Genomic DNA, 230,686 nt, shown 5'->3' with positions numbered 1-230,686 from the left:
TACCGCGCCACTGGTTACGGTCTCATGAATTTTGTCGGAATTGCTGCCGGAGCCATCATTACCAATGAATTGGGTAAAGCATTCGAAGCTAATTATAAAGATCTTGTCTTTTTGATAATGATCTTCTCTGTATGTCTGTCCATATTCCTGCAGTTGAAAGTGCTGAACCCTAAAACTACAGATATGACAGACGAATTAATGACCGAATCAAAGAATAAATAGAAACATAAACTGAACGATTATGAAATATATGTACTCACTTTGCAGATCAATAAAACTGCACGCATGCATTAGCATGTTCTTGTTATGTTTAGTATCTTATAGTTGTGGCGGATCAGACGATGGAATATCCGAACCTCCGGGAAATCCCGGAACAGATCCTGCCCCAGACCCCGATGATCCATCGGACGACTGGAGAACTTTATACAACGGTATTATCCTACCTTCCGTATGGCCGCCCAAAAACATCAATATCAGTTCGTATGAACCGATGAATGTCCCTTATTTGCAGACTCCGCCAGAAGTGGTTCCCATTGATGTAGGCCGTCAATTGTTCTTTGACAATTTTCTGATTGCTAACACAGACCTGGAACGTAAATTCTATAAGCCTAAAAAGTATGCACAAAACCCTATATTAAAACCTGAAACAGCTTTGGAGACATCGAACATTCCCGGTGCTTCTGCCAAAGACGGTGGTGTGTGGTGGGAACCCAGAGAACAAATATTCAAAATGTGGTATGAGGCCGGATGGCTTAATAAAATGGCCTATGCGACCAGTAATGATGGTGTAAATTGGGTACGCCCGGATTTGAATAATGGTTCGAACGAACTTCTGACATTATCCAGATTTCCTGCAAACTCATGCGCCGTCGTACTGGATTACGAGGCATCCGACAACGAGAGATACAAAATGTTTTTACGCTCGCCGAACGCTGACGCAACAGACAATGCCGGCTATTGTATGATTTCTTCGAATGGAAAGCAGTGGAGCTGGTTTACCAAAACAGGTCCTTGCGGTGACAGAAGCACTATGTTCTACAATCCTTTCCGTAAGAAATGGGTATTCAGCATACGTACTCTGGGTGTACTGGGTAATTCTCCACATGGAAGAGCCAGATATTACCGGGAACACTCTGACTTTCTGGCCGGAGCCGTTTGGTCAAAAGCGGATGTAGTATTCTGGTGTAATGCAGATAATAAAGATACCCCGGATCCAGAATTCAATCTGCCACCGGAACTTTATAATCTGAATGCTGTAGGTTACGAAAGCATCATGTTGGGACTCCACCAAATTCTATTGGATGAAAATGAAATTGCCAAAGCAGCCAACAGACCAAAAATTACAGAGTTGAAAGTTTCTTTCAGCCGTGATGGTTTTCATTGGGACAGACCTTACAGGGATGCATTTATTCCTGCTACCCGTGTGCCAGGTAGCTGGGATCGTGGATATGTACAATCCGTAGGTGGTATCTGTACTGTTGTAGGAGACCAGTTAAGATTCTACTACATCGGTTTTAAAGGTGGAGATAGCTCCAGCTATATGCATTCAAACGGTGCTACTGGTATGGCTACTCTTCGCAGAGACGGATTTGCTTCTATGTCGACAACAGGAGAAGGTAGCTTGACAACCCACCCTGTCAAATTCAGCGGAAAATATATGTTTGTCAATGTCAACTGTCCGGCAGGAGAACTCAAGGTGGAGATCCTGGACAAAAATAATAAAGTTATTGATGGCTTCTCGGCTGACAAATGTAAAGCAGTTACTATTGATTCTACTATTCAACAGGTAGAATGGAATGGAGCCAGTGACTTATCCTCTCTGGCAGGACAAGAAGTCAGATTCAGATTCAAACTCAAAAATGGTGATTTGTATGCTTTTTGGGTAAGTCCAAGTACCAATGGTGAAAGTAATGGATATGTTGCCGGTGGCGGTCCCGGATATACAAGCAATAAAGATACGGAAGGGAAAAAAGCTTATGAAAAAGCGAGTGGTTTCCAAAAGTTCTAAATCCCGAAGAAGTTCATAATTTTATTCATATATAAAAAATAAGAACATTATCAAAGTCGGTGCAAGCTATATTTCTGATTATAAGAATAAAGGCCACAGGATTATAAATGATTCCAGTGGCCTTCATTTCTTTATACAGTTTTCTCTAAACTGTAATATCCAGTAAAACCTCTCCTCTTACATTCAGCACCTTAATCCTCAATTCATCGTTCTTCTTTTCCAAGATCATCACCGTAGCACTGTCCATCTTATATCCTCCACCAATAATAACCGGATAATTATTACCCAGTTCTCCTTGCGGATGGTAAGCGTATTTATGTGTATGTGCATTCAGACTGACATTAAAAGGTGCTTTTTCCAATAATTTAATCCACAGATCTGCACAGAGATTCTTTTCATAATTACCGTAAAGCGGAATATGATGAATAAGGACACGTTTCTTTGCTTTCTTGAATTCTTTGGCAGACAGCTCCTTTTTCAGGAAATCCACTTGTTCATTACGCAGTTGGGTAAAATCATTCAAACCATAATATACCCAGTGAGAATCTAACTTGTCTTCTCCACAGTCGAGCATAACGATACGGGTATCTCCCCAGTTGAAAGAGCCGTAAGTCTTATCCTCTACATAGTCGTAGTGGTCACGTAAACCAATAGAGTAAGCATTTCGTATTTCGTGATTACCGCGCATAAAGAAAGTCGGTATGCGGTCGCCACGGACACCTTCGGTTAGCTCACTGATAAAAGCGGTTGCCTGGTTGTGGTCTACAGGATCATCCACACAATCCCCATTGAAGACAACAAAGTCATAATTGAGATTCTTGATTTGTTTACATAAAGCCCGGAAGGTTTGTGTATTCTGATGCAAATCGTTGAAAACAACAGCAGTGAAAGAATCTGTATCGGTTGCCGGAAGAGTAAATTCAGAGAAATCTGACTGGGCAGTATTTCCGAATACTTTTTTATAAGCCTGATAAAGTAGCATTTCTTGTGAGCATACACGGTAATAATATTTCTGACCGGGTTGCAAACCGTCTATACGAACTTTGTGCAAGTAGTTGTTACAAACCACTTGCCCGTCTACAATCGTACGTGCACGTTTTAGTTGAGTAGTGTCCGTTCCATATTCCACCCAACAATATGCGGGAACGGTAGTTTCCCACATCACAGTAATGCCATTACCTACCGGATTCTGTAAATAAGGTTTCGTGCGGAATATTTTGTCTGCTTTTTCAGCAGTACGGATTTCGACTAGTATAGGACGGTGATCGGAAGCCATAGGTTCATTCAAGACTTGGGCAGATATAAGAGCGAAGCCATTAATATTTGACTTCAATGTAGTAATATAATCTATAGTCTTTTGGGGTTCAGAAGCCGGATAAGTAGATTGTTTAGGGTTAGAGAGTATCTGGAAGTCTTTCTGTAACTCCTTTATAAAGTCGGATTCCGGTTCAGCATTCATGTCCCCAGCCAGAAAAAGAGGCTTTTTATAGGAAGCAGTAGATGACTTCACTATTTCCAAGGATTTCATGCGATCCTCCTCCGTTAATGACAGATGGGTACAACAATAAATATAATCCTCAAATTCTGCCAGAATCAAGGTGCGGGCCTCTTCTCTACCAGGTAAAGGGATAGCTTATAAACGTAGCGGAACTTGCTTTGTCAACAGTCCGATTCCATATTTACCTCCTTCAAACTCTATAGCAGGTGCAAAACAAGCATGCATCTGTGTACGTTCAGCTATCTCACCCAGCACATATTTCTGTCCGCTCCGACGGGTCATACTGTCTACCTCTTGTATAGCCACAACATCAGGAGAAGCATTATTTATCACATTGGCTACCCGTTGAAAACTACAAATATCATCCATGCCGTTCGCATTTTTAATATTATAAGTCATCAGTCTCAATGTATGTTGAGCCTGTACCGGAAAAATAAATAGAATGACGGAAATGAGTAAAAAGATCTTTTTCATGTTCTTCATTTTTGGGGGTTATGTTAAGTCCCCCAAAGGTAAGAAAAAAATAAAAAGCCACAAAGATACGGATTCATACCTTTGCGGCCTCTTATTGTTAAGAATAACTTTTCTCTAAATGGGGGGATGAGAATAAAGCTATATTATTTACAAGGTCGATTTATTATCTTATTATTTCTTTTGCCACTTTGCGGCAGTATCCCACATTTGCGGATCTACGCTATTAAAGTGCCAAAAACCGATTTGAGAGATTCCCAGTTCATCAGCTAGTTCAAGTAGCGCTTCCGTACTTCTGGCATCACTTGCATAAAACAGATGCCGATTACCATCAGTACCATCATACAGATACATGTTTACCTTTTCATAACATAACCAGGTAGGAGAAGGCAAAATTCCATTTATACTGTCAGGCACAGATTGGTAAATCTGCCTTCCTTTGATGCCGCCAGTTACAGCATAATCATTTGCATAAGCAGGCAACGCCATCACTAATTTATCATTTGGAATATGTTTCATCCAGAAAAGCATCGCCTCTCTAGTCCATAGATAATTAGACGTAGGTCCAATGCCCATACAATCATCCCTATGTTTGAGCTCGGGCTTATCTATCCCAAGTGCAAAATACATATCGTAACACATCACTCTAACTAAGTCGCAAGTAGTATTCAAAACTGCCGGATCGTGAAACATCTTAGTTTCGTTATCCTGATACAAAGCCGGATAAAAACTAACGCAATGGCTTAATTTCTTTCCAACAGCATGGAGTTCTTTTGAAGCCAGTTTCAGGAATTCGGTATATGCATCCTGAATATCAGGGTTCAAATGTTCGAGATCAAGATCTATTCCATCATATCCGTTTGCATTGCAATCACTTACATACTTCTCAACAAGCGCCTTTCTTTTCTGTGGCGTATCAATCGTTTCTTCATTCCCACCTACAGCCTGATATACTTCGATATGATTCTGATGACATTCATCGATAAATGATTTCGGAGGATTCCCGAAAACGCTAATGGAACTAATAATCTCTTTCACTGGCTCTATATCCTTAAAAGAGCTTCCATCTATATAGACATACCAAGGAGCTACTTTCTTCTCCTGGGTGGTGGAAGAGAATGTTTCCTGCTTGCAGGAAACACTCGTCATTACCAACATTACACAGCATATAGCTGTTCCAATTATACTTAAATACCTCATTGAATGTAAAGTAAACTGTTATTCTTCATCATAATTATACTTCTTATATTCTATATAGTCATATTTGACTGTATATGTCTTTGCAGTAGGCTTATCTCCTTGCCAGCCACCTCCATCAGCAAAGGTCATCATTGAGAATCCAAATTTAAACTGTGCCGGAGTATACCAGGTAGTAAATGTTTTCGCCACTTCACCATCTATAATCCATGCCGCCCAATATGCACCATCTGCATTAAGCCTAAGGTCAATAGTCAAAGTGTGTTTACCCGGATCAATAGGTACACCGTAAACTCCCATAGCTTCCGTATAACAACGTACCAGCATCTGACCAGGAACAGGAGGAACCGTACAAGCCGCACGATCATTTTCAGTACCCGAGAAAACAAACATAGAGAATGACCTTTCTTCAGCGTTAGTTGCAGCGATATTACCACCTGCCAACCATTTTTCACCTATCCCTACCAAAGGAACATCTATTTCCCATGTATATTTTCCAGCTCCTATCTCCGGACCATAAACGAAGTTATTCCCGTTAGATAGATTCAAACTTCCATCCACAATCGTTCCTCCATTGTTAGTCCATCCAACAGGAACAAAACCAGCTTCCTCAAAGTCCCACTTCACTGTTGTTCCCTCTGGTTCGGGAGGAAGCTGACCTTCGATAATCGGCTTCATTGAATAATCATAAGGAACATATTCAAGATAATCAAATAAGGCATAATTTTCTTGAGTTGCCGCATGATCGCCCATACCATAAAGATTCTCGACACTAGATATAGCACGGAAATAAGCCTCTTCACCATAATCTAATTGTGCCCTCTTTAAAACTTTACCATCAACCGACCACTCCGCCAGATATTTCTTATTTTCCAGCTTCAAATCCAATACAAATGTATGCCAAGCATCCCCCTTAATAGGCGTGAATTCAGAGAAAAAAGGATTAGCCTGACTAGTCACAAGGCACAGCATATCATCTGGTCCGGCACTATGTGCTGCACGGTCTGCAGCTGTACCGGAACAAATTTCAAAATCCAATTCATGCCCATCGTCAAAATATAAAAATGCTCCAATACTAGCCCGGTCATTCATTCCGAATTTAGGGACATATATCCTCCATTCATAACGACCTGATCCGAATTGCGTTGTTGTCTGCACCTTGAAACGGTCCCCATTAGTACCTTCATACTCTTCACCTGCCCGGGTATAGATTCTTAACGCTTTTCCATCTTCACATTCATCATTATCTACGATAGTGATCGGATTGATCCCTGCCACAAGCCCCGTCTTTTGCAATCCAGTAAAGTCACCGTAATTATAAATGGTTCCTTTATAGCCATCCTGAATAACTGTGATGGTTCGAAGTTCAGCACCTTTCGCCGCTATGGTCAAGGTTGCACTGCGTTTTGGGCCGTTATTCTTATCAGCAGCAATTGTTAGCGTACCATTACCAGTTCCTTCCAAAGGAGAAACTGTAAGCCAATCACCACCTGCCTGATCCACTGCTACTTCCCAAGCTGCTTCTGACGTAATATCTACAGTCTGAACTTCAGTAGAAGAGACTCCGAATGTTAAAGCATTTGTGGAGATTCCGCATGCAACAATCTCTGTTTTCTCTTTGAAGCTATCACCGCATGATACTAAAGAGGCATTACATAATACACCTATTGCTAAATATAAATATCTTAGTTTCATAATGATTGTTTTTATTGTTTCATTCAGTTCTTCAAATTCGGATTAATAGATGAATCTACAAAAGGACGGGGAAGATACATTTTACTGTCATTCCACGTACCAGATACGGAAACAGCTTCTTTCCTGAAGACTCCGGGAGCCACTTCAATCTCCGGATTTAATTTTCTGTATTCAAAATGATCTTTAATGCGATTCATGCGAAACATATCCCTCGCTCTAGTGGCAATATTTCCCCAATAATATCCGGCTATTTCCCAACCATGTTCATTATAGGCAGCTTCTGCCAGTTCATCATACGACATGGTTGTCTTATAGATATCCCGCTCTGCAACAACAGATCCATTGGCACGGTTACGTACCTCATTCAATAAGTTGACAGCTTCCGTGATACTACCTGTTTTGGAACGACCTACAGCTTCGGCATACCAGCAATATACTTCTGCCAAGCGAATAATCTGATGCGTCTTTTCTCCATTCTGATTCATCGAAATCTTCGGATTCGTATAATCGAATTCTTCTCCAGTGGTCGTTTCTACTTTCTTCATGAAACAGGGAGCAACAACCACACGCGGCGCTTCCGGATTGGGGTCTTCCCACCAATCACGCAACTTCGTTTCATTCTTCAATATGATTTTCGGGAAATAAGATGCATCTTTGCGTGAGCCTTCCGGGAAATCATACCAGAATTTAATTTCTCCGTTCGTATCTCCCCATCCACCGCCACCATAAGCATAGTCTGCCAGGAAATCAGCTAAAGGGGCATTGGTAAGTGCATCTATTCCTAAATTATAATAAACACCAAGCAACACTTCAGGATTATTCTTATTATACTCCATCGAATATACTTGCTTGTAATCAGGTAATAACTTGTAGTAATAAGTACCTTTCTTCGAAGCATCGATTACTTCTTTTGCCTTTGCAGCGGCTAGTTGATAATATTCTGTTCCCTTGTTCAACGGCCATCCTGCCATTGCCATATACACATAAGCCAATGTTGCTTTTACAGCTCCTTGACTAACAGCAATGTTTACCCCATTTCTTGCGTAGGGTTCTTTAGTATAATTAGCAGGAACCATTGTTTCTGCCTTTTTCAGATCAGATATAATCAGCTCGTAAATTTCAGGAACGGTTGCCAATGGCATGTTGTAATTGATTTCATCTTTCACAACCATAGGTACCTCTCCCCAAGCCATTACAAAGTAAAAATAAGAATAGGCGCGCCAATAATAAGCTTGTCCAATGGCTGCATCTTTCTCTTCCTGGCTCACCTCCGGAGTTCGTCCGGCATTATCTATAATGAAATTAGCTGCTTTTACCAATCTCCAACGAGCACCCCACAATTCAGTCACCCAAGTGTTGTTGTCCGAAACATTATAAGTATCTACCTCACGCAGCCCCTGTTTATTAGCTGCAGGGTGTGTCGAAATATCATCGCCCATCACTGACTCGAAACCTGCCCAAATATTTGCATACATATCACTCGCAACTTTGGAATACATTCCATTCAGAGCCAAGTCCAGATCACCTTTTGAATTGAAGAAATTAGTTACCGCCAACTGCCCTTTAGGATCTTCTGTCAGTAAATCCTGGCAAGACACCATCCAAAGTGCTATCAATGCTAGTCCGACAGATTTGAATATTCTATATATTGTTTTCATATCCATGTATAGTTAAAAGATTAAAAGTTAAGTTTCATACCAAAAGTGAATGTTCTTGGAACAGGATAAGATCCCATATCCACGCCATTAAAGCCATAATCGGATTCACTGTACACTTCTGGGTCCATACCTGTGTATTTCGTTAATGTAAACAGGTTTTGAGCACTGACCGACAGTTGAATATCGGCTACTTTCGTTATCTTCTTAGGAATATTATACGTAAGGCTTATATTTTTCAGTTTCACAAATGATGCATCTTCAAGCCAGAAATCGGAATCAGGATAGTTTCTATTATCTGAATTTTTATGACTTGCATACACAGCATCTGCTTTATTGGCTACTTTATCCCAACTTTTGTAATAAGCATCAGATAAAGAGATGAAACGATATACACCTGTCATAGATCCCATCGCATAGCGGCTTACATTCAGTCTATCTTGTCCTAATGCAGCATTGATAAAGAGATTGAGCGTCCAATTTTTCCAAGTAAATGTATTATTCCATCCGAAAGTCCAATTAGGCTCGGCCTGCCCTTTAGTAACCAGATCGTCAGCACCCGGATTGGTTGTCAAACTTCCATTAGATTGATGTTTATACAAGTTGGCGCCCTGATCATTAAAGTTTGCCCATTCATAAAGATAGAAAGAGCCAATCGGATACCCTACTTTTTTAATTTGAATGGGACCACCGCCAATACTTGTATAATTCTCCCCAACGATAAAATCACTACCTGCCAGATCGATTATCTTATTCTTTAAATAAGATGCATTCAGCGATGTTTCCCAACCAAATATATCTTTGTCAGTCAAAGGAGTTGCTGTGATGGTAAATTCAACACCAGAGTTTCTAACTTCACCTTGATTGACCCAGAAAGAGCCACCTCCGTTATACTGAGGAGCAGGTTTGCGAAGCAACAAGTCCTTAGTATCCTTTCGGAACCATTCGGCTGTAAAACTCAAGCGACCGTCTAAAACACTGGCGTCCAAACCTATGTTATACTGATAGGTGCTTTCCCAAGTTACATCTGGCGTAGCGAGATTTCCAGTCCAATAACCGGTATGGATTGCATCGCTACCATAACCGTCATAATTCGTAGGAGCCAACATACCTAATGTTGTGTAAGCACCGATACTTTGATTACCAACAACACCAAAACTGGCTCTTAGTTTCAATTGCTGGACAATGTTTTGTTTGCTCATAAAGTTTTCTTTAGCAACATCCCAAGCAACAGCTGCTGACGGAAAATATCCCCATTTATTTTTCTTCTGAAACTTAGATGAGCCGTCGGCACGGAAAGTACCTGTCAGCATATACTTCCCTTTGTAATTGTACATAATTCGACCAAGCCCGGACACAATAGCTTCTGCGGAATAGCCATTTTCTCCATCGCGTGTCTTTGCATTTTTTGCATTCCAATAACCAACAAATTCATTGGCTAAATCACTACCGGTTAGCTTTAGATTTCGACCTTCGGCACCACTTGCCTCAAATACAGCGGTTGCAGTCAAATGATGATCGCCGAAACTTGTGTTATAAGTCACATTATTGGTATTCTGCCAGAATAGATTCATCCTGCTCGCATTTTCCATACCACTAATTTGACCGGGTTTTGCTAACGACGAGGTGAAAGAGTAACTCGGAACATGAGAGTAATTAGCGGCACCCTGTACAGACAATGTCAACCCTTTCATTATTTTGAAAGTCAAATCCATATTAGTATTCAAAGCATACACATATGAATCGCCATAATTTGCCACACGGGCACCATAAGGGTTTCCGTTTACTGAATTATAAGGGTCCATATTATAAACGCCCGTCACCGGATCTTTCATTTCCATCGTAGGAGAATAGTTCAGAAAATTCATAATGTCAATGCCCCCATTGTGACTGTGAGTACGTGAAGCATTAATTTTGGTAGAAAGTGTCAACCACTTAGTGAGTTCATTATCCAAATTTATCCGCAACTGTGCACGTTGATACCTGGTCGTGATGGTCATGGCTGTCATATTCAATACATTGGCTGAAATAAGATACTTGTTTTTAGCCGTTCCACCCGAAATGCCTAATTTATAGTCCTGGCTAATACCGGTCTGCAACATCAAATTCTGCCAGTCAATGCCCTTGGAACCATTCTTATAGGCTTCCATCTCATCATCTGCAAATGAGATACCATTATACTCCTTCAATGCAGTCGCATATTCATAAGCATTCAGTAAGTCATATTTTTTAAGGATGTTCGATACGCCTATAGCCACATCTGCATAAATCTGCACTTTACCTTCCACCCCTTTTTTAGTAGTTACCAACACCACACCATTAGCACCGCGTGAGCCATAAATAGCTGTTGCCGAAGCATCTTTCAGAACTTCAATAGATTGAATGTCAGCTGGATTTACATCCAGTCCACCAGACATAATACCATCGATGACATATAGGGGGTCATTGCTGGTATTAAGAGAAGTGGTACCACGAACACGAACTTTAACTGTACCACCAGGTAAACCATTTACGCTCGTCACTGCCACACCTGCAGTACGTCCTTGCAGAATATCTTCCACCCGCTTCACCGGCTGATCCTTAAATTGTTTGGAAGAAACAGAAGCCACAGCACCGGTTATATCTGATTTTTTCACTACACCATATCCGATGACCACTACCTCACTCAATTGGTTCTGATCCTCCTGCATTGTAATCTTCAAACTGGTATTCGTTCCCAGTTTAACCTCTTTAGTCACGTATCCGATATAAGAAAACAATAGTGTAGACCCAACAGGAGCACTAATCGAGAATTTTCCGGAAAGATCCGTTACGGTACCTGTTTGTGCGTCTTTAAGGGTTACGTTGACACCGATGACAGGTTCATTGCTGTCGGCATCCGTAACAGTACCCGAATACTGCTTTGCAACCTGTGCATAAGTAGATGTAACTGCTGCAAAAAGAAATAGTAGCAAGCAGCCAAGCGTTTTTCTTAGATTATCCATATACTTTTCATTTAGTTAGAATATAATGATATTAGATTTTTAGGAATTTTAGGTACAAGTCAAGGCATTTAAAATGTTCCCAACATTACTCCGCCTCTTCATTCTACAGTTTTAGGATGTATCCATAGTAAATAGTCTTTTTTTTAAGGTTTAATACGTTTCGTATTTAGTGTTAACTGTGCAAATATAGGCGCAAAGCATGGAAATAGAGATCAAATAACATCCATAATTAGTCCGCTACTGTTCAAAAGGATCATTCTGAATATCCTTTCGAGCTATCTAATGAGCTTTGTGGACAAAAGAAGATGAAATCTATTGTACAGTTTCATAACTTCTTTTATATTTGCTCTATCAAAAGAACATAACTATGTCAAAAGCACACGTACTAAAGAGGTATTCTTTTCTAATCTGGATATTATTCTTTGTTCTTTCTACCAAGGCTGAACAACAAGACTACTACTTCAGACAAATTTCTTTGGAACAGGGATTGTCACAATCAAGAGTGCAGTGCATTTACAGAGATCATCAAGGAGTCATATGGATAGGTACCAAATGGGGATTAAATAGTTATGACCAATCTGAACTAAAAAGTTATTTTCATGACCGGGAGCAGCCCAACTCATTGCCCGACAATTTCATTCGTTTTATTACAGAGGATCGTTTAGGCGATTTATATGTTTCTACCAATAAAGGAATTGCCATCTACAATAAAGCAGAAAATCAGTTTCAGCCATTGAAATATAACGGGAAGCCATTTAACGCTTGGTCTTATCTTCAAATAGGTGACAATTTCCTGTTTGGAGGAGAAGAAACTTTATACCAATACAATCTAACGGATAAAAGTATTACGACGATCTTCCCCGACATCGATGGAGACAAGTTAAAATGTATCAATCGCATCTTTCAGTGGAGTCCCGATGTGCTGATAACCAGCAGTAAAAAAGACGGGCTTTGGATGTACGACTTGACAAAAAAGAAAATGTATCGATGTCCATTTGTAAAAGAGCGCGAGATAAACACCATATTTGTTGACTCTCAAAACCGGCTTTGGGTATCATTCTATGGCAAAGGAATAGCCTGCTACTCAAAAGAGGGGAAAAGGCTTTTCAGTTTATCCACCAAAAATTCCGGGCTCAACAACGATATCATTTTTGATTTTCTTGAAAAAGACAACCAACTTTGGATAGCTACTGACGGAGGAGGTATCAACATACTTGACTTCCAGACTATGAAGTTCTCTTATCTTAAACATATTTCCGATGATGAACAATCCTTGCCGAATAACTCTATCTACCGGCTTTATAAAGATCAGATGGACAATATATGGATAGGCAGTATACACGGAGGATTATTCGCCATTAAGAAAGTGTTCATCAAAACCTATAAAGATGTTCCACTGAACAATCCCAATGGAGTTAGCGAACGTACCGTGGTTAGCATCTTTGAAGATAAGGATACATTGCTCTGGATTGGAACAGACGGAGGAGGTATCAACTCATTTGACCAAAAAACGAATACATTTCATCATTACCCTACTACATACGGAGAGAAAGTTACCTCTATCACAGATTTTTCTGAAAACGAGCTCTTATTATCATGTTTTAATAAAGGGGTCTTTACCTTCAATAAGAGAACCGCACAGATGCAACCTTTTCCCATTATCAATGACTCTATTTCGAAAAGAGAATTTTCATCCGGTGATTTGGTAAATCTATATGCTACAAAAGATAATATTTACATATTAGGAGCAAAAGTCTATATCTACAACAAGCATACCCGGCAAACATCTATTCTCTACGCACCCCAAATAGACATTCAACGCCAAATAGCTATGCAGGCAATTTATTCCGACGATACGCATCTGTATCTAATGGGAACCAATAACCTGTTTAAACTAAACTTCAAAACTAACGAACTATCTTCATTAGTCAATATGAAAGAGGGAGATGATTTCACATCGGCCTGCCGGGATGATAAAGGTAACTTCTGGATAGGAAGTAATTTCGGACTGCTCTTCTATAATAAACAGACTGGAAAAACAGAAAAAATACATACCAACTTGTTCAACAGTGTATCCAGCCTTGCCTATGATAAAAAAGGAAAAGTCTGGATAGGAGCGCAGAACATGTTCTTTGCGTATATTATCAACGAAAAACGTTTTGTTATCCTGGACGAATCCGATGGAGTTCCTTCCAATGAATTGATATTTACCCCTATTCCTGCTCTTCGTACTCCCAATCTGTATATGGGAGGTACTATGGGACTGGTACGCATTAATACGAATATTATTTTCGAAAGTAATTCGTCTCCTATTCTCAAGCTACTTGAAGTAAAACTGAATGGTAAATCAACTCTGAAACAGGTTAATAATAACTGTATTTCGATTCCCTGGAATCATTCATCGTTCAACATTAAAGTGATTGCTGACGAAAAGAACTCCTTCCGAAAACACCTTTTCCGGTATGTCATCACAGGAAAAGACAAAATGGTGATCGAGAGTTATCTCCAGACACTCGAATTGGGTACATTAGCATCAGGAGAATATACCATCAGCGTATCCTGCGACACCTCCAACGGTGAATGGAGCCAGCCGATAGAGATCTTAACTATTATAGTCTCACCTCCTTGGTGGAAATCTATCTGGTTTATTATACTATGCATTTTCTTTGCATTTTTAGTGGCAGGAGTGGTCTTCTTTAGTTTGATAAGAAAAAAAGAAAATCGGCTGAAACGTGAGATGCGGGAACATGAGAAGAAGATATATGAAGAGAAAATACGCTTCTTAATCAATATCAGCCATGAGCTACGTACCCCTTTGACACTCATCTATGCTTCCCTGAAACGAATTCTAAATAAAGAGGTGAAGCAAGACGAGCTACCGGAATATCTACAGGGAGCATTCAAACAGGCGAATCAGATGAAAGATATTATCAACATTGTGCTTGATGCACGCAAAATGGAGGTAGGACAGGAAGTGCTACACATCTCTTCGCATCCTTTACACAAGTGGATACAGGAAGTGGCAGAAACATTTCAAACTGCATCTAAAGCCAAAGAAATTGAAATTACATACGACTTTGACGACAGTATACAATCTATCGCGTATGATGACACTAAATGCAAAGTTGTTCTTTCCAATCTGATTATGAATGCTTTGAAATATAGTCCTAATCAGACTCGTATTGTTATAAAAACCATCCGTACAAATGAAAGTATACAAGTACACGTACAAGACCAGGGAATTGGATTGGATAATGTAGATATAAAGAAGCTCTTTACCCGTTTCTACCAAGGCAAACATAATGAGGGAGGAAGTGGTATCGGTTTATCTTATGCTAAAATGTTGATTGACCTGCATGGAGGCAGGATGGGGGCTTTCAATAATGAAGACAGAGGGGCCACATTCTTTTATGAAATACCGGCTAATCTACAAGAACAAGAAGTATCATGTCCTCAACATTCCTACCTCAACGAACTTTTAAGTTCTCCGGAGGAAGAAGAGAAAATAGAATCCGGAGCTTTCTCTCTACAAGGATACTCACTGTTGATTGTAGAAGATAAACAGGACTTAAGGGAATTCTTAAAAAATGCTCTTAAGGATAAATTCAAGAAGATCTATCAGGCAGAAAATGGATTAGTAGCGCTGGAAGTTATTAAGCAACAGCAACCGGACATTATAGTAAGTGATGTAATGATGCCACAAATGAATGGCTATCAGCTATGCAAGGAAATTAAAGAGAATCTGAATATTAGCCATATCCCTGTTATTCTACTTACCGCCAGAGCCGATTCTGAAAGCCAGATGTTAGGATACAAATTAGGAGCCGATGCCTATTTGCCCAAACCATTTGAAATGGAAATGCTCCTTAGCGTGATCCAGAACCAGATGAGAAATCGTGAATATATTAAATCCAGATACAGGGGCAATCAATTCATTCTGTCTCCGCAAGAGGCTACTTTCAGCAATGCGGATGAACAATTTATGATTAAATTGAATGAAATGATCGATCAGAATCTGTCTCAACCAGATCTGGACGTAAAATTCCTGACTGCTCAAATGGCTATGAGCCGGACATCCTTATATAATAAGATCAAGGAACTGACCGGCATGGGAGCAAACGATTATATCAATCGTAGAAGAATCGACAAAGCAATCATTCTTTTAATTCAGTCTGACATGAGCATTACTGAAATATCAGAGCAGGTAGGTTTCACTTATCAACGATATTTCAGTACGTTATTTAAAGAAATGAAAGGAATGACTCCTTCTCAATTCAGAGCACAACATGGTTCCACCCAACAACAATCAGAATAGATTCAGCACTTTAGTTTATCATTTATATAGAAATTATACTTCCCGGAACAGAGCGATTAAGATTTCCAGTGCAGATTTGGACGTTTCATGATTTGAAATGACTAAAATCTGATGAGTAGAATAAGGTATTCGACTACTTTTGCAGCAAGCAATTGATAGAAAACGAATACACTTAAATTCAATTATTATGAGAAACTACTATTTAACTCTGTTACTAATATGCATTTGCGGCCTTTGCTTTGCACAGCAACAGACCAATGACATCAGTACTAAAAATCCGCCAAACAAAGAATGGAACTTCAACAATCTGGATGGATGGAAATACGGACATCAGGATAACAACCCGGATAATCAATGCATATTAGAGAATGGCTACTTACGGATCTTTACCCGAGCTAACTCGGTGGATCGGAAAAAGGTTCATACTGTAGAACGGATTTATACAACAGGAAGATATACCTGGCGTACTCATATCCCGCAAATGGGAATAGGAGATCAATGTAGCGTGGGTTCGTGGATATACCATGACGACCAACATGAATTGGATTTTGAAGTCGGATATGGTAAAGACACAGTTCGCAAGGAGTTAAATGCAGCTCCCAACGAAATGATTGCTTATATGACATCGCAGGCATATCCTTTTTCTTCCGTTCCTGTAGTAATCAAGACCGGATGGCATCTGTTCGAAATTGATCTGACATTAAAAAACGGGAACTATTACATCACCTGGTTAATAGACAACGAACCTAAACATGAACTTCAACTGGAATTTGGGAAAGACATTGCATTCCATATTTTTTGCAGTGTAGAGAATCTTAAATTTATTGGAGAACAACCGGCACAGCAGGAAAATTCCGGATTGTTTGATTTCGTCAGATATACATATCATGACTAAATAAATGAACTTAGTACACATTTCTTAAAATCCCCCCAATTACATACCATGAGAACAACGTTCATTTCACTTTCTCGGATATTCATGAACATTTGTCTCAATGCGCAGGATAGAGCAGTTGATGAAGGTCATGCTCTCTAAATATAAAATAGCCCTCGCTACAAATCTGTAACGGGGGTATTTTTTAGAGGAGTCATTTCTCCTCTTGCTAATGTTTTGTTTATGTGCTTTTTATATCTGAATACATCAATCAGATAATCCCTCTCACTCTATCGTCAAATGCAGAAAGCGCAGCTTTCGCTCCTTCGCCCATAGAGATAATAATTTGCTTATAAGGAACCGTAGAAACATCTCCGGCTGCATAGATACCCGTCACATTCGTACGGCAATGTGCATCAATCATGATTTCGCCCAGACGGTTGGTTTCCACTATGTCGCGGAATACACTGCTATTCGCAGAAAGCCCAATTTGTACAAATACACCATCCAACTCAACCAAACGTTCTTCTTCCGTTTTGCGATCTTTGATGCGCAGGGCAGTCAGTTTATCACCATTTCCTATCACTTCCGTAGTCTGTGAACTTGCAAACACTTCCACATTCGGCAATGATTTAAGTCGCTCTTGAAGTACACTGTCCGCTTTCAACTCATCCATAAATTCAAAAACAGTGACTTTGGAGCAGATACCGGCCAAGTCAATGGCTGCCTCAATGCCGGAATTTCCACCACCTACTACCGCTACATGCTTTCCTTTATAAAACGGCCCATCACAATGAGGACAGAAAGCGACACCACGACCGATATACTCCGCTTCTCCCGGAACATTCAGTTTACGCCAGCTTGCACCAGTTGCAATAATCAGTGCCGGAGCCAGGAATTTCTCCCCAACAGAGGTAGTGATCTGCTTTTGTTTTCCAACCACTTCTACTTTTTCTACTTTACGATGCTCCAGCAAATCCACCGGATAACGCAACAAGTGAGTTTTCAGATTATCGGCAAGTTCATTTCCTGTCGTTTCCGGAACAGAAATTAGATTTTCAATACCCACCGTTTCTTTTACCTGTCCGCCAACACGCTCGGCCACGATAGCTACACGGAGTCCTTTACGGGCAGAATAAATAGCTGCTGATACTCCTGCAGGTCCTCCACCGACTACAATCACATCATATTCTTTCACCTCTGCATTCGCTTTGGTTTCGTCAATACCATATTGATCTTCCAACTTGGCAAGCAATTCGCCAAATTCACCACGGCCTACATGAAGCAATTTTCCATCTGCAAAGACAGAGGGTACTCCTTGTATCTTCAGTGCATCTACTTCATCCTGATAAAGCGCACCGTCTACCATTTCATGCGTAATAGCCGGATTCAAAGTAGTCATTGCATTCAGAGCCTGCACTACGTCAGGGCAGTTCGTACAAGTCAACGAAACATAAGTGGTCAGATGTATCGGGCCTTTCAGTGCTTTCACACGGTTGCAAACGGCCTCATCGGGAAAGTTCTTTCCTTTGCCGTCCAGATTCAGGATAGCCAAAAGCAATGATGTGAACTCATGTCCGTTAGGAATACCCCGGAATGTGATTCCGGTACGATCACTATTCTTTAATAAAGTAAACTTCAATGCTTCTCCCTCATTCACCGAGCAAGTGATATGATCGGAACAATCCGCTACATCTCCCAGCAACTCCAATAATTCTGTTTTGTTTTCGTGGCTGGATGATACGGATATATCAAAAGTAAAGTTTGCCTCCAGCCCAGCAAAAATACCCTTTAGTTGTTCTTTTAATGCAGATTCTAACATATCTTTTTCCTTTCATTTTTTTAAAAGAAAGGCCGGCAGCGTCTCTCGTTACCGGCCTCCCATAATCACCATTATCAAGATCTATCAAATCTTACCTACCAGGTCAATGCTTGGTTTCAGGGTAGACTCACCCTTCTTCCATTTAGCCGGGCAAACTTCTCCGTCATGGCTGGCTACAAACTGTGCAGCTTCCACCTTACGAAGCAATTCACTTGCATCACGGCCAATATTGTTATCATTCAGTTCCACCACTTTAATCTTTCCTTCCGGATTGACAACGAATGTACCGCGATAAGCCATACCCTCTTCTTCGATATATACACCCAGTGCACGGCTCAAAGCGCCAGTCGGGTCTGCCAACATCGGATATTGAATCTTGCGAATACTTTCAGAAGCATCATGCCAAGCTTTGTGCACGAAATGAGAGTCAGTACTTACCGAATAGATCTCTACACCCATCGCCTTGAACTGATCGTACTTTTCAGCCATATCCACCAATTCAGTAGGACATACGAAAGTAAAGTCAGCAGGATAGAAGAAAAGAATCGCCCATTTACCTTTCAGGTCATTGTTGGTTACAGTCTTGAAAGCTCCGTTGTGAAAAGCCTGAACGCTGAATTCAGGAAGTTGAGAATTTAAAATTGGTTCCATAATCTTTATTGCTTTTATTGTTATTAATTGATTTGACTTATAACATCAGAAACAACGTTTTGTTTTTTGTTTCTGATGCAAAGATAAAGGCAGAAACCCCGCCTTTGCAAAAAAAGCCCAATCGAATATTTCTATGCGGTGATAGATGAAATTAATAAAAGCATTTTATACCTTTGCATGCATAAACAAAAAAACTGGAAAATATATACGATTATGGAACATCCTCTTGACCAATTCTTATATTGCCCTAAATGTGGTTCCTCTCATTTTGAGATTAACAACGAGAAATCTAAAAAATGTGCAGATTGCGGCTTTGTCTATTATTTCAATCCTTCTGCCGCCACAGTAGCACTCATCTTGAATGAGAAAAATGAACTGCTTGTCTGCCGGCGTGCTAAAGAGCCGGCAAAGGGAACTCTCGACCTTCCCGGAGGATTTATCGATATGAACGAGACAGGTGAAGAAGGCGTAGCCCGTGAAGTGCTGGAAGAAACCGGATTGAAGGTAAAAAAAGCTATTTACCAGTTTTCACTTCCCAATATTTATGTCTATTCAGGTTTTCCTGTACACACACTTGATATGTTTTTTCTCTGCACCGTAGAAGACATGAGCCATTTCTCCGCCATGGATGATGTAGCAGATTCTTTCTTCCTACCTCTCTCCGAGATTCATCCGGAAGATTTTGGGTTGGATTCTATCCGTCGCGGACTTAGCTTGTTTCTAGCTCAATGCCGCTAAGATAATCTCATCAGCCTGATAGATTGAGAGTATTTCATCTATAGTTATGTCCCATTTTTAAGATATTCCTCCAAAACATCAGATAAAAAAATAATGATCTGGAGAATAAAATGCATAAAAACATGCAACTGTATGCAAAATCACAGGCTAATACCGTATAAATTCAAGTCGAATATGCATCTTTTTCTATCAAGAAAAGATTCGTTGGTTTAAAACCAAGGAGTTCTTCCCCACCGAGGAACGCTTCCTTTCTCACCGACGAAGCAGCTTTTGCTCGGTGAGGAAGACAAATAAGGGAAAATTAAGACCGTTTTTCTTCTATTTCATCACAAATATCGAAAAGGCAACAAACAACAAAATGCCAGTTTCTAACCACATTTCAGTTTACACAACAAGTGAAAAAGAAGAAAAGCATTACAATTTAATCGACAAACATCTCCTATAACAAAAAGAAAGAATTTCGCACCTACAAATCTCTGCGTTTTTTTATATTTCTCAATCCCTCCCAGTAATTACGCCTTTTATTCTCGTTTAAATATTCCTTTTCTTAAGATGGGCCATTTTTCAGTAGCCAATTGATGTATTTGTAAAATAGAAGTTCATCTCAACCAAATAGATCAAAGTAATTTATCACATAATCTTAAACAATCATATTATATTACTATAAATGAACAAAATACAACATATTGTGTTATCTTTGTAACCACCATTAATTTAATGGTCATTAAATTAACCGCCATTAAGATAGCAATAATATGAAGTTCTACGACCGAAAGAAAGAAATGGCGATACTGTATGCAGCTAAAAAGCAATCACAAACGAGCGCTTGCTTTACTGTAATGACCGGACGCCGACGAATCGGAAAAACAGCTCTACTCTTAGAGTCTGTCAAAGACACCCGATTCGTATATATATTTGTAGCAAGAAAGAGTGAAGTCCTGCTTTGCGCACAATATCAACCTGTCATTCAGGAAACGCTTGGCATTCGTATCTATGGAGAAATCAGAGAGTTCGCACAGCTCTTTGAACTGCTGATGCAACATTCCCAAAAGGAAAATTTCACATTAATCATTGACGAATTTCAAGAATTTCTCTATATCAATCCGTCTATCGTCAGTGACATACAACGTATTTGGGACCAATATCACGCGACTTCCAAAATCAATTTCATTGTATGCGGTTCCGTTTATTCAATGATGAAAAGAATATTCGAAGACCGCAAGGAGCCACTATACGGACGCCTTACCGCCCGAATTGCTCTGCATCCATTCACCACCACCGTTATCAAAGAGATTCTAGCAGACCATGCCCCCAAATTCACATCGGAAGATTTGCTTTGCTTGTATTTGCTGACAGGTGGAGTAGCCAAATACATCACCCTATTGATGGAAGCGAAAGCATTTAATAAAACTGCCATGATAAATTATGCGCTTTCCGAAGGCTCACCATTTCTGACAGAAGGCAAAGACATGTTGATTTCCGAGTTCGGGAAAGACTATGCCAATTATTTTTCTATCCTATCTCTCATTGCAGAAGGAAAAACAACACAACGAGAGATTGATTCCATCATCAATAAAAACACCGGTTCCTATTTAGCCAACCTTGAGGATGAATATTCATTAATCAAAAAAGTGAAACCGATGTTCGCTAAACCTAATAGTCGTGCTACCCGTTATTGCCTGCAAGACAATTTTCTACGATTCTGGTTTCGCTTTATTTTCTCAAACAACGCAGTACTAGAAATGGGGAAAAACCATTTACTGATAGAATATGTAGAAAAGAACTATGAACAATACAGCGGCCTATTGTTAGAAAAATATTTCCGTGAACTTATCGCTGAAGAAGAGGAAGTTACCGACGTAGGTAACTATTGGGACAAAAACGGAGAAAATGAAATAGACCTGATCGCCCTCAAGCGGTTTAACAAAACAGCACTTATCGGAGAAGTAAAAAGAAATCCGAGAAAAATAAGTATCCCGGCATTGGAAAAGAAAGGAGAAACTTTACATAAAGAATTAAATGATTATAAAATAACTTTCAAAGGATTCTCATTGAAAGATATGTAGTACTTTTGCATAAACACCCGATTATGAAAAAAGAAATTACTAGACTCATTTGTGCCGCCATCTGCTGCACGCCCATTATAGGATTTGCCCAGACAGGTGACAAGTTCACTTCGACTGACAACCTTTATAAAGAAGGGAAAGAACTTTTCCAAGAAAAGAATTATGCAGCTGCTCTGCCGGCATTGAAAGCATTTGTAAAACAAAAGCCTGTAGCCAGCCTTCTTCAGGACGCAGAATATATGCTAGTCAGTTCGGCTTACGAACTGAAAGACAAAAACCGCATCGAACTCCTCCGCAAATACCTTGACCGTTATCCTGATACTCCATACGCTAACCGTATTTATGCGCTGTTAGCCTCCTGCTATTTCTACGAAGGAAAATATGATGAAGCACTGGCACTTTTCAACTCTGCCGACCTCGATTTGTTAGGTAATGAAGAACGGGACGACTGCACCTACCAACTGGCTACCTGTTATCTGAAAACCGATAATCTAAGAGAAGCAGCCATCTGGTTTGAAACTTTGCGTGCCAACAGCCCCAAATACGCCAAAGATTGTGATTACTATCTTTCCTACATCCGCTATACACAAAAACGTTATAGTGAAGCATTGAAAGGTTTCCTTCCCTTACAGGACGACTCGAAGTACAAAGCACTCGTCCCTTATTACATAGCCGAAATTTATACGCAGCTCAAAAACTATGATAAGGCACAAATTGTAGCACAAAACTACCTGTCAGCCTACCCGAACAACGAGCACGCTGCAGAAATGTACCGTATTCTGGGAGATGCCTATTACCATTTCGGACAATATCACCAAGCCGTAGAAGCATTCAACAATTACCTGAATAAGGATCGCTCGGCTCCCCGCCGCGATGCCCTTTATATGCTGGGTCTCTCCTACTACCAAACAAAAGTCTACTCCAAAGCAGCCGAAACATTAGGTAAGGTGACAACTGACAACGATGCCCTTACCCAAAATGCATATCTCCACATGGGACTCTCTTATCTGCAACTGGCAGAGAAAAACAAAGCACGCATGGCTTTTGAACAGGCAGCCGCCTCCAATGCTAATATGCAAATCAAGGAACAGGCAGCTTACAATTACGCTCTTTGCCTGCACGAGACTTCTTTCTCCGCTTTCGGTGAATCTGTTACTGCCTTCGAGAAATTCCTGAATGAATTTCCGACTTCTCCTTACGCTGAAAAAGTCAGCAGCTACCTGGTAGAAGTTTACATGAATACACGTAGCTACGATGCAGCTTTGAAATCAATCGACCGGATTGCCAAACCAAGCGCGCAAATATTGGAAGCCAAACAGAAGATACTGTTCCAATTAGGAACTCAATCTTTCGCTAACGCCGACTTCGAACAAGCTCTGAAATATCTAAACCAATCCATTGCCATCGGACAATACAATCGTCAGACCAAGGCAGACGCTTACTATTGGTGTGGAGAATCCTATTACCGTCTAAGCCGAATGGTAGAAGCCGCACGTGATTTTAATGCTTATCTGCAACTCACCACCCAACCCAATAACGAAATGTATGCGCTTGCCAATTATAACTTAGGGTATATCGCTTTCCACCGGAAAGACTATACGCAAGCAAGCAATTATTTCCAAAAATACGTTCAACTGGAGAAAGGTGAAAATGCAACCGCACTTGCCGATGCATACAATCGTATTGGTGACTGCCACCTGCATGTACGTAACTTTGAAGAAGCCAAACAGTATTATTCGCAAGCCGAACAGATGAATACTTCTTCCGGAGACTATTCTTTCTATCAGCTGGCTCTTGTATCCGGTCTGCAGAAAGACTATACCGGTAAGATTACCTTGCTGAACCGTCTGGTAGGAAAGTACCCTGCTTCTCCTTATGCCGTAAACGCTATTTACGAGAAAGGGCGTTCCTATGTTTTGATGGACAACAACAATCAAGCCATTACTTCTTTCAAAGAATTACTTACTAAATATCCTGAAAGTCCGGTCAGCAGGAAAGCTGCCGCCGAAATCGGATTATTATATTACCAAAAAGGAGATTACAACCAAGCAATCGAAGCCTACAAACAGGTTATCGAAAAATATCCGGGTAGTGAAGAAGCCCGCCTTGCCATGCGTGATTTGAAATCTATTTATGTGGATCTCAACCGCATCGACGAATTTGCTGCTTTAGCAAATGCCATGCCAGGACACATCCGTTTCGATGCTAACGAACAAGACTCGCTTACGTATGCCGCCGCAGAAAAGATTTATGCACGAGGCAGAATGGAAGAAGCCAAAACAAGCCTCAACAAATACCTGCAAACTTTCCCGGAAGGAGCCTTCAGCCTGAACGCACATTATTATCTCTGCCTGATCGGAAACGAGCAGAAAAATTATGATATGATTCTTCTCCATTCCGGTAAACTGCTGGAATATCCTAACAATCCGTTTGCAGAAGAAGCACTGATCTTGCGTGCTGAAGTGCAATTCAACCAGCAAAATATGGCTGAAGCATTGGCTAGCTACAAAATGCTGAAAGAAAAAGCAACCAACGTAGAGCGCCGCCAACTTGCTGAAACGGGTATTCTGCGTTGCGCCTTCCTATTGCGAGATGACATAGAAACCATCCATGCAGCTACCGACCTGCTTGCAGAAGCCAAACTTAGTCCGGAGCTAAGAAATGAAGCTCTTTATTACCGTGCTAAAGCCTATACCAAGCAAAAGGCTGACAAGAAAGCAATGGAAGACTATCGTGAACTGGCCAAAGACACACGTAACTCTTACGGTGCCGAAGCTAAATATCAGGTTGCACAATCCCTCTACGACGCAAAAGAATATGCCGCTGCAGAGAAAGAGTTGCTCAACTATATAGAACAGAGTACGCCACATGCTTATTGGCTAGCGCGCAGTTTTATCCTTCTATCCGACGTCTATCATGCTACGGGTAAAGATCTGGACGCACGCCAATATCTGCTAAGTCTGCAACAGAATTATCAAGGGAATGACGATATTGAAAGCATGATTGAAAGCAGACTTAGTAAATTGAAAGTTGAGAATTGAGAATAAAAAAATAGAAAAGTATGAAACGATCTCATTATATAATAGGAGGACTCGCATTGGCTATGTCAATGCCATCCTGCCTTCAAGCCCAAACCACCCAACCGAAGGATACAACAATGACCCGCACGGTCGTTGTGGAACAAGAATATAACCCGGACATTATGGACGCCTCGAAAGTAAACGTCCTGCCTAAAGTAGAAGAACCGACAGTGAGCAAGAAAGAAGTAGAGTATGCTACAACATTCTTTCCGGCCACTTCCGTTCCGGCAGGCCTGATGCGCCCCTATACCGGAAAAGAAGTTCAACCCGGCACTACCCCGGGATATGTACGTGCCGGATATGGTAATTATGGCAATTTGGATATTCTTGCCAATTATCTATTCCGTCTGTCGCAGAAAGACAAATTGAATGTACGTTTCCAAATGGATGGAATGGATGGTAAGTTAACTCTTCCCTTCACAGATGGAGAAAAATGGAATGCATTTTATTATCGCACACGCGCAAATGTAGATTACACACACCAATTTAATAAACTGGACTTAAATATTGCCGGAAACTTCGGATTGAGCAACTTCAACTTCCAACCGGAAAGCGTAAACAGCAAGCAGAAATTCACATCCGGTGACTTCCATGCGGGCATTCATTTCACTGATGAGACTGCACCACTGCGTTTCAACGCAGAAACAAATCTGTTGATGTATGAACGTCAGCATAACATGTTCAATGAATCTGAAGCCAATACAGGTATCAAGGAAACAATCATACGTACCAAAGGCGATGTCACGGGAGCTATCGGCGACCAACAATTAATAACTATCGCTTTGGAAATGAACAATCTTCTCTACAACGGATATACAAAGAATGTTTCCACCGGAGATGAATACTTCAAAAACTACACAACGCTTCTTTTAAATCCATATTATGAACTGGATAATGATGACTGGAAATTGCATATCGGAGCCAATGTAGATTTATCTTTCGGATTTGATAAGTCTTTCCGTATTTCACCCGATATCACTGCACAGTATATTTTTTCTGATAGCTACATTGTTTATGCAAAAGCAACCGGCGGTAAGCAATTGAATGATTTCCGTAGATTAGAAAGTATCTGTCCTTACGGTGAACTGCCGGAGGCAAATACCACTGCTACTTTGGGATACGTACAACGTCCTTATGATACTTACGAGCAAATCAACGGTAGTATCGGATTCAAAGCAAGCCCTTATCCGGGACTTTGGTTCAACGTGTTCGGTGGTTATCAGAATCTAAAGAACGACTTATCTTATTTAGGTTTTGACCCAAGTAATATTCATTCAGGTTCTTATCTTTCTTTTGCTCAAGACAATACAGACAATCTTTACCTTGGAGGTGAAATCAGTTACGATTACAAAGATATCCTTGGAATATCAGCTAAATATACTTACCGTAATTGGGACAGCAAAACAGAGGAATATCTGTTGGCTGTGAAACCGGTCAGTGAAATGTCTTTCAATGTACGTATTCATCCGATCTCTGCTTTTAACATAAATCTAGGTTATGATTACATCAACCGGAAAGAAGTGAAAGAGTATGCAAAAATGACCGCAATTAATGATTTGCATATCGGAGCCAGCTATAATGTATTCAAAGGAGTATCCGTTTATGCGCAAGTACATAACCTGCTGAACAAGAAATATCAATATTATTTGGGTTATCCTACGGAAGGATTCAATTTCTTGGGAGGATTGAGTTTCCGGTTCTAAGGAAAATAGACAGAATATAATAAAAACACAATATGCCCATCCCGTACTATTCGAGATGGGCATATTGCATTAAATATCATCTTATTTCATTTTAATATATACCACCGAACGTCCTGAATCAAATTTTAAGATTTACCATATTAGCCTTTACCTTCACAGATGTAAATTTCAAGATTTTATTAAATTCTCCTTATAATATAAGGTGGGGAGAATCTTTTTTTTTACTTTTGTCCCCGAATATTGTGGTACAAGCCATTATAAAAGAAAGAATTATGCAGAAAAACCTTGTCATTGTCGAGTCTCCGGCAAAAGCAAAAACGATTGAAAAGTTTCTGGGGAAAGATTTCAAAGTCCTTTCTAGTTACGGACACATACGCGATCTGAAGAAAAAAGATTTCAGTATCGACGTAAATAATGATTTTAAACCCAGCTACGAAATCCCGGCAGACAAAAAGGCGCTGGTTAGCACACTAAAGACAGAAGCTAAAGAGGCAGAAACCGTATGGCTCGCATCCGATGAGGACCGCGAGGGAGAGGCAATTGCCTGGCATCTGTATGAGGTCTTGAAACTAAAACCGGAAAACACAAAACGAATCGTATTTCATGAAATTACGAAAAGCGCTATTTTAAAAGCGATTGAGCAACCACGCGACATTGACCTCAACCTCGTAAATGCACAGCAAGCACGACGGATTCTGGATCGTATCGTAGGTTTCGAACTCTCTCCCGTGCTTTGGAGAAAAGTGAAACCGGCACTTTCTGCCGGACGTGTTCAGTCGGTTGCTGTCCGCCTGATCGTTGAACGCGAACGTGAAATACATGCTTTCCAAACGGAAGCTGCTTATCGCATCACTGCCGTATTCCTCGTTCCGGACACGGACGGAAAACTGGTGGAGATGAAAGCTGAACTGGCTCGCCGTATTAAAACAAAAGAAGAAGCAAAAGCCTTCCTCAACGCATGTCAGGGAGCAAGCTTTGCCATCGACGATATTACTACCCGCCCGGTCAAGAAAACACCTCCTGCTCCATTCACAACATCTACGTTGCAGCAGGAAGCCGCACGCAAACTGGGATATACCGTAGCGCAGACCATGATGCTCGCGCAACGCTTATACGAATCGGGATTCATCACTTATATGCGTACGGACTCTGTCAACCTCTCGGAATTTGCGACAGCAGGCAGTAAAGACGCTATCATCAAAATGATGGGTGACCGCTACGTACACCCCCGTCATTTCGAAACAAAGACTAAGGGTGCACAAGAAGCGCATGAGGCTATCCGTCCTACCTATATGGAAAACCAGTCCGTTGAAGGAACAGCACAGGAAAAGAAACTGTACGACTTGATATGGAAACGCACCATTGCCTCACAAATGGCAGATGCGGAACTGGAAAAGACAACTGCTACCATAACAATAAGTGGCAGCAGCGATGTATTTACAGCCATCGGCGAAGTGATTAAGTTCGACGGATTCCTGCGTGTATACCGTGAATCTTATGATGATGACAACGAACAGGAAGATGAAAGCCACCTGCTTCCTCCTCTGAAAAAAGGCCAAAAGTTGGAACATGGGCCTATTATCGCAACCGAACGTTTCACCCAACGTCCTCCACGCTATACGGAAGCAAGTCTTGTACGCAAATTGGAAGAACTGGGTATCGGACGTCCGTCTACGTATGCACCTACTATCTCTACCATCCAACAACGCGAATATGTGGAGAAAGGTAATAAAGACGGGGAAGAACGGCAGTTTAATGTCATGACATTGAAAGATTGTCAGATTAAGGATGAAAACCATACTGAAATTACCGGTGCAGAAAAGGCGAAGTTGTTCCCAACGGATACCGGCACTGTGGTAAATGATTTCCTTACCGAATATTTCCCAGACATTCTGGATTTCAACTTTACCGCCAGTGTAGAAAAGGAATTTGACGAGATTGCAGAAGGAGAAGTGAAATGGACTTCTATCATGAAGAATTTCTATGATAAGTTCCATCCGTCTGTAGAAAACACATTGGCTATCAAGACGGAACATAAAGTAGGCGAACGTATTCTGGGAGAAGAACCGGGAACAGGCAAGACTGTTTCTGTTAAGATTGGTCGCTTCGGTCCTGTTGTACAGATTGGTACTGTAGAAGATGAAGAAAAACCACGCTTCGCACAAATGAAGAAAGGTCAATCCATGGAAACCATCACTTTGGAAGAAGCACTGGAATTATTCAAATTACCTCGTACACTGGGCGAATATGAAGGAAAATCAGTCAGTGTAGGCGTAGGCCGTTTCGGTCCGTATGTCCTGCACAATAAGGTATATGTATCGCTCCCGAAAACACTTGATCCGATGGAAATTACTTTGGAAGAGGCAGAACAGCTGATTCTGGAGAAACGCCAGAAAGAAACGGAACGCCACATCAAGAAGTTTGAAGAGGAGCCGGAACTTGAGATTCTGAACGGACGTTACGGACCTTATATTACCTATAAGGGTTCCAATTATAAAATTCCTAAAGATATCGTCCCGCAGGATTTGAGTTTGGCTAGCTGTTTGGAACTCATCAAATTACAAGATGAGAAAGGACCAGCGACCACAAAAAAAGGACGATTCGCAAAAAAGAAATAAAAAAACTAGAAAAAGAGCAAATTATATAATTAAATGTATATATTTGCTCTTTATCTTTTAATACACAAACTTATGAAGCAAACAAAATTAAAGTATTTAATGATAGGAGTGCTTACCATAGCTTCCATCAGTTGTATGGACAAAGAGCGTGACTTATCTTGGGAGAGAAGGCATATGCCAAAAGAAGCATACTTCGACTTCAACATGACCCAAGCTGTTGCTTTGGATATCAATTATTGTTTTAAAAGCGAAAATTATCGTGTCCTTTTTGACATTTACGATCAAGATCCCATTGAATACTCGGCTGACGGCAGCGTGTTCCAAAAGGACATAGAGCCTATCTACCGTGCAGTTACAGACGAAAAAGGCAAATTCAGTGGAGAAATGAATATTCCGGCGGACCTCTCGGAAGTATGGTTATCATCGGATTATTTAGCCACCGTATCTCCTCTTAAACTAACGATTGACGACAGTCGTCAGCTTTCATTTAATCAAGATGCATATATCACTGCCTTACGTTCACAAACGGCATCAAAAACCAGAGGAGTGACCGTGAACCAACATACCTATCTAAAAGAATGGCATGTTCTTCCCGATGCAGACTGGGATAACAACGGAAGACCAACCAATCTGGAGCCTAAAATAAACATACCTCCGGCAGACGTACTATACAACATCAAGTATGTTTTCAGAAAGGTTACAGTCAAAGATGAGAGCGGTAAAAGCAAGGTTATGAACATCAGTCAGAATTATCCGGAGTTTTTTGATGGTTCCATTAAAATGACTTCAGATATTCCAATTGTTAACCCGACCGAAGTAAGCCTCGTATTTATAAACAGCTCTGCTGCATGGTACAATACAGTTGGATATTACACCTATCCGACCAACAATCCGCCCCAGAGCAAGAGTGATATAAAACAAATAATTGCATTCCCAAACACCTCTCCTGTTTACAAGACTTTAGGGGTAGGAGCATTAGTGTGTGGCGAAGAAATAAAACTCAAATATTGGAATGAAGAGACACAGGAATACGAAGACAAATTTCCTGCAGGAGTCACAATTGGCTGGTGCCTTCAAGGTATGGGATTCAAGAGTAAACTCACCTCAGAAACAGATAAAGACAAAGTGGGCGATATCATAAAAGGTATGGGGGCACGCTACTCCACCAGGAATCTAAACACGAATAATACACAAAGAACTGTATCTCTCCGTGATTCCAAGTCCGGGCAGATTGTAGCAGTAGGATTCGAAGATAATATTGACTTCGATTATGCAGATGCCATCTTCTATATTCATACGTCAGAAAAGAATGCTATTGACCCGACATTGCCTCCATTGCCTGAAGACCCCGAAGCAATCCCCGAGCAATATAAAATTTCTTATTCCGGTACACTGGCTTTTGAAGACTTATGGCCTAAGTTAGGTGATTACGATATGAATGACGTAATGGTAAAGTACACCAGTACGATGACCCGAAATGCTCTTGACAATCGCATTTACGAAATAGAAGACAAGTTTATCTTACAGCACTGTGGCGGTTATCTGCAAAACGGATTTGGATATCAATTACACAAGCTCTCAAACAGCAATGTCAAGAGTGTAAAAATAACGGGGCCTGATGCCAGTGGTTTATCAAGTTCTATATACATGGAAGGAAAAGAAACAGAGCCTGGACAGTCTCACCCAACCATATTGTTGTATGACGACATGACAAAATTCAAAAATATCACTGATGAATCAAAGAAAGAATATACTGTAACCATCACGCTTGATGGAGCTAGTGAGAAAGAGGTGGTACCTCCTTACAACCCGTTTATCTTCATCAGTTCCAACGAGGGTAGAGGCAAAGAATTACATCTGATAAATTATCCCCCGACTGACAAAGCCGACTTATCGTTACTGGGAACCGGAAAAGACATCTACAGACCAGAAGAAGGGATGTATTATGTTTCTGCAGACTTGATGCCGTTTGCTATCAATATGCCAGTAAGTAATCTCCCGGTTCCAGAGGAAGGGAAACGAATCGATCAATCATATCCCAAGTTCTCTGGATGGGTATCATCGAATGGGAAACAAAATAAAGATTGGTACAAATAAAGATTGATACGATTTAAATAAGAGCAGCCCGGATATTGTACGGAATCGCTATCGGGACTTCGCATTGCGAACCATCGATGAAAAAGACATAATAGACATCCGTTTAGAAAGGCGCGAATTACGCAGTTCACACAACTTCTTGAATACTCACCAAGAATTCGTGTGAACTGTGTTTTTATTTTAAGCCACAATATTATAGGATATAAGTATTATCCGTTATGAATGGGCTTTCATCATTAAATCTTCGGCTCCCATTTTATCTTAAAACCTTTATTAGGGAATAGCATATCAAACACAATCACGAATATAAAAACAGATGTTACCAAGATATTCATCGTCAATAAAGAAATGTGATAAGGCCAGGGAAGCAGTAAAGCCAAAGCTATTACAGCAATAATATGTGATAAAGGAAGCATACGGCACGTGACATATTTATAGATACTATTTGCCAGAATATAAACGATTGGTCCGATAATCAGAACAAAAACAACTTCCGCTCTCATTTCTTGTTCGGGATGGGCAACAATCAGTTCGTCTCCTACCGCACAAATAATCAATGCTCCCACCAGTACGATATGAATTGCATTATAAATCAACCCCAGCTTTCCGGGATCTTTCACTTCCTGTATTTTCCGACTACCGGCTTCACTGCTCACATCAAAGTAAACCCACCACATAGCCAAACTACCAATGAAAGATATGACAGCAGAAATAATCACGAGAGGCGTCCATTCTTCTACTTCACTCAAAGAAGCTCCTGTCATCAATAGAGTTTCTCCAAAAGCAATAATCACAAACAACTGGCAACGTTCCACCAAATGATGCCCTTCAATAGTCCATTCCTTGCTACTGTCCGAACGTCCCAGACGAGGTAAAGCAAATCCGTGCATCGGGGCTGTATAATCACAGATGGCGGCTATAATCCACAGTAGAATTTGCCATTCTCCCTGCAATATGGCACCCGTAATCCAAAAGACGGCAGATATACAGAACCAGCCCATAATTCGCTTAAAATTAGCAGCCAGATGATGATCTCCTAACACCCCGATAATATAAAGTGTTCTCCCTGCCTGTATCAGAACATAGCAGACAGCAAATATCAATCCCCGGTAAGTAAAGGCATAAGGAATAGCAGCCGCCATCACCAGCCCCACCAGCATACTGATAAAAAGAAGAATACGTATCGGCCGGGTATCCGGGTTGAACCAGTTAGTCACCCAGATGGTATGTTGCCACAACATCCAGACTGCAAACCACAGGATTGTTTCTTTCAATAATCCTTCCCAAGTGAGATTATGAAGCAAATAATGTGAAAGTTGCGTGACCGAGAAAACATAAATCAGGTCAAACAGCAGTTCGGAATAAGAGACAGTAGCAGTTTCCGTTTCTCTCTTCCGAAGCAATGGATGGGGGGAGTAAAACATACGAGGTTCCTTTTATATATATAAAAGAAACCCCGCAGAAGTCTATTTTGTTCAGAGAAAGTCTTACATTCTGGAAGGAACTTCGATACCCAGCAAATTCATTCCCAAGCGAACAACTTTAGCTACATTAGCAGACAGAGCGATACGGAATACTTTCACTGCCTCATTCTCTTCGCGCAGAATACTATAGTCATGATAGAACTGATTGTATTCTTTCACCAAGTCATAAGTATAATTAGCAATAATAGACGGGCTGTAATCTTCACCGGCTTGTTTTACAACAGCAGCAAAGTCGGCAACCATCTGAATCAGCCCTTCTTCCTTTTCACTCAATTCAATACCAGCCGGAATCTGTTCAGAAATTACGATACCTGATTCGGCAGCTTTCCGAAGTACAGACTGGATACGTGCATAAGTATATTGAATAAACGGACCTGTATTACCATTGAAGTCGATAGATTCTTTCGGATTGAATGTCATATTCTTACGGGCATCGACTTTCAGAATGAAATATTTCAATGCTCCCAGACCCACAATACGGGCAATATCATCAGCTTCTTCCTGTGTCAAACCATCCAGTTTGCCTAGTTCTTGTGAAGTTTCTTTAGCAGTGGCAATCATTTCCTCCATCAAGTCGTCAGCATCAACTACCGTACCCTCACGGGATTTCATCTTACCTTCCGGCAGTTCCACCATTCCGTAAGAGAAGTGTACCAGACTCTTACCCCATTCGAAACCAAGTTTATCGAGCAAGATAGAAAGCACCTGGAAGTGATAGTTCTGTTCGTTACCTACTACATAAATCATCTTATTAATCGGGTAATCGGCAAAACGAAGTTTAGCCGTACCGATATCCTGAGTCATGTAGACAGAAGTACCGTCACCACGGAGAAGGAGCTTATGATCCAGTCCTTCGGCAGTCAGGTCGGCCCATACGGAACCGTCTTCTTTCTTGTAGAAGAAACCTTTTTCCAGACCTTCCATTACCTTTTCTTTTCCTTCGAGGTAAGTATTGGATTCATAATAGATCTTGTCAAAGCCAACCCCCATCTTCTTGTAGGTTTCGTCGAATCCTGCATATACCCAGTTGTTCATCATTTCCCACAATCCGCGTACTTCCGGATCACCGGCTTCCCACTTCACCAACATTTCGCGGGCTTCCTGCATCAATGGAGATTCAGCTTCAGCCTTTGCTTTCGCTTCATCGTCACTCATTCCCTGCGCTGTAAATTTAGCCATCAGCTCCTTTACTTCCGCTTTATAATGCTTATCGAAAGATACATAATAATCACCTACCAGGTGGTCACCCTTCTTACCCGAAGTTTCAGGAGTTTCACCGTTTCCGTATTTCTTCCATGCCAGCATGGACTTACAGATGTGGATACCACGGTCGTTTACAATATTTGTTTTGACTACCTTATTGCCGTTTGCCGCTACAATGTTAGCCAATGCGTTGCCTAAAAGGTTATTACGCACGTGTCCCAAGTGAAGCGGTTTGTTTGTATTCGGAGAAGAATACTCAATCATCACCAATGGAGAAGCGTCAGTGACCTGCATTAAGCCGTACTGTTCATCCGCCTGAATCTCGTTCAGCAATTCAATCCATGTAGCCGATGCAATAGTCAGGTTCAAGAACCCTTTTATCACATTAAACGCTGCTACAGCCGGATCGTTTGCTTTCAGATATTCACCGATTTCCTGTGCTGTTTGCTCCGGTCCTTTTTTTGACATCTTCAGAAAAGGGAACACGACCAGTGTCAAATGTCCTTCAAATTCTTTCTTTGTTTTTTGCATTTGCACCATCTTTTCAGGGACTTCCTGACCGTAGAGTGCTTTCAGTCCACTAATAACGGACGCTACAAGTTTATCTTCTATCTTCATAATCAAGTTATTTCTTGCGCGCAAAGATACAAAAAAAGGAGACGCATCGCGTCTCCTCTCCTAATTTCTTTCAACTATCTATCTTATTCAACAGCTGCAGATAATTCAGCACCAGCTTTAAATTTAGCTACTTTCTTAGCAGGAATAGTAATAGTTGCCTTTGTAGAAGGGTTAATACCAGTTCTTTCAGCTCTTTCGCTTACTGAGAAAGTACCAAAACCTACGAGAGATACTTTGTCACCAGCTTTCATAGCATTAGTAACTGAAGTGATGAAAGCATCAAGTGCTTTTTTTGCATCGGCTTTGCTCATTTGAGCTTCAGCAGCCATTGCGCTAATAAGATCAGACTTATTCATAATACGTAAAATGATTAATTAATATATATGTTACACAAAAGATTATCCCACAATGGATTAATTCCACAAATATAGCCGAACAAAACAACATATCAAATAAAAACATAAAAAAAACGCAGCAAATTATTGAAAAAGAGCTAATAGGAAGCGTTTTTCATGCTTTAAAACAGAATTTATTCGTACTTTTGCGTCTATTATCTAAATATTCAGAAATTAAAATGATGCCAACTGTAACTAAAAACCTGATAATTATCAATGTACTAGTATTTTTCGGGACAATCGTAGCCCAACGTTACGGCCTGGATTTAACGAATTATCTGGGATTACATTTTTTCCTCGCAAGTGACTTTAATCCGGCACAGCTTATCACTTATATGTTCATGCACGGCGGATTCAGCCACATTTTCTTTAATATGTTTGCCGTTTTTATGTTCGGACCGATTCTCGAACAAACCTGGGGACCCAAACGTTTCCTCTTTTACTATATTCTCTGCGGTATCGGTGCGGGACTTATCCAGGAAGGAGTGCAGTATATTCAATATGTGATAGAATATAGCCAACATACACAAGTAAATTTGATAGGCTATGGCGTTATTTCTATGGAGCAATACTTGAACATGTTGACCACCGTAGGTGCTTCGGGAGCCGTTTACGCCATATTGCTGGCATTTGGTATGCTATTTCCCAATAACCGACTGTTCATCTTTCCGCTGCCTTTCCCTATCAAAGCGAAGTTTTTCGTGATAGGATATGCCGCAATCGAATTATGGGCAGGGCTTGCCAACAGCACCGGAGATAATGTTGCTCACTTTGCTCACCTGGGAGGAATGTTATTCGGATTAATCCTGATTTTGTATTGGAGAAAAAAAAGCAATAACAATGGGACATATTATAGCTGATTTAAAGGAGACATTCAGAAGAGGAAATATTTTCATCCAACTGATTTATATCAACGTAGGCATCTTTCTGATCGGCACGTTGATTAACGTTTTCCTGCGACTTTTTGAAGTAAGTACCTCCGACATATTCGGTATATTTGCCTTACCGGCATCCTTTATCGGGTTTATGCATCAACCGTGGTCGCTATTTACTTATATGTTTATGCATGCCGGCATCCTGCATATTTTATTCAATATGCTCTGGCTGTATTGGTTCGGAAGTTTGTTTCTCTACTTTTTCTCGGCCAAACATTTAAGAGGACTATATGTATTGGGAGGTATCTGCGGAGGTTTACTGTATATGATCGCCTACAATGTATTTCCTTTATTCAGTTCGCAAGTGGTAGGCTCAACATTGGTAGGAGCGTCGGCTTCCGTATTAGCCATCGTAGCCGCTACGGCTTATCGTGAGCCTAATTACAGGGTGCAACTTTTTCTTTTCGGCGCTATCCGCCTCAAATACCTGGCACTGGTTGTTATCGGAATTGATGTATTATCCATCACCTCAAGTAATGCCGGAGGACATATCGCGCACCTGGGTGGTGCTCTTGCTGGACTTTGGTTTGCCGCCAGCCTAAATAAAGGAACTGATTTGACTTCCTGGATCAACTGGATTCTGGATGGTTTCACCTCCTTGTTTCAAAAGAAAACATGGAAACGGAAACCGAAAATGAAGGTACACTATGGAAACAGTGCCACCGGTCGCGAGAAGGATTATGATTACAATGCCCACAAAAAAGCACAGTCTGATGAAGTGGACCGTATTTTGGAAAAACTAAAGAAATCCGGTTACGACAGTCTGACAACTGAAGAAAAGAAAAGCTTGTTCGACGCAAGCAAAAGATAAAGGAATGGAACATATTGGCAAATTTGTCGCATATCTGATACTTGCTGTCAACGCTCTCTTCGTGGGAACGTTGATATTAAGCGCTTATAGCCCTTACCTTAACCCGAAAATAAATCCACTTGCTTCCAGCTTGGGACTTGCATTTCCGATATTCCTGACGATTAATCTGATTTTTATCGGCTTCTGGGCATTTGTCAATTACCGCTATGCGCTCTTGCCTGCCATCGGTTTTCTAATTTGTATTCCGCAGATACGGACTTATATTCCTTTTAACTCCACCACTAAAACCATACCGGAAGGAAGCATCAAAATCCTATCCTACAACGTAATGAGTTTCAACAATTTGGAGAAGAAAGATGGAAAAAACCCGGTATTGTCTTATCTTGTAGATAGTAACGCCGATATTATCTGTCTGCAAGAATATAACACCGCTACCAACAAGAAATACCTGACGGAACAGGACATTAAAAAAGCATTGAAAGCCTATCCTTACCAATCCGTCCACCAACAAGGGAAAGGAGATGTGCAACTTGCCTGTTTCTCTAAGTTCCCCATACTCTCGATACATCCCATCGAATATGAAAGTAATTATAACGGCTCCATGAAATATGTACTGAATGTGAATAACGACACTCTTACATTAATCAACAACCACCTGGAATCCAACAAGCTCACCAAAGAAGACAGAGGGATGTATGAGGATATGATTAAAGACCCGAATGCCAAGAAAGTAAAAACCGGACTTAGGCAATTAATAAGAAAACTGGCGGAAGCATCGGCTATCCGGGCTACACAAGCAGATTCTGTGGCTAAAACCATTGCAGAAAGTAAATATCCGACAACCATAGTATGCGGCGATTTCAACGACGGTTCTATCTCATATACCCATCGCATCCTGACTCAAAAACTAGACGATGCATTCACACAGTCCGGTAAAGGATTGGGTATTTCCTACAATCAGAACAAGTTCTATTTCCGCATAGACAATATCTTGATCAGCCCCAACCTGAAAGCCTACAATTGCACGGTAGACCGGTCTATCAAGGCATCAGACCATTACCCGATCTGGTGCTATATCAGTAAACGATAAGAACTGAAAACTCTAATAAAAAACACTTATGATGATTAAAAAGACACTAACCATTTTAGCAGTAAGTTGTATGATGTACTCCTGTGCTACGAAAACAGAAAGCAATCCTTTCTTTACAGAGTTTCAAACCGAGTATGGTGTTCCTTCTTTCGACAAGATTAAATTAGAGCACTATGAACCTGCCTTTCTAAAAGGTATAGAAGAACAGAATCAAAATATCGAAGCCATCATCGAAAGCCCGGAAATTCCGACATTCGAAAATACGATTGTGGCTTTGGATAACAGCGCACCCATCTTAGACCGGGTAAGCATCATTTTCTTCAATATGACAGATGCGGAAACTACTGATTCGCTGACCGCACTTTCCATCAAACTGGCACCGGTTCTTTCGGAACATAATGACAATATCTCCCTGAATGGGAAACTATTCAAACGGGTGAACGATGTCTACCAAAAGAAAGATTCATTGAACCTGACGTCGGAACAAGCACGTCTGCTGGACAAGACTTATAAAAGATTTATCCGTTCCGGAGCGAACCTTGGCGAAAAGGACCAAACTCGCCTCCGCGAAATCAACAAGGAGCTTTCTACACTTGGCATCACTTTCAGCAACAATGTGCTGAATGAGAATAATGCCTTCCAACTTTTCGTTGACAAGGAAGAAGATCTGGCAGGATTACCTGAATGGTTCCGCCAAAGTGCGGCCGAAGAAGCGAAAGCAGCCGGACAACCGGGAAAATGGTTGTTCACCCTGCACAATGCCAGCCGTCTGCCTTTCCTGCAATATTCTGAAAATCGCCCGCTCCGGGAGCAAATATACAAAGCTTATATCAACCGCGGCAACAACAACGACGGGAACGATAACAAGGAAAACATCCGCAAGATCGTTTCTCTCCGCCTGGAAAAAGCGAACTTATTAGGTTTCGACTGTTATGCAAACTTCGTCCTGGATGAAACCATGGCAAAGAACGCCAACAACGTAATGAGCCTTTTAAATAACCTCTGGAGCTACGCACTGCCAAAAGCAAAAGCAGAAGCTGGCGAACTCCAGAAGTTAATGGACAAGGAAGGAAAAGGAGAAAAACTGGAAGCATGGGACTGGTGGTATTACACCGAAAAACTGCGGAAAGAAAAATATAATCTGTCTGAAGAGGATACAAAACCTTATTTCAAACTGGAAAATGTACGCAATGGTGCTTTCGCCGTAGCCAACAAATTATATGGCATCACCCTAAGCAAACTGGAAGGCATACCAACTTATCACCCTGATGTAGAAGTCTTTGAAGTGAAAGACGCAGACGGTTCCCAGCTCGGTATCTTCTATGTAGACTATTTCCCACGTCCCGGGAAAAGCGGTGGTGCATGGATGAGCAACTATCGTGAGCAACACGGAACAACCCGTCCATTGGTATGCAACGTTTGCAGCTTTACCAAGCCGGTAGGCGACACCCCCTCTTTATTGACCATGGATGAAGTGGAAACCCTGTTTCACGAATTTGGTCACGCCCTGCACGGACTGCTGACAAAATGCGAATACAAAGGAACATCGGGAACCAACGTGGTACGCGACTTTGTAGAGCTTCCTTCTCAAATCAACGAACACTGGGCGACTGAACCCGAAGTGCTGAAAATGTATGCCAAACATTATCAGACAGGAGAAGTGATACCCGACGAAATCATCGAGAAGATACTGCAACAGAAAACTTTCAACCAGGGCTTCATGACCACCGAATTACTGGCCGCCGCCATCCTCGACATGAACCTGCACACGATAACAGATGTAAAGAATCTGGATATGCTTGCATTCGAAAAAGAAGCGATGGACAAGCTTAATTTGATTCCCGAAATAGCACCGCGTTATCGCGTGACTTACTTTAATCATATCATTGGCGGATACGCAGCCGGATACTATAGTTACCTATGGGCCAACGTATTGGACAATGATGCTTTCGAAGCTTTCAAAGAACATGGTATTTTTGATAAAAACACCGCCGACCTGTTCCGCCATAACGTATTGGAGAAGGGAGACAGCGAAGACCCGATGGTGCTTTATAAGAATTTCCGTGGAGCGGAACCAAGCCTGGAACCACTACTGAAAAACAGAGGAATGAAATAATTCAGCAAAAAAGCCCTTAAACATCAAATATTTGAGGGCTTATTACACATGAATGTGAAAAAAAAACTATATTTGCAGCCTTGTATGCGGCAAAAAGAACTTGTGTACGACAGAATTTAACTGAAAATTAAATTAAAAAAGTAATCATCATAAATTAAAAGTAAAATGCAAAACAAAGGATTTGTAAAGGTTTTTGCGGTATTACTCACACTGGTATGTGTGTTCTATCTCTCCTTCTCCTTCGTAACACGCCATTATACCAACAAGGCGAAAGAAATTGCGAACGGCGACCCGAAAGTGGAACAAGACTACCTCGACTCTCTCTCCAATGAGAAAGTGTGGTTGGGTAACTGGACGCTGAAACAATGTCGTGAGATGGAGATTAGTTTAGGTTTGGACCTAAAAGGTGGTATGAACGTTATCCTTGAAGTTTCTGTACCTGATGTTATCAAAGCACTGGCTGACAACAAGCCGGATGAAGCTTTCAACAATGCATTGGCAGAAGCTGCAAAACAGGCTGTAAACAGCCAGGATGATATCATCACGCTATTTGTCAGAGAATACCACAAAGCTGCTCCTAACGCAAAACTTTCCGAACTCTTCGCAACACAACAGTTGAAAGACAAAGTTAACCAGAAATCATCGGATGCAGAAGTTGAAAAAGTATTGAGAGCAGAAGTAAAAGCTGCTGTTGAAAACTCATATAACGTACTTCGTACACGTATCGACCGTTTCGGTGTTGTTCAGCCGAATATCCAGAGCCTGGAAGACAAAATGGGTCGTATCATGGTGGAATTGCCGGGTATCAAAGAGCCGGAACGTGTGAGAAAACTTCTCCAAGGTTCTGCTAACCTAGAATTCTGGGAAACTTATACAGCTAAAGAAGTTCTTCCTGCCATGCAATCTGCTGATGCTAAATTGCGTGCTGTATTAGCGCAGGAGACAGATGCAGACTCTACCGCTGTAGATTCCACCAAAGAAGCTCCGCTTGCAGAAGCTACTCCGGCCAAGAAAAGCGTAAGTGCTGCCGACAGTCTTGCTGCTGCCCTGAAAGGAGATGCTACAACTACTGAAGATAATTCAACAGCTAACCTGGCAGAAATTAAAAAGCAATACCCTCTGTTGGCTATCCTGCAGTTGAACTCTAGCGGACAAGGTCCTGTGATCGGTTACGCTAACTACAAAGACACTGCTGATATCAACAAATATCTGGCTATGCCGGAAGTTAAAGCAGAACTCCCGAAAGACCTTCGTTTGAAATGGGGTGTTTCTCCTTCTGAATTTGACAAGAAAGGACAGACGTTCGAATTATATGCTATCAAGTCTACCGAACGCAACGGTAAAGCTCCGTTGGAAGGTGATGTAGTAACAGACGCGAAAGATGAATTCGACCAATACAGCAAACCGGCTGTCAGCATGACAATGAACTCTGACGGTGCACGTCGTTGGGCACAGCTGACCAAACAGAACATCGGTCGTTCTATCGCTATCGTTCTTGACAACTATGTATATTCTGCACCAAACGTAAACTCTGAAATCACAGGTGGACGTTCACAGATTACAGGTCATTTCACTCCTGAACAGGCAAAGGACTTAGCAAACGTATTGAAATCAGGTAAGATGCCGGCTCCGGCTCACATCGTACAGGAAGATATCGTTGGTCCGTCATTGGGTCAGGAATCTATCAATGCAGGTGTATTCTCATTCGTAGTGGCTCTGATTCTGTTGATGATCTATATGTGTATGATGTACGGCTTCATACCGGGTATGATTGCCAATGGTGCATTGTTCCTGAACTTCTTCTTCGTATTAGGTGTCCTCTCCTCCTTCCAGGCAGCATTGACAATGTCCGGTATTGCCGGTATGGTGTTGTCACTAGGTATGGCAGTGGATGCGAACGTACTTATCTACGAACGTACTAAAGAAGAACTTCGTGCCGGTAAAGGTGTGAAGAAAGCACTTGCTGACGGTTATTCCAACGCATTCTCCGCTATCTTCGACTCGAACCTGACATCCATCATCACAGGTGTCATTCTGTTTAACTTCGGTACCGGTCCGATCCGTGGTTTTGCTACGACATTGATTATCGGTATTCTAGTATCCTTCTTCACCGCTGTGTTCATGACCCGTATAGTTTACGAACACTTCATGAACAAGGACAAACTATTGAACCTTACATTCACAACCCCTGTTTCAAGAAACTTGATGACCAACACACGTTTTGATTTTATGGGAACAAACAAAAAATCCCTTATCATCACTGTAGCCATCATCCTCGTTTGTATCGGTTCATTTGCCATGCGCGGTTTAAGCCAGAGTATCGACTTTACCGGTGGACGTAACTTCAAGGTACAGTTCGAGAATCCGGTAGAACCCGAACAGATTCGTGAATTGATCTCCAGCAAGTTCGGTGATGCTAACGTTAGTGTTATCGCTATCGGTACAGATAAGAAAACTGTACGTATCAGCACCAACTACCGTATTGAAGATGCAGGAAACGATGTTGACTCTCAAATCGAAGCATATTTATATGAGACTTTGAAACCTGTGCTGACTCAAAACATCACTCTAGCTACCTTTATCGACCGTGACAATCACACTGGTGGTAGTATTGTAAGTTCTCAAAAAGTGGGTCCGAGTATCGCAGACGATATCAAAACAGGTGCCATCTATTCCGTAGTACTGGCTTTGATCGCTATCGGTCTGTATATCTTAATCCGTTTCCGTAACATCGCATATAGTATTGGCTCTATCGTAGCTCTATCATGCGATACCATCATGATTATCGGTGCTTACTCATTGTTATGGGGTATCGTTCCATTCTCACTGGAAATTGACCAAACGTTTATCGGTGCTATCCTGACAGCTATCGGTTACTCTATCAATGACAAGGTGGTAATCTTCGACCGTGTACGTGAGTTCTTCGGCCTGTATCCGAAACGTGACAAACGTCAGTTGTTCAATGATTCATTGAATACTACACTTGCACGTACTATCAATACATCATTAAGTACATTGATCGTATTGCTGTGTATCTTCATCCTTGGCGGTGATTCAATCCGCAGCTTTGCATTCGCAATGATCTTGGGTGTTGTTATCGGTACATTGTCATCACTGTTCATTGCATCTCCGATTGCATACAACATGATGAAGAACAAAAAAGTCGTACCAGTAACTACGGAAGAATAATAAATTCCAAAAATAGAAAAAGCCTCTTCCGAACATTCGGTAGAGGCTTTTTCTATTGATTATTAAAACAAATAGAAGCTATAAGACGTTCATCTTAAAAGAAGCCATTGTTAAACTCAAAACCAGATACGATATGAAAGCAAAACAAAACAACTTCTCACAGATTCTTCGTAGTAGCCCCGAGGGGAATCGAACCCCTATCTAAAGTTTAGGAAACTTCTATTCTATCCGTTGAACTACAAGGCCGCTTCAAATTTGCTTGCAAAGATAACGGTTTCTGTCGATTTAACAAGAATAAAAATACAGGTTCCTTTCAAATATCTCAAATATTTAGCGTCAATAGGACAATAAAGTTCGATTTATTTTGATAATTCGATTAACTTTCCGACCTTTGCGCTCACAAATTGAAAGTAAAATCAGTTTTTAAATTAAATATAGTAATTAAAGTTATGGCAGACGAAATGATGGTTAAAGAATTGGAGGAAGTAGTAGTACGTTTCTCCGGCGACTCCGGCGACGGTATGCAGCTGGCCGGCAACATCTTCTCGAACGTGTCGGCTACGGTAGGAAATGACATCTGTACATTCCCTGACTACCCGGCAGACATCCGCGCCCCGCAAGGTTCACTGACCGGTGTTTCCGGTTTTCAGGTCCACATCGGTGCCGGACAGGTTTACACTCCCGGAGACCGTTGCCACGTGTTGGTGGCTATGAATCCTTCCGCACTGAAAACACAAATCAAATTCTGTAAACCGCAAGGACTTATCATTACCGACTCCGACTCATTCGAAGCCAGAGATTTGGAAAAGGCACAATTCAAGACCGACAATCCTTTTGAAGAATTAGGCATAAAACAGGAAGTACTTGAAGTTCCCATCTCTTCCATGTGCAAAGAGAGCCTGAAAGACTCCGGACTAGACAATAAATCAGCACTCCGTTGTAAGAACATGTTCGCACTCGGCCTGGTTTGCTGGCTGTTCAACCGTAACCTTGCCGCTGCTGAAAAAATGCTGCGTGAGAAATTCGCCAAAAAGCCCGAAATTGCAGAAGCTAATATTAAGGTATTAAACGATGGTTTCAACTATGGTGCCAACACACATGCTTCTGTCTCTACTTATAAGATTGAAAGTAAAGCTCCGAAATCAAAAGGACTTTATACAGATATCAACGGAAATAAAGCAACTGCTTATGGCTTGATTGCTGCTGCCGAGAAAGCAGGTCTAGAACTCTACTTGGGTTCTTATCCTATCACTCCGGCCACTGATATTCTGCACGAATTAGCTAAACATAAATCACTGGGAGTAAAAACCGTACAGTGCGAAGATGAAATCGCGGGTTGTGCTTCTGCCGTTGGTGCCGCTTTTACCGGTGCTTTGGCTGTAACGACTACTTCCGGGCCCGGTGTTTGTTTGAAGAGTGAGGCCATGAACCTTGCTGTAATTGGCGAACTTCCATTAGTGATTGTAAATGTGCAACGTGGCGGTCCGTCAACAGGTTTGCCTACTAAATCAGAACAGACAGACTTATTGCAAGCTCTTTACGGACGTAATGGTGAAAGCCCGATGCCGGTGATTGCCGCAACTTCACCAACGAACTGTTTTGATGCCGCATACATGGCATGTAAGATTGCTCTGGAACACATGACTCCGGTTGTATTACTGACGGATGCTTTCGTAGCCAACGGCTCGGCAGCTTGGAAACTTCCTAACTTAAATGAATATCCTGCCATCAATCCTCCATACGTGACTCCGGACATGGCTGGTAACTGGACTCCATACCAACGCAATGAAGAAACCGGTGCACGTTACTGGGCAATTCCGGGAACTGAAGGATTCATGCACCGCATCGGTGGTCTTGAAAAGAGCAATGAAACAGGTGCGATCTCTACCGAACCAGAAAACCATAATAAGATGGTTCATCTCCGCCAAACTAAAGTAGATAAAATTGCAGACTATATCCCCGAACTCGAAGTACTGGGTGATGAAGATGCAGATTTACTGATTGTTGGCTGGGGCGGCACGTATGGGCATCTCCGTCTGGCTATGGACTTTATGCGCGATCATGGAAAGAAAGTGGCTTTCGCACACTTCCAATACATCAACCCGTTGCCGAAGAATACAGCCGATGTATTGCGTAAATACAAGAAGATCGTAGTAGCTGAACAGAATTTGGGACAATTCGCAGGTTATTTACGGATGAAGATACCCGGATTGAACATCAGCCAGTTCAACCAAGTGAAAGGACAGCCTTTCGTTACGAGAGAATTGATAGATGCATTCACTAAATTATTGGAGGAATAAAAGATGAGCGATAAAGTATATACCGTACAAGATTATAAATCAGGCCAACCTCGCTGGTGTCCGGGATGCGGTGACCACGCTTTCCTGAACTCACTGCACAAAGCTATGGCCGAACTGGGAGTAGCTCCGCACAATATTGCCGTCATTTCCGGTATCGGTTGTTCTTCCCGCCTGCCTTACTACGTAAATACGTATGGGTTCCACACTATTCACGGACGTGCCGCTGCTGTTGCAACAGGAGCAAAAGTAGCCAATCCAAATTTGACTATCTGGCAGATTTCCGGTGACGGTGACGGTTTGGCAATCGGTGGTAATCACTTCATCCATGCCGTTCGCCGCAACATTGACTTGAACATGATTCTGTTGAACAACCGTATCTATGGTTTGACAAAGGGACAATATTCACCGACTTCAGAACGTGGATTCGTCAGCAAATCATCTCCTTACGGAACAGTGGAAGACCCGTTCCATCCGGCAGAGCTGGCTTTCGGTGCCCGCGGACGTTTCTTCGCACGTTGTATTGCAGTAGATGGTGCCGCTTCCGTAGAAGTGTTGAAAGCAGCAGCTAATCACAAAGGTGCTTCTGTTGTAGAAGTTCTGCAAAACTGCGTGATCTTCAACGACGGAACTCACGCCAGTGTTGCTACCAAAGAAGGACGCGCTAAGAACGCTATCTACCTGGAACATGGCAAACCGATGTTATTTGGTGAAAATAAGGAATTCGGCTTGATGCAGGAAGGCTTCGGGCTGAAAGTAGTGAAACTTGGTGAGAACGGTGTCACAGAAAAAGATATCCTTATCCACGACGCACACTGCCAGGACAATACGCTTCAATTGAAACTGGCTTTGATGGAAGGTCCTGACTTCCCGATTGCACTCGGTGTAATCCGTGATGTAGATGCTCCAACTTACAATGATGCTGTCGCTGAACAAATCGAAGAAATCAAAGGCAAGAAGAAATATCATAATTTTCAGGAGCTGCTAATGACTAATGATACTTGGGAAGTGAAGTAATTCACTGCTCATCAATAATATAAGAGCTGGAGGAAGGATAAAACATCCCTTTCTTCAGCTTTCATTATAAATACACCTCAAGTTTGTTTAAAGGTCATCTTCAGTCATCCCACAGCATACTGGGCGTCACCCCACAAGCCGTGGTTTGTTTCATGCCATGAAACCATTTGTTTCTCACCGAGAAACGAAATGTTTCAAACAGGGAAACTATTAGTTTCAAGCAGTGAAACAAAGTGTTTCCCTATAAGAAAGCATACTTTTGTTAAAATCTAGTGTATAACCACTTTTTATACAAAGGTTACGACATTAAGGTTGGCTATTACGGAGATAAGGAAATTGATTTTATCGGAGAGAAGAATGGAGAAAAACTATATATACAGGTCGCTTTAAAAATAGATGGCGACACAGCAGAAAGAGAATTTGGAAACTTACTAAAGATACAGGACAACTATCCCAAAATAGTGGTAACAGAAGATACATTCAGCGGAAACAGCTACGAGGGTATACGCCATTGTCCTATACGCCAGTTCTTAATGGAGTAAACCATACAATATACGAAAAATAAATGCAGTACACCATCGGGTTGCCACGAGCAATCAAATCGCCTTTGGTGTGCTGCATTTACATTTGAATCAAGTCATCTATAATACCGTGGATTCTGCTGCAAGACGGGCGGCAATGTCCATTGTTAGTTAGAAATAGACAGCTCGGTTACCTTATACGGATGTTTTACTGCTGCATGAGCAGCTTTCTGGGCAACAGCTTTCCTCGCCTCATCCAACCCTTCCGGGGCATAAGGATTCCCGACTACATTGTGTTTGAAGATGCGTTCGAACCAGGTACAGGCAGCGGTATAACGTCCAATCTTCACATCCAGATGATAGCCGTCCCGATTCAGGTGGTCGCCGATGAAAGAGGTGCGCGCATTTTGTATGGCAGTGCCCGAAGGGATGACAATCTTTATCTTATTCGCCTTAGCCGCTTTCTTCACTGCATCGGCAATAGCCTGATACATGGTGAGTTGATTGCAGTTGTAGTTTTTAAATCCACTATGCTTGGAAGTAGACGCATACGCCCAGGTTTGGTGCAGCATCAGCTTTGTTTTCTTTGGAAGGCGTACTTTTACATATTCTATGAGCTCGGGAAGAGAGGCTTCATACGTCTCATACATTCCCGAAAAAGGACTTGCCTGTTGCAGGCTGACGTAATCCCAGTCTTCATCTGCCAGCACCGCTTCCAAAGACATCTTGCCTTTTTCCCGTTTCTTTCCATCCGTACCGATTTTCCGGTAGGCATAGGCAGGAGCATTGTCACGGGCATTTTTCACATGACGTTCCAGGGAACAGCCGCCAATAAACATATTGCCGATTATGGTTGAAATGCCTTCGGCTTCAGCAAGTTCATGCAGATATTGCTCCACGGCATCTTGGGAGAAGCTGTTGCCGATGGCAAGTATCCTGACCGTTTTTTGCTGCGCATACACTCCTCCGGCAAGAAGGAGCAGTATGCACATACCAATCACTACAATCTTATATTGCTTCATCACATTCAAATATAGCTAAACTTATCGGTTATTTCTCTTTTTCATGTAATAATCTCTCATCAGATACCACGCTTTCTTACGCATACCCTGGTCGGATATGAGCCCTTTGCGGTTCCAGCCATCCTGATTGGTGGGGTGGAAACGGAATGGGGAACGGAAGTCGAACAGAATCCAGGGAGATACGCCACGCAGGTTCGGGATATTGTCGAACATACGGATATTGTCTCTATACAGACGTGCCTGGTATTCTTCACTCCAAGAGCTGACTACATTCTCATCACCGGACTGACCGTACAATGCTTCGCCGCCAAATTCCGAGATAATCAACGGTTTGTCCGTCACTACTTCCCATATAGCGTCTTTCGGTTCCACAGGCCACGGATGATACCAGCCCATATATTTGTTGATAGCTACGACGTCCAGTTGGGAAGTAAAAGAATCTTCCATTACAAAACGCTGTTTTTCGCTATTGAAGTGCACAAGGTCGAAAGCGGCAACATACAAGCGGGTAGTGTCCAGCTGTTTTCCCGTTTCGAGCAGGGAAGTAAGGAATTCATTCCGTTCTTTGGAAGGCTGTGTTTCATTGGCGACACCCCAATAACCTACCGCGCAGCGGTTCTGATCACGCTTAATCATTTCAGAAAGCATCCTCTGCGCTTTCTTACGGGTATCATTGTCTGTAAAGTCAATGCCTTGCCAAATGGGAATCTCCTGCCAGAGAAGGAAGCCCATCTTTTCCGCCAGGCGTACCGTGTACTCATTCTGCGGATAATGAGCCAGGCGAATCATGTTCACGCCAAGCGCTTTCGCTTCATTCAGCAACATGGCCGCATCGGCTTCCGAGAAAGCACGTCCCATACGTTGCGGGATTTCTTCGTGAAAAGAGATACAGCACATAAATGTCGGCTTCCCGTTCAGGTAAATATCAGTTCCTTTCACGGTGATATTGCGGAAGCCGATTTGCTCTTCCACACGGTCGGCACTTGAAGATACAGTCACGCCATAGAGTTTCGGTTCTTCCGGCGACCAGCGTTGCAGCCTCTTCGCATTCAATATGGTTTCCGCCTTTCCTTCTGCGTCGGTGGTGAGCTCCGCGTTGATTTTGAGTTCGGGGATGGCAACTGTTACTTTCTCACCAGCCTTTTTATCAGAAAGATGCACGCGCGCGATGATGCGGTCTGGAGTGTTTTTATCCAATTGGATGAAATAATCTTTTATAAATGTCCGGGGAGTTTTCACCAGCAATACATCTCTTGTGATGCCGCCATAATTCCACCAGTCGAATGCCATAGCAGGAATGGCGTCTTTGGTACGGCGGTTGTTCACTTCTACCGCCAGGAAGTTGTCACCGTCTTTCAACAGGTCTGTCACTTCCACTTGGAAAGGAGTAAAACCGCCTTCGTGCTCTGCTATCTCTTTTCCGTTCAGGTAGACTTTGCTACGATAGCTGACAGCACCGAAATAAAGGAACTGGCGTTTGTCTGCCAAGCGTTTGGCATCAAAGTGACGGGCATACCATACAGTGCCTTCGTAATACTTCAATTCGGGTGATTGAGAGTTCCAGTCTCCCGGAACATTAAGACGCAACCCGCCTTCAAACGCATATTCGTAGAAATCAATATTTCCTTCCGGTTGCCGGTTTTCATAGATTTTCATCCGTTGTCCCTGGTCGTACAGGTCGATGATGGCATTCCATTTACCATTCAGCGAATGGATGTTGCGACCATATACATTCGTTATCAGCTCCTGTGCCGCAACGCTTCCGGCAAAAGCGATTAGCAACAATAGACATAGACTTAATTTCTCACCTGTTTTCATTTAAGTATGTTGTTATAATTAGTGTATATAATAAGTTCAGGCACGGATTACACGGCTTTTAGAATAGAATAGGTAAAACAACAGTGTTAATCCGTGTAATCCGTGCCTATTTCGATTTATTTTTTAGGAAATTCATTACCCAGTTCCAGGCTGCGCTCCACTGTTCGGCATAGGCATAGTGAGCGGTCGTTTCAGCTACAAACAGTTCTTTTGGAGCATTAATCACGTTATAAGTGGAGTAAGTGGTGGTAGGCGGACAAACTCTGTCATTATATCCGAAGATATAAAATCCCGGCACTTTAACCTGACGGGCAAAGTTGACTACATCAAAATACTGAATGGTTTTAATCTTTTCCGGTGTCCGGTTCTTCTCATCCTTAAACAGATGCGGCCAACCGCCTGCACGACCGTGGGCATAACCCGCCATATCACACAAAGCAGGATAGAAAGAAACCAATCCCTTGACACGAGCATCCAGTCCGGCAATTACAATGGAAAGCGCACCGCCCTGGCTTCCTCCAAAGGTCGCCAGATTACCATTGAATTCGGGAAGTGTGTAAATGAAATCAATGGCTCTCACACAGCCGGTATAGACCCGCTTATAATAGTACTTGTCCCGATTATCCATATTGAACGAGTGGTAATTCTTCAAAGCACCGTTATAAAGCCGGTGATACACATCCCCCTCCATATTGACCGGAATGCCGTGAATACCGATTTCCAATATGATGAAACCCTTTCCGGCACGTTCAGCTTCTCCGTTATAGGCACGGATGCCTGCGCCCGGCACTTTCAGAATCGCCGGATATTCCCCGGAAGCCTTCGGAACACAAAGGATGCCGTACATACGGGACGCATAGTCATTGTTCGCGAAGGAGACATGATATACGTTCACCTTATCTGTGCACCTTTCCGGCAGTAAAGTCATTATCGGTTCCAGTGCCCACTTTTCTGCGGCTTCTTTGGTGCTTTTCCAAAATTCCAGAAAGTCGGCGGGCAACGGAGTGGTCGGTTGCAATTTCTCAGGAGAGAAGCCGACGGTAGCCACGCCTTCATACTCACGCCCTTGGCAAGTGACAAAAGCACGGCAACGCAGGAATCCTTCTTTTTTCATAGTCCCTGCGTTAATTTCAAGTTTTTCATTCTTCAAAGGCTGTTTGCCTGTCTGATGAGGTTTCATCATGTCTTCCGAAATCTCATAACGCACTTCCAGATTATCCTGCGGGATATTGCATTTCAATACCGCCACTTTGAATTTCACTTTTTCTCCCGGTTTATACAGCCAATTGGTGTGGTCGGGAGTGACCTGCACTTGAACCAGTCTTTCCTGCGGCTGTCCCCATGCAACTATCTGCATGGAGACAAATGCTATCAGGAGAAGAAGAAAACGTACACTTTTTACCATAGTTCCCTATTTTATTTCATTTGTCGTTGTTATATTAATATCCCATTTATCAGCTATTAATACTCATTGTCTCAAACTATTAATACCCATTATCTCAACTATTAATACCTATCCGCTCAGCTATTAATACCTGACAACTCAACTATTAACATCCAACAGCAGAGGTATTAATGCTTCTCTCCACCTAACATACTACTCTGCGAATCAGAAGTTAACACATCACTCGTTATTAGCGTAGAATGCAGATAGCCGCCTTTTTATGGTTTTACTTCGTATTGATAGAGTGCGAAAGAGTTCTTGTCATTTAGCTCGAAACTTACTCTACCCTGTGCGCCGACTTTTGCAGCAAACTTCTTGCCACTTCCCATCACAGGGATAAAATCCACTTTCTTGCCTTCAGGAAGCCAGGTGTCAATAGTCCCCCTAGCTTGCTCGTTGTCTTCACGGTAAACAACAAGATAACCTTGCGTGCCGGAGACGGTCGATTGGAATCCGGTCCACGAGCGTCCCGAGGGTTCTTCACCAATAGGCAGTATGACGCCTTGATGAAACCGGAGTTGCAAGGGTTGGTATTTCTTGAGCAGAGATGCCGTAATATAAGCCTCTTCGGGCAAGTTCGAAGCCTCCATCCAAGCCAACGGCTGTGCCGCCAAGGTGATAGCAAAGAGGTAATCGAAACTGTAACGGGCGGGGGCAAAAGGATCGGCAGCGTCATACTTGTCGGCATTACGCCATTTATTAAGAAACTCTATCTGCATCTTCTCCGCCGGTACATAGCGAGACAGCATCCAGAGGTTGCGCAAGGTGCGATAAGGGTAATAGTTGCCCCAATCGGTATAGCGGTTTTCCAGGAAGATGTTGCCGTACTCGTTCATATAGTGATACCCGCCGCGACGACCGGCAGTGGCATCGAGGTTGAAAATCACTTCATAGTTGGTTTGCTCCAACACGGTATCAAACAGTCGGCGCAGATTCTGTTCGGCTGTCTTGGTAGGTATCTGCAGGCCGTCTATCTTGAAACAACAGATGCCGTACTTCTTATAAAGTCCGATAATGGCTTGCGCATCTTTTTGCCAATCGGCAAAATCATTCTGTATGCTGGGGTTGAACCATAATCCGATGCGAATACCCAATTTCTTGCCTTTCTCTACAATAGGTTTCAGACCATGAGGGAATTTCGTGGGGTTGGGCGTCCAGTAACCGGTATTCTTCCAAATATCCTTAAAACTACCTCCGGCAGTCTTCGAGTTAGGACTTTTTCCGCTCTGCCAGCCATCGTCCAGTTGAAAGAGGGTGATGCCCATGCGTGCGGCACGGTCCAGTTCTGCCAGGCAGAAAGCCTCATCTATTTTGGCATCCTGGCTACGGTCGCCCCAGGTATTGAGCATAATCATCTCATCCTGTGCGGCGGTATGATGGCGCAGTTGTTTCTGATAGAGGCGCAAGGCAGTAAGCGCTTCTTGCTCGCCGCCGGTATAGATGCCGGTAACGCATCCATAAACGCGGGTCCAGCTATCCGGCTTTACATCATGAGACGCAATGCCCAGCCCCACTACCATAAAATCGCTAAAGTCCGCCACGAAGTCAGAACCCGGATAATGTAATTGGGTACTGCTGCTAGGAGCCTCTTTCAAAAAAAAGAAGCCTTGACGCGTAACTACGTCATGAGCAAAAAGCAAATTACCACGATACGTATTGCGACGGTAAGGAAGCCAGGTACGCCCGGTCACCAGATTGTCGTTCCAATCGGTGTAGTCGAAAAACTCTATTGTGCGGGCACTCCAATGATTGCCGGATAGTTGCAGCCTGTCGAGCGTGGGAGTTTTCACCCCCGTAGCCATATCGGCCGTGTGCTCTATATTTTTGCGGTCAGCGTTAGAGCGGTTATCCTCCTTATTCTGATAAAGTTCCACTTGCCCTTTCAGATAGGTGTCGCAAGCAATGGCGGGACAGTCTGCATAAATGCGATAGCGACGCTCTATATTCAGCGAACCGATAGTGCAAGCCACGGTAGCCTGCAGATAACTGGCGTGGATGCCGTTCGTCGGTATCTCGTTCACGGTGAGCGTGGCATCCGTAGGGATACCTTTCACAATCGAGAAATCGGGTTGTTTGCCCTGTACCGGAATGTTTTTTCCGTGTTGCTTGTCAGTAAGACTGATGGTAACGGGTGCACCGTTATTCCACAGCATGGCGCGTTCCATATAGTTATTGCCTATACGTAGCGTGTCACCTTTCAGAAAAGCGTAATACTGTTGTCCTCCCCAAAGCGGCAAGGTACATATTGCCGATAGAAATATCGTAATAATATTTTTTTTGCTCATAGTTTGTCTACGGTTTGATGTAAGCTCCCGGAACTTCCAACAATTTGTTGGGTTCGTTGAAGCGTTGGTTATCGGGCACATCGCGTTTGCCCAGACCCGCTTGCATAAGTTGCTTCAGTTCCGGCAGGTGATGATGATAGATGTCGCGCGGCTCTACACTATGCTTGTGGCAGAGTCCGGCTGCCATACCTACTACTTCACCCATCATGCCGGTAGTACGCATCACACGTACCGTACCCAAAGCTACATGGGTGCAGCTCATATTGCGACCTGCCATAAAAAGGTTGTCCACATTGCGAGAATAGAGGCAGCGATAGGGAACGGCATAAGGATAAATCCAACGATGCACCGTAGCCGACTTGAATTCATTGCCGGGAAAGCGGACACTGTTCACGCTGTCGGGGAAGTGAAGGTCGATGCTCCAAGTTGTGGTAAACGAAGCATCCTCGTGCGCCACATTCTTATCAATATCGTCCTGTGACAGTACGTAGTCGCCCAAGAGACGGCGTGATTCGCGTTTGCCTGAAACATACGCCACCCAGTCGAGGGAACGGTTGGCATACTTCTTATGGTCTTTATAGTGATTCTTCAGATAGCTCCAGTTGGAATATATCACCAAAAGTCCATAGTCGCGTACACGTTCAGCTTCGCTGACTTGATTGCGGTTCATACCCGTTTCCCATTTCCACTCGCCCATAGTTACAGGCTCACAGTTTTCAGCGTCAAAGCGCACGCCATATTCAAAATGAGGGAATGAGGTTTTCTTCTTCATATCCTTACTATACCATTGTATAGAAGCCCCCATCACCAATGAGTCGGGTTGCTCGGGAGCAAGGCTCTCGCCATATTCATCGCGACCTTCACGCCCCATAGCCCAATCGGCACCGGCTAAATAGCCTATGGTAGCATCACCTGTGCAGTCGCTAAAGAGAGGAGCGGTAAGTTCGGTTTGTTCGCCCGTCTCAATGTGTTGGATAGTGACTGACGCAATGCGGTCTGCTTGCATCTTCACGGCTACCGCACGCTGAGAGGCATAAAGGGTAATGTTCTTTTCGGCCTCTATAAAGTCTTCCTTCTTCTGGTCTTCATAGTAGTCGCCCGGTTGGGCATTGCCGGAACGCTCATGGCCAAACTCACGTATCATACGACCCAATCCCTGATTAGGCCCCATTTCGATGATACCGCCGAGATGTACACGAATCTCTGACGAGTTATTGCCGCCCAATACAGGACGGTCGTTCACTAATGCCACCTTACAGCCTAACCGGGCAGCAGATGCGGCAGCACACATTCCGGCTATTCCCCCTCCTACTACCACAAAGCCGTATTGATGAGCGGGCACCGTCTGTTGTTGTCGCAAGCGGGCACGAAGTGCGGCTGTCTCTGCCGCATCCCAGGTAGCGGGCTGCGTGTTCGCATCGGTCGTAAGGTAAATGGCATCGCAACGACCGTCGAAACCGGTGAGATCTTTCAGGGCAAGGATAGTAGTCCCTGCTTTCAATACTGTCTTTCCGGCAAATTGCCATTGCCAGGAATTACCGGTATGTCCTAATGTAGCTTTCAGCAATTTGCCGCCTAAAGCCAGGCGGAACTTTCCGGGGCCCTCGGCATCGGTCCAAGGTGAAGTCCAGTTGTAAGTACGGGCATATACGTAGTAAGTGCCCGCCTGGGGAATGTTGATTTCTGCCGTAGCATCCGCCACAGGGATGCCCATGCCATGTGCCATGAGATAGGGCGAACCCATTTGATCCATGAACTGCTGGTCGAGCACCCAGCCGCCTCGCTGGCTGAAGCTTTCTGCTTCGATGAGCAGTTCTTCGGCTACAGCCACAAGACTACAGGCTACGGCTATGCATGTCAATAAGAATTTTTTCATCACAGTACAGCGTTTTTATGATTATTGTCTACTATCTTCACAGAGGGAACAGATTATCTCGCCATTTTATAAATTTCATTGCCTGCCATCAAAAAAGCACCAACTCCATAAACCTCCGTCATGTCACGAGTCACTTTCTTCGGATCGGCACCGATTTGCTGCACATAACCCAGTTTCCCATTCGGTTCCACAGCCGAGACTAATGCATTCCAGCCTTTTATCATTACAGGAAGATAAATTTCCTTATCCAATAAACTTTCGTTTATTCCATAAGCAATGGAATAGACAATGAAAGTAGTGCAACTCGTTTCCGGTGATGGATAAGAGGCAGGATCCAAAAGACTGGCATGCCAGAAACCGTCCGGATGCTGCAATCCGGCAACACGTGTAGCCAGTTTTACAAATAATTCCTCATAGAATTTGCGGTTCTTATCTTTCTTGGGCAGTTCCTTTAATATTTCAACCAGACCACCAAGCACCCAACCGTTGCCACGTCCCCAAAAGACTTTCTTGCCATTGGCTTCGCACTTATCAAAATAACGCCAGTCACGGTAGAACAAGTTTTCTTCTTTATCGAACAGGTAATCATAAGTCGCTTTATACTCACGATTCATAAATTTGATATATTTTTTCTCTCCGGTCAGCATATACAGTTTGGCATATACAGGGGGAGCCATAAAGAGAGCATCACACCAAGTCCAACGTTCCAAGGTCTTTAAGTCTCCCTCCACCAGCTTGAAACTACCTTCGGACGGATGATTGACAATCCATTCCGTACGGGCGAGCGTAGGGATAATCATTGCTTCGTCTTTGTACTTGCGGTATAAATCCAAAAAGGACTGTGATACAGCGATGTCATCAGCATGATAAAACCGTTTGTCCGGCTGCCAGCAATTCCGCCGGCCTATACGGGTAAGCCACTTATAATATGTATCATCATTGTCTTCTTTTTCAGCCAATTCCGCCCAATCCACCATGCCGACATAAAGAGCACCTTGCGGCCAGTTCAAGTCGTCATGTTCAGGAGCGGGGTGTGGATTGGCAATCTGCCAATCCGCCACCTTTCGCATGATAGACTTTATTTCTGCTTTTTGAAAAGGAATCTCTGTTGCCATTATAAAAACGGAACATAACAGAGACGCTCCCAATAAAAGTGTTTTTTTCATTATATATTTATTTGTTTATCATTCGGTCATTACAGTTCAACCATAGCCTTTAAAGGCAATTGACTGGAAGCAGGACCGACTAAGATCTCAAAGTCTCCTTTTTCCACTACAAAGCGGTGTTGATTCATATCGTAAAAAGAGAATGCATCCTCATCCAGCACAACAGAAACCCGCTTCTTCTCCCCTTTCTTCAAGAATACCTTTTCATATCCTTTCAGTTCTTTCAACGGACGGGGAACAGAAGACTGTACATCATGCACATACACTTGTGCCACCTCCGAAGCATCCATCTTACCTGTATTCTCTATATCAAAGCTAACGGTAACCTGATGCTCACCCGTTTTCTCCGCAGCCATATTACTATAAGCGAAAGTAGTATAGGACAAACCGTAGCCAAACGGATAGAAAGGTTCTTTTCCCGAACGGTCGTATCCACGATAACCGACAAAGACACCTTCGGAATAGTCTACACGCTTAATCTCCGCCTTTAAGTTCTCGTAATAACTGCCGTGCACCGGATTATCTTCCCATTTCCGCTCGATAGAAATCGGTAGCTTTCCGCTTGGAGAAATCTTACCGGTCAGGATTTCAGCAATTGCCTGACCCCCTTCCTGCCCCGGATACCAGGCCATAAGAATCGCTTTTGCAGCATCATACCAGTTGGTGAAATCCACACCGCCACCGGCGTTCAGTACAATCACAACATTGGGATGCATAGACGCAATCTTCTTGATAAACAATTCCTGATAGCGAAGCAAGGCAAACGGACGGTCAAAGCCTTCGCCTTCGGTATTACTATTGAAACCTGTGCAGAACACAACATTATCCACCTTTGCCAATCCTTGACGAAGTTTCGCCTCATTAAGGCTATAAGCATTAAAACGAATGATGGCCGAAGAAATATTATCAAAGAATTCAATCCGGAAACGGTACTCCTTACCACCCTCAACCGGCAGTTCAACTTCACGGCTAGAGTATGAATGATTTCCCCAATCTCCTGTAATATGCTTGTCATTCACAAACAGACGATAACCGTCATCACCACCGATATGAAGTTTCAACTGGCCGTCAGTTTGTGGCATGTAGCAGGCTGTCCAACGGACAGAGAATCCATCTGTCGGAAAGCCGTCCAAAGGTGCTCCATATCCCCAGTCATAATCAACAGAGGATTCCGTGCGTATTACTTCAGGCTGGCCCGAAAGGGTCTTGTTTTTAAAGTATTCAGCTTTGAAGCCTTTCATCTGACGATTAGCATCAGTATAAAACTCATGGACAATATCTTCATAAATCACATCATCCGTCAATAGTAACAGATTCTTTTTCTTCAATTCTTTCAAGCCTTGAGCCACTGAGACGGTAGAAAAAGGAGTGACAAACCCACTGCCGCCACCGGTAGGAATCAAATTTGCATTAGGCCCCATTACGGCTGTCTTTCCTTTCAGTGGGAGCAAGTTTCCTTCATTCTTCAACAGGACTACACCCTCGCGCGCCAGTTCTAAAGCTGTCTGGCGGGAGAAAGGATTATCCTCTGCGATGTTGCTGTCTTCCTGTTCCTTATCCAGCATACCATAAGCAATCAGAGTTTGCAGGATGTGTTGTACTTTCAGGTTGATGGTTTCTTCTGTCACTGTGCCGACTTTGATAGCAGGCAACAGATTCTCCAAATTCATAAAACGTCCTTTCGGCATTTCGAGGTCAAGTCCGGCGTTAGCAGCGCCTACGGCGGAATATACAGAAGTCCAGTCAGACATCAGAATACCTTTGAAGCCCCAAAGATTGCGCAAGACATCAATATTCAACCATTTATGTTCGGTGGCATGGACACCGTTCAACAGATTGTAGCTGTTCATTACGGCGCCGACATTGGCTTCCTGTACAGCTTTTCGGAAAGCCGGGAAATAGATTTCCTGCAAAGTACGTTCGTCTATGTCAGAGCTAGCATGGTGGCGGCTCCATTCCTGGTTGTTGGCAGCAAAGTGTTTGATTGTAGCAATGACTCCTTCCGATTGTACTCCCAGGATATATTGTTTCGCCGTTTCACCTGTCAAGTAAGGGTCTTCACCGAAGTATTCAAAGTTACGGCCGCACAATGGAGCACGATAGATATTCACGCCCGGACCAAGCAGAATATTAACTCCTCTTGCCTTGGCATCCTGTCCCAAGCCTTGCCCTAACTTATAAAGTAATTCCCGGTTCCAAGTAGAAGCGGAAAGTATTCCGGAAGGATATAAAGTGCTCTTGGGAGCATGATTACGAATTCCCTGCGGCCCGTCAGCCAACTTGATTTCAGGTATTCCCAAACGGGGAATGGCACGCAGAGAAAAACTGGTATATCCGGAGATATACTCTATTTTCTCTTGCAAAGTCATTTTTGATACAATGTCCTTCGCACGTTGTTCGGCTTGGGGAGTGATTGTCTGTGCACAGGTTAATATGCTCCATGCAAGCATACATAAACCTATGCCTCCTATTTTCTTTTTCATGGTGATTCTGTGTTAATATAATATGTGTAAAAACCAACTTAGCTATCAGCTCTTCACACACTTTTGTTCTTTACATTTTTAGTCTATCAGTTCTATTTTAACGGTCTGTCCTTGTACCAGAATATGATATTCGCCGGCTTCAAGGAAGCGTTTACCATCCTCATTGACAAAACCGAAATCACGTTCCAGGTCGATGTCGAAACGGAAAGTCTTCGTTTCTCCGGCTTTGATAAATTGTTTCTCAAAGTGTTTCAGTTCTTTCACCGGACGGGTGATAGAGCAATAAGGATCGGAAATAAACCAATGAACAGTCTCTGCTCCATCGCGGGCACCGGTGTTGGTGACGGTCACTTCTGCCGACAGTTTATCGCCGCGCTTCACCTTAGTAGCAGAAGGGGTAACAGTGCCATACTTAAATTCGGTATAACTTAATCCATGCCCGAACGGATATAACGGATCGCTTGTTATATCTTTATAAAATCCCTGATGTCCGCGTCCGCTCTTGCGGCGATTATAATAAATAGGAATTTGTCCTGTGGAATAAGGGAACGTCATGGCTAGTTTACCGGAAGGGTTGATACGTCCGGATAAAATTCCTGCCATTGAACGTGCACCATTTATTCCCGGTTGCCATATCTCCAATATAGCATCACAAAGAGGTTCCATGCGATTTAATTCCAAGGGACGTCCATTAGAAAGCACCAATATAATAGGTTTACCAGCCTCCTTTAGTTCTTTCACCAATTCTTCCTGAATCTGTGGCAAAGCAATCGTAGAACGGGAAGCATTCTCACCACTCCAGGTAAGCATCTCACCCAAACAAACAATGACTACATCAGACCAACGAGCAACGTCCAATGCGCCAGCAAAACCTGAACGGTCATTGCCCTGCGGTTTGCATCCCATTGCATAACGTAATTCGGCATCTCCTCCAAACTCGGCAGTCAACCCATCATAAAGCATTTCCACATCCGTATCTTTTCCATGTCCGCACCAGGAACCCAATAAGTCCCAACCATTTTTTGCCATTGGACCTACTACGGCAATCTTTTTTTTGTTTGTAAGTGGTAATATCTGATTGTCATTTTTCAACAGCACCATTGATTCTGCTGCCAGTTGAGCGGCCACAGCCATACTTTGCGGACGGAAAAAACGATCCTTCTCATTAGTAACCGGAGTATAAGGACGTTCGAACAAACCCAGACGGAATTTTACACGCAATACTCGACGGACTGATTCGTCAACTTGTGCCATTGTTACCTTACCTTCCTCTACAAGCTCTTTCAGATGACGATCGTAGGCATGAGACATCATATCCATTTCAAGCCCCGCATTAAAAGCATACCGAGCAGCATCTTTCTTTGTAGCGGCTAATCCCTGATTTTTTAACTGTTCCACAGCCCCCCAGTCAGACACAATGAACCCGTCATGTTTCCAGCGTTTCTTTAATATCTCGGTCATGATATAAGGATTAGCTGACCCAGGTACTCCACTGATGTCATTGAAAGAACTCATCAAAGTGGCCGCACCAGCTTTCACTCCCATCTCATAGGGCAGTAGATAAGTATCCCAAAGAGTTTGAGCTGAAATTTCTGTATAAACATAATCTCGCCCAGCCTCCGAAGCACCATATCCTACATAGTGTTTCAGACAAGCAGCCATACGGTTCTCTGCTGACATATCATCTCCCTGATACCCACGCACCGAAGCAGCGGCAAACACTCCATTTGTATAAGGATCTTCACCATATCCTTCGGCTACACGTCCCCATCGAGGATCACGTGCCACGTCGATCATGGGAGAAAAAGTCCAATCAACCCCAGACATGCGGGCTTCTTGTGCAGATACCGCACATGCCTGTTCTACCAATCCCGGATTCCATGAACAGGCCTGCCCCAACGAAATAGGATATATGGTGCGAAATCCATGAATAGCATCGTAGCCAAAAATGATGGGAATGCCCAAACGAGATTCTTCCATCGCTTTTTTCTGCATACTATTACGCAACTCTGGATTTATATCAAAGTAAATCAAAGAACCAATCTCTGACGGTACTTTTTTCACTTCTTCGCCAACATTATTCACATTGTTATTTCGTCCCAATGTATATTGGTTTAGCTGCAAAATCTTTTCCTCCAATGTCATACGCGATATTAAATCATCAATACGTTTTTCAATTGGAGCTTTGGCATCCTTATACAAAGGAATACTCTTTTTATCTTTTGACGAAAGAGAATGTGTGACTCCCAATAGGCACAATCCCAAAATCAAAACTTTTTTTCTCATCAATGTTTTCGTCAGTTAATTATTATTTCTAGTTTTCAGATGTATATCAAGCAATACGTAAGCAGATACTTATTCCAGCCATTCCATGCACTTATCATTTAGCTAAGTACCAGACACTTACAATCAGTTCATTGGAGATATATGCCCAACGAGCCGGAGAACTATGACCTGCCAATACATTCATTTCCAACAATTAATGTATCTCGTAGCAATTGACTATGACTTACCGAGCGGTAACTTCAAATAATTTCAACCAGCCAGCAGATGTTACATTGTTCTTCACAGCAAGGTGAATTCCAATCTCATTCTGCTTTGCCGTGTCAACAATACCAACAGCCCACATGTATTTACCTGCCTCCACACCTTCAACCCGGGTTGTAAACGTATATGATTTAGCCGTACCTTTCACCCAATCACAAGCTTCCGGTTCTCCATCAACAAATACATACTTCGGTTTATCATTCTTGGTGTCCAATAAAGCAAAAGCTACTTTATATTTATTTTTCCACTGGGGAATATTCGTCGGACAATATCCCCAACCAAAATTATTCCAACGATGGGCTATTTCAATCTGTTTACCATTAGAGATAGTTGTAGGCAAAGAAATTCTGTCCGGAAATAAACGGTAGCTTCCTTCTGTACAGAATTGTTTAACTAATTGGAAAGCTTCATTAAACCATGAATAAGTTTCTCCATTGCGAAAGTCTGAATTATAGCGTAAATCCATCATATTGACGCAGGCTGTTTTAGCCTCATCAAACTCACCCTGACGTACTTCTGCATAATTAGCATATCCATCTCCCTGAATCGAGTTTCCATGAGAATTTTTCACCCAGCCACCTTCCATTACTACAGGAACGAGATACTTCCACTTGGCTATAAAATTGCGTTCCCAAGTAGAATAATAAGTTTTCATACCAAACGCATCGTGACGTAATGAATATCCTTTAGCTACTGCTTTTCCTATTAATCTTTCAGTATCTTTATCATAGTTATTGCCGTCCCATTCTTTACTTGTACCTATCCAACGATGATAATTTACAAACACAGGAACTTTATCAAATACTTGAGAATATAAATCTGTCACCCAATCGAAAACAGCCTCACGAGTCGGCAGCTCCGGTTTTCCCAACTCACGCACCTGATAGTACCATACACTATGATACTCTCCCCATTTTCCAAATCCTGAACCACTTACAAACTGTACTTTGTCGGGATCATTAAAATCCTTAGCCAAAGCCCTGATAAATTTCTCATAATATTTCTGGAAAATAGGATCATCCGGATAGGGAGACCATACTTTTACTGAACCTGTTTGTGTTTCATATCCTTTCGCGCCAGCCTCTTTTACAAAATTCGGAGTAAAATTATAGTGCTTATCACGGCTATCCACCACAAAAGTAAAGGCCAATTTCATATTTCTTTGCTTAGCTCCCTCTATCAACATCTTCAGTCGCTTAGCCGAAGGGGTATCACAATCGGAGTTCCATGCATATTTTCCTTCTTCAGGATTAAAATCAGCCCAGGCACCACGAAGGTATAAGGTATTTGCATAATCAGAGACCTTTACAGTGCCTTCAGATGACGGAAAATTATCATAATCCTGCCAGAATGTGGAAGATAAACCATCACCAATACCCGCATATAATACCCATCCGGAAAGAGGATTATGCAAAATGATATTTCGATTCTGCTTTACCGTGACAATGCTGTTTCCAGGAATAGAAGTATCTTCTACCAAACCATCATCACCATTACCACCTCCTTCTTCATCATTATCACTGCCGCAAGCGACTAATGATATAGCCATAGAAAAAATAAGCCCGCAACTTATTTTTCTCAAACTGCACATATTTTGAAAATTAATCTTCATACCTATAGCTCTTATTTATTTATGCTTACTTTCGACAATTTTAACCAGCCCGAATCCAATATATCCCCTTTGGCGGCAATATCCAGCCCTACGAGATCTTTATTACTCCGGTCAACCACGCCCACAGCCCAAACATAAGTACCCGTTTCAACTTTGGACATATCCGGCTCAAATACATATTCAACGGGACTCCCTTTTATCCACTTGGATAAATCTGTATCCGTATCCACAAATGTATATCGCGCCTCATTCGTTTCAGAATCAAGCAAAGCGAAAGCTACTTTATATTTTTGATTCCATTGCGGAATATTAGTAGGACAGTACCCCCATCCCAAATTGTTCCAGCAATGTTTAATAGTCGGAGTTGTTTTTTTAGAGACTTCTAACGGCAAAGAGATTTCACTGGGATAGAGCCTATACCCCCCTTCCCGAAGGAATCGGCGTACTAAATCAAAAGCATCTTTAAACCAAGACTCTGTATCGCCAAAACGGAAATCCATCATATTGACATGTGCCTCTTTGCTGTCATCAAACTCACCGCGTCTTACGTCCTCGTGTGAATCCTTGCGATATCCTCTAGGATCCTGCCAATAACTATGTGATTTGACAATCCAGCCACCTTCCATAATAATGGGGCAGATATTACGATATTTTTTTGCGAACCTACGCTCCCAACTGCCATAATAGGTTGTCATGCCAAATGCATCATGACGTAATGAATATCCTTTCTTGATTGCTCCTTCCAACATTTCTTCACTGTCAGCAGCAAAATGTTCATCATCTACCCAATCTTTTCCCGCACCAATCCATCTATGGTAGTTAATTACTACCGGAACTTTATCAAAAGCTTGAGAATATATATCTGTCACCCAATCGAAAACAGCTTTCTTTGGAGTATCATCACCTGTTGAATAAATCATTGTATGATATTCTCCCCATTTCCCAAGTCCGAATCCATCTATAAATTCAACTTTCGAAGGATCGTTGAAATCTTTAGCCAGGGCCTTCACAAATTTAGTATAGTACTTCTGAAAAACAGGATCGTCAGAATAAGGTGACCATTTACCTTTATTCATAAATCCTTTTGCACCGGCATCTTTTACAAATTGAGGAGTAAATTCTGTTCTCTTATCACGACTGTCAACTACAACACGAAATGCCAAACGCATATTTCGCTGATAAGCTCCTTCAATATATGCTCTCAAATTAGAATCAATTTTCCAACCATATACATCTTCCTGTGGATTAAAATCTGTCCAACTAGCGCGAATATAAAGCGTATGAGCATAATCTGTCACACTAACATTGTGTCCCAGTTCAGGAATATACATATGGTCATACTGTGCCCAAAAATCCGCAGCATCCACTCCCATACTTGCATAGAGTACCCACCCTGTAAGCGGGTTATGGAGAATACGCAAAGAATCAGGCTGAATCGTAACTATGTTATTCTCTGATAGTTCCTTATCAAATGAAACGGCTGAATTCTCGTCTCCGAAAACAGGAGATAAAAGGAACATAAACAGACAAAGAGACACAATTACTCTATAATAACTAATCTTTCTTACAACCATACTACTAATTGTTTTTTTTAAAGAGTGCTATATCATTGTTCTCTTTATTCATATAAAAATCACGAGATTGATATAGCACTCTTAATATTATCCTGCTTGATTATCTCTTATCAAAGAATACTGTCAGTTCTTTAATATCTAATTCTATGTAATTAACTCCTACAGGTACACTAAAGAAAGCATAGCGGTTGTTAGCTTGGCCTCCGACTACAGTCTGTTTTTGATTGTAGTCACTCTCTGCAATATCAAGGCAACCGTCATAAGATCCTCTGATGGCATCTGCTGTTGAACCAAAGGTATAGCAACCGGCACTTTGCGGTCCGACTTTAAAGTTCAATCCACCCGGATGTGCATTTCCATCTTTGTCTTTAATGGAATTCTTTCTGGGTAACTCCGCTCCTTTGTATATAAACAAATAAGGATTTGCCAAACTAGGTGTCATAGAATGAGCCATAGTGAATCCTGTATCACCAGTGCCATCTTTAGCCCATCCATCGTATGGTCCCCAAATAAAGACTCTTTCAATAGTGGTAGTCACCGTATTATTATTCCATGTCCACGAAACAACCATTGGTTTAGGATCTGTTTCGGGGGAGTAAATCGTAACCTTTTTAGTATTTATATTAATCACAATACGATAGACACCCGCAGTCTTAATATTCCAATGATAACCAAGCGCAGCTGTTTCCGGACTCATTGTTGAGATATTCATTGCTGTACCATCTGTAAAATCGCCTGATTCTTCGGGAGCAATAGCCATATCTTTCTGTCCATTAAACAAGATCGGGAAATAAATAGTACCTGGTTGCAGTTCTGCATGGAACGCATATTGATTTTCATCTTCTATCGTGCGAGTCATCTCTACATCTGCGCTAACACAAGTTCCGGCAATATAGATTTTATCAGCTTCTATAAAATTACTAGCCAAACCTATAGTAACGGTACGTGTTTCAAAATCTACCACTACACGATACTGCCCATCTTCAGGAATCACCCAATATCCAGCATTATCTATCCCCTTAATTTTAGCTTCCATTGCTCCATCAGTAATCTGTTGTTCTGCAGTAACTGGTGAAATGGCATTAATCTTATTTTCATCTTTCCAAACAATCGGGAAGTGAAGGTTACCTGCCTTCAAGTCACAAATGGAAACATAACGCTTCGGCTGACTTTCCATTGGCAAGATTTCAATATCTTCACCATCAACAGCTGTGCCTGACATATAAAGATGGTCTGCAACAAAGGTCTTTTCAGAATACATCTTTACTTTTATAGTTACTGTAGAAACTTCCGGTTTTACAAACTTTGGGCCTTCTATAGAACCGATAATACGGGCTTGTAACTTTACTAAATCACCAGGATGCTGCTTCCACTTTGACACCAATAAACTCTGCAATTCTTTATGAGTATAACTTTTAGAAAAATCATCATCAATATACTCTCTTATCATTGTGTTTGTTCCAAAACTGTTATTTTCCAGATCCATTTTATAAAGATAAGAGATATAATAGTCAGAGCCTATTGGATCAGCTTCCGTCCAGTTTAACGTCAATGCAACCTCATCCGGGGTGTCTTCCTTGAGTTCTATTTCATAATCAGAAGGAGTCAGGACTAAACTTGTACGATTATCGAGCAAATCAGTAGTATCGTCATCATCATTACATGCTACCATGAAACACGAAGCAAGTGTCAGGAAGAAGAACCGTAAAAGATTCTTCTTAAATATATATCCGTTTTTCATATCTATATTCAATATATTAATATTATAACTATTTATTGGTTCCCGACGGTCCAGTCAGGAGTTTGTACCAAATTCCAATTCTTATCAATATCGTCCTGTGGAATAGGCCACCAATAGCTTATAAATTTACGTGTCTGATATACTGTACGAGTATAATATTTATTTCTATAGTCCGCATCGGATACTTTAATATAAGCATTCATGCCATAAAAATCACCATCCAATACTTTCTCGGCTAATTTCCAGCGACGCAGATCATTAAAACGAAGTCCAGATTCACAATTCAATTCCACACGCCTTTCTTGACGAATTAACTCGCGCATTTCTACAGGATCTGATGGGGCTGTTATCTTGCCTTCTTCAGCTGAAACACTATATTCGGGAATACCCGCACGCTCACGAATCAAATTGACATATTTCAGAATCTCTTTTTGATTAGCAGTATAAGTGCCCTTCTCAATGCTATATTCATTTAACGCCTCAGCATAACTTAAATAGATCTCTGCCAAACGACATAATGCACCATGACGGTTTTTATAATCTCCACTGCCTTCTTTGGGATTTGCAGATGGGTCTACTCTCTTACGTACCAGATAGCCGCTCCATGGAGCGTCGTGAGAGGGACCACCGTCTTTACCATCCATATAAAAGTCAGTATTTCTCTTACCACCAATATGCCATTGTTCGTTATGCAGTACTGAAATATAAAAACGAGGCTCGCGGTCACAATACATTTTATATGTATTGGCGTCTACAACTACATTTTCATCTTTATTACGATCTCCTTCTGAAGACCCATACTGCCACTTTGTAGAATAAGTCTCTTTTTGCGTACTAAAGCCTGTCTCTGAATAATTAGCATCTGGATTAACTTTAGGAGAGCCATCCGAATTATAGCCTATAATAGGTCTTTGACCGTTTCTCATGAAAAAAGCATCAACCAAAGATTGGGTTATTCCGATCGCTCCCACGCCATTAATACCCAAACCACGTGGGATACAGTTTTTATCATACCATCCACCGGAATCCATTGTACGAACAAACAGTAATTCTCTGTTGGCTTCATTCCATCTCTTCATCACTGCATTCTGATAAGAAAGAAAAGGATCAATATCACCGTTATCCAAATATTCATAATGCAAATGATAGCCAGATGCTTCTGCCTCATCTATAACCAGTTTACAAGCATCCACTGCCCTTTTCCATCGTTCCGGATCATGTGCAGAATTAAAGATAGGGGTTCCATCAATGTTTTTTATATTCGCCAATGCAGGATTACCATTCACCAAGTCACTTGCAGCAAATAATAAGATACGCGCACGCATTGCCAAACATCCGACAGAAGTTACACGACCATATTTCTTATCTTCAGTTTGAGTGGCAGGTAATTGTTTTGAGGCTTCCAACATTTCTTGATCCGCCCAATCAATTACATTATAAAACGGCTCTTGTTTCAACATCAGATCATCAGCCGAAGTACTTTCACTAGCCTCGCGAATAATGGGAACCGAACCATAAGCTATAGCCATCATGGAATTATAATAAGCTATAAAGAAACGACATTCAGCTTTCATAAAGTCCACTTCTTCAGCCGGTACGGCCTCCAGCGGGTGAGCATGTTTAATAAACAAATAAGCGGAACGGATATATTTAGGATAAGTATTCCAATAAGTAATTACTCCGGGATTGTCCGCTGTCCAGTTACCTTTTTGATATTGAATGGCTTTAAATCCTTGCGCTTCCCAACCAACCGAAGGAATCAGTTCATCAGCTATGGCATCCGGACCATCATAAGTATAATATTCAGGCAGGCCGCGATAAACATATGCCAGCCAACGTTCCATATTCTTTTTATTCTCAAATACTGATTCTAAGTCCAACTGGTCATCCGGTTGCTTATCCAGATAATCAGAACAAGAAGAAAAAGCAAATGTCGTAATAATACTTAATACTATAAATTTTAATATGCTATTTTTCATATGCCCTATTATTAGAATTTAATTTCAAAACCTGCAGATAACGATTTCATAATTGGGTACGCAGCCCCTGTAGTATTCTCGACTTCCGGATCCCACAAATCAAATTTTGAGAATGTTAAAAGATTTGTTCCTCTCACGAAAAGACGAATGCCTGATATAACTGTAGTATTTCTCCACAAATTCTTTGGTAAAGAATAGCCAAGTTCAATGTTTTTTAAACGTAAAAAACTCATATTCCGCAGCCACCACGTAGAGGATTGGTTATTATTACTATTTATACCATCATCCAAACGCGGATAAAATACGTTCTGACTTGGGTTGTCTACAGTCCAACGATCATTTGCATTAGTAAACATATTGCCTGTCACTCCTCTATTGGCACCCGGAATAATACTTGATCCTAATATATTCCAACTACGACCTATGCCTTGGAAGAGAGCTCCAAAATCTAAATTCTTATATTTCATATTCAGTCCAAAGCCATATACTATCTCCGGATCTTTTGTTCCTCCGATTGGAGATTTATCAAATACGTCCACTTTACCATCACCATTGACATCTCTGTATCTGATATCCCCCGGACGTAATTTACCTACAAAACTTTGAGTCGGAATTCCTTCTTTCAGTTTACCTGTACTTACGTCTCCAAAGTCGTCTGCCGTAAACAAACCTTCTGCTATATAGCCAGTTAATTGCCCTACCGGATGCCCTGTTTCAGCACGGTTAGTACCAACTACTGCACTAGGTTCATCCTTTTCTGTTATTTCATTATGAGCATAGGTAAATGTTCCCATTAAGCTGACAAATAAATCCTTGCCAAACTGTTTATTAACATTTAAAGAAACTTCTACACCCTGATTAGTCACTTTTCCAAAATTCTTCCAAGGCTGCTTCATAAATCCAGCTGTCATTGGAACAGACTCACGTGGCATAAATATATCTTTACGGCGTTCATCGAAATAGTCTAATTGCAAATCAATCATACCATTCAGGAAACCTAGCTCAACCCCCAAATTCATCTTATTAACAATCTCCCATGTCAAATCTTGTACTGCAAACTCGCCTTCTGCCATACCAGTTAAGCCATAACTGCTATCCAATCCCCATTTATACATGTTTAATGTATCATAGTCATCGGTAATTGTAGAAAGGTATGCAAAACGGCGTCCACCTAAATTAGCATTACCTACCTGACCATAGGATGCACGCAATTTCAATTTAGATATGACCTTACGCAACGGTTGCATAAATGCCTCTTCCGATACAATCCAACCAATGGCTCCTGAAGGGAAAAAGCCATAACGTTTGCCTTTGGCAAAATTCTCAGAACCATTATAGCCAAAATTAAATTCACCTACATATTTACCCGAATAGGTATAAGATGCACGTCCTGCCAATCCCTGATTACGGTAAGGCAACTTGCTTCCATCATCATAATTACGACGATTAAACAATAACATTGCAGCAACAGAATGTTTCTCGGCGAATGTACGGTCATAAGACAAAGTAGCTTCCATATATACGCTCTTATTTCCATAATCACCGCTTTTTGAGTAATCCAGGAAATTAGTACCATTGGATTTTGATGCTATAATCAAATTACCTTCATCATCACGTCCTGTAGCAGGCACATAATAATCCGGTGTCTTTCCACGAGAAACAGTACCTGAAGAAAACCTGTCAAATGAGAATGTTCCTTTTACTTTCAATCCCGGAAGTAAGAATTTCAAATCTTGTTCTACAGAAAACAGTGTTTCAATCTTACTGTCGCTTCTTCTTTTATATCCACTTTGAGTAGCCCATGCCCAAACGTTTGGCTCCTCTGTTGTCGGTATCTGCCCACTGGAATATTGTGCAGGGAAAGCATGAGGAACAGCAACAAACGCTTTCTGGAAAATTTGAGATATATCTTTCGTTGTAGAATTTCTATCTTGCAAATATCCACCAATATTAAAACGTAATTGCGTAGTAGGACTTAATTTCAAATCCACATTAGAACGAACGTTATAACGTTGCAATTTAATAGTAGGATCCCAATCATAACTTTTATCACGTTTCAAAATACCACGTTCATTATACGCAGCAGCAACAAAAGAATAACGTAATGTCTCTGTACCACCAGAAATATCTACTGTTACACGCTGATTCGAAGCATAATCATTTGCAATTGCATCCATCCAATTCACGTCCGGATATAAATCAGGATCATAACCTGCACGAGTTTTTGCAATACGATCTGTATATTTAGGCTGTTGTCCTGTATCCATCAAAATATCATCCAAAACCTGCATATAATCTGCCGCACCCAAATACTCGGGAAGTTTAACTGGCTGTGTAGCTGCAAATTCAGCCTTTACAGTCACACGAGGTTTACCAACTTGTCCGCGTTTTGTATTAATTAAAATAACACCATTAGCTCCCCGCACTCCATAAACAGCACTTGCAGCAGCATCTTTCAACACAGAAAAAGATTCTATCTCTTCAGGATCAATATTATTCAAATCGCGTTCTATACCATCAATCAAAACCAATGGGTTTTGTCCAGCATCCTGGAATGTACTAATACCACGAATCCAGAAAGAAGAGTTATCATATCCCGGTTCACCAGAACGTTGCACAGCTAATACACCGGCAACTGTACCTGCCAGATTATTACTTATTGAACGAGTAGTAGAAACCTTTAACTTAGCAGGTTCAATCGTTGTAATAGAACCAACAACAGACTCTTTCTTTTGTGCACCATAGGCAACCACTACAACCTCATCTAATTGACCAACATCTTCTACCATTTGTACATTAACAACCTTTCGATTATTAACAACCTCTTCTTTAGGAACAAAACCAATATAACGAAAAGAAAGTACAGATTTTCTTTCAGGAACAATAATACTATAATTACCATTCATGTCTGTCAATGCATGTACTGTAGAATCATTTTTCAAAATGATTGTTACACCAATCAAAGGCTCACCTTTTTCATCTGAAACGTTACCTGTTACCTTAATACCCTTTTGTTGTGGAGTTTGCTGTACTTTAGGAGCTTCTGGCACCGAAATTGTAACTTGTCTTCCCGACATCTTATAATTCAGTCCTGTCTCTGAGAACAACTCTTTTAATACAGCATCTATTTTCTTATTGGAAACTGAAATGGAGACTTTATTATTCAGATTTTTCTGAACATTAGCAGAGTAAATAAAAATATACTTACTATGTTTTTCGATATAATCTAAAATATCTTTAACTGTAGCATTCTCATACTGTACTGAGAATAGATCTTCTTCGGAATTCCAACTAATAGAATTAGTACCGAACGAAGAGAATGGAATCATAAAAAAGACGTTTATAATGCAAAAAAGCTTAAGTCTTTTCTTTAAGTGTAAAAAAATAGTTTTCTTTACCATAAAAATTTCTTTTTAGGTTAACAATTTTGGATTTATTGATTTAACTAGGGAATTACTATCGGGTAAATACGGCAATATTTATCCGATTTTTTTTGTCATAATGGCAGTCTGTTCTTCATAGGCAAACATATTAAAAGATTAATTAAAAAAATTATTTATTTAAATATATACTAGTATCACTTTTTTCGATCGTGAATGGCAGGGTTTGCTGAATACATTCAATCACCTCGTCTATATCATCTTTCAAATCTAATTTCCCATACACTTTTTCTTTACCAATAATTGGATCACATTGAATAGATATACCATAGTAGATGCTTAGTCTTTGAATGATCTGCGACAAATCATTACCATTCAATAACATGATCCCCTCTACCCAACTAATATACTCTGCTACATCAACTTGCTTCTGATAAGCAATTGTACCATTTGCTATATTCAACAGATCATTAGGATTCAAACGTGCTTTCTTTTCATTCTTATCAGTAACTTCTACCGCACCTTCCACCAATACAATATTAGTTGTTCCTCCTTTATAATTCGAGATATTGAACTTCGTTCCTAACACTTGCAGTTTAAAATCATCAGACTCCACTATAAAAGGATGTTTCTTATCATGCGCAACTTCCAGAAAAACTTCTCCTTGGGCATAGATTTTACGAATGTCTCCTTTAAAACAACGAGGATAAATCACTTTTGACTGAGAGTTAACGACCAGCCGAGTCCCATCAGACAATTCTACTCTAGCCCTTTTCCCCGCAGGAACAAGTAGCTGGTTATATTCTTGTTCCTCTTTGGTTTTCTCTTCATTCTCTTTTATCACTTGTGAATTGACAGCAACTTTCCCCTCTTTCGAATACTTAATGAAAGCATCTTCATCCAAATTAAGCTGTTCCTTGGAAGTAATAAGAGTCACTTCCTCAACAGATTGGCTATCCATTTCTTCAGCAATAGCCTGGAAGTCTAAATTAACACTTCCATTCTGATTCAAAAAATAAATAGTTGAAATGCAAATCAAAAAGGAAGCAGCAATAGAAGCTGAAGCAACTAAGAAATATTTCTTTCTGCGCTTCATAGCATCTTTTCGCATCTTTCGTTGAGTCTTCTCTATGATAGAAGATGGATCAATCTTTTCCTGCGCACAATTTTGCCAAAAGAATTTCAATTTCTCTACATCAGGCATAGAAGTAAAATCATCCTCAATATTTTCTTGAGAATTCAATTTACTAAATAAATCTGCGAGACGATGGTATTCTTTCAAGCTCATAATCCTTTTTTAATGTTGTTCTATAGATAAAGACGCAACTAAAAAAAAAATCTCCCAGTCAAAAATGTTTTTTTTTCATTTTTCTTAGAAAACAAATAAAAGTAGGATTAGCTATGTGAAAAAATAAGGCATTAATAAGCAGGAGAGTAAAAATTTAGCTCTTGCGAGATTTCAGATTCAATCTTTTAGCAATTTCATCTAACGCAAAAGCAATATGGTTATTGATAGTCTTCACTGATATGTTCAACATATCTGCGATATCTTTATAAGGAAGTCCGTCTATTTTTGCTAAGAAAAAGACATGTTTACACTTGGGAGGAAGTTGTTGAATGGCGTCATTAATTTTAGCCATTTCTTCCTTACTAATCATCTCCTCGGCTGGAGATTGAACCGGCTCAAAAATAAAATCTTCGATATCATCAAATGACAATTCATACTTTCCAGTTTCCTTCCGCAAAAAAGAAATCGCTTTTCGATAGGTGATTGTCTGGATCCAAGCATTCATATTGCCAATTTCAGCCAGACTTTTTCTATTTTTCCAAACTTCAAAAAAAACATCACTCACAATCTCTTCAGCTGACTCCTTCTGGCCAAGTAGCGCAAATGTATAGTGATATAAACGCGAAGAATAATGCTCCATAAAACGATTGAAAGCAATTTCATCGCCGTCTACTATTCTACATATTTCATTATTCTCAAGTTTCACAGAAGTATTTATAGATTATTTCCAATTAACAAAATTGAGCCAAATATAGCAGTATCGTATCAATTACGAAAATAAAACACCATAAAAAGGCATTAAAAGTTATCAATTATAGAAAAATGGCTATAATAAAAACATTACCATTTAGCTATAAAAGTCTCTTACTTAGATAACGTACAGGATACCATACGGAAAGAAAACCAACAGCTAAAACTGTGATAAAGATTAATACGACATCCCAAGCGTGAACGCTGACAGGATAGGCGTCTACAACAAAAGTACCACCACCGCCTCCCAATGAAATTATACCGAATTTCTGTTGGATAAAACATAGGATTAAGCCTAAGACAATACCAGAAATAGCGCCAAAAAGAGAAATGAGACGTCCTTCAAAGAGAAATATTCGGGAGATGAGTTTATCACTAGCTCCAAGACTCCGCAAAGTTACTACATCATCCTTCTTATCCAAGATCAACATAGAAAGAGAGCCTATCACATTAAAACAAGCTATCATTAAAATAAAAGTGAGGAACAAATAAGAGATTAGTTTCTCTATCTCCATAATACGGAAAACATCTGCCTGTTGCTGATAACGATTCTGAACAACAAAATCATCACCTAGTATGTTTTCTATTTTAGATTGTACCGATGAAGTATTTACATTAGGTTTCAATTTCAATTCCATCGCAGAGACTTCTGTTGTATAATCCAGAAGCTGACGAAGAAAATCAAGAGAAGTCAAAATATATTTTCCATCATATTCTTGCTGATTCACCACAAATACGACACCTGGAGAATACAGATAATCACGGTTAAAAGAAGCGCCGGGATTTGCCATGTTCACTTTGGCATTTCGCTTGGGAAGATATACCTGAAGAGGATCGACAAACTCCAAACCAGTTCCCAAGGTCGCAACCAATTCCACTCCCATGACGCCATAATTCACGATCGAATCATGAAGAACGAATTCTCCCGCGCCATAAAGTATGCTGTCTATGGCCGTCAGTTCTTCAAAATTATCCTCCACCCCTTTTAGTACAACCATAGCCTGACGGTCCTTGTATTGCACCATTGCATTCTCTTCGAGCGTCTCTGTAAGCACCTCCACTTCAGGAAGCGCACAAACGGCACGAATCCGTTCATCTTGTGCATCAAAGACTTTTCCTTCACGGACCGTAATTTTCAACTGCGGATCAAAAGCCGTAAAAAAGCTGGCCACCATATCCTGAAAACCATTAAAAACAGAAAGAGTGCAAACCAAAGCAAGTGTAGCAAGAGCCACCCCACATACGGAAATGCCGGATATGATATTAATAGCATTATGCTTTTTCTTTGAAAAAAGATAACGCCTGGCTATATAAAAAGGGAAGTTCACCTCTGCAATGAGTTATTTCACTTCAGCAATGAATCTATTTTCTCAATATAATCCAATGAATCATCCACGAAGAATTTCAGTTCAGGAATGATACGCAGCTGGTGACGTACACGAGTCCCAAGCTCATAACGAATGGATTTCATATTGTTATTGATATTCTTCACCATCTCTTCTGCTTTCTCTGAAGGAAAAACACTGAGGTAGACACGGGCAATACTCATATCAGGACTGATGCGAACTGCGCTAACAGAGACCAATGTACCCGGCATGGACTTTGTTTGAAGCAGGAATATCTCACTTAGCTCTTTCTGCAATAGGCGAGATATCTTATTCTGTCTGGTTGTTTCCATAAAGTTATTTACTGTTTTACGATTTACTACTTACTATTTTCTTCCTTATGATCGTTAATCCGTCACGCAAAGGAAGTATTACTTTTTCCACTCGCACATCTTGTGCTACCAAATCATTAAAGGCTTTAATACCAATTGTTTGAGCGTCCGTATTGCGAGGCTGTTCAAGCACATGCCCGTCCCACAAAGTATTATCAGCAATGATATATCCGCCTTCGGAAAGATACGCCAATGTCATCTCGTAGTATTCAATATACTTACGTTTATCGCCATCAATAAAAGCCATATCAAAAGTAACACCTAAACGCGGAACAAGTTCTAAAGCATCACCTATATAAAAACGTATTTTATCGGCAAACGGTGATTTCTCCAGCCATGGACGGGTAAAGTCCTCTTGTTCATCATTGATCTCAAACGTATGCAACAGTCCACCTTCCGGCAGACCTTCCGCCAAACAAAGGGCAGAGTAACCGCTATACGTTCCGATTTCCAATATCTGACGAGGCTGAATCATTTCTACAAACATCTTCAGCATCCGTCCCTGCAAATGCCCAGAAGCCATACGAGGACGAAGGAGCTTTACATGCGTATCTCGATAGAGCGATTTCAAGTAATCGCTCTCGGGATCAATATGCTGCAAAATATATTCGTCTATCAATTCGGTTTCCTGCATAAAACTAATCTTTACAAATTACAGATAGCGGTTATTGTTAGGTAATACAGTCTCCTCTGCATGCTTCAAAGCATCTTCCACTACATTAATTTCGAGGAATGATGTTTTCGTTCCCGCCTTACCACTACTCAAATAACCAACCATATCAGAAGGCTGTAAACGACCTTCTTTCAACAAACGGCGCAATGCTGCAAAGTAATACTCCTGTCCGTTAGCTAATTCCGGCATATAGATAGCTTCCACACCATAAGACAAAGCCAAATGACGCATCGTCTTTTCTTTATAACAGATAGCCAACACCGGATACTTTCCACGGAAAGCTGCCAGATTGCGGGCAGTACGTCCGCTATAGCTATCAGTAATAATGGCACGTATTTTTAGTTTAGAGGTAGCCTTCACTGCCTGTTTAGCAAGGAATGCCGTAACATCATTACTATTCTCATCCAATGGAATACGGATATCATTTTCCTCCAATTTATCTTTTTCAGCCTGGGCAGCAATCTTAGTCATTGTTCTCACTGCCTCTACCGGATACTTACCATAAGCAGTTTCCCCACTCAACATCAATGCATCTGTACGATAGTAGATTGCATTAGCAATATCAGTCACTTCCGCACGAGTCGGACGAGGGTTATTTATCATCGTATGGAGCATCTGAGTAGCCACGATTACCGGCTTCTTTGCCAAAATACATTTGCGAATCAATACACGCTGGATTCCCGGGATACGTTCCTGTGGAACTTCAATACCCAAGTCACCACGGGCCACCATTACACCATCTGCCACTTCCAGAATTTCATCAATATTATCTACCCCTTCCTGATTCTCAATCTTAGCAATAATCTTAATATCACTATTATGAGCATCCAGAATTTCACGTATATCAAGCACATCCTGACGATTGCGTACAAAAGAATGAGCGATAAAATCAATATCCTTTTCAATAGCATAAAGAATATTGTTACGGTCTTTTTCCGTTAATGACGGAAGATTAATGCGAACACCCGGAACATTTACGCTCTTACGGCTTCCCAAAGTAGCATCGTTCTTGACTTCACACAACAAATAATCGTTAGTCTTATCAATAACTTCCAGTTCCAGATCACCATCGTCAATCAGGATCATACCACCGATATTCAGATCGGACACAAAGTTCGGGTATGAAACAGCAATACATTCACGGGTTGTCTCCAAATCCGGATTACCTACAATCTTTACTTTATCACCTGTCTTATATGGAATTGGTTCTGCATTAGCCGTCGTACGAACTTCCGGACCTTTTGTATCCATCAAGATCGCAATACGGTTGGACACAGCACGTACATTTGCAATCAAAGCTTCAAAACCTTCACGGCTAGCGTGCGCTGTATTCATACGCACCACATTCATCCCAGCTTCAAACAACTGTTTTATAAAATCCACATCGCAACGTCTATCCGAGATGGAAGCCACAATTTTAGTCTGTTTCAATAACATAGTCTTTCTACCTATTATATATTATATTACCTTATTTATTATCTATCTAACAAAGCTTCCAAGGCCAAACGGTACGAATTCAACCCAAAGCCACAAATCACTCCCTTGCAGGCACAAGCAATCATCGATACGTGTCGGAAAGACTCCCGATTATGCACATTGGAAATATGTACCTCAATCACCGGAGACGTCACAGAGCGAATAGCATCCTGCAAGGCTATGGAAGTATGTGTATACGCACCAGCATTCAGAATGATGCCATCCACATCAAATCCTACCCGCTGTATGCAGTCTATCATTTCACCCTCAATATTCGATTGAAAATAGTCGATCTCCACGTCAACGTATCTTTTGCGAAGATCAGCCAAGTAATCTTCAAATGTAACGCTTCCGTAAATGGAAGGTTCACGCTTACCCAACAGATTAATATTCGGGCCATTAATAATTTGTATCTTCATCGCGCAATCCTGTTTTTTATATACCTTTGTATCCAAAGAACAATATTTCAAGGTGCAAAGGTAGAAAAAAGAAATGGAAATCAACGAAAAAAAGAAGAAGAAGGAACAACAAGAGGTGATAATCAGGAAGTATCAGCAGTATCTCAAACTGGAAAAGTCTTTATCTCCTAATACGCTGGATGCCTATCTTACGGATCTGGACAAACTGATAAACTTTTTGGAGCAGGAAAAGGTAGGGATACTAGACGTATGTTTATCTGATCTTCAACATTTTGCAGCCGGATTACACGATATTGGCATTCACCCCCGTTCACAGGCCCGCATCTTATCAGGAATCAAATCATTCTTCCGTTTTCTCATTATTGAAGACTACCTGGAAGCAGACCCCAGTGAGTTATTAGAAGGACCTAAAATAGGCTTTAAACTTCCTGAAGTACTGACCGTGGAGGAAATTGACCGGATCATCTCTGCCGTTGACCGCAGCAAAACCGAAGGACAGCGAAACAGAGCTATTTTAGAGACATTATACAGTTGCGGACTTCGCGTATCGGAGCTTGTCACCCTCAAGCTGTCCGACCTTTATTTTGATGAAGGTTTTATCAAAGTAGAAGGAAAAGGAAGCAAACAGCGCCTCGTCCCCATCTCTCCACGAGCCATTAATGAAATAAAACTTTACATACCAGACCGTAACCAAATTGAAGTAAAAAAAGGGCATGAGGATTTCGTTTTCGTCAGCCAACGGAGAGGCAAAGCCCTTTCCCGGATTATGATCTTTCACATGATAAAAGAATTAGCGGAAAAAGCAGGCATTACCAAAAACATCAGTCCGCACACTTTCCGGCATTCCTTCGCCACTCATTTACTGGAAGGTGGAGCCAATTTGCGAGCCATTCAATGCATGCTCGGACATGAATCTATTGCGACAACGGAAATCTATACACACATTGACCGCAACATGCTTCGTAGTGAGATTATTGAGCATCACCCGCGAAATATCAAGTACCGGAAAGAAAAAGAGGAGTTATTTCATTAAATTATGATAAAATCAGCCCCTTATCTATATATTTATATTAAGAATTAATATCTTTGCGTTACTTTTTCTGTGCGAGCAGAAGGAGGTTGACAAATAGACGATATTTCAATTACAAACATTTAATTTATACCTAAAATGACTAAGAAGTTGTACTTGCCTTTACTCATGGCAATGGTTGTTGCATTATTCTCTTCTTGCAGCAAAAAAATGGGTGAATTATCAGCTGATTACTTCACTGTTACTCCGCAAGTGCTGGAGGCAGTAGGTGGTAAAGTTCCTGCGACCATCAATGGTAAATTTCCTGAAAAGTATTTCAACAAGAAAGCGGTTGTAGAAGTTACTCCGGTTTTGAAATGGAATGGCGGCGAAGCTAAAGGCCAACCAGCTACTTTCCAAGGCGAAAAAGTGGAAGGTAACGACCAGACTATCTCTTACAAGATGGGCGGTAGCTACACTATGAAAACTTCTTTCGACTATGTTCCGGAAATGGCTAAGTCTGAATTGTACCTGGAATTCAAAGCTACTATCGGTAAGAAAGTAGTTACTATTCCTGCTGTGAAAATTGCTGATGGTGTAATCTCTACTTCTGAATTAGTAAACAATACATTAGGTAACGCCAACCCTGCATTGGGCGAAGACGCTTTCCAACGTATTATCAAAGAAAAACACGATGCTAACATCATGTTCTTGATCCAACAAGCTAACATTCGTTCCAGCGAGTTGAAGACTGCTAAAGAATTCAACAAAGAAGTAGCTAACGTAAACGAAGCTGCTAACAAGAAGATCAGCAACATCGAAGTTTCTGCATACGCTTCTCCTGATGGTGGTGTAAGCTTGAATACTACTCTTGCTGAAAACCGCGAAAACAACACAACCAAGCTGTTGAGCAAAGACCTGAAGAAAGCAAAAATCGACGCTCCGATCGATGCTAAATATACTGCACAGGACTGGGAAGGTTTCCAAGAACTGGTTTCTAAATCTAACATCCAAGACAAAGAGTTGATCCTCCGCGTTATTGCAATGTATCAAGACCCTGCTCAAAGAGAAAGCGAAATCAAAAACATCTCTGCTGTATACAAAGAATTGGCTAACACTATTCTTCCTCAGTTGCGTCGTTCTCGTTTGACTTTGAACTATGAAATCATCGGTAAGTCTGACGAAGAAATCACTAAACTGGCTTCTTCTAATCCTTCTGAACTGAATGTAGAAGAATTGCTGTATGCTGCTACACTGACTAGCGATCCTGCTAAACAAGAAGCTATCTATACTCAAGCTACCAAACAATTCCCGAACGATTACCGTGGTTACAACAACTTGGGTAAATTAGCTTACCAGGCTGGTAACATTGACAAAGCTGAATCTTACTTCAAGAAAGCTGCCAGTGTTAATGCTACTCCTGAAGTTAACATGAACTTAGGTTTGGTTTCTTTGATGAAGGGTGACAAAACTGCTGCAGAAGCATACTTCGGTAAAGCTGCCGGAACAAAAGAACTTGGCGAATCTATGGGTAACCTGTACATCGCTCAAGGTCAATATGAAAGAGCAGTTAACTCATTCGGTGACTCTAAGACTAACAGTGCTGCTTTGGCTCAAATCCTTGCTAAGGACTACAACAAAGCTAAAAACACATTGGCTAACGTAACAAGACCGGATGCTTACACTGACTACCTGATGGCAGTTTTAGGTGCTAGAACTAACAATTCTTCTATGGTAACAAGCAGCTTAAAGAGCGCAGTTGCTAAAGATTCGTCATTAGCTAAGAAAGCAGCTACTGACTTGGAATTTGCAAAATACTTCACAAATGCAGATTTCATGAACATCATTAAATAAGAGAATTATCCTCTATTTTAAATATTAAGAATTGCCTGTCATTATAAATGACGGGCAATTCTTTTTTTTTATCCGTAAAAACCGTACTTTCGCAGAAAAGAATTCAAAGCAATGAAAAAGAGCAGCATTTTAATCCTTATAATCATCTGTCTGTGCGGTTGTGGCAAATCCTCTAAGAAAACAAGCATAACCGGGGAAATCAAGGGACTGGGTACAGATACGCTCTACCTGTACGGAATGGACGAATCCTTTGATCGGATAGATACTATTTTCGCGAAAGGAGACAAATTCTCTTACACCACCTCCATAGACACCATAACTTCGGCCTATCTGCTGATTGATAACCAGATAGAATATCCGATCTTCCTCGATAAAGGAAACCAAATCAAGATAAAAGGAAATATAGACCACCTCGAATTTCTGGACATTAACGGGAATAAATATAATGAAGAGTTCACAGCCTTTCAGAAAGAACTGGGTAGTTTAAACAACCCTTCCGAAAAAGATTTAGAGCAAAAGGCGGAAGAATTCATCACGGCACATCATTCTTCTTTTGTCAGTCTTTACCTGTTGGATAAATACTTTGTGCAGAAAGACTCTCCTGATTTCAACAAGATAAAGAAATTAATTGAAGTCATGACAGGAATACTGCAAGACAAGCTATACATCGAGCAACTGAATGAAGCCATTTCCTTGTCCGAAAAGACAGAGATAGGCAAATATGCTCCGTTTTTCAGCCTTCCTAATATAAAAGGAGAGAAAATTACCCGTTCATCCGAAGATCTCAAAAAGAAGAATCTGTTAATCAACTTCTGGGCCTCATGGACAGATAGTATTTCTAATCATCAAAGCAATAGCGAATTAAAAGAACTTTATCAAAAGTACAAAAAGAACAAACACATCGCTATGCTCGGGGTCTCCTTTGACATGGACAAGAAAGAATGGCAGGATGCTATTAAACGTGATACGCTCAATTGGGAACAAGTCTGTGATTTTGGCGGGCTAAATTCCGAAGTTGCCAAACAATATGCCATCAAAGAAGTTCCCAGCAACATTCTTCTGTCGGCAGACGGTAAGATTCTAGCGAAAAACCTCAAAGGAGAACAGTTGAAAAAGAAGATTGAAGAAGTAGTTACAGCTGCTGAAGAAAAGGAAAAACAAGACAATAAGAAGAAAAAATAACCAGTAATCAAACGTGTTAATTAAAGTATTCGGAGCGGCTGTTCAAGGGATTGATGCAACACTCATAACAATCGAAGTCAACAGCTCGCGCGGCTGTATGTTCTATCTCGTCGGCCTTCCGGATTCTGCGGTCAAAGAAAGCCATCAACGCATCATCTCCGCATTACTGGTGAATGGTTATAAAATGCCCACCAGCAATATAGTAGTCAACATGGCACCTGCTGACATTCGAAAAGAGGGTTCAGCTTATGACTTGCCTCTTGCCATCGGATTATTAGGAGCTAGCGAAACCATCTCTTCCGAGAAGTTTTCCCGCTATTTGCTAATGGGCGAACTAAGTCTGGACGGAAGCATCCAACCTATCAAAGGTGCGCTTCCCATTGCTATCAAAGCTCGCGAGGATGGTTTCGAAGGACTAATCATTCCCCAACAAAACGCACGGGAAGCTGCTGTTGTCAATCAATTAAAAGTATATGGAGTCAGTAATATCAAGGAGGTCGTCGAGTTCTTCAATAATGAACGCGAATTAGAGCCGACTGTTGTCAATACACGGGAAGAATTCTATCAACAGCAGACTAACTGTGAACTGGATTTTGCAGACGTAAAAGGACAAGAGAATGTAAAAAGGGCACTAGAAGTTGCGGCAGCCGGAGGACATAATTTAATAATGGTAGGCGCTCCGGGCAGCGGTAAATCAATGATGGCCAAACGCCTTCCTTCCATTCTTCCTCCTCTTTCACTGGGTGAAAGTTTAGAAACCACCAAGATACATTCAGTTGCCGGACAACTGAAACGCGGGTCCTCATTGATTTCCCAGCGTCCATTCCGCGACCCACACCACACAATTTCCCAAGTGGCGATGGTTGGTGGAGGTAGTTTTCCACAACCGGGAGAAATCAGTCTGGCACATAATGGAGTACTTTTTTTAGATGAGTTACCGGAATTCAACCGAGGAGTGCTAGAAGTATTGCGCCAACCATTGGAGGACCGTCAAATCACCATTTCCCGCATCAAAAGCACTATCAGTTATCCGGCCAATCTGATGCTGATCGCATCCATGAATCCATGTCCCTGCGGATATTATAACCATCCGACAAAAGCATGTGTATGCAGTCCTGGGCAAGTCCAAAAGTACTTGAATAAGATATCCGGTCCATTATTAGACCGGATTGATATTCAAATAGAGATCGTTCCTGTACCTTTTGATAAGATTTCCGATCAAAGGCAGGGAGAACCGAGCAATATCATCCGGCAACGAGTGATAAAAGCCCGTCAACTGCAGGAAAGACGATACACCGAATATGCCGGAATTTATTGCAATGCACAAATGAACAGCAAACAGCTTGCAATGTATGCTCAACCGAATGAGAAAGGACTCGCATTGCTAAAAAACGCAATGGAACGATTCAATTTGTCTGCCCGAGCCTACGACCGGATTTTAAAAGTTGCCCGTACAATCGCTGATTTGGAAGGAGTAGAACAAATACTTCCTAGTCATTTGGCAGAAGCCATCAGCTATCGGAATCTCGACAGAGAGAACTGGGCAGGATAATAATAATGAATAGAAACAGAATAGAATTATTTCATCGATAACACTATCTTTTTTCATATATTTGTTTTACATTTGTGACAAACAAATATGCAATAAATATGAAAACGTCAATAACAAGTCTTTTAATGATATTTTGTTTGAGCATAATAGCTTATGCGCAAACTCCCCAAGACAGAGCCACAGAACTAAAAAAACAAGCACAAAGCAGTCTTAATCAAAAAGATTACATCAAAGCACGTTACTTATTCAAAAAAGCATACGAAGCATTTGCAAGCCGCGAAAACTATCCACAAGCAATAGAATGTGGCGTTCAGGCTAATGCTTTATACGTCAGAGAGAACTTTTACAAAGAGGGATTCGAGCTTTGCCGTGACATGGAGCAGCTTCTATGGACGGGAGAACAGAATAAAAAGAAAGTCTTTTATGACCTGCGTTTCCTTATAAACAAGGAACGATTGCAGATGTACACCGCACTGAAAAATCCCGCACAAGCAAAGACTCAGTTGGACAAACTGGAAGAAATGGCTAATCTTGCAAAGAATGACTCCCTAACGGAGGTACTGCTGTATACAAAAGCCAACTATTATTATACTTTCAACCAAAGCACACAAGGCGATGCCTGTTTCCGCAAACTTATCAACCAATATAAAGAAAAGAAAGACTATGCCAAGGTGAGCGATTGCTACAAGAACCTTATCAGTATTGCACGGAAAGGCAACAATGCTCCACTGATGGAACGCACTTACGAAAGCTTCATTGTCTGGACAGACTCGGTAAAAGCATTAACCGCACAAGACGAACTAAATGTACTGAAGAGAAAATATGACGAAAGCCAACTGACCATACAGGAAAAGGACGACTCACTATCTGCCAAGCAATATATAATCATAGGTCTCTGTGTGCTGGCAGTCATATTGGTAGCCGGCCTGGCAATACTGGCTGTGATATTGCTACGATTCATCGCCAACAATCGTAAATTAAAGAAAAGTGTGAAAATTGCCAATGAACACAATGAACTAAAAACCAAATTCATACAGAATATATCTTCGCAAATGGAGCCTACCCTGAATACGCTGGCTACTTCAGCCGAAGAACTGTCACAAAAGGCTCCTCAAGAAGCGGCCCAAATGCAGGGACAAGTCGCAGCTTTGAAGAAATTCAGTGATGACATTCAAGAACTGTCATCTTTGGAAAACTCATTAACCGAGTTTTATGAACTAAGTGAAATCAACGTGGGAACTTTCTGTGAGAATGTGATGGATAAAGTTAAAGAATACATAAAACAGGATGTCACATCTTCAGTCAATGCACCAAAACTTCAGGTAAAGACAAACGAGGAACAATTGGAACGCATTCTTCTCTATTTACTGAAAAATGCCGCTTTCTACACCGACCAGGGTCGTATCAGTCTCGAATTCAAGAAACGGGGAGCGCACACGCACCAATTCATCGTTACGGATACAGGAACTGGAATTCCGGCAGAGCAACAGGAAAATCTCTTCAAACCTTTCACAGAAGTGAAAGACCTGACTACAGGAGATGGACTAGGATTACCGATCTGTTCACTAATTGCTGCCAAGATGAACGGAAGCCTGACACTGGATACGAATTATACGAAAGGAACACGGTTCGTTCTGGAACTTCATGTATAAATTTAGCCAACAGGAAAGCTGTTGTTTCGTTTGATTACTTTTCAAATTGTAAAGTATAGTTATCTTCAACAAAGAATGTTCTAAACGCCAATTTAAGATTTTATAAAAAACAAACAAATTTCCACATAAACAAATAGTACGTTTTTAATAAACTTTTGAGTAGTTTATTAAGAACGGTATCTGATTTTATTAGAAACTCTGCCACTGGATTTCCGAGTTTATAGATCCATCTTTTACAACAAAAAGGCTGCAAATTTCATAAAATTTGCAGCCTTTTTGCCTATATCCGGTATATCCTTCCCAATATTTATTAGGGAGCGCGTCCAGATTTGTTATAATATTATACCATTCAAGCCATCAATTTCATATTCTTTTATCTGTTATTTACAAGGTTTAAGCTCTCTTCCGGACTATAAAGATACAACATTTAAAAGGATTTGTCAAGAGGAACATCCCATAAAATTCATCCCTAATGTATTTATAAGAAATATTGCCCCTCTTCTTTTAATCTTTTGCGTAGAAAACCTACATCAATCTTATGAACATCATTCTTTGTTTGTTTGATAGCATGTACCGCAGCCATTCCGGCAGCTTCACCAGTCACCAGACAAGGTGGCATCACTCGTAAGCTTCCAAAAGCTTCCTCATCAGTAGAAATACAGCGTCCGGCGGTCAATAGATTCTTCATACCTTTAGGAGTCAAGCAACGATAAGGAATTCCATGAGATTCGCCTTTTTTGTAACGCGTCTCTTTATGCCCCGGTTTATGAACATCAATATAGTAACAATTACGTCCGATCTCATCTTCAAATGTTTTACGCTCCAGCCAATCTTGGAAAGTAAACGTATAATCCCCTTCAATCCGACGACTATCTCTAACCCCCAACAAGGAGGCAGTCTTTACAACAAAAGCGCTACCAAAAGTTTTAGGCTGAAGTTCTTTCAGTGCCTCCAAGTATTGTTCAGCAATTTGCCTACCGGTAGCCATCGCCCGTGTAGTAGCCCATGGGTCGGTCGAATCAACATTATCAATGTGTCCTGCATTAAATTGTACCACATCCGGACCGATCAGATTACTATTGAAATGTCTGCCTATCAATGGATATTTTCCGGACTTAATCGCGTCAAAGATAGGACTATTTTTGTTACTCGTATGCAATGAAGGACCTATGAGATTGTAGTTATAGCTATCGACATTGGCAAACGAGAAACACAAAGTAGAACTTTGCAGTATACCATCCTCACCTCCCTTTTTAAATGAAGCACCTGCCCAGGTAGCCACATCTCCATCTCCCGTCGCATCAATAAAGACTTTTGCTTTGAATGCAACAAGCCCGGATTTATTTGCTACGATGATAGCATCTACCGTATCATCAGCTGACATCTCAACAGCAGCAACCCTCGAAAAGAAAAGGACTTTTGCCCCCGATTCAGCGACCATCCGATCGTAAACCTGCATCAAATATTCAGGATTTATATTCACCCAATTCAGTTTTTGCTTTCTCTCATGAGGCACTCCTTTTCTTGATGCCTCGAATATCTTTTCCGCCAAACCTCGATAAATAATCTTTTCGCCGTCAGAAAACGGACACCATGCCGGAACCATACCTGCTGTTCCCATACCGCCAAGTTGTCCCATTGCCTCAATCAGCAAAGTCTTAGCTCCCTCCCGGGCTGCAGATATCGCAGCAGTACATCCAGCAGGTCCTCCACCAATTACAATAACATCCCACCGATCATCCACTGCAATCTTGGTATTCTTCAAACGCATTTTGGATTGTGTGGTATTTCCATTCACATTAAGAGCGGGAACTGCAAAAGCAGCAGAAATCAACCCAGCTTTTTTAAGAAAATCTCTTCTAGATGTCATTACAAATTAATTAATTAATTAATTAATTTATTATATTACCTTTCCATAAAAATCTCGGCACGCCCAGGAGTAAATAATTCCCATAAAGAAGCAACAGTCCATCCGGGTGCGAAAATGTCATTATAATATCCTTTGCCATTCTTCCCGTAATCCCAACTGGTATGTTGAACAACTTCCGGATAGTAACCCACTTTGGCAATGCCACACATGTGTCCTTCATAAGGCAATAACTGCCGCATAGAGGTTGAAATCACTTCTGCGAAGTTCGAGAAACGGGATTCTTTATATTCGTTCGATAACCAACGAAGTACATCGGCAAATTCAAATACAAACACATCAATATGATTATTTTCTACCGAAACATTTCCCCAGCCACGTGTTTTCAAACCAATATCACCCAGCATCTGTCCGGGAGCAAAAGGAACATCCCACAAATAATACCACGATAATGCAAAATAAGCGGCTTGCTTCGTCAGATCAGCATAATGCTTATGTTCCTCCCCTTTAGTAACTAATGAAAGATAATAGGTAGCAGTTGCAGCATAAAGTGACGCTTCTTTATCTTCGCAATTCGCATCAAGAGTAGACGAGAAATAATCGGCCTTAGAAATCAGTTCTTTTTCCAAATAATCCGCAGTCCGCTTAGCACTATCCAAGTAACGTTTATCCTTAAAGTATTTATATCCCATGACTAAAGGTAATGTAGCCGAAGGAGTACTTCCTCCGCTTTTATCTACAATCGAGAAGTCATCACGGAACTTTCGTGGAAAACTACCATCAGCATTTTGCAATTGCAGAAACATGTTCAACATGTTTTTCAATCGCTGTTCCCATTCCGGATGCTTACGACCTTTTTCTTTTTCATAAGCCAGGAAATGAAAAATTGCATAAAGTCCTTCCGATTGACGACGGATACTATGAACAGGATCCTCAAAGTTCTTGTCATAATTTACCGATTCCTTGAGAAAGCCTGCTTCCGTGAAACCATTCTTCAAATAACTGTCGAATATTTTGGCACTGTTAGCCTTCAAATCTTCCCGGTTACATTCCCAACCATATTCCCAGGCATTGAATGCATTCAGAAGAACACGCCCTATAAAACCGACTTCCGCCTGCCCATTACTTGTACACGCATCTGTTCTAAGATGTATACCCGAATTATATACCAACGGATATTTATCTACAAAACTACTTACAAAAAATTGGCTAAGAGTCTGCTTCATATATTCAATTGAATAGGGAGTATCTACAGGTTTAGGCAAATATGTATCATAACAATATTCCCAAGTATGGCGCACAAAATCAGAGTAATCCTTAGCTTCACCTTCAGTAATTTGCCAAGTCAACAAAATCGTCTCTCCTTTTTTAAGATGCTGATAAGCCGTTACAGCCGGAGCTAATGTCAATTTACGGATATAACTTTTAGGAGCCTCCCGATAAGGAAAACCGAAAGAAAGAGTAGCAACCCCGTCCTTATTTTCAAATCCGGTATATCCCAAAGACGTTTTATCCGAGAGAATAATCTCACCTTCACGATGGGTAGCCAACGTGCTATTTACAAATTTATCCAGTCTGTTGACAGTCATAAAACGTTGTTTCTTCTCACAGAAAATCCCGGTGAGAGGTGCGCTTAACCTGTCTTCACTTACAATCCAACTGTCTGAAGTATGAAATGAAGGGGCTTCCTTGGGCGAACGCAGATTACGCCGATACCAGAACCCCGGCATATAGAATAGGCAATCGTTATGACGGAAATCTGTTGCCACCTGCTGACTGTAATTAAAGTAAATATCTTCCAATGCGGTAATAGACACACTAATACGTAACCCATCATCACCATCTACTATGTTTTGAGACACAGTCAACGGCATCTTTTCCGAATTCTCCAAATAATAAGTGCCGTTATTATTTTGAGACTTCTGAAAAGTCAATGGATAACGCTTCGCGTCATTCCCTGGAACTTTCAAGAAAATAGATGCAGAAATCGATTCCGGCACATTATTAAAAGCTCTAGCAATAGTAGCACATGCTACAAAAGCCATCCCACAAAGTAAATATTTCAAACTCATATAAAACATTAATGTGAATCAGCCCGCCTGATTCTATTTGTACTAAATTGTTAAGGCAAAGTTAAAGAACATCCTCCACATTGAATAAAACAAATTGGGCTATAAATAAAAAAAATTATCCAATTTGGCAAAAATTCCCTCCAAAGCCTCAACTAGAGCTCCATACAGAAACGATTATTTTTCCATAAGGGCAGCAGCACACCACAAATAAGGTCCCTGTCCATGAAAATCACCAGTGCGACGCGGACGGTCATAATAGTACTGTTTGCTATTCTTTTTATTCGTTCCTACACAGACATTGCCCACCTGATTTTTTTCATTGAGATATGGCACTAAAGCCATCCACGCCTTTCGGGTAGCCGGAGCATAAGCTTCTGCATCTAACCATCCATTTTGAACCCCCTTAATAAAGGCAAAAGTGAACATTGCTGAACCAGAAGTTTCAGTCCAACAATCAGACTTGTCAATCAATTGATTCCAAAGTCCTTCCGGATTCTGATACTTTTTAAGGCTCTCCATCATTTTGAGATAGCCTTCCATAATGCGTGCACGATCTTTATGTTTTTTAGGCAGGCACTGAAGCAACTCCGCCATACCGGCAGCCATCCAGCCATTTCCACGCCCCCAATAATAAGGCACATCCGGGGCATGATAGAAAAGGCCATTCGGACGTTGTAACTCATCCAAGTACATCACCATCTCCTTAGCAGCACGGTCAATATATTTCTTATCCTTCGTTACTTTATAGGCACGTGTCTGTACAATGGTAATCATATACATATCATCAATCCATAAACGTGTTTGCCAAGAATAACCTTTTTCCGCCCATTCCTTTTCATGCGGTTTCACATTTTTCGGAAGCTCCCACTGCGAATCGGCATAAGGCAAACCTAAATAACGATATTTCAGATCCTTCGTCACCAAATAGAATTCGAGAGGAAGACTACCGAACATATTCAAATCAACATGATTCATAATAGGTTGTAAAATCTTCTCTTCGGTAAACAAGAAATCAAACTTTTCTTGTAAACGTTGAATAAGCTCCTTGTCTTTCGCTCCATCAGCATATCGCAAGGCGCCACTCCAATAGAAGGTTTCCGGATAGCCAATCCATTTACCAACATGAAGCGCGTGTTTTTCTGTTAAAAAGCGATATGCTATTCGTTTGCCTATCTCTTCTGGGGTATATCCTTCAGGAAAGTCCTTCAGTAAACTTTTCTGAGCAAACATCAATTGAAAAGGAATCAAAAATAACAAAATCAAGAATTTCTTACTCATAATATTTTTCTTTATCTATTCAACAATATATCCATCTACCCGCAAAAGCAGTTTATCAACTCCTTCCTTACAATCTACCTGAAAACAAACTTCTTTAGATTCTCCCGGCATCAGATAAAAGTATCCATCATCAAAATAAGCCGGACGAACAGCCGCATCAGTTTTTGCATCCCTTAATGTCAATGCTATTGCAGCGGCCAGGTATTGTCCCGGATTTTTCACAATAAGCCTGCCTTCATAATGATTAGTCTTTTTCGTGAAGTTCTTCACCAAAACATTTACCGAAGAAACTGGTAAATTAGCCAAGACCTTTCCGTCCCATTCCTTCTGATTGAGCCAATAAACATTATCATCCAGCAACTTTCCGTTATTAGTTGTCAACACCAACTTTACCCAGCAGAAATCAGGAAGTCTTTTTATATCATCCAACTGTGTTACAGAAGTCAGCGCATTGGCTGTCACTTGTCCTACCTTATGTTGTAAAGAACGTATTTTTTTGCCTACTTTATCATAAACAGTAACTCCTACCTTCAAATCTCGATATTCTTTCAGTGTAGTATTAATAATATCCACTTTATGTTGACTATTAAGACTCATCTGAATATGAAGAGGACGACATGCTTTTTGCGTGCCATAATAAGCACCAGCTGTTTCCCCATTCGAACTGTAGTTCTGCCAAACCATACTGGGCCATGCAGGATGGCTCATCCACAATAATACCCCGGAAGCATCATTCCACATCTTGCTGTTCCATGCTTCAAAAATGGCCCGATGGCTTTCGTAATTAATCAATTGTGCTTTCTTGCAGAAATCATCCAAGTTATCAGAAGGTCCTAGTTTACGATCCATCCCTTCCTTATAAAGCTCACTAAAAGTCTTACTACCATATCTATGATTATGCCAGTCATGGTAATACCAAACATCACTAATGGGCCATGTATCCTCTTCCGCCATAAACTCACGAACAGTTTCAGCCGTAGGCAGAGAAGGAGTACCCACTTCCGAACGAAATCCTCCAGCTAAAGAACGGTAGTACCAGCCTGCATCAAACTGATAACGCCAAGGTCCGCTTCCTGAACTATTCAATGAACGGGAATTTCCTGTATAATGCCTGCTGCCATCTTCTTTAGCTAAAGTAGCGGCCAACATGTACTCAAGTTCATTCGGAGCAAAACCCTCATTACGTGCACACCATAAAGCGATGGAAGGGTGATTACGGAAACGACGTACCGTTTCAGTCACATTCTTTATGAACAGGCAGTTATCTAATGGATTAAGATTAAATCCGTCTGTTGAAAGCCAAAAATCATTCATCACTAACATTCCGTATTCATCGCAAAGCTCATAAAAGACTTCTTCCGTACTCTCACCCGTCCAGTTACGAATCATATTATAATTCATATTCTTATGCAACTTCAAGGCAGGTTCCAGTCGTTCCCGGGAAACACGCTTCATACCATCATCCATCCCCCAGTTACCTCCTTTGCAATAAATCCGTTGTCCGTTCACCTTTATAACCATGTATTCTTTCATCAGTGAATCCTTTATCAACTCTATTCCCTGTGAAGAAACCGGTTTCAATAAATTTGGGACAAACTCTCCATCATAATTCGTATAGCGAACCTTACTATCCGTTTTTTTACGTTTCACAGCATCAAAAACGGGTTTTCCATCCTGCAAAGCAGCAGTTGGATTATAGTTCAACCGCACCACAGGAGCGTTATCCTCATACGCAGACAATTCATATTCCAACTCACGAATACCAATACGCATTTTTTTGACATCAAGAGTATCTTTATTAGGTGATATCAGGCTCAAAGATGCTTCATATAAATATTGTTCTCCATATCCATTCGGCCACCATAGACGTGGATTCTTCATTCGCAGTTCCTTACATTCGTGAGGAGTAAGTTTAATCATCCTTTTTTCATTTGCATTCAAAGAAACCGGATAAACAGCAGACACACCTCCTATATTAAAATGTAAATTGGCAGTACAAGTCGTTTTAGAAGAATTATAAATCTCCGTCTGAACGATAAAATTGACAGATGTAGTGTCAGGCAAAGGCAGATCCGCAATCACATGCGTATCAACAATTTCCAGTTCATTTCCAAATTTGACTCTGACATCCTGCCAAATACCCATGTTTCGGTCGCGTATGCCGGGAATCCAATCCCAGCCTTCTGAAGAGATAAAAGTAGGACCGTCTAAGCACAATGCTCCACCATTGGGGCCGATTCCTTCTTTCTTATTTGCTTCGTGAGGAATACCGGGATTGTTAGGTGGAAGAATACGAATGGCCAACAGGTTCTTCTTATCATAATCCACCCAAGGAGTTATATCAAAAATACCTCTCTCAAAAGCACCAACCATTGTTCCTAATAGTTGATGATTGAACCAGATCTCCGCTTTATAATTGATTCCATTCAGAATCAACTTCACTTTTTCTCCCTTCTTACTACGAGGAATACTAAAAGAATTGCGATACCACCAGTCCATCCGGCAAAGCGTATCAGGAATCAATAAATTGTTAAGCCCCCAATAGGGATCAGGGTATACGCCCTGATCCACCAACGTAGTTAATACTGTACCGGGAACTGTTGCCGAATACCATTCGCTTGTACCTAAATCTTGTGCAAATACCGATTTTTCAGCTGCTCTAGCTTTATATCCTTCTATCATTTCCCAGCCTTTGGAGAGTTGGTACTCCCAATCGGAAAGCGGACTCAATTCTCCGGGCTCTACCACTTTTTTTTTAGGCTTAGCTGTCTGAAATGAATGTTTTGAATGAGGTATCACTTCGGAACTCTGTTTACGAGATAAACCAAAATTCCATTTTAGTTTTTGTGGATAAATGCATTCTGTAGAAGCACACAGAAAAACAATTACACAAGCAAGATATGTATTCAGCCTTATTCTCATCGTCTTATAATCTACTATTTTGTTTTCAATTTCTTCACATCATCACATACCGCTACCGCCACCTGTGAATCCGCACAACCATAATAGAGGTATAGTTTCTTCTTGTGATAAACAAGTCCCTCGATAAATACTGTTCCGTCCTTGTACTGTCCGCTCTTCTCAAAAGGAGCTTCGGGAGCAAAGAAAGGCTTATCCAAACGGTCTAATACTTTATAGGGATCGTTACCATCCAATAAAAGCTGTCCGGCACAATAAGCATTGCCAGGATAGTTAGCATCTCCAGTTTTACCGCTATTCTTACCATTATACACGAGAACAATGCCATGCTTAGTACGAATAGCCGGAGGGCCACATTCTGTCAACAAACTATCAAAATGTCCTTTACGAGGTTGTATGATTTTCATCAGTTCATTCTTCTCATCCAAAACCGGATACCAGTCAATCAGGTTATCAGAAGTAGCAGCATATATAGCATGTTCTCCCCAATACATGAAATACTTGCCATTAACTTTGTCTATGACCAATTGATTTCCTTTCAATTTTGTTAAAATAGACCCCGATTTACAGAAAAGGTTATTAAATCGACCATTATAGGCTTTATCAAAGGCAAGCCCGTGTTTTGTCCAGTTCTTCAGGTCTCGGGAAGTAGCTACTGCAAGGCGTGCTTTTTTCCGATTCCATGCTGTGTAGAGCATCACATACAGTCCGTCTTCGGTCATAGCCACACGAGGATCTTCACAACCACCCGGCCAATCTTGATCTTTAAAATTATCTTCAGCAGGAAAAAGAACAGGATTATCAAGCCTTTTCATCTCAATCCCATCCTTGCTTTCAGCATAACCAACACGTGAGGTTCTTTTACCTATACCTTGGGCCGAATTATCTTCTGCACGATAAAGCACGACAATCTTTCCATCTTTTACAGTAGCAGCAGGGTTAAAAGTGTCACTTTCCTCCCACTTAACTTGCTGCTTACGCATCGGACAATAAAACTCTGTAGGCTGCGGTGATATGACAGGATTAACTCCTTCAGGACGCAAGAATGGCCCGATCACCCAATTATTATCCTGTTTATCCTGATTAGTATCTAAAGAAGGCGCATTGGTAAATCCACATGCAGATAATATACCAACTATGCCAATGATAAGTTTCAGTTTCATCTTAGTTCTCTTTTATAGTTAAAAATGTTTTTTATCACGTAATTGATTCTACACTCCTGATATAAAGAATGTAGAACCAATTCACAACCTTACTCTTATTACTTTAGTTTATATTCTTGCTTATTTATATTCCAACCTTTCAGTGCCAATACAGCGCCGTCTTTCAGTTTTCCTTTTGCAGTCTCAATGGTTACCGTTTTCTTTTCACCCGGCATCAGGGAGAAGAAATTGTCTGTATAGAACGACGGACGTATCGGACTCATCTTTGAATTCAGGAATTGCAACTGATTAAAGAAAGCAATCTGCCCGGAGGTATTTCTCAAAGTAATATCTACAAAGTAATTGTTATCATCTTCTCTTACTTTATAGGTAAGTTTCACTTTTGCCTGCTTCAGTTTACTCAAATCTTCAAAACCTGAAGCAGCCGGACCGGTCAAAGTCTTGCTTCCTTCATATTTGTCATTGGAGCGCCAATAGAAATTGGAAGAAACATCTTTTCCATTTTCATCTTTCAGAATCAGTTTAATAAAGTGAACTTGAGATATATTTTCCGGGAAACGAATAGTCAACGCATCGTTTACCACTCCATCCGAGGGTAGATTAACCACTGCTGATTCTTCAAATACTTTCTTACTGTTAATATCGTAAACCTGTGCTATCACTTTATAATTCTTAAATTCACGATAATAATCATTCACTACAGACACTGTATTCTTAAGATAGTCAAACTGTGCATGTAATGGTTCTAAAGAGTTGGCAGTATGATAAAGGGACGCTGTCGGTTCCAGAGACCAGTCCCACATACGGGAAGCCACTTGAGGCATAGAGCAGTTATGATACCAAAACAAAAGTCCGGAACAGAAACGATCACCATAATCCAGCTTATTGTAGTTCCATACTTCCCAGATACTCTTCGAATTAATAGCTCCCAACAATTGCCCTTTCTGTGCAAACTCATCAATCGATGATGATTTTCCGTAGTTATTCACCAAGTCTGTATACATAGTACTCATCAGATGGAAACCATTTCCATCCAGATAATCCCATACTTCCTTATTAATAGGCCAAAGGTCTTTTTCATCCATCATTTCCCGGAGGATTTCCACAGTCGGAAGAGTAGGTGCACCGTATTCCGGATTAAATCCGTCTACACGGCTTCCTCTGGGAGAGGCCGTATTTTCATAATGCTGCATCGGATTTACCTGTTTGTAAGGACTGCCATCATGCACTCCTTCACATTCGGACTGCATCTGGAATCCACGTGTACCATCCAGTTTATTCAGTAATTCAGGAGTACCGGTAACTTCTGTACTCTCATTAGAAGCAACATAATAAGCCAAAGAAGGATGATTACGAATACGTTTTACGGTAGATTCCACGTTACTCATATAGAGAGCCTTGTCATGCGGATGACGAGTGTCACCGGTCATCCAGAATTCTTGCCATACCAACAGTCCCAATTCATCACACAATTGGAAGAAATAATCAGATTCTGCAATACCGCCTCCCCACATTCTTAAAAGGTTGACACCGGACTGGCGGGAGTACCGCAATTCAGCATAAGTACGTTCATCTGAAGTTCTCAACATGGCTTCCGGTATCCAGTTGGTACCACGAATAAATAATCGTTTGCCGTTCACATAAAAGACACGTGATTTATCCGGAGTTTTTCTATCCGAGACAATTTCACGAATACCGAATCTTGTCTTTACAGAATCACATTCTTTACCATCAACGGATACTGTCAGCTTCAGGTCATATAAGTTTTGTGGTCCTTTATTGACTGGCCACCACAGTTTTGGAGAGTTAATAACCAGTTGCGGGAATTCTTCGGGGGAGAAGGTTGCTGTTTTTTCTTCTCCACGCATCAGTCGGAAGGTCTTTTCGAAAGTGATATTTTCACCCACAATTTCACCCTTCACCTTGCAACTGATTACCCGGTTACTGGTCGATGGATTGATAATCTCAACCGATACAGTCTCACGAGCCTGATCATAATCAGGTTTTCTCAATTCAGATTTAACGAAAGGATGGCGTAATGCTACTCTGCCTGTAGCATAGAGGGAAATATTTTTCCATATACCTGTATTACGGTCACGGATACCGTCCATAAAGGTAAAGTCCCAACCTACTGTCATCAACATGGTAGTATTCAAACCAATGTTACCGTTTCCACCGTTATGGAATTCCCCGGCTGCTCCCCAGGATTTCGGCTTCGCACTTCCAGGAACATCTACCGGATAGACCTTTATAGCCAGTCCGTTTTTTCCTCCGATTTTCACAAAATCCGTAACATCAATATAGTCCTGAATAAACATACCATTCATTGTGCTCAACAAGTTACCATTCACCCATACTTCTGCCCGGTAGTTGATACCATCCAACTGTAACCAGACAGTCTTTCCCTTGAATGACTGCGGTACTGTAAAATCTGTCCGAAACCAATAGGTGTAAAAGTCACGTCCGGTTTCAGAAATATCCGGTATCAATTTAGATTCAATCTTATTATTGATTCCATAATAAGGCTCCGGGTATTTTTGGTTATACACCAAAGAATTCAAAACTGTTCCGGGAACGATGGCCGGCATCCAATTTGCAGTTGTATAATTGGATAACGAAATCTTTTCTCCGGGATCTGTTGCATCTCCAGCTTTTATCATTTTCCACTGGTAGTCGCCCTGATGACCAATTTCAGAATCAAGCCAGATACGTTGCGTATTTCCGACATTGTTCTTCCCATTCTGTGCTGTCACTACTGCAGCAAAAAATAATAATAAAATCGGTAAAAAGGTTTTAGCAATGTTGTGCATATTCGTATGTTACAATTTATTGGTTTATATAATCTTAAAAGTCTAAAACGGATGAGGACAAAAATAGTGTTTTCTAGCTGTCCGGCATGCTAAAAACAAGTCAATAAATGAAATTTGAGTCCCAAACTGCCATATATTGCCTATTTGAAGGTTATCTAGCAACAGACAGAAAGACATTAGTTAATCATTGGTTTATCCATTACAAATAGTTGGCATGTTAGCTATTAATAGCTGAATTCTCGGATATTAATACCTTACACGACAGGTATTAATACCCGAGACCTCAATAATTAACAGTCTGGAGACTCACTAATTCCGGTACACCGTTCCGTCATTTCGTAAAGACAAATTCTGTCCGTAATCCCCGGTGATCGAATACATTTTCAAACGGTCCCCAATTAGGAAGAACGATATCCGACATTTCCGTGTTCTCTCCTATTACCTGACAACTTTTCACTTCCGTGTTGGGAGATAAAGTATAAAGAGTCAAATCTAATCGGTCTTTGGTGTCCTTCTTGCTCGGACGCGGTGTCCACGTGAATCCCGGATGCGTCACTGGATCCGGATGTATCGTCCGGTAGGCATCACCTTTTATACCGCCTTCCCACAGGGAACGGGTGGTAGGCCACTGGACAACGTAAGGAGCAAGGCCTGCTGACAAGGCACCTTCCGTCCAATCAAGCCATGACGGTTCGTTGAAGTCCCCCGAAAGACAAACAAAAGGAGTAGTAGACGAATGGAAGTCTTCCAGCAGTTTGTCCACCATGCCCTGACGAGCTTCTTTGTTGACTTTTACTACATAATCGACATCGTCCGTAGCAGGAAAATCTTTATACTCGATACCATTCAACTGATAAGGACCGTAAGGGAAGTAAGCACCGTGACAGTTCATCACCAACACAACAATGCCTTCACCCAAGTCGATATAAGCACCATACTTGTTTGGTGTAATCCCCGAGAAAGGATAGCGCGATATAATGCTACATTTTCCTTGTCCATTGTTGGAGTGAGTATGAACGTAAAGCCCCTGTGCTTGTATATCAGATTCGGAGAGATTACTACATTCCTGCGCGCAAAGCACATCCACATCAATTCTATTGAAGTAATCCAACACAACGGAAGTCGATTTACCCCATAAGTTTTGCGTAGCAAGTTTCAGCGTTTTAGGTGCTACACGTGTTGCCCAAGTAGCAGCAACTTTTCCTTTTGCATCAGCAGACATTTTAATATAGTAAGTCTTTCCACTGCCTACATTAAGCGCAAGTCCCACCGGTACCGTTACCCGTACGTCCTGTTCTCCAGAAATCGGATGAGTGATATGCAGCGTAGCATTCACTCCAAAAGTTCCGGCGCACATATCCGGAAGCATATAGCATACATCCTCTTGGGGCACACACTGATAGGTTTTTCGAGTTACTACCGGAAGATTCTCATATTCACTGTAAAACTGTGGTTCGATATGAACATAAGGAACAGAAGAAGCGGCATCTGCAAAAGTCACGGAATTCACCGTAATATCCGAAACAGTTTGCGCATCCTTTTGCAAAACAATCTTGGATGCACGCGGAGCAAGAGTAACCTGCACCGATGCAGACGCAGCAGCTACACGAAGTGTACCATCTTTTTCATTACCTCTACTGACAAGCATCTCCATCGGATCAGCTAACGGCAATAGAGAAGTATACGCTTCTAAATCCCAATAAGTCTTACCAGAAGTCAAATCCGGGAATATGTTATTGACTGTGGTGCACAAAAACAGGAATCGATAAACGACGCCTTTAGTTACAGAAACCTTTATTTCATTTGCTGCATCCCCTATACTTCCTGTTTTGTCAAACAGATAATTATATTGATCGTCAAAACAGAATATCTTCCACTTCATTCTGTCCAAAGACACAGAAGCCCTGGTGGAGGACATCGTTAGCCCTCCCTCCATATTCAGACTGAAACGTATTTCTTTTGTGTCATCCCCCTTCTGCACATCACTTACATATCCTTCAGCACAAGCCGTGAATAGGCTGGAAATCATTAGAAGAATCACAAATAGAGTATTCTTTAGCATTGTCTTACAAATTTAATCATTGAATATATATCCTTTCAAGAATCCATACAGTTATTCCCAACCGGCCTTATCACGAATACATCTGTAGGGGATTCCGTAATCCTTCTTCACTGTCCATTCATCGTTAAATGTCTGTCCCGCTATAGTAAGACCTGGCAGTTTGATGTTCACCCAAGCTACGTTCGGCCACGTACCATAACAAGCTAAGTCTTTCACATTGGGAGTAGCTCTATCGTATGGGTATCCCCCCAATATACGCAAATTAGTAGCCTCATCGTCTTTATCGAACCAACAGTAAGTATATAAAGCCTCTGCCACTTGTGATTTAAGATGCTGTCCTACCCACAAAATATAATCTTTTGCCTCTGCATCATTCAATGCTGTCCAACCCTCGGGACAAAGATTCTTCGCCCCCTCATTACCCGTTTTACCTTTCATAGGAGTATTAAACGTATATCCTTCAGTTCCACAGAAATAAGCCTTATCTACTGTATTATGGACAAGATAGGTGGACTGACGACAGTGCACTGGCGAATAGAGCTTCTCTTCCCACGATAGACAAGGAAGCGGAGTGCCTGGATACGGATCAGCAAACCCGATTACCAACAAGTTCTCATCTGAAACGGCTCCGTTAAGATGTGTGATAGCAAACTGACTTGTCTTCTCAGGATGTGCAGTCACCGTGTAAATAATCTCATGACGATAAAGACCGCTACCTGCATCTTTAGTAGATGAAGAAATGGTAAGCCATTTAGGTAAGCTTCCGTCATACGCAGCGTCCAATGCTGCTGAGCTATAATCTGTAACGACACGTTTTATAGTATATGGCATTGTAGCGTCAGCTGCAATCTTTACATAAGTCCCTTTAATATCTGTACCAGCAATGACAGTAGCCTTGTCATCCATTACAGAGATTCCGTCTTCAATCGTCACCCAATCAATTGAAGTTCCGTCTTTCCATTCTTCTACTGAGATATCAAAGCCTGTAGAACCGGCTATCTTTTTCGTATTAAGCTGATAGAGATAGTTGGCCTCCACATTGATATCAGCAGTAAGATTCAGATAAAGAGTCGGCCCTTCCGTATTGGTATTAGCAAGTTTAGTGGTAGCCCATACAACTGTTTTTTCATTCTGCTCAAGAGTTGAAGTCAACTGAGTCGGATAAAGATAGAAACTCTTTCCGTCATTAGCTAAATCAGCTGCCGGTATTTCCAGAACATCAGAAGATATATTGCCTGCATTACCACTTATATCACCAATGAATCCTTGAGTGTATCTATTCTTAATATATACCTTATCAATCACTAATCCCAATTCTGCCGGATCATTCAGCAAATCAAATCTGGCTACACGTCTTTTAAGTTTTACATCAATCTGATTATCGGAAGATTCTACATCAGCAACTGTTACATACTCCTTACCATCTGTTTTGACATTGGACATAACAAATGGAGGATTCAACTTACCACTCTCCGCAACAGTCTTACTATTTAGCAGTTCTTCGATTGTATTTGTTGCACTCATATTAGGGAAGTTGTTCTCATCCTCACTCTCCACAATAATAAATCTCTTTTCTCCTCCAGTCGAAGAAGCTAATTCTACAGTATATGACCTTGTATCATCGTTTACACCTACAGAAGCAGCTGCATAATTTAAGACATACCTTTGTTCATACTTACCTTCTTTGCTAAATTGATAAAAGGCTATTTTGTCATTAGTGCCTCCTCGTCACCGACATCCACTGCCTTGGTAAGGAATGCAACTGGAGTATGTAAGTTAAATGTTATTTTACCTTTGTCTAAAGGCAAGTCATTGGAATCTTCACCGTTTCTCTGGAGGTTTATAAACAAAATAATCAACAATAAAATCAAATAACTTTCTTTCATATATCGTATTTTATGTAAGTATCACATCATACAAAACTACTGTTCCAACAGCGCAACCACACACCAAAGGTAAGGAGCTTGCCCATGATAATCACCAGTATGTCGTGGACGATCATAATAATATTGCTTACTATTCTTTTTATTTGTTCCCACACATACCTCTCTCACATCATTCTTCTCATTAATATATGGTATCAAAGCCATCCATGCTTTACGAGCAGCCGGACCATATTCTTTTGCTTTAAGCCATCCTTGTTTCACACCGGCAATAAACGCAAAAGTAAACATCGCAGACCCCGAAGTCTCTGCCCAACAATCAGGTTGGTCTATCAACTGATTCCACAAACCATCTGATGTTTGATACTTTTTCAAACTTTTCATCATTTTCTGATAACCTTTCAAAATTCGCAAACGATCTTTGTTATCCTTAGGTAAATATCGAAGCAATTCAGTCATGCCTGCAGCCATCCATCCATTTCCGCGTCCCCAATAAAACGGGACATCTGGCGCATGATAAAAAAGTCCATTCGGACGTTGTAACTCATCTAAATAAAGAACCATTTCTTTGGCAGCACGGTTAAGATATTTTAAGTCTCCAGTCACCTTGTAAGCTTGAGTCTGTATAATAGTAATCATATACATATCATCAATCCATAAACGAGTCTGCCAACTATATCCTTTCGCATCCCATTCCTTTTCTTGAGCTTTTGCATTTTCAGGAACTTCCCATTGTGTATCCGCATAAGGTATTCCTAGATCTAAATAACGTTTTTCTTTAGTTATCCAGTAAAACTCCAAAGGAAGGCTGCCGAACATATTCCAATCTACATGGCTCTTTTTAGGCAAGATTTGCTTTTTGGTAGTAAACAATGAATCAAATTTATTTTGTAACAATTGAAACAACTTCTCATCTTTAGTTACAGCGGCATACTTAAGAGCACCACTCCAATTAAATGTATCAGAATAGCCTATTCCCTTTTTATCACTTATTTTATATTTTTCCATAAAACGATATGCCAATCGGTTACCCACTTCTTCGGGAGTATATCCTTGGGGGAAATTAGTTAAAATGTTTTGACCCATCAATAACTGAATAGGTAAAGAGTATAATAAAAAAAGAATTTTCCTACACATAACAATAATATTTTTAGTCAAAATCAATCATTCTTCTAATAGAGCAACCGTACACCAAAGATAGGGAGCTTGGCCGTGATAATCACCCGTATTACGCCGCCGGTCATAATAATATTGCATATCATTTTTTTTATTGGTTCCCACACAAACTTCTCTAACCTTGCCATCCGGATTTATATATGTAACCATACCTAACCATGCTCTACGAGCAGCCTCTCCATATTCTTTTACGGGTAACCAGCCATATTTCACTCCCATAATAAATGCATATGCAAACATCGCTGAACCAGATGTTTCTATCCAACAATCAGGCTTATCAACCAATTGTCGCCACATTCCCTCTTCGGTCTGATATTTCTTCAGACTTGCCATCATAGTTTGAAAGCCTTGTATAATCCGCGAATAATAGGGGCTCGATTCCGGCAGAAAGCGAAGTACCTCTGCCATACCGGCTGCCATCCATCCGTTTCCACGTCCCCAGAAATAAGGAACATCTGGCGCATGATAGAAAAGTCCGTTCAAACGCTGTAATTCATCCAGATACATCGCCATTTCTTTAGCAGCACGTTCAACATATTTCATATCACCCGTCGCTCTGTAAGCGTGCATCTGTATGATGGTAATCATATACATGTCATCGATCCATAAACGAGTCTGCCAACTATATCCTTTTTCCGCCCATGATTTCGCACTTATACTTGCATCTTCCGGCACTTCCCATTGAGAGTCTGCATAAGGCTTTCCCATCTCCCGATACCGTTCATCCTTGGTTATCAGATATAGTGTCAAAGGAAGACTACCAAACATATTCCGGTCAACGTGATCCATCACAGGCAGAAAGTTCTTATCAGTGGTAAAGAAAGATTCAAATCCGGTTTTTAAAGGTAACAGCAACTCATTATCTTTAGCCGCTTCCGCATATTTCAAGGCACCATTCCAGGTAAACGTTTCCGCATACCCTAACGTTTTCCCATTATGTTTACCTTTTGCAAAAAGATTTCCCAACCGTTTACCTATCTCTTTCGGCGCGCTTCCAGCCGGAAAGTTTATTAGTAACGGAGTATCAATGGTACGCTTAGTTTGCAGCATCCATTCCAAAATTTCTACTCCTTCGCCACCTTGATTACGATGGATAGTTAACTTATAATACTGATAAACTGCTTCATTGGCTAATGCCAACAACTTCTTTTCCGCTTTTCCAAATGTCTGACGAACTCTATTGTCGAGTTCTGTCCATTTTACATTGTCATTCGACCCATAAAGAGACCAAGCAGCAGGTGAATTTCCTTCTTTATCTCCAGTTGCCATAATCGAATAATAGCGTACTATAACCGGTTCTTTTCCTTCCCATATTATAGAAACAGTATTATTAGGAGTATAAAAAGAAGTTGCCCAGTCTCCATCAACCAACTTACTAATATCTTTTCCTTCAGGAGAGTCATCATATTCAGGAGAAATGCTCCCTTCTGTCGGCATATTATAATTATCAGCCTTCAACAGATGTACATATGTATATCTTTCTTTTTCATCATTTTCCGTATTTTCCTGAGAAGATGATACAGGTTCTTCATCCTCACTGGAGCAATTATAGAGAAGGCTACCTAATGCCAATATCCCAATGCCTAACAACAAATTAAATCGAATATTCTTCATCGCATTCCTTATTTATCAGTTACTTTATTCTTACCGGTTCAATAGTCCTTCCAGTAATACTGATCACTCCTTCATCGGAAATATTAAAATTACTGATGTAAGAAGTACGTGGACCTACACTCGTTTCACTTGCATGAGCATGAAAGATATATTTATAACTTCCGTCTGCACAAATGAACGGCGCCCCATGTCCTGTACCCACTAGCCCCACAGACTTAGCAGCCTCCTTATCTCTTCGAAGAATCGGATTTCCACTATATTTTTTCCATGGGCCTTTAGGCGAAGTAGACGTAGCATATCCTACTGCATAATCTTTACTTTCATAATGATTTGCTGAATAAATTAAATAATAGGTATCCCCTCTTTTCAACACAGAAGGACCTTCAGCAACCTTTGCCTGTTTTTTCTCCCATGAATCAGTAACACTGATACATTTAGTCAACGTTTCTTTTTTTATGCTGGTTAGGTCGTCATTCATCTCTGCTACCCAAATCACATTACCATCAGTGAAGCGTACATAATAAAGATAAGGTGTCCCATCATCATCTATAAAAAACGAGGTATCAATTCCTTTCTCATTGGGTACAATAGGCTTCTTCTCTCTCTGAACAAACGGTCCTTCCGGACTGATAGAAGTAGCTACACAAATATGTTCGTCTACCGAATAAAACATATAAAACAGATTCTTTGATTTTACATAGTACACCTCCGGTGCCCAATACCATCTTGTACCCCAAGAGTTTTCGGGAGACAAAGCCTTTGTTTCATTTCGTCTCCAATGTTTCAAATCTTCAGAGATATATACCTCGAAACCATTAACACGAGTACCATAGGCATAATATTTACCTTCATAGTATAATACATAAGGATCAGCAATAGGTAATTTATCCTCCACTATAATATCCGGGTCAATCGTATCCTCTTTGGCAGGAGTAGCCGAGATCGTTACTTTCTCAGAACGTTTTCCATAATTGTCAATAGCTACTAACCCTATCTGATAAGTTCCATACTCCAAAAATGTCAATGTATACACAGATTTATGCTCTCCAAATACTCGTTTATTTACAGTATGCACCTCATCATCATCTTCTTTCTGGTAAGATATTTCTACAATCGCAATTTCTGGAGGGTTTACCCACATAAGCTGTAGTTCATTTCTTTTATTAGTTTCCAATGCCATCACATCAGAAACAGGCTTTATAACATACTTCGTTTTATCATCCTCACTTTTATCAGAATTATCATCAAATAACGAATCTTCACCTCCACTACAACCCATCCCTACCATTACATTTATTACTAAACAAAATAAGGAAAACAGACTAGATCTCTTCTCTACATTCATATTTTTCTTTATATTTATAACGTTACAAATAATATGTACTACAAAGAAGAAGGCAACGGACAAATAATAGCGCATATTATTTGATTCCGATTACCTTCATCTATATAATCAGTTAAATAAAAATCATTATGCTTTTACCATTGTATTTGCTGATCCTCATCTGGTATTAAAGTATTCAACTTACGCTCCATAGAAAGCGTACCCACAACATGATATTGAATTTTCTGTCCTGGAACAGTTGTATAATCATCAAAAGTATATTCCAAATTTAGTGTTATAAATATCTTTTTCAAATATGGTTTCAAATCATCCATACTCTCTGATATTGAATAACTCTGTATCCCTATAGGGGTAAAATTATTATTCTCAGAATTATCAGATGAAATAATCAATTTCTTATTCTGAAGGTCTACTATTTCATCTGTGAACTTAATCTTAACTTTATACAACTTACGATCTAAATAATCAATATCTCGCACACCAGCGTAAATAAATATTTCATCCTCTGTTACCACAAATGCTCGAGTTGTTGATATAGTTAAAGCATTACTCGTATCGTCGCCTAAATATATCTTATACTGGCTAGCATCATATGTCCCAGAATAATCATTAAACGGCAATAACCTTAGCATAGCTCTTCGATAAAATTTACGAGGATTTGCTTGATAATCATAAGACGAGTCATCTAAGATCTGCAATGGTAACACCCATTTATCTGCCTGATCCAAGGTTTCATCCAATTTAAATTCTACTGGAAATATTGTCACGCACTCTCCAACAGGCATTTCTACAGTTTCTGGCATACTGTAATATTTATCAGGCAATTGTTGAAAATACAATTCCTGACGATGTCCATATTGCTCCTTATTCAACCTGGCTAATGTATCTGGATCCAAACCTACATGAATAGTTCGAGCCTTTTCATTCATCGTAGATCCGCTCATGATAACCGGCACACTATATTTTACCACTCCGCCGGGCTTAAAACGTACATATGCTGTAGTCACTCCTTGGGCATTTACATTCGCTTTGAAAGAAGCCATCTGCAAATATTGTTCATCTTCCCACTCTTTATTGCAGGCAGTACAGCAAATTACTACTACCAAACCTAAAAACAAATAATATATGTTCTTCATTTTATTATACATTTAAATAATTATTCTGGATCTGTCCAACCTGGATTCTGCACCAAATTAGCATTACGCTTCATTTCAGCGTGACTAATCGGGCAAAGCCACATTTTCTCCGCAAAAATAGTTGGTAATGAGGTACACATCACTGGAGTATGAAAATTATCCTTCATATCCTTCGTTGCCAACATATTACACCCATATACTGGAGTAGTCTCCTCCAACGGAGCATCCATCCATCGACGCAAATCCCAATAACGATGTCCTTCTGCAAAAAACTCAATTTGCCACTCACGTTTCAATTTCATACGTAATTTAACTGGATCACTATAGACTTCTTCTGAATAATCTGGTAATCCTGCGCGAATACGAATCGGACGAACGCCTTTTTTCATTTCTGATATATTACGACTAACAACATGAATCTTGCTATCATCCCATGAAGGGATCTCATAGTTAGTACCTGAAGACAATTCATTTAATGCTTCTGCATAAATCAGCAACGTTTCTCCATACCGCAAAGCTATATCTACCTTCCTCTCTATACGTTCAACATCATAAGAATTTTTTTGTGTATAGCTAATATCATTCGGATGCACATATTTTTTTATTCCTATACCAGTTTTAAGCCAATAAGAAGAATTTGTATAGCCATTATTCTCCCCTCTATAATAAAACACCTGTATATTCTCTGTTTCATTATGGTTATCATCATTCAACGCCCTCAATAAATGCCATGTACTTCCATTATAAGCAACTGAGGCATAAAAACGCGGTTCACGCTGTACATACTGTTTAGATACTCCAACCCCTAATAAGCCTAATTCCGGATAGGTTGAAAGTTCGTTTTCATCAACATAGCCTTCCGCTCTTTGTCTCGAATCACAACGCCCTATATAGCCATCAACCCCCCTATACATATCATTCATACCTGGACAATCTTTGCCATCATTCATGTAATAAGCATCACACTGTTTTTGAGTCATACCATGAGATCCATATCCTCCGGCTCCATTTCTCGGCAACTGGTGAACAACCATCACACGCAAGTCTTCTCCTCCGACATTAGTACCTCTTGTAAATATTAGTTCTTCATTCTGACTCGCTATAAGAGTCCCATCAAACAATTCACGATAAGACTGAAAAGGGTCAATATCCTTCCAACCATTAGGCCAAGATTGCTCTGAGAATTCACTATTATATGGTGGAACAATAGTAGCAGGATAAGCTATGTCACCTGCAGCTTTGAAACGCGCTACATGTATGCTATACACATTCAACTCCATCACATCTTTAGCCGCCGCTGCCGCTCTTGCCCATTTCGACTCGTCATAAGATTCCGGTAGCAGATGCTTCCCATCTTTATTAACCAACGCCGAAGAGACATACTCTGGTGCTTTTCCATTAAACAATGGACTCGCAGCATATAAAAACATTTTGGCACGTAAAGCTAATGCAGCCCCTCTTGTAGGACGAGCTATTTCTTGCACTGGACGTTGAAGTGGCAAAACCGCAGCTGCTTTCAACAATTCATTATTAATATATTCCACACACTCATCATATGAATTTCTCGGATAAGCCAATTCATCATAGCTCAACGTATAATCCACTGCCTCATCTGGAAGTAGAGGAATTGGACCAAAAGCACGAAGTAGTAACCAATAATAATAAGCGCGTAGAAAATGTGCTTGTCCCTTAAAATCTGCAATTTCCTCTGATGTGAATTCTTTATTCATATCAATATTATTCAAGAATATAGAAGTATCATAAATGCCTTTATAAGCATTCTCCCATATAGTTTCACTAGAATTATTCACACCTATCTCATTATAATTACCACTTTTCCATTCTTTATAACCGCCGTCCCCATAATACATATCGTCGGCAAAATTAAAAGGAACAGTCCTTTTGCTACTTACGTCTTGTAGAGCATTAGTAGACAACCATGAATATGATTTTGCCAACCAATAATTCGTATAATCTTTATTGGTGAATACATCTTCTATATTCAATCGTTCCTCAAACAAATAATCTGAATCCAAATAATCAGAACATCCTGCCATAGTAATCATCCCCATGACAAAAGACAAAATCATTAATATCTTTTTCATATACATTTTTTTATAGATTAACAGAGACACCCAACGAGATCGTTTTACTCAACGGATATTTTTTTCCATTCGAACTGCCCATCTCTGGATCCCAAAGACTAAATTTAGAGAAAGTAAGTAAATTAGTACCGATAAAAAAGAAACGAACCTGATTCATGTGCATTTTCCGAACAATTGCTTTTGGCAATGAGTATCCAATATCTAACGTCTTCAAACGAAGATATGCACCATTTCGAAGCCAAAATGTAGATGCACGATTATTGTTACTATTATTACCATAAGTCAAGCGAGGATACTCAGCATTTGGATCTTCGTTCTCTCCCAAAACCCAACGATTACTCTCTGCCATCTCTTTCATGATATTTCCCCAGCCATCGCCACCTTGAAACATATAAACAGTACTTCCATCAATAAAATAGGTAGATTTACCTACTCCTTGAAAATGAACATTTAAGTCTAGTCCCTTCCATCTGACTGACATTCCAAAGCCATAAGTAAAATTAGGTCGTTTCGTTGCTCCAATAGCCACTTTATCATTATCGTCTATCTTACCATCTCCATTGATGTCTTTGTATTTAATATCACCAGGCATTACCTCTCCGAACTGAGTCGGCCAATTACGAATTTCTTCGTAATCCTTAAACAATCCTAATGCCACTAATCCCATTGCCTGACCTACACGATGTCCAGCTTGCTTCTTATACCAATAAACAGTATTCTCTTCATCACGCTCGACAATCTCATTTTTACCATAAGTCATATTTGCGCGAATAGTAAAGTCTACATTATTAATTTTATGACGTAACTTGATATTACCGTCAAATCCGTGCGCTTTTACCTCACCAACATTTGCATAAACATTCTGCTTTTCTTTTTTATAATTCTCTGCCGACAATCCTACCGTCCACGGTAAATGCCTGCGTTCTAAATAAATACCTGTTCTTTTCTCATTATAATAATCAATAGAACCTGATATTTTATCTTCAAAAAATGAAAAATCAATACCTAAATCTTGTTTGGTTGAAATCTCCCATGAGACATCTGGAGTTGCCATAGATAAATAACCTATACCGCCATAATATCTATCATAACCAATATCTGCAAATTGATACCCTCCCACAGGAGTTTTTTTACCATCGACCAAATTACCATCCTTATCACGATTATATAAAAAATCCATCTTATATAAATAAGGGAAACGAACCCTATTATTCGCGCTATTTCTCAAATCATCATTACCAGTTTTACCCCATGAATAACGAATCTTAAACATATCCATCCACTTCACATTTTCCATAAAAGGCTCTTCTGCAAGATTCCATGCACCAGAAAGAGCAGGAAAGAAACCAAAACGATAATCTTTATGAAAATTCTCGGAACCAGTATACCCAAAATTAAAATCAATAAAATAACGATATTTCCAGTTATAATGAAAACGACCAGCAATACCTTGATTACGACGTTGAATTCCATTTTCTAATGTAGAACCAATACCTTGGGTTTGAACCTTTGCAGACTGTGTATATTTCAATACGCCTCCCACATGATGATCTTTAAATCCACGATTATAATGCAACTCCCATTCAAAAAATTCCTTTCTTTCACCAGAAGAACCCGAAGATTGTTTCATTTTTTGTTCTTTCGCCATTTCTGTGAATTTTAATTCTCCAGTAGCTGTATCACGATATTTATCGGCTTTATACACAGCAGGCCATTTTACCCTATTAATCCAATTCGAGTTATCAGTATCATAACCAAATCGGCCTATAAACTTAAGTCCTTTTGTAATAAAATCCAATTTTTGTTCCAAAGTCACATTCGTCTGGATATTATTCTTCCAACTTTCTCTATATCCTGTCATGGTCGCTTGTACCCACGGATTAAGATTATCCTCCTTACCACTCCAAGATGAGACGTAGCCATTTGAATATACAATCGGCATCATAATAGAATTATATCCCATCAATGTAGTCCAAATAGCGTCCGTTCCTACGCCAGGATCATTCTGTTTCCTAAGCGAACCGGAAATCCCCACTTTCAATAATGTAGATTTAGTAATATCAATATCTACATTCATACGATATGTATATTTACGGAAATTAGCATTTGTATTATACTCCTTCAAGCTCTTATCAGTTTTATACATACCTTGTTGATCATAATAACTTCCACCAACATAATAACGTGCAGTTTTCCCACCACCTGTCATATTCAAAGAAACACGAGAACTCCATGCCCCCTTACGTAACATTGTATCCATCCAATCCACATTCGGATATACATCATTATCCAATCCTAGACGAAAAATTTCCAATTCTTCATTTTGAAAAAGAGGCTCCTGATTACGAGCAATCTTTGCCTCATTTGCCATAGAAGCATATGTGTATCCATCTACAAATTCTGGTAGTTTTGTCACCATATTATAAAAACCTTCCGCCTTGGCATTGATATTAATCTTTCCTTCTTTACCACGCCTTGTATTAATCAAGACAACTCCATTAGCTCCTTTTGACCCATATATAGCCGTAGCTGATGCATCCTTCAAAACTGTAAACGACTCTACATCCTCTACGTTTATTTCATTTAAATCACGTTCAAAGCCATCCACTAAAACCAATGCTGCACTATTAGCTCCAAAAGTAGATATACTACGCACCCAAAACTCTGATACAGATCCCGGACGTCCATCAGTCTGCATTGCCTGTATGCCAGGAACCACACCTGCTAATGCATCTGCCATAGAAGCACTAGGAGAATATTTCAATTCCTCAACATCGACATTCGTAATTGCACCAGTTACAGCTATTTTCTTTTGTGTTCCAATACCAGTTACAACAACTTCATCAATAATACTTGCATCTGCCTCTTTCATAACAACATTTACCGTTCGTTGTTCCTTTACCAGCACTTCCACTTTATCATATCCGATATATGAAAATACGAGTTTATGATAAGCTGGCATTTTAACAGAAAATCTGCCATTAATGTCTGTGATAGCGCCAAGTCCAGGCATTTCTGCAATAGACACATTCACACCAATCATAGGTTCCTTATTAGTGTCAGTCACTACTCCTTTCACTACAATATTATTTTCCTGCGCCAATGCTTTAACAGACAAAGCCAGTAACATCATACATATTAATAAAATATTTCTCATTGTATATGTGTGTTTATCATTATTATTCTTCTAAAGCAATTTTACGAATTCGATGATTGTCTGAATCTCCAACTAAAAGACAACCCCTTTTTTCATCCCATACAATACTTGCAGGATAATTAAAACGAGCCTCTTTGCGCAAATCTCCATCATTGAATCCTTTATCAGCATTTCCATTCGGTCTACCTGCATACATTGTCACTCGTCCATATGGATCCATAACACGAACACAATGATTTTGCTTATCTACAAAATAAAAATCATACTCATCTTCTCGTCCAATATACTTCTCGTTTTTCACAAAGCATCCTTGTTGAGGCTGTTTTAAACGTACAGCATTTCCTACACCGTCTACACAGCCTTCCGTTTGATATTTTCCACATGCCAAATAAGGAGTTTTAAATGTTTCTTTATTCCAATCGTAATCAGCGCGATAAATAACATGCTTATTCCTTAATATAATATACATATAATTTCCTGTAGGATGAATAACTAAATAGATATCCAAAGAGCCATAAGGCAATTGGATTTCATCCATCTTATATGATCCATCTTTAGGATTATATCTCCCGATCCAACCCTTATCATACCTAGAAGTATAAATTTCCCCGTTCACAGGATGGGGAATTGCCGCTCTGCATCCACGAGCATCTAAAGCCTTTACTTGTGTTGTGAAATTAGACTCAGGAGAAAAGAAAAACAAACCTTTTTGACCATCTTTAGTTCTATTTCTAACAACAATCAACTGCCCATCATTTGTAAAACTCAAAATGTTACAATCACCGCTAGCTTCACCTGTAAACTTGATAGTTCCTAATGTTTCTTCTGCGAAATTCACCACACGATGCGTCTTAGCCCCACCACAAACATACAACATGTCTTTATTATTGGGATCAAAAACCATCCACTCCATCTTTTCCAATCCTCCACAATTTCCCCATGGACCATCCAGAATATCAAACTTTGTGTTATTTTCATAAGTTTCACCCACAAGAGTTGTAACCATCACTCTCTTAATATATGAGAATCGTTCTTCAGCCTCTCCATAAGCTATTTCCTCTCCATTTTCGTCAAGAAGTGCTATTTCGATATCACCATCATAAGCTTTAGGAGGGACAAAACAATATAAACTATTATTATTTACACCTATCACCTTAGCTATTTGCCCTCCAATAGTAACCTTCATTCTATCTGGATTATTTCCAAAATTATCACCATATAAAACTAAACGACTCCCCATGCCTCCTTCTTTTGGGGTAAAATCAGAAATAACTACAGGTTTACTTGGATCAAAAGGTTGTTCTCCTCCTTCATCATCATCTTTGCAACTGACGAAGCAGAAACCAACCAATGCCAGTAATCCCCACAAAAAATGCCAAACATGATTCTTTGTTTTCATTTTCATAATACATTGATTTTAAATGTTAATAAGTATATCTTGATTTCATTTATTAGAATTAAATACCGGAATCAATCCGGAATTAGAAGGAATATAGTTCTTTATGTATGGCCAACCGTCATTGGTCCACAATACGCGATCCAGCATTCCCAAACGTCCACCGACACCACCCTTGGCATCTTTCATATAACTATGATAAATCATCCAGTCTGTACCTTCATCATCCTGTATAATAATAGAATTATGTCCAGGGCCGATCCACTTCTGTCCATCCCCTTCTAACACAAGTTCCCAGCTATTATCAAGCATGCTTTTTCCTTTCTTATCCACATAGGGACCCAATAAATCTTGAGAACGACCGACCACTACTTTATAACTGCTATTAACACCATTACAACAATTACCAATAGAAGCAAATAAGTAATAATAGCCATTCTTTTTATAGATATTAGTTCCCTCAAATAAATTACCACAAATTTGTTTCTTCAGCACAGGTTTGCCTTTTGCATCCCGTTTGACGGAAAGACCGTCATCCGTAAGTTCTGTGACATAAATTCCCTTGAAACTTCCAAAAAACATATATTTCTTTCCATTTTCCTCATAGTAGAACTGGTCAATCGCATTAGACCCGAACTCTTCATTAGTAATCAACGCTTTACTATTCGGGAAAGGACCTAAAGGAGAATCAGAAACAGCTACAGCCGTATAGCTAACATCCGCCCCATTCATTTTAGCCCATGAAAAGTAAAGAACATACTTCCCATTAATATATTGCATCTCGGGAGCCCAAAAAGCACCTCCACCAGATAAGGACGGCTTAGTAGCTTGCGTAAAAGCCGTTTTTTGATATTCCCAATTTACTAAGTCTTTCGAACGATAAATCGGCATCCAGTATGTACTAGTTTGAGTAGCATATAAGTAAAAATGCCCGTCATTTGCACGAACCACAGTGGGATCCGGTACACTTTTATCTGATATAATCGGATTAGTATATGTACGACCTACTTTAAGATAACATATTCCTTCACGGCAAATAATTCCATTATTAGAACATTCTCCAAGTTGTAATGGTAATAGGTAATTTACTACCGCCATTCCATCACGTTTAATTGTAATCTTTCCACTAGCCTTAGTCTCTCCACCCTTAAAAGATATACCCTCTCCTAAGTCGTAGTTACTTCCAGACAAGAGTTGATAAGAGGCTTTATAAGCCTTGTTATATTCTGCAACCAATTCTTCCGCATTGGATGGTACAATAAATTGGCATGTAAAATCCCATGGATTGGCTGTCGGTATTCCATTTACCTTATAATCGAGCGTTACATCGATATCCACCGGTATCAAATCTTTATTCATACTAATTTCTTTGGCAGAAGTAGCAAAACCAACTGTGGGATAATCAAAAGAAAGGCTTAGAAGTATTTCGTCTTGTCTATCTCTCACTCGAATTTCATTGCTGGTAAGTTTTAAAGCGATAAGATATTCGATCCCCTTTTTTCTAGATTCAGCAAACACTTTAGATGGATTAAACTTAACCTCTACATCCACAATAGAAATTCCTTCTTCAAAAGATACTTCTGTAGAAGTTAAAGAATACAACGATGAGGGCAAAAGCGTATAAGATGTTTTCTCCTTATTATTATAAGCCTTCAATTCATCTTCATTCCAAGTATTTAGCTGGGCTTTAACTCTTTGATTAGTTTTATTTCCTATCATTTTGACTTGAAAAGGAAACACGAAATTCTCTTCTAAACAAGAAACCTTGATTACATTCAAACCACTCGGTTGTAATTTCAGATAATGATTCGTCGTATTTCCCAGATCCTCTGTCGGAGTATTGTTATCAGATCCACACGATAGGAGGAAGAGCATTACCGTCAATATATACATATAAGGACGTGCACTCACAGCGATACTTTTTTCAATTAATTTGTTATTCATTACATGAGATTTAAGTGGACTCAATAAAAGCCCTGATATTACATGTGATTCAATTAAAAGCGTGTTATCCTTCGAACAGTCTTTTCAACTTCTTAATAAAAACCCTTATACTCTTTACCTTAATTTATCTTACTTTATTATGTGCTCACATTAAAATAGCACATATAAATTCTTATTTCACCAACAAAAGTAGAGATTCTATTGTAATTTAGGTAACACAAATAGGTCAATAAATGGAAAATTAGTTCCAAAGTCATTCGAACCATTCAATAAGAAACGATACAAGACCATTTATTTTCATTATGGGCAATATGTGTCCTTTATTCAATATTCTGTTTGCTTATATCGAACTCACGTTATTTACTACCACGCATATTAATAGGACCAGTCAACCATATAACCTGTATAGTTCCATTGAATTAGCCCAAATAAACCTCAATAATAAATAACACTATATATTACGATTTTTCGTCATTTTTGTACAGCCAACATAATTTCTCTACTAGCAAAATCTTAATTGAGGGTAACCGTACTCAAAGTTTAGTTCATTTCCGGTACGGTTATGAGCTAAATGTGTAGCTACAAGGATTAATCTAACACAATATTATTTTTAGTACTTCTTCTTGAAACTATTATTTTCTTTGTTCCCTGACAAATTTGCGTTCCACTTAAGTCGAACGATAGTTCCACTTAAGTGGTTCTGTCGTTCGACTTAAGTGGAACGCAAACTGGAGTGCATGTCTAATTATTATTTATAATAGACAGGAAACTAAATACTGTATTGCAATAGATTATCTTTTACTAACTATTGGAAACTATCGTTTAATTCATTTCCGTACCGAAAAGAATTAAACTTTTGCTGTAGTTGCCCTCAATCAGAATCTTTTTAATGGAGATATCAGTCAACCATTTATGCCGGCTGTACAAAAAGTGACGAAGAACCAATATGAATATTTTGTTTTCTTTATTGAACAATTTTTTTCTTCCTAAATCTTCAAAAGCCATACCTTTGCTACATCAACCAATTTATATTCTAAATATGAAAACTAAGCAATCTTTAATGACGTTCCTAATGACTATGTTCGGGATAATATCTGCATTAGGACAGCAAACAATCCCTCCATCATGTTTTACCGATAGTCATGACATCACTTCATTGCATCCTTGGGGACCTTATTCTAAACGATATGCCGGAATCTCGCATATACCTGATATGAAATCCGGCATGCGTTTCGATTTCTCCGTTATGCCGGGATATTACCGCAACCGACAATTGATTCCTCATGTGCTTTTCGAATCATCTTATTACCCGTGGGATATCAATCCCTCTATGAACTGCATTACATACCGTTATGAAATGGAATGGAAAGATCGCGTATTTGCCGATGTCACCTATTATATATTAGATGAACATCGAACTTTGGTAGGCATGCATTGCGTCAATAATACTACTACGAACCAAAATCTTGTCCTCAATTTGATAGCATATATCGACTATGAAAAAGAACAACCTCAGTTCAAAATCCCTGAAGATTCAAATATACAATGGTATAACGCAACCGACTATATATCAAATGAACCGGTACGCAAATCTCCGCAATATAATCTGGTATACGACGGGCGGAAAAGAAACGAAATGCGGACCTCGCAATCACTCAGCGGTTTTGTCCTAGGAAAAGGTTTCGGAAAAGATAAAGGAGACAAAGTTATCTATGAAGTGGATATCCTGCCCGGAAAAGAAAAAGGAATGATAGGATTCAGATACAATACCCCCAAAGGAAACACAAGTACTTTCCAAGTAACAGGATTAACAGAGAGTCGTTTGGAATTACTAGGCACCGGAAAATATAACATAGCCTCAATCCCTTATGCTTGCAAAGAACCGGGGAAATATATACTAGAGTTAAGTTCAGAGGGGACTTACAGCACTGATTTAGATGGATTCTTTATTGGAAATGAAGAAGATATAAAGCAAATGAAGCTACTACCCAGAAAACTTTCTTTTATCCCCGAAATTCGGTCGAGGAAAACAAAACAAGATTTTATCTTAAAATATCCGGAATGTGATAACTATTATGGGATAGCATGGAATTACCAAGAAACTCAGATTCGGGAAGTTCTGGATGACAATCTGGAATCTTTCTTTCGTAAAAAGACTCACGATCATGTTTCGTCAAGGCTTATAGGAAATAGGGAATGGCATTATTCCAATGCTTTCTTACGCCCGATTGTCCTAGCGCCCCATTCGGAACAAACCATATACGCCTTGGTCTGCACCGGAACTTCCAAACAAGTCAATGAACAAATTGAGAAGTTTCATTCCACACCGGAAGCTTTTATTTCATCCATCCCTAAAGATTCGAATAATCTCGGGAAGAGAATATTATCAAATGGTAAGAAGTACGAATTCGGACATCGCCTATTGCAATCAGCGTTATTATCCAATATTGTTTATCCTGTTCATACACAAGGACAATATATCCGACATTTTACGCCCGGCAAGAATTGGAATAGTCTTTATACATGGGATTCCGGTTTCATAGCTCTGGGGCTAATAGATATAGATATTACTAAGGCTTTTGAGTGTATCAGGGCTTATACCACTCCTGTTGGCAGTGAATCTGCATTTATTCATCATGGCACTCCATTGCCTATACAACTGTATGCCTATTATGATTTATGGAATAATACCCAATCTAAAGAAGCATTGCAATTTCTATATCCAAGATTGAAACAATTCTTTGATTTTATGGTAGGTAAGAATCCTTATTCTACAACCCGTATGAAAGGCTCCGGCCTACTACGAACCTGGGATTATTTCTACAACTCAGGAGGATGGGATGACTATCCGCCTCAACATGCCCTACGTGACAAAGCTTCTGTTACTCCGGTAGTGACTTCGGCTTATTATATCCGGGCTGCGAAAATTTTACGTTTAGCTGCAAAAGAATTAGGGTTTAAAAAAGACGTAAAAGAGTATGAACATATCATCAAGCAGTTGTCAGAATCCTTACAAGCCCACTCATGGGATGAGGAAACTGGTTATTTTGGATATGTAATGCACGACAACAACGGTAAACCTAAAGGAATCTATCGATATAAAGATGGTTCCAACTTTAATAAAGGACTAGACGGAGTAAGCCCGCTTATCGCAAATATCTCCTCCCAAGAGCAAACAGACAGAATGATAAACCATATATTTTCTCCGAATGAGATGTGGACAGACGTAGGAATTTCTACAGTAGACCGATCGGCTCCTTACTATCGTACAGATGGGTATTGGAACGGAGCTGTTTGGTTTCCTCACCAATGGATGGTATGGAAAGCTTTGCTGGATCTTGGAGAAGGAGAAAAAGCCCACCAAATAGCAATTACAGCATTAAATACATGGGAGAAAGAATGTAAGGAGAGTTATTACACCTTCGAACACTTTATAATCTCCTCACAACGTGGGGCAGGATGGCATCAATTCTCCGGACTATCTTCCCCCATACTTAACTGGTTTAATGCATACTACCGAATAGGGAAAGTATCTACCGGCTTCGAAGTATGGATTTCTAACAGCCATTTCAATAATGATTATACGGAGTATCAGGCAGAAATTGCTTTCGATGATTCAACAGCTCCTCACCAGCGAACAATTCTTGTATGTATGAATCCGGAGAAAGATTATCAAATTACCTTGAATGGGAAAACGGTAAAAAGTAAAATATATCATGAAGGATTACTGGAAATAACATTACCTAATACAAATAAAGGAGGAAGACTTACAATAGTATCAATTTAACGGAATCATAAAAATATGCTCTTTCTCCGAAAAAAGTAATATCCTTGGGTACATAAATTAATTCGTTCGGATATAGACAAACTTGCGTCCGGCTATTAAACAAGTTTTTGGAAGATGAAACAATCCGAAAGTATAGAGGAGAAAAACCATTGATACTTAAAGAAGTAGCTTATTTGTTTAACGCACTTTCAAGTGATGATGACGGAGTCAAAAAGAGCAAGAAGGATATACCTAATGATGGAATATCCTTCTTGGTTCATACTCAATAGAACCTTTAACAACTTCATTGCAAATTCTTTCAGCTATTGCGGCATACTGCTTTTTTGAGAAGAAGCCCGCCATTGAGGTAAATTTTGTCAATGACGGACAACTGTCTATTTTCTAATTTTATTTCGAACTCACGTTATTTAATAATGCATAAGCACACCATATTATCGGTGCCTGTCCATGATAATCACCGGCGATGCGGGGACGATCCATATAATATTGTTTACTGTTCTTCTTTCCGGTTCCAACACAAACCTCAGTAAGATCATTCTTGTCATTAATATAATTACATAAGCCAAGCCATGCACGGCGTGCCACTGGAGCATATTCCTCTTTATTCAACCAGCCGTTATTGACCCCCACAATCATGGCATAAGCAAACATTGCCGAACCAGATGTCTCTGTCCAAAAGTCAGGTTCGGTAATCAGCTGATTCCAAAGACCATCTTTATTGACGTATTTTTTCAGATTATCCATCATCAACAAGTAACCTTTCATGATACGTGCACGATTAGGATCTTTCTCCGGTAAGTTATAAAGCAGCTCCGTCATACCGACAGCCATCCAACCATCACCACGTCCCCAATAATAAGGTACATCCGGTGCATGATAGAAAAGACCGTTGGGATGTTGCAATTCATCCAAATACAGAACCATTTCTTTGGCAGCTCTATTGATATACTTAGGATCACCAGTAGCTTTATAAGCCTCAGATTGCACAATAGTAATCATATACATATCATCAATCCAAAGACGAGTTTGCCAAGAGTATCCCTTTTTATCCCATTTACGTTCCTCTTCGTTTGCATTGGCAGGAAGCTGCCATTGAGTATCAGCATAGGGCAGTCCTAGATCCAAATAACGCTTATCTTTCGTTATATTATAAAATCTTAGAGGCAGACAACCAAACATATTCTGGTCTACGTGTATGGGTGGAGGAAGGAGTTCCTTTTCCAGGTGGAACAATAGTTCGAAACGATTTCTCAACAGCTTGATCAATTCTTTATTATTTGTCAATTCTGCAAAACGAAGGGCTCCGTACCATGTACACACCTCTGCATAATGTATTCCTCTATCACCATACAATTGATGTTTGGTCTCCATTAAACGCTTACTAAGTTTATTTCCAACAGTCTTAGGATCTGCTTTTACAGGAAAATCTCCAAAATAATTTTGAGCGGAAACCACATTCGAGCTCAAAAAAACGGCCATCCATAAAGCATAAATCAAATAATTCTTTTTCATAATCATAGTGTTTTATATAATTAATTATCCAATAATAAATTCTCCGAATCATAACCCAGTCACCGGTATCCAACGTGCCGTGCTTGTAGATGTTACATCACAAATAGCATCTACCGAATTGCGCTTTGTAACGGAAAAATTGACAAGTATTTGCCCGGAAGTTATAGTTAATTTAGAACGTGGGATAGCAACTTCAGCAATATATCCATAATTATCGATACGCCTCTCGTTTGTTTCATCACAGACATAAGTTTTGACCTGGGCATCCAATTGCGCTTCTTTCCATGCTGAATCATATATTTCACAATTCTTCAGTCCATTCATTGTTACTTGTATGCAACAAGCCCCTTTGGACAGTTTATTATTACCCACAGGAGATATGTATAAGGAAGTGTAATCAGAAGCTAGCAAGTTTCGATCAAGTACTTCTAACAGAAAATAAATATTATCATCATCATACGAACAACGTAGCGTTCCTTGCGCTTGTGACTTACCGCCCACAAAAAGTGCATGATCTGTATTTGCCCACTCTTTATTGTTACCATCTACCGTAACCTCTCTTTTCACGGCATCAATGCGATGATTAAGTACGAACTGTGCCATCTGAACCGGTCCTTCTTTCACTTTAACATTAGTTCCAACCAATGTATGTGAATCAATCATACAAAGTGAACCCCAATAACCACCTGAAAAAGGTTGATAAGCACTACCAAAATTACGAGCAGTGGCATCTCCTATTTTAAGAGTATATTTGCTTGACGATTCATACGAAAGGACGGTTTCTCCCGAAGGGAACTGTCCCAAATATGGTCCCATACCGGAGAAAACACAATTATTACTATCGGCAGGCCCTTCCTGATCGGCAGCCAAATATTCCCATTCGTCTTTATCTGAATAACAAAGCGAAATATGATATCCTGAATTATTGGTTTCTACAGCTGCAGCTAATCCTTTATTATCATTGAGTCTCACAACAGAAGGCATCTGATGATTATAGCCGACAATTCCATTTTTCTCCCATCTCATTCGCAATACATAATAAGGAGAAGAGCTAAAGTCGGGGCTCCATGTCTTTCCTCCATCAGCAGAAACAACCATTGCCGTACCTGTATCTGTGTCATGTCCTTCCAAACCAGTACGACTGCTATCTGTAAAGTAACAGTGTAGTTCACCTGTAGGCAACTCCAACAAGAAAGGTTCCCAATTAACTCCCTGATATATCTTGACAGGTTCACTCCAGGTGACACCATTATCCGTACTGCGCCTTAATTCAATTCCTGCATCTTCCGGTAAATCGCGATAACCGGAATTAGCCCTGCAAGATGCAACCGCTAATATATCTCCATTAGAAAGCACCAGTCCATCACAATTAGCGTAGCAGTGTATATTCTTATTGCCTTTGCTATCGATAATATCATAACTGTTAAATATCTCTCCTTTCTTTGTCCACGTTCTCAGATCCTTACTGAGCGCATAAACACAACGCCGACCAATATTACTGTTAGCACTGCCATTGTGATAGAACAGAATATAGTCGCCATTTTTCATTTTTTTTATACGAGGATAACGGGGATAAGAATCCTCCATAGTCACAAGCGTCCGATAATTCATCATCAGCGATGAACGTTTCGTAACATCTGCATGGGAATTTATAATAGAAGTCCCCTGATTCAATTCCCCTATAGGTGTGATGCTACAGACCACAGGCTCTTGGGTTTCATCATCCTTTGGTTTCTCCGTATTCCCGTTATCGGCAGGTAAATTCTCATCATTCTCCCCACCGCCTTCACACGCCATAAATGAAATAGCGATGGAGACAAATAACATAAAAAAAGTGTGTTTCATAGCTCTACTATATTATTCAGCTTACTATTTCGCCTGTCTTGTCGGCTGTGGTCCTAAATAAGAACGCTTCATACCTCCGAAATCCAAAACAATCTTTTGCAGGACAGTTCCGGCATCGCCACATATAATTTTCACTGTGTGTTTACCCGGTTTATCGATATGCAAAGTGGTCTTGTTTATTCTACAGTTCTTCAACACACTTTCGTACCAGATTTGTGCATACTCAAAAGAAGAAGTGGAAGGATTCATTACAGGACCTTCGTCAATACATACTCCATATTTCGTTTCTACATTCGTCGCTTCATGTCCGGCATATCCACGATCCTTACTTAAAGTAAATGTAGGCAGTACATACGTATAAACATCAACCGAACCTTGTTCGAATGTATAGAAATCATATTCCAGGCGAGGTGTGCTGCGACCTGCAGTCCGCTGTGGAGCGGCTGTCGGATCACCTAGCTGAATAGCTGTATTTTCTATTCCTAAATTAGGAATCGTTCTCATTTGAATAGCTTTGTTCTCTACTTTCCGGTGGAAACCGGCAGCATCAATGGAAACATATCCGTTATGTTCTACAAATAAAGTATCCATTTCCGCTAATGAAGGAGAGGAAGGATTGAAGACAGAAATATAGACATTCTCCTTCTCACCACGTTCAGATGCGATTTCCAATGTTCCGAATACTTTCTCACCAGCCGGTACCTTAGCCCAGTCGATTGAGACTTCTATACGATTTTCTGTAGTAGTTTCTCCGGCTTTCTGACTTAACAGAATCCAGTTATCTGAAACTGATGCTTTCCATTTCAAAGGAGTCGCTCCTTTATTGAAAACGTCTACGTAATATGATTGACGGAAATATGTGTTGAAAGATGGCAGTGAATGGAAGCTTTTCTGCCCCTTCAAAATATCCTCTCCTTCAGCCAATATGCCCAAAGAGGCTGTAGGTGCCAGATTTACCTTCCGCAGAGCCGGGAGTTCAAAGTAGGCTGCGGCAAATCCCTGTTTCATGGTCATTACATGATCCCATTTACCTCCAAGTAATGAGTTATATCCTTTTGTGATTACTTCCAGACTGTCATAACAAGCTTTAGTCATTTTCTCCAATTCTGCAGTAGTTGCCCTTTGCTGAATAGAGTACCAACGATTTCTCTGTCCGTTGAGAATCATACGATTCAACAGTTCACATCCTTTGACCGGATAATATAATGATTGATAATAACATGCCTTCTTATCTTCCGGCAGAGCTTTCAGAATTTTCTCTGCCATATTCCCTATCCGACGATATTCAGCCAGACGAGTATCCACTTCACGATAATTGGCAAGTGAAAAATCAGTATCTGTATTCCGTTCTCTTCCGTGTTTGTCGGTAGCCCACTGGTAACCCCATCCCATAAACTCCGGTTTACGTGCAAAGGCCAGTTTATAGAAAGAGTTTATTACATCCTGATATTCATTGCGATAATCGTTGCCTAACATGCCACACAACCATTCGGTACGATAATTTGCCGCTCTTTCAAAGTTGAATGAATCAATATCAAAAGCCATCGTCAAGAAGTAATCAACAGCAAATTCACATGATTTGATGTCTCCGGCATTGAGCAGCCAGATACGGTCGGCCGTCAAGTCGTATGCTTTACGTAGTTCTTCATACATTAATGTGGGTGAAGTTGTGTTCATCCAAAGATGATCGTGAGGTTTACCCAGATAAGAAGAATGATAATATACTCCCGAACGTCCGGAACGTTTCTGCTCTTTCGGACTACTCAAACGTTTCATATATCCATAATTATCATCCGGCCAGATAATAGTCACATCATCCGGAAGTTCCAATCCCTGATCGTATACATCGAGCACTTCTTTATAAGGAGTAAAGGCTTGAGGAATATCTTCAGCACGCTTGCCGATTGCATCCATCAACATTTGCCTTTGTGCCATCAAAGCTTCCTGAAGCATTTCCTTTCTATCGCTCATATTATTGCTTGCATTCATTGCCCGGTCGTGCAACCCACGCAAAGCCAAAGTATATACATTTTCAAATGGAGCACATTCATCTACACGTAATTTCAACACTTTGTTGACTCCATCCTTATTATTGATATAGTCCCATTCACCCATTTTATCACGCTTCCACTCACTTGCCGTATTAAACAATAACGGTTCACAATGGGAGGACCCCATGACAATAGCAAAGCTATCCGCTACCAGGCGATTTTCAGGAATACGGTGGAATGCCATAGATGCATCGTGCATAGCCGGACAAAGATAATTAGCCTGAAGACGCAACAGCAGTTCACACACTTTTGCATACGTTCTCGGTCCGAAGTTTCCACGTTCTTTCTCAAAATTGCGTTTCGACCAACGATAAAGCCCCCAGTCTTCATCGTTGATAAAGACACCTCTGAACTTGACAGACGGTGTTTTAGAAATGAACTTATCAACTTTTACACTAACTTGTTTTTGCTGTTTGATTGGAGCATCTGCCCACCAATACCAGGGAGATACTCCTATTGCCTTTGATATGGAAAGAAGTCCGTAAGCAGTACCACGTCTGTCACTTCCGGCTACGACAATTGCTTTCTTAATGCCCGGAACGGGATTGTTGACCACCTCTATCATATAGCGTTCCCAACTTCCGGCAATGGCAGCTGTATCTATTTTATTTCTCGATGCCAAAGCATCAATCCATCCGCTTTCTCCTATAGTACCGGCAATAATCGCATACCGCGCAGATACTTTTCCGGGCTTGCTTTCATCCATTTTCAACTCTTGTCCCGTCACACGATGAACATCATCCACAAAAAGAGAAGCACTCTTACGTACTACAGTTGCATCTTTTCCATCAAAGCAGATAACCGCATTCGCTGATGAAGAAACAATAGGAAAGCTATTCTTTCCTGCTCCTTTGTCGAGTAAAACTTGTGCATTTGCCGAAATCAGGCTACAACAAAATAAACCCAGCAATAAAATTTTATTTTTCATATACACATTAGATTGACTATTGATAACGCAAAGTTAGGCAAAAAGCAACAAAACGAATAAAAGAAACCGACCTATAAATAGCAGAATATGTTCAAAAAGCAACCACCGCAACTCGAGATTCAAAGTTACGGTGGCTATTTTTCAGAGAAAGCTTTCCTCACCTATCAGAATTTGTCTTCATCGGCCACAGCTTCTTCCCAAGTTTCCCATATCTGCACATTCGGATCATAACCATCATAACCGTAGTTCTGATACAAAGGAGCCTTTCCGTTAGAAACGATTGCTTTTTCAGGGATAGGCCAATAAATGTTATGTTTACCCATGATATAATTGATATCTGTTTTAGTAGCGTTTACGTTAATAGTAATGCCTTTGTTGTACATACCTTTCTTGATGCAACGTTGATACCAATAGCTACCACCTTCAGGATCAGTGCCGGATTGCTTATCGAATGTTTCCACTTTATATGTATTTCCGAACTCGTCCGCTCTGCCGCTGATAGCCAAACAGAGAGATACGCGGGTTAACTCTACATTACGCCATTCTTCAAAGAAAAGTTCACGCGCACGTTCATCCATGATATCACCGATAGTAACCTTATCTGTATAAAATTCAGTACAATGAGCGCGTTCTCTGACGATGTTTATATCATCCTTGATTGTTGGATCATCCGGATTGATATAGAATTTTACTTCTGCACGCAGCAGGTAGGCTTCCGCCAAACGATACAGATACCAATCAGCAATACTGCCATCCGTAGCTCCTTCCAGACCATTATTGGTTTCCTTAGCTTGATTGATGACATCATTCAGGCAGAAAATGTAATGAGGAACGTCATACCAACGACGAATAGTGTCAGAACACATCAAATCTCCCTTGCGGGTAACAAGTTCATTTTTCTCATTGTAATAATCATCTTCTGCGTAAAGCTTAATATTTTGCCCAAAGAATTCAGAATCCGGATTATTACATTTCAGGTTTTCCATGTGCATCCAGTTTCCCGTTTCTGTACTATGCCGCAAATCGGTTTGATCCATTTTACCATTAACAGCCCACAAATCGTCTTGATAGAAAGTGGTAGTACGGAATGTAGATATACCACGTCCTAGTCCACGCATATAATCATATTCTTTACGATATTTGCCATCTTTGCGAGTATAGTTGAATAGAGCTTGCTTTCCGTCAGGCATTTTGATTTTATTATCAAAGAAGAAAGGATACATAATACGCATAGTCAACATCGGGATGAATGATTCTTTAGCTGCTCCCCGGTTGGGCATACCCATAATCACTTCTTTGTTGGCAGCAATCAACTTGTTCTCCGGACGATGTAAATCCCAGATAACATTGCGGGCAATAGGCCATGATGCGGATTCGCCACCTTCAAAGAAGGTTCCGAAAGGTTCTTCCATCAAAGAATAGCCTGATTTATCAATTAAGATATCCAACTGTTCCTTTGCCTTCCCGAATTCACCAATAGACATATAGAGCTTAGAAAGCAACATACGGCAAGCACCTTTATTTACCATACCAACATAATCCATATCTTTCTGTTCAGGAACCCATTGTACAGCAAATTCCATATCTGCTACCATTTTTTTCAGAATAGCGTCACGGTGAGTAGATCGATAGTTCTGCTTAGGAACTTCCGGAAGTTTTGTCAACAAAGGTACATGTCCAAATTGAAAAACTAATGAATAATAGCGATAAGCCCGATGGAAATAGGCACGGCCAATGTATTCGTTTTTCAATGTTTCATCCATTGGTACATTACCTATAAACGAAAGTATTGTATTAGCATTTCTAACACCTTCAAAATTTTGTCTCCAGAAGAAATATATACTGTTTGTGCGTCCTAAATTTTTTTCGTCACTTTGATCGCTGTTCGGTCTCAACAGATTGTCAACATTATCCAACAATCCGCTTTTATCAGTCGCAGACGGTACCATCAAATCAGAAAAAGTATATTCTGTGGGCAGCGCTATCATCTCCCTGGAATCTTCGCTCACATAATTACGTTTAAGTTGACGGTCACAAATAGCCAATACGGATTTGATACCATTTTCCGTAGAAAATACAGTTTCCGGTTCAAACATTGTTTGAGGATCCGGATCTAAAAAACTTTCCGAACATCCGGTCAACATTAATGAAGCGCCCACAAATAAAGTGGCACTTTTACAAATATATTTTTGAATGTAATTTTTCATATACGTTTCTGTTTAAAAGATTAGAATGTTAAATTAAGGCCAAGCGTCCAAATACGAGATGCAAAATTACCGGTTTCAGGATCTCCATATCCTTCCCAATCTTTAGCCCATACAGCAGCGTTACGAACAGAGCCATACACTTTCACACGATCGATTTGTATTTTTTCCGTCCAAGCCCTAGGCAATGTATAGCCAACAGATATATTTTCTAAACGAATAAAAGAACGATTATATAATCTACGTGCGCCTTTTGCACCTTCTGGGCCTTGCGCCTCAATACGTGCATATTTATTAGTCGGGTTGTCTACAGTCCAATATTCCTTAGCATTCTTGTTCACCAATCTATAAGTCATACCACCACCGTCGTCATCATTGTTCAAATACATACTTTCCAGACTCTTATGCCCCATACGAGAGTAAATATTCACAGAGAGAGTCAAATCTTTCCACAAGGTGAAATCATTACGTAATGCCCATGTAACCGGAGCGGCGGTTTGTCCCTGGAACACTTTATCATCATTATTATAGATAACCTTTACTAAATTACCATCAGCATCGTATTGGTCGTTAGCCGGATTATTCCATACTTTCGGGTCACCAGGAACCTGCCCATATTTTTTAGCTTCTTCAACCTCATCTTTCTGCCAGATTCCCGTTACTTTATAATCCCAAATCGCACTAATAGGTTTATCAATAAACCATCCGGCTGCCACATAATCCGCTTCTCTGGAACCTACCACAGTTCCATTGGCATCTACTATATCTTGACGATCACCAAACAAATGTTTGATTCTGTTTTTATTATATGAGAGACTGAATGATGAACTCCATTGGAAATTCTTCTTATCAATATTCAGAGTATTCAATGCCACCTCAAAACCACTATTGTTCACCTGTCCTAAATTGGTAGTGATATTCTCAAATCCGGTGAAATTAGATAGAGGTTGTCTCATAATCATATCTTTGGTACTCATTTGATAATATTCCAACGTACCTGTAATACGGTCGTTCAAAAATCCAAAGTCCAATGCAAAGTTCCACGATTGTGTCTTTTCCCATTGCAGATTCGGGTTCTTCATACGTTGGGCCATCAAATAACGCATTAAATATAAGTCACCTGAAGAAGTGATATAACCTTGCATCTTACCACCCCCCGGATAAAGATTGGCAAGTGCTTCGTAAGGATTTTCCAATGAACGATTACCATTTTTACCATATGAAACACGCAATTTACCACTATTCATGATATGAGTATATTTTTGGAAAAAATCCTCATTAGTGAATGACCATGCTATACCTCCCGAAGGGAACCATGCATAAGGATTATTTGCCCCAAAAGCCGAATAGCCGTCACGTCTAATGGTACCAGTAACCATATAACGATCATCGTAAGAATAGAATGCACGTGCCATCAATGCATCAGCCGTTTGATGATTATCATCCGTTCTGAATGAGCTGACAGACTTATCTCCATTCTGGGTGTTATGGAACCCAAGCGCGTCAGACGGCAGAATATTACGGGCTTCAATCCGGTCCGACCAATATTGGCGTTCTTCCGCTTCTTGTACAAATGTCAGAATAACATGGTGCCTGTTGGCAAAAGTTTGGTCCCAAGTAATCGTATTGTTCAGAGACCAATTAAAACGTTTGGCCTGTTCCCGATTTGTTCCACGGTCGTTAGGATTGGAATTAGGTCTTTCTGCAGACGTAAAATAACGGTCATAGAAAAATTGGAAACGAGGCGCAATATTGAACTGATAAGTGATATTGAAAGGCAGTTTTACTTTAGCATTGAAGATAGTATTCAATGTAGTATACCCTTTTTCCAATTGAATGTATTGCTTCTCAAAATACCAGTTTTTTTCATTAGCACGGTCATATTGATACATCAAGGGGTCTTGTGTATAATTTCCGTTTTCGTCTTTCAGCATGGCGTATGGACTGTTTTCCATAAAACCACCCTTATCCATGCCGATTTCACCATCCGAACGATCTTGAAAGTTTACATTTGCACCCACTTCAAACCAATCGGTAACTTTTGCATTTAGTTTCAAGTTTGCACGGATAGCTCGATAAGTATCGTCGACAAACGCACCTTCATTGCGCAGATAGCCTAAAGACATGTAATAATCCACTTTATCGCCGGCACCACTAATGCTTACATTATAGTCTTGGTTGAAACCTAATCGGAACGCTTCATCTTGCCAATCGACGGTCTTTCCCGACAAAAGATTGTCAAGTGCAGCCGTATCATATCTAAATCCCAAACGTCTTGCCCATATACTAAGATCAGATTCTCCTTCCCGATTGGTCGAATAATTACGCCACTGTTCCAAAGACACCCCCGACAAATTATTAGGATTCCGGAAATACTCCGGCTTTGAAGTATATTCATTACCTGGTCTTGAATAAGCTGCATATTCTCTTGTTTCAGCATTCACACCATAAGTGTTTTTTTCTTTCCAGTCTACATAGTGTTGCAGATATTCGTCCGTAGTTTGCCATCTATCACGATAGGCAGCCTTTTGAGTTAAACCTACGCTAGCTGTGAAATTAACAACAGGCTTGCCTTTTTTACCTTTTTTCGTTGTGATGATGATTACACCGTTAGCAGCCTGTGCTCCATAAACAGCAGCTGCCGAGGCGTCTTTCAAAACATCTATCTGTCCAATATCATCCGGGTTAATTTCCGAGAGTTCTCCCTGAAAGAACATACCGTCGAGGATAATCAACGGATTGTTATGGCCACCATCTGTATAAACAGAACGCTGTCCACGGATTTTCATCTCACCGCCGCCTTTTGCGCCAGCATCGCCTTCACCATAACCTACCACTAATCCCGGTGTTCCGCGTAAAATGTCTTGAACAGTTTTAGGATTTTCATTGGCAATCTTATCAGGACGAACTTGGACGACCGAACCAGTCAGGTCTTTTTTACGCATCGTACCATAACCCACTACAACTACTTCATCCAGCGTCTCTGAATCATCTTTCATCGTGACGTTAATCAGTTTTTTACCTGCTACCGGGATTTCTTGATTCTTATAACCAATATAACTGAATTTTAACACAGCATTGGAAGCCTTTACGGCAATACTGTAGAATCCGTTCAGATCGGTTACGGTTCCATATTAGTAGTCCCTTTTTCCGTCACATTTACTCCAATCAACGGTTCACCCGATTGATCTTTCACATATCCCGTAATTTTAGAACTTTGAGCCTGTAGTGTACCAAGACAAAAAGTCACCAATAGTAAGAACAATCCTACCCGAGACGTGAAACCTCCTTTTTTGTTTTCCATACTAAATAAATTTGAGTTAATATTATAATATTCAAGCTTATATTGAATTTATCTACTTACTTCCGTATTATATTTTAATAGCTGCATTAATATTATATAATTTTACGGCAAAAATAAAAATGCAAGTTTATCTCAAATAGTATTTTTGTCTCAAAAAACAGAAAAATCAGGTCATACGCGATTTTTGGTGGTATTTGCCCATATTTAACAAGTAATTTTGCTCGTCTACAAACTCTCCAATACAGCAATGGTGGGTATATATGTCCAGCACGGTGGATATATATATACACGACAGTGTGCATATATACCCATCAAAGCTTTACGCTGTTCGCTGTCAGCAGCAAACAAAGCAGTAGACAATATTTCTCCTATTGCCCCATTTGTTGTAACTACAGATATCTGTCGGGCACCTTCCACCAATTTCCCATCTTGAGGAGAAACAATATGCCGACGTTCAGGAGAGTCATTGCCGGAGGTTGTAAGACACTCATCATAAAGAAGTATATCATTGACTCTCCATCCCGTTCCAACCGGATGATTACCTAAAGCAAGAACAGAACTGTTTCCCATATTTATCAGTGCATTTTCTATCACACACTCATTCAATATGGTTTTAATTGTTTCCAAAGCATACCCTTTGAGGAAACCGGACAAGTTGACAGCAATTCCCGGCTGTGAATAATAGATGCTATGATCTTCAGGTGATAAATGTACCGAGTGTATCGTGTTTTGATTGTAATTTTCCGAATGGACTGTGACATCAAAGCATCCCAGGGTTTTCTCGTTGTATTCCAGGCATAAATCAATCATTGAATAAAGTTCTTCGCTAAGAACGACCGGAGAAACGGAAGCTGTCCGGTTGACAAAAGACAATTCACTGGCCGGATCATAAAAGTTCGCTATCTTTTCCAACCGACACAATGCATCATACATACGATTGACCACAAGCAACAATTCTTCTTCCGCTTTCTGGCTATATAGAATAATATCCACCCGCGTATGCATGGAAAGAAACCAGGCATAAAGCAGTCCGTTACCATCATGGGACGGTTTATAAATATGTTGAATAGGGACTTGCATCGTATAGCAGGACAAATCAGGCACAGATTACACGGATTTCACGGTTGTTCTAATAAAGTAGCAACCGCGCAATCTGTGCAATTCGTGCCTGAATAAAAATCATAAGGTATTATGACGCATCTTCCACAATAACATGGAATACGTCTTATTTCAGTTCTTTAATCTTCACATTCTTGAACCATACTTCGTCTCCGTGGTCTTGAAGAAGAATATTTCCTTCCTCCGGATTTCCGAAATTAGGCCAGTTTTTATATTTACTATATGCTACCAATGCATTCCACATATCATTGTTACGATCATATTCAATCAATTTAACTCCGTTCAACCAATGTTCTACATGGTTGCCTTTTATGATAACGGTAGCTGTATTAAATTCTTTCTTGTTGAAAGGTTTATCCTTAGGAGCCGGAATCAGATCATACAACGAGCCCAGCTTTCTGTTACCTTTCACACCCAGTTTTGCATCAGGATGTTTGTCATCATCAAGAATCTGGAATTCACAACCGATAGCAGAACCTGCACCTTTATTCATATCCGGGTTTACGAAATATTTAATTCCGCTATTTGCACCTTCAGTAATTTTGAAATCTACTTTCAGAATAAAGTTCTTGTATTTACGGGTAGTCACGATATCACCGCCATTAGCAGATTCAGCACCACCGCTCTTTATCACTTTCAGAATGCCATCTTCTATCTTCCAGCCTTTCGCGGGGAAAGTAGAAAGTTTAGCACCTCTCCATCCGTCAGTAGTCTTGCCATCCCATAATAGCGTCCATCCTTCTTTTGCTTCGTTCGGAGAAATCGTGTTGGCAATTAAATTTACTTCCGGTGCAGCTTGCGCTTCCGGTGTCTGATAGCGTTCTACGTCCGTCGTACAAATGCGGATATCTTTCCAACTAACTGTTTTACCTTCATCTGCCGCATTTCCAATGGCATGCACCTGCAAAGCAATGAAGCCCACAGGAGTCATATCATCCCAGATATTAGCACAAGGCACTCCGTTTATCCAGGTACGGATTGAGTTACCTACAGCCTCAATACGAGCTTTATTCCATGCATTATTCTTAAAAGCGGTTTTTGCCGACGGATTCAGCGTCAAAGGATAAAGCCAGTTTCTACGTGCCTCATCATAGATACCACCTGACCAAGCGCGTTTGGAAGGATCGATCTCAAACTGATAACCGTGTACACGACCCTTCTTATAATCTTTCTTGCTTTCACTACGAAGCTGTACTCCGGAATTTAAACCGTCATCGACCTTGAAGTCAAACTCAAGGATAAAGTCACCATAATTCTTTGTCGTTGCCAAAAAAGTATTGGGTGTTCCCATTTTAGATACACCGACAATGGCACCATCTACAATTTTATACTCGGCTTTGCCATTCAATTTCTTCCATCCTTTCAGGTTCTTTCCATTGAAAAGAGGTTCCCAATTCTGTGCACCTAAAGAAGCGGCACAGAATAAAAGTAAAGTTAATACGATATTCTTCTTCATAATCATTGATTAGTCTTTCCCACTCCCTTATATTCGAAGAAGGAATGGAAAAGGCTATTTTCTATTTATAATTTATAAAATTCATCCCAACCTTTACGCGGTGGAAGTCCCGCCAGCATTGCATTAGCAAATTCATTATTTGTAATCTGCTTCGTACGAGGGTCAAAGAACAACTGTGTATTAAGTCGTTGAGCCATCACACCCAGTGAGAATACCTGGCTCAACACACCATTGATTTCGAACGGCGAGCGTGTCTTTTCAATACCTTGACATGCCAGCAAGAAATTCTCGAAGTGATTGGAAGGACTTTTAGGAACCTCCGGCAACTTGTCTGCCATCTCTTTGGCTTTCTCTTCCGGAATAATAGACAAAGTGCTTCCATGACTACCACCCTTGAAGATCAAATCCTTAGTATAAATGATTTTTCCAGGATTCAACTTAGATTTCGGAGTATCTCCCTGATTAGTTACCGGGATGTTCGGATCTAATCCCGAAACTCCATAACCAGCAGGAATAGGAGGAAGATTATCCAAACCATCATACCAGGTAATATCTACCGGTGGCATTCCTTTACGTTGCGGGAAACGGAAGAGAATCGTGGAAGAATATGGGAAGAAATAATCATTATGTCCATTTGCGTATTGCATAGTGACTTCGTATGGCAATCCCAGTTCCAGGAATTCGTGAGCCGTGTCGAGGATATGTGCTCCCCAGTCGCCCAATGCTCCCATACCAAAATCATACCAACAACGCCATTGTCCCAAATGATAATCTTTATTATACTCGTGATAAGGAGTAACTCCGAGCCAAGTGTCCCAGTCCAGATCTTTCGGCAGTTGCTGCCCGGAAGGAAGTTTATAAATATTAGTGTCCCATTTATGCCAACGACGTGGGTTATTCATGTGGGCAGTGATAGCAGTAACGTCTTTGATAATTCCCGCATCCATCCAGGCTTTAAACTGGAAATAGTTTGCTTCAGAATGTCCCTGATTTCCTACTTGAGTAACCAGGTTCGGACGTTTAAGCGCAGCTTGCATCAACAGTTCCGCTTCATAGAAAGTACGTGCCAACGGTTTCTCTACATATACATGCTTTCCGGAAGCCAAAGCCAGCATACTGATCGGGAAATGCGAATGGTCGGGAGTAGCAATTGCTACAGCATCAAATTCGTTACCGGCCTTATCAAACATTTGGCGAAAATCCCTAAACTGCTTTGCTTTCGGATATTTAGCCATTATCTTTTGTGTATGTTTGGCACCCATATCTACATCACATAAAGCCACCACTTCCACCATACCAGTCCGTGCAAAGTCTTCAATAATCTGCTCTCCGCGGTTACCAATGCCGATATAAGCAATCTTCACTTTGTCACCTCTTCTTTTTTTAGGTGAAGCGGCTTGCGCATGTAATAAATCACCGGTTCCCAATGCCAATCCGGCTGAAGCCATCGACATCGTTTTCAAAAAATCCCTTCGTGTTACCATAAATTATTTATTTTCATTGATATTGATTAAGTTCTTCTTTAAAATTATGCAAGAAAACTATCAACTCCTGCTTTTCTTTTTAAACAGTGCTTGCATTCCATAAAACAAGAGACGCAAAATCCCCCAGAAAGCATAAAGCACAAAAGTAAATATAATTATATAAAAAATAGACGTTATCATCTCCGTAAATGGTGCATGATAAGCAATAATTGCATAAAGATGTAGCAAATTAGATACTACAAAACAAACGAGTAAAGTAATTAACTCTATTTTCTTACGTCGTGCGGTTACAATCGTGTCTTTCATATTGCTTCGGATGTTTTTACAGATTGATGATTCAGATAGTCTATTTTATACTCATCAGGGAAATAAAGCGTCCGTTCTTCTTCCAATGCCTGATGACCCAACAAACAGAGCATACTTGCATAATATCCTTCTTCCGCGATATTTTTAGGTTGTTTTTGTGTTATGACGGCTTCAACAAAAGCTTCCAACAACAATGACGTACCGTCGCTCTTGGGACGTTCTCCGATAATAAATTCTCCTTTGTTTTCGTTTGCTGTTTCCGGCGCCCAGCTTGTTCCGGCAAAAGGCAGAGAGTCAAACACTTTGTTTTCCCAGTCATTCACCATTTGCAGGAAGGCCGGTGCAGGAGCTACACTTTCAAAGTAATATTTTCCCTTTTCCGGTTCTACCGTTCCAAGATTACCCATGATCTGTTCTTCCAGTCCATAGAATTTATTGGAAATGACAGAGTCAAATGTCATCTTTACCCCATCATCAAACACATATACACAGCTCACATTGTCATACACATCTCTGCCGTCTTTCCAATAAGTGATGGCACCGTGTCCCATCACCTTTTCGGGTATCTTACGCAAAGCCCAGCTTCCGATCTGAAGTTGATGGCAAGCGAGTTCCGTCATCAGTCCTTTTGAGAACTCTTTGTAAAGACGCCAATTTATCAGGCGTTCCAAATTGGGTGAAGGTACCGAACGTCTCCAATCCCCATTCCGATTCCAGAAAGTACGGATGGCATTTATTTCACCAAAGGTACCTGCATGAATCATCTCCATTGCTTTGATGTAACGAGGATCGAACAGACGCTGTTGTCCTGTGAAGAAAATCTTTCCCGTGCTACGATGCTTCTGATACATACGGTAACACTCTTCCATCGTGAAACCTATTGACTTCTCACAAAATACATGCTTTCCTGCGTCGAAAGCATCCAAGACGATTTTACAATGCGAACTAAGAGGGGTAGCTACGAGTATGGCATCTATCGACTTATCTTCCAGCACTTCTCGGTAGTCACCATACACTTTGGCATTAGGCACAAGTTCCAATGCGCTCTCGATAGACGGTTTATAAATGTCGCACAATGCTACGATCTCGACTTTGGGGTTCTTAGCCAGAAATCCCATTAAAAAACGTCCCCGGGAACCGGGACCGATAATTGCCAAACGACACTTTTCGTTTGAGGTGTTCATCACCTCCGAAAAAGCAGAAAGCCAAGGGCTTGCTGCAAGAAGAGTGCCAGCCCCGGCTATGCCTAAATTCTTTAGAAAATCCCGCCTGCTAATAGGGGTATGTTTCATGCTTGTGGTATTTAAGATTATAATTGGTTTATTTGAAAATCAGTTATTAAATACAGGTGCTTTTTGTGTTTCGTAAGAAGGAGATCCTCCCTCTACGTAAGGCCAACCTTCTTGGTCCCACTTGATCTGGTCCAACAACAGAATACGTCCGTTCTCCGGAGTTGATCTTGAAAATCCATGATACAGAAGCCAGTCTTGTCCGGCATCATCCTGGATAATCTGCGAACCGTGCCCATTGCCTACAAAATGATCATTCGCACCTATCACCAAAGAATAACCATTTTTCAACATCGGTTTACCAGTCTTGTCTTTGTACGGGCCCCATACTTTCTTGGAACGTCCCACTACGACTTTATATGTACTTTTCACTCCTTGACAACAACTTCCTATGGAGGCAAACATATAATAATAATCACCGTGCTTATGGATATAAACAGCTTCAAAAGCAGTTCCCGCTATTCTCTTTTTTTTCGCTCCCGACATGATCGACAGCCCATCCGCAGTCAGTTCAATAACATATATTCCCCGGAAGCTGCCCCATACCAAATAGTTTCTCCCCTCATACTGCAGGAGACTGGGATCGATCGAGTTCTGTACACCAATCTCATTACTGCGGAACATCTTACCATGATCCGTAAAAGGTCCCTGCGGAGAGTTGGCCGTAGCTACCCCAATTCCGCACGTTTGTTCTCCTCCCCACACCGACATTGCATAATAAAGCACATATTTACCGTTAATATAATTAATGTCAGGTGCCCAGATTCCAGCTTTAGGTTCAAACCTGGGACGAGTTTTATTCGTGAATGCAGTGTTGCAATACGTCCATTCCACCAAATCTTTCGACTTCATGATCGGAACGTTTCTGGTAGATTCGGTAGCATACACATAAAAGTAACCATCTGCAGCTTTAATCACCGTAGGGTCGGGCATGGCAATATCTACAACCGGATTCTTATAACTCACCGCAGACTTTGTCTGTGCTCTCCCCTGCGAAAGACAAGCACCTATCATGAATACGAAAACGAACAAATTTACATACTTTTTCATCAAATCATTCCTTTAAAAGCTCCTTTTTACCTTATCTTTATAGCTATAAATTAATATTAACTTACAAAATCTTTGGGTAACACTCCAAATTGCTTCTGGAAACACTTGGCAAAATAAGACGGAGAATTAAACCCTACCATATAGCAAATCTCATTTACCCGGTTTTCTCCTTCTTTCAATAATTGAGCAGCTCTCTTTAAACGCTCCAGACGAAGATATTCATTCGGACTCAAATCCAAGACGCCCTTTATCTTCCGATAGAAATTGGAACGGCTCATATTCAGGCTATCCGCCATATCATCCATGCTAAATTCCGGATTACTATAATTCACTTGGATAACCTCATTCAACTTCTTTATAAAATCTTCGTCAGCTTTTGTCAACGCCATCGTATTGGCAGCCACAAAAGGAGACTGTGCAAAAGCCTTACGTAGTTTCTCTCTATTCTGAATAAGGCTGGAAGCACAAGCCTGCAAATATTCCACAGAGAAAGGTTTCTCCAGATATGCGTCTGCTCCCAATTCCATTCCCTCTATCTTAGACTGGATATTCGTCTTCGCAGTCAACAAAATAACGGGAATATGGCTATAATTCAAATCTGACTTGATCGTCTTACACAATTCAAAACCATCCATCACAGGCATCACAACATCACTAACCACCAAGTTCACATAATTACCATCCAACACTTGCAACGCTTCCGCACCATTAGTGGCAGTCAATACAGTATATTCTTTCGATAGCTGACGCACTACAAAGGCAAGCATATCCGGATTATCTTCTACAACCAGCACTGTAGGCCGGTTATCTTTCTTTTCCGTCTCTCCAACAGGAATTTCATTCATCCTGTCTATTTCAACTTCCGGTTCCGGGGTTAAGGTTATTGTCATGTCCTGAACAATCGGCAAAATCAAACAGAAGGTATTATTTTCTTCCCCTTCTCCCATAGCTAAAGTCCCTTGATGCAGTTCAGCCAATGAACGGGAAAGAGCCAAGCCGATTCCTGTTCCGGTAGTCACCTTGCCGTCTTCTTTTTCATTGAAACGAACGAAAGGCTTGAATATTTCCTCCTTCATCTCATTGGGAATAATCACTCCATCATTCTCCGTACGAATACAGAATGAATTGTTGTCATCCGTTTCCGGCACTTCCAAAGATATGTGTACGTAGCTTTCAGCATACTTCACCCCATTATTCAACAGATTACTGATAATCTTCGTAAACGCCTCCCGGTTCACATGCGCATAGAAATCCTCCTCGGGCACTTGCAAAGTAAACTCCAAGCCTTTCTGTTTGGCAAGGGAAGTAAAACGCACATGAGTCTCTTTCAGCACCTCCGTTACATTACATTTCGCAAAATTCAGGCGGAATCCCTGACTTTCCGTTTTACGGAAATCAAGCAACTGGTTAGTCAGGTTCAACAACCGTTCCGTATTCTGCTTCATTACATTCAAGTCTTCCCTCGTTTCCGCATCGACCTGTTTCTTCAATATGATGTTTTCCAAAGGACCTTTAATCAGCGTCAACGGTGTACGTATCTCGTGGGCCACATTCGTAAAGAAATCAATCTTTGCATGATAAACTTCACGTTCCTTCTCCTGCTCGAATTTCTCCATCTGCCTGCGGTGTTTGCTGTTACTGCGTCTCTTGAAATACATAACCGTATACAGGGAGCAGCCGATAATCAGCAGAGCATACACACAATACGCCCATATAGAGAGGTAAAAAGGAGGAAGAATATGTACCCCTAATGACACTTCGTCGTCACTCCATACACCGTCGCTATTAGCAACCTTTACCCGGAAGGTATAATCACCGTAACGAAGATTGGAATAAGTAACGATAGGGCTTTCGCCAACCGTCAGCCAATCCGTATCAAAGCCCTCCAGTTTATACATAATCCGGCTCGTTTTCGGAGCCTGGAAATCCAACGCTGCTACACGGAAAGAAAAAGAATTCTGATTGGACTGGAGCACAAGCTGGTCGGAGAAAGTTATACTCTTCTCTAACGGAGATCCCGGTTCGCCGGCATACACCTCCTTACCAAACAGAAAGAAATCAGTAATGGCAACAGACGGAATGAACTTATTCTCCGAGAAATTCTTGGGATTAAAAGCGATAAAACCATCGATGCTACCCAGATAGATCGTACCATCTTCGGTTTCAAAGCTTGAACGATAATTAAACTGGTCGCCCAACAAGCCATTAGAGGTGGTATATACTTTCATCACTCCGGTGGTAGGTTGGAAGCAAACCAGACCGTTGTTGGTTGTCAACCACAAAAATCCTTCTTTGTCCTCCACAATCTGATATACAACATCGTTCGGCAATCCGGCCGACAAATTATAATTGGCAAAAGTCTCCGTATCCGGCTGAAAACGACAGAATCCCCCTCCTTGGGTAGTCAGCCAGATTTGCCGGTGAGAGTCTTCAAAGATGCTCAATACCTTGTCATACGGAAGGCTCTTCGGATTATTTTCATCGTGCAAATAGTTCTTCCATTTCTTTTCGCTCACATTGTAGCAATAAGCTCCATTTGCATAAGTTGCCAGCCATAGATTACCACCGGAATCTTCCTTTATATCATATACAAACCTGCCGTTCAGTTCCGGTATCCGGTCAAAATCATCAGATTGTCTGTTGTATCGCAGCAAACCGAATAAAGTACCCAGATAAATATCACCCGTCGTTGTGCGGCAAATAGAGAACACGCTATTGTCTATCAATGAACGGGGAGAGTCTGTTTTCTGATAGGTTTTCACGATAGCTCCCGTACGCGTATCTACTACTTTCACTCCTTTTGAGAAGGTTCCTACCCAAAGATGGTTATCAATCAAACACAGACCATGCACATTGGTAAAAGCACTGCTAGGGGTAAAAAAGGAAAAAGTCTTGGTCTTCGGGTTGAAACAGTTCAAACCGCCGTCTTCCGTACCAATCCACAGAATACCCTGATTATCCTGGCAAAACTCACGTACCCGTTTTCCATGCAAACCATTATCTGTTCCTTTGGGATAATATTTTTCAAAATACGTATAAAAACGCGGATAGTAGTTCACACCTCCAAAATAAGATCCAATCCAGATACCACCCTCTCGATCCTTACACAAGGAATAAATAGCATTATCGGACAAAGAATAAGGGTCGTTGATCGAACTGCGCAAATGAACATATTTACCCATTCGAAGATTATAAATATAGAGTCCCGATTCTGCACCAATCCACAATTCATTATCAGAAGCGACCAGCAGTTCGCGACAAAAAACAGACTCTCCATTTTCATCCTCTGAAAGTAAGTCATGTAGTTTGTTAGAGGTCAGGTTCAGTTCTTTTACTCCTCCCTTTAAAGAGCCTACATATAGACAATTATATGCTCCTTTCACCAGGCCTATCACGACATCATTCTCATAAGTTTTTTGATTGTCTACAGGCGAGACATAAGGATGAAGGGTTTGCAAACGGTCTTTCGAAAAGAAAAGTCCATCACCATAGCAACCAATCCAAAGAGTTCCGCTATTATCGAAAACAAAAGACTGAACATTGGTGGAGATAAAAGGAAAGTTCTTCAATGTATAATTCCGGAGCTTTCCTTCCTCCAAATCATAACAAAATAATCCCTGTGACTCTACCGCTACCCAGACACATCCCTTATTGTCTCCGGAAATTGCAGTTACGGTATGTTCAATTTTCGTATTTTCTATGCTCAATTCAGCAAAATGCCGGAAAGAATCTTTTTCCGGATGATAGATATAAAGTCCGACGTCCGTACCTACCCAGATATCTCCTTTCGCATCCTCATAAAGTGCTGTGATAAAATTATTGCCAATACTCCGCCGTGTGCGGTCATCATGTTTGAACTTGCGGAATGACAAACCGTCATATCTATTCAAACCATCTTTGGTGCCGAACCACATAAAGCCTTGCCTGTCCTGCAAAATCGCATTGACCGTATTTTGGGATAACCCGTTCTGTACACTAAGATTTTTAAAATAGTAATGTTCGTCCGCCATCTGTGCATGGCAGCCTATCCGATAGCCTATTAAACAGATTAAAAGTATTAGAACTTTCTTCATAAACATACGTGTTTTCTATCCTTCCGTTTGAGTTACCAAATGTAGGCAAAATCATAGCGGAAAGATAGTAAATATGTCTCAATGAATGAAAGAATAGTCCTATTTTTCTATCCTGATACGCGCATCAACTGCTATAACGGCTTTTTGCGTAGCTAAAAGCGGATTTATATCCATTTCTTTGATTTCTGTAGCGAAGCGTAACAAAGTGGACAAACGAACAATAATTTCAGCAAACTTATCTTCATTGACTCCTTTTTGTCCCCGTGTTCCCTGAATGATTTTATAAGCACGCAGAGAATGAATCATTGAGTAGGCTTCTTCGTAGGAAAGTGGAGCCAAACCGGAAGACACATCTTTCAGCACCTCCACAAAAATACCTCCCAAACCGCAAAGCACTACATGACCGAACTTCTCTTCGTATTTCGCACCGATAAACAATTCCGTACCTTTCAACATCGGCTGTACCATAATTGCCCTAGCATCAGGAATCTGCATCATACGATCGAATTCCAGTGCCAGATGTTGCTCGCTTTTGATGTTCAGAACTACACCACCGACATCCGATTTATGCACTGGACCAACAACTTTGGCAACTACCGGGAATCCGCACCGACGGGCAAAGGCTACTATCTCCTCTTTATTATCGGAAACAAACTCATCTACCAGCGGAATACCGGCAGCATGCAGTAATGCTTGTACGTAATTGGGAGCAATATAACCATTCTCCGGAATAGAATCGATAATGCGACGAATCCTCGGAACGTCTACTCCGAACAGTTCTATTTCAGGAACTGCAGGTTTAGGAACATTGACAATGCGGGAAAGGGCAGTACCCAGGGTCACTTCATCTGCAAAATTCACGTGTCCTTTTGCCAGGAAGGCGGCAACCTCCGCTCCGGCTGTATTAATCGAAGGAAGTATAGGGAAAATCGGTTTCTTGCAAGTTTGCATCTTCTCGTGAAGCACGTCATACATTTCAAACATGGTAACCAATCCCGGAGTTCCGAAGATGGCCATCATGGCGTCTATATTGTCGAGTTTCTCCTCGCAGTAGTCGATGCAAAGACGCAGATGCTCCGGTGTTCCGGTAGCCAGAATATCAATAGGATTCCCAACGGCAGCACCGGGGAACAGTCGGGCTTTTAGTTCTTCGGCTATTTCTCCTTCCAGTTTAGGAACATTCAGTCCGCCTTTACTCAAGGCGTCTGTCAGCATCACTCCCGGACCTCCGGCATGGGTGATAATAGCAAAATTCTTCCCTTTCAATTCGGGCAGAGTAAACACACAACCTACAGTAGTCAATTCTTCACGAGAGAAACAACGTACAATCCCCGCTTTACGGAACAATGCTTCCACTGCCGAATCGGAACTGGCGATTGCACCTGTATGGGAAGACGCCGCCCGGCTTCCGCTCTCCGAACTTCCGGCTTTGATTGCCGCAATCTTACATCCTTTTCTAATCAAAGACGAAGCATGGAATAACAACCTGTCCGGATTCTGAATACTTTCAATATAAAGCAGTTTTAGATGAGAGTCTTTTTCGGGATCGAAGTTCTCATCCATAAATTGCAATACATCTTCTACGCCAATCTGCTTGGCATTTCCCACCGACCAGACTGAATTGAACTGCAAACCTTTTGTAACGGCACTTTCGAGAATAAATACCGCCGTAGCACCGGAGCTGGAAATCAAGTCCACCCCTTTCGGATTTAAATTGGGAATTGGCTGGCTGAACACGCTATGATGCCATGTGTTCATCAATCCGATGCAATTAGGGCCAATCAATGAGGCTCCGTATTTATTGACTGTTTCCAGAATACGCTCTTCCAACAGTGCTCCTTCGTGGGTTTCTTCACCAAAACCTGCAGAAAGTATGATAAATGCCCTGGTTTGCTTCTTGCTGGCCAATGTTTCCACAATATCGGGACACATTACAGCAGGTATAGCCAACACTGCCAGATCCGTATCCGGCAGGTCGCTCACATCCGCAAAAGCAGGAACTCCCTGTACTTCCTTCTCCTTCGGATTCACCGCCCGAAGTTCTCCCTGATAACCTCCATTTATCAAATTCTTTAATATTGCGCCACCCGGCTTATGTACATTATTCGATGCCCCTACTACAACAATGCTTTCAGGACGAAGCAACTGGGTTGTTATCATATCATGCTTTGGTTTTCGTTTAACTTAGGTACAAATATATTCTTTCTTATGAGAAAAAAGAAAGAAAAAGGGAAGAATTGTATATAGAAACAAACTGTAAAAAAGAAAAAGATTAAGATTACAAATAGGTTATACTAACTTTTTGAAAAATGAAGCCGTCATCTCTTCATGAAATTCTGATCATCAGGGATGAAATTATTTTTATGCAGAAAAAACGGATATAAAACTAATAAAGAATCTGAAATATACGCCACAAAGACCAAGATGTATCAAGAAAGGGAAAGAAAGACCATTTGTAAATTTCAAATTCACACGAAATAGAGATTAAAACGAATTAAATTAATAGCTCAAAAAGACTATATATAAAAAAGGATCAATTATCTCAATTCCACATTTCAAATTAACACTATTAGTATCTCACTATTTCAGGAGCAACCAGAAGAAAATTTGTACCTAAAAAAAACTTTTATCTCTTTGTTTAAAAGCAAAGACATGTTTCTCTCTAACCAATGAATCGTTCCTTTAAAAGCAACAGAAGCTTCCTTTAAAAGGAACGGTGTTCAATTCTGCCAATAATTATACATATTTACTTATTTATATTCAAATTCATATAGTTGTTTCTGCATATTCTTACAATACCTTATACATTATTTATTTTATTAGGACGAAGTTTAGATACTAATATTTTGTTTTAATCTTAAAAACAGAACATGCGAGAATAAATCCAACATATCAGTAAATAGCTTTATGTTAGAATAGCTATCAAATTTACATCATTCTTATGAGACACCCCCGACTATGAGAATGAAAAATCTGTGTTAATCCGTGTAATCTGTGATGAAAAGTCACTATCTTTGCACATTACAAAGCTGAAAACAACAAAAATCACACTATATAATGGAAAAGAAATTCAAAAGAACCACCGTCACATCGGCACTTCCGTATGCGAACGGGCCTGTCCACATCGGTCACCTGGCGGGTGTATACGTACCGGCAGATATTTATGTGCGTTATCTGCGTCTGAAAAAAGAAGATGTATTATTCATCGGAGGTTCGGACGAACACGGAGTACCTATCACGATCCGTGCCAAAAAAGAAGGAATTACTCCGCAGGATGTAGTAGACCGTTACCATTCACTGATTAAAAAATCATTCGAAGAATTCGGTATCTCATTCGACGTGTATAGCCGCACCACTTCACCGACGCATCACCAACTGGCTTCGGATTTCTTCAAAACATTGTACAATAAAGGAGAATTCATCGAAAAAACGTCTGAACAATATTATGACGAGGAAGCAAAAACATTCCTTGCCGACCGTTATATCACTGGAGAATGTCCCCACTGCCATTCGGAAGGCGCTTACGGCGACCAATGCGAAAAGTGCGGAACCTCACTTTCTCCTACAGATCTTATCAACCCGAAAAGCGCCATCAGCGGTAGCAAACCGGTAATGAAAGAAACCAAACACTGGTATCTTCCTCTCGACAAACACGAAGCATGGCTGCGCAAATGGATTCTGGAAGATCACAAAGAATGGCGTCCGAACGTATACGGTCAATGCAAAAGCTGGCTCGACATGGGTCTGCAACCACGTGCCGTGAGCCGTGACCTTGATTGGGGTATCCCTGTTCCCGTAGAAGGAGCAGAAGGAAAAGTGCTCTATGTATGGTTTGACGCTCCGATCGGATACATCTCCAACACCAAAGAACTTCTTCCCGACAGCTGGGAAACATGGTGGAAAGATCCAGAAACGCGTCTGATTCACTTCATCGGAAAAGATAATATCGTATTCCATTGCATCGTATTCCCTGCCATGCTGAAAGCAGAAGGCAGCTATATCCTGCCGGACAACGTGCCGAGCAACGAATTCCTCAACCTCGAAGGAGACAAGATCTCTACTTCCCGCAATTGGGCCGTATGGTTGCACGAATATCTGGCTGATTTCCCCGGAAAGCAAGACGTACTCCGCTACGTACTGACCGCCAACGCACCGGAAACGAAAGACAACGACTTCACTTGGAAAGACTTCCAAGCACGCAATAACAACGAACTGGTAGCCGTATACGGCAACTTCGTAAACCGTGCAATGGTGCTGACTCAAAAATACTTCGACGGTCGCGTACCCGCACAGGGCAGCTTAACCGACTACGACAAGGAAACGCTGAAAGAATTCGCAGACGTGAAAGCAGAAGTAGAAAAACTGCTCGACGTATTCAAATTCCGCGATGCACAGAAAGAGGCCATGAATCTGGCACGTATCGGAAACAAATACCTGGCCGACACCGAACCGTGGAAACTGGCTAAGACAGATATGGAACGTGTAGGAACCATCCTCAACATTTCCCTGCAACTGGTTGCCAACCTTGCCATCGCCTTCGACCCATTCTTGCCGTTCAGCTCGGAAAAACTCCGCAAAATGCTGAACATGGATACTTTCGAATGGTCTGAACTGGGAAAAGATAACCTGCTTCCTGTAGGCCATCAGTTAAACAAACCGGAGTTATTGTTCGAGAAGATCGAAGACGCTACTATCGAAGCACAGGTACAAAAGCTGCTCGATACAAAGAAGGCAAATGAAGAAGCCAACTACAAAGCTAATCCTATCCGCCCGAACATCGAATTCGACGACTTCACGAAACTGGATATCCGTGTAGGTACCATTCTTGAATGTCAGAAAGTACCGAAAGCGGATAAATTGCTGCAATTCAAAATCGATGACGGACTGGAGACACGTACCATCGTATCAGGTATTGCCAAGCATTATCAACCGGAAGAGCTGGTAGGCAAACAAGTTTGCTTCATCGCTAATCTCGCTCCGCGCAAACTGAAAGGAATCGTCAGCGAAGGCATGATTCTTAGTGCCGAAAACAACGACGGCAGTCTGGCAGTTATCATGCCGGGACGTGAAGTGAAGCCGGGCAGCGAAGTAAAATAATAAAACTAGAATAGGGAATACATGAAAAGCTATCATCACGCATAGCCTTTTCATGTATTCTTTGCAAATAACATGAGCGAGAATCAGTCACTAAAAGAAAAGACAGCCAAAGGACTATTTTGGGGAGGATTCAGCAACGGCATACAGCAGTTGCTAAACCTACTTTTCGGAATATTCCTCGCGCGATTACTCACTCCGTCAGATTATGGAATGGTGGGAATGTTGGCCATCTTCTCCCTCATTGCCAGCTCGATACAAGAAAGTGGTTTCACAGCTGCCCTTGTTAATAAGAAAGAAGTGACGCACAATGATTACAATGCCGTATTCTGGTTCAACGCGGCCATCAGTCTGTCGCTGTACCTGCTGTTATTCCTCTGTGCACCGCTTATCGCTGACTTTTACGATACTCCCGAACTGACACCACTGGCACGTTATTCTTTTATCGGCTTCTTCATTGCCAGTCTGGGAATATCCCACAGTGCCTATCTCCTGCGTAATCTGATGGTCAAACAGCGGGCATTGTCTTCGGTTATCGGACTCACCGTGTCCGGAATCACCGGAGTCACTCTTGCCTACTTTGGTTTCTCTTATTGGGGAATTGCTACGCAAAGCATCGTTTACGTAACCATCAACACAGCCTGTTACTGGCATTTCACCCGTTGGCGACCAAGCTTGCAGTTCAACTTCACCCCGATTAAGGAAATGTTCGGATTCAGTGGGAAACTACTGGTTACCAATGTATTCAATCACATCAATAACAATCTGTTTTCCGTGATACTGGGTAAATTCTACAGCGAAAAAGAAGTAGGATATTACAACCAAGCCAATAAATGGTGCGGCATGGGACAACTCTTCATCTCCGGCATGATAAACGGAGTAGCGCAACCGGTACTCACCAAAGTGTCCGACGACCTTGAACGGCAAAAACGGGTATTTCGCAAAATGCTGCGTTTCACCGCTTTTGTCTCGTTTCCCGCCATGTTGGGATTGGGAATCGTATCGGAAGAGCTGATTATCATCACCATCACCGACAAGTGGTATTCCAGCATATTAATCATGCAAATACTGTGTATCAGCGGAGCCTTTGCTCCCATCGCATACCTCTATCAACAACTGATTATCAGTAAAGGAAAATCCCGCATCTATATGTGGAACACCATAGCGCTCGGCATCATCTTACTGTCAAGCGTTCTATTAGCCCACTCTTATGGGATCTTTACCATGCTCACCGTCTATGTATCCATCAACATACTGTGGCTACTGACATGGCACTACTTTGTATGGCAGGAAATAGGATTGAAGCTTCGCCATGCCCTGATGGACATACTTCCTTATGCTGCCATTGCGGCTACGGTTATGGTAATCACCTATTACACCACCCGCTCCATCGAGAATATTTATCTCCGCCTGGCAAGCAAGATAGTGCTTGCTGCAGCACTCTACGTAGCAACCATGTGGGGCAGCCGATCGGTTACTTTTAAAGAAAGCATTCAATATTTCATCAAAAAGAAGACACATGAACCCAAATGACCTTGCCACCCGATACCATCTTCTGAATAGTTCTTTCAAAAAGACGATGATTTATCACATAGGTATAGATGCCGGTTTCTTCACCGAATATACCTATATGCTTCACGCAATGCTTTATTGCCTGCAACACAAAATACAGTTCAAGCTCTACTCCGACGACGCCAACTTCGGATGGGAAAAAGGTTGGGAAGATTGTTTCGCCCCCTTCTGCGAGCAAGTGCACGAACCGTTTCATCACACTTATAACACCCATCGCCTCCCCTCCTGGCAGGCATTGATGAAAGACAAAAAGCTGCCTAAGACGAAGTTACTGAAATGGAAACTGAAAGTAACCTGTAAGAACATCATCGGAAAAACGATTGCCTTTTTCACATACGGCAAGCCGGTCTTGCTCAACTTTCAACTGACATTCAACCCCAATCAGCACTTCCATATTCCCGAACTGGGAATAGACGGCGACTATCTCCATACCTTCCAAAAACTGACGGAAATCACTTGGAAACTCAACGACACCACCGCACAGGAATGTCGCCAATGTGCCGCCGACCTGCAACTTCCACCCCAATACGCAGGATGCCAGATACGGGGAGGAGACAAGATCACTGAAACCAACCTGCTTCCACCGGAACATTACATACGGCTTATTAAAGAAAAGACCGCCCTACGCGACGTCTTTGTATTAACGGATGATTACCGCCTTTTCGAACAAGTACAAACCCTTGCCCCGGACATACACTGGTACACCCTTTGCAGCCCCGACGAAAAAGGATACGTCAACAGCGCTTTCACGCAGACCACCAAAGAGCTGAAACAAAGACAAATGGCACGTTTCCTTTCCTCGATACAGATATTGATGGACGCCTCCGTCTTTATAGGAAGCATCACCACCGGCCCCAGCCTGTTCCTATTGAAGAAATTCTATCCGGACATCAATCCGGCAGACTGTCTGCTCAAGGACTTTCCGCAAGCATCCGTCCTTCCCATACCGGGACGCGGACAAGTGGCCACCGAATTTATGCAAGGAAACTTAAAGTTATAGTAACTTAGCAATATAATTACTACTTTTGTAGCACAACGTGCATTAACCATTTCCGATGAACAAGAAATATACAGCCGAAGAGCTTGATTTATTACATGCCGAACTCTACGACATATTGGGAGAAACCATCCGGGTGTGTCAGAAGCACAACATTCCCTATTTTGTGATTGGCGGCACGGCAATCGGTGCACTCTACGACCAGGCGATTCTCCCCTGGGATGATGATATTGACATAGGCATGACGCGGGAGAACTACAACAAATTTCTGAAAGTAGCTCCCGGGGAACTGGGTCCTTCCTACTTCCTTTCATGGATAGAGACAAACCCTCATACCCCGTATTATTTTGCCAAAGTCAAGAAAAACGACACCCTTTTTGTAGAAGAAATGTTCAAGAATGTCCCGATGCATCCGGGCATTTTTGTCGATATATTCCCATTCGACAAAATTCCCGACAACAAGCTGCTGCGAAGAATACAATCCGAAGCACTCGGCTTCCTCAAATGCTGCCTGATGGGAAAAGAGATATGGATGTGGAAACACTTCGGTACATGTGAAATAGAGAACCCCACGAACCGGGGAGCCTTCTCCTGTTTCCTGAACAGGGTAGTCGACCTACTTTTCTCTAAAAAAGCAATCTACCGCATGCTGGTGTCAGTTCAAAGCTGTTTCAACTCACGAAACACCCGTTACTATAACAACGTAATGGCCACTGCCGACCACGTAACCGTAGAAAGCATCCGCCACCTGCAACCCGTGAAATTCGGCCCTCTCACAGTGACCGCCCCCGACGACCTGGAAGGATTTTTGCGTTACAACTATCCAACCCTGCATCGATTTACAGAAGAAGAGCAGGAAAAAGTGAACAACCACTATCCTGCCGCCCTGTCATTCAGTACAACCCCAAAACAAGAACTATGAATATGAAATCCGCTTTAGTAGACGTCCCGGTACTTATCCTGTTCTTCAACCGCCCGCAACAGTTGTCGCAAGTGTTCGAGCAAGTGAAGAAAGCGCGTCCGTCCCGCCTCTTCCTCTATCAGGACGGAGCACGAAACGAACGTGACCTGCCCGGAATAAAAGCCTGCCGTGAAATCGTATCACAGATAGACTGGGAATGTGAAGTAGAACGGCTTTATCAGGAAAAGAATTTCGGCTGCGACCCTTCGGAGTACATTTCGCAGAAATGGGCCTTTTCGAAAGTCGACAAGTGCATCGTATTGGAAGACGACGATGTGCCCGCCGTCTCCTTTTTCCAATTCTGCAAGGAGATGCTGGATAAATACGAATATGACACCCGCATCAGCATGATTGCCGGATTTAACCCCGAAGAAATCACCCAAGATATGCCCTACGACTATTTCTTTACCACCACCTTCTCTATCTGGGGATGGGCAAGCTGGAAACGGGTAGTCGACCAATGGGATGAGTTCTACAACTTCCTGGACGACTCCTTCAATATGCAACAACTGGAACAGCTTATCAAGGAACGCAAATTCCGGAGCGACTTTATCTACATGTGCCAGCGTCACCGGGAACAGCAGAAAGCCTTTTATGAAACGATCTTCCACGCCTCCATACTGTTCAACTCCGGGCTAAGCATCGTGCCTACCCGCAACATGATTAATAACTTGGGAGCAACGGCAGATTCCACCCATTTCGCCGGCTCGATTCATACCCTGCCCAAAGGTTACCGCCGCATCTTCACGATGAAGCGCTATGAGGTGGATTTTCCACTGAAACATCCCCGCTACGTCATCGAAAACGTTGCCTACAAAGAGAGCGTTTACCGCATCATGGGCTGGGATCATCCGTGGATCAAGATCGGACGTTCGTTCGAAGAACTGTTCCTCAACCTGAAATACGGCAATTTCTCCATCATTACGAAAGCTGTCAAAAACCGAATCAACAAATGGCTGAAAAGAAACAAGCACCACTAAATAAGTTGCTTACTATTTATTTTTACCATACCCGCCTCACACGGGAAAGCTACGAGGAATGGAAAGAATATAAATTCCCCGGACACATCTTATACGGACTTCCTTTACTGGAGAATTACGGAATACACTCCGTGATGCACAAATGCAAATATTTCTCCGGCCGTCTGAAACTCATGCTTTACGCCACCAAAGAGATTCTCTTCTGCAAGGAGAAATACGACGTCCTCTACGCCACCTCTTTCCGGGGTATAGAGCCCGTCATCTTCCTCCGTGCACTGGGACTGTACCGCAAGCCCATCGTGATCTGGCATCATACGGCTGTCGTCACCAATCCCAAACCGTGGCGCGAACAAATCTCCCGCCTTTTCTACAAAGGTATAGACCAAATGTTCCTGTTCAGTCGGAAACTGATTCAGGACTCGCAGAAAACCCGGAAAGCACCGTCCCACAAACTGAAACTCATCCATTGGGGACCGGATCTTCCTTTCTACGACCACCTGCTTGCAGAAATGCCCGACCGGAAGCCCGAAGGATTTATCTCCACCGGCAAAGAAAACCGGGACGTAGACACCTTGCTCCAGGCATTTGCCGCAACGAACGAGAAACTGGATTTGTACATTGCCGTCTCATGCGGTAACATCAACTATAAAAAGATCATCGACCCGTATGCATTGCCCGACTCCATTCGCATCCATTATACCGACGGAGTGATTCCCTACGAACTGGGGAAACTGGTGGCACGCAAAAGTTGTATCGTGATCTGCTGCCTGGACTTCCCCTATACCGTAGGACTGACCACGCTCGTGGAAGCATTCGCCCTCGGCATCCCCGTCATCTGTTCGCGCAACCCCAACTTCGAAATAGACATCGACAAGGAAGGAATAGGTATCACCGTAGAATATAACGACGTACAAGGCTGGATAGACGCTATCCGCTACATCGCCGACCACCCCGAAGAGGCACGGCGCATGGGAGAGAATGCCCGCAAACTGGCGGAAGAACGTTTCAACCTCGAAATCTTTTCACGCGAAATAGCAGAAAGCTTGCTGGAAATATCAAACATTTCCTCTAAAAACCGTACATTTGCATAAACTTTTGCCCATGAGAGTCCTGATTATAAATACATCTGAACGAATAGGAGGAGCAGCCATCGCAGCAAGCCGGTTGATGGAGTCACTGAAAAACAACGGCATCAAAGCCAAAATGCTGGTACGTGACAAACAGACCGACCAAATCAGTGTTGTCCGCTTAAAAAGTAACTGGTTGCAAGTGTGGAAGTTCATGTGGGAACGGATTGTGATCTGGAGTGCCAACCGTTTCCGGCGTTACCATTTGTTTGACGTAGACATCGCCAACACAGGTACAGACATCACCTCACTCCCGGAATTCCGCCAGGCCGACGTGATCCATCTGCATTGGATCAACCAGGGAATGCTCTCACTGAACGATATACGAAAGATACTGACCTCCGGCAAACCCGTAGTCTGGACCATGCACGATATGTGGCCATGCACCGGCATCTGCCATTACGCACGGGAGTGCAACAACTATCAGCAGGAATGTCACGACTGTCCGTACATCTACAAAGGCGGGGGACGAAAGGATTTATCCTATCGCACGTTCCGCAAAAAACAAAAGTTATACAGCTACGCTCCCATTCATTTCGTCACGTGCAGCCATTGGCTGAAGGAACAAGCCCAGACCAGTGCATTATTTGAAGGGAAAAGCGTGACCAATATTCCGAACGCTATTAATACCAACTTGTTCAAACCCATGAACAAGAAGGAAGCGCGTGCCAAATTCATGTTGCCGGAAGGTAAGAAACTAGTTTTGTTCGGCTCATTAAAGATCACCGATAAACGAAAAGGGGTCGACTATCTGATTGGGGCATGCAAACTGTTAGCAGAAAAGCATCCGGAATGGAAAGACTCACTGGGTGTAGTCGTATTCGGCAACCAGTCGCAGCAGTTACAGGAACAACTTCCTTTCCATGTATACCCGCTCCCTTATATCAAAAATGAGCATGAAGTAGTGAATATCTACAATGCCGTAGACCTCTTCGCCATCCCGTCTCTGGAAGAGAATCTTCCCAATATGATTATGGAAGCAATGGCCTGTGGAGTGCCTTGTGTCGGTTTTAATGTGGGAGGTATCCCCGAAATGATCGATCATCTGCACAACGGCTACGTGGCACAATACAAATCCTCGGAAGATTTTGCCAACGGCATACATTGGATATTGACGGAACCGGAATACAACGAACTCTCTGCACAGGCCTGCCGCAAGGTTCTGGGTAATTATTCGGAGAGTATCGTTGCAAAGAAATATACAGATGTCTACAATAAAATAACGGGGAAATATGCATAGTGTCCATCCTACTCCCAAGTTCTCTATCATTACGGTGACATACAATGCTGAAAAGGTATTGGAAGACACGATTCAAAGTGTTATTTCACAAACCTATCATCATATAGAATATATTATCGTGGATGGAGCTTCCAAGGATGGAACCCTCTCTATTATCAACCGCTACCGGTCACGCATACACACCGTCGTCAGCGAACCCGACAAAGGACTGTATGACGCTATGAATAAGGGCATCGCCCTTGCCAGCGGTGATTATCTCTGTTTCCTGAATGCAGGCGACTGTTTTCATGAGGATGATACGCTGCAACAAATGGTGCACACCATCAACGGCAATGAACTGCCCGATATACTTTACGGAGAAACCGCTATCGTAGACAAGGACAGGCATTTCCTGCGGATGCGCAGATTGTCCGCCCCTGAAACGCTCACCTGGAAAAGTTTCAAACAGGGAATGTTAGTCTGCCACCAGGCATTCTTCCCCCGCCACACGCTCGTAGGGCCATACAATCTGCAATATCGCTTTTCTGCAGATTTCGACTGGTGCATCCGCATCATGAAGAAAGCACGTACTTTGCACAATACCCACCTGACAATCATCGACTATCTGGAGGAGGGAATGACTACCCGGAATCAGAAAGCATCCCTCAAAGAAAGATTTCGGATCATGGCAAAGCATTACGGGCTGATTGGAACCGTGGCGCATCATGCATGGTTCGTGATCCGTGCAGTTACTCACCAGTAGGCGAAGGCATATAAAGCATCACCTGGTCTAATATCACTCCTTCGTCCAATGCCTTGATTACCAATTTGTGGGACTTCTTTCCGGATACCGGAAGTCGAACCGTTCGGATGGCTTGATTGCGCAGCACGTTCTCTTTCCATTCTTCACTCCGTCCTTTCGTTTCATAAGAGATCACTTCAGGCGCTGCATCGTCCAACGATATTGAGAAACGTAATTGATCTCCTCCCACAGGATGATTAGGCAACAAGCGGATGTCAACCTCTACCGAGTCTGTTTTCCAGTTGTCAAAAGCGAACATCAGTGCATCTCCCTTGTCAATGCCTGTCGCTTTGCTTTCATATCCCAGGCCCTCACAAATAGCAGAAGTTCCTTTCCGCGCATTCAAGGTCTTACTATTCGGGATATTCTTCCCATCCAAGCCGTTCCATTTATAGATAGCTACACGCTCTTTCATCATCGGAGAAGTAGCCGTTTTTCTTTCCACGCGATTGAATACGGGGAGTTTTCGGGGTTGGAAATCCATCATGCGGTTCCACTTTCCATCTTCCAGTGAGTTATACTGTTTTGTCAATACTACAATGCTGTCATAGGCAAGATCACTTTTCTCCCAGTCCGCTTTTCCGTGGCGGGCTAATTGGGCATACAGCAATTTCCGGTTCATCTGTGTAGCAGCTTGCACCGGGTATTTCACCAATTCAAAATAGGCACTTTGTCTGCCGGATGGGATTTTCAAAGCTGCCCGTTCCACTGTCTCCGACAATTTATCATAAGCCTGCAAACGTCCGTTGATTTCTTTTTCACTCCATGGGAGATCTTTGACAACACGATAAACAGGATCTTTCTCCTCTTCCCTCGTATTTCCCATAAATTCAGGTTTACGAATATGGGCCAGACGATAGTGTTCCTGCATCACAGGCAATACTGCCTTTGCGCACGAAGCTCCCAATTCCCGTTCCAGCCAGTGTTTCAGATGAGAGGTCACTCCTTCCGAGGCCACCGCTTCTATATTCCAGGCCATATCCATAAACAACTCTATCTGATACTCGGCAGGCTTGATATCTCCGACGTTCAGTATCCACATCTTCTGTATGCCTCGATCGTAAGCCAGCTTCATTTGTTGGAAAATCAGATACGGGCTCATCGTACTCAACCAGAGATGGTCGTGCGGACGTCCCCAATAAGAAACATGATAATAGACTCCATTCCCTCCTTTACGTGCGCATTCTTCGGCCGTAGGGAAATGGCGGATATAGCCATAGTTATCGTCACACCACATCAATGTTACATCATCGGGCACCTGTAATCCGGCATGATAAATGTCAAGTACCTCTTTATAAGGGATAAAAACCTGCGGGACTTTAGTTACATCCTTATCAACATATTTTTCAATCAACCCGCGTTGATCTGCAAACACACGATCTATTACGGCCTTCTGTTCTTCCACCGTCTTCGCTCCCTGCATCTTGCCATCGTGTACACCACGCATACCCAACGTATAGAGTATTTCCTGATCTGCCACCTCTTTTACACGGTCTTCCCAGAACTTATAAACAGCCGGGGCATTATTTACATAATCATAGGCGCCTTCTCCTCTCCGACTCCACTCACCGGCAGCATTGCAGGCCATCGGTTCGCAATGGGAAGCACCGATGAAGATACCATATTTCTTGGCAGCTTCCCGATTACCTTTAGTCAGAAAGAATGGAAGTGTACATTCGTGCATTGCAGGCCAATAGGTGTTGGCACGCAGACGAAGTAAGAGTTCAAAAATACGCTCGTTGGTACGCGAGCCTATCTCACCTTTCACTTTTGAAGGTTCATAGGTCCGACTGCTCCATGGCATCAAGCCCCAGTCTTCATCATTAATAAATATACCCCGATATTCCACCGAAGGAGCCTGAAGACTTTGGAATTTGGAAGATAGCTTAAAAAGTTTCTTCTTTTCCGGAGTTACGTCCGCCCACCATTCCCAGGGAGAGACACCTAACAAACGGGATATTTCGAGTATTCCATAAGCCGTACCATGTTTGTCACTGCCGGCTACTACCAATTTCCCCTCCGGAGAAACAGGTAATAGAAAAGCCTGCTTCTTGCCTCTTAACGCAGAAACATCTATGCCGGTCCGGCTGATAAGCTCACTCTGCCCCACCGTTCCTATCACAATTTCACCTGTTTTTTCATTCGTTTGGGTAGTCGACGACAATACTGTCTGAATATCACGCCCCAGCATCTCCAATGCGGTTCGTACAACCTGTTCTTCAGAAGGGCTGCAAGCGATGACAACTGTTTGACCGGAAGTCAAAACAAAATCCTTACTACGAATCGGTAAAGCAACTATTAAAAAGATGAAAAAAGAAAACAGAAGTTTATGTCTCATAGGTTCTATTATTTATAGAAGACAAAATTACAGGTTTGCAGAAAATGTACTATAGAATAGTGTACAATTTCATAGAATTCTGTCCGGCCTATTTAAAATGTAGCAGGCAACGCAAGCAACTGATACATCAGCGTTCGTGCCATGCGTATCTGTCCTTTCGTGCTGGGATGCAAACGGTCATATCCCGCATCGTAGAAATAAATCAGTTGTTCTTCCACCATCGGATTCAATCCGGTTACCGCATTAAAATCAATCACGGGGACTCCCCACACATTGCCGGCTTCTTTAACAGCCTGCACGTAGGCATCCACATATTCGCCACAACTATTCTGGTAGTTTTCATCCGGTTGCACATTCGTTTCTCCAAAATTGGCCAGTGAACGGTGCAACGGGGTCAGCAACACAATCTGCTTGTCCGGGAAGAGTTGTTTCAGTCTATTGATTCCTATGTTTATACGTCCCTTATACGTGCTTCCATCCATTATAGGAGTGCGTTTCTTACGGATTTCCAGCTTTTGGGTTTGCCCACGGGCTGCCATCACTTGTTCTTCTGTTTCCGTAAACCATTCTCCAATAGGTACACCGTCATTAAAATCATTCGTACCCATCAAAATCACGATAGCATCTACTTCTTCGCCGTGTTCTTTCTTCAGTTGCTCGGCTTGCCGGGGCACATCATTCCATTGCCTGCCACTGATACCATATACATAAGGAGTGATTCCCAGCCATTCCTGCAGAAAATCCCAGTATTTCTTTATCTTGTCACCATAACAGTTGGGATCTGTAATAGAGTCTCCCAAATATCCCACTCTTTTTCCTTGCCACGGGTGCCGGATGCATCCATTATTCGTTTCAACAGAGTTTGCCACTTTAGAAGATTGATTCTGTCCGCACAGAAAAGAGGAACAGAAAAACAGGATGGTACATGTGAGTAATAATTTGCTTTTCATCGGTATCATACATTAAATGAGAGATTTGTATTTAATATTCGACAAAAATAACTCAAAAAAATGTAGTTTCAATCAATTTGGACGATCAATCTCATCCATGCAACCGGATATATAAACATATTCCTATTTGACTATTCTTGCTAAAATACAGGTTTACAGTCTTTTTTCAATCAAGTTATCATTGAGTTTTGCAGCTAAAACCCTATCTTTGTCACAAACTAAAAGAAATAATTGGATGTTTAACTCATTTTCATTCCATAAGGATTCCGTTCTGTAAATAATCTGTAAGCCTTCCTCTCATTACAGATTATCCCTTATGTTTTCTGACATACTCTTGTCAGAGTTATTTTCTATATCTAAATTTTCAAACTATTTGTATGGTCAAATGGTTGCAAGCATCATTATATGCCTCCATTCGCCGTACAACTAAAACATTAAAACAATGAGTAACGATTTTAAATCAATCCACGAATTCGATTTTACACTGATATGTAATTACTTCAAGGCATTAAAACGTCAAGGTCCCGGAAGTCCTGAAGTCACACAAAAAGCCGTAAGCTTCATCAACGAACTGTCCGACAAGGCACGAATAGCCGACATTGGCTGTGGCACAGGCGGTCAGACAATGGCATTAGCCAACTATACGAAAGGACAAATTACAGGTATCGACCTTTTCCCCGACTTTATCGAGCTATTCAACAAAAATGCAATAGAAGCCCATTGTGAAGACAGAGTAAAGGGTATCGTCGGTTCCATGGACGCTCTGCCATTTCAAGAGGAAGAACTCGATCTGATCTGGTCCGAAGGCGCTATCTATAACATAGGATTCGAACGCGGCATGAACGAATGGAACAAATTCCTGAAAAAGAACGGATTTATCGCTGTAACGGAAGCCTCCTGGTTCACCCCGGAACGTCCCTCCGAAATAGAAGACTTCTGGATGGCCAATTACCCGGAAATCGATACGATTCCAAGAAAGATAATGCAAATGGAAAAAGCAGGATATATCCCGACAGCCCATTTCATTTTACCGGAAAATTGCTGGCTTGAGCATTTTTACGCTCCCCAGTTCCCTGTTCAGGAAGCTTTTTTGAAGGAATATGCAGGAAATGACGCAGCCGCAGACCTCATCACCGGGCAACGGTATGAAGAGAGCCTATATAATAAGTATAAAGAATACTACGGCTACGTATTCTATATAGGACAAAAAAAAGATTGATTATCTGCCGGAGAAGTTAGCAAGATAGGACAACTCTCCGGCATTTATTATCCTTTACTTTGCAGAAAACATGGAGACGAAAGATATCAATAAACAGGAATATCAGTTACGGATCAATAAAGTGACCGACTATATTCACAATCACATAGACCAGCCGTTATCATTACAGAAAATGGCAGGTATCGCCTGCTTTTCTCCTTTCCACTTCCATCGCGTATTTACAATCCTGACGGGCGAAACGCCTACGGATTATATCAAACGCACTCGGATTGAAAAAGCAGCCCTATTATTAAAACGAAACAAGGAACTTTCCGCCACCGAAATCGCCCGTCTTTGCGGCTTTAGCAGCCTTTCACTTTTAAGTCGCAATTTCAGGTTGCATTTCAGTATGACGATCCGGGAGTTCCGTTCATTAAAATAAAACCCTAAAGAATATGGAAAAAGAAAATAAGATTCTGATTTTTCGAACTTCTATCACCCAAAGGCGTGACATCAAGCGCATAGGAGAGCTTTTGGCAGAGTTCCCCCAAATAGACAAATGGAATGTGGACTTTGAGGACTGGGAGAAAATATTAAGAATCGAGTGCAGGGATATCTCTGCACTCGAAATATCGAAAGTACTCCGGAACAATCATATTTTTGCCACCGAACTGGAATAAAACCGGGAAAAGAAAACCTCTCAAACTCCCAACAACTGTTTCAATTCAGCCACTCCTTCAGAAGCTCCCTTCTGAATTACATGTATCGAACGGGAAGTATGCGTATCTACCGGTTTCGGATCAATCAGATACACCTCTGCTCCTCTCGGTACATAATGAAGCAGCCCCGCCGCAGGATATACGTTAAGCGACGTACCGATAATGACGAAAATATCCGCTTTCTCCACATATTGGATGGCGGTTTCAATTTCCGGCACAGCTTCTCCAAACCATACGATAAAAGGTCGCAATTGAGTGCCGTCGCCGGCCTTGTCTCCCATCTTCACTTCATATTCTTCCGGTTTCAGTTCTTTTATGTAGTGGGGATTATGAGGATCTCTGCTGGAACACACTTTCGTCAGTTCGCCATGCAGATGAATGATGTGGCTACTCCCGGCACGTTCGTGCAAGTTATCAATATTCTGTGTCACCACCGTCACATGGAAGCTTTTCTCCAGTTCCGCCAACAGTTCATGCCCACGGTTCGGTTTCACCTCCAACAACTGTTTCCGACGCTCATTATAGAAATTAATCACTAAAGCCGGGTCACGCTGATAACCTTCAGGAGTGGCCACCTGCTCCACAGGATACCTATCCCACAAACCGCCTGCATCGCGAAATGTACTAATCCCACTCTCGGCACTCATACCCGCACCCGTCAAAACTACCAGATTCTTCATTACTATTCCTCCTTCTTTTTTAATAGCCACACAAATGTAATCAGAATCATCGAATAAAAGAACACTTTCTCACGCTTAATATAATCCAATTTATGCAGAACTTTAAGATGAAAGATGCAGATAGTTAGCATCATTTATGGCAACAACTATTCGTCTGACTACTGTTATTCTTTCGTCTGACAGTTGTCAGACGAAAGAATAACAATTGTCAGACGCAAGTTCAACAGCTGTCAGACGATTAATTATCCACATAAACCAACCTAAATAATAAGAATAAGCCGATTAAATCCTACGAACAAAAAAAACTAATTCTTTAAAGAAAAGCGATTAACTTTCACAGATATAAGAATTTTTAAATAGCAAATGCTAAATCATTCAAATAAAACACGTACTTTTGCGATTCATAAATTTGCAATTGATTGAAAGCTAAAACCATGATGGTGATACATTTCAATCGCCAACAAAAAACATTATATGGATAAATTCAGTTACTCTATTGGCCTCGGAATTGGTCAAAACTTATCAAGCATGGGAATCGGAAACCTTGCGGTAGATGATTTCGCACAAGCAATCAAAGACGTATTGGAAGGCAATCAGACGGCTATCAGCCACAATGAAGCCCGCGAAATAGTAAACAAGTATTTCGAAGAACTGGAAGCTAAAATGGGTGCCGTTGCTATCGAGCAAGGACAAGCTTTCCTCGAAGAAAACAAAAAAGGACCGGGCGTAGTTGTTCTTCCCAGCGGACTACAATATGAAATCATCAAAGAAGGTACAGGCAAAAAGCCGAAAGCTACCGACCAGGTAAGATGCCACTATGAAGGAACATTGATTGACGGCACACTGTTCGACAGCTCTATCCAACGCGGAGAACCGGCTGTATTCGGTGTCAACCAAGTAATACCGGGATGGGTGGAAGCTTTGCAGCTGATGCCGGAAGGGTCTAAATGGAAACTGTATATTCCGTCAGAACTTGGTTATGGCGCAAGAGGTGCCGGAGAAATGATCCCTCCTCATAGCACACTCATTTTTGAAGTAGAATTACTCGAAGTATTATAAATAAAAAATTTCAAAGCAAAATGAAAAAAGTTAGTATTTTTATGGCAATCGCCGCTGCTGCAAGCCTTGCTTCTTGTACAGCTCAAGCTCCTAAAGCAAATCTGAAATCAGACATCGACTCACTGTCTTATTCTATCGGTATGGCACAGACTCAAGGTCTGAAAGGCTATCTGACAGGTCGTCTGGACGTTGATACTGCTTATATGGCAGACTTCATCAAAGGTTTGAATGAAGGCGCAAACAAGACTAGCAAAAAAGACATCGCTTACATGGCAGGTCTGCAAATCGGTCAGCAAATCAGCAACCAGATGATGAAAGGTATCAACCAGGAATTGTTTGGCACTGACTCTACTAAAACCATCAGCAAAGAAAACTTCCTGGCAGGTTTCATCGCAGGTACTTTGGAAAAAGGTGGCGTGATGACTATGGAAGCAGCTCAAGAATATACTCGTACAGCTATGGAAACTATCAAAGCAAAAGCTTTGGAAGAAAAATATGCTGACTATAAAGCTGAAAACGAAAAATTCCTTGCTGAAAACAAGACTAAAGACGGCGTAAAAACAACTGCAAGCGGTCTGCAATACAAAGTAATCACTGAAGGTAAAGGTGAAATTCCTGCTGACACTTGTAAAGTGAAAGTGAACTACAAAGGTACTTTGATCGACGGAACAGAATTCGACAGCTCTTACAAACGTAACGAACCGTCTACTTTCCGTGCTAACCAAGTAATCAAAGGTTGGACAGAAGCTTTGACTATGATGCCTGTAGGTTCTAAATGGGAACTTTATATCCCACAAGAACTTGCTTACGGTGCAAGAGAATCTGGCAACCAAATCAAACCGTTCTCTACTTTGATTTTCGAAGTTGAACTGTTGAGCATCGAAAAAGATAAGAAATAAGAAAGTTCTTTTCTAAATAGAAAAAGGAAAGAGGCGCAAAACGTTTGTGCCTCTTTTTTTTGCTTTTTCCTATTTTTTTTCTCCGAAAAGAAGAATAATTAAAATAAATCTCTATATTTGCTTACTATTTGATAACAACAGGAAATTACAATTTATTATTATGGAAAGAATAGACAACCTCGACAGGCAGATCCTAGAGATTATCTCCCAGAATGCCCGCATCCCTTTTAAAGACGTAGCAGCCGAATGTGGAGTGTCACGCGCAGCTATCCATCAGCGTGTGCAAAGACTGATTGACCTAGGTGTCATTGTAGGCTCTGGTTACCATGTGAACCCGAAATCATTGGGATACAGAACTTGTACCTACGTGGGTATCAAACTGGAAAAAGGCTCCATGTACAAATCTGTCGTAGCGGAACTACAAAAGATTCCCGAAATTGTGGAATGTCATTTCACTACAGGTCCGTACACAATGCTGACAAAGCTTTATGCATGCGACAACGAACATCTGATGGATTTGCTGAATAACAAAATGCAAGAAATACCGGGTGTGGTAGCTACCGAGACATTGATTTCTCTGGAACAGAGTATCAAGAAAGAAATCCCCATCCGCGTTGAAAAATAATTGTGATGGAATTTCTAAATGAATATCACCTTGCGGGGTTATTCATCGGAATATGTACCTTTTTGATTATCGGCCTTTTTCACCCCGTCGTGGTAAAGGCCGAATACTATTGGGGTACAAAATGCTGGTGGATATTCCTGGTACTCGGCATAGCCGGTGTGGTCGCCTCATTAAGCATCGATAATGTGATTTTATCTTCTTTGCTTGGCGTGTTTGCGTTTTCTTCCTTCTGGACGATTAAAGAGGTCTTCGAACAGGAAGAACGGGTACAAAAAGGATGGTTCCCCAAGAACCCGAAGCGCAAATATAAGTTCTAAAAATAAAGTATCGTAGTTTTTTATCAAAAGGATTTGCATAATTCGAGGGAAAATACTACTTTTGTCACCGCATCCAACAAAGGATACATCGGACTTGTAGCTCAGTTGGTTAGAGCAACAGACTCATAATCTGGAGGTCCCTGGTTCAAGCCCAGGCTGGTCCACTTTGAAAATCAAGCACTTACAGAGTTTCTGTAGGTGCTTTTTCTTTTACAGGTGACCTTCAGGTGACCTTTTTGAAGCGAAACTCTGCAAGAGTGACCTTTTGAAATTGCATGGGATTGCAGAGAATTTTTATAGATTTTTATTCTATGGTGAACTTGACACTGCGGAATGTGATGCACATTTTAGGCCGAAATAGGATTTCCCACTAAGCATATTTGTAAGTCGTTGAAAACATCTTTGGTATGGGAATGGTCAATCTGCAAGCTTTCCAGTCTGTCCGTTTTCATTCGTATATTCCATTTTGGTAGTCGCGCAAATATTGCGTAAAAGTCTTTCCAGTTTCACGTTTAAAGAAACGCATCAGATGACTCGGGTCGGAGAAATGAAACTCTTCGGCCAGCTGGTTCACGTTTCGGTTAGCAAACAGTAACTCATTCTTCAATTCTTCCAACAGACGCTGCTTGAGCAGATGATTGGCAGATACGCCGAATTGACTCATCACGGAACTGTTTAACGTAATACGGCTCACACGGAGCATATCCGCATATTCCTGCACCCGCTGTTTCGTACGGATATTCTTTTCCAGCAAGTCCTTAAACTGGAATGCGTAATTGTTTTTAGGTACATCAATCGGTAAATGATAAGTGGCGGCATACGCCCGGTTGATAATAACCAATAAGTAGTAAAGCACAGATACAATGAGATTATAAGTATCGGCAACAGGATGCAGAAGCTCCTGCTTTATGATTCCTAAAAGACGAATATACTCCGCCATGCTTTCCGGCGAAGCAAACAGATAGGGAGGCGTGTCGGTCTGATAATAATACAGCAAGCGGTACACAAAAAACTTGTCCGCTATGAATGTGCGCATAAAATCCTCGCGGAATATAAGAAAAGAGTAATCTAGTTCTGCTTCATCCACGTGCCATTCCTGCTGCTGATGCGGCGAGAGGAGCAATACCATATTGGCATGCAATTCAAATTTGCGGAAATTCAGCAGCAGATACCCATTGGCCTTACGAAAAAAATAGAAGCTAAAAAAATCTGTTTTAAACACCCGGTTTTCCGTCAGGACACCACATACATCGCTACTGTAGCCTGAGTTGATATAAAAGTCCACACCACAGCGTGTCTTGCTAAAAGGAACGCTGACCAGACGTTCAGGATTGACGATTTTATCCATTGATTTCGTTTTTTGGGGCAAATATACTATTTTTTATTTATCAAAATGGCATATATTCCTGTTTTTAAGGCATAATGCATCCGATTTTTTTTACCGAACTTTGCGGCTATAATCAATACAATAAATTATGATGGAAGAAAAAGTAACAATTCGATTGATCCGTAATGCAACATTGCGAATCCATTATGCTGGAAAAGAGATACTTGTTGACCCCATGCTTGCCGGAAAAGGCACTTTACAGTCGGCTCTAGGTGTGTATAAGACCCCAAGAGTACACCTCACGATGCCGATGAATGAAATTGCGGACGGTCTGGATATGGTATTGTTGACACACAACCATATTGACCATTACGACCCGACAGTGAAACAGCATTTAGCGAAGAACATCCTGTTCCTGACACAACCGCAAGATAAAGAGAGTATTACACAGGATGGTTTTACAAATGTAGAAAGCATTGAAAAAGATAAAGCTATTGGAAATTTAACCATTCATCGCATCCAAGGACACCATGGCTTCGGAAAGATTGGAGAAATGATGGGGCCGGTATCAGGCTATGTACTTACTGCACACGGTTTCCCTACTATTTATATAATGAGTGACTGTAAATGGGAAGACTGTATCCGTCAGGCCATTGAACAATTTTCTCCAGATTACATCATAGTGAACAGTGGAGGTGCAATTTTTCCTGAATTTTCTCAAACAGAAGGTTCTATCATTCCAGATGAGCAAGAAGTTATGACAATGCTCGATGAACTTCCCGCCCACATCAAACTAATAGCAGTCCACATGGAAGCTACCGATCATGGGCAGACTACACGCGCAATTCTGCGTAACGAAGCCATGCATCACAAAATAGAAATGAGTCGCCTGATTATTCCAGAAGATGGAGAAACAATAATATTATGAGCGACTTCTCTGATTGGGAAACAGCCTGAAAAGAGGGTTACGAATGGATTGTTATAGGAACGGAAACAGGCAAAAGGAAAGGGAAAGTAGATGCCAATCCTGAATGAGTACGTCATATTGTAGAACAGGCGAAAAGAAATTATATTTTGGTATTTATGAAAGAATACCTTTTGCCTATAATGGGAGAATACCGAATGATTCAAGAACTACCGAAACAATTTATAGAAAAAATATGGAAAAGGAAATAATCAGAGAAATAGATGTACAGAATGTCATGACTAAATCCTCATTACCAGTAGGGGGCTTCTCTGTCAATCCTTATGTAGGTTGTCCTCATGCTTGTAAGTACTGCTATGCTTCATTCATGAAACGTTTTACAGGGCATACAGAGCCTTGGGGTACGTTTCTGGATGTAAAGCATTGGAAACCTATTGATAATCCGCATAAATATGATGGACAACGGATTGTTATCGGTTCTGTAACAGACGGATACCATCCGTATGAAGAAGATTTTTGCAGAACCCGTAAACTGCTGGAAGAGTTAAAAGGCACTAATGCTGAAATCATGATTTGTACTAAGTCAGATTTGGTTTTGCGTGATCTTGATTTACTTAAAGGCTTTCAGAAAGTGACAGTATCTTGGTCAGTTAACACACTCGATGAACAGTTCAGATGTGATATGGATCGTGCCGTAAGCATTGAGCGAAGACTTAAAGCCATGAAACAGATCTATAATGCAGGCATACGCACCGTGTGTTTTATTTCACCGATTTTTCCAGGAATTACAGATGTGAAAGCTATCGTTAATCGGGTAAAAGATTATGCAGATTTGATATGGCTGGAAAATCTGAATCTTCGTGGACAATTTAAGAGAGACATCATGGGGTATATACGGGAAAAGCATCCGGAGCTTGTAGCCTTGTATGATGATACCTACAACAAGAAACGAAAAGATTACTGGCAGGTCTTGGAACAGGAAGTAGCTGCGTTTGCTCAAGCGGAAGGTTATCCTTATCGTATAAACGATTTACCATACGGGCGTTCTCAAAAAGGAAAACCTGTTATAGTAAACTATTTCTATCATGAAAAAATTAGGCTAAAAAAATAGGATCATTTGATTGATTTGATAAATTTACTGATAGCCTGTCTTGTCATTTATTTGAAAAAACGCATCAGGTGGTTAGGCTCAAAGAAATGCAAACGATAAGCCGTCTCTTTAACTGACAATCTAGAAAACAAGAGATCGCTTTTTCCCTCTTGCAATAGACGCTGTTTCAGCAAAAGAGCGGAAGATAAGTCAAATTCACGCATAACGGTAGTGTAAACTGAACTGTATCACGGCTCTGTTTACACTACCGAATTTCTCCATGATTGAAAGTATTCCTCCAAAAGGAGTGAGTTTCTCTGATTTAATTGCCATGTCATATAGTTCTTATCTACGTATTCCTACCTGATTTTGTTCTATTTTCCAATCATAAGCCCCATTAGCGACATCAGCAACCTCCTTGTAGGTCTGCCGATGTTTTATTTTATCAAAAGACTGTCGGCTGTCCGCATAGTCGCAAAGCCATCTTCCGATTGTTTGCTGCTGCTCTTTGGTCTTGCCATAGCTCTGCATCACGCTCTTGATGTCAGCAGCTTCATCACTGCCAAAGATAGACTTGTATTTGTCCGTGCTGTAGTGAATAATTGCATCAATGGCACGTTTGAATACCTCACTGGCAGCATAGAGCATATCGGCAATAATAGCAAAAACCAGCTTGCGTGAATTCAACTCACCTTGCAATCGGCTGATGGTCTTGTCTTTCTCCGCATTGGCAAGTTTGACCGCATTATTGATGCGCAGTTGCACATTTTCGTTTAGACTGTTAAGTTCTTTAATAGCCTTGTCACGTTCTGAAGCAATAGAACAACTTTGCGCAATGACATTATCACGTTGCGCTTCGGCTTTCTGCTTTTCCAAAGCCAGTTCCTTTGTCTGCTTCTCCACCTCTTTGATGACAGTCGGCCTAAACGCCTTTTTAAGGCGATCATATTCCTGTGCGAGCAGCTTGTACTCCATTTCAAGAGTGGCAGTCTTACCAATACCGACCAGACTGCCGACACTATCCAAGATACCGTCCACCATGTTTCTGCGGATTGCATCACGCTTTTTCTGCTTGTCGGCTATCTCGCTGTCAAGTGCCGCACTCCGTTCAGATTTAGCCTTATTCTCAACCTCTATGGAGTTGCGCTCGGCTTCGGCTTTCGCTTTGGCGGTGACAGCTTTTTCCTTTTCTGCTTTAGCTTGCTCCGCTTCCTGCTTCTGCTTGGCTATGATGAAGTCCGTCCTTTCCAAATGCTTCTTACCTGTAAGATCTTTTGATATACCCCTTTCCATCTCTAAGCACTCAGCCAAAAGCGTCTGCATCTCGCCCATGCATTTCTCGTCCAGTTTGCAGGATTTTCCAGTATCGTGGTTCATCCAATCCCATACGATATGGGCGTGAAGATTGGGCATCCATGTGGCGGTATCTCCGAGATTGCCGTAATGCCCCTCGTCACGGTGGATGAAGATTTGCAAAGCTGTGATACCCCAATGTTCCTTACACTCCTCACAAAAATGCTGCAACTGCTCCAACGTGGTATCATCTTTGATTACCACGACACCCTCTTTGAGTGGGGTGCTGCCACGCACGATAGTCACCTTGCCTGTCTTCTTGTTCATTCGTTCACGGTCTTTGGTCTGCATTTTCCGACCAGTCTTTTCCTTGACCATTTGGGCAATCTGATTGTAGCGGTCAGTTAATGAGCTGTTGCCCAATTCAGGTGCTACCCATACTTCGTTTGAAGCCATAAGGTCAGTACGGACATAAAGCCTCTCTTTGTTGATATGAGCGAGGTATTCTGCTGCTCTTTTGTTATGTGCCTCACTACTACCAATGTTACAGGGTTTGATATTAATGGATGTTTTCTGTGCCATTTTACTTATGCTTTTAGAGATTTATATTAAAAAGGGTTATTAGGGCAAAGCCTTAATCGGAGGGTGCAGGGAGAGGGTCACTTCCTGCTCGGGGTTTTCAGGGGTGAAGCCTCTGAACGGAGTTTCCAAAGAGAGGGTCACTCTTTGGTCGGGTTGCATAGGACTGACAGTCCTTGCCGGGTTCTTAGGGCAGCGTCCTAAGTGGGACGGGGCAACGCCCAGCCCCTCGGGAGAGCCCACAACTTCGGGAGCAAAGTGGAGAAGTTATAGTGGGCTATATCAGGGCAAGCCCTGTCATGTACGCCACACCTCTTTGCCTCCAGCCGCCAAGTCAGAATTTGTTTCTTCCCTTTTGTTGGAATGCCATGCTTTTGTTCATCAGATACTCGTTGAGATCTTTGTATTCTTCATACTCATTTGAGGCATCAGTACATTTGTCTCCCAATGCTTTCATTATCTGCCAGGTAGCCATTCTGCCAGTTTTGTCATTATCCAAGTGGCAGCATATTTGAGAATACTTATTGAGCATGGAGAGAGCACTCGGGATGTTTACAATGGAGTTGAGTACCACCGCATCACATTCGCCATGTAGTATGAGATAGGAGAGATAGTCCACGAATCCCTCGAATATGTGACAAGCTGTTTCGTGGTTCCTTATCGTAGTGATTGCTTTCGGAGCAATACATCCCTTGAAGTATGGATTCCGAAGTTCATAGCCACCAGCATCATTCTTGAAGCCAATAGCAAAATATCGCTTACCAGCACTTTTGTAGTGTATTTCCACGCACTGCCTTTTGGCTGTAATAGAACCAATTCCCCTTCCCAAGAGGTATTGTAGCAAAGCAGGATGAGCCAGTTCTTTTACCTCAATATCTTCAAACGAAGTGTGCTTTTGTGGGCAAGTAGATTGAATTGGTATTGTGGGTAGAATGATTGAACGCCCCATCATGTGCAATACTTCTGAAATGTTTTGCGTGTGGTATAGTTGCATCGCCAAATCAATGATGTTACCTCCTTTGCCCAGTGCAAAGTCATACCACACGTTTTTGGTTAAATCCACCTTAAATGATGCGGTTTTCTCCGTATGTAGTGGCGATAAGTACCACCACTTATTTCCTTTTCTGTTTATTGGTTCATATCCCTTGCTTGCAAGGAAGTTGGATATTTGGATTGCCTTTATTTCTTGTATAGTCATAATGTGAGTGATTTGTTGAAATGTTGAGTTGTTGAGAGAATGGGCTGGTGAAAAGAAAAATAGCTTTCTCTTTTGCCCAGTTACACCTCTTGTTGAGTGCTTGTTGAATTGTATTTGTTTGAGTACCAAAGATTAGTCTGTTGTTCTCAACAATTCAACAACTCAACAAAGAATTATAAACCTAAAGAGTCTATAAATTCCTTGGTCACCGTGTAGAAACGTCCCACTCTGCTAATTGAGGAAACACGCCCCGGCTTAGTGTAGTCACATTGATAGGCAAGATAGGTCAGTGCATTGTGAGCAGGGGTAAGTCGCCAGACATCTTTCACGACCTTTCGTATCTGCCATTGCTCCACCTTTACACCGTTCATGGTCAGTAACGGTATTAAGTCTTGAGGGATGAACGACAGCTTGTCAACGTGTTGCGTTTCCATAATGTCACGTATCAGCTCTACCATATCCAACTCCGTATGGTTGCGGTTGCACTGGATAATGCGGTCAAGAGCCTCTGTCCTGATAAGGGTAGGATGAAACCACATACGCCCCTCTTTGTTGGTGGAGAGTGTGCGGTGCTGGAGATAATAGAGGAATGCAGGTATCTGTTCCTTTAGCTTTTGCAGGAAATTGGTATCATCGCTTTCAAGTGGTCGGATTTTACGCACCCAATAGCGGTTTTCTCCCGGGTCAGTGATAACAGGGTAAAGTTCGTTGTTGGAACATAGTACGAACTTGGCAAAGAAGTTTACCTCCTGTCTGTCTTTACCCTTGGCCTCTACCTTGTAGGTTTGGGCTGTGCTTAGGTTCTTCAATCGCTCTGAATCTTCTCTACGACTCAACAGCACCTCGTCCACAACGATGAGTAGCTTGCCAGCCCAGTCAGCATTGAACTGGCTCCTGAAATCCTCGTTTGTATTAAAGGTGGCATTGTCCTGAAAGATACTTTTCAGAAAGTTCAGGAAAGTGGTCTTTCCTGTGTTTCGTTCCTCTGACACCAATAACAGGATGGGGAGTTTCTGAGTCGGCTGCATATAAAGCAACTGCATATAGTCCAACCCCAGTTCGTATTGCTCCTCAAAGATGTGGTGTAGCAATTTTTCAATATCTGAGAAATTCCCTTCTGCCGGAACATGGTCAATTGGTTCATACAGATTATAGAAACCTGCAACATCCTTTTGATAGTCTGTGTGACTTGGCACTGTGCAAAAACCATTATATTTATCAATAGTAGGGATATTGTGCTTACCATAATCTTGTCGGATAGTGCCAAAGCTCCATTGCAATCTGCGGGTAGTCATCGTTCCATCTGCCAAAGGCTGCTGCACTACCTTATATATAGTAGTGCCTACTCGAATGTATTGTTCTTCCATAATGCTTGCTTTTAGATTAAACATTTGGATTAACGCTATTAGCAGTTTGTACTTTAGCTTTCAGAAGTGAGGAGATTTCCTTCTTCGAGTAAAGATTACGTCCTCCCAATTTGTGAACTATAATTCTTCCCTCCTTCTGCATACGCCACAAGGTGGTATAGGTTATGTGGAGTCGTTCACATACCTGATCGCGAGTAAAATACTCGTCACTCTCTTCTGGTGTCAAATCGGCCTGTGGCTTTTTCCCAACTAATTCTTCCACCAATTCAGAAACAACCTGTTTCAGGTCATCCTTCTGTAACATTATAAAATTGCCTTGCATATCATGTTGTTTTAATAATTACGCTGCGAAATTACGATGGAATAAAATGAAAGCACCTCGGTAAAAATCATGACGATTTCTGCCGAGGTGCTTTTAACGGAACAGCGTTTCTTTTTAACAAATCAAGCCTTTATGATGCAATCAATATACATCAGGGGAAAGTAAGGTGCGCAGTCTTATGCTTATCAACTTTGCCTGTTCTTTTCCTGTTTGAACAGTCTTTTCTGATAAACTCAAATTATAGTCGTTGCCACGTTCACTGACAATGGCATTATAAAGGGCTTCTCCCCAATCAAAGCCAGACTTAAATCCAAGGGATGGGAATTTTTCCAAGATGGCTGTATGGAAAGTACGATAGTTATAGGTATCATTAAGCAAGCTTCCATTGGTCAGCGCAGCAAAAATATAAGCAAGAATAGAATCCGTATCATTCGTTTCCATCCATTCGGTGAGTATTTTTTCTATCTCGTTGGTAAGAAATTCTGCATGAGGTTGTATAAGCATTTCTTCAAGCAGGACACAGACTTGCTTACGTCCACGTCTGCCTTTACTCTCTTGTAATGCAGAATTAGCTACATCTTTGACTACACGATTGTTTGCTGCTTTCCATGTTCCTTTAGTGTAAGTCGCTTTATCCATACTGGTAAGCATCAAAGAGCGCATAATTTGTTCGCCAAAGTTTTTCTGCCAAAAAGAAGTCTTCTCTCCCATCATTGTTTTAGTTACTAAATCAGCGGACTTCACGAAACCATTATCAAATATCATCCAATAGAACACACTGAACAAGAAAGGATTATTGTGCTGCAATTTATCTTTTGTTTCCTCTTTGTTAAATGTAGAGGCAAACAATTCAGTCAGTTTTTCGTGTGCCTGCTGACTAACATTAGAAAATTGAGCTTTGTTGTAGCTCTCAGTTCCTGGGCATAGGCTTAACAATAATTTGGAGATACCTTTTATACCATCAAGTGACAGCAGTTCTATCAAGTAGGAAAAACCTTTGAAGGCGAAGCTCATGTCACCCTCGTATGCTTTTGTGAAGAGATTTGTGAACTCTTGATATTCTTTCGGGTGTTCGTAATGCCAACGGCGCAAACGCAATAGATTCAGTTCTCGGTCTGATGCCTCTTGAGTTTCCTGCTCTTTATCCTGCAAGTGGAATTTAACCACATCTTTGATATATTGCGCATCCGTAGATTGCTCAAATTTAGTCATGGCACTCTCTATTTCCTTAAACCCATTATCCAATTCCAAATAGCAATGCATACAACAAGCAGCCATATCACCTTCTTCTGCGGCTTTAGAGAAGGTGTTTATTATGTTCTCAACAGGCATATTCTTTGCTGCCATTGCCTCTAAAAGCATATTTTGAAGCGAGTAAGTTTCATCGCATTCTGCCACATTGGTTCCATCTTGTGATAGAATGTTCAATGTGGAATGAATCTTGCTTTTGAACTCTGCATAGATTTCTTGGTTCGCCTCAAACCATTCCTTCATCTTATTGCCCATAAGTGTTATTTTAGCTAATAGGGTTAATCTTTAAGACAAGCCAACGGAATGACTTTCACGCCATCCTGACGAGTGTATGCCATGCTTCCACCAGTCATCACTATCAGCAAATCTGGTTCCCGAATGGGCATCTGTTTCTCTGTTGTGTTATGTTCCTGTATAAGCCTTTTGAGTTCAAGCAGATGCTTGGCTCCATCGTCAATCTCACGACTGCCAAGTTTGCACTCTATCAAGGCATACCGTCCATCTTCCAGATGCAGCACTATATCCGCTTCCAAATCATATCGGTCATGATAATAAGACACGTGACTGTTTAAGTCCATAGTATATGCCTTTAAGTCACGAATACACATCTGTTCAAAGATAAAACCAAACGTCTTGAGCTGCATGCTCAACGCTTCAGGAGACAACCCCAAAAGAGCAATCGGAATGGAAGGGTCGCAGAAACATCGTTTCACGCCACTTCTGATAGCGGTTTTACTTCTAATTGCAGGACACCATGCACTTATGTTCTGGATAACAAATAGCTTTTCCAAAGCTGCAACATAATCATCAAATGTGTCCACGTGGCAACTTACTTCGCCAGATGAGGTCACATCATCCAAAAGCGACTTCTTCTTGACCAGAGTCGAAACATTTCTGGCATACGCCCGAAGTATCATACTGGTCAGTCTGGCATCTCTTTTCTTGCCATCAATGCTAGAAATGTCGTTGGAGCAAATTGTTTGAACATAGTTCTTTGCAACGAGTAGTTGAGCCTTTGGGGTACGAGCCAACAAAGAAGCTGGCCATCCGCCTCGGGAGGCTGCAAAGATTAATTCCTCAACGGTCATCTTAGACATCTTACCGTCAATATCATAATCTGGATTGTTGAAAAGTTCTTTCAACGAAACTTCACCTGTAGATTCTTGTGATTCCCACAAACTCATAGGCAGCATACGCAGTCTGGCAATACGACCAACTCCAGAATGGTGTATTTGGGATTTGTCAACGGCATTGGAACCTGTAAGTATAAATTGTCCGGGGATTTGACGATCATCAACAACAGTTCGTACTGCATCCCACAACATTGGAGCATCTTGCCACTCATCAATAAGGCGAGGCGTAGCTCCATTTAACAGAATGGACGGCTTAGTTTTAGCGGTGACCAAATACTCCTCACGCAAACTAGGATCTTGCATTCTCAAAATGCTGTTTGCAAGTTGAGATGCAGTTGTGGTTTTGCCACACCATTTTGGTCCTTCTATCAATACAGCCCCAAATGCATCCAGTAAGTCTTGCAACAGGGCATCGGCAGTTCTTCTATAGTAACTCATATAATATGCTTTTTCAATTGCAAAGATACACATTTTCTGCGAAATGCATGGCCAATTCGTGTTTTTTGTGGCATTTCAATCCACTTTTTTGCGGTGTTTTATCCGGTATTTTTGTGGCATTTCAATCCACTTTTTTGCGGTATTTCACTTGGCATTCTTGCGGTGAGCAACTATAATTAGTCTGATAAGTTAGCCATCAACTCCGTCCGTTCCTCCTCGCTCAAGCCTTTCAGCATCTCAAGCAGGGCTTTCTTATCTACCACAGGAGTACTTTCTTTCGACTTCTCATTGAGTAGATAATGGTTATACTCCAGCATCTTTGCAAGCGGATAAGCACCGATATAATTGGAAGTAATGTCACCGCCGCCACTATGCCCCATGCTGTCGCTTATATATTTATAAGGTACGACACCAGAGTTATTGAGGTTGGTAGCGAAGCTGTGCCTTGCCCAAGTGGGTGATGGCACCTGTTCCATATCCAATAGTTTGGCAACTTTTGCCATGTGCTCACGTATATATCTGTTGTAGCGTTGGATAACCCATATCTCTTGTTCTGGTGTGATTAACTCACTCATGATGGGGAATACCCTTCGCCCAAGTTTTGGGACATTGCCATACCGGTTGAGTATCTCTTGAATCTCTGGAGTAACAGGAAATATCACTTCGCTGGCACTCTCGTTCCGTTCACGGGTTTTGTGGCGAAGAAAACGAAGCTGTTTGCCATGAGTGGCATAGTATAGTTCATCATAAGTCAGTCGGAGTGTATCTGCAAGGTTCTGCCCATCGCCCAGATACATAAAAAGGAATAGTCCAAGGTCGCGAAATATGGCATACTTCTCTCTGCCGAGGAACAGTTCGTTTCCATCTTTGTCTTTTGCCTCGTCAGCTTTCCAAAAGTCATAGAGCTTCCGCATGATAGCCACGTCAAGAAACTCATGTTTACGGCTCTGCGCTTTGTTGTAGCCCGTGTCCTTAAACATTTCTTTGGTATCACCTTTCATCAGTCCGTTAGCGATACACATATTGATAATGGTTCTTAGACTACGGAGTGCGATAGCAATAGTGGTGGTGCTCAATTCATTCTTCTTCATGTTTTTTACCCACTTCAAGATAAAGTCACGGTTAATATCTGCAAACGATACATCCGTTCCCAAATCTTTCACAAAGCGATTGCGTACATCCTTACTACAACGAGCGGAACCCACCTTACCTTCATTGGTCTTAGATTGAATGTACGAATCCCAAACAGTGATGATGGTGCTATCATCGTCTTTCTTGCCTTGGAACCTATCTTGCAACTTGCGAAGAGAGAAATTGTTTTCTGAAATCAGTTGATTAGCCATCTGCTCCACTCTGTCCATCAGATTCTTCATATCGTTACGCTCCGCTAATTGGATGCGCCGACCGCTTTTCTCATAATCGCAAAGAACCAACCATTCTTCCATAGTGTATGATTTTCCTAAGCGCAGGAAAATCTTTTGTCCACCATGACACACACGCACAGCTACTGGAAGCGGTTGCGAATAGTCGCCCGCTTTTCGTATGTCAAGAGTCAGCGAACCATACACATTGCCATTCGCAGCCGTGAATTTCGCAAGGCATTTTTCTCCTCTTGCATTGGATTTTCCGTTCTTCTTTGCCATTTCGGTGACCTTATTCGTTTTTTCAATCTCCATAATGCACTTATTTATAGTTAATATTCCGCTCGTTTTGGTGACCTTCAGGTGACCTTTTCGCACGAAAACCACTGCAAATATACGCATTTCCCTGCAAACAGCAAAATGTGTTAGATACTGATTATCAGTACAATTACACTTTATGCAATCCTATGAAATAATCCACAAAAAGACTCATAATCTGGAGGTCCCTGGTTCAAGCCCAGGCTGGTCCACTGAAAAATTCCTGTAAGTGTTTCACTTGCAGGAATTTTTCCTTTTTATAGCCATCCTCCAACTAGAATAAAAGATAACTAATTGTTCCCAAACAGGTAAAAACAACAGCAACGGACAAAGCAGAAATGGCGAAGAATAAGCAATAGGGGAATAACACCTATAATATTAAGCTATAGAGTACCCAATATTAAATAATTCCAAAATGTTTCAGCGCTTTACAAAGCCCGTCATTCTCCACCGTATCAGTAACAAAATTGGCTGAAGCCTTGACTATCTCCGATGCATTTCCCATAGCCACTCCGATTCCGGCAACTTTCAACATAGGAATATCATTACCACCATCGCCGCAAGCCATTATTTCCGTCATTCCGATCCCATAATAATCAGCAAATACCGAAAGGCCGGTTGCTTTACTTATTCCTGCCACATTTACGTCAGCAAATAAAGGATGCCAGCGCGACAAGGAAAGATTAGGCAGAAACGACATCACTTTTTGTTCCATCTCATCATCGATATAAAAACAAAGCTGACAACACTCTTTCTTTTCAAACAGGTTTTCAATGTCTACAACGGTCGGGATAGGGTGTTCCACGATTTTAGCAATCTGTTCGACAGTCGGAGTCAGACGATTAACAAACACACCTTCATCCAATTCAATAGCGACTGCAAAATCAAAGGTCTTTGCTATTTCCATGGCTTTCTTAAAATCATCTTTCGGAATAAGGTGCTTTCTTATCACGGTGCCATCCCGCAAAACACAGTCGGCACCATTCAATGCAATAATTCCGTCATACGGAACATCAGCTATTTCATGAAGGTCGCCTGCCGCTCTACCGGTAGCAATGACTATTCGAATTCCACCGTCATGAATCTTCCTAAGGGCATCAACAGAGGATGGCAACACTTTATGAGTTTCAAAACTTACCAATGTTCCATCCACATCGAGCATGATTGCTTTTATCATAACATTTATATCTTTATTCATTCTTCGACAATTTAGAGAAGCAAATCGACTATCCTTGACTGATAAGTCAGAGCAGTCAATTAAACAGTGACAAAGTTACTGAAAAAATTCCCATAACAAATACAAACCTCCAACACATAAAATAAAAAAGGCAAAAGGAAACGAGATCCTTTTGCCCTATACCTATTGATACCAACTGAAAATTGATAGTAAACGTTTAGCGGAAGTCCTTTAATTCTTCCTGCAATTTCTGACGGGTAAAGAATATGCGGCTCTTTACAGTACCTAACGGAAGATTCAGCTTTTCTGCAATCTCACGGTACTTGAATCCTGAAACATGCATAGCAAACGGAACTCTGTATTCTTTCGGCAGAGCATTGACTACGCGATGCATTTCTTTTAAATCGTAAGCTCTTTCCGTACTTTCAAAACCTGAATCTTGTGGCAGGTTAAGGTGATAGAGGTTTTCAGTCTGATCGACAAATGTCTGATCGCGCACTATTTTGCGGTAATTATTAATAAAGATGTTCCGCATTATAGTATACATCCATCCTTTGAAATTTGTGTCGGGGGTATATTTATCTTCGTTATCCAATGCTTTTAATGAGGTTTCCTGTAACAAATCGTTTGCTTCTTCACGATCGGTTGTCAGTTTATATGCAAAACGGAGTAATTCATCCTGTACTCCTATCAGATCTTTCCTGAAGCTTAAACTTTTCATATACGTTATTTTTTAATTGTGAGTATTCGTTATCATCATTTTGATGTTGCAAGTTTACGGGTTTTCAACAAATGTGGCAGGTGAAGAACAGACATTGTTTAGGGGAAAATCTATCCACTGATAGAATTTAGGTCATTTTTGATAGTATTCAGGTGGTTTTGAGACTGTCTTTATAGCGAAAATCCCATTTTGAAGTCACACCTGACTCAAAATGGGATAACACAAACAAAACAAACAATATTAGCGATTTTCACAAACAGCTGTCTTTTTCATCTTTAAAAATTCATAAGACTTAATTTAGAATCTGTTACTAAAACATTCTAATTATGGGAACAAAAGTATTATTTTCCGGCAAAAAGGAACGTAGAAATTAAGAATAGTTATAAATAATAGTTGTTTTATGTATAAAAAATTGTGCCTGACTATAAAGAATTGTATTTAATATTTGCTGCCAAAAGAGGCATAAATGCTTCATTTGACGATATTTTATAATATCAGTATTCCAAAGCGATGTAAATTCTCCTACTTCTTTTTTTCACTAAGAATTAATTTCTATATTTGGAGAATATACAACCAAATTCAGATTTACTATCTATGACTGATACCATCTCTTACCAATATGCAGCTCCTTCCGCACTGCAACGGTCAGCCGATCAGGACGAACTGTTTCTTGCCAAATACAGCGAAATAGAAAAGAAAGAAACACCCTGTTTCTTTTGGGGAAAGTTGACGCAACCCTACATGACAGCACGCTGCCTCATCGCATTATCCAATGTTGTGCAGTCCAGTTTTAATCTGACACCGTCACAGCTTTCCATGCTGAAAGATCCGATTGTAACCGCAGGAAATGACCGCCTGCGTTTTGAAGGATTCTCTAATTGTGCAGGTGTATATGCCAGAGTCGACGTGCTTCCTGACGGACACGACGGAGAATTTCTGGAAAACGGGACAACAAACGTAGATTTTAATCCCGGAATGATTTCTGCCTTAGGAGGAATAGGCAGACAGGAGAATATGGTAATGTCGGTCGGTCCCAAAGAGGTGGGACTTTATCATAAAGGTGAGAAAGTGATAGAACGAAAAGTACCTCTTCCCGTGAAATGGATAAAAGGGCTGACTACAGTACAGATTTATCAATCCGTTGCGGAACAGCTCTACTCCTTCAATCGCATACAAACCTTGCAACTCTTCCAGACTCTTCCGAAAAGTAGTGTGAAATGCGACTATTATTTAGTGATGCGCGGTCAAAAACCCGCCTTTTCACCGGTGAAAAGCATGAATGCCGTCTGCATTGGAGGACTTCATCGCTTACGTCTGCTCGAGCCCTTGCTTCCATTTGCCGATGAGCTGAAAGTCTTTGCGCATCCCACCATGCAATCTACCATTTGGCAACTTTATTTCGGTCCGGTACGCTTCAGCCTTTCTCTTTCCCGCGAATGTTGGAGAGGATTTTCCGGAGAAGGCGCCGCACTGGAATCTCTGCTCGAAGATGTCCCCGAAAGATGGATAGAGGCAATGGACAAATACAGTTATGCCAACCAACAGTTCAACCCCACTCTTTTTGCCATAGAGGAACATATTGACCTGGATAAGGTAGATTCTCTCGCGGCACGGCTGGCAGCCATGGGGTTATTGGGATTCGATTTGGATGAAAACAGCTTCTTCTACCGTCGCCTGCCTTTCAAAACCGAACGTATTTTAAGTCTCAATCCTCGAATGATAGCTGCAGAAAAACTATTGGAAGAAGAAAAAGTAGAAATCATATCGAATGACGAGAAACGGACAGAAGCACGCGTGGCAGGAAGTGGAGGTGTCAGGCATACGGTCATTCTCGACAGAGAGAGTGAGAAGGAGCGTTGCACTTGCACCTGGTTCAGCAGCAATCAGGGAGAACGGGGGGCTTGCAAACATATTCTAGCAGTAAAGAAACTAGTACAATGGAAGAACTAAAAAAAGAACTGGAGAAATTATCCAAGGCTTATGTGGATACTCCGGAGAATGAAGAGAAGATATTAATCCCTTTTGTCAAGAGATTACTGGAGTTACCAATGAAAGAAAGACGGAAGCTGCTGCCGGTTATCCGGGATTTACAATGGATAAAAAGTAAGTTTGCCGGTTTCAGTAGTGAGACAACCTGCAGTGCGGCACGGGCACATTTTCTATCTGCTGTCCAGTTTGTCTGCGCCAACAAACGGGAGATGGATATGGCATATCATGTAAAGTTTGATATGCTTTGCAAACTACTCCCGCTCTACTACCCCACCTGGCTGACTGATTTTATCAATGATGACAAAACTTGGTTTAATTTCGATCTCAATTACGAACAGCTGATGCAGCTCATGGATATGGGATACCTCAAAGAAATCGCTCCAAGCCGCATTGCACATGTACTCCCCTGGATTACCCGTATCAGAAATAAAGAACCTAAAGGAAACGATACTTTCAACAGTGAGTTATTACTCAAGCGGGACATCACCCTGAAAGAACATATCTGGACGATTTTCGAATACGAATCGTCCATCGGCTATCAAGATGATTGCGCCAAAGAGGCTTATAAAAAAGGAGTTACCGCACGGGATGAAAGTATCAGTGCCGCTCTCTACCGCTTTTCGCTGGACGGCCATCTGGATAGAGAACGCCTATTAAAAGCCACACTCGCCACCTTCCACCGGAGTTTCAAAAAAGATATGGCAGGATGGTTTGCCGGATTCTTCGAAACTCTGCAACCAACTACCGGAGAACTGTTATCCTTGCAAGAAGAGATGATGCAAATATTCACCTCTTCCTATACCAAACCGGTGAACGTGATGTTGCAACAGTTGAAAAATATTGCATCCGAAGAAGGATTCCGTTATCAGGAATTCATCGAACGTGCAACCACCCTTTTCTTCTCCAGCCCCAAAAACTCGCTGCTTACCATTTACGCCCTCTTTGAAAAGATCGTCGCACAACATCCCGAGATGAAAGAGCCCTGCTGCATCACTCTCTGCCAACTCTTCTTGAAGAAAGACGAAAGCCTTCAAAAGAAAGCCGCTAATTTTATATCAAAGTATGGAGACGCCTCTTCATCCAATCTCCAGGAAACACTGCAATCTTATCAACCGGAGATGTTTCAAAGCGTGCATGCGATACTCTCATCTTTCAAACCGCAGCCTGCGGAAGATACCCTTGAACCCGATGCAAGTGTAGGAGAAACGGTACGCATCTGCAGGGAAGACAACTTTATCCCCTTCCCCGCCAACAAAGAAGATTTCCTGTTCCAGCTTAGTCGTTTGTTCGATATGGAGGAAAGTTGGGAGATAGAAACAACCATCGCCGCCATCATTGCTTTCCATCCCCAATTGGACAAAGAAGATCTCAACCGGATGGAACCTGTTTTCCAACGGGCTGCCACTATCGTTGCCAATAGCTGGGAGCCATACGAAGATCTTCTCGCTACCTTCCTACTGGAATATCAACGCTTATGGGCACAGAAAGATACCTCCAACACAGGATTTTTGAGAAATATGTTCACCCGACTGGAAGAAAGGCTGAAAGGAATAGATGAAAACAGAGGAGCTTACGACGAGCGCTCTTTCAAACGACTTGTCGACTGGAAACCCGGCTACAGCAACGCAACCTGTTTCACACCCATCAAACATTTATGGCTAAATGTGATCCGTAAAATAAAAGGAGGCAATGCCTTCCCCCTACTTTCTACTCCCACCCATACCCCGGCATACGTACAGGCTACCGAACTGGTACGCCGGCTTGCCGTATATCAGAAAGCAGAAACGAAACCCTGTCCATGGGATTTCCAGCTAGCTATTGCCCGATGTGCTATGGAAGACAAAGAAGAAGCCATCGCCACCGCCCGGCAACTGTTGCAAGATGAATACCTGCATCTCTTTCTGTTCCTGTTGGATGAAAACACGCTACCCGAACCGCCCTACAATCATCCAACCGCCTGGATGGCCGCCGGACTGGTAAAAGCACCGGAGACGGAATTCGAAGCATTCAAATCTTTCGCCTGTAACACATTACCACACAACTATCTGACAGGAGACTACGAGTGGAAAGAGGTAAAACCCAAAGAGAAATCATACGAAACAGACAGGCGTCTGCTCCAACTCGAGTTCTACAAATGGCATACATATGCCGAATGCAACAGCCACCAGTTATGGCAGGAACATCTGATTATCAACAGTAAATATAACATGGATGATTCCCGTTACATGGAACCTTTGTTATGCTGCTTTCCCAACCGCCCGGAACCATTAATAGCCCAGATTATCACTTGCTACATGACTTTCGGCACTCCGCAGGAAGACAGCAAACGCACCCTCGCCTGTGCCTTGCGCATGTTGTTGTCTTTCCACTGCCCGCTCAAAGAGATGAGTTTACTCCTACTAAGTGGTTCGCTGCTTTTTGTAGACAAAACAGTCCGTTCCTATGCAGCCGAATTATGGGTAGAAGGAATATCCACAGGAAGAATAAACAATCACCGGGTAGGAGAAATCCTGGCCCGCCTCATCCAGATGGAACTTGCTCCACTAAAACGCTTCACCACCCAAGTGTACGAAAGCATGTACAAACGAAGTACTTTCCACAACCAGCAACTGGAAGCACTGCTCACAGAATTTATAGGCGGATTGCCAGACAAACCCGTTACCGGACTCAAACAACTGCTCGAACTTTATCTGGAGCTATTGACCATCAACCACAGCAAGGTTACAGACGAACAAATCCTGCAACGCCTACAAGAATGGGGCACAAACAGCAACCTGAAAAAAGTGACGACTTCACTCAACAACCTATAACAAATTCATGATTATGACCATAGAAGAACGCCTCAACGAGATAGTAGAAAAAGGACAAGGCGATGCCATCATCCCTTTTCTGCAAGGATTAACGCAGGAAGAACGAAAAACGCTTGTTCCCTGCCTTAACAAATTGGAAGAACACTACAATAAATTCGTGCAACTTAACGAGAATACATACGGTACACGCGGAACTCCCGAACAGCATCGTATCATCAATCTTACCGCCCTCGTCATCTATTCGCTAAAAGAATTCCGCAAACACGAATGGGGAATCTATACAGAACAGCTGAACGAATTGATTCCGTGGTATATTCCTTCCTGGCTCGACAGTTTCTTCAAAGAGGGTGAAAGCAGGGAATTTGGCGGTTTCTATGGAATGAATTACGAAACTCTGATGGATTGGATAGAACAGGGAGTACTCACCCTAACACCCTCTCCGCAAACCATCGCCGGTTATCTGGTGAACTACATGAACAATACCGATTTCCTGCAAAAGCGGGCAATCACACTCAAAGAACATATCTGGTATCTGTTCCAATACGATTGCGGACAAAACTGGACGGATAATCGTACAGGCGGACAGCCTTATTTCTCTTTCAGATACTTCGTAGAACACGGTCAACTAGATCGTATGCGTGTATTAAAAGAATCTCTGCTTGCCGTCAACCGGAATCTGAACAAAAACCTAAGCAGTTGGTTTGCAGGCATGTTTACCGCACTTAACCCCAGTACAGAAGAACAACTAACACTACAACCGGAAATGTTTGCCGTTCTGTCCGCCCCTCACAGCCGTCCGGTAAATATCATACTCGGACTGCTGAAGAACTTATGCACTCACCCACAATTCCAGGCTGAAGAGTTTCTAAGTCAGACTTCCGTGCTTTTTGCTTCGGACGTGAAAGCGATTCACCAAAACACACTGGCAGTACTCCATAAGCTGGCAAAAGAAAGAAAAGAACATCGCGACACTATCTGTTGTGCAGCCGCACAAGGACTGATGAGCCGGGAAGAATCCACCCAAAGCAAGATAGTCAAACTTATTCAGACGTATGGAGAGACGGCATCCACCACATTAAAAGAGATACTTTCCATATATACGGAAACCATGTTGGCTAATACTAAAAAGGAGCTGAAAGCGTATTTGGAGAATAACGAGCCGGAAGATTCCGCCTCTTTCACGTATGAGCCAATACTCCCTATCATCCGTGAAGACAACCGGATACAGGAAATCACTTCCACTGAAGACCTGATATTTCTAGCCAGCCAAGTGCTCGACGTGAACGAGATCTATCACTTCGACCTGTTACTCGGAGCCTTAGTGAAATGGGACTGGCAACAGGAAGCAAAACAAATCTCTCAATGGACCCCTATTCTCCAACGTGCCTACAAATTGCTGATGAGCGGAGGAAGTTCCCGAAATGGTATATTAGACCAGTTAATGGCCACCTTCCTCCTTGACTATGCCAAACTGCTGATTAAACGTTTCCCTGAAGAAGCCCAAGAGTTAAACAACTTACATCTGAAAATGGTACAAAAAGACGAACTTCAAAAAGGCAAATGGGGGTATCGTAATCTGCAAAAACTCACCATTCGTGAAAAGACGAACAAAAAAATAAAGTTCCCCGTTCATAAGCAACTGTTATGCCGGACATTAGACCTTCTGGAAAGCAAGGAGAAACCTTTGCCCCTATTGTCCACTCCCACTCATACACCGATGTTTATCGCTCCGGAAACCCTGATAGAAAGGTTAAAACAATATCAGCAGGCAAATGCCGAACCGGACGATATGGATATGCAAACAGCACTTTCACGAGTGGCACTGGAAAGTTCGTCGCAAGAGCTTCCTCTGCTCCTCCGAAGTTTGAAAGGAGAATACCGGCACCTGCTCACTTTTTTGCTGGGAGAAAAAGATGTACTCCCCCAACCACCTTTCAATCATCCTTCCTGGTGGATGATGGCAGGATTAATGAAATCACCGGAAACAATCTATTCTGAATTTAAAGACTTCTCTTACAATAAAAGTCCACGTGAATTTCTGACTGGAAACTTTAAATGGAGAACCTATCAGTATACTGACTCGTACACGGATTATAACAAGAAAACGGTAGAATGGATTTGTTCAACTCTTACTTTCGATATTCCGGAAAGCGAGAACTCTCATGTCATCAATAAAGACAAATATAATGAAAGAGTCAGTTACTATTCATACGATCCGCATCCGTTACTGGTTGAAATGTACCCACAGATAGAACGTTTTGACGACATACAGAACGACTTACCACGTTTGGCATGGTTAACTCCCAATATACCGGAGCCACTATTGGTATGGTGCATCCGCAGTGCCATATACGCCCCGACGTTAAATGAGGTAAGGGAAGCAGGTATCACCCAAGCTGCTATTGAAGCGCTTCATCAGTTAAGGCATACATGGCACGAAGTGTCTTACCTGCTGGAAGCCACTTGCATGCTGGTAGCCGATAAAACTTCCCGTTCCTATGCAGCCGAAATCTGGATAGAGCGTGTAGGTCAAGGCTCCATAGACAGTGGACGCATAGGCAGTATCTTAGGTTCGCATCAACATACCGGCTGGGGACCGCTGAAAAGACTCACTGACCTGATACAGCAACAAATGATAAACGTCAGTCCGCTGCATAACCGGGAATTAGAGAAACTAATCGTGGCAATGTTGACCGGACTTCCAGAAAAGCCTGTCAAAGACTTAAAGAAATTACTAGAAATATATGCAGAGCTGTTATCCATCAACCACAGCAAAGCCGAAGACGAACACGTTTTGCACCTGCTTGACGCATGGAAAGGAGTGGCCAATCTGAAGAAAGCAGTAGCTAATATCCAACGGTAAGAGAGGTAGCTTATTGGAGCTAAAGCCAAAAAGAAGTATCTTTGGCACACTAAATACAAAAGGTTGAATGATTATTCTAAAATATAGTTTAGCTATTTTCTGTTTACTGCTGACAGGATGCTCCTTCTTTTCCAGCCATAAGGAAAAGGAGAGCACTCCCCTCATGGAATACGAACAAACGACGGAGGATATACAACCATGCGAAGAATGTTCCATCATCTCACCACCGGAACGAAGCGAAATGGCTCTCTACATGGACTCATTAGGACTCGTCAATATAGCTGACCTGGATAGCAGTCTCGTTGTAAAACTGATGTATACACAGGCTGATAATTTCACAGGCGAAGTGCTTTACGACAACTTAACGGAAGCCTACCTGCATCCGGATGCGGCATACGCTCTGATAGAAGCACAAAAAGCCTTAAAGAAACTACACCCGTCTTATAGTCTTATCATTTACGATGCGGCACGTCCCATGTCGGTACAGAAAAAGATGTGGAACGTAGTGGAAGGAACGTCCAAATATAAATATGTCTCCAACCCCAACCGTGGAGGCGGGTTACACAACTACGGACTGGCAGTAGACATCAGCATCCAAGACTCTCTGGGACAACCCCTGCCGATGGGAACCAAAGTAGACCACTTAGGCATGGAAGCACACATCACAGACGAGATCGGATTGGTACATAATGGAAAAATGAGTGAAACAGAGCGTCAGAACCGGTTACTGCTACGAAAAGTGATGAAAGAGGCCGGATTCCGTGCATTACCCAGCGAATGGTGGCATTTCAATTTTTGCAGCCGGGACGTAGCCAAACAGAAGTATAAGTTAATACCATAACCGACACTCAACAACCCCATAATCAGAGCTCGACGATTCATTGTAATATCCTATAACACAATAACACCATGATGCAAATCTCTCCTGAAACCCAACTTTTTATTCGCGAACATTCATCGGACGATGTACGTGTGCTGGCTTTACAAGCTAAAAAGTACCCGGATATAGATATGCCAACTGCCATCACCCAAATTGCAGGAAGGAAGGTAGCAGCCGAAAAGATTCCCTCATGGTGGGAAATAGAAAAGATATGGTATCCGAAACATCTGTCGCTGGAACAATGCTCTTCAGAAATCACCGCCCGCTACAAAGCACGTCTTTTGCAGGGAGATTCTCTGACCGACCTCACCGGCGGATTCGGCATTGACTGTTCTTTTCTTGCCACCGGATTCAAATCCGCCACTTACGTAGAACGTCAGGAAGAACTCTGCGAAATAGCAGCACATAACTTTCCCGTACTGAATCTAAACCATATAAACATAAAAAACGAAGATGGAGTAACCTACCTGCAAGCAATGTCCCCCGTAGACTGCCTTTTCCTCGACCCCGCGCGTCGCAATGAGCACGGCGGAAAAACGGTTGCCATCTCCGACTGCGAACCAAACGTAGCCGAACTGGAAGAGCTTTTACTTCAAAAAGCCAACCGGGTAATGATAAAACTCTCCCCCATGCTCGATCTTTCATTGGCACTGAAGGAGTTGAAACAGACACAGGAAGTTCACATTCTGTCCGTCAACAACGAATGTAAGGAACTACTTATCCTACTCGGACAAACATCACCGACAGAAATCTCCATTCATTGCGTGAACCTCTCCACGAAAGGGACTCAAGAAGAACAACACTTTGTATTCACCCGCGAACAGGAACAATGCAGCGAATGCACATATACGGATTCTTTAGAAACCTATCTTTACGAACCGAATGCCTCCCTTCTGAAAGCCGGTGCTTTCCGAAGCATTGCAGCAGCCTATCCTGTCCGCAAACTGCATCCCAATAGCCATCTTTATACTTCCGATACTTTCATTGAAAACTTCCCCGGAAGAATATTCCGTATTGTCAACCAGTGCAGTTTCAATAAAAAAGAAGTAAAGGAGAATCTGGCAGACCTGAAAAAAGCAAATGTAACTGTCCGTAACTTCCCCGCCACAGTAGCCGAACTCCGCAAACGAATCCATTTGGCTGAAGGAGGAGATACCTACTTATTTGCCAGTACATTAAATAATGGGCAAAAAGTTCTGATTCGCTGTGAGAAAGTCTGAACTATTTTCTATTTTTGCAAAAAAGAAACACAATCTAAACTAATCCAGATGAATCAAACACTCATAAAAGCCATTCTATTACTAATCGCATTCACCTTGTCCTGTCACACTCTACTTTTCTCACAGAGAGATTTTGAGCGACACGAGTTCTCTTTTCACGCGGGCTACGGTGTTATGTTCCATCACCCTCCTACACTCACGTTAAGTACCCACAGTTACCAACGTACACTCGCACAAGGCGTAAGCTGGGATGGACAATATAATTTCCGCCCTCTCAAACGTTTTGTCTTTGGAGGAATCTACTCCGGATTTTCTTCCAAAGGAAGTCATCCTGAAGGGAAGGACCATTTATGGGTTCATTTCATTGGTACTCAAATCGGAATGTGTAATGCCAACACCAAACATTGGCAAATCCGCGTAACAACTGGTCCCGGTGGAGTCATTCTACGGAACAACAGTGAGGTGTTCGGCAAAACACGGAAAGTGAAAGCCTTCACTATTGGTCTCCTGACCAATGCCAATCTTACCTATAAACTGAATCCCAATCTGGGAGTCAGTCTAGGAGTACAATATATGTATAGTGAACTGCTTAGAATTAGAACCCACTATCACGGAGAAAGGGTTATTGTAAAACTCGATGGCAATAATGATACCAACCTCACACGAATAAATTTCACTACGGGATTATCCTATTATTTCTAACATTCACTCAAAAAAAGCACTATGAAGAAATATATACTCATTCTTTTTTCCATTATCAGCTTTTGGAGCTGTACGGAAGATGAATCGATTGACATCACAGTTTTACCTTCTGTCACCACTACAGGTGCCAACACCTTTGGCTGTCTGATGGACGGATGGATTTATGTGGGAGGACGATACCTGAATTGGGGGCACTCGTATGTCTGGACGTATGATTCATTCCACTACTATCCGGAGGAGGACAAACTATCCGTCAATGTTTCCGTCAAACCTGACATCAACATACACTTCATCATTTTATCTCCCCAGGAAGGCAAAGAAGCAACTCTCACCGATATACGGTTCAGAGGAGAAGAACTGGAAGACGGAACAGCTTTTATAAGCCATTTCGACCCAGAATTGAATATTATCAGTGCAACCTTCGGCAACGGCAAACGTCTGACTAACGGACGTTTTGATATTCATTATACAACACAACAGCAATAATGGCGGCGACAGTAATAACTATTCAGATTTACTTTCTTCCCCCGCCTTATTGGAAGGATTGTTACTTTTCTGATACTCTTTGGGAGTGGTTGTCTCATTTCCATCCCGTACAGCCATATAGTGCGGCGACATAATTTCAATGCCGGCTTCATTAAATTTATCCTGAATATTCTGATGCAAATCCGAATAAATCTGTGCCATTTTATCTGCTTGTTTGATATAAGCATTAATTTGATAGACCGGATACCAGTCGCTCAAAGAAGTCTCTAACACAAACGGACGCGGATCATCCACCACTCCGGGAGTATTCAACGCAGCATCAATCAGTATCTGATTAACCTGTCGCCAGGGAATATCATAACCGATAGATACTTCCGAGTGAATAATCAGTCCATATTCACGTGCCGAAGTACTGTAGTTTACCGTATGAGACGACATGATAAATGAATTGGGAACAGTCACAACCTCATTTTTAGGAGTCCGAATACGTGTCACTAGAGGAGTCTTTTCGATGATATCTCCGGTGGTATCATTCAATTTAATCCGGTCACCCATCTTAAACGGACGCATATAAGTGATAACCAATCCAGCGATGATATTGCCAATAACCGTACTTGATCCGAGCGAAACAATCAATCCGACAAATACCGAAATACCTTGGAACACTCCGGAATCGGAACCCGGGAGATAAGGATAAATCATCGCAATCATAAATGCATAGAGCAGGAAACGAGCGATATGGAAAGTTGGCATCGCCCAGTCCGGGTAGAAGCCGTTGATTTTGAGCCGTCCTGCTTCCACCTCACGTGCCAGATACAAGACGAGACGTACCAAGTATTTCACGGCATACCAGATAACGATGATAGTAAACAATTTGGGCACATAGTCGATAATACCCACAAAGATACCGCGAATCGGATTCCATATATATCCTAACAGTTGGTATGCCAGTCCTTCCGTCTGGGGGAAGATGATGAAAATCAACGGTACGGTAAACAGTAGTTGCAATCCCATCAATATATACCGCCCGATACTGGACAGGAATACCAACAGGTTCGCCTGTTTCTGCGCATCCAGCAATTCATACCCCTGGATGGATACCGGTTTTATCTTCGTATCTTTCAGGCGCAGGATACGCGCTTTCAGTTTACGGAACAACCAGTTGGTCAAGCGGAACAGGAAATACTGTCCCACAATTACCAACACAAAATAGAGCACACGCTTTGCCATCCGCCAAAGTCCGTGCTCCGCTTTCATCTCATGCAGTTTGGTAATGACGTTCTGCTGTCTTTCCTTAGCCAACGAATCACGGGAAACTCCTTCCCACAAAGCATCCTGATCGGTAAGAGAAAGCAGTACTTTGCTGCCGTACATCAAATCGGAAACAATGTCCGAATGGTCGATAGCCACAGAGTCGGGTTGTAGATTAAAGCGTCTTCCTATCTCTTCAATCGCTGCACCGGTCATTTGGGCACGTTGCTGAGGAGTATATCCGCCTCGTTTGGTGAAAAGGTAGAATAAGGTATCACCGTCCGCCACTACCGGTATTCCCTTAGTGAACTGACGCAGAGAGTCGATACGCTGTCGCTGCTGTACATACTTGACGGAGTCGGCAGTAGCCATCTGGAGCTTCATCTGCTCCATTTCCATCCGCATATTCGCCTCATTGAGCCGGGCTTCTTCCAACGATTTCCGCATATCCGCCAGATGGATAGAGTCCGAATCCCGTTTCAAAGGAACGTGTCCGTTCGTTATTGTATCTCCGGCAAATATCTTCTTAACCGCCTGTTCCAACTGTGCCTGCGCCCCGATTGCCAAAAAAGAAAGGAACAACATCAGTAACGACCGTTTTATTTTATTTATTTCCATACCTTATATCCCTTGGTTATAATTTAAGGTTAATCTAACTTTTCATAAAAACAGAGCAAACATACGGATTGTTTTTGACATTACCATTTCCAAATTGATTATCTTTGCCACTAAAAGAGAAAAAGCATGAATATATTATTACTTATCGGGGGATTAATCCTCATTCTTCTAGGAGCTAACGGATTAACAGACGGTGCCGCCTCGGTAGCCAAGCGTTTCCGCATCCCTCCCATCGTGATCGGACTTACCATCGTTGCATTCGGTACTTCTGCCCCGGAACTGACGGTCAGTGTATCTTCTGCTCTCAAAGGAAGCGCGGATATTGCCATAGGCAACGTGGTGGGAAGTAACATTTTCAATACATTGATGATTGTAGGCTGCACGGCATTATTCGCCCCGATTGTCATCACCCGCAATACACTTAGAAAAGAGATTCCGCTCTGCATACTTTCTTCTATTGTCTTGCTGATTTGTGCCAATGATGTATTTTTGGATAAAGCTCCGGAGAATATCCTGAACAGAGTAGACGGCTTGTTGTTGCTTTGCTTCTTTGTCATTTTCATGGGCTACACTTTTGCCATCGCTTCCAAGCCGGTTACAACGGAACAACAGGCAGAACATCCGGTCATAGAAGAGGAAACAGAAATCAAATCACTGCCTTGGTGGCAATCCATTCTTTACATCATCGGAGGCTTGGCCGCCCTTATTTATGGAGGGCAGTTGTTTGTCGACGGTGCCACGGGCATCGCCCGCAACCTGGGTGTCAGCGAATCGATTATCGGACTGACACTGGTTGCAGGAGGGACTTCTCTCCCGGAACTGGCTACGTCTATCGTTGCCGCATTAAAGAAAAATCCGGAAATTGCCATTGGAAATGTGATTGGTAGTAACCTCTTCAATATATTCTTTGTACTGGGATGCAGCGCGAGCATCACTCCTCTCCACCTTAGCGGAATCACCAATTTCGACTTGTTTACATTAGTAGGTTCCGGTATTCTGCTTTGGTTATTCGGGTTGTTCTTTGCCAAGAGAACGATTACAAGAATCGAAGGAGGGATTATGATACTTTGTTATGTGGCATACACAGTGGTATTAATTTATAATACCTGAAAATAAAAAAAGGCTCCCGACAATAATAATATCGGGAACCTTTTCATTCATATTAATAAATAAAAAACTAATACTTATTTCACACTAACAATCGCCAGTATATTTACACAACCGAAACTATAATACAATTTCTGCCACAGCCATCTCACAAAATTTCATTCACTGATAAACTCCTTTGGCAATAAAATCCGGCGCATCGTATCCGCAAAGATAGCAGCCATACGTTGCTGTATATAAGATTTCTCTCCATGTAACGGATGCCACCCATAAACTTCACCATAAGCAACCTGCGTATCACCGCCTGTAAAAATACGACTAAACTGCTCACCTGTCACAGGATGTTTCTGCCTCTTCGAGAAACCAATGTATTTGTCAAACTCAACAACTGGAAACCCCCACTTCTCTGCAAGCATACGTATAGTACTATTGAACATCGGACGACTATCGTTCCAATGAGTACACAATACAATCAACGCCGGTTTTCCATATGGTGAGTTATAGTACTTTGACACCAAATTAAACTTCTGATTGTAACATTCGGATATATACTGCTTGATAACATAATCATAACACGCAGCATAATCGGAAGCATCAAAAGGAAGCACATAATCTTTATAATTTTCTTTCAGATGATCCGAATGAAATACATCTTTATCATGTACCTGCATGATGACAAACACATCAATTTCATCCAATTCTTTAGAAGAATAGAGTGTTCCTTCAGCCATTCGGTTAGCCGTATTCGCAATCGACTCGCTGGATACTGCACGGTTAACAGGTACAGTTCCCAATGCCCGGCATCCCATCTCAAACCATTTATTATTGGGTTCGGCAAAAGATGCCCCCGACAATAATATCGTATATCGATCTTTATTCTGTGCATTTCCATAAAAACAAACGAGCACAAGCAACAAAAGTAAACTACTTATTTTTTTCATTTCAAACTATTTTTATTTTCTGAACTTCATCATCCAATCCCAACCTTTATTCCATTGTTCCGGATAATTATAATGTCCTGTCTCCTCTACCACGAATAGTTTCTTCTCTGACTGAATCATATTATATGTACTATAGATTGTTGTAGGCGGACAAACTATGTCATTATACCCAAACGACATATAACAAGGCACATCAAGTCTCCTTGCAAAATTAGCAACATCATAATAAGCTGCAGTTTCCACTTTGGATTTCAATGCCGGATTTTCCTCACAATTACGGAAATAATGCGGCCACCCACCTGCACGACCACAAAGATAAGCAGTCAGGTCACAAAGTGCGGGATAAAAGGTCATAATTGCCTTTACTTTCGGATTCAACGCTGCCGTTACAATAGACAGTGCCCCCCTTGACTTCCTCCAGCCACAAACAGATTAGTCCCGTCATACTGTGGTAACGTAGCTAAATAATCAACCGCCCTCACGCAACTCAAATAAACTCGCCGATAATAAAAATTAGAACGAGAATCCATATTCATCGTGGGATAACCATTTAGTGCACCATTGGCTAAAGCATCATACACAGTTTGCGGCAAGTTCACCGGAATACCATGGATACCTAGTTCTAAAGTTATAAAACCATTTTCAGCCGTAGCCACATCACCTGTATATGAGCGTACACCCGCCCCGGGTACTTTCAAAATAGCCGGATACTTCCCCTCTTTCTTCGGTACACAAAGGATACCATATACTCTGGTATTCGAGGCAAATACCCCCAAACCAAGATGATAGACATTGACGTTCTCTGTACAAGAAGTCGGAATTAATTGCAACCGGACATTCATAGGTACACAAGCTGTCTCTGCCAACTGCCTATCCCAAAAAGCATTAAAATCTGTCGGCATTATAACTGTCGGCACCAACTTTTCCGGCTCAAAACCTACCGTACACAGGCCTTCATAACGGCAATGGTCATAAACAGCCTCAACCTTACAACGCAAAAATCCACTTTTTTTCATCGTCCCGCCCTTAATACGTCCGGTTCCATCCGGCAACATCAACGAATCTTGTTTCAAAGGCTCCATCATATCCTCTTCTATCGAATAAGTGACCACGCTCCTAACCGGAATACCCGACACCTTGACAGTAACATTAAAATCAACTTGTTCACCCAGAGAATAATCAAATTTCTTCTGTTGAGGTGAAATCCCTACTTCCACCATTTGTCTGGACGGCTGTGCCTGCAGAGCAGGTGAATACATTACTAAAAAGAAACACAAATATGATAAATATATTCTCAATAACATAACTTTATCCTTTCCAACTAAATTGACAATCTTTATGCACCGATCACTTTCACCTTTCCAGCGTCCGTACGCCACAAAGTCACCAGCCATACAAAATATATAACATCTTTTTCTTTTATATCTTCTTTCAAACTTCTTTTCTACGGACTTCCAACTCTTTCGTAATCTCCGATATTTTCTTTTCATTTAACGGATATCCCGAAATGAATAAAACAGAAAATAATGTAGCACATGCAGGCAGAACGCTCATCATCAGGCAAATGCCAGTCAATGCTGTTTCCGTCTGAACCACATTTGCCTCAAAACCGAAATAGAACAATAGCCAGCCACTCAAAGAACCTCCTATCGTCCAACCAAGCTTTTGAGACATAGATGAAGATGAAAAGATTAACCCCGTCGCCCGACGTCCCGTTTTCCATTCCGAATAATCGGCTATATCTGCATACATGGACCACATCAGCGGCGAAACGATACCTGCACAGAAACTAATCAGAATCTGCATCGACAGGATAGCAACAACCATATCTTTAGGTAAGAAATAAAAAATAATACTCAATACCGTTGCAACCGCCATGGCAGAAAGAAATGTTAGTTTTTTACCTATCGCACGCGTCAGAGCCGGTACACATAAAATGCCGACGATATTAAAAGCCTGCCCCAGCACCAAATAAATAGTGATCAAAGTCAGTGACGCATCCATGATGGAAAACGACCATAAGTCCGCCCCCTCCACATAATATTTGAAATAAAACACAGCTGCACCATCACGCAAAGAGTTGAACACAAGCACCATCACGCTGGCTCCTAAAAGAATCCACCAAGGTTTATTCACTCCCAAATCTTTCAAATCACTCTTCAGAGAACTTTTCTTTTCAAGAATCGGACGAATCCGCTCCTTTGTCCACAGAAAAGTCAACAAGAACATACAAGTGGCCATAACAGCAAAAACGACGGCAGCCATCTGCCAACCGAAAGCCATTGAAGGTAAACCATCAACCAGCTTCATCCTACTAAAGAAGTCAGTCAATGGCTCAACTAATGCCAGAACGAGTATACTGCCCCCGAAAGCAAAAGTCATACGATAGGAAGAAAACTCCGTACGAGTCTGCGGATTGACCGACATGACTCCCAATAAAGATGCATATGGTACGTTAATCAAGGAATAAATCATCATCATCAACGTATAAGTAACATAAGCATAAACAATCTTAGCAGTTTCACTTTCCCCCCATGAAGAGAAAGTTAGGATTCCACAAATTCCAAACGGAACAGCCACCCACAACAGATAAGGCCGAAATTTCCCCCAACGACTTTCTGTACGATCTCCCAAAACACCGATAAAAGGATCCAGAAATGTATCCCAAATACGAGTAACCAAAAACATAGTACCCACCACTGCAGCCGAAAGTCCTATCACATCCGTGTAAAAGAACAACAGATACATAGTAAACAACTTCCAAAACATAGAAGAAGCCGCGTCCCCTAATCCATATCCAATCTTCTCCTTCAGTTTAATATGTTCATTTTCCATAACAACCTACTTTAAAGAAGCTAAATATGCCTTATTCTTATTCACTAACTTATATATATTCTGGACTGATTTTATTGAACGGAAATCATCTGCCGGTGTGTTGAAACAATAATCCAACAAATGTTCAATATCAGTTTCCGCCACATGCATACGGGTATCACATGAAGCATAATAAATATATACTTTATTCTCGTCTCTTATCCAGCCATTCGCAAACAACACGTTAGAAACGTCTCCCACTCTTTCTTCACCGACCGGAGCCATAAAATAACCGGCCGGTTCAGCTATCACCTCCGTCGGATCTTCCAACGAAGTAATATACAAATATAAAACATATCTCAAACCTGCAGCACACCCGCGCACACCATGAGCCAGATGCAACCACCCTTTTGAGGTTTTGATAGGATGCGGACCTTCTCCATTTTTCTGTTCCTTGATGGTATGATAAAAGCGGGAATTAATAATCTTTTCCTTTTTGACTTCGGCATGAGTAATATCATCAACGAGCGCCCATCCTATACCACCGCCATTTCCCGCATCTATAAATCCATCCTGCGGACGAGTATACAACGCATATTTACCATCCACAAACTCCGGATGCAGCACTACATTACGTTGCTGACTCTTCGTCACCAGGTCCGGTAAACGTTCCCAGTTTTTCAGATCTTTTGTTCGGGCAATTGCAGCAAATGCCACCGCCGAAGATAAATCTCCCGGACGGGCAGCCGGATCCTTGCGTTCCGCACAGAAAATTGCATAAATCCAGCCATCTTCATGAGCAGTGAGCCGGGCATCATACATATTTGTATCAGGAATCTCCGTTTCCGGCATCAGTACCGGAAAATCCCAAAACCTGAAACGGTCTACCGGACTATCGCTTTCAGCTATAGCAAAAAATGACTTACGGTCCATGCCTTCCACACGAACCATTAAATAATATTTACCATCCAACTTAATGGCACCAGAATTCATCACTGCATTAACTCCGATGCGTTCCTCCATAAAACGATTGGTTACCGGGTTAAAATCATAACGCCAGATCAATGGCGCATGATCAGCTGTCAATACAGGATATTTATAACGACAATAAATGCCGTTTGTCGTCTCCATCTGTATATTCTTACGAGTAAGCAATACTTCATGCTTAACTTTCAAGTCATTTAACATACAATTTTTCATAATACTATCCTTATCATTTTTCTAATATTAATACCCAATCTTCTTTTTCACTATTATCCGGCGTATTGATTTCCAAACTTACTCTTGAATCAATACCTCCCTCAAATATCAAGCCATTACGCGGGTTCATCCACCTTAAAGAATAGCAATCTGCTTTCCAATCCTTCAAGTTCAGTTTCCATCGCCCGCTTTCCGGGAAATAACACACTAAATAGTCATTTCCGCCAAAAGCCACAGCTTCATCAACTCCATCTTTTACACTACTTATCATCCCGAAAAATGTTTTTCCATTTTTAAAAGAAAACATATTCCACAAACGACGAAAGTAAATCAATTGTCCTGCACCTTCCAAATCAAGAGAATCATACCAGGGAATACGTGCTTCGCACATCGGAATATACTTAGCAGTATACATTTGCCAGACATTATTGCAACCATAAGTATAACCACATGCTCCGGACAACATACTCTGATACAAAGACTTTCGGACATCATATGCCATAAAACGTCCATCCTTCGGTCTGAAATTACGGGGTATGTCTTCATAGCGAGGTTCACCATCCATCACAGGTTTCCTCGGCTCCAGGAACAAATCCGGAAGTAGCAATCGGCGATAAATTTCATAAGACTCCTGGCAATGCCCGCTTTGAAACATATTAAAATCTAACCATGTTTCATTATGAAACCACATGGATGAAGAATGTTCTCCATGCGGATGATAAGTCATTAAATGCCGGGAGTCCTTTTCCCTGATACCTTCAGCCATTGCTTTCCAAATATCTTTGTTCTTCTCACCACCGCTTCTATCACCTCCTATTACCCAGATTATATTCGGATAAGAAACATAACGAGCTCCCAGAAAGCGACCGTATTCACGAGCGTTTTTTACATTAAACAGTTCCGGACCTCGCCCCCACTGTTTGTCGACTTTATCTCCCCATGTTGGTAACAAAGCCACATACAATCCTTTTGATGCCGCCATTTGGAGAATATAATCAACATGATCCAAATAATCAGTACTCAATGTAATGTTAGCCTCATCCGTCAACAGGGGCGTTCCCGATATAGTTGAGAAATCATCCAGCTCCGTCAGAATAACAGATTGAATTACAGTGAAACCTTTTAACCGGCGATTTTCCAAATAACGCTCTGCTTCCTCTCCACTCAAACGGGCAAACATCTCCCACGCCGTGTCTCCTAAATATAGAAACGGAGTCCCGTCTTCATGCTGCAAATACCGTTTACTGCAATCTACTTCAAGGTCTCCATGACTAAACGGAATCATATTTCCCCAGTCAGACACAGCAGGAAATGCCATAATCATAAATGAAGCCAGCAATAAATATGTCAGAAGTAACCGCTTCATTTTATAATATTCGCTTCTTTATACTTTTCCAGAATCTTTACTTGAGAACGCTCCACCCCTCCTTTATAGGTCGGAATCACCATAACTGCATCATCCGGCCACCAAGAGCCGGAAGCCCAGTATGTCCCATTGATACCGTTTGCAGACAAATAGGACAGAAAATTATCCAAAGTAACTTCCCAATCCGGATCATTCACCGGAATACCATATTCACCTATAAATCCTTTCAAACCATTCTCCTTTAACCACTCGACAAAAGGAGTGACTAGTTCCACCCCTTTATCAGGAGTACCCTCTTCTTCTTCGTAACTATATTTATATGTCCCCGAATTATCTTTATCAAAATAGCAATGAGCCTCATACAGCAATTTATCTGACGGGTCTTTCAAATACTTGAGTGTATCACTTACATGCTTCCATTTAGAAGCAGAACTCCAATGATTACCACCAACTATTATGGCCGTATTGGAATCTGACACACGAATAGAATCAATAGCTGACTGCGCCATACTAATCCAGAAAATATCTTCACCCAAATCATAAGGTTCGTTCATTAACCCATAACCATAAATATTCGTATAGTTTTTAAACTCATCGGCCATTTTCTTCCAGAATCCAGCATAATGTTCGTTAGTAATATCATCTTGCCCTATTATCTGTACTTTACCATTATGATATCTGCGGCAATAATTATGCATATCCAATATAACCTTCATATCCAATCGTTCGGCAGCCGTAACAAAATCCTTGATAGCCTGCAAATCCGGTGAGTGAAGTTTACCTCCCGGTTCATGCTGCAAACGCTCCCATTTAAAAGGCATACGGATCAGACTCAACCCTTTTTCTTGCCAATATTTCAAATCCTCCACAGTAGGATAACCATAATCCTTACCACACTCACCGGGAAAATTATTACCAAACTCGGCGCAAGCAATATTGATTCCGAAAGGTTCACCTTTCTGCTCTGGAGGAGTCTTAACCCCACAAGATACCAGTCCCAACAAACCTAAGCCACTCAATATAATTTTAACCTTCATATTTAATCATTTTATTGTTATAGAATACATTTATCTCATCCCCCATTTTGTCGGTTTGTCAGTCATTACTATTTCAAGCCGACCTCCGGATACAATATCCTGATGACTGAAAAAAGGTGTGTTCAATGATTTTCCGTTTAATGTTACCGACTGAATATATTTATTTTCCTCTGAATTATTCTTTGAAACGATAGTGAATGACTTATTATCCGCCAAGTTTATCACTACACGGTCAAATAACGGCCTCCCTATGGAGTATACAGGTTTACCCGGACAAACTTGATAAAATCCCATTGCATTTAGTATATACCATGCAGACATCTGTCCACAATCTTCATTACCGGACAATCCATCCGGTGTATCTTGATATAATTCTTTAAAAACTTGATCCACCAACTCCTGGGTTCGCCACGGCCTATTTACATAATTATACATATGAATAATATGATGACTCGGTTCATTTCCATGTGCATATTGCCCAATAAAGCCACTTATGTCAGCAGAAGCACTACTACCCTCCAGCCTGGAATCAATTGTGAATAAAGAATCCAATTTCTCAATGAATGCTTCTTTTCCATCCATTAGCTGCACTAAGCCATCAATATCATGAGGGACGAACCATGTCCATTGCCATGCATTGCCTTCACAATAATTATCACTGCGATGTGAAGAAGCTTTCGGATTAAAAGGAACATCCCATTTTCCTTTAGAATCGACTCCTCTCATAAAACGGACAGAAGGGTCGAAATACAATTTATAGGCTTTTGCCATGCGACTGTATTTCTCATAGTTCTTCTCGTCATTAACCGCCTTTGCCAGAATAGAAATGCAATAATCATCATAAGCATATTCCAACGCTTTTGCAACCGATTCATTCTCAAGATCACAAGGTATATAACCTACGGTGTCCTTATAATATTTGGCCATCGGCATCAAATGGTGCATAATCAACGGAGGACACTTAATTCCTGACATATCGAACTCCGCCGCCCGCAGACACGCATTATATGCCTCATGTAAGTCAAAATCCGAATACCCCTTCGTATAAGCGTCAGCTATTAATGAGACAGCATGATAACCGATCATTATCCCCGTATAGTTTGAAGCCAAATCCCACATCGGAAATATTCCCCCTTCTTTATGCTTTTGGAGCAATGAGTATATAAAATCATTATTCAATTGCGGATCAATAATAGAGAAAAGAGGATGAAGAGCACGAAACGTATCCCATAAAGAGAAAATAGTGTAAATAGGTTTCTGTACATCACCTTGATGATTTTCCAGATCCATTCCCCGATAACGTCCATCCACATCCATAAATAGATTCGGGCATATCGCTGTATGATACATAGCTGTGTAGAAGATTCTCCGGTGGGTATCATCCTTTGTGGCTATATCTATTTTAGACAAATATTTATCCCATTCCCGGGATGCTTTCTGACGGACACCCTCAAAATCCCATTCTGGAATTTCCTTTTCCAGATTCTGACGGGCCCCATTCATATCTACAGCCGAAATACCTATTTTCACCATCACTTGCTCATCCGGTTGAGTTTTGAATTTCAACAACGCCTTACAACGTGGCTGCCGTTTCCCGCCATGATCAATAATGGTATCTTCTATTATACGACATTCAAATGGCTTCGAACATTTCATATAGAAATTAATAGATTGCTCTGCCGCCCAATATGCAGTTAATTTATGTCCCCTGATTTCCGTTGTGCTGATCACTTCTATCTGCATATCCGAGTTAGTTTGATATTGGATGGAATAATCCAAATCCAGAATAAAACCGGCTTCATCACTTTTCGGGAAAGTATAACGATGCAATGCTGCACGTTTCGTAGCAGTAAGCTCTGTTTTCACATTATAACGATCCAGAAATACGGAATAATATCCCGGTCTGGCTATCTCATTATCATGCGAAAATCCCGAAGCGTAAGGAAGTACCTGACTCTTATTATCCTGTGGATTATATTCTTGTTTACCCACAGTTGGCATCAATAAAATATCCCCATAATCTGCACAACCTGTTCCGCTCAAATGGGTATGAGAAAAACCATTAATGATAGAATCTTCATAATAATATCCGGAACAAGCATCCCAACCATCTATACGTGTATCCGGACTGGGCTGGATCATTCCGAAAGGAACTACCGCTCCCGGAAATGTATGTCCGTGACCGCCAGTACCAATAAAAGGATCTACATAGTCAACATAACTTTTTTCTTTTGCGGTGGTAGATAATACTACCAGAAATGCAAATCCTGCACAACAATATATCCTATTTAACATTCTCATTTCACTGATTATTTTATTTGTTTAATCGAATTGAAGCCTTATATTCAAACTCACGCAAAATGTCAGAAGACAGTTGTGCCTTTTCTTTCCATTCTTTAGAACCATAAACACCTGCCTGTGAATAATCAAATGGAATAAAACCTATTTTCCTGACATTCTTTAATTTTTTAAATCTAAAATCATCATTCTCTGCATCTATAAATAAAGGAGAAGCTACCATCGAATCATTCTCTTTCTCTTTTTTCCATTGTTCCCATGGAAGTCCGTCAAAACGAAGTGCTCCATCTACACTCCAGTATAAATTAGACCCTATACAAATATTTCCTTCTTTCCAGGGACCAGATAACGTTTCTCCTTGCTTTTGCAATATAATATTATGCCGGAACGAAAAAGATAAATGCTTTTCCACACGAGTAAACTGTGCCTGATAATAAAAACCAAAAGCAAAAATATTATTTTCAATTATATTGTCCCGCCCATAATGTTGGTGAAATCCGCCACTTTTACAACGATAAACCAGATTATTACGCATGGTGATTCCTCTTGATCCCTCATCCGTATACAATCCCCAGCCACCATAATCATAAGAAAGAATATCATGGACTACATTATTGGAAACACTAGTACCCGGAGACTCTCCCAGCGTATAAATGGCTCCCATATCCGACAATTCTCCCCAGCCTATATGATGTACATGATTATATTCTATGATATTACGAACGGAAGGACTTGTCAGCGGAGCCTGATAATATTGTCCTACACCCCGTTTATTTAGAACAGAGGTCCATGAATCGGAAGTCTGGTTATATCCCCAAAACCAGCCTGAAGATATTCCCGAATAACGCAGATCGGCAATATCATTGTGTGTTATCCGGTTGTCGCTTGTATGGAAAAGAGCAATTCCTACCCCACAAGGCAGTTCACTTCCCATATGTTGCAAAATGCAATTATCGACTATATTCTCCCTAGATACCGGTTGTCCGTCTGATTGGAAAAAAGGTTCCCCGATCTTTATTCCTCCTGCACCAAAATCCGCTAAATAACAATGTTCAATCCTATTTCGATGACACCCACGTTTCAGCCATATCCCATAACTCCCCAGATGCATCAACTCACAGTTCACAAAAGAGACTCCCTCTGCATAATTTAATAATAAAGCCGCATCAGTAAAAGCGGCAGCCTGAACTGCATCCTCTCCATTATCCGGTAATAAATAAGAGGAATACTGAAATGAAATATTTTCAAAATGCAAATCACGAACTGGAGCATCTTCAGTCCCTTCCACAACCAATAGATGCTGCAAAGCCGGTGCCACACAAAAGGCCGTGGCCATATTTTCATTAGCCAATGGCATATAATAAATATAACCTGTCTGATGGTCCAGATACCACTCTCCCGGTTCATCCAGAGCCTTCATGTAATTAAACATCACATACCGGGAACCTGCAGTAATGGGATTCCAATCCTGCATTCCTTTCCCAGCCAAATAAACAAATCCAGAATCAGCATCTACATATTCAATATGTTTCTGTGTAATATCCCATTTATGATAAAAACGAAACTTCACTCTTGAAGCCTCATCTGCAGTCAATCCCTTCAATGAAGAAATATCTTGTGTATTTAATACCACGCGCTGAACTGCATAGTCCGCTGCACGAACTCCATTCACAAACGGAGTTTCGGAAGCATCTTTTACCGTATACCAGTCTTCATTCGGCGTACGCGCAAGAGTAGCCCGCCGACCGTTTATATAGAGCTGTTCAAAAGTAAATCCATATCTTACAACTTCCGGTACGTAAGCACGATAAAGCTTGTCTCCAAATGGCTCCCAACCATTGATGCATATACCTCCCAACAAACTAGATTTCTGTTCTCCAATTCCACGAAAAACAACAGGTCTTTTTAAACTTGTTTTAATCTGAACCGGACGGTCCAGATAGTAATCACCACTTTGTATGAGAATAGATAATGTATCCGTACGATTCATATCCGCACATCCTTTTTCCAATGCACAGTTTAATGAAAAGAGTGGCTTCTCTTTTGAACCATCATTGTTATCATTTCCCGTTGGAGACACATAAATCATTTGCTGACCATATATCTGGCACAACGAACCCAATAACAAACTTGCTAAAAATATAAGAATTTTCATAACCATTTATTTATCAGCCGGCAATCCCGACAGTATATCATTTGTCTAATACCCTATTTATTGATTTCTATCTCAAATTCTCATACACTTTATCCACCGTATTATAAAATCTTATCAATTCACGCGACTTTTGTCCCGCCGGCTTTATAACTTCAGTATCCCATCCACCTTCATAGCTTCCGCGGGGAAGTATCATGGAACAAGTTTCATTTTTATTAGAAATAGACCAGTTGACCCAGCTTATCCGGTTCTTTTCTAAGAAATCTGTCCATTTTTCCCATTCCGGAATATTCAGAAAACCATCTCCCGTATGTTCCATTCCCGCACATTCTGTAACAAAAAGAGGAAGATCCTTCTCTAAAGCCTTGGCAACACGACTCCGAAGCTCCTCTTTATGGCTAGCCGCATAAAAATGCAGGGAATACATGATATTCTCATACCCTACAATCGGATTATTGGCCACTATATCCACATGCTGGTCCCAAGAAGGAGTACCCACAATAATCAAGTTATCCGGATCATATTTCCGGATTTCGGCAATAACCTCTTCCGCATATTTTTTAATTCGCTCCCATGAATGTTCGTGAGTCGGTTCATTAAATATTTCATATATTATATGTGGATTCTTCCCGTACTTACGAGCCATAGATGCAAAAAATTGTTTGGCCAGTTCCGGGTAAAAATCATGCGCATGCCAATCAATGATAACATAAACATTTTCTTTTATAGAAGCTCTGACAACAGTCTCCACACAGTTCAGTGCAAACTCAGGGTTCACCAAATATCCGTCTTCCACTCCCTCATAAGCACCCATAGCAGCACGAATTACAGAACATTTCCAATCGTCTTTAAGCCATTTTACAGCCTTCTTGTTATAAAAACGGGGCCATAAATTATGCCAGCCCAAGCTTACCCCACGCAGAGAGATTGTGTCTCCTTGCCCGTTACATAAAAAGTGCCCTTTTACTTGAAGTTGTCCATGTATCTTTACCGGTTCCCAATTATTATTTCTGGCACTTCCATGTACTGAACAAAAGAAAAACAAAGCAACAATTACAAATGTCAGATACTTCATATTTTTGATTGATTTGAAAGTTTAAAATAAAAGCTGTTCCAACTGATTCCCCTGAAACAGCTTTTATTGATAAAAATTTAATTACTGGTCTTCAGATATTTCTCCAGAATTTTCATTTGAGGTCTGTCAACAGTATAATTATTGGTTGGCTGCACAGACAATGGATAATCGCCCCAACGGGGACCTGCCGACCAATACGTACCATTAATACCATTATCCGATAAGAACTTCAAGGCCCTGTCAAGTACATCAAGCCAACGACCGTCATTATCAGGCACCCCGTATTCTCCGACAAAACCTCTTTTCCCATTTTGTTTTATCCAGTCTACAAAAGGAGTCAAACGGGTAATGCCAATATCCAGAGTCGCACCGTCTTCTGCATAACTCAAGTTGTAATTACCAGAAGCATCAGCATCAAAATAAGTATGAGCCTGATATATCAGATTATTATATGGGTCAACCAGATTCTTCAAATTATCACTATATCTCACCCATCTGCTTGCGGAAGCATACTCATCCCCACAAACAACAATCGGTGTTTGCGTATCAATCTCACGTATAGCCGTTATGCAAGCCTGTGCTATATTAAACCAAGGAGTAGTAGACAACATACTATAGGGTTCATTCATGATATCATATCCCCAAATATTTGTATAGCCCTTAAATTCCACTGCCAGTCTCTTCCACACATCACAAAAATGATTGACCGTACAATTCACCGAACCAATAATGGCATATTGATTATCATTCGAGTTTTGACCGTTTGAATAAATACAATAGCGACCAAAATTGTGCATATCCAACAAAACCTGTATACCCATACTTTCTGCAAGACTCACGAAACTCTTCATCTTGTCCAATTCTACCGAATTCAGTTCTTTTCCCAATTCCGGTTGAATACGTTCCCAACGGAATGGAAACCGAATCAATCCGAATCCTTTCTTTTTTACATATGCCAAATCATCACGTGACGGATATCCATAGTGAGTACCGTCAATCCCCGGATAAACTGCCGCAAACTCAACTCCTGACATATTAACACCAAAATATAAATCAGACCGTAACTGATTGTCCTCATCTCTTTCGTCATCCGAAGAACAGGAATTTAGTGACAAGAACATGACAATGGCCCCCAATATAATTTTCAATCGTATCATAATAATTCTATTTTTAACGTTTTACAAATCTGAAATTACAGAAACTTACATCAAACACTTGTTCAGATGAAGGAGAGAATATAATTTTAAAAGGCAATTGGCTTTCTGAACTAGTTCCATCAGGGATCAGTTGATGTCCGTCACCATCAGTGGAGGTAACCGGAATACGTGCGGTCATCCATTTACCATACGTATTAATAGGCACGCCGTTAGCGGCTGGTTCCCAAACATAATCACCCAACACGAAACGGGCAGCAGAAGAGATCGGATAAGCAGATGATGTATTCATTTCAAATCTAAGATCATACGAGGTCAAATCAGAAACGACTTCTTGCGGAACACTAATGCGACCGTCCCGTAGCACCATCCAACCCCACGCTCCAACAGTTCCTTCAAAACGAACATAGTTCATACCCTCCGCAAGTGGCGCCGGGTCCTCTCCCTCTACAATATTTGAAGCAGTGTACAAAAAGTCTTTAGGAGAATCCGGATATTTGTTCGAATGTGTATATGCATCGGGACCCGGCCAATTATTAAAATCAAATAATTGGGAAACACCTTCATCTGCATAAGTCAGATAAACCGGTTCCTTCATTTCACTACCCTGAATAGACAAACGGGTACCCGGACGGGCATTTGCAGGAATCTGTAATGTAATATCCGTACGGGAGGCCGCTAGAATATTTATCGGAGTATCACCCAAACGAATATTGGCTGCTTCCGCAGTAATTCCGTAAAGATCGAAATTATCACCTGAAATAATCGTTGTATCACCCGGTTGCGCAAACTCATTATACAAACCTCCAATTGTTAGCTCAGGAACAGTAACAGTCAAAGAAGTACTCGTCGAACCATTTACAGTTGTTATATATACCATATTTGTCACTTCGGAAGGTAATTTACGAGGGATAGGCGCAAGAATAGCTTCATATGAGGAATAAGTTTCTTTCGGATCAACCTCTATGTCATTGAATTTCAACGATTTCAAATCACCCAAATTAGAACCCTCGATACGTACTACTTGTTCAAATGCCGCCGTTGTAATAGGCATCTCACCCTCTGTAGCTAAAACGATACGTTCGACAACCGGCGCACCAGTAGAAGGTATATTTTCTTTTGCTAACACTTTATCCACCTCCACTATATCCGTACACGATGATACCAATAGTAAGACAGTAGTAATAGATGCATAAATATATCCAAATGTTTTCATCTTGTTTTCACTTGTTTAATTGATTATCTATATTAATTCCAACCCGGGTTGTTGGATGTTATCGCCTGATTCGTCAGCATCTCCATAGTCGGAATCGGGAAAAGCAAATGTTTCTCCTGACGGGCTTTCACGTTATTTGCTTCATCCATCCCGCCCAATGCATTCATGGCTTGCAGATAAATACCCCAACGAATCAAATCCCAACGACGGTCACCTTCGAGTGCGAACTCCATCGCCCGTTCTTCCAGAATAGCCGAACGCAAAGATGCTTTATTGGCAAATGCGTCCAACTCTTTCAATGTGGCATTACTACGACTGCGCACATCATTCAAAGCATCCACAGCTTCTTGTGTCGGTCCGTTCAGTTCATTTGCAGCTTCGGCTTTAATAAGCACTACATCCGCATAACGCAAAAACGGATAGTTAGCATCCATACGTTCCAAAGTCTGGTCAGATATTTGTTGAGAATATTTAGTAGTATAAGCAAAAAACTGTTCAGAGCCACCTTCATCAGAACGCCATCCTGCAGTCACTTCCGGATTATCAAATGGCGGTTCTTTAGCATCGACCATACTTTTCCATTTCCCAAAGTTTGGATAATAAGAACCACCACCCCAACTGGAATCAGAACCTTCGCGTATCCAACAATGTAAAACACCTTTGTCTACACGAAAATCTTTCTCCTCAAACAACAAATACCAATGTTTACGCATACCCACCGTCAAACTATTATCAACATGACCTTTATTATTCAGTCTGCCGCAGTAATGCAAACCAAACAAAGTACCAAATGAGGAGTCACCCGACAAAGACTGCAAACTAAACAAGAACTCACTGCTTGTTTTTCCTGTAGCCGTCCATAAATTATCATAAGCCACCAGTTCATGATTTCCGTATACACCTTCTATTACATCGGATGCCAATTGATAGGCATTTTCATAACATACCCGAGGATCAAAGCTCTCATAACCTGCCACTACATTCTTTGAGAAAGTGGTTGCAACGGGGTCTGTATAAATCTTAGTGTCCACGCCGTTAATATTCTGAATCACATAGGGTACTCCTGTCTTTACTATGACTTGCTCACTGGCAGGAGTAGAAGCAGCCCCCATCGTAGCATATACTTTAGCCAAAAGTCCGGCAGCTGAAGCGGCACTTACCCGACCGGGTACATAAGCTCCATCCGTATTTTTATAAATCATATCTTTCGCTTTGTCAAGCAATGGAATGATTTGTTCTTCATAAACCTGTCGAACCGGAATTCTCGGATTGTCCGTATATGAACCAGATTCATTTACACTTACGGAATATACTGGAATATCGCCATAGGCACGGGCCAAATAGAAATAGGCCCACGCTTTCAAGAAATAGCACTCACCCAAGCAATTCTTTTTATGAGCTTCTGTCGGACCGCTCATGTCCTCTATTTGTGCAATTGCCTGATTAGCTTTGTTTATCAAAGAATACATTCCTGTCCACAATGCATTGCATTGCGCACTACCGCCCTGAAAATTACCACTACCAAACTCGGAGAACTGCCAGACTGCTCCAGATATATAGTCACAATCGTAATCCAGCGGACGTGGAAAAGAGCCATATATAAACATTCCAGTATGCAATACATTATAAACTCCTATCACCCACATATCTGCCCCCCCCGTCAGTATTTTCAATCTCTCCCGGAGAGATAAAGTCATAAGGTTTCTCTTCCAGCATGTCTTCACAAGAAGTTGTCAAAAGTCCAAAAGGCATACACAGACCTAACGCCAACACTGTAGATATTAATTTATATTTTTTCATCATTACTTCTTTTTATAATGTTAATTTAAAACCAATCGTATAAGTACGGCTATTCGGATAAGAGAATATGTCCACACCACGACGAGAAGCGTCTGACCCGAAAGCATTTACATCCGGATCGAACCAACTGTAATTGGTAAGCGTAAATACGTTAGTTATTGTTCCGAACACCGACAAGTCGGTAATACCCTTGCACACTGATCCGAAATTGTAATTCAAATTAATTGTTTTCAAGCGGAAATAGGAACCATCCTCTACGTAACGGTCGGACAACTTCATATCACGTGTCATGCCCGTTGTTATTCGCGGCCACTTCGCATTCGCCGCATTCTCCGGTGTCCAACGGCTTTCATACGCTTCACGAGTCACATTACCAATACTGTTCATACCAATCATAGTCAGGTTACCGTTAAATATATCATTTCCCTGACTTCCCTGGAAGAACAATCCCAACGAAAGCTTCTTCCAGCGGAAATTAGCATTCAAACCATATATAAAATCCGGATTCGTATCTCCGATGACGGCACGGTCCTCAGTAGTTATCTGATTATCACCGTTACGATCGACATACTTTATCTCCCCAATCATTCGCTGCGCTTCTTCGTTCGAAACTTTAGAATAAATAGGATCTGCTCTTACTTCTGCTATGTTATCATAGAACCCATCTTCTACATATCCGTAGATTGTTCCTATCGGTAAACCATTTCTTTGCAGGAATACTTCATTGGCTCCATACCACAACTGCGTTGCATATTGGTCGGCGTTCAATCCACCTATTCGGTTTTGATTAAATGAAATATTTCCATCAAAATTTAATCCCCAGTCCTTTTTGTCAATAGCTACCACATTGGCTGTAAACTCAAAACCTTTGTTAGTAACATGTCCGAAGTTAGTCCACATTGTACTATAACCAGTACTTAACGGGATTGAGACATTCTGTAACAAGTCTTTTGTCTTCTTGTAATAATAGTTTGCCGAAAAGTTCAGGCGATTCTTCCAGAATCCGAAATCAAGACCTACGTTAAACTGGTCAGTAGTCTCCCATCTCAGCGAAGTGTTTAAAGGACCTTTATAAGTTTGTCCGCTAAAACCGCTAGTTAGTGTACCATTCAACGGATAATTGGCTGTACCTAATGACTCCATCGTCTGATAACTGCTGATAGCCTGATTACCAGTCTGTCCGTAACTAAAACGAAGTTTCAAATTACTAAATAAGTTCAAGCGCTTGATAAATTCTTCTTCCGAAAGAGACCATGCTATTGCGCCTGATGCAAAATTCGCAAATTTATTACCCGGCGCAAAACGACTGGATCCATCACGACGGAATGAAACCGTAAAAATATATCTATCCAGCAATGTATAATTGGCACGTCCCAGCAATGATACTAATACTGATTCTCCACGGCTACTGGAAGGACGATCAACAACCAACGCCTGGCTCATATCGTAATCTTTGGTCAAGTCAGTCGGAAAATTCTGTGCAGTAATAGCTTTTCCTCCCCAATGTGATTTCTCATAAGTAAAACCTACCACAGCATTTAAACGATGTATCTTATTGAAGGTTTTATCAAATGTCAGTACTGATTCAGCTGTCACATTCTGCCAAAAGTTATCACTTCGCCCGGCACGTCCGTTTGCTACCTTACCCTCACCAGTCTCACGGCTATAATAAGAGCTACGGTCATTTGAAGTATAACTGATACCCAGATTCTGCCGGAACTTCAGCCATTCCGCAATTTTCAATTCGGCATAAGCTGAAGTGAATACATTAATCGAACTTAATTCATCTTTCGCCGTATTCACATAGGTGCGCGGGTTAGCCGACAACCATGAATACTCATCATCTTCACTTTTATCACCGGCATAAACTGTCGGAATGTAAATCAATGCCGACCGGATAATACTTGCATCATAAGAGTTTGCTTTCGCAAAATTGGTCGTTGATTTTGTAAAATTGATATTCAGCCCCGCATTCAGCCATGAAGTAATTTCACTATTTACATTCGAACGAAACGTGAAACGCTCGTATCCGGAATTTTTAATAATACCATCTTGTGTAGTATAATTGCCGGAAATGGCATAATTACTCCTTTCATTTCCACCCGAAACACTGACATTATATTCCTGCGTTAAACCAGTCTGTAGAATTTCATCCATCCAGTCGGTACCTTCCACCCATTTACGATTTCCATACTCATCGGTTCTCCATCCCGGATGCAAGAAATCTTCAGGAATAGGATTGTAACTCCCGGATTCACGAATTACATTCCCGTTTCCATCTCTTTTATATTTCCACGAGCCATCATAAGGCAATTCCGTATAAAACAGATTATCATATAAGCCACCATTTCTAGTACCTTCATTCATAAAATTAGCATAAGTATAAGCATCCAACATTTCCACCATTTTGGAAATTTTAGAGATCCCGAAGTTTGCCGAGAACTCGATTCTTGCCTTACCTGCCTTACCACGCTTGGTCGTTATGATAATCACACCGTTTGCACCACGTGAACCATAAATAGCTGTAGCCGAAGCATCTTTCAGCACATCAATAGATTCAATATCATTCGGATTAATCAATGACAACGGATTCGCGGTCGTATTATTTCCTTCATTCGCCCCACTAGTAGGTGTTCCTCCTGTTTCAAAAGGAATACCGTCTACAATATACAAAGGTTGGGAATTAGTCGAAAAAGAATTGGTACCACGCACGGTAATACTAACACCGGACCCCGGAGCACCGTCACTTTGATTAACGAGCACACCTGCCAAACGTCCCTGCAAACCTTGTGTCAGACTGGTGGGTGCACCTTGCATCAGATCACTACTACGTACGGAAGATATAGCACCGGACAAGTCCTTGCGCCGCATTGAGCCATAACCAACTACCACCACTTCATCCATAAGAGTCGTTTGCTCTTTCAATTCAACATTGATTATTGTTCTTTTTCCAACAGCTACAACTTGCGTCTCATAACCTATAAAAGAAAAACGAAGTTGGGAACGGTTACTGTTTACAGAGAGCGTAAATCTACCATTCATGTCGGTAATAGTCCCATTTCCACTTTTCACACCTTCTTCTATAACATTAACTCCCGGAAGTCCTTCTCCATTGGCATCTCTAACCACACCGGTTATTTTAATACCATCAGCTAAAACGTCCGTACTTACAAGCAGGAACACAGCCAGCATTATCCACACTACTTTAAATGCCCTTGAGTCCCTCATTCTTGAACGAGGATAAAAAAAGAGATTTTTCATCATTTATTAATTTAAAGTTTTACTATAAAAATTATTCTTATCTACAATAAGTATAATACACCGTCATAGGCTTCCTTACCAAACTTAAAGGTCCACAACGATTTCACAAACACAAGCAAACATTTCCCTTTTACCCTAATATTACAGAGAGATTTGTTCACTTTTCCTTCAGACAAATTAAAAGATTGTAGTTTCATTTTTCAATCGCATTAGATTTACATTAAATTACTGATGCAAAAGTAGTCGCATCACTACATTATAAAAAGTACTTTATTATCATATCATGATACTATCTTATCATTTGCATAAATAAATATTATTAGTAAGGTATAAAGGAGATTATCAATACATAAAATCACAAATTCTCCTACGGCAAAACAATAAGTTTTCCTCCAAAACAGCTTCAAGTAATATCAATAACCAATACCTGATTTATACTTTTATAGCACGCATCCCATTGGTTACAAGTCATAAAACATTTTAATGTGTAGGAACCTGCTTTCAGAATAAGATTTGAGAAAATATCTTTATCAAAACAACTAATACGAATGCGGTTTCAAATTAATGTAACCCAGTTCATACCTTAATATCCTTGCACAATATTCGCAAAATTACCAGATATCTACAAAAAAACGCTAAGTAATTTAGTAAGTAACCATTTGAATGTACCAGATGCCAATCAGTTTTTTGCCACCCCACGCGTTGTAATTTAAAGATTATCACGTATCTTTGCCTCCTCAAATCATAAATACGAGATATGGCTATTACAATCAAGAAAGTCTCCACAAAGAGAGAGCTTAAGAAATTTATCCGTTTCAATTACAGAATGTACAAGGGCAACCCTTACTCTGTGCCTGACCTCTATGACGACATGCTCAACACCTTCAACAAGAAAAAAAATGCAGCATTCGAATTCTGTGAAGCTGATTATTTCCTCGCATATCGGGACGATAAAATAGTAGGACGTGTAGCTGCAATTATCAATAACCAGGCGAACAAGAAGTGGGAATGTAAAAACGTTCGTTTCGGATGGATAGACTTCATCGACGATCCCGAAGTATCATCCGCACTTATCAAAACAGTGGAAGAATGGGGAAAAGAACGGGGTATGACTCATATTGCCGGTCCTCTCGGATTTACTGATTTCGATGCGGAAGGAATGCTGATCGAAGGATTCGACCAGCTTAGCACCATGGCCACTATCTACAACTACCCGTACTATCCAATACACATGGAAAAACTGGGCTTCGAGAAAGATGCCGACTGGGTGGAATACAAAATCTACATACCGGATGCTATTCCCGACAAACATAAGCGTATCTCCGAACTGATCCAACGAAAATACAACCTTAAGATAAAGAAATATACTTCCGGAAGAAAGATAGCCAAAGACTATGGACAGAAGATTTTCGAACTGATGAACGAAGCATATAGTCCACTTTATGGTTATTCTCCGCTGACACAGCGGCAAATCGACCAATACGTGAAAATGTATCTGCCGATCCTTGACTTACGGATGGTTACACTGATTACTGATGCCAATGATGAACTAGTCTGTGTAGGTATCTCTATGCCATCTCTCGCTGAAGCTTTACAGAAATCAAACGGACGTCTGTTGCCGCTCGGATGGTTCTATCTGTTAAAGGCATTATTCATGAAACGTCGTGCCAAAATGCTTGATCTGCTACTCGTTGCAGTGAAACCGGAATATCAAAATAAAGGTGTTAACGCTTTGTTATTTTCCGATTTAATTCCAGTTTATCAAAAATTAGGTTTTATCTTTGCGGAAAGCAACCCCGAACTGGAACTGAATGGAAAAGTTCAGGCACAATGGGATTACTTTGAGACTCAACAACATAAGCGCCGCCGTGCGTTCATCAAAGAGATAAAATAAAAAAACAGCTATGGAAGAGAACGAATTGATACCTGTAGACAACAACAATGCAGTAGAGTACACTGACGACAACATCCGCCACTTGAGTGACATGGAACATGTACGCACACGCCCCGGTATGTATATCGGAAGGCTGGGCGACGGTGCACATGCCGAAGATGGAATCTATGTCCTCCTGAAAGAAGTAATTGACAACAGTATTGACGAGTTCAAAATGCAAGCCGGTAAGAAAATCGAGATTACCGTTGAAGAAAACCTTCGTGTCAGTGTACGCGACTACGGACGAGGCATCCCACAGGGAAAACTCATCGAGGCTGTCAGCATGCTGAATACCGGTGGTAAATACGACAGCAAGGCATTTAAGAAAAGTGTCGGACTGAATGGTGTCGGTGTGAAAGCCGTCAACGCTTTAAGCTCCCGTTTCGAGGTACGCAGTTACCGCGACGGCAAAGTGCGTATCGCCACTTTCTCAAAAGGAAACTTACTGACCGATGAGACAAAGAATACCGAAGAAGAAAACGGAACTTACATCTTCTTTGAACCGGATAATACACTATTCCTGAATTACTGTTTCAAGCCCGAATTTATTGAGACAATGCTACGTAACTACACGTATCTCAATACGGGGCTTGCTATCATCTATAACGGACACCGTATCTTGTCGCGCAACGGTCTGGTAGACCTTTTGAACGACAACATGACGGCAACCGGGCTTTACCCGATCATCCACCTGAAAGGGGAAGACATCGAAATCGCCTTCACACATACCGGACAATACGGAGAAGAATATTATTCTTTCGTCAACGGTCAGCATACTACCCAAGGTGGTACACATCAAAGTGCCTTCAAAGAACACATTGCCCGTACCATCAAAGAGTTCTTCAACAAGAACATGGACTACACCGATATCCGTAACGGATTGGTTGCCGCCATTGCCGTCAATGTGGAAGAACCGATCTTCGAAAGTCAGACGAAAACTAAACTGGGTTCTACCAATATGGTTCCCGGTGGCGTAACGGTCAATAAGTATGTAGGCGACTTTATCAAACAGGAAGTGGACAACTTCCTGCACAAGAATGCGGACATAGCCGAAGCAATTCAACAAAAGATACAAGAATCTGAAAAGGAGCGTAAAGCCATTGCAGGGGTAACGAAACTTGCCCGTGAACGTGCCAAGAAAGCCAACCTGCACAACCGCAAACTACGTGACTGCCGCATACACCTCAACGATCCGAAAGGCAAAGGACTGGAGGAAGACTCCTGCATCTTTATCACCGAGGGAGACTCTGCAAGCGGTTCCATCACCAAAAGTCGTGATGTCAACACCCAAGCAGTATTCAGTCTCCGTGGTAAACCATTGAACTCTTTCGGACTGACCAAAAAAGTGGTTTACGAGAACGAGGAATTCAACCTGCTTCAAGCAGCCCTGAATATAGAAGATGGTATTGAAGGATTACGCTACAACAAAGTAATCGTAGCAACCGATGCCGATGTGGACGGTATGCACATCCGCCTGTTGCTGATTACTTTCTTCCTGCAATTCTTCCCTGATCTCATCAAGAAAGGACATGTATATATCCTGCAGACGCCTTTGTTCCGTGTACGCAACAAGAAAAAGACAAATTACTGCTACAGCGAGGAAGAACGCATCAATGCTATCAATGAACTAGGACCGAATCCAGAGATCACCCGATTTAAAGGTTTGGGAGAAATCTCACCGGATGAGTTCAAACATTTTATTGGTAAAGATATGCGTCTGGAGCAGGTGACACTGCGCAAAACGGATGCGGTAAAAGAACTACTCGAATTCTACATGGGCAAAAATACCATGGAACGACAGAACTTTATTATAGACAATCTGGTTATAGAAGAAGACTTGGCATCATGAGAAAAGCAATATTCCCGGGTACTTTCGACCCTTTCACCATCGGACATTACTCGGTAGTGGAACGTGCACTTACCTTTATGGACGAAATTGTGATAGGAATCGGTATCAATGAGAACAAGAATACCTACTTCCCCATTGAGAAAAGAGAAGAAATGATTCGGGAACTTTATAAAGACGAACCTCGTATCCAGGTGATGTCCTATGACTGTCTGACAATTGATTTTGCACAGGAAGTAGAGGCCAGGTTCATTGTCCGCGGTATCCGTACGGTGAAGGATTTCGAGTATGAAGAGACCATTGCAGACATTAACCGCAAACTGGCAGGGATTGAAACCATCCTGCTCTTCACAGAACCGGAACTGACTTGCGTCAGCTCTACAATTGTACGCGAGTTATTAACCTATAATAAAGATATCAGCCAGTTTATTCCCAAAGGAATGAAAATGAGTGAATAACACTCGTTAGGGAATAGGCGATGAGTCAGAAAAGATGATGAAGAAACTAACGATTATACTATCCGTTTGCTTGTGGGCAGTTGCCACACAAGCCCAGAACTTCGGTTCCGAAGCCATGCGAAAGTTACAAATGGCAGAGTTTGCAATCTCCAATTTCTATGTGGACAAAGTAGATGAAGACAAGTTGGTAGAAGAAGCCATCATCAAAATGCTGGCACAACTTGATCCGCACTCTACTTATTCGGATGCAGAGGAAGTGAAGAAGATGAACGAACCACTTCAAGGTAACTTCGAGGGTATCGGAGTGCAATTCCAGATGATAGAAGACACCCTGTTGGTGGTGCAACCTGTCAGCAACGGACCTTCCGAGAAAGTCGGCATCCTTGCCGGTGACCGTATCGTTGCGGTCAATGACAGCGCCATTGCCGGAGTGAAAATGAGTACGGAAGATATTATGAAGCGCCTTCGTGGTCCGAAAGGTTCGAAAGTCAATCTGACAATCGTTCGTCGTGGCGTGCAAGACCCTTTATTGTTTACAGTGAAAAGAGACAAGATACCTATCCTTAGCCTCGATGCCTCCTATATGATTCAACCTAAAACGGGTTATATCCGCATCAACCGTTTTGGAGCAACCACTGCCGAAGAATTCAAAAAAGCAATGACAAGTCTTCAGAAGCAAGGTATGAAGGATATGATTCTCGACCTGCAAGGAAACGGAGGTGGTTATCTCAATGCAGCCATTGACCTTGCTAACGAATTCCTGGGACAAAAGGAGCTAATCGTATATACCGAAGGCCGGACTGCCAAACGCAGTGATTTCTATGCCAAAGGGAATGGAGATTTCCGTAATGGACGTCTTATCATTCTGGTGGATGAGTACACAGCCTCTGCCAGTGAAATTGTCAGTGGCGCAGTACAGGATTGGGACAGAGGAATTATTGTAGGACGCCGCTCTTTCGGCAAAGGATTGGTGCAACGTCCTATCGACCTGCCGGACGGTTCCATGATTCGTTTGACTATTGCACGCTATTATACTCCATCGGGTCGTTCCATCCAAAAACCGTACGACAGTACTGTTGATTACAACAAGGATTTGATAGAACGTTTCAACCACGGTGAACTGATGAATGCTGACAGTATTCATTTCCCGGATTCGCTGAAAGTACAAACCAAAAAACTCGGACGTACCGTCTATGGTGGAGGTGGTATCATGCCGGATTATTTCGTACCTATCGACACTACTCTTTATACGGATTATCACCGTAATCTGGTAGCCAAAGGAGCCGTGATTAAATTCACCATGCAGTTTATCGAAGGACACCGGAAAGAGTTGGCAAACAAATACAAGAAGTTCGAATCGTTTGATGAGAAATTCGTAGTCGATGATGACATGCTCGCCAATCTAAAAGAAATCGGAGAGAAAGAAGGAGTGAAGTTCAATGAAGAGCAATATCAGAAATCGCTCCCTCTTATCAAGACCCAGCTCAAAGCATTGATAGCCCGTGACCTTTGGGATATGAACGAATATTTCCGGGTAATGAATACCACGAATGAGAGTATACAAAAAGCACTGGAAATATTGAATTCGGATGAATATCAGAAGAAACTAAAATAGGGTATTCAATAAACAATCATAAAACATCGTCTTTCAGTTTGGTGGACATACATACTCATCATAGTGGACATATAGATACACGATGGTGAGTATATATATCCACCACTCTGTATCTATATATCCACTAAGCGTTGTGTATCAACCCGTTAACTTTATTATTGAATATATTCGAATGTCACCGTACCGCGAATATCAGAAGAAGAGGCGGCAATGTATGCCTTGAATTTTCCAGGTTCTGCCACCCAAGTACGCTGTTTATCATCAAAGAATTGCAATGCTTCCGGTTTGATTGTAAACTTCACCTCTTTTTCTTCATTCGGAAGAAGTTGTACCTTCCGAAAATCTTTCAATTCCTTAACTGGACGGAGGACACTACACTCCTCATCACCAATGTATAGTTGGATAATCTCTTTCCCTGCTACTTTTCCTGTATTCTTAACCTTTACAGAAACATCTATACTGCCATCAGTATTCATTGTTTGAGCCGATATTACAGGTTTACTATACTCAAAGGTAGTATAACTCATGCCATAACCAAAAGGAAAAAGTGGCTGCACCTTCTTCGTATCATACCAACGATAGCCAACCAGAATATCTTCTTTATATTCTTGACGGATGCTATCGCCCGGATAACTGATTTCCCCAAAGAAATGAGCCGGACAATCCTCCAGTTTCACCGGATAAGAGAAAGGAAGTTTACCACTGGGAGTCACCTCTCCACTCAACACATCAGCCAGCGCCTCCCCACCAACAGAGCCTAAATACCACGACTGGACAATAGAAGGAATCTCCTTTACCCAAGGCATTTCCACCGCATTTCCGCTGACAATCACTGCTACCAGATTTTTATTTACCTTCAACAAGGCTTCTATCAACTCATTCTGCGCAAAAGGAAGTTCGTATGATAAACGGTCTCCACCCTCACAGTCCTGAAAATGATTCTTATTTAGTCCGCCTACAAAAATCACCAAATCCGAATTCATCGCCTTTTCCACCGCATCATTACGCAAAGAATCCACAGTAACCTGCGGAATGACATCCGCCCGTCCATACATCGGGCGACCGCTTGTGTAACCTTGTGCATAAACCACACCGTCACCAAATTTGGCCTTTATACCGTCCAGTGGTGAAATCACTTTCTGAACTTTCAACTCTGAAGAGCCACCACCTAACATCAAATTACGGGTAGCATTATCTCCCACCACTAAAATACGTTTGTATTTTCCTTGAGGTACAGGCAATAAGGCAGATTGTTTCTTACCGGTTCCATTTTTCAACAGGACAATACCCTCTGTTGCAATCTCATAAGCCGTACGATAGTGCTCTTCACTAGTCAGTGCCCCGAACGGTTTCCTGCGATTCATGGCTGTACGGAAAATCAGACGCAACACACGGGCAGCCTTATCATTCACTACTTCCATCGGAATCTTACCTTCCCGAACCATTTTCAGATAAGACTTACCCAAGTAATAATCGTCATAACCGAATTCCGATTCTGAAGTCAAACCATTCGTATAAGATCCCATTTCAATATCCAAGCCATACATGGCAGCTTCATAGGTATCATGCGCAGCTCCCCAATCTGTTATGACACAACCGTCGAAGTTCCATTCTCCCTTCAATATATCATTATTCAGCAGTTTATGATGAGTAGCATGAGTTCCGCGCACCTTATTGTACGCTCCCATAATAGACCAAGCCTTCCCTCTTTCCACAGCAGCCTTAAAGGCAGGCAGATATATCTCATACAATGCACGGTCACTTAGCTGCACATCGATATGTCCCCGCCATAATTCCTGATTGTTCAGTGCGTAATGTTTCACACAGGCGGCTACTCCATTCTTCTGCACTCCCTGAATATAAGGCACACAAAGCTCCGAGGCTAAATAAGGGTCTTCCCCCATATATTCAAAGTTACGCCCGTTGAGCGGGGTACGATAGATATTCACACCCGGTCCCAACAAAACATCCTTTTCACGATAACGGGCTTCTTCACCGATGGCATATCCATATTTCTCTGCCAATAGCGGATTCCAACTAGCTGCCAGACAGGTCAGTGCAGGAAAAGCAGTGCAACTATCGTTCGTCCATCCGGCATATCCCCAATCATTCCAGTTAATTTCGGCACGCACGCCGTGAGGTCCGTCACTCATCCAAAGTTCAGGAATACCCAAACGGGGACAGCCAGGGGAGCTAAACTTCCCTTGTGCATAACTAAGACGAGTTTTCTCCTCCACAGTCATACGGTTCAGCGCATCCTGTACCCTAACCTCTATCGGTTGTGCATCATCCAGATACACCGGTGTTTGTTTCTTGTCTTGAGCAATCGCCACCATGCCTGTCTGAACAGACAGGAAACATATAGTCAATAAAAATATCTTCATTATTCCAATAATCATTTACAGTTTACAATCTTTTGCCGAGACCTTTACCACGGCTTGCTGAAGCCCTTCCGAAGTAGCTGTCAGCTCCGTTTTTCCCGGTTTCCCATCATTCTGAATCACAACAAGGCATTTTCCATAAAATGCTTTCCTCTTTTTATCCTTAAAGCGTTCCAACGATACCGGGTTTCCATTGTCCACTCCTGCGATGAAACCATTACCTCTCACTGTGAAATTCACCAAATTATCTGCATTCGGACAAAGATTCCCTTCTTCATCCAGCACCTCTACAGTGACGAAACACAAATCTTTTCCATCAGCAGCCAGAACAGAACGATCAGGAATCAGGCGAATTTCTGCAGGCTTTCCTGCTGTACGAATTTCCTTTTCTGCTATCACTTCATCCTTTCTGCGTGCAACGACCTTCACCGTTCCCGGTTCAAACTTTACACGCCAAACAACATGCAGGTTATCAGCATCTTTACATTTCACTCCCTGCGACTTTCCATTCACAAACAATTCCACTTCATCAGCCTGATTATAGTAGCACCACATATCAATCTCCTGCCCCGGAGTCCAGTTCCAATGCGGGAAAAGATGCAATACTTGTTTATCTGTCCATTCCGACTGATATAGATAGTAGACATCTTTTGGGAAACCTGCCAGATCGACAATACCAAAGAATGAACTACGTGCAGGCCATCCGTAAGGAGTCGGTTCTCCGATATAATCAAATCCTGTCCATACATATTGCCCGCTGATAAAGTCGTTGTCTCTGACTAACTTCAGACTTTCTTCATGAGTGTTTCCCCAAGGCACATGACAGTTCTCATAAGATGAACAGGCAAAAGTAGAATCAGCAAAGGGTTTATCCCAACGCTCGGGCCAGATAAACATCCGGTCACTGGGCATACGGTAGTATCCACGTGTCATCAATGCCGAATTACTTTCAGTAATGATAAAGGGCTTGTCCGGAAAATTAGCCGGAACATGAGGAATATCTTTATTATGATAATTATAGCCAATCACATCCAGTGCACCGGAACGGAATAAATGATTGCCGGAATTTGGTTCATTGCATCCGGCAGTGACAGGACGGGTAGAATCAAGCCCTTTTACAAAGCTTACCAATTTCTTCGTCAGCAAAGAGTTGACACTCTCCTCTCCTTCTTTTGCCAACATTTCAGAAGAATGTCCAAAATTCAGGATCAAATTGGCCTCTTCCAGACTCAATGTATCCGCTTTAGCATCACTCCATTGTTCGAGGACTTCATTACCGATACTCCACATAAAGACAGAAGGATGATTGCGGTCACGCAAAATAAAGTCATTCAAATCGCGCTCGTGCCATTCATTGAAGTAACGGGCATAATCATGTGCTGTTTTTTTCTTCCGCCACATATCAAAAGCCTCATCCATCACGATAAATCCCATACGATCACAGAGATCAAGCAGTTCGGGTGCGGGAGGATTATGGGAACAACGTATGCCGTTGCATCCCATTTCTTTCAGAATCTGCAATTGCCGTTCAATGGCACGTGTGTTGACAGCTGCCCCCAGACAGCCCAGATCATGGTGCATACATACCCCGTTAATCTTGGTTTGCCTACCGTTCAATGTAAATCCTTTCCGGGCATCAAAACTGAAGGTACGAATACCGACAGGAGTCGTATACCTATCCATACATTCCTCGTTTCGCATCACTTTGGTAACCAATGTATACAAGTAAGGAGTATCAACATCCCACAGCTCCGGTTGTTTTACAGTCAATTGCTGGGTGAAAACAGCTTCTCTGCCAGTTTCCGTTTTTCCGGCCGACTGCGTTCTAGCAACTTCTCTGCCTTCAGCATCCTGCAAGGATGAGCAGACCGTGATATTTTCATTTGTATCACTTTCATTCACAATAGTAGTAACAAGATTCAGTACAGCCTCTCCCTTGTCAACCGATGATGTCGTGACATACGTTCCCCAATCGGCTACGTGTATCGGACCAGTCTTGCTTAGCCATACATTCCGGTAAATGCCACAACCCGAATACCAACGTGAATTGGGTTGTTCGGCATTATCTACACGCACAGCCAACACATTCGGTTCATCCCATTTCAGATAAGGGGTCAGATTATAGCTGAAACTAATATATCCATAAGGACGCACTCCTAACGAAACACCGTTGATGAATACTTCCGAATTCATATATACTCCGTCAAACTCAATGCGGAAGATCTTTCCTATATCTGCATTGTCTACACTAAAAGTTTTGCGATACCATCCAACTCCACCCGGAAGCGCCCCTCCCCCTGTCCCGGAAGGATTTTCACGGCTAAAGTCTCCCTCAATCGCCCAATCATGAGGCAAATTCAATACCCGCCAGTCATTGTCGGCAAAACCGGGTTGTGCAGCTTGTAGTCCGTCTCCTAAGTGGAAACGCCAATCCGCATTAAAGTCAGACCGCTCGCGTGGAGAAATGGGGGAAGAACTGTTACATGCTCCCAACAGCATCAGACAGCTCCCCAGTATCAAATATTTCAGTTTCCCAATCATCATCGAATCCTATCATTCAACTTACAGTTTCAATGTCTGCTCGCTGCCATTATACTTCACAGTCACTCCTTTCGCATTCAAATCAAACGGTTGTGCTTTCTCCTTATTAACCGTAACTACAGTGAAAGTACGTTCCTTCAACATACCCGGAAATTCTCCCTGGCGTTCACCGATCACTAAAGTCTTAGTAGCCTCATCATACTTCATCGGTATCATGGCGTACATACCCTGTTCATAGTTATAATTCACCCCCTCATCTTCATATAGCGTAAACTCTCCATCAGCTCCCTGATAAATATATAAACGGATATGATCCGCCGGTTTTTCATCCGTATACTGAATATCATCTCCGAACGGTACGATAGCGCCTGCACGCACATACAGCGGGATACGCTCATAAGGAGCCTCTATTACTTTCCTCTCTCCTCCGGGCTGGAATTTACCGGAATAAAAATCATACCAGCCTTCTGCCTGGGGGAAATAAATCTCACGACTACGGTCACCATAGCGATAAACCGGAGATACCATAAATGAAGGACCGAACATATACTGGTCACCAATATTATTCACTTGGGTATCCGCTGTAAAATCCATGACTAATGGACGCATGATTGTATAATCATTAAACCAGGTCATGCCTGCCAACGAATAAATATACGGCATCATATTGTAGCGTAGCTTGGTATAATAAACAACCGATTGATAGGCCGGATGCCCTTCCGGAGCAATCTCCCATATTTCACGGAACGGGTATTGTCCATGTGCACGATACAGAGGAACGAATGCACCGAATTGATACCAACGGGCATTTAATTCACGCCATTCTTTATAATCGGCATTTTCTGTCTTTGTCGCATTCCATTGCTTCTGTCCCGCTACATAACGGTTCTCTACACAAAAGCCGCCAATATCCATTGTCCAGTAAGGTATTCCACTCATGGCAAAATTCAGTCCGGCAGAAATCTGTGCCTTCATATCCTCCCAACGTGTACCGATATCTCCGCTCCATGTAGCTGTAGAATAACGCTGTAACCCGGCAAATCCCGAACGGGTCAATAAGAACACACGTTTATTATTATCCACTCCACGCTGACCGTCATAAATGGCTTCTGCATTCATCAGTGCATAAGCATTGAAAAATTCCGTAGAGGAACCCAACGCCGTAGGTCCGCACAAAGCCTTCCGATATTCCAAGTCGGTACAGTCACGTACATTCGGTTCGCTGGCATCCATCCACCAGGCATCGATACCCAACGGATAATAGTGCTCATACATCTGCTTCCAAAACAGTTTACGTGCATCCGGATCATAAGCGTCATAAAAACCATAATGGTAACCGGGACCTACCCAATCTTTCAAGCTATCCCTGACAGACTGCTGATACATCCACCCATTCTTGTCGAACTCCTTGAAATGTTCGGTAGTAACATAGAACTTAGGCCACACCGAAATCATCATACGCCCATGCATAGCATGAATGGAATCGACCATTGCTTTGGGATCCGGAAAGCGTGCCTTATCAAACTCATGACTTCCCCAGGCATTTTCCGGCCAGTGATTCCAATCCAGTACGATATTATCCACCGGGATTTTACGATCACGGAAACCTTTCAGTGCGCCCAACATTTCATCTTGTGTATTATATTTCTCCCGACTTTGCCAGAAACCCATTGCCCATTTCGGCATAACAGGTGACTTTCCGGTCAGAGTCCGATAGCCACTAATTACTTCATCCATATCCTCACCAACCACAAAATAATAATCAAGCTGCTTTGCCATCTCGCTCCACCATGACTGTTTCCCCTGTTCTGCCGGATCTACAGGAGTCAATGCCCGCAGCCCGCAATAAGACTGCCCGCCATCAGGCTGCCATTCAATTTTCAACGGCACACGTTTCCCTGCTTCCAGATGAACAGCAAGCTTATAGCTATTAGGATTCCATGCAGTCCGCCAACGTTCCGGCACCACCGGTTCATTATTCAAATAGACCTTGACATATCCGGCGTAATAAAGAATAAACTTAAATTCTCCTGTTTGAGCAGGTTCTATCTCGCCTTCATAAGTGACCTTAGCCCCCATTAACGGCAATTTCTCCGGAAGATTCTGAATCGTTTTCAGATTCTCAAAATAAATGGAGTCTTCCCGGCGAACCAACGTCTCTCCTTTTTTCGGCACATAAGTACCGGTAAGCGCCCCTTCCTGGCCTGTCTTATCATAAAGTTTAAAGATACGATTCAACTGGGAGTAATCATTCGGATTACCGAAACGACAGAAGGAATAACTATCCAGCAGTATACCATAGTTTTTATTCGAAACAACAAACGGAACAGAAACTTTCGTATTGTACTGGAACAGTTCTTCGTTCTTACCCTTATAATTAAATTCATCCGCCTGATGCTGGCCTAATCCGTAAAACGCTTCATCTTCGGGAGATTCAAAAACCTGACAGACCGTATATCCTTTCGTTCCTTCCACTTCTATCGGAGTAAACGTCTTTCCTCCTCCCTTATTTTCCTGCAGGATTAACTTTCCGTCTTTATCCGCAAACCACACCTCTCCGGTACTGGCCAGTACGGACGCTTTCACTTCTTCTGTAGACACTGTAATCGTATCGCCATTCTGCATGACGGCAAATGGGATTTGTTTTTCCTGCGGAACAACAATCAAACTTTGCGGATCGGCAAACTTGCTGTCGGCAGTAGCAGAAACACGGATTAATTTATCTCCCATCACTTGCAGACGAACCAGTCGGGGACCTCCCGTTACTTCCTGTTGTACTTTAACTATCACGCTATCGCCTGTTTCCTCATAGACCTTATTGGCACATGCTCCGAAAAGAAGTCCCGGCAACAGGCAACAGAAAATGTTTTTCATATTCATAATCATACCTACCTTTAGGGTTCAACAATATATTTTCTCATATCGCAAAAGTAAGTACTATAAATGAAAAGCTCCCCTTCTAATGTTTTATAGAAGGGGAACTTTTAAACAGTGACCGGACGATATGTTTTTTTCAGAGGTATCATTTGTTATTTCCCTTCTTTTTCCTGGTAAACAGAGGGCAAAACACCAAATTCATCCTTGAAATAACGACTGAAATATTTAGGGTTATTAAAGCCTACTTCGAAGGCTACCTCAGATACATGAAGCTGGCTTTCACGCAATAATTGCGCTGCCCGTTTCAAGCGGATCACGCGGATAAACTCAATCGGTGTCTTTCCTGTGATCTGGAGTAATTTCTTATACAGATGCACACGGCTCATACCCAGTTCCCGGCTAAGCTCCTCTACCGAGAGTTCGGTACGCGACATATTATCTTCCACATACTTGATTGCTTTCTCTATCAATTTCTCATCCAATGAAGTAATCACAATCTCACTGGGGGCAGGGTCAATCATTCCTTGGGTGACACGATGATAGCGGCTTAATTCTATCAGTTTACGGATACGCAACACAAGAATAGTCATATTGAACGGCTTCGTTACATAATCGTCCGCTCCTGTCTGCAATCCTTCCAGCTTCGCTTCGGTATTCTGCCGTGCTGTCAGCAAAATCACAGGGATATACGCTGTGCGCTTATCCTGCTTAATCAGACGGCACAACTCATTACCATCCATTTGAGGCATCATCACATCACTGATAACCAGATCGGGTAATTCTTCCTGCATCATCTCCCATGCTTCGTTACCATTCACAGCCAGTTTGACACGATACCGCAATTCCAGACTATAACGCATAAAGATACGGAAGTCTTCATTATCATCTACTATCAGCAACAAAGGGAAATCCTTGCGTTCCGTTTCCTCCCTGGTTTCCTCTTTTATCTCCTTATCTTCTTCCTCCCCGATCGATATACCTGTCTCTGGCGGCAATTGCACCTGTGTCTCCACATGCTTTACCGGAAACTGAATAACGAAAACGGAGCCTGTTCCTATATTATCAAAGACCTTCACTTCTCCTTCATGCAGAGTTACAAAGTCACGTACCAAACTCAAGCCGATACCATTTCCGGTAGTTTCCTCTACCCCCTTATGATCCGCCTGGTAGAAACGTTCGAAGATATGTTCCTTATCCACATCACTTATTCCTATTCCGGTATCGGCAATCTTAATCTCCAGCATATCAGGAGTTCCAGCCACATGCTCTATCATCACCGTCACCCGTCCTCCTTCGGGAGTAAACTTAAAGGCATTGGAAAGCAGATTCATGACAATCTTTCCCACCTTGTCAGCATCAAAAGCCATTGAGAATGTATCTATCCCCGAGAAGAAAGAGAACTGAATGTGTTTCTTATCCGCCATCAACAGGAAAGAGTTGCAAACACTATGCACATACGAGATGATATCTCCTTCCGACAGAGACAACTGATGAGTACTCATCTCCCCTTTACGGAAATCGAGCAGTTGATTGACCAAGTGCAACAACCGCTGCGCATTGCGATACATCAACTGCAAACGTGTACTTTGCAATTCATCGGTTGTTTCTTTCAGCATACCCTCCAAAGGAGAAATAATCAATGTAAGCGGTGTACGCAATTCATGGCTGACGTTCGTGAAGAAACGGAATTTCATATTATTGATTTCTTCGTTCTTCGCCACCTCGTTTTCTATCTGCTGAAGATGAAACTTCTCACGTTCACGTTTCAGCATCCGGTAGCGTGCCAGGAAAAACACGACCACCAAACCGATGGTATACAACAAATAGGCCCACCATGACATCCAGAAAGGAGGATTGACTACAATACCCAGCGTCGCTTCCTTCATGCCGACATAACCGTCACTATTTATCGCTTTCACTCTCAAAACATACTTTCCCGGGGCAAGATTCGTAAAAGTCACATTATGTACTCCTAACGGTAAGGTTAGCCAGTCATTATTAAACCCTTCCAACTTATACATGTATTGAGTTTTCTCCGGTAAATTATAGTTATCCGAAGCAAAAGATACACTGAAAATGTTCTGCTTATAATCAAACTCGACATTTTCTACATCGTTCAACTCCTTTTCTATCAACACTCTTCCACCATACGACTGTCCCACCTTTACCGCCTCATCAAACAACGAAAGACCTGTAAACATCACATTAGGCAGCATTTTATTATAGCGTATATGATCCGGAGCAAAAACATTGACCCCATATAAACCTCCAATGGCAATGATTCCATTGTGCAAGGTTTTGATAGAACGCTGGTTAAAATCACAATTCTGCAATCCATCCTCACTATTATAAGCCCTGGAATCAAAAAGGTAACTCCCTTTTCCGTCAGAAGCTACTGTTACCCGGATTACCTTCCTACTGGTCGATACCCACATATTACGCTCCTGATCTTCCGTAATCGCAGCAATAAAACTTCCTTTGGCCTCTGCAACAGGAGATAAATCAAGAAACAGATGGCGTCTTACATCATATACGTTCAATCCCTCACGTGTAGCAATCCATATCAGTCCCCGGCTATCCTTGTACACATGATTAACCGCATCGTTCGACATTTTCATGCTACCGCTCTGACCTTGAACTTTTTTTATTTCACGAGTACGCATATCCATCATGCCTACTCCCTGATTAGCAGTTCCGAAAAATAATGTATTATCATCTCCCCAACACAAAGAGGTAACATTATTTTCCAGCAGAGCCGAGTTATTACTCGTATAAGTCTCAAAGGTACCGGACGACGGTTCCAAACATTGTAAACCACCTCCTAAGGAAGCAATCCAGATTCTCCCCTTATCATCTTCCACCAATGCCCAGACATTATTACTTGCCAGAGCATTTCCGACACCCTCCTTATAAGAACGTACCTGGGAACCATTCATACAATACAGCCCTCCATTAAATGTTCCAACCCATAGTTTGCCGTCTTTTGACTTTAGCATAGACACAACCGGATTCGGCAACTGTCCTTCGGCATCTCTCCAGAAAGGTTCCGCCTTTCCTGTAAAACGGTTCCACAAAAGAATCCCATGGTCATTCGTTCCCAACCACAATTTATTTTCATCTGCCTGCTCTATGCAGGTAATATCTCCCCATTCATACATATTGAACTTGAAGATACTTTCACTATAATAAGATACTCCTTTCTTATAAGTTCCCACCCACATGATACCATCTCTATCAGCGTATAAGTCATAAATTGTATTATGAGGCAAACTCCGTCCATTGTCATCATGGGCAACAAGAGAAGTCACTTTTCCAGTTTCTTTCTCAAGCACATCTATACCATCATAATCCTTTCCAACCCAGATTCTGCCTTCTATATCCTGTGCCACCGTATGAATGATTACGTCCGGACGTGACGACCAAATACCAGTCAAGTCTGTCCGCCAACTTTTTGTTCCGCAGTCATACACCCAGATTCCCATAAGACTATATGCCCAGATACAATTGTCTCTGTCTACAAAGAGCGAAAGCTCTATCTTCTTTCCTTCCGGAATATATTTTTTGATTTCATCAGACTGCCATTTTACTGCTAATGTGGAACGATCCAGGCAAACAAGTAGTCCTGTATTATAAATCAACAAGATCCCGTCACTGCATTCCGCCATTTGTGTCACTCCATATTCCGGTAACGAATGTTCCATGTACGAGAAGAAAAGTCTTTTTCCGCCTTCCTTGTAACAGTAACATCCCTCACCTGCCACACTAAGCCAGGTATTCCCTTCCCGGTCTACAAAAACCTGTTCCGGAACTCCCCATGATTCGAGATTCTTCATAAATCCGGTAACATCAGTGATGAAGCAATCCCGTTCCTTGTCAAACAATACATATCCCCGGGCAGTATTTATCCAAAACCGTCCATCAGGCATTTCTACAATATCAGTGATATAATTATCCGGCAAAGATCCCAGCTCGTCCTCGGCATGCTGGTAAACCTTAAAAGTATATCCATCATAGCGGTTCAATCCGGCAGTCGTGCCAAACCACATGAACCCGTCACGATCCTTATAAATAGTATTTACAGAATTATTAGACAATCCGTCCGATACTTCCAGATGCTTGAACAGATAGGATTGTGCAGACACAATCCATGAAGTGAAAAGTAAAGCTAACAATAAAAGGCTCTTTCTTATCATGTTTTTCAGATTTGTACAAAGAAAATAAAATATTATCAAACAGCCAAGAAAAAGAGCCTACGGATTATTTGACAGAATCAAGCAACTCGTCAAAAAAAAGACAGTCTAAACGGAAATTCCCGTACAGACCGTCTTTATGGTTTATTGATACTCAATAGAAACAACAGAGCAACTCTAATCCAGACTATTCTGTCGCGAGTCCCTCTATCAGACCGTTATACTCCAAATTGTCATAAATGTCCAACGTATTGCGATTCAAAACACCGTCCCCACGATCCCAATAGAATGGAACCAGTCCATGAGCACGCGCCTGGCGTACTACACATCTGTCGAACGCCGCACGCGACAAGTCATGTCCTCTTTGGGCTTTTTCATCCGACAATTGACGACGGATAGCCGCAAACTCACCGATGAGTACCGGAATATTCTGTTCTACAAACCGGGTCTTCAGCTTCTGAAATTGAGCTTTCATGTATTCCTCTCCGCCAATATTGTCCCAACGACCTTCGTAATTGCCAACAGCATACCCGCGATTCTCTTCTCCCCAGAAATAGAAAGCCTTTCCCCAACTCTCGTCTTT

At 41.5% G+C, this 230,686-nt stretch carries 142 protein-coding genes, 2 tRNA genes and 5 pseudogenes (2 of these 149 only partly in view); 55 read left to right on the top strand and 94 right to left on the bottom strand.

Annotated elements, in window-relative coordinates:
- Together DWZ47_RS02420 and DWZ47_RS02415 are read left to right on the top strand one after the other, a co-directional pair.
- On the top strand, positions 1-222 hold the end of the coding sequence (locus DWZ47_RS02420; protein WP_004315655.1) for an MFS transporter. Its footprint begins 1,047 nt before the window's first position; the window shows 222 of its 1,269 coding nt (coding positions 1,048-1,269); its start codon lies beyond the left edge, outside the window; it ends in the stop codon at positions 220-222.
- A 19-nt stretch (positions 223-241) separates the two neighbouring features.
- The gene (locus DWZ47_RS02415) at positions 242-2,008 is read left to right on the top strand and encodes a glycosyl hydrolase family 32 (RefSeq protein WP_008770570.1); all 1,767 of its coding nucleotides are present in this window, start codon (positions 242-244) and stop codon (positions 2,006-2,008) included.
- A 145-nt stretch (positions 2,009-2,153) separates the two neighbouring features.
- Here the strand turns inward: DWZ47_RS02415 and DWZ47_RS02410 are convergent.
- From DWZ47_RS02410 to DWZ47_RS02390, 5 genes and pseudogenes are all read right to left on the bottom strand, one after another.
- Positions 2,154-3,980 (bottom strand): annotated as a pseudogene (locus tag DWZ47_RS02410) (endonuclease/exonuclease/phosphatase family protein).
- Positions 3,981-4,151: 171 nt separating this feature from the next.
- A complete protein-coding gene (locus DWZ47_RS02405; protein ID WP_117512223.1) occupies positions 4,152-5,135 on the bottom strand; it encodes a glycosyl hydrolase family 18 protein in 984 nt (327 codons plus the stop codon).
- Positions 5,136-5,195: 60 nt separating this feature from the next.
- A complete protein-coding gene (locus tag DWZ47_RS02400) occupies positions 5,196-6,869 on the bottom strand; it encodes a BACON domain-containing protein (protein WP_117512222.1) in 1,674 nt (557 codons plus the stop codon).
- A gap of 23 nt (positions 6,870-6,892) precedes the next feature.
- Positions 6,893-8,527, bottom strand: a complete 1,635-nt coding sequence (locus tag DWZ47_RS02395) for a RagB/SusD family nutrient uptake outer membrane protein (RefSeq protein ID WP_117512246.1) — start codon at positions 8,525-8,527, stop codon at positions 6,893-6,895.
- Positions 8,528-8,547: 20 nt separating this feature from the next.
- Positions 8,548-11,508 carry a SusC/RagA family TonB-linked outer membrane protein gene (locus DWZ47_RS02390; RefSeq protein ID WP_117512221.1) on the bottom strand — a complete coding sequence of 987 codons (2,961 nt, stop codon included), beginning with the start codon at positions 11,506-11,508 and terminating at the stop codon, positions 8,548-8,550.
- Positions 11,509-11,875: 367 nt separating this feature from the next.
- Between DWZ47_RS02390 and DWZ47_RS02385 the strand changes: the two genes are divergently transcribed.
- The gene (locus DWZ47_RS02385) at positions 11,876-15,823 is read left to right on the top strand and encodes a two-component regulator propeller domain-containing protein (RefSeq protein ID WP_117512220.1); all 3,948 of its coding nucleotides are present in this window, start codon (positions 11,876-11,878) and stop codon (positions 15,821-15,823) included.
- 187 nt (positions 15,824-16,010) lie between these two features.
- Complete coding sequence (locus tag DWZ47_RS02380; protein WP_004307894.1) at positions 16,011-16,718, top strand: hypothetical protein; 708 nt, start codon at positions 16,011-16,013, stop codon at positions 16,716-16,718.
- Between the two features lie 250 nt (positions 16,719-16,968).
- Here the strand turns inward: DWZ47_RS02380 and ahpF are convergent, their stop codons facing one another.
- Entirely contained in the window at positions 16,969-18,519 is a 1,551-nt protein-coding gene (gene ahpF, locus DWZ47_RS02375; RefSeq protein WP_004307893.1) for an alkyl hydroperoxide reductase subunit F, read from the bottom strand.
- Positions 18,520-18,603: 84 nt separating this feature from the next.
- The gene (gene ahpC, locus DWZ47_RS02370; protein WP_004307892.1) at positions 18,604-19,170 is read right to left on the bottom strand and encodes an alkyl hydroperoxide reductase subunit C; all 567 of its coding nucleotides are present in this window, start codon (positions 19,168-19,170) and stop codon (positions 18,604-18,606) included.
- A gap of 213 nt (positions 19,171-19,383) precedes the next feature.
- Between ahpC and DWZ47_RS02365 the strand changes: the two genes are divergently transcribed.
- The 6 genes from DWZ47_RS02365 (at position 19,384) to DWZ47_RS02340 (ending at position 31,472) form a co-directional block, all read left to right on the top strand.
- A complete protein-coding gene (locus DWZ47_RS02365; RefSeq protein WP_008770568.1) occupies positions 19,384-19,908 on the top strand; it encodes an NUDIX hydrolase in 525 nt (174 codons plus the stop codon).
- Between the two features lie 755 nt (positions 19,909-20,663).
- Positions 20,664-21,974, top strand: coding sequence for an ATP-binding protein (locus DWZ47_RS02360; protein WP_004307889.1), 1,311 nt, complete (start codon positions 20,664-20,666; stop codon positions 21,972-21,974).
- Positions 21,975-21,997: 23 nt separating this feature from the next.
- Positions 21,998-25,015 carry a tetratricopeptide repeat protein gene (locus DWZ47_RS02355; protein ID WP_117512219.1) on the top strand — a complete coding sequence of 1,006 codons (3,018 nt, stop codon included), beginning with the start codon at positions 21,998-22,000 and terminating at the stop codon, positions 25,013-25,015.
- 20 nt (positions 25,016-25,035) lie between these two features.
- Positions 25,036-26,757, top strand: a complete 1,722-nt coding sequence (locus tag DWZ47_RS02350; protein ID WP_117512218.1) for a TonB-dependent receptor — start codon at positions 25,036-25,038, stop codon at positions 26,755-26,757.
- A gap of 272 nt (positions 26,758-27,029) precedes the next feature.
- On the top strand, positions 27,030-29,375 hold the full coding sequence (topA, locus tag DWZ47_RS02345) for a type I DNA topoisomerase (RefSeq protein ID WP_117512217.1): 2,346 nt from the start codon (positions 27,030-27,032) through the stop codon (positions 29,373-29,375).
- Between the two features lie 72 nt (positions 29,376-29,447).
- Positions 29,448-31,472 (top strand): LruC domain-containing protein, encoded by a 2,025-nt coding sequence (locus DWZ47_RS02340; RefSeq protein ID WP_004323871.1) that lies wholly within the window; start codon positions 29,448-29,450, stop codon positions 31,470-31,472.
- Between the two features lie 236 nt (positions 31,473-31,708).
- Here the strand turns inward: DWZ47_RS02340 and DWZ47_RS02335 are convergent, their stop codons facing one another.
- The 3 genes from DWZ47_RS02335 to DWZ47_RS02325 all read right to left on the bottom strand — a co-directional run bounded on the left by DWZ47_RS02335 (position 31,709) and on the right by DWZ47_RS02325 (position 35,133).
- A complete protein-coding gene (locus tag DWZ47_RS02335; protein WP_004296480.1) occupies positions 31,709-32,896 on the bottom strand; it encodes a low temperature requirement protein A in 1,188 nt (395 codons plus the stop codon).
- A 63-nt stretch (positions 32,897-32,959) separates the two neighbouring features.
- Positions 32,960-34,777, bottom strand: a complete 1,818-nt coding sequence (argS, locus tag DWZ47_RS02330; RefSeq protein ID WP_004323872.1) for an arginine--tRNA ligase — start codon at positions 34,775-34,777, stop codon at positions 32,960-32,962.
- 83 nt (positions 34,778-34,860) lie between these two features.
- The gene (locus DWZ47_RS02325; RefSeq protein ID WP_004296482.1) at positions 34,861-35,133 is read right to left on the bottom strand and encodes an HU family DNA-binding protein; all 273 of its coding nucleotides are present in this window, start codon (positions 35,131-35,133) and stop codon (positions 34,861-34,863) included.
- A gap of 221 nt (positions 35,134-35,354) precedes the next feature.
- Between DWZ47_RS02325 and DWZ47_RS02320 the strand changes: the two genes are divergently transcribed.
- The 5 genes from DWZ47_RS02320 (at position 35,355) to secDF (ending at position 43,313) form a co-directional block, all read left to right on the top strand.
- Positions 35,355-36,032 carry a rhomboid family intramembrane serine protease gene (locus DWZ47_RS02320; RefSeq protein WP_004307872.1) on the top strand — a complete coding sequence of 226 codons (678 nt, stop codon included), beginning with the start codon at positions 35,355-35,357 and terminating at the stop codon, positions 36,030-36,032.
- A complete protein-coding gene (locus DWZ47_RS02315) occupies positions 36,013-36,918 on the top strand; it encodes a rhomboid family protein (protein ID WP_117512216.1) in 906 nt (301 codons plus the stop codon). Before DWZ47_RS02320 ends, DWZ47_RS02315 begins: the two co-directional genes overlap by 20 nt.
- A gap of 4 nt (positions 36,919-36,922) precedes the next feature.
- Complete coding sequence (locus DWZ47_RS02310; protein WP_004296485.1) at positions 36,923-38,008, top strand: endonuclease/exonuclease/phosphatase family protein; 1,086 nt, start codon at positions 36,923-36,925, stop codon at positions 38,006-38,008.
- A gap of 31 nt (positions 38,009-38,039) precedes the next feature.
- Positions 38,040-40,124 carry a M3 family metallopeptidase gene (locus DWZ47_RS02305; RefSeq protein WP_117512215.1) on the top strand — a complete coding sequence of 695 codons (2,085 nt, stop codon included), beginning with the start codon at positions 38,040-38,042 and terminating at the stop codon, positions 40,122-40,124.
- Positions 40,125-40,289: 165 nt separating this feature from the next.
- Positions 40,290-43,313, top strand: a complete 3,024-nt coding sequence (gene secDF, locus DWZ47_RS02300) for a protein translocase subunit SecDF (protein ID WP_022199562.1) — start codon at positions 40,290-40,292, stop codon at positions 43,311-43,313.
- A gap of 174 nt (positions 43,314-43,487) precedes the next feature.
- Here the strand turns inward: secDF and DWZ47_RS02295 are convergent.
- Positions 43,488-43,559: transfer RNA gene (locus DWZ47_RS02295), tRNA-Arg, on the bottom strand.
- A 203-nt stretch (positions 43,560-43,762) separates the two neighbouring features.
- On the opposite strand from DWZ47_RS02295, the gene DWZ47_RS02290 reads away from it, so the two are divergent.
- From DWZ47_RS02290 to DWZ47_RS02280, 3 genes and pseudogenes are all read left to right on the top strand, one after another.
- The gene (locus DWZ47_RS02290; RefSeq protein WP_117512214.1) at positions 43,763-45,613 is read left to right on the top strand and encodes a 2-oxoacid:acceptor oxidoreductase subunit alpha; all 1,851 of its coding nucleotides are present in this window, start codon (positions 43,763-43,765) and stop codon (positions 45,611-45,613) included.
- A gap of 3 nt (positions 45,614-45,616) precedes the next feature.
- Positions 45,617-46,627, top strand: coding sequence for a 2-oxoacid:ferredoxin oxidoreductase subunit beta (locus DWZ47_RS02285; protein ID WP_004323877.1), 1,011 nt, complete (start codon positions 45,617-45,619; stop codon positions 46,625-46,627).
- Positions 46,628-46,893: 266 nt separating this feature from the next.
- Positions 46,894-47,169, top strand: a pseudogene (locus DWZ47_RS02280) (ATPase); the annotation flags it as partial.
- A gap of 146 nt (positions 47,170-47,315) precedes the next feature.
- On the opposite strand, the gene DWZ47_RS02275 reads toward DWZ47_RS02280, so the two are convergent.
- The 20 genes from DWZ47_RS02275 to aroQ form a co-directional block, all read right to left on the bottom strand.
- Positions 47,316-48,170: a DUF4886 domain-containing protein gene (locus DWZ47_RS02275; protein WP_117512245.1), complete on the bottom strand. Its 855-nt coding sequence runs from the start codon at positions 48,168-48,170 to the stop codon at positions 47,316-47,318.
- Positions 48,171-48,191: 21 nt separating this feature from the next.
- Positions 48,192-49,988, bottom strand: coding sequence for a glycoside hydrolase family 2 protein (locus DWZ47_RS02270; RefSeq protein ID WP_117512213.1), 1,797 nt, complete (start codon positions 49,986-49,988; stop codon positions 48,192-48,194).
- A 106-nt stretch (positions 49,989-50,094) separates the two neighbouring features.
- Complete coding sequence (locus DWZ47_RS02265; protein WP_117512212.1) at positions 50,095-51,393, bottom strand: acetylxylan esterase; 1,299 nt, start codon at positions 51,391-51,393, stop codon at positions 50,095-50,097.
- Between the two features lie 257 nt (positions 51,394-51,650).
- Positions 51,651-53,717: an alpha-galactosidase gene (locus DWZ47_RS02260; protein ID WP_004296509.1), complete on the bottom strand. Its 2,067-nt coding sequence runs from the start codon at positions 53,715-53,717 to the stop codon at positions 51,651-51,653.
- A 7-nt stretch (positions 53,718-53,724) separates the two neighbouring features.
- Entirely contained in the window at positions 53,725-55,593 is a 1,869-nt protein-coding gene (locus DWZ47_RS02255) for an FAD-dependent oxidoreductase (RefSeq protein ID WP_117512211.1), read from the bottom strand.
- Between the two features lie 53 nt (positions 55,594-55,646).
- Complete coding sequence (locus DWZ47_RS02250) at positions 55,647-56,759, bottom strand: glycoside hydrolase family 105 protein (RefSeq protein WP_117512210.1); 1,113 nt, start codon at positions 56,757-56,759, stop codon at positions 55,647-55,649.
- Positions 56,760-56,788: 29 nt separating this feature from the next.
- A complete protein-coding gene (locus DWZ47_RS02245) occupies positions 56,789-59,242 on the bottom strand; it encodes a beta-glucosidase (RefSeq protein ID WP_117512209.1) in 2,454 nt (817 codons plus the stop codon).
- A gap of 78 nt (positions 59,243-59,320) precedes the next feature.
- Positions 59,321-61,528, bottom strand: a complete 2,208-nt coding sequence (locus DWZ47_RS02240; RefSeq protein WP_117512208.1) for a glycoside hydrolase family 3 N-terminal domain-containing protein — start codon at positions 61,526-61,528, stop codon at positions 59,321-59,323.
- A 223-nt stretch (positions 61,529-61,751) separates the two neighbouring features.
- Complete coding sequence (locus DWZ47_RS02235) at positions 61,752-63,401, bottom strand: DUF4832 domain-containing protein (protein ID WP_117512207.1); 1,650 nt, start codon at positions 63,399-63,401, stop codon at positions 61,752-61,754.
- Between the two features lie 11 nt (positions 63,402-63,412).
- Positions 63,413-64,975 (bottom strand): DUF4832 domain-containing protein, encoded by a 1,563-nt coding sequence (locus DWZ47_RS02230; protein ID WP_117512206.1) that lies wholly within the window; start codon positions 64,973-64,975, stop codon positions 63,413-63,415.
- Positions 64,976-65,075: 100 nt separating this feature from the next.
- Positions 65,076-66,716, bottom strand: a complete 1,641-nt coding sequence (locus tag DWZ47_RS02225) for a SusE domain-containing protein (RefSeq protein ID WP_117512205.1) — start codon at positions 66,714-66,716, stop codon at positions 65,076-65,078.
- 32 nt (positions 66,717-66,748) lie between these two features.
- A complete protein-coding gene (locus DWZ47_RS02220; protein ID WP_117512204.1) occupies positions 66,749-68,695 on the bottom strand; it encodes a RagB/SusD family nutrient uptake outer membrane protein in 1,947 nt (648 codons plus the stop codon).
- 11 nt (positions 68,696-68,706) lie between these two features.
- A complete protein-coding gene (locus tag DWZ47_RS02215) occupies positions 68,707-72,096 on the bottom strand; it encodes a TonB-dependent receptor (RefSeq protein ID WP_117512203.1) in 3,390 nt (1,129 codons plus the stop codon).
- Between the two features lie 151 nt (positions 72,097-72,247).
- Positions 72,248-73,363, bottom strand: a complete 1,116-nt coding sequence (locus tag DWZ47_RS02210; protein ID WP_117512202.1) for a FecR family protein — start codon at positions 73,361-73,363, stop codon at positions 72,248-72,250.
- Between the two features lie 154 nt (positions 73,364-73,517).
- Positions 73,518-74,069, bottom strand: a complete 552-nt coding sequence (locus DWZ47_RS02205) for an RNA polymerase sigma factor (RefSeq protein ID WP_004296520.1) — start codon at positions 74,067-74,069, stop codon at positions 73,518-73,520.
- A gap of 145 nt (positions 74,070-74,214) precedes the next feature.
- Positions 74,215-75,441, bottom strand: a complete 1,227-nt coding sequence (locus DWZ47_RS02200; protein WP_117512201.1) for an FtsX-like permease family protein — start codon at positions 75,439-75,441, stop codon at positions 74,215-74,217.
- Positions 75,442-75,458: 17 nt separating this feature from the next.
- A complete protein-coding gene (gene rbfA, locus DWZ47_RS02195) occupies positions 75,459-75,791 on the bottom strand; it encodes a 30S ribosome-binding factor RbfA (protein WP_004296522.1) in 333 nt (110 codons plus the stop codon).
- A gap of 16 nt (positions 75,792-75,807) precedes the next feature.
- Complete coding sequence (locus DWZ47_RS02190; RefSeq protein WP_117512200.1) at positions 75,808-76,464, bottom strand: O-methyltransferase; 657 nt, start codon at positions 76,462-76,464, stop codon at positions 75,808-75,810.
- An 18-nt stretch (positions 76,465-76,482) separates the two neighbouring features.
- Entirely contained in the window at positions 76,483-77,940 is a 1,458-nt protein-coding gene (pyk, locus tag DWZ47_RS02185; RefSeq protein ID WP_004296524.1) for a pyruvate kinase, read from the bottom strand.
- Between the two features lie 38 nt (positions 77,941-77,978).
- Positions 77,979-78,398, bottom strand: a complete 420-nt coding sequence (gene aroQ / locus DWZ47_RS02180) for a type II 3-dehydroquinate dehydratase (RefSeq protein ID WP_032846134.1) — start codon at positions 78,396-78,398, stop codon at positions 77,979-77,981.
- A gap of 73 nt (positions 78,399-78,471) precedes the next feature.
- On the opposite strand from aroQ, the gene xerD reads away from it, so the two are divergent.
- The 5 genes from xerD (at position 78,472) to DWZ47_RS02155 (ending at position 85,647) form a co-directional block, all read left to right on the top strand.
- Positions 78,472-79,431, top strand: coding sequence for a site-specific tyrosine recombinase XerD (xerD, locus tag DWZ47_RS02175; RefSeq protein ID WP_117512199.1), 960 nt, complete (start codon positions 78,472-78,474; stop codon positions 79,429-79,431).
- 135 nt (positions 79,432-79,566) lie between these two features.
- On the top strand, positions 79,567-81,261 hold the full coding sequence (locus DWZ47_RS02170) for a tetratricopeptide repeat protein (RefSeq protein ID WP_008642433.1): 1,695 nt from the start codon (positions 79,567-79,569) through the stop codon (positions 81,259-81,261).
- A gap of 111 nt (positions 81,262-81,372) precedes the next feature.
- Complete coding sequence (locus tag DWZ47_RS02165; protein ID WP_117512198.1) at positions 81,373-82,443, top strand: TlpA disulfide reductase family protein; 1,071 nt, start codon at positions 81,373-81,375, stop codon at positions 82,441-82,443.
- 13 nt (positions 82,444-82,456) lie between these two features.
- Complete coding sequence (locus DWZ47_RS02160) at positions 82,457-83,995, top strand: YifB family Mg chelatase-like AAA ATPase (protein WP_117512197.1); 1,539 nt, start codon at positions 82,457-82,459, stop codon at positions 83,993-83,995.
- Positions 83,996-84,093: 98 nt separating this feature from the next.
- Positions 84,094-85,647 carry a sensor histidine kinase gene (locus tag DWZ47_RS02155; RefSeq protein ID WP_117512196.1) on the top strand — a complete coding sequence of 518 codons (1,554 nt, stop codon included), beginning with the start codon at positions 84,094-84,096 and terminating at the stop codon, positions 85,645-85,647.
- 478 nt (positions 85,648-86,125) lie between these two features.
- Here DWZ47_RS02155 and DWZ47_RS02150 read toward each other — a convergent pair whose 3' ends face one another.
- The 17 genes from DWZ47_RS02150 to DWZ47_RS02075 all read right to left on the bottom strand — a co-directional run bounded on the left by DWZ47_RS02150 (position 86,126) and on the right by DWZ47_RS02075 (position 115,574).
- Positions 86,126-87,517, bottom strand: a complete 1,392-nt coding sequence (locus DWZ47_RS02150) for an FAD-dependent oxidoreductase (protein WP_117512195.1) — start codon at positions 87,515-87,517, stop codon at positions 86,126-86,128.
- A 35-nt stretch (positions 87,518-87,552) separates the two neighbouring features.
- Complete coding sequence (locus tag DWZ47_RS02145) at positions 87,553-89,586, bottom strand: hypothetical protein (protein ID WP_004323899.1); 2,034 nt, start codon at positions 89,584-89,586, stop codon at positions 87,553-87,555.
- Between the two features lie 174 nt (positions 89,587-89,760).
- The gene (locus tag DWZ47_RS02140; protein ID WP_117512194.1) at positions 89,761-90,864 is read right to left on the bottom strand and encodes a glycoside hydrolase family 105 protein; all 1,104 of its coding nucleotides are present in this window, start codon (positions 90,862-90,864) and stop codon (positions 89,761-89,763) included.
- Positions 90,865-90,879: 15 nt separating this feature from the next.
- The gene (locus tag DWZ47_RS02135; protein WP_117512193.1) at positions 90,880-93,786 is read right to left on the bottom strand and encodes a glycoside hydrolase family 2 protein; all 2,907 of its coding nucleotides are present in this window, start codon (positions 93,784-93,786) and stop codon (positions 90,880-90,882) included.
- Positions 93,787-93,800: 14 nt separating this feature from the next.
- Positions 93,801-94,946 (bottom strand): glycoside hydrolase family 130 protein, encoded by a 1,146-nt coding sequence (locus DWZ47_RS02130; RefSeq protein WP_117512192.1) that lies wholly within the window; start codon positions 94,944-94,946, stop codon positions 93,801-93,803.
- 98 nt (positions 94,947-95,044) lie between these two features.
- Positions 95,045-97,756 (bottom strand): glycoside hydrolase family 2 protein, encoded by a 2,712-nt coding sequence (locus DWZ47_RS02125; RefSeq protein WP_117512191.1) that lies wholly within the window; start codon positions 97,754-97,756, stop codon positions 95,045-95,047.
- Between the two features lie 331 nt (positions 97,757-98,087).
- The gene (locus DWZ47_RS02120; RefSeq protein ID WP_117512190.1) at positions 98,088-99,818 is read right to left on the bottom strand and encodes an endonuclease/exonuclease/phosphatase family protein; all 1,731 of its coding nucleotides are present in this window, start codon (positions 99,816-99,818) and stop codon (positions 98,088-98,090) included.
- 51 nt (positions 99,819-99,869) lie between these two features.
- The gene (locus DWZ47_RS02115; RefSeq protein WP_233524992.1) at positions 99,870-101,342 is read right to left on the bottom strand and encodes a hypothetical protein; all 1,473 of its coding nucleotides are present in this window, start codon (positions 101,340-101,342) and stop codon (positions 99,870-99,872) included.
- A 179-nt stretch (positions 101,343-101,521) separates the two neighbouring features.
- Positions 101,522-101,704 carry a hypothetical protein gene (locus DWZ47_RS30870; protein ID WP_233524991.1) on the bottom strand — a complete coding sequence of 61 codons (183 nt, stop codon included), beginning with the start codon at positions 101,702-101,704 and terminating at the stop codon, positions 101,522-101,524.
- 36 nt (positions 101,705-101,740) lie between these two features.
- Complete coding sequence (locus DWZ47_RS02110; RefSeq protein WP_117512189.1) at positions 101,741-102,838, bottom strand: glycoside hydrolase family 105 protein; 1,098 nt, start codon at positions 102,836-102,838, stop codon at positions 101,741-101,743.
- Positions 102,839-102,865: 27 nt separating this feature from the next.
- A complete protein-coding gene (locus DWZ47_RS02105) occupies positions 102,866-103,927 on the bottom strand; it encodes a glycoside hydrolase family 105 protein (protein ID WP_055234533.1) in 1,062 nt (353 codons plus the stop codon).
- 583 nt (positions 103,928-104,510) lie between these two features.
- Positions 104,511-105,434, bottom strand: coding sequence for a glycoside hydrolase family 43 protein (locus DWZ47_RS02100; protein WP_182281598.1), 924 nt, complete (start codon positions 105,432-105,434; stop codon positions 104,511-104,513).
- Positions 105,435-105,970: 536 nt separating this feature from the next.
- Positions 105,971-106,972 carry a DUF4973 domain-containing protein gene (locus DWZ47_RS02095; protein ID WP_055234537.1) on the bottom strand — a complete coding sequence of 334 codons (1,002 nt, stop codon included), beginning with the start codon at positions 106,970-106,972 and terminating at the stop codon, positions 105,971-105,973.
- Positions 106,973-106,992: 20 nt separating this feature from the next.
- Positions 106,993-109,077 carry a RagB/SusD family nutrient uptake outer membrane protein gene (locus tag DWZ47_RS02090; protein WP_117512244.1) on the bottom strand — a complete coding sequence of 695 codons (2,085 nt, stop codon included), beginning with the start codon at positions 109,075-109,077 and terminating at the stop codon, positions 106,993-106,995.
- Positions 109,078-109,087: 10 nt separating this feature from the next.
- On the bottom strand, positions 109,088-112,234 hold the full coding sequence (locus DWZ47_RS02085; RefSeq protein WP_055234405.1) for a SusC/RagA family TonB-linked outer membrane protein: 3,147 nt from the start codon (positions 112,232-112,234) through the stop codon (positions 109,088-109,090).
- Between the two features lie 22 nt (positions 112,235-112,256).
- The gene (locus tag DWZ47_RS02080; protein ID WP_055234407.1) at positions 112,257-113,639 is read right to left on the bottom strand and encodes an IPT/TIG domain-containing protein; all 1,383 of its coding nucleotides are present in this window, start codon (positions 113,637-113,639) and stop codon (positions 112,257-112,259) included.
- A gap of 39 nt (positions 113,640-113,678) precedes the next feature.
- The gene (locus DWZ47_RS02075; RefSeq protein WP_055234409.1) at positions 113,679-115,574 is read right to left on the bottom strand and encodes a family 43 glycosylhydrolase; all 1,896 of its coding nucleotides are present in this window, start codon (positions 115,572-115,574) and stop codon (positions 113,679-113,681) included.
- Positions 115,575-116,652: 1,078 nt separating this feature from the next.
- Between DWZ47_RS02075 and DWZ47_RS02065 the strand changes: the two genes are divergently transcribed.
- Together DWZ47_RS02065 and DWZ47_RS30865 are read left to right on the top strand one after the other, a co-directional pair.
- The gene (locus DWZ47_RS02065) at positions 116,653-119,361 is read left to right on the top strand and encodes an MGH1-like glycoside hydrolase domain-containing protein (RefSeq protein WP_233524990.1); all 2,709 of its coding nucleotides are present in this window, start codon (positions 116,653-116,655) and stop codon (positions 119,359-119,361) included.
- 264 nt (positions 119,362-119,625) lie between these two features.
- Positions 119,626-119,746, top strand: a pseudogene (locus tag DWZ47_RS30865) (IS982 family transposase); the annotation flags it as partial.
- A gap of 2 nt (positions 119,747-119,748) precedes the next feature.
- Here DWZ47_RS30865 and DWZ47_RS02055 read toward each other — a convergent pair.
- From DWZ47_RS02055 to DWZ47_RS01995, 13 genes and pseudogenes are all read right to left on the bottom strand, one after another.
- Positions 119,749-120,873, bottom strand: coding sequence for a glycoside hydrolase family 105 protein (locus tag DWZ47_RS02055; protein ID WP_117512242.1), 1,125 nt, complete (start codon positions 120,871-120,873; stop codon positions 119,749-119,751).
- 48 nt (positions 120,874-120,921) lie between these two features.
- A complete protein-coding gene (locus tag DWZ47_RS02050; protein WP_074704426.1) occupies positions 120,922-122,718 on the bottom strand; it encodes a hypothetical protein in 1,797 nt (598 codons plus the stop codon).
- 24 nt (positions 122,719-122,742) lie between these two features.
- The gene (locus tag DWZ47_RS02045; protein ID WP_117512186.1) at positions 122,743-125,697 is read right to left on the bottom strand and encodes a glycosyl hydrolase 115 family protein; all 2,955 of its coding nucleotides are present in this window, start codon (positions 125,695-125,697) and stop codon (positions 122,743-122,745) included.
- Between the two features lie 164 nt (positions 125,698-125,861).
- Positions 125,862-127,904, bottom strand: a complete 2,043-nt coding sequence (locus DWZ47_RS02040; protein WP_117512185.1) for a RagB/SusD family nutrient uptake outer membrane protein — start codon at positions 127,902-127,904, stop codon at positions 125,862-125,864.
- A gap of 20 nt (positions 127,905-127,924) precedes the next feature.
- Positions 127,925-131,205 (bottom strand): annotated as a pseudogene (locus tag DWZ47_RS02035) (SusC/RagA family TonB-linked outer membrane protein).
- 225 nt (positions 131,206-131,430) lie between these two features.
- Positions 131,431-132,285, bottom strand: a complete 855-nt coding sequence (locus DWZ47_RS02030) for an FAD:protein FMN transferase (protein ID WP_117512184.1) — start codon at positions 132,283-132,285, stop codon at positions 131,431-131,433.
- 145 nt (positions 132,286-132,430) lie between these two features.
- Complete coding sequence (locus DWZ47_RS02025; RefSeq protein WP_055234545.1) at positions 132,431-133,780, bottom strand: DUF1080 domain-containing protein; 1,350 nt, start codon at positions 133,778-133,780, stop codon at positions 132,431-132,433.
- Between the two features lie 65 nt (positions 133,781-133,845).
- Positions 133,846-135,264, bottom strand: coding sequence for a Gfo/Idh/MocA family oxidoreductase (locus tag DWZ47_RS02020; protein WP_074556527.1), 1,419 nt, complete (start codon positions 135,262-135,264; stop codon positions 133,846-133,848).
- Positions 135,265-135,324: 60 nt separating this feature from the next.
- Positions 135,325-135,570, bottom strand: a complete 246-nt coding sequence (locus DWZ47_RS02015; protein ID WP_008016134.1) for a hypothetical protein — start codon at positions 135,568-135,570, stop codon at positions 135,325-135,327.
- Positions 135,567-136,862, bottom strand: a complete 1,296-nt coding sequence (locus DWZ47_RS02010; RefSeq protein ID WP_117512183.1) for a Gfo/Idh/MocA family oxidoreductase — start codon at positions 136,860-136,862, stop codon at positions 135,567-135,569. The genes DWZ47_RS02015 and DWZ47_RS02010 overlap by 4 nt, the downstream gene beginning before the upstream one ends.
- 39 nt (positions 136,863-136,901) lie before the next feature.
- On the bottom strand, positions 136,902-137,909 hold the full coding sequence (locus DWZ47_RS02005; RefSeq protein ID WP_004296585.1) for a family 43 glycosylhydrolase: 1,008 nt from the start codon (positions 137,907-137,909) through the stop codon (positions 136,902-136,904).
- Positions 137,910-137,965: 56 nt separating this feature from the next.
- Positions 137,966-141,982, bottom strand: a complete 4,017-nt coding sequence (locus DWZ47_RS02000) for a two-component regulator propeller domain-containing protein (RefSeq protein ID WP_117512182.1) — start codon at positions 141,980-141,982, stop codon at positions 137,966-137,968.
- A gap of 99 nt (positions 141,983-142,081) precedes the next feature.
- Complete coding sequence (locus DWZ47_RS01995; protein ID WP_117512181.1) at positions 142,082-144,142, bottom strand: acetate--CoA ligase family protein; 2,061 nt, start codon at positions 144,140-144,142, stop codon at positions 142,082-142,084.
- Positions 144,143-145,039: 897 nt separating this feature from the next.
- Here DWZ47_RS01995 and metG point away from each other — a divergent pair.
- The 8 genes from metG to DWZ47_RS01955 all read left to right on the top strand — a co-directional run bounded on the left by metG (position 145,040) and on the right by DWZ47_RS01955 (position 154,695).
- Positions 145,040-147,079: a methionine--tRNA ligase gene (gene metG / locus DWZ47_RS01990; RefSeq protein ID WP_008646565.1), complete on the top strand. Its 2,040-nt coding sequence runs from the start codon at positions 145,040-145,042 to the stop codon at positions 147,077-147,079.
- 72 nt (positions 147,080-147,151) lie between these two features.
- The gene (locus DWZ47_RS01985) at positions 147,152-148,609 is read left to right on the top strand and encodes a lipopolysaccharide biosynthesis protein (protein WP_008646566.1); all 1,458 of its coding nucleotides are present in this window, start codon (positions 147,152-147,154) and stop codon (positions 148,607-148,609) included.
- The gene (locus tag DWZ47_RS01980) at positions 148,596-149,648 is read left to right on the top strand and encodes a hypothetical protein (protein WP_032845728.1); all 1,053 of its coding nucleotides are present in this window, start codon (positions 148,596-148,598) and stop codon (positions 149,646-149,648) included. The genes DWZ47_RS01985 and DWZ47_RS01980 overlap by 14 nt, the downstream gene beginning before the upstream one ends.
- A 55-nt stretch (positions 149,649-149,703) precedes the next feature.
- Complete coding sequence (locus tag DWZ47_RS01975; protein WP_117512180.1) at positions 149,704-150,567, top strand: phosphorylcholine transferase LicD; 864 nt, start codon at positions 149,704-149,706, stop codon at positions 150,565-150,567.
- Positions 150,564-151,586 carry a hypothetical protein gene (locus tag DWZ47_RS01970; RefSeq protein ID WP_004311137.1) on the top strand — a complete coding sequence of 341 codons (1,023 nt, stop codon included), beginning with the start codon at positions 150,564-150,566 and terminating at the stop codon, positions 151,584-151,586. Before DWZ47_RS01975 ends, DWZ47_RS01970 begins: the two co-directional genes overlap by 4 nt.
- Positions 151,559-152,677 (top strand): glycosyltransferase family 4 protein, encoded by a 1,119-nt coding sequence (locus DWZ47_RS01965; RefSeq protein ID WP_004296594.1) that lies wholly within the window; start codon positions 151,559-151,561, stop codon positions 152,675-152,677. Before DWZ47_RS01970 ends, DWZ47_RS01965 begins: the two co-directional genes overlap by 28 nt.
- A 10-nt stretch (positions 152,678-152,687) precedes the next feature.
- Positions 152,688-153,953, top strand: coding sequence for a glycosyltransferase family 4 protein (locus DWZ47_RS01960; protein WP_004296595.1), 1,266 nt, complete (start codon positions 152,688-152,690; stop codon positions 153,951-153,953).
- The gene (locus DWZ47_RS01955) at positions 153,946-154,695 is read left to right on the top strand and encodes a glycosyltransferase family 2 protein (RefSeq protein WP_117512179.1); all 750 of its coding nucleotides are present in this window, start codon (positions 153,946-153,948) and stop codon (positions 154,693-154,695) included. Before DWZ47_RS01960 ends, DWZ47_RS01955 begins: the two co-directional genes overlap by 8 nt.
- Here the strand turns inward: DWZ47_RS01955 and DWZ47_RS01950 are convergent.
- Both DWZ47_RS01950 and DWZ47_RS01945 read right to left on the bottom strand, forming a co-directional pair.
- Positions 154,682-157,072, bottom strand: a complete 2,391-nt coding sequence (locus DWZ47_RS01950; protein ID WP_004302572.1) for a glycosyl hydrolase 115 family protein — start codon at positions 157,070-157,072, stop codon at positions 154,682-154,684. The genes DWZ47_RS01955 and DWZ47_RS01950 overlap by 14 nt on opposite strands.
- Before the next feature lie 92 nt (positions 157,073-157,164).
- A complete protein-coding gene (locus tag DWZ47_RS01945; protein ID WP_004302573.1) occupies positions 157,165-158,022 on the bottom strand; it encodes an SGNH/GDSL hydrolase family protein in 858 nt (285 codons plus the stop codon).
- 442 nt (positions 158,023-158,464) lie between these two features.
- Here DWZ47_RS01945 and DWZ47_RS01940 point away from each other — a divergent pair, with 442 nt between their 5' ends.
- The 3 genes from DWZ47_RS01940 to DWZ47_RS01930 all read left to right on the top strand — a co-directional run bounded on the left by DWZ47_RS01940 (position 158,465) and on the right by DWZ47_RS01930 (position 159,900).
- Complete coding sequence (locus DWZ47_RS01940; RefSeq protein ID WP_004302574.1) at positions 158,465-159,241, top strand: class I SAM-dependent methyltransferase; 777 nt, start codon at positions 158,465-158,467, stop codon at positions 159,239-159,241.
- Between the two features lie 70 nt (positions 159,242-159,311).
- A complete protein-coding gene (locus DWZ47_RS01935) occupies positions 159,312-159,662 on the top strand; it encodes a helix-turn-helix domain-containing protein (protein ID WP_004302575.1) in 351 nt (116 codons plus the stop codon).
- Positions 159,663-159,675: 13 nt separating this feature from the next.
- Positions 159,676-159,900 carry a hypothetical protein gene (locus DWZ47_RS01930; RefSeq protein WP_004302576.1) on the top strand — a complete coding sequence of 75 codons (225 nt, stop codon included), beginning with the start codon at positions 159,676-159,678 and terminating at the stop codon, positions 159,898-159,900.
- Positions 159,901-159,920: 20 nt separating this feature from the next.
- Here the strand turns inward: DWZ47_RS01930 and DWZ47_RS01925 are convergent, their stop codons facing one another.
- Positions 159,921-160,619 (bottom strand): SIR2 family NAD-dependent protein deacylase, encoded by a 699-nt coding sequence (locus DWZ47_RS01925; protein ID WP_004302577.1) that lies wholly within the window; start codon positions 160,617-160,619, stop codon positions 159,921-159,923.
- Positions 160,620-161,093: 474 nt separating this feature from the next.
- Here DWZ47_RS01925 and DWZ47_RS01920 point away from each other — a divergent pair, with 474 nt between their 5' ends.
- The 5 genes from DWZ47_RS01920 (at position 161,094) to DWZ47_RS01900 (ending at position 163,683) form a co-directional block, all read left to right on the top strand.
- On the top strand, positions 161,094-161,678 hold the full coding sequence (locus DWZ47_RS01920) for an FKBP-type peptidyl-prolyl cis-trans isomerase (protein ID WP_004302578.1): 585 nt from the start codon (positions 161,094-161,096) through the stop codon (positions 161,676-161,678).
- Between the two features lie 20 nt (positions 161,679-161,698).
- Positions 161,699-162,577 carry an FKBP-type peptidyl-prolyl cis-trans isomerase gene (locus DWZ47_RS01915; RefSeq protein ID WP_004302579.1) on the top strand — a complete coding sequence of 293 codons (879 nt, stop codon included), beginning with the start codon at positions 161,699-161,701 and terminating at the stop codon, positions 162,575-162,577.
- A gap of 160 nt (positions 162,578-162,737) precedes the next feature.
- On the top strand, positions 162,738-163,202 hold the full coding sequence (locus DWZ47_RS01910) for an Lrp/AsnC family transcriptional regulator (protein ID WP_004302580.1): 465 nt from the start codon (positions 162,738-162,740) through the stop codon (positions 163,200-163,202).
- A gap of 5 nt (positions 163,203-163,207) precedes the next feature.
- On the top strand, positions 163,208-163,519 hold the full coding sequence (locus tag DWZ47_RS01905; protein WP_004302581.1) for a DUF4491 family protein: 312 nt from the start codon (positions 163,208-163,210) through the stop codon (positions 163,517-163,519).
- A gap of 90 nt (positions 163,520-163,609) precedes the next feature.
- Positions 163,610-163,683 (top strand) — tRNA-Ile (locus DWZ47_RS01900).
- 284 nt (positions 163,684-163,967) lie between these two features.
- On the opposite strand, the gene DWZ47_RS01895 is transcribed toward DWZ47_RS01900, so the two are convergent.
- A complete protein-coding gene (locus DWZ47_RS01895; protein WP_004291636.1) occupies positions 163,968-164,867 on the bottom strand; it encodes a helix-turn-helix domain-containing protein in 900 nt (299 codons plus the stop codon).
- Between the two features lie 130 nt (positions 164,868-164,997).
- Between DWZ47_RS01895 and DWZ47_RS01890 the strand changes: the two genes are divergently transcribed.
- Positions 164,998-165,774: an MBL fold metallo-hydrolase gene (locus DWZ47_RS01890; protein ID WP_039953527.1), complete on the top strand. Its 777-nt coding sequence runs from the start codon at positions 164,998-165,000 to the stop codon at positions 165,772-165,774.
- Between the two features lie 232 nt (positions 165,775-166,006).
- Positions 166,007-166,882 (top strand): radical SAM mobile pair protein B, encoded by an 876-nt coding sequence (locus DWZ47_RS01885; RefSeq protein WP_014775428.1) that lies wholly within the window; start codon positions 166,007-166,009, stop codon positions 166,880-166,882.
- A gap of 324 nt (positions 166,883-167,206) precedes the next feature.
- Here the strand turns inward: DWZ47_RS01885 and DWZ47_RS01875 are convergent, their stop codons facing one another.
- From DWZ47_RS01875 to DWZ47_RS01835, 10 genes are all read right to left on the bottom strand, one after another.
- Positions 167,207-168,736 carry a mobilization protein gene (locus tag DWZ47_RS01875; RefSeq protein ID WP_004291640.1) on the bottom strand — a complete coding sequence of 510 codons (1,530 nt, stop codon included), beginning with the start codon at positions 168,734-168,736 and terminating at the stop codon, positions 167,207-167,209.
- A gap of 39 nt (positions 168,737-168,775) precedes the next feature.
- Entirely contained in the window at positions 168,776-168,976 is a 201-nt protein-coding gene (locus tag DWZ47_RS30325; protein ID WP_138346571.1) for a hypothetical protein, read from the bottom strand.
- A 91-nt stretch (positions 168,977-169,067) separates the two neighbouring features.
- On the bottom strand, positions 169,068-169,931 hold the full coding sequence (locus DWZ47_RS01870) for a toprim domain-containing protein (protein ID WP_004291642.1): 864 nt from the start codon (positions 169,929-169,931) through the stop codon (positions 169,068-169,070).
- A gap of 173 nt (positions 169,932-170,104) precedes the next feature.
- Positions 170,105-171,301, bottom strand: coding sequence for a primase-helicase family protein (locus DWZ47_RS01865; protein WP_117512241.1), 1,197 nt, complete (start codon positions 171,299-171,301; stop codon positions 170,105-170,107).
- A gap of 13 nt (positions 171,302-171,314) precedes the next feature.
- Positions 171,315-171,620 carry a helix-turn-helix transcriptional regulator gene (locus DWZ47_RS01860; RefSeq protein WP_004291644.1) on the bottom strand — a complete coding sequence of 102 codons (306 nt, stop codon included), beginning with the start codon at positions 171,618-171,620 and terminating at the stop codon, positions 171,315-171,317.
- Positions 171,621-171,761: 141 nt separating this feature from the next.
- Complete coding sequence (locus DWZ47_RS01855) at positions 171,762-173,126, bottom strand: DUF6043 family protein (RefSeq protein WP_004291645.1); 1,365 nt, start codon at positions 173,124-173,126, stop codon at positions 171,762-171,764.
- Between the two features lie 23 nt (positions 173,127-173,149).
- Positions 173,150-174,442, bottom strand: a complete 1,293-nt coding sequence (locus tag DWZ47_RS01850) for an ATP-binding protein (RefSeq protein ID WP_039953438.1) — start codon at positions 174,440-174,442, stop codon at positions 173,150-173,152.
- Positions 174,443-174,618: 176 nt separating this feature from the next.
- On the bottom strand, positions 174,619-176,118 hold the full coding sequence (locus DWZ47_RS01845; RefSeq protein WP_039953531.1) for a tyrosine-type recombinase/integrase: 1,500 nt from the start codon (positions 176,116-176,118) through the stop codon (positions 174,619-174,621).
- Positions 176,119-176,521: 403 nt separating this feature from the next.
- Positions 176,522-177,298, bottom strand: a complete 777-nt coding sequence (locus DWZ47_RS01840; protein WP_004311110.1) for a Cof-type HAD-IIB family hydrolase — start codon at positions 177,296-177,298, stop codon at positions 176,522-176,524.
- Between the two features lie 217 nt (positions 177,299-177,515).
- The gene (locus DWZ47_RS01835; RefSeq protein ID WP_004302598.1) at positions 177,516-178,019 is read right to left on the bottom strand and encodes an RNA polymerase sigma factor; all 504 of its coding nucleotides are present in this window, start codon (positions 178,017-178,019) and stop codon (positions 177,516-177,518) included.
- Between the two features lie 594 nt (positions 178,020-178,613).
- Here DWZ47_RS01835 and DWZ47_RS01830 point away from each other — a divergent pair.
- The 7 genes from DWZ47_RS01830 to DWZ47_RS01800 all read left to right on the top strand — a co-directional run bounded on the left by DWZ47_RS01830 (position 178,614) and on the right by DWZ47_RS01800 (position 188,969).
- Positions 178,614-179,969, top strand: a complete 1,356-nt coding sequence (locus DWZ47_RS01830) for an SWIM zinc finger family protein (protein WP_004302599.1) — start codon at positions 178,614-178,616, stop codon at positions 179,967-179,969.
- Positions 179,957-182,818 (top strand): DUF6493 family protein, encoded by a 2,862-nt coding sequence (locus DWZ47_RS01825; protein ID WP_117512178.1) that lies wholly within the window; start codon positions 179,957-179,959, stop codon positions 182,816-182,818. The genes DWZ47_RS01830 and DWZ47_RS01825 overlap by 13 nt, the downstream gene beginning before the upstream one ends.
- Positions 182,819-182,831: 13 nt before the next feature.
- On the top strand, positions 182,832-185,681 hold the full coding sequence (locus tag DWZ47_RS01820) for a DUF6493 family protein (protein WP_117512240.1): 2,850 nt from the start codon (positions 182,832-182,834) through the stop codon (positions 185,679-185,681).
- A 67-nt stretch (positions 185,682-185,748) separates the two neighbouring features.
- Positions 185,749-186,522: a M15 family metallopeptidase gene (locus DWZ47_RS01815; RefSeq protein WP_117512177.1), complete on the top strand. Its 774-nt coding sequence runs from the start codon at positions 185,749-185,751 to the stop codon at positions 186,520-186,522.
- A 68-nt stretch (positions 186,523-186,590) separates the two neighbouring features.
- Positions 186,591-187,781, top strand: coding sequence for a THUMP-like domain-containing protein (locus DWZ47_RS01810; RefSeq protein WP_008646625.1), 1,191 nt, complete (start codon positions 186,591-186,593; stop codon positions 187,779-187,781).
- Between the two features lie 48 nt (positions 187,782-187,829).
- A complete protein-coding gene (locus DWZ47_RS01805) occupies positions 187,830-188,483 on the top strand; it encodes a hypothetical protein (protein ID WP_004302604.1) in 654 nt (217 codons plus the stop codon).
- Positions 188,484-188,504: 21 nt separating this feature from the next.
- The gene (locus DWZ47_RS01800) at positions 188,505-188,969 is read left to right on the top strand and encodes a hypothetical protein (RefSeq protein ID WP_004302605.1); all 465 of its coding nucleotides are present in this window, start codon (positions 188,505-188,507) and stop codon (positions 188,967-188,969) included.
- Between the two features lie 18 nt (positions 188,970-188,987).
- Here the strand turns inward: DWZ47_RS01800 and DWZ47_RS01795 are convergent, their stop codons facing one another.
- Positions 188,988-190,838 (bottom strand): mechanosensitive ion channel family protein, encoded by a 1,851-nt coding sequence (locus DWZ47_RS01795; RefSeq protein WP_117512176.1) that lies wholly within the window; start codon positions 190,836-190,838, stop codon positions 188,988-188,990.
- A 126-nt stretch (positions 190,839-190,964) separates the two neighbouring features.
- On the opposite strand from DWZ47_RS01795, the gene DWZ47_RS01790 reads away from it, so the two are divergent.
- Positions 190,965-191,948 carry a calcium/sodium antiporter gene (locus DWZ47_RS01790; RefSeq protein WP_117512175.1) on the top strand — a complete coding sequence of 328 codons (984 nt, stop codon included), beginning with the start codon at positions 190,965-190,967 and terminating at the stop codon, positions 191,946-191,948.
- Between the two features lie 155 nt (positions 191,949-192,103).
- Here the strand turns inward: DWZ47_RS01790 and DWZ47_RS01785 are convergent, their stop codons facing one another.
- The 13 genes and pseudogenes from DWZ47_RS01785 to DWZ47_RS01725 all read right to left on the bottom strand — a co-directional run bounded on the left by DWZ47_RS01785 (position 192,104) and on the right by DWZ47_RS01725 (position 212,265).
- Positions 192,104-192,886: a DUF5040 domain-containing protein gene (locus tag DWZ47_RS01785; RefSeq protein ID WP_117512174.1), complete on the bottom strand. Its 783-nt coding sequence runs from the start codon at positions 192,884-192,886 to the stop codon at positions 192,104-192,106.
- Positions 192,887-192,898: 12 nt separating this feature from the next.
- Positions 192,899-193,788, bottom strand: a pseudogene (locus DWZ47_RS01780) (acetylxylan esterase).
- A gap of 529 nt (positions 193,789-194,317) precedes the next feature.
- Positions 194,318-195,721, bottom strand: coding sequence for an MFS transporter (locus DWZ47_RS01775; RefSeq protein ID WP_117512173.1), 1,404 nt, complete (start codon positions 195,719-195,721; stop codon positions 194,318-194,320).
- Positions 195,722-195,727: 6 nt separating this feature from the next.
- Positions 195,728-196,900, bottom strand: coding sequence for a glycosidase (locus DWZ47_RS01770; protein WP_117512172.1), 1,173 nt, complete (start codon positions 196,898-196,900; stop codon positions 195,728-195,730).
- Positions 196,901-196,913: 13 nt separating this feature from the next.
- Positions 196,914-198,266 carry a DUF4038 domain-containing protein gene (locus tag DWZ47_RS01765; RefSeq protein ID WP_117512171.1) on the bottom strand — a complete coding sequence of 451 codons (1,353 nt, stop codon included), beginning with the start codon at positions 198,264-198,266 and terminating at the stop codon, positions 196,914-196,916.
- Positions 198,263-199,303: a glycoside hydrolase family 5 protein gene (locus DWZ47_RS01760; protein WP_117512170.1), complete on the bottom strand. Its 1,041-nt coding sequence runs from the start codon at positions 199,301-199,303 to the stop codon at positions 198,263-198,265. Before DWZ47_RS01760 ends, DWZ47_RS01765 begins: the two co-directional genes overlap by 4 nt.
- 30 nt (positions 199,304-199,333) lie before the next feature.
- Entirely contained in the window at positions 199,334-201,604 is a 2,271-nt protein-coding gene (locus tag DWZ47_RS01755) for a GH92 family glycosyl hydrolase (RefSeq protein WP_117512169.1), read from the bottom strand.
- Positions 201,605-201,617: 13 nt separating this feature from the next.
- Complete coding sequence (locus tag DWZ47_RS01750; RefSeq protein WP_158570378.1) at positions 201,618-203,756, bottom strand: right-handed parallel beta-helix repeat-containing protein; 2,139 nt, start codon at positions 203,754-203,756, stop codon at positions 201,618-201,620.
- Positions 203,757-203,823: 67 nt separating this feature from the next.
- The gene (locus DWZ47_RS01745; protein WP_117512167.1) at positions 203,824-204,831 is read right to left on the bottom strand and encodes a glycoside hydrolase family 5 protein; all 1,008 of its coding nucleotides are present in this window, start codon (positions 204,829-204,831) and stop codon (positions 203,824-203,826) included.
- A 77-nt stretch (positions 204,832-204,908) separates the two neighbouring features.
- Positions 204,909-205,988, bottom strand: a complete 1,080-nt coding sequence (locus DWZ47_RS01740; protein WP_117512166.1) for a glycoside hydrolase family 5 protein — start codon at positions 205,986-205,988, stop codon at positions 204,909-204,911.
- 13 nt (positions 205,989-206,001) lie between these two features.
- Positions 206,002-207,201: a glycan-binding surface protein gene (locus DWZ47_RS01735; RefSeq protein WP_117512165.1), complete on the bottom strand. Its 1,200-nt coding sequence runs from the start codon at positions 207,199-207,201 to the stop codon at positions 206,002-206,004.
- A 32-nt stretch (positions 207,202-207,233) separates the two neighbouring features.
- Positions 207,234-208,898 (bottom strand): RagB/SusD family nutrient uptake outer membrane protein, encoded by a 1,665-nt coding sequence (locus tag DWZ47_RS01730; RefSeq protein WP_233524989.1) that lies wholly within the window; start codon positions 208,896-208,898, stop codon positions 207,234-207,236.
- 115 nt (positions 208,899-209,013) lie between these two features.
- Positions 209,014-212,265: a SusC/RagA family TonB-linked outer membrane protein gene (locus DWZ47_RS01725; protein ID WP_117512164.1), complete on the bottom strand. Its 3,252-nt coding sequence runs from the start codon at positions 212,263-212,265 to the stop codon at positions 209,014-209,016.
- A 754-nt stretch (positions 212,266-213,019) separates the two neighbouring features.
- On the opposite strand from DWZ47_RS01725, the gene DWZ47_RS01720 reads away from it, so the two are divergent.
- The 4 genes from DWZ47_RS01720 to DWZ47_RS01705 are packed head-to-tail and all read left to right on the top strand — an operon-like array spanning position 213,020 to position 218,114.
- Positions 213,020-214,156, top strand: a complete 1,137-nt coding sequence (locus DWZ47_RS01720; protein ID WP_004302622.1) for a GNAT family N-acetyltransferase — start codon at positions 213,020-213,022, stop codon at positions 214,154-214,156.
- Positions 214,157-214,166: 10 nt separating this feature from the next.
- Positions 214,167-216,044, top strand: coding sequence for a DNA topoisomerase IV subunit B (locus DWZ47_RS01715; RefSeq protein WP_004302623.1), 1,878 nt, complete (start codon positions 214,167-214,169; stop codon positions 216,042-216,044).
- Complete coding sequence (gene coaD / locus DWZ47_RS01710) at positions 216,041-216,499, top strand: pantetheine-phosphate adenylyltransferase (protein ID WP_004298426.1); 459 nt, start codon at positions 216,041-216,043, stop codon at positions 216,497-216,499. The genes DWZ47_RS01715 and coaD overlap by 4 nt, the downstream gene beginning before the upstream one ends.
- Positions 216,500-216,536: 37 nt before the next feature.
- Positions 216,537-218,114, top strand: a complete 1,578-nt coding sequence (locus DWZ47_RS01705; protein WP_004323980.1) for a S41 family peptidase — start codon at positions 216,537-216,539, stop codon at positions 218,112-218,114.
- Between the two features lie 155 nt (positions 218,115-218,269).
- On the opposite strand, the gene DWZ47_RS01700 is transcribed toward DWZ47_RS01705, so the two are convergent.
- The 5 genes from DWZ47_RS01700 to DWZ47_RS01680 all read right to left on the bottom strand — a co-directional run.
- Entirely contained in the window at positions 218,270-220,498 is a 2,229-nt protein-coding gene (locus DWZ47_RS01700; protein WP_117512239.1) for a glycoside hydrolase family 3 C-terminal domain-containing protein, read from the bottom strand.
- A gap of 15 nt (positions 220,499-220,513) precedes the next feature.
- Positions 220,514-223,039 carry a glycoside hydrolase family 2 TIM barrel-domain containing protein gene (locus DWZ47_RS01695; protein WP_117512163.1) on the bottom strand — a complete coding sequence of 842 codons (2,526 nt, stop codon included), beginning with the start codon at positions 223,037-223,039 and terminating at the stop codon, positions 220,514-220,516.
- A gap of 18 nt (positions 223,040-223,057) precedes the next feature.
- Positions 223,058-225,922 (bottom strand): alpha-xylosidase BoGH31A, encoded by a 2,865-nt coding sequence (locus DWZ47_RS01690; protein ID WP_182281597.1) that lies wholly within the window; start codon positions 225,920-225,922, stop codon positions 223,058-223,060.
- Between the two features lie 143 nt (positions 225,923-226,065).
- Positions 226,066-230,106: a two-component regulator propeller domain-containing protein gene (locus tag DWZ47_RS01685; protein WP_117512162.1), complete on the bottom strand. Its 4,041-nt coding sequence runs from the start codon at positions 230,104-230,106 to the stop codon at positions 226,066-226,068.
- 184 nt (positions 230,107-230,290) lie between these two features.
- A protein-coding gene (locus DWZ47_RS01680; protein WP_117512237.1) for a cellulase family glycosylhydrolase crosses the window boundary here: on the bottom strand, positions 230,291-230,686 show its 3' end. Its footprint extends 1,314 nt past the window's final position; 396 of the gene's 1,710 nt are visible here — the last part of the coding sequence; the start codon falls outside the window, past its right edge; it ends in the stop codon at positions 230,291-230,293.

This window comes from Bacteroides sp. AF32-8BH (assembly GCF_003435205.1).
Taxonomy (GTDB): Bacteria; Bacteroidota; Bacteroidia; order Bacteroidales; family Bacteroidaceae; genus Bacteroides; species Bacteroides ovatus.
The sequence above is the reverse complement of the archived record's forward strand: the minus strand, read 5'-3'. Positions and strand labels throughout refer to the sequence as shown.

What these genes read in the sequence shown, in the direction of transcription:
- DWZ47_RS02415 (WP_008770570.1), top strand. Translation starts at nt 242, where the DNA reads ATGAAATATATGTACTCACTTTGCAGATCAATAAAACTGCACGCATGC.
- DWZ47_RS02405 (WP_117512223.1), bottom strand. Translation starts at nt 5,135, where the DNA reads ATGTTGGTAATGACGAGTGTTTCCTGCAAGCAGGAAACATTCTCTTCC.
- DWZ47_RS02400 (WP_117512222.1), bottom strand. Translation starts at nt 6,869, where the DNA reads ATGAAACTAAGATATTTATATTTAGCAATAGGTGTATTATGTAATGCC.
- DWZ47_RS02395 (WP_117512246.1), bottom strand. Translation starts at nt 8,527, where the DNA reads ATGAAAACAATATATAGAATATTCAAATCTGTCGGACTAGCATTGATA.
- DWZ47_RS02390 (WP_117512221.1), bottom strand. Translation starts at nt 11,508, where the DNA reads ATGGATAATCTAAGAAAAACGCTTGGCTGCTTGCTACTATTTCTTTTT.
- DWZ47_RS02385 (WP_117512220.1), top strand. Translation starts at nt 11,876, where the DNA reads ATGTCAAAAGCACACGTACTAAAGAGGTATTCTTTTCTAATCTGGATA.
- DWZ47_RS02380 (WP_004307894.1), top strand. Translation starts at nt 16,011, where the DNA reads ATGAGAAACTACTATTTAACTCTGTTACTAATATGCATTTGCGGCCTT.
- ahpF (WP_004307893.1), bottom strand. Translation starts at nt 18,519, where the DNA reads ATGTTAGAATCTGCATTAAAAGAACAACTAAAGGGTATTTTTGCTGGG.
- ahpC (WP_004307892.1), bottom strand. Translation starts at nt 19,170, where the DNA reads ATGGAACCAATTTTAAATTCTCAACTTCCTGAATTCAGCGTTCAGGCT.
- DWZ47_RS02365 (WP_008770568.1), top strand. Translation starts at nt 19,384, where the DNA reads ATGGAACATCCTCTTGACCAATTCTTATATTGCCCTAAATGTGGTTCC.
- DWZ47_RS02360 (WP_004307889.1), top strand. Translation starts at nt 20,664, where the DNA reads ATGAAGTTCTACGACCGAAAGAAAGAAATGGCGATACTGTATGCAGCT.
- DWZ47_RS02355 (WP_117512219.1), top strand. Translation starts at nt 21,998, where the DNA reads ATGAAAAAAGAAATTACTAGACTCATTTGTGCCGCCATCTGCTGCACG.
- DWZ47_RS02350 (WP_117512218.1), top strand. Translation starts at nt 25,036, where the DNA reads ATGAAACGATCTCATTATATAATAGGAGGACTCGCATTGGCTATGTCA.
- topA (WP_117512217.1), top strand. Translation starts at nt 27,030, where the DNA reads ATGCAGAAAAACCTTGTCATTGTCGAGTCTCCGGCAAAAGCAAAAACG.
- DWZ47_RS02340 (WP_004323871.1), top strand. Translation starts at nt 29,448, where the DNA reads ATGAAGCAAACAAAATTAAAGTATTTAATGATAGGAGTGCTTACCATA.
- DWZ47_RS02335 (WP_004296480.1), bottom strand. Translation starts at nt 32,896, where the DNA reads ATGTTTTACTCCCCCCATCCATTGCTTCGGAAGAGAGAAACGGAAACT.
- argS (WP_004323872.1), bottom strand. Translation starts at nt 34,777, where the DNA reads ATGAAGATAGAAGATAAACTTGTAGCGTCCGTTATTAGTGGACTGAAA.
- DWZ47_RS02325 (WP_004296482.1), bottom strand. Translation starts at nt 35,133, where the DNA reads ATGAATAAGTCTGATCTTATTAGCGCAATGGCTGCTGAAGCTCAAATG.
- DWZ47_RS02320 (WP_004307872.1), top strand. Translation starts at nt 35,355, where the DNA reads ATGCCAACTGTAACTAAAAACCTGATAATTATCAATGTACTAGTATTT.
- DWZ47_RS02315 (WP_117512216.1), top strand. Translation starts at nt 36,013, where the DNA reads ATGGGACATATTATAGCTGATTTAAAGGAGACATTCAGAAGAGGAAAT.
- DWZ47_RS02310 (WP_004296485.1), top strand. Translation starts at nt 36,923, where the DNA reads ATGGAACATATTGGCAAATTTGTCGCATATCTGATACTTGCTGTCAAC.
- DWZ47_RS02305 (WP_117512215.1), top strand. Translation starts at nt 38,040, where the DNA reads ATGATTAAAAAGACACTAACCATTTTAGCAGTAAGTTGTATGATGTAC.
- secDF (WP_022199562.1), top strand. Translation starts at nt 40,290, where the DNA reads ATGCAAAACAAAGGATTTGTAAAGGTTTTTGCGGTATTACTCACACTG.
- DWZ47_RS02290 (WP_117512214.1), top strand. Translation starts at nt 43,763, where the DNA reads ATGGCAGACGAAATGATGGTTAAAGAATTGGAGGAAGTAGTAGTACGT.
- DWZ47_RS02285 (WP_004323877.1), top strand. Translation starts at nt 45,617, where the DNA reads ATGAGCGATAAAGTATATACCGTACAAGATTATAAATCAGGCCAACCT.
- DWZ47_RS02275 (WP_117512245.1), bottom strand. Translation starts at nt 48,170, where the DNA reads ATGAAGCAATATAAGATTGTAGTGATTGGTATGTGCATACTGCTCCTT.
- DWZ47_RS02270 (WP_117512213.1), bottom strand. Translation starts at nt 49,988, where the DNA reads ATGAAAACAGGTGAGAAATTAAGTCTATGTCTATTGTTGCTAATCGCT.
- DWZ47_RS02265 (WP_117512212.1), bottom strand. Translation starts at nt 51,393, where the DNA reads ATGGTAAAAAGTGTACGTTTTCTTCTTCTCCTGATAGCATTTGTCTCC.
- DWZ47_RS02260 (WP_004296509.1), bottom strand. Translation starts at nt 53,717, where the DNA reads ATGAGCAAAAAAAATATTATTACGATATTTCTATCGGCAATATGTACC.
- DWZ47_RS02255 (WP_117512211.1), bottom strand. Translation starts at nt 55,593, where the DNA reads ATGAAAAAATTCTTATTGACATGCATAGCCGTAGCCTGTAGTCTTGTG.
- DWZ47_RS02250 (WP_117512210.1), bottom strand. Translation starts at nt 56,759, where the DNA reads ATGAAAAAAACACTTTTATTGGGAGCGTCTCTGTTATGTTCCGTTTTT.
- DWZ47_RS02245 (WP_117512209.1), bottom strand. Translation starts at nt 59,242, where the DNA reads ATGAAAAAGAAAATAGGAGGCATAGGTTTATGTATGCTTGCATGGAGC.
- DWZ47_RS02240 (WP_117512208.1), bottom strand. Translation starts at nt 61,528, where the DNA reads ATGAGAAAAAAAGTTTTGATTTTGGGATTGTGCCTATTGGGAGTCACA.
- DWZ47_RS02235 (WP_117512207.1), bottom strand. Translation starts at nt 63,401, where the DNA reads ATGAAGATTAATTTTCAAAATATGTGCAGTTTGAGAAAAATAAGTTGC.
- DWZ47_RS02230 (WP_117512206.1), bottom strand. Translation starts at nt 64,975, where the DNA reads ATGGTTGTAAGAAAGATTAGTTATTATAGAGTAATTGTGTCTCTTTGT.
- DWZ47_RS02225 (WP_117512205.1), bottom strand. Translation starts at nt 66,716, where the DNA reads ATGAAAAACGGATATATATTTAAGAAGAATCTTTTACGGTTCTTCTTC.
- DWZ47_RS02220 (WP_117512204.1), bottom strand. Translation starts at nt 68,695, where the DNA reads ATGAAAAATAGCATATTAAAATTTATAGTATTAAGTATTATTACGACA.
- DWZ47_RS02215 (WP_117512203.1), bottom strand. Translation starts at nt 72,096, where the DNA reads ATGGTAAAGAAAACTATTTTTTTACACTTAAAGAAAAGACTTAAGCTT.
- DWZ47_RS02210 (WP_117512202.1), bottom strand. Translation starts at nt 73,363, where the DNA reads ATGAGCTTGAAAGAATACCATCGTCTCGCAGATTTATTTAGTAAATTG.
- rbfA (WP_004296522.1), bottom strand. Translation starts at nt 75,791, where the DNA reads ATGGAAACAACCAGACAGAATAAGATATCTCGCCTATTGCAGAAAGAG.
- DWZ47_RS02190 (WP_117512200.1), bottom strand. Translation starts at nt 76,464, where the DNA reads ATGCAGGAAACCGAATTGATAGACGAATATATTTTGCAGCATATTGAT.
- pyk (WP_004296524.1), bottom strand. Translation starts at nt 77,940, where the DNA reads ATGTTATTGAAACAGACTAAAATTGTGGCTTCCATCTCGGATAGACGT.
- aroQ (WP_032846134.1), bottom strand. Translation starts at nt 78,398, where the DNA reads ATGAAGATACAAATTATTAATGGCCCGAATATTAATCTGTTGGGTAAG.
- xerD (WP_117512199.1), top strand. Translation starts at nt 78,472, where the DNA reads ATGGAAATCAACGAAAAAAAGAAGAAGAAGGAACAACAAGAGGTGATA.
- DWZ47_RS02170 (WP_008642433.1), top strand. Translation starts at nt 79,567, where the DNA reads ATGACTAAGAAGTTGTACTTGCCTTTACTCATGGCAATGGTTGTTGCA.
- DWZ47_RS02165 (WP_117512198.1), top strand. Translation starts at nt 81,373, where the DNA reads ATGAAAAAGAGCAGCATTTTAATCCTTATAATCATCTGTCTGTGCGGT.
- DWZ47_RS02155 (WP_117512196.1), top strand. Translation starts at nt 84,094, where the DNA reads ATGAAAACGTCAATAACAAGTCTTTTAATGATATTTTGTTTGAGCATA.
- DWZ47_RS02150 (WP_117512195.1), bottom strand. Translation starts at nt 87,517, where the DNA reads ATGACATCTAGAAGAGATTTTCTTAAAAAAGCTGGGTTGATTTCTGCT.
- DWZ47_RS02145 (WP_004323899.1), bottom strand. Translation starts at nt 89,586, where the DNA reads ATGAGTTTGAAATATTTACTTTGTGGGATGGCTTTTGTAGCATGTGCT.
- DWZ47_RS02140 (WP_117512194.1), bottom strand. Translation starts at nt 90,864, where the DNA reads ATGAGTAAGAAATTCTTGATTTTGTTATTTTTGATTCCTTTTCAATTG.
- DWZ47_RS02135 (WP_117512193.1), bottom strand. Translation starts at nt 93,786, where the DNA reads ATGAGAATAAGGCTGAATACATATCTTGCTTGTGTAATTGTTTTTCTG.
- DWZ47_RS02130 (WP_117512192.1), bottom strand. Translation starts at nt 94,946, where the DNA reads ATGAAACTGAAACTTATCATTGGCATAGTTGGTATATTATCTGCATGT.
- DWZ47_RS02125 (WP_117512191.1), bottom strand. Translation starts at nt 97,756, where the DNA reads ATGCACAACATTGCTAAAACCTTTTTACCGATTTTATTATTATTTTTT.
- DWZ47_RS02120 (WP_117512190.1), bottom strand. Translation starts at nt 99,818, where the DNA reads ATGCTAAAGAATACTCTATTTGTGATTCTTCTAATGATTTCCAGCCTA.
- DWZ47_RS02115 (WP_233524992.1), bottom strand. Translation starts at nt 101,342, where the DNA reads ATGAGTGCAACAAATACAATCGAAGAACTGCTAAATAGTAAGACTGTT.
- DWZ47_RS30870 (WP_233524991.1), bottom strand. Translation starts at nt 101,704, where the DNA reads ATGAAAGAAAGTTATTTGATTTTATTGTTGATTATTTTGTTTATAAAC.
- DWZ47_RS02110 (WP_117512189.1), bottom strand. Translation starts at nt 102,838, where the DNA reads ATGTGTAGGAAAATTCTTTTTTTATTATACTCTTTACCTATTCAGTTA.
- DWZ47_RS02105 (WP_055234533.1), bottom strand. Translation starts at nt 103,927, where the DNA reads ATGCTGCAAACTAAGCGTACCATTGATACTCCGTTACTAATAAACTTT.
- DWZ47_RS02095 (WP_055234537.1), bottom strand. Translation starts at nt 106,972, where the DNA reads ATGAAGAACATATATTATTTGTTTTTAGGTTTGGTAGTAGTAATTTGC.
- DWZ47_RS02090 (WP_117512244.1), bottom strand. Translation starts at nt 109,077, where the DNA reads ATGAAAAAGATATTAATGATTTTGTCTTTTGTCATGGGGATGATTACT.
- DWZ47_RS02085 (WP_055234405.1), bottom strand. Translation starts at nt 112,234, where the DNA reads ATGAGAAATATTTTATTAATATGTATGATGTTACTGGCTTTGTCTGTT.
- DWZ47_RS02080 (WP_055234407.1), bottom strand. Translation starts at nt 113,639, where the DNA reads ATGAAAATGAAAACAAAGAATCATGTTTGGCATTTTTTGTGGGGATTA.
- DWZ47_RS02075 (WP_055234409.1), bottom strand. Translation starts at nt 115,574, where the DNA reads ATGAATAACAAATTAATTGAAAAAAGTATCGCTGTGAGTGCACGTCCT.
- DWZ47_RS02065 (WP_233524990.1), top strand. Translation starts at nt 116,653, where the DNA reads ATGTTCGGGATAATATCTGCATTAGGACAGCAAACAATCCCTCCATCA.
- DWZ47_RS02055 (WP_117512242.1), bottom strand. Translation starts at nt 120,873, where the DNA reads ATGAAAAAGAATTATTTGATTTATGCTTTATGGATGGCCGTTTTTTTG.
- DWZ47_RS02050 (WP_074704426.1), bottom strand. Translation starts at nt 122,718, where the DNA reads ATGAAACACACTTTTTTTATGTTATTTGTCTCCATCGCTATTTCATTT.
- DWZ47_RS02045 (WP_117512186.1), bottom strand. Translation starts at nt 125,697, where the DNA reads ATGAAAAATAAAATTTTATTGCTGGGTTTATTTTGTTGTAGCCTGATT.
- DWZ47_RS02040 (WP_117512185.1), bottom strand. Translation starts at nt 127,904, where the DNA reads ATGAAAAATTACATTCAAAAATATATTTGTAAAAGTGCCACTTTATTT.
- DWZ47_RS02030 (WP_117512184.1), bottom strand. Translation starts at nt 132,285, where the DNA reads ATGCAAGTCCCTATTCAACATATTTATAAACCGTCCCATGATGGTAAC.
- DWZ47_RS02025 (WP_055234545.1), bottom strand. Translation starts at nt 133,780, where the DNA reads ATGAAGAAGAATATCGTATTAACTTTACTTTTATTCTGTGCCGCTTCT.
- DWZ47_RS02020 (WP_074556527.1), bottom strand. Translation starts at nt 135,264, where the DNA reads ATGGTAACACGAAGGGATTTTTTGAAAACGATGTCGATGGCTTCAGCC.
- DWZ47_RS02015 (WP_008016134.1), bottom strand. Translation starts at nt 135,570, where the DNA reads ATGAAAGACACGATTGTAACCGCACGACGTAAGAAAATAGAGTTAATT.
- DWZ47_RS02010 (WP_117512183.1), bottom strand. Translation starts at nt 136,862, where the DNA reads ATGAAACATACCCCTATTAGCAGGCGGGATTTTCTAAAGAATTTAGGC.
- DWZ47_RS02005 (WP_004296585.1), bottom strand. Translation starts at nt 137,909, where the DNA reads ATGAAAAAGTATGTAAATTTGTTCGTTTTCGTATTCATGATAGGTGCT.
- DWZ47_RS02000 (WP_117512182.1), bottom strand. Translation starts at nt 141,982, where the DNA reads ATGAAGAAAGTTCTAATACTTTTAATCTGTTTAATAGGCTATCGGATA.
- DWZ47_RS01995 (WP_117512181.1), bottom strand. Translation starts at nt 144,142, where the DNA reads ATGATAACAACCCAGTTGCTTCGTCCTGAAAGCATTGTTGTAGTAGGG.
- metG (WP_008646565.1), top strand. Translation starts at nt 145,040, where the DNA reads ATGGAAAAGAAATTCAAAAGAACCACCGTCACATCGGCACTTCCGTAT.
- DWZ47_RS01985 (WP_008646566.1), top strand. Translation starts at nt 147,152, where the DNA reads ATGAGCGAGAATCAGTCACTAAAAGAAAAGACAGCCAAAGGACTATTT.
- DWZ47_RS01980 (WP_032845728.1), top strand. Translation starts at nt 148,596, where the DNA reads ATGAACCCAAATGACCTTGCCACCCGATACCATCTTCTGAATAGTTCT.
- DWZ47_RS01975 (WP_117512180.1), top strand. Translation starts at nt 149,704, where the DNA reads ATGAACAAGAAATATACAGCCGAAGAGCTTGATTTATTACATGCCGAA.
- DWZ47_RS01970 (WP_004311137.1), top strand. Translation starts at nt 150,564, where the DNA reads ATGAATATGAAATCCGCTTTAGTAGACGTCCCGGTACTTATCCTGTTC.
- DWZ47_RS01965 (WP_004296594.1), top strand. Translation starts at nt 151,559, where the DNA reads ATGGCTGAAAAGAAACAAGCACCACTAAATAAGTTGCTTACTATTTAT.
- DWZ47_RS01960 (WP_004296595.1), top strand. Translation starts at nt 152,688, where the DNA reads ATGAGAGTCCTGATTATAAATACATCTGAACGAATAGGAGGAGCAGCC.
- DWZ47_RS01955 (WP_117512179.1), top strand. Translation starts at nt 153,946, where the DNA reads ATGCATAGTGTCCATCCTACTCCCAAGTTCTCTATCATTACGGTGACA.
- DWZ47_RS01950 (WP_004302572.1), bottom strand. Translation starts at nt 157,072, where the DNA reads ATGAGACATAAACTTCTGTTTTCTTTTTTCATCTTTTTAATAGTTGCT.
- DWZ47_RS01945 (WP_004302573.1), bottom strand. Translation starts at nt 158,022, where the DNA reads ATGAAAAGCAAATTATTACTCACATGTACCATCCTGTTTTTCTGTTCC.
- DWZ47_RS01940 (WP_004302574.1), top strand. Translation starts at nt 158,465, where the DNA reads ATGAGTAACGATTTTAAATCAATCCACGAATTCGATTTTACACTGATA.
- DWZ47_RS01935 (WP_004302575.1), top strand. Translation starts at nt 159,312, where the DNA reads ATGGAGACGAAAGATATCAATAAACAGGAATATCAGTTACGGATCAAT.
- DWZ47_RS01930 (WP_004302576.1), top strand. Translation starts at nt 159,676, where the DNA reads ATGGAAAAAGAAAATAAGATTCTGATTTTTCGAACTTCTATCACCCAA.
- DWZ47_RS01925 (WP_004302577.1), bottom strand. Translation starts at nt 160,619, where the DNA reads ATGAAGAATCTGGTAGTTTTGACGGGTGCGGGTATGAGTGCCGAGAGT.
- DWZ47_RS01920 (WP_004302578.1), top strand. Translation starts at nt 161,094, where the DNA reads ATGGATAAATTCAGTTACTCTATTGGCCTCGGAATTGGTCAAAACTTA.
- DWZ47_RS01915 (WP_004302579.1), top strand. Translation starts at nt 161,699, where the DNA reads ATGAAAAAAGTTAGTATTTTTATGGCAATCGCCGCTGCTGCAAGCCTT.
- DWZ47_RS01910 (WP_004302580.1), top strand. Translation starts at nt 162,738, where the DNA reads ATGGAAAGAATAGACAACCTCGACAGGCAGATCCTAGAGATTATCTCC.
- DWZ47_RS01905 (WP_004302581.1), top strand. Translation starts at nt 163,208, where the DNA reads ATGGAATTTCTAAATGAATATCACCTTGCGGGGTTATTCATCGGAATA.
- DWZ47_RS01895 (WP_004291636.1), bottom strand. Translation starts at nt 164,867, where the DNA reads ATGGATAAAATCGTCAATCCTGAACGTCTGGTCAGCGTTCCTTTTAGC.
- DWZ47_RS01890 (WP_039953527.1), top strand. Translation starts at nt 164,998, where the DNA reads ATGGAAGAAAAAGTAACAATTCGATTGATCCGTAATGCAACATTGCGA.
- DWZ47_RS01885 (WP_014775428.1), top strand. Translation starts at nt 166,007, where the DNA reads ATGGAAAAGGAAATAATCAGAGAAATAGATGTACAGAATGTCATGACT.
- DWZ47_RS01875 (WP_004291640.1), bottom strand. Translation starts at nt 168,736, where the DNA reads ATGGCACAGAAAACATCCATTAATATCAAACCCTGTAACATTGGTAGT.
- DWZ47_RS01870 (WP_004291642.1), bottom strand. Translation starts at nt 169,931, where the DNA reads ATGACTATACAAGAAATAAAGGCAATCCAAATATCCAACTTCCTTGCA.
- DWZ47_RS01860 (WP_004291644.1), bottom strand. Translation starts at nt 171,620, where the DNA reads ATGCAAGGCAATTTTATAATGTTACAGAAGGATGACCTGAAACAGGTT.
- DWZ47_RS01855 (WP_004291645.1), bottom strand. Translation starts at nt 173,126, where the DNA reads ATGGGCAATAAGATGAAGGAATGGTTTGAGGCGAACCAAGAAATCTAT.
- DWZ47_RS01850 (WP_039953438.1), bottom strand. Translation starts at nt 174,442, where the DNA reads ATGAGTTACTATAGAAGAACTGCCGATGCCCTGTTGCAAGACTTACTG.
- DWZ47_RS01845 (WP_039953531.1), bottom strand. Translation starts at nt 176,118, where the DNA reads ATGGAGATTGAAAAAACGAATAAGGTCACCGAAATGGCAAAGAAGAAC.
- DWZ47_RS01840 (WP_004311110.1), bottom strand. Translation starts at nt 177,298, where the DNA reads ATGATAAAAGCAATCATGCTCGATGTGGATGGAACATTGGTAAGTTTT.
- DWZ47_RS01835 (WP_004302598.1), bottom strand. Translation starts at nt 178,019, where the DNA reads ATGAAAAGTTTAAGCTTCAGGAAAGATCTGATAGGAGTACAGGATGAA.
- DWZ47_RS01830 (WP_004302599.1), top strand. Translation starts at nt 178,614, where the DNA reads ATGACTGATACCATCTCTTACCAATATGCAGCTCCTTCCGCACTGCAA.
- DWZ47_RS01825 (WP_117512178.1), top strand. Translation starts at nt 179,957, where the DNA reads ATGGAAGAACTAAAAAAAGAACTGGAGAAATTATCCAAGGCTTATGTG.
- DWZ47_RS01820 (WP_117512240.1), top strand. Translation starts at nt 182,832, where the DNA reads ATGACCATAGAAGAACGCCTCAACGAGATAGTAGAAAAAGGACAAGGC.
- DWZ47_RS01815 (WP_117512177.1), top strand. Translation starts at nt 185,749, where the DNA reads ATGATTATTCTAAAATATAGTTTAGCTATTTTCTGTTTACTGCTGACA.
- DWZ47_RS01810 (WP_008646625.1), top strand. Translation starts at nt 186,591, where the DNA reads ATGATGCAAATCTCTCCTGAAACCCAACTTTTTATTCGCGAACATTCA.
- DWZ47_RS01805 (WP_004302604.1), top strand. Translation starts at nt 187,830, where the DNA reads ATGAATCAAACACTCATAAAAGCCATTCTATTACTAATCGCATTCACC.
- DWZ47_RS01800 (WP_004302605.1), top strand. Translation starts at nt 188,505, where the DNA reads ATGAAGAAATATATACTCATTCTTTTTTCCATTATCAGCTTTTGGAGC.
- DWZ47_RS01795 (WP_117512176.1), bottom strand. Translation starts at nt 190,838, where the DNA reads ATGGAAATAAATAAAATAAAACGGTCGTTACTGATGTTGTTCCTTTCT.
- DWZ47_RS01790 (WP_117512175.1), top strand. Translation starts at nt 190,965, where the DNA reads ATGAATATATTATTACTTATCGGGGGATTAATCCTCATTCTTCTAGGA.
- DWZ47_RS01785 (WP_117512174.1), bottom strand. Translation starts at nt 192,886, where the DNA reads ATGAAAAAAATAAGTAGTTTACTTTTGTTGCTTGTGCTCGTTTGTTTT.
- DWZ47_RS01775 (WP_117512173.1), bottom strand. Translation starts at nt 195,721, where the DNA reads ATGGAAAATGAACATATTAAACTGAAGGAGAAGATTGGATATGGATTA.
- DWZ47_RS01770 (WP_117512172.1), bottom strand. Translation starts at nt 196,900, where the DNA reads ATGAAAAATTGTATGTTAAATGACTTGAAAGTTAAGCATGAAGTATTG.
- DWZ47_RS01765 (WP_117512171.1), bottom strand. Translation starts at nt 198,266, where the DNA reads ATGAAGCGGTTACTTCTGACATATTTATTGCTGGCTTCATTTATGATT.
- DWZ47_RS01760 (WP_117512170.1), bottom strand. Translation starts at nt 199,303, where the DNA reads ATGAAGGTTAAAATTATATTGAGTGGCTTAGGTTTGTTGGGACTGGTA.
- DWZ47_RS01755 (WP_117512169.1), bottom strand. Translation starts at nt 201,604, where the DNA reads ATGAGAATGTTAAATAGGATATATTGTTGTGCAGGATTTGCATTTCTG.
- DWZ47_RS01750 (WP_158570378.1), bottom strand. Translation starts at nt 203,756, where the DNA reads ATGAAAATTCTTATATTTTTAGCAAGTTTGTTATTGGGTTCGTTGTGC.
- DWZ47_RS01745 (WP_117512167.1), bottom strand. Translation starts at nt 204,831, where the DNA reads ATGAAGTATCTGACATTTGTAATTGTTGCTTTGTTTTTCTTTTGTTCA.
- DWZ47_RS01740 (WP_117512166.1), bottom strand. Translation starts at nt 205,988, where the DNA reads ATGATACGATTGAAAATTATATTGGGGGCCATTGTCATGTTCTTGTCA.
- DWZ47_RS01735 (WP_117512165.1), bottom strand. Translation starts at nt 207,201, where the DNA reads ATGAAAACATTTGGATATATTTATGCATCTATTACTACTGTCTTACTA.
- DWZ47_RS01730 (WP_233524989.1), bottom strand. Translation starts at nt 208,898, where the DNA reads ATGACTTTATCTCTCCGGGAGAGATTGAAAATACTGACGGGGGGGGCA.
- DWZ47_RS01725 (WP_117512164.1), bottom strand. Translation starts at nt 212,265, where the DNA reads ATGATGAAAAATCTCTTTTTTTATCCTCGTTCAAGAATGAGGGACTCA.
- DWZ47_RS01720 (WP_004302622.1), top strand. Translation starts at nt 213,020, where the DNA reads ATGGCTATTACAATCAAGAAAGTCTCCACAAAGAGAGAGCTTAAGAAA.
- DWZ47_RS01715 (WP_004302623.1), top strand. Translation starts at nt 214,167, where the DNA reads ATGGAAGAGAACGAATTGATACCTGTAGACAACAACAATGCAGTAGAG.
- coaD (WP_004298426.1), top strand. Translation starts at nt 216,041, where the DNA reads ATGAGAAAAGCAATATTCCCGGGTACTTTCGACCCTTTCACCATCGGA.
- DWZ47_RS01705 (WP_004323980.1), top strand. Translation starts at nt 216,537, where the DNA reads ATGAAGAAACTAACGATTATACTATCCGTTTGCTTGTGGGCAGTTGCC.
- DWZ47_RS01700 (WP_117512239.1), bottom strand. Translation starts at nt 220,498, where the DNA reads ATGAAGATATTTTTATTGACTATATGTTTCCTGTCTGTTCAGACAGGC.
- DWZ47_RS01695 (WP_117512163.1), bottom strand. Translation starts at nt 223,039, where the DNA reads ATGATGATTGGGAAACTGAAATATTTGATACTGGGGAGCTGTCTGATG.
- DWZ47_RS01690 (WP_182281597.1), bottom strand. Translation starts at nt 225,922, where the DNA reads ATGATTATGAATATGAAAAACATTTTCTGTTGCCTGTTGCCGGGACTT.
- DWZ47_RS01685 (WP_117512162.1), bottom strand. Translation starts at nt 230,106, where the DNA reads ATGATAAGAAAGAGCCTTTTATTGTTAGCTTTACTTTTCACTTCATGG.